The organism is Sulfobacillus sp. hq2, assembly GCF_002903155.1.
GTDB classification, from domain to species: Bacteria; Bacillota; Sulfobacillia; order Sulfobacillales; family Sulfobacillaceae; genus Sulfobacillus; species Sulfobacillus thermotolerans.
Genome location: NZ_NWUL01000030.1, coordinates 1 through 230,686, shown reverse-complemented (window position 1 = coordinate 230,686; position 230,686 = coordinate 1). Strand labels below are relative to the sequence as shown.

The 230,686-nt window shown below is 52.5% G+C and carries 232 protein-coding genes, 6 tRNA genes, 1 other RNA gene, 5 pseudogenes, 1 riboswitch and 1 other annotated feature (1 of these 246 cut by a window edge); of the genes and pseudogenes, 183 read left to right on the top strand and 61 right to left on the bottom strand.

Features of this window, described 5'->3' with window-relative positions; genetic code table 11:
* Positions 1-36, bottom strand: the beginning of a protein-coding gene (locus CO251_RS06785; protein WP_103375035.1) for a hypothetical protein. Its footprint begins 1,143 nt before the window's first position; only the first 36 of its 1,179 coding nucleotides appear in the window; the start codon lies at positions 34-36; its stop codon lies beyond the left edge, outside the window.
* Between the two features lie 102 nt (positions 37-138).
* Here CO251_RS06785 and CO251_RS06780 point away from each other — a divergent pair, with 102 nt between their 5' ends.
* The 4 genes from CO251_RS06780 (at position 139) to sigH (ending at position 3,955) form a co-directional block, all read left to right on the top strand.
* A complete protein-coding gene (locus tag CO251_RS06780) occupies positions 139-777 on the top strand; it encodes a DUF1002 domain-containing protein (protein WP_103375034.1) in 639 nt (212 codons plus the stop codon).
* 108 nt (positions 778-885) lie between these two features.
* Positions 886-2,283, top strand: a complete 1,398-nt coding sequence (cysS, locus tag CO251_RS06775) for a cysteine--tRNA ligase (RefSeq protein WP_103375033.1) — start codon at positions 886-888, stop codon at positions 2,281-2,283.
* Entirely contained in the window at positions 2,234-3,070 is an 837-nt protein-coding gene (gene rlmB / locus CO251_RS06770) for a 23S rRNA (guanosine(2251)-2'-O)-methyltransferase RlmB (protein ID WP_242968377.1), read from the top strand. The genes cysS and rlmB overlap by 50 nt, the downstream gene beginning before the upstream one ends.
* 216 nt (positions 3,071-3,286) lie before the next feature.
* Positions 3,287-3,955 carry an RNA polymerase sporulation sigma factor SigH gene (gene sigH, locus CO251_RS06765; RefSeq protein WP_255398102.1) on the top strand — a complete coding sequence of 223 codons (669 nt, stop codon included), beginning with the start codon at positions 3,287-3,289 and terminating at the stop codon, positions 3,953-3,955.
* A gap of 189 nt (positions 3,956-4,144) precedes the next feature.
* Here sigH and CO251_RS06760 read toward each other — a convergent pair whose 3' ends face one another.
* Genes CO251_RS06760 through CO251_RS06750 form a run of 3 tightly spaced genes read right to left on the bottom strand, consistent with a single transcriptional unit; the run spans position 4,145 to position 8,378 of the window.
* Complete coding sequence (locus tag CO251_RS06760) at positions 4,145-6,238, bottom strand: transglutaminase family protein (protein ID WP_103375030.1); 2,094 nt, start codon at positions 6,236-6,238, stop codon at positions 4,145-4,147.
* A 17-nt stretch (positions 6,239-6,255) separates the two neighbouring features.
* Positions 6,256-7,389, bottom strand: coding sequence for a DUF58 domain-containing protein (locus CO251_RS06755; protein ID WP_103375029.1), 1,134 nt, complete (start codon positions 7,387-7,389; stop codon positions 6,256-6,258).
* Entirely contained in the window at positions 7,386-8,378 is a 993-nt protein-coding gene (locus tag CO251_RS06750) for a MoxR family ATPase (RefSeq protein WP_242968374.1), read from the bottom strand. The genes CO251_RS06755 and CO251_RS06750 overlap by 4 nt, the downstream gene beginning before the upstream one ends.
* 231 nt (positions 8,379-8,609) lie before the next feature.
* On the opposite strand from CO251_RS06750, the gene CO251_RS06745 reads away from it, so the two are divergent.
* A tRNA-Thr gene (locus CO251_RS06745) sits at positions 8,610-8,685 on the top strand.
* Between the two features lie 46 nt (positions 8,686-8,731).
* Here the strand turns inward: CO251_RS06745 and CO251_RS06740 are convergent.
* Together CO251_RS06740 and CO251_RS06735 are read right to left on the bottom strand one after the other, a co-directional pair.
* Positions 8,732-9,697, bottom strand: a complete 966-nt coding sequence (locus tag CO251_RS06740) for a hypothetical protein (RefSeq protein WP_146039006.1) — start codon at positions 9,695-9,697, stop codon at positions 8,732-8,734.
* A 208-nt stretch (positions 9,698-9,905) separates the two neighbouring features.
* Positions 9,906-10,199, bottom strand: a complete 294-nt coding sequence (locus CO251_RS06735; RefSeq protein ID WP_103375027.1) for a winged helix-turn-helix domain-containing protein — start codon at positions 10,197-10,199, stop codon at positions 9,906-9,908.
* A 268-nt stretch (positions 10,200-10,467) separates the two neighbouring features.
* Between CO251_RS06735 and CO251_RS06730 the strand changes: the two genes are divergently transcribed.
* The 3 genes from CO251_RS06730 to CO251_RS06720 all read left to right on the top strand — a co-directional run bounded on the left by CO251_RS06730 (position 10,468) and on the right by CO251_RS06720 (position 10,709).
* A tRNA-Tyr gene (locus CO251_RS06730) sits at positions 10,468-10,553 on the top strand.
* 1 nt (position 10,554) lies between these two features.
* Positions 10,555-10,631 (top strand) — tRNA-Met (locus CO251_RS06725).
* Positions 10,632-10,633: 2 nt separating this feature from the next.
* Positions 10,634-10,709: transfer RNA gene (locus CO251_RS06720), tRNA-Thr, on the top strand.
* A gap of 1 nt (position 10,710) precedes the next feature.
* Here CO251_RS06720 and CO251_RS06715 read toward each other — a convergent pair.
* Positions 10,711-11,106, bottom strand: coding sequence for a YidH family protein (locus tag CO251_RS06715; RefSeq protein ID WP_146039005.1), 396 nt, complete (start codon positions 11,104-11,106; stop codon positions 10,711-10,713).
* 51 nt (positions 11,107-11,157) lie between these two features.
* Between CO251_RS06715 and CO251_RS06710 the strand changes: the two genes are divergently transcribed.
* The 8 genes from CO251_RS06710 (at position 11,158) to CO251_RS06675 (ending at position 17,528) form a co-directional block, all read left to right on the top strand.
* On the top strand, positions 11,158-11,934 hold the full coding sequence (locus tag CO251_RS06710; protein ID WP_242968372.1) for a site-specific DNA-methyltransferase: 777 nt from the start codon (positions 11,158-11,160) through the stop codon (positions 11,932-11,934).
* A 191-nt stretch (positions 11,935-12,125) separates the two neighbouring features.
* The gene (locus CO251_RS06705) at positions 12,126-12,434 is read left to right on the top strand and encodes a hypothetical protein (protein ID WP_103375024.1); all 309 of its coding nucleotides are present in this window, start codon (positions 12,126-12,128) and stop codon (positions 12,432-12,434) included.
* A 39-nt stretch (positions 12,435-12,473) separates the two neighbouring features.
* Complete coding sequence (locus CO251_RS06700) at positions 12,474-13,106, top strand: hypothetical protein (protein ID WP_242968369.1); 633 nt, start codon at positions 12,474-12,476, stop codon at positions 13,104-13,106.
* Positions 13,107-13,145: 39 nt separating this feature from the next.
* Positions 13,146-13,964: a cytochrome c oxidase subunit II gene (locus CO251_RS06695; RefSeq protein ID WP_103375022.1), complete on the top strand. Its 819-nt coding sequence runs from the start codon at positions 13,146-13,148 to the stop codon at positions 13,962-13,964.
* Positions 13,965-14,002: 38 nt separating this feature from the next.
* The gene (locus CO251_RS06690) at positions 14,003-15,874 is read left to right on the top strand and encodes a cbb3-type cytochrome c oxidase subunit I (protein ID WP_103375021.1); all 1,872 of its coding nucleotides are present in this window, start codon (positions 14,003-14,005) and stop codon (positions 15,872-15,874) included.
* A 24-nt stretch (positions 15,875-15,898) separates the two neighbouring features.
* The gene (locus CO251_RS06685; protein ID WP_103375020.1) at positions 15,899-16,444 is read left to right on the top strand and encodes a cytochrome C oxidase subunit III; all 546 of its coding nucleotides are present in this window, start codon (positions 15,899-15,901) and stop codon (positions 16,442-16,444) included.
* Between the two features lie 41 nt (positions 16,445-16,485).
* Positions 16,486-16,692 (top strand): hypothetical protein, encoded by a 207-nt coding sequence (locus CO251_RS06680; protein WP_103375019.1) that lies wholly within the window; start codon positions 16,486-16,488, stop codon positions 16,690-16,692.
* On the top strand, positions 16,692-17,528 hold the full coding sequence (locus CO251_RS06675; protein WP_103375018.1) for a hypothetical protein: 837 nt from the start codon (positions 16,692-16,694) through the stop codon (positions 17,526-17,528). The genes CO251_RS06680 and CO251_RS06675 overlap by 1 nt, the downstream gene beginning before the upstream one ends.
* Positions 17,529-17,573: 45 nt before the next feature.
* Here the strand turns inward: CO251_RS06675 and CO251_RS06670 are convergent, their stop codons facing one another.
* A complete protein-coding gene (locus CO251_RS06670; protein ID WP_103375017.1) occupies positions 17,574-18,056 on the bottom strand; it encodes a c-type cytochrome in 483 nt (160 codons plus the stop codon).
* 183 nt (positions 18,057-18,239) lie between these two features.
* Here CO251_RS06670 and CO251_RS06665 point away from each other — a divergent pair, with 183 nt between their 5' ends.
* Entirely contained in the window at positions 18,240-18,593 is a 354-nt protein-coding gene (locus CO251_RS06665; RefSeq protein WP_103375016.1) for a hypothetical protein, read from the top strand.
* A 3-nt stretch (positions 18,594-18,596) separates the two neighbouring features.
* On the opposite strand, the gene CO251_RS06660 is transcribed toward CO251_RS06665, so the two are convergent.
* Positions 18,597-18,971, bottom strand: coding sequence for a hypothetical protein (locus tag CO251_RS06660; protein ID WP_103375015.1), 375 nt, complete (start codon positions 18,969-18,971; stop codon positions 18,597-18,599).
* 227 nt (positions 18,972-19,198) lie between these two features.
* Between CO251_RS06660 and rpe the strand changes: the two genes are divergently transcribed.
* The gene (gene rpe / locus CO251_RS06655; RefSeq protein WP_103375014.1) at positions 19,199-19,882 is read left to right on the top strand and encodes a ribulose-phosphate 3-epimerase; all 684 of its coding nucleotides are present in this window, start codon (positions 19,199-19,201) and stop codon (positions 19,880-19,882) included.
* A gap of 24 nt (positions 19,883-19,906) precedes the next feature.
* Positions 19,907-20,851, top strand: coding sequence for a CbbX protein (gene cbbX, locus CO251_RS06650; RefSeq protein WP_242968366.1), 945 nt, complete (start codon positions 19,907-19,909; stop codon positions 20,849-20,851).
* Positions 20,852-20,898: 47 nt separating this feature from the next.
* Here cbbX and CO251_RS06645 read toward each other — a convergent pair whose 3' ends face one another.
* The gene (locus CO251_RS06645; RefSeq protein WP_103375013.1) at positions 20,899-21,258 is read right to left on the bottom strand and encodes a hypothetical protein; all 360 of its coding nucleotides are present in this window, start codon (positions 21,256-21,258) and stop codon (positions 20,899-20,901) included.
* A 191-nt stretch (positions 21,259-21,449) separates the two neighbouring features.
* On the opposite strand from CO251_RS06645, the gene rpmG reads away from it, so the two are divergent.
* From rpmG to CO251_RS06360, 57 genes are all read left to right on the top strand, one after another.
* Positions 21,450-21,599 carry a 50S ribosomal protein L33 gene (gene rpmG, locus CO251_RS06640; RefSeq protein WP_103375012.1) on the top strand — a complete coding sequence of 50 codons (150 nt, stop codon included), beginning with the start codon at positions 21,450-21,452 and terminating at the stop codon, positions 21,597-21,599.
* Between the two features lie 27 nt (positions 21,600-21,626).
* Complete coding sequence (gene secE, locus CO251_RS06635; protein WP_242968362.1) at positions 21,627-21,845, top strand: preprotein translocase subunit SecE; 219 nt, start codon at positions 21,627-21,629, stop codon at positions 21,843-21,845.
* 72 nt (positions 21,846-21,917) lie between these two features.
* A complete protein-coding gene (gene nusG, locus CO251_RS06630; RefSeq protein WP_103375010.1) occupies positions 21,918-22,448 on the top strand; it encodes a transcription termination/antitermination protein NusG in 531 nt (176 codons plus the stop codon).
* Positions 22,449-22,464: 16 nt separating this feature from the next.
* Positions 22,465-22,890: a 50S ribosomal protein L11 gene (gene rplK, locus CO251_RS06625; RefSeq protein ID WP_103375009.1), complete on the top strand. Its 426-nt coding sequence runs from the start codon at positions 22,465-22,467 to the stop codon at positions 22,888-22,890.
* A gap of 48 nt (positions 22,891-22,938) precedes the next feature.
* On the top strand, positions 22,939-23,637 hold the full coding sequence (rplA, locus tag CO251_RS06620; RefSeq protein WP_103375008.1) for a 50S ribosomal protein L1: 699 nt from the start codon (positions 22,939-22,941) through the stop codon (positions 23,635-23,637).
* A 237-nt stretch (positions 23,638-23,874) separates the two neighbouring features.
* Positions 23,875-24,144, top strand: coding sequence for a hypothetical protein (locus CO251_RS06615; RefSeq protein WP_146039004.1), 270 nt, complete (start codon positions 23,875-23,877; stop codon positions 24,142-24,144).
* A gap of 42 nt (positions 24,145-24,186) precedes the next feature.
* Positions 24,187-24,317, top strand: a sequence feature (ribosomal protein L10 leader region).
* A gap of 12 nt (positions 24,318-24,329) precedes the next feature.
* Complete coding sequence (gene rplJ / locus CO251_RS06610) at positions 24,330-24,851, top strand: 50S ribosomal protein L10 (protein ID WP_103375006.1); 522 nt, start codon at positions 24,330-24,332, stop codon at positions 24,849-24,851.
* Between the two features lie 30 nt (positions 24,852-24,881).
* Positions 24,882-25,268 carry a 50S ribosomal protein L7/L12 gene (gene rplL, locus CO251_RS06605; protein ID WP_103375005.1) on the top strand — a complete coding sequence of 129 codons (387 nt, stop codon included), beginning with the start codon at positions 24,882-24,884 and terminating at the stop codon, positions 25,266-25,268.
* Between the two features lie 190 nt (positions 25,269-25,458).
* Positions 25,459-29,097 carry a DNA-directed RNA polymerase subunit beta gene (rpoB, locus tag CO251_RS06600; protein WP_103375004.1) on the top strand — a complete coding sequence of 1,213 codons (3,639 nt, stop codon included), beginning with the start codon at positions 25,459-25,461 and terminating at the stop codon, positions 29,095-29,097.
* Positions 29,098-29,117: 20 nt separating this feature from the next.
* Positions 29,118-32,591, top strand: coding sequence for a DNA-directed RNA polymerase subunit beta' (rpoC, locus tag CO251_RS06595; protein WP_103375003.1), 3,474 nt, complete (start codon positions 29,118-29,120; stop codon positions 32,589-32,591).
* A 100-nt stretch (positions 32,592-32,691) separates the two neighbouring features.
* A complete protein-coding gene (locus tag CO251_RS06590; protein ID WP_103375002.1) occupies positions 32,692-32,949 on the top strand; it encodes a ribosomal L7Ae/L30e/S12e/Gadd45 family protein in 258 nt (85 codons plus the stop codon).
* 31 nt (positions 32,950-32,980) lie between these two features.
* On the top strand, positions 32,981-33,367 hold the full coding sequence (gene rpsL / locus CO251_RS06585; RefSeq protein ID WP_103375001.1) for a 30S ribosomal protein S12: 387 nt from the start codon (positions 32,981-32,983) through the stop codon (positions 33,365-33,367).
* 31 nt (positions 33,368-33,398) lie between these two features.
* The gene (rpsG, locus tag CO251_RS06580) at positions 33,399-33,869 is read left to right on the top strand and encodes a 30S ribosomal protein S7 (RefSeq protein ID WP_103375000.1); all 471 of its coding nucleotides are present in this window, start codon (positions 33,399-33,401) and stop codon (positions 33,867-33,869) included.
* 51 nt (positions 33,870-33,920) lie between these two features.
* On the top strand, positions 33,921-35,996 hold the full coding sequence (gene fusA / locus CO251_RS06575; protein ID WP_103374999.1) for an elongation factor G: 2,076 nt from the start codon (positions 33,921-33,923) through the stop codon (positions 35,994-35,996).
* Between the two features lie 44 nt (positions 35,997-36,040).
* On the top strand, positions 36,041-37,243 hold the full coding sequence (tuf, locus tag CO251_RS06570) for an elongation factor Tu (RefSeq protein WP_103374998.1): 1,203 nt from the start codon (positions 36,041-36,043) through the stop codon (positions 37,241-37,243).
* Positions 37,244-37,259: 16 nt separating this feature from the next.
* Entirely contained in the window at positions 37,260-37,568 is a 309-nt protein-coding gene (gene rpsJ / locus CO251_RS06565; protein ID WP_103374997.1) for a 30S ribosomal protein S10, read from the top strand.
* Positions 37,569-37,581: 13 nt separating this feature from the next.
* Complete coding sequence (gene rplC / locus CO251_RS06560) at positions 37,582-38,232, top strand: 50S ribosomal protein L3 (protein ID WP_103374996.1); 651 nt, start codon at positions 37,582-37,584, stop codon at positions 38,230-38,232.
* A 3-nt stretch (positions 38,233-38,235) separates the two neighbouring features.
* Positions 38,236-38,862 carry a 50S ribosomal protein L4 gene (gene rplD / locus CO251_RS06555; RefSeq protein ID WP_103374995.1) on the top strand — a complete coding sequence of 209 codons (627 nt, stop codon included), beginning with the start codon at positions 38,236-38,238 and terminating at the stop codon, positions 38,860-38,862.
* Entirely contained in the window at positions 38,859-39,146 is a 288-nt protein-coding gene (gene rplW / locus CO251_RS06550; protein WP_103374994.1) for a 50S ribosomal protein L23, read from the top strand. The genes rplD and rplW overlap by 4 nt, the downstream gene beginning before the upstream one ends.
* Before the next feature lie 18 nt (positions 39,147-39,164).
* Positions 39,165-40,001 (top strand): 50S ribosomal protein L2, encoded by an 837-nt coding sequence (gene rplB, locus CO251_RS06545; protein WP_103374993.1) that lies wholly within the window; start codon positions 39,165-39,167, stop codon positions 39,999-40,001.
* A 3-nt stretch (positions 40,002-40,004) separates the two neighbouring features.
* Positions 40,005-40,289: a 30S ribosomal protein S19 gene (rpsS, locus tag CO251_RS06540; protein ID WP_103374992.1), complete on the top strand. Its 285-nt coding sequence runs from the start codon at positions 40,005-40,007 to the stop codon at positions 40,287-40,289.
* A 13-nt stretch (positions 40,290-40,302) separates the two neighbouring features.
* Positions 40,303-40,656 (top strand): 50S ribosomal protein L22, encoded by a 354-nt coding sequence (rplV, locus tag CO251_RS06535; RefSeq protein ID WP_103375067.1) that lies wholly within the window; start codon positions 40,303-40,305, stop codon positions 40,654-40,656.
* Between the two features lie 9 nt (positions 40,657-40,665).
* Entirely contained in the window at positions 40,666-41,343 is a 678-nt protein-coding gene (gene rpsC, locus CO251_RS06530) for a 30S ribosomal protein S3 (protein ID WP_103374991.1), read from the top strand.
* Positions 41,344-41,778 carry a 50S ribosomal protein L16 gene (gene rplP, locus CO251_RS06525; RefSeq protein WP_103374990.1) on the top strand — a complete coding sequence of 145 codons (435 nt, stop codon included), beginning with the start codon at positions 41,344-41,346 and terminating at the stop codon, positions 41,776-41,778. It begins immediately after the preceding gene.
* On the top strand, positions 41,768-41,971 hold the full coding sequence (gene rpmC / locus CO251_RS06520; protein ID WP_103374989.1) for a 50S ribosomal protein L29: 204 nt from the start codon (positions 41,768-41,770) through the stop codon (positions 41,969-41,971). The genes rplP and rpmC overlap by 11 nt, the downstream gene beginning before the upstream one ends.
* A 14-nt stretch (positions 41,972-41,985) precedes the next feature.
* On the top strand, positions 41,986-42,255 hold the full coding sequence (gene rpsQ, locus CO251_RS06515) for a 30S ribosomal protein S17 (RefSeq protein ID WP_103374988.1): 270 nt from the start codon (positions 41,986-41,988) through the stop codon (positions 42,253-42,255).
* Between the two features lie 35 nt (positions 42,256-42,290).
* Positions 42,291-42,662 carry a 50S ribosomal protein L14 gene (gene rplN / locus CO251_RS06510; protein ID WP_103374987.1) on the top strand — a complete coding sequence of 124 codons (372 nt, stop codon included), beginning with the start codon at positions 42,291-42,293 and terminating at the stop codon, positions 42,660-42,662.
* Between the two features lie 33 nt (positions 42,663-42,695).
* A complete protein-coding gene (gene rplX / locus CO251_RS06505; RefSeq protein WP_103374986.1) occupies positions 42,696-43,007 on the top strand; it encodes a 50S ribosomal protein L24 in 312 nt (103 codons plus the stop codon).
* A 24-nt stretch (positions 43,008-43,031) separates the two neighbouring features.
* Positions 43,032-43,586 (top strand): 50S ribosomal protein L5, encoded by a 555-nt coding sequence (gene rplE / locus CO251_RS06500; RefSeq protein ID WP_103374985.1) that lies wholly within the window; start codon positions 43,032-43,034, stop codon positions 43,584-43,586.
* A 10-nt stretch (positions 43,587-43,596) separates the two neighbouring features.
* Positions 43,597-43,782 carry a type Z 30S ribosomal protein S14 gene (locus CO251_RS06495; protein ID WP_103374984.1) on the top strand — a complete coding sequence of 62 codons (186 nt, stop codon included), beginning with the start codon at positions 43,597-43,599 and terminating at the stop codon, positions 43,780-43,782.
* A gap of 11 nt (positions 43,783-43,793) precedes the next feature.
* Positions 43,794-44,192: a 30S ribosomal protein S8 gene (gene rpsH, locus CO251_RS06490; RefSeq protein WP_173677079.1), complete on the top strand. Its 399-nt coding sequence runs from the start codon at positions 43,794-43,796 to the stop codon at positions 44,190-44,192.
* A 28-nt stretch (positions 44,193-44,220) separates the two neighbouring features.
* Positions 44,221-44,760: a 50S ribosomal protein L6 gene (gene rplF / locus CO251_RS06485; protein ID WP_103374982.1), complete on the top strand. Its 540-nt coding sequence runs from the start codon at positions 44,221-44,223 to the stop codon at positions 44,758-44,760.
* A gap of 10 nt (positions 44,761-44,770) precedes the next feature.
* Positions 44,771-45,136, top strand: a complete 366-nt coding sequence (gene rplR, locus CO251_RS06480) for a 50S ribosomal protein L18 (protein WP_103374981.1) — start codon at positions 44,771-44,773, stop codon at positions 45,134-45,136.
* Between the two features lie 17 nt (positions 45,137-45,153).
* Positions 45,154-45,687 carry a 30S ribosomal protein S5 gene (rpsE, locus tag CO251_RS06475; RefSeq protein WP_103374980.1) on the top strand — a complete coding sequence of 178 codons (534 nt, stop codon included), beginning with the start codon at positions 45,154-45,156 and terminating at the stop codon, positions 45,685-45,687.
* Positions 45,680-45,883 carry a 50S ribosomal protein L30 gene (rpmD, locus tag CO251_RS06470; RefSeq protein WP_103374979.1) on the top strand — a complete coding sequence of 68 codons (204 nt, stop codon included), beginning with the start codon at positions 45,680-45,682 and terminating at the stop codon, positions 45,881-45,883. The genes rpsE and rpmD overlap by 8 nt, the downstream gene beginning before the upstream one ends.
* Complete coding sequence (gene rplO, locus CO251_RS06465) at positions 45,880-46,317, top strand: 50S ribosomal protein L15 (protein WP_103374978.1); 438 nt, start codon at positions 45,880-45,882, stop codon at positions 46,315-46,317. Before rpmD ends, rplO begins: the two co-directional genes overlap by 4 nt.
* A 1-nt stretch (position 46,318) precedes the next feature.
* Positions 46,319-47,599 carry a preprotein translocase subunit SecY gene (gene secY / locus CO251_RS06460; RefSeq protein ID WP_103374977.1) on the top strand — a complete coding sequence of 427 codons (1,281 nt, stop codon included), beginning with the start codon at positions 46,319-46,321 and terminating at the stop codon, positions 47,597-47,599.
* A gap of 10 nt (positions 47,600-47,609) precedes the next feature.
* A complete protein-coding gene (locus CO251_RS06455) occupies positions 47,610-48,266 on the top strand; it encodes an adenylate kinase (protein ID WP_255398098.1) in 657 nt (218 codons plus the stop codon).
* The gene (gene map, locus CO251_RS06450) at positions 48,259-49,026 is read left to right on the top strand and encodes a type I methionyl aminopeptidase (RefSeq protein WP_103374976.1); all 768 of its coding nucleotides are present in this window, start codon (positions 48,259-48,261) and stop codon (positions 49,024-49,026) included. The genes CO251_RS06455 and map overlap by 8 nt, the downstream gene beginning before the upstream one ends.
* 96 nt (positions 49,027-49,122) lie before the next feature.
* Positions 49,123-49,341, top strand: a complete 219-nt coding sequence (gene infA, locus CO251_RS06445; protein ID WP_103374975.1) for a translation initiation factor IF-1 — start codon at positions 49,123-49,125, stop codon at positions 49,339-49,341.
* Positions 49,342-49,365: 24 nt separating this feature from the next.
* Positions 49,366-49,479: a 50S ribosomal protein L36 gene (gene rpmJ / locus CO251_RS06440; protein ID WP_020376674.1), complete on the top strand. Its 114-nt coding sequence runs from the start codon at positions 49,366-49,368 to the stop codon at positions 49,477-49,479.
* 32 nt (positions 49,480-49,511) lie between these two features.
* The gene (gene rpsM, locus CO251_RS06435) at positions 49,512-49,883 is read left to right on the top strand and encodes a 30S ribosomal protein S13 (RefSeq protein WP_103374974.1); all 372 of its coding nucleotides are present in this window, start codon (positions 49,512-49,514) and stop codon (positions 49,881-49,883) included.
* Positions 49,884-49,920: 37 nt separating this feature from the next.
* Positions 49,921-50,313: a 30S ribosomal protein S11 gene (gene rpsK / locus CO251_RS06430; RefSeq protein WP_103374973.1), complete on the top strand. Its 393-nt coding sequence runs from the start codon at positions 49,921-49,923 to the stop codon at positions 50,311-50,313.
* 26 nt (positions 50,314-50,339) lie between these two features.
* Positions 50,340-50,963, top strand: coding sequence for a 30S ribosomal protein S4 (gene rpsD / locus CO251_RS06425; RefSeq protein ID WP_103374972.1), 624 nt, complete (start codon positions 50,340-50,342; stop codon positions 50,961-50,963).
* Positions 50,964-51,013: 50 nt separating this feature from the next.
* Entirely contained in the window at positions 51,014-51,961 is a 948-nt protein-coding gene (locus CO251_RS06420; protein ID WP_103374971.1) for a DNA-directed RNA polymerase subunit alpha, read from the top strand.
* 19 nt (positions 51,962-51,980) lie between these two features.
* Positions 51,981-52,325: a 50S ribosomal protein L17 gene (gene rplQ, locus CO251_RS06415; protein WP_103374970.1), complete on the top strand. Its 345-nt coding sequence runs from the start codon at positions 51,981-51,983 to the stop codon at positions 52,323-52,325.
* Positions 52,325-53,101 (top strand): energy-coupling factor ABC transporter ATP-binding protein, encoded by a 777-nt coding sequence (locus CO251_RS06410; RefSeq protein ID WP_103374969.1) that lies wholly within the window; start codon positions 52,325-52,327, stop codon positions 53,099-53,101. Before rplQ ends, CO251_RS06410 begins: the two co-directional genes overlap by 1 nt.
* Entirely contained in the window at positions 53,092-53,868 is a 777-nt protein-coding gene (locus tag CO251_RS06405; RefSeq protein WP_158246216.1) for an ATP-binding cassette domain-containing protein, read from the top strand. The genes CO251_RS06410 and CO251_RS06405 overlap by 10 nt, the downstream gene beginning before the upstream one ends.
* On the top strand, positions 53,841-54,551 hold the full coding sequence (locus tag CO251_RS06400) for an energy-coupling factor transporter transmembrane component T (RefSeq protein WP_158246215.1): 711 nt from the start codon (positions 53,841-53,843) through the stop codon (positions 54,549-54,551). The genes CO251_RS06405 and CO251_RS06400 overlap by 28 nt, the downstream gene beginning before the upstream one ends.
* Position 54,552: 1 nt before the next feature.
* Positions 54,553-55,311, top strand: coding sequence for a tRNA pseudouridine(38-40) synthase TruA (gene truA / locus CO251_RS06395; RefSeq protein ID WP_103374966.1), 759 nt, complete (start codon positions 54,553-54,555; stop codon positions 55,309-55,311).
* On the top strand, positions 55,304-56,215 hold the full coding sequence (locus CO251_RS06390; protein WP_103374965.1) for a proline dehydrogenase family protein: 912 nt from the start codon (positions 55,304-55,306) through the stop codon (positions 56,213-56,215). The genes truA and CO251_RS06390 overlap by 8 nt, the downstream gene beginning before the upstream one ends.
* Positions 56,216-56,346: 131 nt before the next feature.
* Positions 56,347-56,790 carry a MarR family winged helix-turn-helix transcriptional regulator gene (locus CO251_RS06385; RefSeq protein WP_103374964.1) on the top strand — a complete coding sequence of 148 codons (444 nt, stop codon included), beginning with the start codon at positions 56,347-56,349 and terminating at the stop codon, positions 56,788-56,790.
* Positions 56,791-56,838: 48 nt separating this feature from the next.
* Positions 56,839-57,636, top strand: coding sequence for a hypothetical protein (locus tag CO251_RS06380; protein WP_103374963.1), 798 nt, complete (start codon positions 56,839-56,841; stop codon positions 57,634-57,636).
* 1 nt (position 57,637) lies between these two features.
* Positions 57,638-58,258, top strand: a complete 621-nt coding sequence (locus CO251_RS06375) for an HlyD family secretion protein (RefSeq protein ID WP_103374962.1) — start codon at positions 57,638-57,640, stop codon at positions 58,256-58,258.
* A gap of 24 nt (positions 58,259-58,282) precedes the next feature.
* Positions 58,283-59,839, top strand: a complete 1,557-nt coding sequence (locus CO251_RS06370) for a DHA2 family efflux MFS transporter permease subunit (RefSeq protein ID WP_103374961.1) — start codon at positions 58,283-58,285, stop codon at positions 59,837-59,839.
* 71 nt (positions 59,840-59,910) lie between these two features.
* Positions 59,911-60,603, top strand: coding sequence for an efflux RND transporter periplasmic adaptor subunit (locus CO251_RS06365; RefSeq protein ID WP_103374960.1), 693 nt, complete (start codon positions 59,911-59,913; stop codon positions 60,601-60,603).
* 18 nt (positions 60,604-60,621) lie between these two features.
* Complete coding sequence (locus tag CO251_RS06360) at positions 60,622-61,479, top strand: complex I NDUFA9 subunit family protein (RefSeq protein WP_103374959.1); 858 nt, start codon at positions 60,622-60,624, stop codon at positions 61,477-61,479.
* 3 nt (positions 61,480-61,482) lie between these two features.
* Here CO251_RS06360 and CO251_RS17360 read toward each other — a convergent pair whose 3' ends face one another.
* Positions 61,483-61,644, bottom strand: a complete 162-nt coding sequence (locus tag CO251_RS17360; protein WP_158246214.1) for a hypothetical protein — start codon at positions 61,642-61,644, stop codon at positions 61,483-61,485.
* A 105-nt stretch (positions 61,645-61,749) separates the two neighbouring features.
* Positions 61,750-62,175: a hypothetical protein gene (locus tag CO251_RS06355; protein WP_103374958.1), complete on the bottom strand. Its 426-nt coding sequence runs from the start codon at positions 62,173-62,175 to the stop codon at positions 61,750-61,752.
* A 276-nt stretch (positions 62,176-62,451) separates the two neighbouring features.
* Here CO251_RS06355 and CO251_RS06350 point away from each other — a divergent pair, with 276 nt between their 5' ends.
* The 7 genes from CO251_RS06350 to CO251_RS06320 all read left to right on the top strand — a co-directional run bounded on the left by CO251_RS06350 (position 62,452) and on the right by CO251_RS06320 (position 70,595).
* On the top strand, positions 62,452-62,676 hold the full coding sequence (locus CO251_RS06350) for a hypothetical protein (protein ID WP_103374957.1): 225 nt from the start codon (positions 62,452-62,454) through the stop codon (positions 62,674-62,676).
* Positions 62,677-62,926: 250 nt separating this feature from the next.
* Positions 62,927-65,077, top strand: coding sequence for an EAL domain-containing protein (locus CO251_RS06345; protein ID WP_158246213.1), 2,151 nt, complete (start codon positions 62,927-62,929; stop codon positions 65,075-65,077).
* 24 nt (positions 65,078-65,101) lie between these two features.
* Positions 65,102-66,328 (top strand): globin-coupled sensor protein, encoded by a 1,227-nt coding sequence (locus CO251_RS06340; protein ID WP_103374955.1) that lies wholly within the window; start codon positions 65,102-65,104, stop codon positions 66,326-66,328.
* Between the two features lie 61 nt (positions 66,329-66,389).
* On the top strand, positions 66,390-67,610 hold the full coding sequence (locus CO251_RS06335; RefSeq protein ID WP_103374954.1) for a methyl-accepting chemotaxis protein: 1,221 nt from the start codon (positions 66,390-66,392) through the stop codon (positions 67,608-67,610).
* Positions 67,611-67,645: 35 nt separating this feature from the next.
* The gene (locus CO251_RS06330; protein ID WP_103374953.1) at positions 67,646-69,637 is read left to right on the top strand and encodes a methyl-accepting chemotaxis protein; all 1,992 of its coding nucleotides are present in this window, start codon (positions 67,646-67,648) and stop codon (positions 69,635-69,637) included.
* A 53-nt stretch (positions 69,638-69,690) separates the two neighbouring features.
* Positions 69,691-70,272, top strand: coding sequence for a PilZ domain-containing protein (locus CO251_RS06325; protein WP_103374952.1), 582 nt, complete (start codon positions 69,691-69,693; stop codon positions 70,270-70,272).
* A 38-nt stretch (positions 70,273-70,310) separates the two neighbouring features.
* Entirely contained in the window at positions 70,311-70,595 is a 285-nt protein-coding gene (locus tag CO251_RS06320; protein ID WP_103374951.1) for a hypothetical protein, read from the top strand.
* Positions 70,596-70,598: 3 nt separating this feature from the next.
* Here the strand turns inward: CO251_RS06320 and CO251_RS06315 are convergent, their stop codons facing one another.
* Complete coding sequence (locus CO251_RS06315) at positions 70,599-71,291, bottom strand: GntR family transcriptional regulator (RefSeq protein WP_158246212.1); 693 nt, start codon at positions 71,289-71,291, stop codon at positions 70,599-70,601.
* A gap of 368 nt (positions 71,292-71,659) precedes the next feature.
* On the bottom strand, positions 71,660-72,547 hold the full coding sequence (locus CO251_RS06310; protein ID WP_207654630.1) for a nitrilase-related carbon-nitrogen hydrolase: 888 nt from the start codon (positions 72,545-72,547) through the stop codon (positions 71,660-71,662).
* Positions 72,548-72,644: 97 nt separating this feature from the next.
* Here CO251_RS06310 and CO251_RS06305 point away from each other — a divergent pair, with 97 nt between their 5' ends.
* The 3 genes from CO251_RS06305 (at position 72,645) to rpsI (ending at position 74,847) form a co-directional block, all read left to right on the top strand.
* Positions 72,645-73,865: a diaminopropionate ammonia-lyase gene (locus CO251_RS06305; protein ID WP_103374948.1), complete on the top strand. Its 1,221-nt coding sequence runs from the start codon at positions 72,645-72,647 to the stop codon at positions 73,863-73,865.
* Positions 73,866-74,020: 155 nt separating this feature from the next.
* Positions 74,021-74,455, top strand: a complete 435-nt coding sequence (gene rplM, locus CO251_RS06300) for a 50S ribosomal protein L13 (RefSeq protein WP_103374947.1) — start codon at positions 74,021-74,023, stop codon at positions 74,453-74,455.
* Positions 74,455-74,847 carry a 30S ribosomal protein S9 gene (gene rpsI / locus CO251_RS06295; protein WP_103374946.1) on the top strand — a complete coding sequence of 131 codons (393 nt, stop codon included), beginning with the start codon at positions 74,455-74,457 and terminating at the stop codon, positions 74,845-74,847. The genes rplM and rpsI overlap by 1 nt, the downstream gene beginning before the upstream one ends.
* Before the next feature lie 125 nt (positions 74,848-74,972).
* Here the strand turns inward: rpsI and CO251_RS06290 are convergent, their stop codons facing one another.
* Complete coding sequence (locus tag CO251_RS06290) at positions 74,973-76,301, bottom strand: helix-turn-helix domain-containing protein (RefSeq protein WP_103374945.1); 1,329 nt, start codon at positions 76,299-76,301, stop codon at positions 74,973-74,975.
* Between the two features lie 341 nt (positions 76,302-76,642).
* Between CO251_RS06290 and CO251_RS06285 the strand changes: the two genes are divergently transcribed.
* From CO251_RS06285 to CO251_RS06255, 7 genes and pseudogenes are all read left to right on the top strand, one after another.
* Entirely contained in the window at positions 76,643-77,377 is a 735-nt protein-coding gene (locus tag CO251_RS06285) for an N-acetylmuramoyl-L-alanine amidase (protein WP_242968360.1), read from the top strand.
* Between the two features lie 50 nt (positions 77,378-77,427).
* The gene (gene rocF / locus CO251_RS06280) at positions 77,428-78,327 is read left to right on the top strand and encodes an arginase (protein ID WP_207654628.1); all 900 of its coding nucleotides are present in this window, start codon (positions 77,428-77,430) and stop codon (positions 78,325-78,327) included.
* Between the two features lie 20 nt (positions 78,328-78,347).
* Positions 78,348-79,481: a M20 family metallopeptidase gene (locus tag CO251_RS06275; protein WP_103374943.1), complete on the top strand. Its 1,134-nt coding sequence runs from the start codon at positions 78,348-78,350 to the stop codon at positions 79,479-79,481.
* A gap of 133 nt (positions 79,482-79,614) precedes the next feature.
* Positions 79,615-80,574, top strand: coding sequence for an ornithine carbamoyltransferase (argF, locus tag CO251_RS06270; protein ID WP_103374942.1), 960 nt, complete (start codon positions 79,615-79,617; stop codon positions 80,572-80,574).
* 653 nt (positions 80,575-81,227) lie between these two features.
* Positions 81,228-84,968 carry an EAL domain-containing protein gene (locus CO251_RS06265; RefSeq protein ID WP_158246211.1) on the top strand — a complete coding sequence of 1,247 codons (3,741 nt, stop codon included), beginning with the start codon at positions 81,228-81,230 and terminating at the stop codon, positions 84,966-84,968.
* 129 nt (positions 84,969-85,097) lie between these two features.
* The gene (locus CO251_RS06260; protein WP_103375064.1) at positions 85,098-85,559 is read left to right on the top strand and encodes a Fur family transcriptional regulator; all 462 of its coding nucleotides are present in this window, start codon (positions 85,098-85,100) and stop codon (positions 85,557-85,559) included.
* A gap of 41 nt (positions 85,560-85,600) precedes the next feature.
* Positions 85,601-85,912: pseudogene (locus tag CO251_RS06255) on the top strand (arsenate reductase family protein); the annotation flags it as partial.
* On the opposite strand, the gene CO251_RS06250 reads toward CO251_RS06255, so the two are convergent.
* The 7 genes from CO251_RS06250 to CO251_RS06220 all read right to left on the bottom strand — a co-directional run bounded on the left by CO251_RS06250 (position 85,900) and on the right by CO251_RS06220 (position 92,060).
* The gene (locus tag CO251_RS06250; protein ID WP_103374939.1) at positions 85,900-86,985 is read right to left on the bottom strand and encodes a molybdopterin-dependent oxidoreductase; all 1,086 of its coding nucleotides are present in this window, start codon (positions 86,983-86,985) and stop codon (positions 85,900-85,902) included. The pseudogene CO251_RS06255 and the gene CO251_RS06250 sit on opposite strands and share 13 nt — an antisense overlap.
* Positions 86,982-87,818: a serine hydrolase gene (locus CO251_RS06245; protein WP_103374938.1), complete on the bottom strand. Its 837-nt coding sequence runs from the start codon at positions 87,816-87,818 to the stop codon at positions 86,982-86,984. Before CO251_RS06245 ends, CO251_RS06250 begins: the two co-directional genes overlap by 4 nt.
* A 57-nt stretch (positions 87,819-87,875) precedes the next feature.
* A complete protein-coding gene (locus CO251_RS06240; protein WP_103374937.1) occupies positions 87,876-89,129 on the bottom strand; it encodes a molybdopterin molybdotransferase MoeA in 1,254 nt (417 codons plus the stop codon).
* The gene (locus CO251_RS06235) at positions 89,126-89,668 is read right to left on the bottom strand and encodes a molybdopterin-guanine dinucleotide biosynthesis protein B (RefSeq protein WP_103374936.1); all 543 of its coding nucleotides are present in this window, start codon (positions 89,666-89,668) and stop codon (positions 89,126-89,128) included. Before CO251_RS06235 ends, CO251_RS06240 begins: the two co-directional genes overlap by 4 nt.
* The gene (locus CO251_RS06230; protein ID WP_103374935.1) at positions 89,669-90,256 is read right to left on the bottom strand and encodes a molybdenum cofactor guanylyltransferase; all 588 of its coding nucleotides are present in this window, start codon (positions 90,254-90,256) and stop codon (positions 89,669-89,671) included.
* Positions 90,257-90,331: 75 nt separating this feature from the next.
* Positions 90,332-91,222, bottom strand: coding sequence for a DMT family transporter (locus CO251_RS06225; protein WP_103374934.1), 891 nt, complete (start codon positions 91,220-91,222; stop codon positions 90,332-90,334).
* Positions 91,209-92,060 (bottom strand): SirB1 family protein, encoded by an 852-nt coding sequence (locus tag CO251_RS06220; RefSeq protein ID WP_103374933.1) that lies wholly within the window; start codon positions 92,058-92,060, stop codon positions 91,209-91,211. Before CO251_RS06220 ends, CO251_RS06225 begins: the two co-directional genes overlap by 14 nt.
* Before the next feature lie 449 nt (positions 92,061-92,509).
* On the opposite strand from CO251_RS06220, the gene CO251_RS06215 reads away from it, so the two are divergent.
* From CO251_RS06215 to CO251_RS06200, 4 genes are all read left to right on the top strand, one after another.
* Positions 92,510-93,070 (top strand): hypothetical protein, encoded by a 561-nt coding sequence (locus tag CO251_RS06215; RefSeq protein WP_103374932.1) that lies wholly within the window; start codon positions 92,510-92,512, stop codon positions 93,068-93,070.
* Between the two features lie 16 nt (positions 93,071-93,086).
* Positions 93,087-93,935 (top strand): ferritin-like domain-containing protein, encoded by an 849-nt coding sequence (locus CO251_RS06210; protein WP_103374931.1) that lies wholly within the window; start codon positions 93,087-93,089, stop codon positions 93,933-93,935.
* A 2-nt stretch (positions 93,936-93,937) separates the two neighbouring features.
* On the top strand, positions 93,938-94,780 hold the full coding sequence (locus CO251_RS06205) for a family 1 encapsulin nanocompartment shell protein (RefSeq protein ID WP_103374930.1): 843 nt from the start codon (positions 93,938-93,940) through the stop codon (positions 94,778-94,780).
* 114 nt (positions 94,781-94,894) lie between these two features.
* On the top strand, positions 94,895-95,476 hold the full coding sequence (locus CO251_RS06200; RefSeq protein ID WP_103374929.1) for an NUDIX hydrolase: 582 nt from the start codon (positions 94,895-94,897) through the stop codon (positions 95,474-95,476).
* A 311-nt stretch (positions 95,477-95,787) separates the two neighbouring features.
* On the opposite strand, the gene CO251_RS06195 is transcribed toward CO251_RS06200, so the two are convergent.
* Both CO251_RS06195 and CO251_RS06190 read right to left on the bottom strand, forming a co-directional pair.
* Complete coding sequence (locus CO251_RS06195; RefSeq protein WP_103374928.1) at positions 95,788-96,195, bottom strand: DUF948 domain-containing protein; 408 nt, start codon at positions 96,193-96,195, stop codon at positions 95,788-95,790.
* On the bottom strand, positions 96,192-96,473 hold the full coding sequence (locus CO251_RS06190; RefSeq protein WP_103374927.1) for a YtxH domain-containing protein: 282 nt from the start codon (positions 96,471-96,473) through the stop codon (positions 96,192-96,194). The genes CO251_RS06195 and CO251_RS06190 overlap by 4 nt, the downstream gene beginning before the upstream one ends.
* A 203-nt stretch (positions 96,474-96,676) precedes the next feature.
* Here CO251_RS06190 and CO251_RS06185 point away from each other — a divergent pair, with 203 nt between their 5' ends.
* From CO251_RS06185 to CO251_RS06165, 5 genes are all read left to right on the top strand, one after another.
* Positions 96,677-97,807 (top strand): glycosyltransferase family 1 protein, encoded by a 1,131-nt coding sequence (locus CO251_RS06185; RefSeq protein WP_103374926.1) that lies wholly within the window; start codon positions 96,677-96,679, stop codon positions 97,805-97,807.
* Entirely contained in the window at positions 97,804-98,229 is a 426-nt protein-coding gene (locus CO251_RS06180) for a GtrA family protein (protein WP_103374925.1), read from the top strand. Before CO251_RS06185 ends, CO251_RS06180 begins: the two co-directional genes overlap by 4 nt.
* Before the next feature lie 248 nt (positions 98,230-98,477).
* A riboswitch (cyclic di-AMP (ydaO/yuaA leader) is annotated at positions 98,478-98,616 on the top strand.
* A gap of 7 nt (positions 98,617-98,623) precedes the next feature.
* Positions 98,624-99,748 carry a peptidoglycan-binding protein gene (locus CO251_RS06175; RefSeq protein WP_173677075.1) on the top strand — a complete coding sequence of 375 codons (1,125 nt, stop codon included), beginning with the start codon at positions 98,624-98,626 and terminating at the stop codon, positions 99,746-99,748.
* 134 nt (positions 99,749-99,882) lie between these two features.
* Positions 99,883-100,230: a DUF962 domain-containing protein gene (locus CO251_RS06170; RefSeq protein WP_103374924.1), complete on the top strand. Its 348-nt coding sequence runs from the start codon at positions 99,883-99,885 to the stop codon at positions 100,228-100,230.
* A gap of 62 nt (positions 100,231-100,292) precedes the next feature.
* Positions 100,293-100,802, top strand: a complete 510-nt coding sequence (locus CO251_RS06165) for a hypothetical protein (protein ID WP_242968358.1) — start codon at positions 100,293-100,295, stop codon at positions 100,800-100,802.
* Positions 100,803-100,921: 119 nt separating this feature from the next.
* Here the strand turns inward: CO251_RS06165 and CO251_RS06160 are convergent, their stop codons facing one another.
* Positions 100,922-102,064 carry a pyridoxal phosphate-dependent aminotransferase gene (locus CO251_RS06160; protein WP_158246209.1) on the bottom strand — a complete coding sequence of 381 codons (1,143 nt, stop codon included), beginning with the start codon at positions 102,062-102,064 and terminating at the stop codon, positions 100,922-100,924.
* 134 nt (positions 102,065-102,198) lie between these two features.
* Here CO251_RS06160 and CO251_RS06155 point away from each other — a divergent pair, with 134 nt between their 5' ends.
* On the top strand, positions 102,199-104,301 hold the full coding sequence (locus CO251_RS06155) for a RecQ family ATP-dependent DNA helicase (RefSeq protein WP_158246208.1): 2,103 nt from the start codon (positions 102,199-102,201) through the stop codon (positions 104,299-104,301).
* On the opposite strand, the gene CO251_RS06150 is transcribed toward CO251_RS06155, so the two are convergent.
* The 4 genes from CO251_RS06150 to CO251_RS06135 all read right to left on the bottom strand — a co-directional run bounded on the left by CO251_RS06150 (position 104,272) and on the right by CO251_RS06135 (position 109,773).
* Complete coding sequence (locus tag CO251_RS06150; protein ID WP_103374920.1) at positions 104,272-105,330, bottom strand: tetraprenyl-beta-curcumene synthase family protein; 1,059 nt, start codon at positions 105,328-105,330, stop codon at positions 104,272-104,274. The two genes, CO251_RS06155 and CO251_RS06150, sit on opposite strands and share 30 nt — an antisense overlap.
* 206 nt (positions 105,331-105,536) lie before the next feature.
* Positions 105,537-108,746: a S41 family peptidase gene (locus tag CO251_RS06145; RefSeq protein WP_242968357.1), complete on the bottom strand. Its 3,210-nt coding sequence runs from the start codon at positions 108,744-108,746 to the stop codon at positions 105,537-105,539.
* A gap of 82 nt (positions 108,747-108,828) precedes the next feature.
* A complete protein-coding gene (locus tag CO251_RS06140) occupies positions 108,829-109,425 on the bottom strand; it encodes a pyroglutamyl-peptidase I (protein WP_103374919.1) in 597 nt (198 codons plus the stop codon).
* Positions 109,426-109,581: 156 nt separating this feature from the next.
* Complete coding sequence (locus CO251_RS06135) at positions 109,582-109,773, bottom strand: hypothetical protein (RefSeq protein ID WP_103374918.1); 192 nt, start codon at positions 109,771-109,773, stop codon at positions 109,582-109,584.
* A 281-nt stretch (positions 109,774-110,054) separates the two neighbouring features.
* Between CO251_RS06135 and CO251_RS06130 the strand changes: the two genes are divergently transcribed.
* From CO251_RS06130 to CO251_RS06120, 3 genes are read left to right on the top strand one after another with little or no spacing between them, the layout of a single operon-like run.
* Positions 110,055-110,348, top strand: coding sequence for a metal-sensitive transcriptional regulator (locus CO251_RS06130; protein ID WP_103374917.1), 294 nt, complete (start codon positions 110,055-110,057; stop codon positions 110,346-110,348).
* A 24-nt stretch (positions 110,349-110,372) separates the two neighbouring features.
* Positions 110,373-111,932, top strand: a complete 1,560-nt coding sequence (locus CO251_RS06125; protein WP_103374916.1) for a CAP domain-containing protein — start codon at positions 110,373-110,375, stop codon at positions 111,930-111,932.
* Between the two features lie 6 nt (positions 111,933-111,938).
* On the top strand, positions 111,939-112,775 hold the full coding sequence (locus CO251_RS06120) for an alpha/beta fold hydrolase (RefSeq protein ID WP_103374915.1): 837 nt from the start codon (positions 111,939-111,941) through the stop codon (positions 112,773-112,775).
* A gap of 29 nt (positions 112,776-112,804) precedes the next feature.
* On the opposite strand, the gene CO251_RS06115 is transcribed toward CO251_RS06120, so the two are convergent.
* Positions 112,805-114,808: a S9 family peptidase gene (locus tag CO251_RS06115; RefSeq protein ID WP_103374914.1), complete on the bottom strand. Its 2,004-nt coding sequence runs from the start codon at positions 114,806-114,808 to the stop codon at positions 112,805-112,807.
* Positions 114,809-114,984: 176 nt separating this feature from the next.
* Between CO251_RS06115 and CO251_RS06110 the strand changes: the two genes are divergently transcribed.
* The 32 genes from CO251_RS06110 to CO251_RS05955 all read left to right on the top strand — a co-directional run bounded on the left by CO251_RS06110 (position 114,985) and on the right by CO251_RS05955 (position 141,229).
* Complete coding sequence (locus tag CO251_RS06110; RefSeq protein ID WP_103374913.1) at positions 114,985-115,470, top strand: CoA pyrophosphatase; 486 nt, start codon at positions 114,985-114,987, stop codon at positions 115,468-115,470.
* The gene (locus CO251_RS06105) at positions 115,467-116,180 is read left to right on the top strand and encodes a GNAT family N-acetyltransferase (protein ID WP_158246207.1); all 714 of its coding nucleotides are present in this window, start codon (positions 115,467-115,469) and stop codon (positions 116,178-116,180) included. The genes CO251_RS06110 and CO251_RS06105 overlap by 4 nt, the downstream gene beginning before the upstream one ends.
* A gap of 25 nt (positions 116,181-116,205) precedes the next feature.
* The gene (gene menC, locus CO251_RS06100) at positions 116,206-117,366 is read left to right on the top strand and encodes an o-succinylbenzoate synthase (protein WP_103374911.1); all 1,161 of its coding nucleotides are present in this window, start codon (positions 116,206-116,208) and stop codon (positions 117,364-117,366) included.
* The gene (locus tag CO251_RS06095; protein WP_158246206.1) at positions 117,350-118,453 is read left to right on the top strand and encodes a M20/M25/M40 family metallo-hydrolase; all 1,104 of its coding nucleotides are present in this window, start codon (positions 117,350-117,352) and stop codon (positions 118,451-118,453) included. The genes menC and CO251_RS06095 overlap by 17 nt, the downstream gene beginning before the upstream one ends.
* Positions 118,450-119,292: a hypothetical protein gene (locus tag CO251_RS06090; RefSeq protein WP_103374909.1), complete on the top strand. Its 843-nt coding sequence runs from the start codon at positions 118,450-118,452 to the stop codon at positions 119,290-119,292. Before CO251_RS06095 ends, CO251_RS06090 begins: the two co-directional genes overlap by 4 nt.
* 43 nt (positions 119,293-119,335) lie before the next feature.
* The gene (locus tag CO251_RS06085) at positions 119,336-120,046 is read left to right on the top strand and encodes a winged helix-turn-helix domain-containing protein (RefSeq protein ID WP_103374908.1); all 711 of its coding nucleotides are present in this window, start codon (positions 119,336-119,338) and stop codon (positions 120,044-120,046) included.
* 73 nt (positions 120,047-120,119) lie between these two features.
* Positions 120,120-121,502, top strand: a complete 1,383-nt coding sequence (locus tag CO251_RS06080; RefSeq protein ID WP_103374907.1) for an ATP-binding protein — start codon at positions 120,120-120,122, stop codon at positions 121,500-121,502.
* Entirely contained in the window at positions 121,499-122,329 is an 831-nt protein-coding gene (locus tag CO251_RS06075; protein WP_103374906.1) for a substrate-binding domain-containing protein, read from the top strand. The genes CO251_RS06080 and CO251_RS06075 overlap by 4 nt, the downstream gene beginning before the upstream one ends.
* On the top strand, positions 122,319-123,167 hold the full coding sequence (locus CO251_RS06070; protein WP_158246205.1) for a PstC family ABC transporter permease: 849 nt from the start codon (positions 122,319-122,321) through the stop codon (positions 123,165-123,167). Before CO251_RS06075 ends, CO251_RS06070 begins: the two co-directional genes overlap by 11 nt.
* The gene (locus tag CO251_RS06065; protein WP_103374904.1) at positions 123,164-124,015 is read left to right on the top strand and encodes a PstA family ABC transporter permease; all 852 of its coding nucleotides are present in this window, start codon (positions 123,164-123,166) and stop codon (positions 124,013-124,015) included. Before CO251_RS06070 ends, CO251_RS06065 begins: the two co-directional genes overlap by 4 nt.
* Complete coding sequence (gene pstB / locus CO251_RS06060) at positions 123,997-124,791, top strand: phosphate ABC transporter ATP-binding protein PstB (protein ID WP_103374903.1); 795 nt, start codon at positions 123,997-123,999, stop codon at positions 124,789-124,791. The genes CO251_RS06065 and pstB overlap by 19 nt, the downstream gene beginning before the upstream one ends.
* Positions 124,792-124,815: 24 nt before the next feature.
* Complete coding sequence (gene phoU, locus CO251_RS06055) at positions 124,816-125,472, top strand: phosphate signaling complex protein PhoU (protein WP_103374902.1); 657 nt, start codon at positions 124,816-124,818, stop codon at positions 125,470-125,472.
* Between the two features lie 132 nt (positions 125,473-125,604).
* A complete protein-coding gene (gene gap / locus CO251_RS06050; RefSeq protein WP_103374901.1) occupies positions 125,605-126,618 on the top strand; it encodes a type I glyceraldehyde-3-phosphate dehydrogenase in 1,014 nt (337 codons plus the stop codon).
* Positions 126,615-127,817: a phosphoglycerate kinase gene (gene pgk / locus CO251_RS06045; protein ID WP_103374900.1), complete on the top strand. Its 1,203-nt coding sequence runs from the start codon at positions 126,615-126,617 to the stop codon at positions 127,815-127,817. The genes gap and pgk overlap by 4 nt, the downstream gene beginning before the upstream one ends.
* Positions 127,780-128,595, top strand: a complete 816-nt coding sequence (gene tpiA / locus CO251_RS06040) for a triose-phosphate isomerase (RefSeq protein WP_369825234.1) — start codon at positions 127,780-127,782, stop codon at positions 128,593-128,595. Before pgk ends, tpiA begins: the two co-directional genes overlap by 38 nt.
* Before the next feature lie 379 nt (positions 128,596-128,974).
* Positions 128,975-130,249, top strand: coding sequence for a phosphopyruvate hydratase (gene eno / locus CO251_RS06035; RefSeq protein WP_103374898.1), 1,275 nt, complete (start codon positions 128,975-128,977; stop codon positions 130,247-130,249).
* Positions 130,246-131,256 (top strand): HAD family hydrolase, encoded by a 1,011-nt coding sequence (locus tag CO251_RS06030; protein ID WP_103374897.1) that lies wholly within the window; start codon positions 130,246-130,248, stop codon positions 131,254-131,256. The genes eno and CO251_RS06030 overlap by 4 nt, the downstream gene beginning before the upstream one ends.
* A gap of 122 nt (positions 131,257-131,378) precedes the next feature.
* Positions 131,379-132,677, top strand: a complete 1,299-nt coding sequence (locus CO251_RS06025; RefSeq protein ID WP_103374896.1) for an MFS transporter — start codon at positions 131,379-131,381, stop codon at positions 132,675-132,677.
* Between the two features lie 123 nt (positions 132,678-132,800).
* Positions 132,801-133,037 carry a preprotein translocase subunit SecG gene (gene secG, locus CO251_RS06020; RefSeq protein ID WP_103374895.1) on the top strand — a complete coding sequence of 79 codons (237 nt, stop codon included), beginning with the start codon at positions 132,801-132,803 and terminating at the stop codon, positions 133,035-133,037.
* Between the two features lie 245 nt (positions 133,038-133,282).
* Positions 133,283-135,463, top strand: coding sequence for a ribonuclease R (gene rnr, locus CO251_RS06015; RefSeq protein WP_242968354.1), 2,181 nt, complete (start codon positions 133,283-133,285; stop codon positions 135,461-135,463).
* Between the two features lie 159 nt (positions 135,464-135,622).
* Positions 135,623-136,021 (top strand): hypothetical protein, encoded by a 399-nt coding sequence (locus CO251_RS06010; RefSeq protein ID WP_103374894.1) that lies wholly within the window; start codon positions 135,623-135,625, stop codon positions 136,019-136,021.
* A 77-nt stretch (positions 136,022-136,098) separates the two neighbouring features.
* Positions 136,099-136,560 carry an SsrA-binding protein SmpB gene (smpB, locus tag CO251_RS06005; protein ID WP_103374893.1) on the top strand — a complete coding sequence of 154 codons (462 nt, stop codon included), beginning with the start codon at positions 136,099-136,101 and terminating at the stop codon, positions 136,558-136,560.
* 19 nt (positions 136,561-136,579) lie between these two features.
* Positions 136,580-136,934: a transfer-messenger RNA gene (gene ssrA, locus CO251_RS06000) on the top strand.
* Between the two features lie 54 nt (positions 136,935-136,988).
* Positions 136,989-137,726, top strand: a complete 738-nt coding sequence (rph, locus tag CO251_RS05995) for a ribonuclease PH (RefSeq protein ID WP_255398105.1) — start codon at positions 136,989-136,991, stop codon at positions 137,724-137,726.
* Positions 137,719-138,321 carry a non-canonical purine NTP pyrophosphatase gene (locus CO251_RS05990; RefSeq protein ID WP_103374892.1) on the top strand — a complete coding sequence of 201 codons (603 nt, stop codon included), beginning with the start codon at positions 137,719-137,721 and terminating at the stop codon, positions 138,319-138,321. The genes rph and CO251_RS05990 overlap by 8 nt, the downstream gene beginning before the upstream one ends.
* Positions 138,321-138,797 (top strand): metallophosphoesterase, encoded by a 477-nt coding sequence (locus tag CO251_RS05985; RefSeq protein ID WP_103374891.1) that lies wholly within the window; start codon positions 138,321-138,323, stop codon positions 138,795-138,797. The genes CO251_RS05990 and CO251_RS05985 overlap by 1 nt, the downstream gene beginning before the upstream one ends.
* A 62-nt stretch (positions 138,798-138,859) precedes the next feature.
* Positions 138,860-139,576: a COG4280 domain-containing protein gene (locus tag CO251_RS05980; protein ID WP_103374890.1), complete on the top strand. Its 717-nt coding sequence runs from the start codon at positions 138,860-138,862 to the stop codon at positions 139,574-139,576.
* Positions 139,573-139,752, top strand: a complete 180-nt coding sequence (locus tag CO251_RS05975; protein WP_103374889.1) for a hypothetical protein — start codon at positions 139,573-139,575, stop codon at positions 139,750-139,752. Before CO251_RS05980 ends, CO251_RS05975 begins: the two co-directional genes overlap by 4 nt.
* Before the next feature lie 53 nt (positions 139,753-139,805).
* A tRNA-Pro gene (locus tag CO251_RS05970) sits at positions 139,806-139,882 on the top strand.
* Between the two features lie 35 nt (positions 139,883-139,917).
* Positions 139,918-139,993, top strand: a tRNA-Arg gene (locus CO251_RS05965).
* A 556-nt stretch (positions 139,994-140,549) separates the two neighbouring features.
* The gene (locus CO251_RS05960) at positions 140,550-140,816 is read left to right on the top strand and encodes an AbrB/MazE/SpoVT family DNA-binding domain-containing protein (protein WP_103374888.1); all 267 of its coding nucleotides are present in this window, start codon (positions 140,550-140,552) and stop codon (positions 140,814-140,816) included.
* Between the two features lie 2 nt (positions 140,817-140,818).
* The gene (locus tag CO251_RS05955; RefSeq protein ID WP_103374887.1) at positions 140,819-141,229 is read left to right on the top strand and encodes a putative toxin-antitoxin system toxin component, PIN family; all 411 of its coding nucleotides are present in this window, start codon (positions 140,819-140,821) and stop codon (positions 141,227-141,229) included.
* Between the two features lie 349 nt (positions 141,230-141,578).
* Here the strand turns inward: CO251_RS05955 and CO251_RS05950 are convergent, their stop codons facing one another.
* Positions 141,579-141,893, bottom strand: a complete 315-nt coding sequence (locus tag CO251_RS05950) for a hypothetical protein (protein ID WP_103374886.1) — start codon at positions 141,891-141,893, stop codon at positions 141,579-141,581.
* A gap of 195 nt (positions 141,894-142,088) precedes the next feature.
* On the opposite strand from CO251_RS05950, the gene mauJ reads away from it, so the two are divergent.
* Positions 142,089-142,544, top strand: coding sequence for a methylamine utilization protein MauJ (gene mauJ / locus CO251_RS05945; protein ID WP_146039002.1), 456 nt, complete (start codon positions 142,089-142,091; stop codon positions 142,542-142,544).
* Between the two features lie 837 nt (positions 142,545-143,381).
* On the opposite strand, the gene CO251_RS17175 is transcribed toward mauJ, so the two are convergent.
* Both CO251_RS17175 and CO251_RS05935 read right to left on the bottom strand, forming a co-directional pair.
* The gene (locus CO251_RS17175) at positions 143,382-143,624 is read right to left on the bottom strand and encodes a hypothetical protein (protein WP_146039001.1); all 243 of its coding nucleotides are present in this window, start codon (positions 143,622-143,624) and stop codon (positions 143,382-143,384) included.
* 313 nt (positions 143,625-143,937) lie between these two features.
* Positions 143,938-144,783, bottom strand: a complete 846-nt coding sequence (locus CO251_RS05935) for a hypothetical protein (RefSeq protein ID WP_103374883.1) — start codon at positions 144,781-144,783, stop codon at positions 143,938-143,940.
* A gap of 731 nt (positions 144,784-145,514) precedes the next feature.
* Here CO251_RS05935 and CO251_RS05930 point away from each other — a divergent pair.
* Positions 145,515-145,667 (top strand): annotated as a pseudogene (locus tag CO251_RS05930) (transposase); the annotation flags it as partial.
* A 141-nt stretch (positions 145,668-145,808) separates the two neighbouring features.
* Here the strand turns inward: CO251_RS05930 and CO251_RS05925 are convergent.
* Positions 145,809-146,375 carry a hypothetical protein gene (locus CO251_RS05925; protein WP_146039000.1) on the bottom strand — a complete coding sequence of 189 codons (567 nt, stop codon included), beginning with the start codon at positions 146,373-146,375 and terminating at the stop codon, positions 145,809-145,811.
* A 749-nt stretch (positions 146,376-147,124) separates the two neighbouring features.
* Between CO251_RS05925 and CO251_RS17170 the strand changes: the two genes are divergently transcribed.
* The 10 genes from CO251_RS17170 (at position 147,125) to CO251_RS05870 (ending at position 162,070) form a co-directional block, all read left to right on the top strand.
* Complete coding sequence (locus CO251_RS17170) at positions 147,125-147,472, top strand: hypothetical protein (protein WP_146038999.1); 348 nt, start codon at positions 147,125-147,127, stop codon at positions 147,470-147,472.
* A 765-nt stretch (positions 147,473-148,237) separates the two neighbouring features.
* Complete coding sequence (locus CO251_RS05910) at positions 148,238-148,699, top strand: excisionase family DNA-binding protein (protein WP_103374879.1); 462 nt, start codon at positions 148,238-148,240, stop codon at positions 148,697-148,699.
* A gap of 2 nt (positions 148,700-148,701) precedes the next feature.
* Positions 148,702-149,280 carry a PIN domain-containing protein gene (locus CO251_RS05905; RefSeq protein WP_103374878.1) on the top strand — a complete coding sequence of 193 codons (579 nt, stop codon included), beginning with the start codon at positions 148,702-148,704 and terminating at the stop codon, positions 149,278-149,280.
* 1,600 nt (positions 149,281-150,880) lie between these two features.
* Entirely contained in the window at positions 150,881-154,066 is a 3,186-nt protein-coding gene (locus tag CO251_RS05895; RefSeq protein WP_369825231.1) for a helicase-related protein, read from the top strand.
* 9 nt (positions 154,067-154,075) lie between these two features.
* A complete protein-coding gene (locus CO251_RS05890; RefSeq protein ID WP_103374875.1) occupies positions 154,076-154,693 on the top strand; it encodes a DUF4391 domain-containing protein in 618 nt (205 codons plus the stop codon).
* Positions 154,686-156,551: a site-specific DNA-methyltransferase gene (locus CO251_RS17520; protein WP_207654627.1), complete on the top strand. Its 1,866-nt coding sequence runs from the start codon at positions 154,686-154,688 to the stop codon at positions 156,549-156,551. Before CO251_RS05890 ends, CO251_RS17520 begins: the two co-directional genes overlap by 8 nt.
* Positions 156,552-159,626: a type III restriction-modification system endonuclease gene (locus CO251_RS17515; RefSeq protein WP_173677074.1), complete on the top strand. Its 3,075-nt coding sequence runs from the start codon at positions 156,552-156,554 to the stop codon at positions 159,624-159,626.
* A gap of 142 nt (positions 159,627-159,768) precedes the next feature.
* On the top strand, positions 159,769-160,527 hold the full coding sequence (locus tag CO251_RS05880; protein ID WP_103374874.1) for a trans-aconitate 2-methyltransferase: 759 nt from the start codon (positions 159,769-159,771) through the stop codon (positions 160,525-160,527).
* A gap of 198 nt (positions 160,528-160,725) precedes the next feature.
* Positions 160,726-161,382 carry an HAD family hydrolase gene (locus CO251_RS05875; protein WP_369825230.1) on the top strand — a complete coding sequence of 219 codons (657 nt, stop codon included), beginning with the start codon at positions 160,726-160,728 and terminating at the stop codon, positions 161,380-161,382.
* 325 nt (positions 161,383-161,707) lie between these two features.
* Positions 161,708-162,070 carry a DUF2268 domain-containing putative Zn-dependent protease gene (locus CO251_RS05870; protein WP_146038998.1) on the top strand — a complete coding sequence of 121 codons (363 nt, stop codon included), beginning with the start codon at positions 161,708-161,710 and terminating at the stop codon, positions 162,068-162,070.
* Positions 162,071-162,340: 270 nt separating this feature from the next.
* On the opposite strand, the gene CO251_RS05865 is transcribed toward CO251_RS05870, so the two are convergent.
* The 3 genes from CO251_RS05865 to CO251_RS05855 form a co-directional block, all read right to left on the bottom strand.
* Positions 162,341-162,982 carry a hypothetical protein gene (locus tag CO251_RS05865; RefSeq protein WP_146038997.1) on the bottom strand — a complete coding sequence of 214 codons (642 nt, stop codon included), beginning with the start codon at positions 162,980-162,982 and terminating at the stop codon, positions 162,341-162,343.
* 132 nt (positions 162,983-163,114) lie between these two features.
* Positions 163,115-163,384, bottom strand: coding sequence for a hypothetical protein (locus CO251_RS05860; protein WP_103374871.1), 270 nt, complete (start codon positions 163,382-163,384; stop codon positions 163,115-163,117).
* Positions 163,385-164,071: 687 nt separating this feature from the next.
* Positions 164,072-164,728 carry a hypothetical protein gene (locus tag CO251_RS05855; protein WP_103374870.1) on the bottom strand — a complete coding sequence of 219 codons (657 nt, stop codon included), beginning with the start codon at positions 164,726-164,728 and terminating at the stop codon, positions 164,072-164,074.
* A gap of 327 nt (positions 164,729-165,055) precedes the next feature.
* Between CO251_RS05855 and CO251_RS05850 the strand changes: the two genes are divergently transcribed.
* Positions 165,056-165,859, top strand: coding sequence for an alpha/beta fold hydrolase (locus CO251_RS05850; RefSeq protein WP_103374869.1), 804 nt, complete (start codon positions 165,056-165,058; stop codon positions 165,857-165,859).
* A gap of 262 nt (positions 165,860-166,121) precedes the next feature.
* Here the strand turns inward: CO251_RS05850 and CO251_RS17165 are convergent, their stop codons facing one another.
* The 3 genes from CO251_RS17165 to CO251_RS05840 form a co-directional block, all read right to left on the bottom strand.
* Positions 166,122-166,277: an aldehyde dehydrogenase family protein gene (locus CO251_RS17165; RefSeq protein WP_146038996.1), complete on the bottom strand. Its 156-nt coding sequence runs from the start codon at positions 166,275-166,277 to the stop codon at positions 166,122-166,124.
* A 296-nt stretch (positions 166,278-166,573) separates the two neighbouring features.
* A complete protein-coding gene (locus CO251_RS17160) occupies positions 166,574-166,924 on the bottom strand; it encodes a hypothetical protein (RefSeq protein ID WP_146038995.1) in 351 nt (116 codons plus the stop codon).
* 618 nt (positions 166,925-167,542) lie between these two features.
* Positions 167,543-168,340: a DeoR/GlpR family DNA-binding transcription regulator gene (locus CO251_RS05840; RefSeq protein WP_158246204.1), complete on the bottom strand. Its 798-nt coding sequence runs from the start codon at positions 168,338-168,340 to the stop codon at positions 167,543-167,545.
* A gap of 174 nt (positions 168,341-168,514) precedes the next feature.
* Between CO251_RS05840 and CO251_RS05835 the strand changes: the two genes are divergently transcribed.
* From CO251_RS05835 to CO251_RS05810, 6 genes are read left to right on the top strand one after another with little or no spacing between them, the layout of a single operon-like run.
* Positions 168,515-169,534: an autoinducer 2 ABC transporter substrate-binding protein gene (locus CO251_RS05835; protein ID WP_242968351.1), complete on the top strand. Its 1,020-nt coding sequence runs from the start codon at positions 168,515-168,517 to the stop codon at positions 169,532-169,534.
* Positions 169,535-169,555: 21 nt separating this feature from the next.
* A complete protein-coding gene (locus CO251_RS05830) occupies positions 169,556-171,097 on the top strand; it encodes a sugar ABC transporter ATP-binding protein (RefSeq protein ID WP_103374866.1) in 1,542 nt (513 codons plus the stop codon).
* The gene (locus CO251_RS05825) at positions 171,094-172,089 is read left to right on the top strand and encodes an ABC transporter permease (protein ID WP_103374865.1); all 996 of its coding nucleotides are present in this window, start codon (positions 171,094-171,096) and stop codon (positions 172,087-172,089) included. The genes CO251_RS05830 and CO251_RS05825 overlap by 4 nt, the downstream gene beginning before the upstream one ends.
* An 18-nt stretch (positions 172,090-172,107) precedes the next feature.
* The gene (locus CO251_RS05820; protein ID WP_103374864.1) at positions 172,108-173,091 is read left to right on the top strand and encodes an ABC transporter permease; all 984 of its coding nucleotides are present in this window, start codon (positions 172,108-172,110) and stop codon (positions 173,089-173,091) included.
* On the top strand, positions 173,084-174,025 hold the full coding sequence (locus CO251_RS05815) for a hypothetical protein (protein WP_103374863.1): 942 nt from the start codon (positions 173,084-173,086) through the stop codon (positions 174,023-174,025). Before CO251_RS05820 ends, CO251_RS05815 begins: the two co-directional genes overlap by 8 nt.
* Positions 174,026-174,042: 17 nt before the next feature.
* Positions 174,043-175,485, top strand: a complete 1,443-nt coding sequence (locus CO251_RS05810; RefSeq protein WP_103374862.1) for an FGGY-family carbohydrate kinase — start codon at positions 174,043-174,045, stop codon at positions 175,483-175,485.
* Between the two features lie 194 nt (positions 175,486-175,679).
* On the opposite strand, the gene CO251_RS05805 is transcribed toward CO251_RS05810, so the two are convergent.
* Positions 175,680-176,300, bottom strand: a complete 621-nt coding sequence (locus CO251_RS05805; protein ID WP_103374861.1) for a trimeric intracellular cation channel family protein — start codon at positions 176,298-176,300, stop codon at positions 175,680-175,682.
* Positions 176,301-176,796: 496 nt separating this feature from the next.
* Here CO251_RS05805 and CO251_RS05800 point away from each other — a divergent pair, with 496 nt between their 5' ends.
* From CO251_RS05800 to CO251_RS05765, 8 genes are all read left to right on the top strand, one after another.
* A complete protein-coding gene (locus CO251_RS05800; protein WP_103374860.1) occupies positions 176,797-178,437 on the top strand; it encodes an ABC transporter substrate-binding protein in 1,641 nt (546 codons plus the stop codon).
* A 90-nt stretch (positions 178,438-178,527) separates the two neighbouring features.
* Entirely contained in the window at positions 178,528-179,517 is a 990-nt protein-coding gene (locus CO251_RS05795; RefSeq protein WP_103374859.1) for an ABC transporter permease, read from the top strand.
* Positions 179,518-180,465: an ABC transporter permease gene (locus CO251_RS05790; RefSeq protein WP_207654626.1), complete on the top strand. Its 948-nt coding sequence runs from the start codon at positions 179,518-179,520 to the stop codon at positions 180,463-180,465.
* The gene (locus CO251_RS05785) at positions 180,459-181,463 is read left to right on the top strand and encodes an ABC transporter ATP-binding protein (protein WP_103374858.1); all 1,005 of its coding nucleotides are present in this window, start codon (positions 180,459-180,461) and stop codon (positions 181,461-181,463) included. The genes CO251_RS05790 and CO251_RS05785 overlap by 7 nt, the downstream gene beginning before the upstream one ends.
* A complete protein-coding gene (locus CO251_RS05780) occupies positions 181,453-182,451 on the top strand; it encodes an ABC transporter ATP-binding protein (RefSeq protein WP_103374857.1) in 999 nt (332 codons plus the stop codon). The genes CO251_RS05785 and CO251_RS05780 overlap by 11 nt, the downstream gene beginning before the upstream one ends.
* A 36-nt stretch (positions 182,452-182,487) precedes the next feature.
* The gene (locus tag CO251_RS05775) at positions 182,488-183,855 is read left to right on the top strand and encodes a GH1 family beta-glucosidase (RefSeq protein WP_242968349.1); all 1,368 of its coding nucleotides are present in this window, start codon (positions 182,488-182,490) and stop codon (positions 183,853-183,855) included.
* Positions 183,856-183,872: 17 nt separating this feature from the next.
* Complete coding sequence (locus CO251_RS05770; RefSeq protein WP_158246203.1) at positions 183,873-185,693, top strand: cellulase family glycosylhydrolase; 1,821 nt, start codon at positions 183,873-183,875, stop codon at positions 185,691-185,693.
* A 111-nt stretch (positions 185,694-185,804) separates the two neighbouring features.
* Positions 185,805-186,845: a LacI family DNA-binding transcriptional regulator gene (locus CO251_RS05765; RefSeq protein ID WP_103374855.1), complete on the top strand. Its 1,041-nt coding sequence runs from the start codon at positions 185,805-185,807 to the stop codon at positions 186,843-186,845.
* A 14-nt stretch (positions 186,846-186,859) separates the two neighbouring features.
* Here the strand turns inward: CO251_RS05765 and pgaD are convergent, their stop codons facing one another.
* From pgaD to CO251_RS05715, 10 genes and pseudogenes are all read right to left on the bottom strand, one after another.
* Positions 186,860-187,276: a poly-beta-1,6-N-acetyl-D-glucosamine biosynthesis protein PgaD gene (gene pgaD / locus CO251_RS05760; protein WP_103374854.1), complete on the bottom strand. Its 417-nt coding sequence runs from the start codon at positions 187,274-187,276 to the stop codon at positions 186,860-186,862.
* Positions 187,277-187,338: 62 nt separating this feature from the next.
* Positions 187,339-188,517 carry a poly-beta-1,6-N-acetyl-D-glucosamine synthase gene (pgaC, locus tag CO251_RS05755; protein ID WP_255398095.1) on the bottom strand — a complete coding sequence of 393 codons (1,179 nt, stop codon included), beginning with the start codon at positions 188,515-188,517 and terminating at the stop codon, positions 187,339-187,341.
* A gap of 259 nt (positions 188,518-188,776) precedes the next feature.
* Positions 188,777-189,973, bottom strand: a complete 1,197-nt coding sequence (locus CO251_RS05750; protein WP_158246202.1) for an MFS transporter — start codon at positions 189,971-189,973, stop codon at positions 188,777-188,779.
* A gap of 59 nt (positions 189,974-190,032) precedes the next feature.
* Entirely contained in the window at positions 190,033-191,775 is a 1,743-nt protein-coding gene (locus CO251_RS05745) for an MBL fold metallo-hydrolase (RefSeq protein ID WP_103374852.1), read from the bottom strand.
* Positions 191,772-192,314, bottom strand: a complete 543-nt coding sequence (locus CO251_RS05740; protein ID WP_103374851.1) for a hypothetical protein — start codon at positions 192,312-192,314, stop codon at positions 191,772-191,774. Before CO251_RS05740 ends, CO251_RS05745 begins: the two co-directional genes overlap by 4 nt.
* Before the next feature lie 18 nt (positions 192,315-192,332).
* Positions 192,333-194,174: a YcaO-like family protein gene (locus CO251_RS05735; protein ID WP_103374850.1), complete on the bottom strand. Its 1,842-nt coding sequence runs from the start codon at positions 194,172-194,174 to the stop codon at positions 192,333-192,335.
* A complete protein-coding gene (locus CO251_RS05730) occupies positions 194,174-194,977 on the bottom strand; it encodes a DUF692 family multinuclear iron-containing protein (RefSeq protein WP_103374849.1) in 804 nt (267 codons plus the stop codon). The genes CO251_RS05735 and CO251_RS05730 overlap by 1 nt, the downstream gene beginning before the upstream one ends.
* Before the next feature lie 350 nt (positions 194,978-195,327).
* Entirely contained in the window at positions 195,328-196,503 is a 1,176-nt protein-coding gene (locus CO251_RS05725) for an ATP-binding cassette domain-containing protein (protein WP_103374848.1), read from the bottom strand.
* Positions 196,504-196,524: 21 nt separating this feature from the next.
* Positions 196,525-196,641: pseudogene (locus CO251_RS18035) on the bottom strand (ATP-binding cassette domain-containing protein); the annotation flags it as partial.
* Positions 196,642-196,899: 258 nt separating this feature from the next.
* Positions 196,900-197,892 carry a ParB N-terminal domain-containing protein gene (locus CO251_RS05715; RefSeq protein WP_103374847.1) on the bottom strand — a complete coding sequence of 331 codons (993 nt, stop codon included), beginning with the start codon at positions 197,890-197,892 and terminating at the stop codon, positions 196,900-196,902.
* A 676-nt stretch (positions 197,893-198,568) separates the two neighbouring features.
* Here CO251_RS05715 and ltrA point away from each other — a divergent pair.
* Entirely contained in the window at positions 198,569-200,404 is a 1,836-nt protein-coding gene (gene ltrA, locus CO251_RS05710) for a group II intron reverse transcriptase/maturase (protein ID WP_103374846.1), read from the top strand.
* A gap of 126 nt (positions 200,405-200,530) precedes the next feature.
* On the opposite strand, the gene CO251_RS05705 is transcribed toward ltrA, so the two are convergent.
* The 4 genes from CO251_RS05705 to CO251_RS17710 form a co-directional block, all read right to left on the bottom strand.
* The gene (locus CO251_RS05705; RefSeq protein ID WP_103374845.1) at positions 200,531-200,974 is read right to left on the bottom strand and encodes a ParA family protein; all 444 of its coding nucleotides are present in this window, start codon (positions 200,972-200,974) and stop codon (positions 200,531-200,533) included.
* A gap of 612 nt (positions 200,975-201,586) precedes the next feature.
* Positions 201,587-202,915, bottom strand: coding sequence for an aspartate aminotransferase family protein (locus CO251_RS05700; RefSeq protein WP_103374844.1), 1,329 nt, complete (start codon positions 202,913-202,915; stop codon positions 201,587-201,589).
* 29 nt (positions 202,916-202,944) lie between these two features.
* Positions 202,945-203,967, bottom strand: coding sequence for a DMT family transporter (locus CO251_RS05695; protein ID WP_103375054.1), 1,023 nt, complete (start codon positions 203,965-203,967; stop codon positions 202,945-202,947).
* Between the two features lie 123 nt (positions 203,968-204,090).
* On the bottom strand, positions 204,091-204,546 hold the full coding sequence (locus tag CO251_RS17710; protein WP_103374843.1) for a hypothetical protein: 456 nt from the start codon (positions 204,544-204,546) through the stop codon (positions 204,091-204,093).
* A 177-nt stretch (positions 204,547-204,723) separates the two neighbouring features.
* On the opposite strand from CO251_RS17710, the pseudogene CO251_RS05680 reads away from it, so the two are divergent.
* Positions 204,724-206,130 (top strand): annotated as a pseudogene (locus CO251_RS05680) (PLP-dependent aminotransferase family protein).
* A gap of 262 nt (positions 206,131-206,392) precedes the next feature.
* Here the strand turns inward: CO251_RS05680 and CO251_RS05675 are convergent.
* The 4 genes from CO251_RS05675 to CO251_RS05660 all read right to left on the bottom strand — a co-directional run bounded on the left by CO251_RS05675 (position 206,393) and on the right by CO251_RS05660 (position 211,799).
* Positions 206,393-207,751 (bottom strand): ISL3 family transposase, encoded by a 1,359-nt coding sequence (locus CO251_RS05675; protein WP_103374842.1) that lies wholly within the window; start codon positions 207,749-207,751, stop codon positions 206,393-206,395.
* A gap of 476 nt (positions 207,752-208,227) precedes the next feature.
* The gene (locus CO251_RS05670) at positions 208,228-209,781 is read right to left on the bottom strand and encodes an AMP-binding protein (protein WP_103374841.1); all 1,554 of its coding nucleotides are present in this window, start codon (positions 209,779-209,781) and stop codon (positions 208,228-208,230) included.
* On the bottom strand, positions 209,774-211,387 hold the full coding sequence (locus CO251_RS05665; RefSeq protein ID WP_103374840.1) for an acyl-CoA dehydrogenase family protein: 1,614 nt from the start codon (positions 211,385-211,387) through the stop codon (positions 209,774-209,776). The genes CO251_RS05670 and CO251_RS05665 overlap by 8 nt, the downstream gene beginning before the upstream one ends.
* A gap of 1 nt (position 211,388) precedes the next feature.
* On the bottom strand, positions 211,389-211,799 hold the full coding sequence (locus CO251_RS05660; RefSeq protein ID WP_103374839.1) for a MerR family DNA-binding transcriptional regulator: 411 nt from the start codon (positions 211,797-211,799) through the stop codon (positions 211,389-211,391).
* 117 nt (positions 211,800-211,916) lie between these two features.
* Here CO251_RS05660 and CO251_RS05655 point away from each other — a divergent pair, with 117 nt between their 5' ends.
* The 12 genes from CO251_RS05655 to CO251_RS05600 all read left to right on the top strand — a co-directional run bounded on the left by CO251_RS05655 (position 211,917) and on the right by CO251_RS05600 (position 224,395).
* Positions 211,917-212,756 carry a fumarylacetoacetate hydrolase family protein gene (locus CO251_RS05655; RefSeq protein WP_103374838.1) on the top strand — a complete coding sequence of 280 codons (840 nt, stop codon included), beginning with the start codon at positions 211,917-211,919 and terminating at the stop codon, positions 212,754-212,756.
* A 93-nt stretch (positions 212,757-212,849) separates the two neighbouring features.
* Positions 212,850-213,815 (top strand): UDP-glucose 4-epimerase GalE, encoded by a 966-nt coding sequence (galE, locus tag CO251_RS05650; protein WP_158246201.1) that lies wholly within the window; start codon positions 212,850-212,852, stop codon positions 213,813-213,815.
* Positions 213,816-213,899: 84 nt separating this feature from the next.
* Entirely contained in the window at positions 213,900-214,697 is a 798-nt protein-coding gene (locus CO251_RS05645) for a DeoR/GlpR family DNA-binding transcription regulator (RefSeq protein ID WP_103374836.1), read from the top strand.
* Positions 214,694-215,506, top strand: a complete 813-nt coding sequence (locus tag CO251_RS05640) for an NAD-dependent epimerase/dehydratase family protein (RefSeq protein WP_103374835.1) — start codon at positions 214,694-214,696, stop codon at positions 215,504-215,506. The genes CO251_RS05645 and CO251_RS05640 overlap by 4 nt, the downstream gene beginning before the upstream one ends.
* The gene (locus CO251_RS05635; protein ID WP_103374834.1) at positions 215,503-216,396 is read left to right on the top strand and encodes a DUF4931 domain-containing protein; all 894 of its coding nucleotides are present in this window, start codon (positions 215,503-215,505) and stop codon (positions 216,394-216,396) included. The genes CO251_RS05640 and CO251_RS05635 overlap by 4 nt, the downstream gene beginning before the upstream one ends.
* Positions 216,389-217,549: a galactokinase family protein gene (locus tag CO251_RS05630; RefSeq protein ID WP_103374833.1), complete on the top strand. Its 1,161-nt coding sequence runs from the start codon at positions 216,389-216,391 to the stop codon at positions 217,547-217,549. The genes CO251_RS05635 and CO251_RS05630 overlap by 8 nt, the downstream gene beginning before the upstream one ends.
* Positions 217,550-217,749: 200 nt before the next feature.
* The gene (locus CO251_RS05625) at positions 217,750-218,625 is read left to right on the top strand and encodes an aldo/keto reductase (RefSeq protein WP_103374832.1); all 876 of its coding nucleotides are present in this window, start codon (positions 217,750-217,752) and stop codon (positions 218,623-218,625) included.
* 30 nt (positions 218,626-218,655) lie between these two features.
* A complete protein-coding gene (larE, locus tag CO251_RS05620; RefSeq protein WP_173677073.1) occupies positions 218,656-219,492 on the top strand; it encodes an ATP-dependent sacrificial sulfur transferase LarE in 837 nt (278 codons plus the stop codon).
* Positions 219,493-219,516: 24 nt separating this feature from the next.
* Entirely contained in the window at positions 219,517-220,278 is a 762-nt protein-coding gene (larB, locus tag CO251_RS05615) for a nickel pincer cofactor biosynthesis protein LarB (protein ID WP_103374831.1), read from the top strand.
* A complete protein-coding gene (gene larC / locus CO251_RS05610) occupies positions 220,275-221,534 on the top strand; it encodes a nickel pincer cofactor biosynthesis protein LarC (RefSeq protein WP_103374830.1) in 1,260 nt (419 codons plus the stop codon). The genes larB and larC overlap by 4 nt, the downstream gene beginning before the upstream one ends.
* Before the next feature lie 21 nt (positions 221,535-221,555).
* Positions 221,556-222,539, top strand: coding sequence for an aldo/keto reductase (locus CO251_RS05605; protein ID WP_103374829.1), 984 nt, complete (start codon positions 221,556-221,558; stop codon positions 222,537-222,539).
* A gap of 452 nt (positions 222,540-222,991) precedes the next feature.
* Positions 222,992-224,395 carry an APC family permease gene (locus CO251_RS05600; protein WP_103374828.1) on the top strand — a complete coding sequence of 468 codons (1,404 nt, stop codon included), beginning with the start codon at positions 222,992-222,994 and terminating at the stop codon, positions 224,393-224,395.
* 6 nt (positions 224,396-224,401) lie between these two features.
* Here the strand turns inward: CO251_RS05600 and CO251_RS05595 are convergent, their stop codons facing one another.
* A complete protein-coding gene (locus CO251_RS05595; protein ID WP_103374827.1) occupies positions 224,402-226,255 on the bottom strand; it encodes a DUF2079 domain-containing protein in 1,854 nt (617 codons plus the stop codon).
* A 1,822-nt stretch (positions 226,256-228,077) separates the two neighbouring features.
* On the opposite strand from CO251_RS05595, the pseudogene CO251_RS17605 reads away from it, so the two are divergent.
* The 3 genes and pseudogenes from CO251_RS17605 to CO251_RS05580 all read left to right on the top strand — a co-directional run.
* Positions 228,078-228,395, top strand: a pseudogene (locus tag CO251_RS17605) (hypothetical protein); the annotation flags it as partial.
* Between the two features lie 50 nt (positions 228,396-228,445).
* Positions 228,446-229,171: a 5-oxoprolinase subunit PxpB gene (pxpB, locus tag CO251_RS05585; protein WP_158246200.1), complete on the top strand. Its 726-nt coding sequence runs from the start codon at positions 228,446-228,448 to the stop codon at positions 229,169-229,171.
* Between the two features lie 4 nt (positions 229,172-229,175).
* Positions 229,176-230,126: a biotin-dependent carboxyltransferase family protein gene (locus CO251_RS05580; protein WP_158246199.1), complete on the top strand. Its 951-nt coding sequence runs from the start codon at positions 229,176-229,178 to the stop codon at positions 230,124-230,126.
* On the opposite strand, the gene CO251_RS18030 is transcribed toward CO251_RS05580, so the two are convergent.
* Positions 230,123-230,425: an AAA family ATPase gene (locus tag CO251_RS18030; protein ID WP_146039009.1), complete on the bottom strand. Its 303-nt coding sequence runs from the start codon at positions 230,423-230,425 to the stop codon at positions 230,123-230,125. The two genes, CO251_RS05580 and CO251_RS18030, sit on opposite strands and share 4 nt — an antisense overlap.
* 41 nt (positions 230,426-230,466) lie before the next feature.
* On the opposite strand from CO251_RS18030, the gene CO251_RS05575 reads away from it, so the two are divergent.
* Positions 230,467-230,686: recombinase family protein (locus CO251_RS05575; protein ID WP_146038992.1), on the top strand; the 220-nt coding region annotated here is incomplete at its 3' end.

Here is a 230,686-nt window from a genome sequence, read left to right as displayed (position 1 = left end):
TATGGCCAAGACTCCTAAAAAACGGCGAATAGGCACATCGTTCCCTCACTTTCCTAGTCTTAGTGTATCGCCTGCATAAAGGGAGGGCAAGCTATAACACGATTTGGCGGCCAGAGTTCCGCAAGGGATGGTGAAGCGATGAACACTTGGGCTCACGGTATAGCCATAGGGCTGCAAGTCATTGCGTTAGGTTCCGGACTCACGCCGGGCCAACGTCAGCAGATGGTTGCCTACCTCGCCACAAGTCACGGCCCACCTGTGATTACCACGGTGTTTTTACATCCCGGAGAGGGGCGGTTTATGGGGTGTGCCTCCCTAGAAACGAGTGAGAGAGACGGCGGACTATCGGTTCACGTCTACCATATTACCCAGGTGCGGGCGCCGATGTACCGAGCCGTACTGGAAACAGCAGGCATGAATAAAGGTTCTGTTGTGATTGCTGCTCCTTACGGGATTCCTGGTATCCATGTGTTGCCAGCCCTGTGGGCGGCGGCACGTTTAGCCCATGAGCCGGTGAATCCCCATGTACAACATGACGCTCAAGAGGAGCTTGCGGTGATGAGCCAGTTGACGCACCATGGGCATGATGCGGCGGGCGTGGTGCGTCTGGTTACCGTCCTGACACAACTCGCAAAGCGCACCCCGAATTTGTCCGCTCCCCAAAGAGCGGCTGAGGTTGAGCGCCTAGCACGGCAATGTCAGGTTTCGGCAACCGCAGTTCAACGTCAGCAATTGGCCGACGCTATTTGGCAGACCCTACGAGACCAACAGGCGTAGGCACGCCTCCCGTGACCTTGGATTGACGTCGGGTCCAACTTTTCCTAAAATGCAGGGAACAGTCAGGGGCTCCCATGCATCGGGGCCGGGTCAGAAAGGCGGGGTCCGATGATCTATATCTACGATACGTTAACGCGGCAGAAGCGGCCGTTCATCCCTTTGAAGCCGCCCGAAGTTTCGATTTATGTATGCGGTGTGACACCCTATGCGGAGGCGCATGTGGGCCATGCCCGTCCGGCCGTGATGTGGGACGTGATCAAACGGCACTTGACGCGGCGTGGGTATTTCGTACGGCATGTCCAGAATTTCACAGATATTGATGACAAAATTGTGCGCCAAGCATTAGCAGAACATGAGGATCCTAAAGTGTTAGCCGAACGATATATGGCGCAATATACGGATGTTATGCAACGTCTGCGGGTGATTCCGCCCGATTACGCGCCGCGTGTGACCGAAAATATCCCACAAATTATCGCGTTTATCACCGAGCTGATTAACAAACAGATGGCATATGTCTCCGGGCATGATGTGTATTTTACGGTGACAGATGATGGCACTTATGGTCAATTATCCGGCCGCAAAATTGAGGATTTGTATGCGGGGGTGCGAATGGAAGTGCACGAAGGTAAGCGTGCGCCCCAGGATTTTGCGCTATGGAAAAGTGCTGACGATACGGAACCCGGGTGGGTTAGCCCATGGGGCTATGGACGACCTGGATGGCATATCGAGTGCTCAACCATGGCTGCGCAATATTTAGGACGGCAATTCGACCTGCATGGGGGCGGCCTTGACTTAGTGTTCCCGCATCATGAAAATGAAAGGGCCCAATCCATGGGGTATTTCGGATGTGAACCCGCTAGCTATTGGGTCCACAATGGACTGATCACCCAAGATAACGTCAAGATGTCGAAATCCCTCGGCAATGGGCTGGGGCTTCGGGAGATTTTGGAGCAGATTGACCCTGTCGTTTTACGTACCTACCTCTTGAGCGTTCACTACCGATCGCCCTTAGACTTTCAGCTAGCCTCTGCTGAGGAGTGGGGGCGAGGCTTGCAACGGATATGGCGCCTATGGGACGAAGCAAAAAATCAGCCAGCCCCTAGTGAATGGGTGGATGAACCGTGGGCACGGCGTTTGGAAAGTTTTGAACAGCGGCTGGCCGAGTGCTTAGACGATGACTTTAATACGGCCAAAGCCTTTGCGGAAGTTTTTGAAATGGCGCATGATGTGCGATATGGCATGGCCCAAGGCCATGGGGCATTGGCACTCGCATGGGCGCGTAGGAACTTGCAGGCGGCGGACCAGATCTTGGGTCTCTTGCCGGAAACGTCCCAAGTCCTATCGTTATCGACGATGGCTGAACGGCTGCTGAGCATTCGCGAGCAGGCACGAGCGCGACGAGATTTTCAGGAGGCCGATGCTATCCGCAATTTACTGGCAAAGGCGGGATATACCATTGAAGACACACCAGAGGGACCGCGGATCTTATCTCAGCCGTCCGCGTGAGAGACAGGCGGAACTCCATCAAGAGGGCGAGGATAATATTTTAGTCGGACGTCGGCCGGTGTTGGAGGCTTTGCGTGCTGGGCGGGGGATCCAACGCCTATGGGTTCTTGACCGCGAACATGAAGGTAGTATGCGCGAGATTATTGGTCTGGGGCGTGAACGCGGCATTACAATCCAGATGGTGCCACGGGCTAAATTGGATGCGTTGGCGGGGCCTCTTAATCATCAAGGGGTTGTTGCGGCGGTCAGTGCAGTTCCCTTAAAAACATTGGATGATGTGAAAGAGATTGTGGCTGCTCAAGGTCAAAATGCTTTGGTGATTCTCTTAGATCAAATTCAAGACCCGCAAAATCTCGGGGCGATTATTCGCGTTGCTAATGCGGCGGGGGCGTGTGCCGTGATAGTTCCTCAGCATGGTAGCGCACCGCTTAGTGCTGCCGTGAGTAAAGCGGCGGCAGGGGCGACCGAATACGTGCCGGTGGCGGAAGTCCCTAATTTGGCACAAGCCGTGGAAACATTAAAAACTTGGGGTCTTTTTGTGTATGCCGCTGATCCGGAAGCCCCAATCGTGTACACGCAAGCCCAGTTTCGAGGGCCTGTGGCACTGGTTATTGGAGCCGAAGGCCCAGGGCTGCGGCCGTTGGTGAAGAAGCGCTGTGATCAGATGGTGAAATTGCCTATGCAAGGCCAGGTCGCGTCGTTAAATGCAGCCACGGCGTGCGCGGTCTTGGCGTTTGAAGTAGTGCGCCAACGTAGTGCGGAGCGCGAGACAACGGATAGAAAATAGTTACGACGCTTGACGCTAGGTCGGGGCTGATGACGGATAGACTAATTTAGCAGACGCAACAAAAAAGCAAATTATTGCATGATTCGCCGCCAGAACGCTTGACGGCGAATTTCCTGCCTGATTATAATGAGCGCAGACATTTATGTAAAGCGAATAGGCACCACGTGTATCGAATTTTCTGATAATAACAGAACGAGCGGTGGAGGCGATGATAACGTGTTGGTGCCCTCTTGTGATACGACCCACAATTATGAAGACATGACCGATGAAGATATCGTAGCTGAAGCTCGGGATGGTAGTAGTGATGCCCTGGACTATATTATCCAGAAGTACCGGAATTTTGTTCGGGCTAAAGCGCGGTCCTACTTTTTAATTGGTGCGGATCGGGAAGATATTGTGCAAGAAGGAATGATCGGCCTTTACAAGGCTATTCGTGATTTTCGAAGCGATAAATTATCCTCGTTTCGAGCGTTTGCGGAGTTATGTATTACTCGGCAAATCATCACGGCCATTAAGACCGCTACGAGACAAAAGCATGTGCCGTTAAATTCCTACGTTTCCTTGAATAAGCCATTATTTGAAGAGGATTCGGACCGCACGTTATATGATGTGGTTTCGACGGCAAAAGTGTCGGACCCTGAAGAAATGGTAATTCACCGGGAAGAATTTGGTGATATCGAAGAAAAAATGGGAGAAATTCTTAGCGACTTAGAATGGAAAGTGCTCATGGCGTATCTCGACGGTCGGTCTTATCATGAGATTGCTATTGAGTTGCGGCGTCATGTGAAGTCGATTGACAATGCCCTGCAGCGTGTCAAGCGCAAACTGGAACGCTATCTCGATGGACGCGATGCCATGTTTTTACCCTCTCTACGCCGTCTATAACAATTGAGTTGGTCTTCCTATTATCTTGACGGGATAATGTTGCCGTAAGGCAACATTGTTTTCTTGCTCTTTAAATCCTTCGTTTCCTATAGCGGCTTAATGGCAATACGAAAGGTCCTTCTTTTTCCTACGCTCCCTCTTACGGACGTCAGCTTTCCTTTTAATTTCCGGTGTATGCTTATTGTGGCATTAGGATACTTGCGACGTCGCTTTTTTAAAATGGCGGACAAAGCGCAGTTGGCGCCATAAGGCCCAAGCTTTTTCACGCTCCCGTGGATCCCAGCCGGTGGCGCTAAACAGCCCGTGTTCGAGAAGCTGGGCCAATTCGTGGGCTTCTGTTGCATTCGGGTGCGAATCCCAGTAGCGAGCCCATTCTCGCGGCGTAAGGGTACGGGATGAAAGCCTCAATCGCCAACGACTCCATCGTCTTACGCGGTGCCAAAGGCGAGCGGCGCTAAGAGACGCGGGTTCAAAACGATGCCGCCTCCGTTGTCCCGCCCAAGCTCCGACCCATGCTAAAATGCCGAGGCCTCCGAGAAGAAGGGGCCATAGCCATTGACGCGGGTGTTTCGGGGACAAGGGGTGGGGACGGGAAGATGTTTGACCGGCGTTTGTCAGATGGTGGCTGCTGGCTGCCGGTATTTGCGTGTAGTGAACTTTGGGGAGCGAAACCACGGGATTTTGCGCCGTTGGCTGTGCCTGGGGTGTGGTAGGGGGGCTTTTAACAATACCCGGCATATAAAACCCCGGGGTAGGATCAATGGCCACCCATCCGTAGGGTGCGATGTACACCTGAGCCCATGAATGCGCATCGATAGCGCGTACGACGTACCCATGTTTTTTGGTATTGTAGGTGCCGGGAGCATAGCCAACGACCCAGCGTGCGGGGATTCCGAGTGTGCGGGCCATCATTATAAAAGCGCTGGAAAATTGATCACAATAGCCCTCTTTGTCGTGAAACAAGAAATGATTGACAACATTAGTGCGGCTTGGTGTGACGACAAAGGAATAGCGGTAATGGCTATCGAGGTAGGCTTTCAGTTCAGAGACTGCTTGCCAAGGTCCTAGAGCGTCGCGGGTCACTTGGTGGGCTAATTTGGCGACATTGGGTGAGAGATTGCGGGGCACCTGCAAATCCTCTTTCAGGGCTGCTTGGGAATATTCTCCGAAGAAAACACTGCCTAGCTCTTGGGTCGTAAATTGGGGAATAACACTGGTTACATGATAGGTGGCAATATTCGATGCCGTGAACTGTTCTTTGCCAGGATAGAGCAAAAGAGAGGCGGGGGATTGGAACGTTAAGGGTACCCCGGGGTAAAAGAGTGTGTGGAATTTATAGCCGTTCAAGCCTTGAAAGGTCACATTGGTGGTGGTTGTATGCACTAAGGAGCTGGTAAAAGGCAAGTTAAATAGAGGAATACCAGAATCCTCAGGAGTGATCTCAATGGCGTTTTGGGAGGCATCAGTCCATTCTTTGCCGGTAAATGTGTTATAGATTTCGGCCTGCCAGTAATAGGGATACGGAGAATGCACCAGCATGACGGGCTGATAATCAGGGATGACCGAATGCCCAATGTGATTAATTCCGCTGGAAAAACCCGTCGTGGCACCCGTAGCGGACAACAGCCGCAAGTAGTGGAAGTTGGCGCCAAGCCAACTGGATGTGGGGTGGCCAGGGCGTGGCGGCAGACTCCACCCCAAACCTAACGAGAAAATAATGGCGATGATTGCGATTGCACGGCCGGCGTAAGACGTGCGCAGGGGACGAAGCGCTTGGAGTGTGCCGCTTGAGAGCAGCATCAAGCCTACCGCGGCATAGATGAAGAGAGGAAATGATGCGGGCAAGCGCCAGAACACGTGGTTCACAACCATGGCGATGATGCCCAGGATGAAAAGGATGCCAATTCGAGCTGGCGTCCGGGTTTGCCGGTATACGAACCATCCCAATAAGGCACCAAGTAACAGCAAGGGCGTGGCGATATGGGCTGAAATCTGATCCCAATGGGCAAACGATAAAGCATGGAGCACACGCACGGACCGGGTGAATGTTCCGATGATGTGACGAAATCCAGGCCATGACGACCATTCGAGGACGAGTTCCGCGGTTAAGGCAATGGCCCAAGTCAGGCTTTTGAGAAGCCAACGGGACCACAAATCGCCCAAGGCGAGCCAAAACGGGGTAAGTGCGAGCACCGCGGCATCATGAAAGCCTCCACTGTGGGTATAAGGCCAAAAGAGTGCACTCATCCAAAGTCCGCGCCATAGCAGCTGTCGTGTGTTCACCCAACTCCTCCTTCGGGTCAAATTGGCTTGGGGTCCGATCGAATCGCTTGTACGTCATTCAGGGGTCTCTCAAGGTAAAATGGCAATTCTTCAAGGCGGGACACGCCGTTTGGGCCGATGAATAATACGGGGGCATCTGGGGTCATCGCCGGATGTGTTCCTGAGCCTGTAATCCAAAGAGGAATGGCGTCAAGGGGAATGTAGGCCATGGAGGTCTCTTGCACCGTGGCGTCCATGGCGGGCAACGAGGCCAAATAGTTTTGCATTAACAGATAATGCGACTGTCCGGTGTTGACCGCGAATTGTTGGTCACCCTCTCCCATCCACAATAGCCCCGCGGCTTGGGAATAACGTGCCGATAAATGAAGGAGCGATGCAGCAACTTGAATGGCAAGTTCCCATTGCTCCGCATTGTCAAAGGATGACAATGTATCTAAAATGATGCGGATGCGAGGATGGGTCATCGGCTCAAATTGCTTGACTTTGAATGCGCCTGTGCGTGCCGAGGTGCGCCAATGAATTTGGGCAAGACGGTCACCTGCTACATAGTCCCGAATCCCAAATAACAGACTGGATTCTTCGGCAAAACGGCGTGGGGCTTCAGATGTTCCTTCCCACTGAGACAGTATGGCGCCAAAGCTGCGTAAGACAATCGTCTTCGGCCAAACGACGAGCGTAGCGGGCGGGAGATCAAGAATTCGGGATTTCGTCCATAATCCAAAGATATCCCCAGTAACGGCTACGGGTTGTCCTAATCGATAGACGCCGCGGCGGACGTTGGCTAATTGATACATTACGGTTGTGCGGCGATGCGGCCATAATGCCAGAACAAAATGCGGCGTAGCATTGGCTTTGAGGCTAAGAGGAAGAGGATCAGAGACACAGACCCATCCCCACGGCCACCAGGCATCGAGCGACACCACCAGAGAAACGCTTACCGTGTCACCCTCCATAACCTCAGAGGGCTCGAGGTGGCGGACCACATGAAGATGACGCAGTGGGAAAAGCAATTGGATGACGATGAGCACGGCTAAAATTCGTAAAGTATCCCATATGTGGTAAGCAAGGTAACCGCCTTGAAAGTAGGCAAAGCTCCAAGTGCTCACGGCTATGCCTATTGTGACTAGACTACGCCAGACAAGAGGTTTCATCGCTCACGCCGCTCGGGTTCAGGGATGGGCGTTTGCTTTAAGACATCACGCAAAACGTCTTGCGCCGCGGCAATTTGCTGATGGCGGTGGCCCCCTTTCAGGATAATGCGGTGTGCGGCGACGTCGAGGAGGAGGCTTTGAATGTCATCTGGGATAACAAAGTCGCGGCCGTGAAGAAACGCCCATGCCTGTGCAGCGCGTTGCAAAGAAATCGTTGCCCGAGGACTCATCCCTAAATAGACGCGTGGATGCTCTCTCGTTTGGACGGCGAGTTGGGCAATATACTGACGGAGGGAACCTGACATATGCACCGCTGTCACGGCCTCAATCAACGCGATCAACCGTTCTTGGGTTAACACAGGATGCAATTGGCTTAATGGATGGATGTGTGCCACACGCTCAAGCATAGCAGTTTCTTCCTCGACGCTAGGATAACCTAATGTGAGACGAAAGAGAAAGCGATCAAGTTGGCTTTCGGGTAATGGAAAGGTTCCCTCATATTCTATCGGGTTTTGTGTAGCAAGGACCATGAATGGGGGCGCGAGCCGGTGGGCGACGCCGTCTACGGTGACTTGGTTTTCCTCCATCACTTCAAGCAGGGCGCTTTGCGTTCGGGGAGAGGTTCGGTTAATTTCATCCGCGAGAAGGAGGTTCGAAAATACGGGGCCTGGTTGAAACACAAAGGCATTCTGAGCCGGATTATAAATATTGACCCCCGTGACATCCGTTGGCAGCAAGTCGGGAGTAAATTGAATGCGAGCATATTGTAAGTCCAATGTGGCTGCTAGGGCCTTAGCTAACGTGGTTTTGCCCACGCCGGGCACGTCATCGAGCAATACGTGGCCTTGTGCCAGCACAGCACATACTAATTTTACGATAACGGTGCGTTTTCCGACGATTACGTGTTCCATATTATCAATTACACGAAAAAGTTCGGGATGTAACGGTTCGTCTGCCGGATTATTTGTGCGTTTAGGGGCTTCTCTCACCAGAACAGCTCCTTCCTCTTACCATGGTGACCACGAATAATCGCTCATATGTTAATGATACCGCAGTTGATGGAGCTACGCTTGGCATAACGTCACGAACCCGCCTTGGGTCACGCAAATTCTTGGACCCAGGGCGGGTAAGGTAAGAAGGGAAGGACGAAGTTGAATGAAAAATTTATGTGTACGGTCATGAAACCCTCAAAGTTGTGGTATAATAGCAGAGCAATTTGTGCTGGCGTAGCTCAATTGGCAGAGCAACTGATTTGTAATCAGTAGGTTGAAGGTTCAAGTCCTTTCGCCAGCTCCACAAACCACTCCGCGATGGCCGGAGTTTTTTTATTGGCTCCTACCAATTATGCCGAAGAAGACGTGGATTTTCTAAAATATTGTTTTAGGACGGATTCCGCCGGTTTGTCACGCGGCGTGTATCCATTATTATGTGGCCCGCCTTGCCAATCGGGATTCGAGGGATTAGCCCACCAAAACCACATTATTCCTTTAAGCCACGGCCTACGCCAAATGCTTTCAAAAGTGGCTTCGTACAGCTGTTGCTGTAGACGTAAATTTACAGCCTTATCCGGAAACCAGGAGCCCGGAGTAGCTGCTGCGCCATTTTCGGAAGGATAGCCGAGTTCTGTGATGAGAAAGGGTTTATTGGCGAGCCCAGAGGACAGCCGCCAATTTTCAATTTGATTGGCTATACGGTTCCAACTAGCCGCTAAAGCGGACGTCGTGGGATGGGGATCTTGGCTGAGAGGGAAGTAAGCGTCCACACCGACATCTGTTAAGGCCGACCAAAATGTGACGCTTTGATAATTGGGATAATCCGCTCCATAGGTGATGGGGCCGTGATAATCATGGCGCACAATCTGAATCGCATGGAGCCAATAAGGACGATACGCGGGTACCGTATCGAGCGAATCAAATTCGTCCCCAATCGCAAACAGGTCAGCATGGTCCGCATTAGCTAGCTGAGCATAGTGAGCAATATAGACGTCAAAACTTTTAAACCACTGTGCCACATTGCGCGGATGGAACAGCGCTTGCCATCCACTGCCTTGGAGAGAATTGACGAAGGGATTTAAAAAGACACGCATGCCGTCATGATGGGCTAAGCGAATAAGTTGGGACACGCTGGCATCTGTCGGCGTTTTTTTAGCACTGGGAAAAATCGTCGTAGAGCTATTGGTATTTTGATACCAAGCGGTTTGAATGGCCAGCCACGTTACTCCGTCGTGATGAAGATGGTTCACGGCATTGCGAACAGCAGCCGAGTTAAAAACCAACGGCGTGTAACCGGCCTCTGTCATGCCTTTCATACGACTTGTCAAAGAAGGCAAGGGAGGTGGTTGGGATATGATGTCCCCGCATCCTGTATTTATAAATAGGAGCAAAGTGGCTATAGCTATTCGGATAAGACGCATCGCAATGAGCACGCCTCCACTTAATAGAGTTGGAGGTCAGTGTGCCCATCTTAAATACAATTTATTGCGCGTTGGTGCGAAAACGAGGGCAAGCCCAAAAGCCTTACTTCCAGTCTGGTAATGAGAGCAGTTCCAGGAGATCTTTGACCGCCCGCCCCTGCTGCGCTGGATGGCGCATGGGCAGCTCGGGATGTATTTCATAGCGATTGTTGCGGCCATCGCGAAAACGGCTAATATAACCGGCCGATTCCAGGTCTTCCAGAATTCTTTGGACCGCCCGTTCGGTAATTCCAACGATTTCAGCAATTTCGCGGGCCGTCAAGCGTTCTTTTGTGCCATTGCGGGCAATGCACAGTAAAACTTGGCTGTGATTGTTAAGAAATGTCCACTCAGACATTTCAAAGCGCCCTCCTTGCCCGAACAGTTTTCTTTATGATAAACCAATTGGAGCCGCTACGCTACCGGTAGCGTGAAGGGCTTTTGCGTATCTCTTGCTAGGGTCAAAAGATCACAAGGTCTGAGATCAGGCGAAAGAAATTCCCAGGCTAGGGTTCTTCAAAATAGGGTTGTATTTTTGACTCACTGCCGTTATAATAACTAAGCGGTCCGGTACTACACAGCGTTTCCTCGGAGATGTTGGTGCAAGTGACCATGGATGTGTTTACGGATGGGTGCCCGAGTGGCTAAAGGGGGCGGTCTGTAAAATCGCTGGCTAACGCCTACGTTGGTTCGAATCCAACCCCATCCACCACCGCGGGGTAGAGCAGTCTGGTAGCTCGTCGGGCTCATAACCCGGAGGTCGCAGGTTCAAATCCTGTCCCCGCAACCATTGCTCACGTAGCTCAGTAGGTAGAGCACGTCCTTGGTAAGGACGAGGTCACCGGTTCAAATCCGGTCGTGAGCTCCATTTATTGTCCAGTTCCTAGCAAATACACAAATACTGCGATTCCCACTGCTACGAGAATAAATCCCGTCAATAGAGAAAATTTCATGTCGGTAAGGGTTTCACCGCGCTGAATACGAATGTAGTTGCGGTGATATTGCCATGTAGCAACAGCCATGATAATGACACCGCCTGCGACTAAACCCATACCCAATGCTCCATTTTGCACAGGACGGTGAGCGGTAATTTGCAAAAAAAGATCAAACTTCGATACGACAAAGCCAAACGCCATCAACGATATGCCTGTACGCAACCACGACAAAAAGGTGCGTTCATTCGCCAAAATCTCTCGCGGATCCGGTTTGTGCGCGATGATATATTCTCCTCCCTTGATGAGCCGATCCCGCATCTGATTATGCAAGCGCCTTTTTTCCAGCAAATCGCCTTGTTGGATCGTTTAGGGTTTTCTGGCATGATGCAACTCGTGTACACGGACCCTCCGTTTTATTCCGGAAAGGTGCAGAAGGCGGATGCAGGGGCCTTTGTGGATCGGTGGCCCACCCTCACGGCTTATTTAGAATTTATCCGGACTTATATGGTCTCTATTCTACCCCTTTTAGCGCCTACGGGGTTTTTTGTCTTACATTGTGACTATCATGCGAGTCATTACATTAAAGTAATCGGCGACGAAGTCTTTGGGTATGAGAATTTTCGCAATGAAATTGTTTGGCATTATACCGGCCGCCGGACTCCGGCGGGCCTACGGGTGAACAGTAAACATGATGTGTTGTTGATTTGGGCCCGCAGTGGGGCGGCACGGATGCAGCCGTTGTCTGATCCGTGGGGCCGCGAACACTACATACGCATGAAAAAGCAGCAAGTGCACGTCGATGAAAATGGTCGCGAGTGGATCTGGGGTCATAAGGGGCGAGGGCAATCTCACGCGTATCGGATTTACATTGACGAGGCCGTTCGGCAAGGACGCTACATCGACAGTGTCTGGGATATGCCCATCATTGCCATTTCCTCCAAAGAACGGACTGGTTATCCCACACAGAAACCGGTGCAATTGTTAGACCGGGTTGTGGAGTTATTGACGACGCCAGGCCAATGGGTTGGGGATTTTATGGCGGGCTCGGGAACCACCGGCGTAGCCGCTGTAAGTCGCGGGCGTCCGGTTGTATTGGGGGATAGCAATCCTGATGCGGTCGCCATTATTCGCCGCCGAATGGCTCAGATTACCCGTTGAGCGGTGAGGCGGTGGCTTGAAAGGTCGGCCGTATTTGAGGCTCCCGCGCGTAAGCGCGGGGGTTTTTTTATGTCTTTTTACCGACGACTGCATAGAAGATGGCAGAAAAACACATACCACCACCGGACGGGTTACCCCAGGTCAGTTAGAACAGATTACCAGTGATAACAACGAAAAAGGCAGGAGATGTTATGAGAGGGAAATGGTTGTGGGGGCGCGGGGCTTTGGCCGCATTAGGGTTCGCGGTCGCGGCCGCAGGACTGGGGCCCGGATACGTGCAGGCTGCTCATGGATGGTCTGTGCCTGAATCCAAAGTGATTATTCGGGCGGACAGCGCCGCTATGAATGCCGTCGGTGGTGGACGGGTGGTGGCCTTAAATGGCGCTGTGCAGGCGGGGACTCCGGTTCTGGTGGTACGCGTCGTGCGGGGCCAGCACGTCTATCGAGTGAGCGTGAATCCTCAAACCGACCAGACGATGAGCGTTGTGAAAATTCGGTAGCCATAGGTGCGAGATTACAAGACAAAGGAAGGGATGACGATGAGTCAGCCGCATGAACCAACAGGCATTATGGAACAGACCTGGAGCCGCAGGCAGCTGCTCTGGGGCGGAGCTGGATTGGCGGCCACAGCAGCCGCAGCCATCTTTGGCAAACAAGCGATTGTCAATGTGGCGCGGGATGTCTTTGGGTCCCCGGTCATGTCCGGCAAGATCAATCTCTATCAGTTTGACTATTATTTTGTACCGAATTATATGACGTGGCGGGTGGGCGACAAGCTCGAAGTGACCTTGCAAAATCAAAGCCATACTCATTGGCATGAATGGACGATCGGGCGCCATTTAAATATGGACTACTTTCAAGCCTTTGGTGAGATGGATGCGGATGCGTGGGCGATTGATTTTTGGCAAGACGTCGATGTGACATTGAGTGACCCTTATAAGATCGATAACTTTGTGCCGAATACGGCACATGTAACGTATGTCGGACCCAAAGGACCCTATCAAATTCAGTCCGGGGGAGATTTTAGCCCGACCATTCAACCCAACGGGAGTCTTAAGCTGACGTTTACTGTGCCTAATAAGCCGGGGATTTGGTATTACGGATGCTTTGTCCAAGAATTTATCCATTATCGGGATGGTATGCAAGGGATTATCAACATTCTCCCGGCCTAAGAACCGTCATTTGCTGAGTGGCGAGAAGGGAAGGTTTATATGGGAAACATCGTGGTCTTTGGCATACTCTGGGCCGGGCTTACAGCGGTTGGAGAGTGGGTGTTCCGGACACACCGGGCACATTCGTTTTATTACACCATCTCTAACCAGGGAAGTTTGGCCCTCAGTGCATTCAACTTTTTGTCCTCGTGGTTGATGCCGATTTTTATCTTCATTGCGCTGGTCACGATATTTGCGCTGGTACGCTTTAGGGCTCCCAATAATGAGCCCAAGCCCAGTGAGGTCCAGGCGATGCGTAATCGCGCGTTCATTTTTACGTGGGTGGGACTGAGCTTTGCGCTCAATATTATGTTTTGGCTCCACCCCACATCAGTGGACCTTGAAGCGATGTTTACGAACTGGCGTAAAGAAAAGGCGCAACATCCTCTGATTGTGAATGTGACAGCGCGGCAGTGGGAATGGATGTTCAATTATCCCCAATACCATGTGACCCAAGCGGTTAATGCGCAAGGGCTTGATGAAATGGAGTTGCCCGTCAACCGACCGGTCGAGTTTTTCTTACGGTCGTATGACCCCTTTCACACTTATGACGTGTATGCGGGTGTCATTCATAGCTTTTGGATTCCCGCGTTTGGCATTAAGGAAGATGTGATTCCAGGCGAAACGCGCACCGAATTTCTGATTCCTGAACACGTAGCCAATTACCACACCAGTCCATTAGTCCGGGTGCAATGCGCAGAAGTCTGTGGACCGGGGCATCCCTATATGGAATCGCCGGTCTCGGTGGTTACGGCGGCGCAATTTGCCAAATGGATTAAATACGAACAAAAGTTACAGGCGGCTGCGGGCGGATCATAAATGGTGGTTGTGACAGTAATGCCTTAGGAGGTTGATTGATGGAACAGCAAATAACGCAGGCGGAGGCGCGTAATAATCCGCAGCCTAAAGTTATGCATATGGCTCCAGTCCTTCGGGGTCTGGTATGGGCCACGATAGGATTTGCGATTTTCGACTTGATGACGGTGGCCGTCGACCCGTTTAGAGGCCACCCTTTGGTAACAGAGCCGTCTGTCGTGGTGGGATGGGTGGGCGCTCTTATCGGGTGGCTCATGGGCGTGGGAGGCTATGAAGGGGTAATCTTGCCGTTGTTCGGGTCTCCGAGTACGTGGGTGGAACCGAAGAATTGGCGCAAGTATTTTGGTCTTAGCACCAATCACAAAGTGATTGGTCTCCAATATCTTGTGACTTCGAGCTCCATCTTTTTTATAGCGGGGATGGATGCGATGGCGATTCGTTACGAGTTGATGCAGCCGTCGATGCACTTCTTCACCTATACGGGACAGTATTTGACGGCGGTCGGTGTTCACGGGTCGCTCATGATGTTTGGAGTGGGCACGGTGGTCTTGATTTCAGGGCTGGGCAACTACTTTGTGCCATTAATGATTGGCGCCAAAGAGACTGTATTCTCAAGGCTGTCTGGGATCGGCCATTGGCTTTTGCCGGCGGGAGCGTTGACACTTATCGCCAGTCCTCTCTTAGGATATTGGGATACCGGTTGGCGAGGCTACGAACCCTTGGCGAGTCAAGATCCCGGAGGCATGGTGTTTTATTACTTGGGAATCTTTGCTATGACCCTGTCGACCATTATTGCTTCGCTGAACTTGGCGGCGACGATTATCTTTCACCGCGCGCGAGGAATGACGTGGGCTCGTTTACCGCTTTTTGTATGGGGAATCTTGACCGTCTCTTTGTTGAATCTGATTTGGCAGCCGGAAATCGAAATGACCTTTGTCATGGCGCTCTTGGACAAACTGATTCCCTTTCATTTTTTTGATGCTTTAGGCAGTCCGTTGACCTATCTCAGCATGTTTTGGCTCTTCGGCCATCCTGAGGTCTATATTATCGTGTTGCCAGCCTTCGCATTGTGGAATGAAATCATTCCGGTTATGGCACAGAAAAACCTCTTTGCCCGCGACTGGGCCATTATTGGTTTGATTTTTGTCATGATGCTGAGTGGCTTGGTATGGGCACATCACATTTTCACCAACATGCGCAACAGTGAGATGTTTCCCTTCTCGTTTTTCAGTGAGATGATTTCCATCCCCACCGGCTTTTCGTTTATGGCGGCTATTGGGACCTTATGGCGGGCGCGCCTTCGCTTTACCACGCCAACGCTATTGGTGTTGATGGCGATTTTCAACTTTGTCATTGGCGGGTTGACCGGCGTGTATTTGGCGGACCCTCCGGTAAATCTTCAGGTCCACGACACGTTCTTTGTTATTGCCCATTTTCACTATACGATTATTGGGGGCGCGATTTTCACGTGGGTCGCGGCGATGTATTACTGGCTGCCCAAGCTATCGGGTCGAATGTTTAATGACACCCTAGGAAAGTGGCTCGCCCTGTGGATCTTTATTGGATTCAACGGGACCTTTAGTCAGATGTTTTTGCTAGGGCTCGATGGCATGAACCGTTGGGTGCCCGCTTATCCACCCTATTTAAAACCCCTGAATTACTCTGTATCGCTGTTTGCCTTCTTTTTAGGAGCAGGCTTCATCGCCAACGCTATACACATTTGGTGGGCTTGGGTAAAAGGCCCCAAATCACCTGAAAATCCATGGCATGCGCGAACTCTTGAATGGTTGACCACCTCTCCTCCTCCTGATGACAACTTCGATGGAGAAGTCGAAGTCGTGCGCGGATTTTACCGCTATGACCATGATGAACCCTCGGCATACTTGGTGAAAAATCCGGAACCTGCCGAGTAGCCCAACACAAAAAGGAGCAGACTAATGGCTGTAACCTATGCAAAAGACCGAGAAATCGCCGCTTATCGGTGGGGGTTTCGTATCTTCCTCGTAAGCCAATCGGTGCCTTTCATTCTCATATTTGCCGATTGGTATATGTTTGATGGGTACTATGTGAGCCCGGTAGCTAGCAAGTGGCTCGGATCAATCGAAGCATTTTTCGGGTTGCTGTCCGGACTCATTGCGTGGCGGGCTTTGCAGGCCATTCGCGCAGGCCACTTGATGGCCATGATCCAAGGATTTCGGCGGGCCGCCGTAATAGGCGGCGCGCAGTTGGTGTTGCTGGCGTACCAATGGGGAACTCGCTTTATCCCGCCCGGGACACGCTATGGCGAAGTGTACTACACCTTAAGCGGCGTGTCAGGATTTTATGAGCTCATAGGGATTTTTGTCCTTGTGGCCATTAGTTTCCGTGCCGCACGTGTGCAGTTTACCGCCCATTATCACTGGGATGCGGAAGCCGCTGAGTACTTCTGGATTTTTCAAATGGTTGCAGGATTTTTGTCGTACTTGTTCCTGTACTGGATTTAAGCTACGGGATTTTGTAATAGCCTAAAGGAGGGACATAAACAATGGGTTTTTTCCCCCAATTACCCGTGCGCATTCCGTATAGTCCCGGGATGGCGCACTGGTGGGATCCATTTTGGTGGATGTTTCAAATCATCATTATGACAGTTCTCTTGTTAGCATTTCGCAAAGTCGCATTGCGTGTCGATGAAGAGTATGATGACCCGAAGCCGAAGCCGCCTAAAGATCCGTCATCGATCCGGAGAACCTGATGGAGGTGGAACGGCCTGTAGTGAAAAGGCCTGCCTCGTCCTATGAGGCGGGCCTTATTCAGTCTTCATGGATACGCATAGCGGTTTTCACCATGACCAGTGGCTGTGCTCTTATCGCAGCCAATCATGCGTGGCCAGATGGGGGAACCTTGGCTGCGGCAAGCAGTGGATGGGGATTGTCGTTGTGGAGCATGGCCCTTGTGGCGTCCATGACGCGAGGACCTATCATCGCTATGGCGTTGCGTATGGTATGGGCCATGGGGATTCAAAGTATTTCGTATGTCTGGCTGAGTCATATGAGCTATCATACCGCCCATTTCAGTCTCTTGGCCTTTGATGCCATTGGGTTATGGCGGGTGGTAGAAGCACGGGCAGGTTATCTGTCGTTGAGGGCCTTTACTTGGGTGGCAGGGATCGGGAGTCTGGCGGTCGGGATGAGTTTGAGTCCTCATGGGTTTGATGTGAAGGATGCTGCGATCATGGGGATCTTTGTTATGGGTTGGGTCTGGGCGGATATCCGTGGGGACCAATGGTTGTCCTATGTTTACGAGTCTCGACGGCAGCAGGCGACGTATCCCTCGCGCGAGGAGCGGTTAAAAACGCAAACGCTGATAGGGGGGGAAGTTACGGCGCTTTTGGCTTTAGTTCCTTTTTACGTGGACCGGTTGCCAACTCTTTATTTGCTGTGGGTTTTTCTCTTGGGGCTGATGTATGTATTAGGTATCGGCTCAAGTGTTGCCTTTTCGCATCGGATGATCAGACCGTGGCAGCGTATGTTGTCGTGGATCTATTTGGGGTCGGTTTTCATTTGTTTGGCCTTATATTACGTACATTAAAAAAGAAAAAGGCTAGGCCAGAATCCTAGCCTTTTTTGCTTTGCATTATTTGCCTTTGGCAATGTGCCAAACGTACTGGGAGACATTAATAGCATCTTTCGCGCTCAAAGTTCCTGGATGATTGGCAGGCATATGAAGCGCAATGAAGGTTTTAAGACGAGCCTCATTATCAAATGTAGATACGACGCCACTCGGCGCGGCAAGCCGCGGAGCGCCTGTGGTGCCAATGCCTTGGTTGCCGTGACATGACGCGCAATCCCGAGCAAAAACAACCGAGCCTGCTTGAATTGCGGCTTGAGATGGGGGAATTTTGCTGTCGGCTACGACCTTTTTGAGTCGTGTGCGGTTGGCTTTATGATCTAAGGCGGGGTTTTGCGTGTTGTTAATATCGCTGACCCCATAAGGTTGTTGACCTTTGGCACCGCGAGGCACATTGTTATTGGGGCCCGCTCCTCCGTACAAACCGCAGCCGCCAGCGAGAATAGTCATAGCGAGTGCTGCGGTACCCCAAAGTTTATACTTTTCCACCCTGTTATAGCCTCCTTAGAAAAACTCATTGCTGTTGCTTGTGAAAACGAAAACTGCGATTAGAGTCCTCTCATGCCTATCGTGTCCCTAAAAATTTTGCCTATACCACCTACGGTGGCGGCATAAAGACAAGGCTGTCGACTCACACTAGAGCAGAGATCATTGGAGTGGAGGAGGCTTACGATGAACTGGAAAGGTGCCATTTCGCGTTTTGTGATCACCTTGTTGCTGCTCGAAATCTTTCGCTATACCTTAAGTTTGTTTCCCGCCATTACCCTAGGGGAGGCATTGATGATTGCCGCGTTAGTTGGTGGGATTGGCTACTTGGCGGACGAGGTTTTTGGGGGATATTTGTCGCCTCCAGGGCGTTCTTTTGTGGGATTTATTGTCACGACAACCATCGTGAGCATTTATTTTACGCATTTTGTCTACCCCATCGTTCATACTTTTGCGTATGTATTCGACTCCATTGCTATTGGGTTGATTGTGGGGGCTGCTGACGCCATTTTAGGGTGGGCCTATCAAAAAGCACATTAATACTTACCAGCCATGCACCATGGCCCCGCCCAAGGTGGCGGTGGCTAGGAGAAGGACAGAGGCGAAAAGCCAGATCGTGAGGGAGACCCAGGTGTCCTTGGCAAAGGTGAAATAAAGGTAACAGGCCAAGATCCACCAGGTTAGAGCTAAGATCATGTGTAGCCGCAAGAGGTTGGGCAACGTAGCCCATGTCAAAGGGCCAGCAGCTAAGAGTCCAGTTATAAGGGCTAAAAATCCCGCGGCGATGCTGAACAACAGCAGCAATTGAATGAGTGGTGCGGGGACTTTTTTGCTGAAAATCCGAGCGGAAGCCGCTAAAAGAAACAACACAATTGGGAAATGGATGATGGCAGGATGTAAATGCCTGAGAATATGCATTAAACCCGCCTCCTTAGCTGATGGACAACATTGCTTTACCTTATGCAATGAACTATAGACCGTAGAACAACGTGCGGCAGTCAGCCAAAGAAAGTGGGGATTGACGGGATTGTAACAGTAATTGACCGTCGACACTCTTGACAGAGACAGCCAATTGACCGATAATTAGTGAGAAAATTCACAAGGTTGCTGTGTATGCTTCAGCAACTGAGAAAAAGGAGGCTGCGATGAAACGGGCGTTAATTGCTCCATCGATTTTATCGGCAAATTTTTCTCGCCTAGGCGCTGAGGTTCAAGAAGTCCTAGCGGGAGGGGCTGACTGGATTCATATTGATGTCATGGATGGGCAGTTTGTGCCTAATATCACTATGGGCCCCATCATCGTAGAATCCTTGCGTCCTGAAACATCGGCACATCTTGATGTGCACTTAATGATTGTGCGTCCTGAACAATATATTCCCGACTTTTTAAAGGCGGGCGCAGACAGCATTTCTCTTCATTATGAGGCCACACCGCATGTGCAAAGGGCTCTGGACATGATTCGTTCGGCAGGGAAAAAGGCTGGGTTAGCTCTTACGCCCTCAACGCCCACTAATGCGGTGGATTATGTATTAAAAGATCTTGACTATGTATTAGTGATGACTGTTAATCCCGGATTTGGGGGGCAGCGTTATATTCCGGCCATGACGGCCAAGGTGGAAGCGCTCCGCAAAAAGCTAGATGATGCGGGATACCCCGAAATTGCGATTGAAGTCGATGGTGGAATCAATGCCGAAACGGCACGGGAGGTCACTCGCGCGGGTGCTGAGATCTTGGTGGTGGGCAGCGCGATTTTTGGCCAATCCGACCGGCGGGCAGCTATTCAACAAATTCAAGAACATGCGCAAGACGGATTAAACACGACGCGATAGAACAGGGAGGAGGGAGCGTGGATCTTGGGCAACTGGGCCCAAACACGCGCAATGACGATGGATTTAGTGCCGCAGAGTACCGAAGTCGAAGCGTCAATGGATTTCGACACCGTCTTAGGTGAGACAAAAGTCCTTGACATTTTAGCGCAATTGGACAAGGAATTAGTTGGCCTCGTTCCCGTGAAGACCAGGATTCGTGAAATTGCTGCGCTTCTTCTCGTCGATAAGATGCGTCGCCAATTGGAATTATCATCGCAAACGCCTTCTTTACACATGTCTTTTACAGGCAACCCGGGAACAGGGAAAACCACCGTGGCCATGCGCATGGCGGAAATCCTACACCGCTTGGGATATGTGCGCAAAGGTCACATGGTCGCGGTGACCCGCGATGACCTCGTTGGACAGTATATTGGACATACTGCGCCGAAAACAAAAGAAGTCCTGAAACGGGCTATGGGCGGCGTGCTTTTTATTGACGAAGCCTATTATCTTTATCGCGAAGAGAATGAACGAGATTACGGGCAAGAAACCATTGAGATTCTTCTACAAGTGATGGAGAATCAACGAGATGATCTCGTCGTTATTCTGGCGGGATATAAAGATCGGATGGACCGATTTTTTAAATCCAATCCTGGCATGCGGTCACGGATTGCTCACCATATCGATTTTCCAGATTACTCTGCGGATGAATTGTTGCTCATAGCCGAACTGATGCTGGCTGAGCAGCATTATCGTCTCAGCCCAGATGCGCGCACCGCCTTTCGTTCGTACTTAGAAAAGCGCATGCAGATGCCGAACTTTGCGAACGCCCGCAGTATCCGCAATGCATTAGATCGAGCACGACTACGGCAGGCCAATCGGCTATTCGCAAAAGGGGGCCGCGTGCAAAAAGACGATTTGATAACCATTGAGGCAGAAGACATCCTTGCAAGTCGCGTCTTTAGCCAAGGCGTTCCTGACCAAGGATAAAGGTAATGAGCCGGTCGGGATCTCTTAGGAGATTCTCGACCGGGTTTTTATCGACTAACCCACCATAATGTGGCCATAGCCAATACATCCAAACTCAACACCGCAAGAATCCCTGGGAGCTGGCCAAACATCCCGCCAATCGCCAGCAGTGGGATTGAAAATGCCATTGTGGCGAAGACCACAGCCACCAAGGCCCAAGGATGCGGGCGTTGTGCGATGCGGCGCGCTTGGCGGAGCCATCGGCGCTGTTGGGCAGGGGATAGTTGGGCAAATGTGGACAGACCGGCATCGATGTCGGCGCGTTGCATAGCTGTGCGGACCTGCTCAATCCATTCCTCATCATATTCTGGACCTAGGGCACGAGCGGAGTGTAAAAAGGTGCGAAGGTCGTCGGTGCTAAGCGGCATAGGACATCCTTCCTTAATGGGTATGATTTTCCTATTATTGTATGCCAACCTCTTTGGAGGTGTCATCAACATCTGTCGGTTGAAGGAACGTAGCCTGGGAATAGGCTAACGGCTCGCGGCCACTTCTTCTGTCATTGACACCTTAACCACGGTATGATAAAATCCTTGCGCATGAGTGGGAGGTAAGCGACATGCGTACAATTATTACCTTGGCGTGCTCGGATTGCAAACGACGCAATTACACGACGACCAAGAACAAGAAAAATGACCCTAATCGGCTGGAGCGCCGCAAATACTGTCGGTGGTGCCGGACCCATACTGTTCATCGTGAAACGCGATAGGTTTCCGGATTCACAGAAATGGGGAAAATGATGGAAGCAAAGGGCAAAACAACTGTATCGACAACTGATAGGTCTCGCCGCTATCTTCGGGAAGTGCGGTCAGAATTGAAAAAAGTGGTGTGGCCAACGCCTCGCCAGACTTTGTCGTATACAGGGTTTGTAGTGTCTTTTTCTTTACTTGTCGCGCTGATTATTATGGGGCTTGATGCCCTGTTTAATTTGGGGCTGGACCATTTCGTTCGCTAGTACAAGCGCCTTGGAGGCCTTACCCTGACGCCGGCTTGGCGCATTTTTTTGTGAGGGAAGGCGGCTGGTACAGTGGAGAAAAATTGGTATGTGATACACACCTATTCTGGTTACGAGAACAAAGTGAAAGCTAACCTAGAAAAGCGTGTGGAGTCCATGAACATGGGAGACAAGATCTTTCGGATCATGGTTCCCATGGAAGAAGAGCTTGAAGTGAAAGATGGCAAAAAAAAGCTCGTGAAAAAGAAAGTGTTTCCGGGCTATGTCATGGTGGAAATGATCATGACGGACGATTCATGGTACGTCGTGCGCAATACGCCGGGTGTAACCGGATTTGTGGGGTCGGGCACGCGTCCCATTCCCTTACTTGAACACGAAGTGCATATGATCCTGGGCAGCGACCTGTCAGGAGTTCCCGAATTGCCCAAAGTGAATTTGACAGTGGGCCAGGAGATTACAGTAATTGAAGGGCCCTTTGAAGGTTTTTCTGGGCGTATCGAAGAGGTTTTCGCTGATCGCGGCAAGGTGCGCGTTACGGTGTCGATGTTCGGTCGAGAAACCCCGCTTGAAGTGGATTTTGCTCAAGTGGCTGAAATGGAGTAAGAAATGAGGGGAAATTGTGCCAAAGAAAGTAACCGCGGTCATTAAACTGCAGATCCCAGCAGGAAAGGCAACTCCCGCACCGCCGGTTGGTCCGGCCTTAGGGCAACACGGCGTGAATATCATGGCCTTCGTCAAGGATTACAACGAACGTACGCAAGGCCAAGTTGGTCTGATTATTCCCGTAGAAATTACGGTTTATGAAGATCGCTCCTTTACATTTGTGACCAAAACTCCGCCCGCGGCCGTCTTAATTAAAAAGGCGCTCGGTCTGGAAAGTGGTTCAGCAACCCCTAATACCAAAAAGGTGGGGACTTTGACCCGAGAACAGGTCAAACAAATCGCAGAGACGAAGATGCCCGACTTGAATGCGACGACGATCGAAGCGGCCATGCGGATGATTGAAGGTACAGCACGCAGTATGGGCGTGGAGATTGCTGATTAAAGCTTCGTGGGAGGCTATGCAGCCGCTGGACCACAAGGAGGGTTTAGAATGAGTGTAGGCAAACGATACGTAGAGGCCGCTGCCCGTGTGGAAAAGGGCCGTTTATATGACGTCAGTACCGCTATTCAATTGGCGAAAGAAACGGCTCACGCTAAATTTGATGAAACGGTGGAAGTCGCGATCCGCCTCGGCGTTGATCCCCGTCACTCCGATCAGGTTGTTCGGGGTGCGGTAGTACTTCCCCAAGGCATCGGCAAAACACAACGGGTAGCAGTGTTTGCAAAAGGGGACAAAGCTAAAGAGGCCGAAGAAGCCGGCGCGGATGTCGTGGGGGCCGAGGACTTAGCGGAGCGTGTCCAAGCAGGCTGGACAGACTTTGATGTGGCTGTCGCGACGCCTGATATGATGGCGTTGGTTGGGCGTCTTGGAAAAATCTTGGGCCCCAAGGGCTTGATGCCTAATCCTAAGACCGGAACCGTGACATTTGACGTGGCCAATGCGGTCAAAGAAATTAAAGCCGGAAAAATCGAGTTTCGTACGGAAAAAGCTGGGATTGTCCATGCCCCTATTGGTAAGGTCAGCTTTGCTCCTGAGCAGCTGGAAGAAAATCTTGTGGTGTTGGTGGATGCCTTGAATAAAGCGCGCCCGGCTGCAGCTAAAGGGGTTTATTTGAAGTCGATTACGATTTCCACCACGATGGGACCTGGAATTCGTGTAAATCCTCAGTCGGCACAACGCGCCGTCTAACCAAGACTGTTGTGTGTATCGCAATCAAAAGGCGTCGGCGCTGTCGGCGCCTTTTGTATTGGGTGAATCGTCGCCCGCTTCAAGACCTTGCCCTTCGGGAGCAGAACAACTTTTTTCACCGCTACTTTGTTCGTCAACTTTCGTCATAATCCTTATGCTATATTGTTTTACAATAGGGTGGCTTTCTCCCTAACTGTTTTGTTGTCGCTGGCGATCCGGTCCGTTGGGGATCGGACTTTGTCTCTCCAGTCATTGCGTCATAATCTCAGGCGCGTTTTAGAAATGATGGCCCGACAATCACAACAGAAAGGTGGAGAAGAGATCGTGCGCGACCTCATCAAATTAGCCGTATCTCTAGCGGCTATCTTAGCCATTGTGGCCGGAGGCCGAATAGAACATTTCCACCATATCGGTCGAGGCCTGTTGATGGTATCGTTTGGTATTATTCTTCTAAGCGTGGTGACTGGGGCCACGACAATGCCGCAAGGGCCCGATCTTGGTAATTGAGATTGCATGGTGAAAATGTGGTTGCTTTTTTGTGCCATTCGTGTTAGGGTAAACTCCGAACCCAAGACAGTGGGTGCCTTAATCAGGCTTAATACCCCACTTAGGTAGGAATTTGGATATGTTTTGTCTACAGATCCTCTGCCGTTCTTGGGTGGAGGCATTTTTTTGTTTAAGGGGGTGAATGTGTGCCAACACCACAAAAAGCGCAGGTCATTGAAGAGACGCGCGAGGAATTGCAAGCCTCATCGGGGGCGGTCCTTGCGAATTACCGAGGCTTGACTGTGCAGCAGTTAGGGCAGTTGCGCGAAAGTCTTCGCAAAGGTGGGGTCTCGTTCAAGGTTATCAAAAACACCTTGATTAAGAGAGCTGCGGATGAAGTCGGTATTGAAGGACTAGAGCCGTACTTGGAAGGTCCTACAGCCGTGGCCTTTGCGCATGACGACCCTGTCGTTGCCGCGAAGCTTATGACGCAGGCGGCGCGGGAATTCCGCAAGATCGAAATTAAGGCCGGGATTTTGGGCAAACGCGCCTTGTCGGCCCAAAGTGTTCGGGAACTGGCCGATCTGCCGACGCGTGAAGTGCTCCTTGGCAAGTTGGTTGGAACTCTTAACGCGCCCATTCAACAGCTGGTTTGGGTCTTAAATGCGCCCGTCACCAATTTAGTCCGAGCTCTTGACCAAGTTCGTCAACAAAAAGAACAAGCGTGACCCGTTCACGCGACTTAAGGAGGAAAATTAATGGCCAAGGTTGAAGAGATTATTGAATCCGTGAAAGAGATGAATGTGCTAGAATTATCCCAGTTAGTGAAGGCGCTGGAAGAAGAGTTTGGCGTGACGGCTGCCGCCCCGGTTGCGGTCGCCGCGGCTCCCGCGGCTGGTGGAGCAGCAGCTCCTGCGGCCGAGGAAGCTGAGCAAACCGAGTTTGACGTCATCTTGACCTCAGCGGGTGACAAGAAGGTCCAGGTTATCAAGGCTGTGCGTGAATTGACAGGCTTGTCCCTAACCGAAGCGAAGGCATTAGTGGACGGAGCGCCGAAGCCGGTGAAGGAAAAGATTTCAAAGGCGGATGCCGATGCAGCAAAGGCGAAGTTGGAAGAAGCCGGAGCAACTGCTCAGGTTAAATAGTTTGTTGAAAGTCTAGTGTAGGAGCCCTCCCTTGGGTCGGAAAAAACTTTTCCTTGACCTAGGGGTGGGCTTGTGATATTATTTTTAATTGCCATATTTTATAAGCCAATTCATACCAACCGTGTTGGCGCGTGTCTGTAGCACTCGTGCAACCTTTGGGACCTAAATCAGAACAAGGAGCTGACTGTGAATGGCTTATCCTCTCCAAGCCGAGCACCCGCAGCGGGTGTCTTTTGCGCGCATCAACGAAGTTCTTGACATGCCCAACCTCATCGAAATTCAGCAAAACTCCTATCAATGGTTTTTGCGCGAGGGCTTGCGTGAGATGTTTCGCGACATCTCCCCGATCCAGGATTTTACCGGCAACCTGATTTTAGAATTTGTGGATTACAATTTGAAGACCCCAAAATATTCAGTCGAGGAATGCAAGGCACGGGACGTGACCTATGCTGCTCCTTTGCATGTGCGTGTGCGTCTCATCAATAAGGAAACCGGTGAAGTCAAAGAGCAGGATGTCTTCATGGGCGACTTCCCCCTGATGACGGACAAGGGGACGTTTATTATTAATGGTGCGGAGCGTGTGATTGTCTCCCAGCTTGTGCGGTCCCCGGGGGTATATTTTGGCGAGCAGATCGATCCGTCCGGCAAACGGCTTTATTTTGCCACAATGATACCGAACCGAGGGGCATGGCTGGAATTTGAGTCAGATTCCAACGATGTGTTGTCGGTGCGAATTGACCGGACCCGGAAATTGCCTGCTACCATTTTATTGCGAGCTCTTGGTTTTGGAACCGATGCGCAAATTATTGAGGCGGTGGGTGACGACGAACGTATTCAGACCACCTTGTCTAAAGATGCCGCCAAAACCCAAGAAGAGGCCTTGATTGAGATATACAAGCGCCTTAGACCCGGTGAGCCGCCGACGGTGGAAAGCGCACAAAGTTTGCTGCAATCGCTGTTCTTTGATGCTAAGCGCTATGACTTAGCCAACGTGGGGCGCTACAAGTTCAACAAAAAGCTTTCATTGCGACGGCGTATTGTTGGGACGACCGCCATGGAAACAATCGTCCACCCCGAAACCGGAGAAATTTTAGCACGCGAAGGCGACCACATTGACCGGGAACAAGCGATCCGCTTGGATGAAGCGCAGGTTAAAACTATTCGTGTCGGCCTGCCGAACGGCGAAGAAGTGATGGTCGTGTCCAACGGCCAACCGGATGTTAGCGTGAAAACCGTGACTCGAGAGGACATTGTGGCGTGTTTTAATTACCTGACCACATTGTTTGAGGGGATTGGCTCAACCGATGATATTGACCATCTGGGCAATCGTCGGTTGCGTTCTGTGGGAGAGCTCTTGCAAAACCAATTCCGTGTGGGATTAAGCCGGATGGAGCGGGTCGTTCGCGAACGGATGACGATTCAAGATATTGAATCCATCACGCCACAAGCGCTTATCAATATTCGTCCTGTGGTGGCAGCTGTCAAGGAGTTTTTCGGATCATCACAGCTCTCGCAGTTTATGGACCAAACCAATCCTTTGGCGGAGTTGACGCATAAGAGAAGGCTATCTGCTTTGGGCCCGGGGGGATTGTCTAGAGAGCGTGCTGGGTTCGAAGTTCGGGATGTGCACCACTCTCACTACGGCCGGATGTGTCCGATTGAAACGCCTGAAGGACCAAACATTGGGTTGATCGGGTCATTATCGACATTTGCTCGCATCAATGCCTACGGCTTTATTGAAACGCCTTATCGCAAGGTGGATAAGGAACAAGGCCGCGTCACGGATGAAATTGTGTATTTGACGGCAGATGAAGAGGACGATACCGTTATTGCTCAGGCCAACGAGCCTTTAACCGAAGATGGTCATTTTGTGGCACCGCGCGTGACGGTGCGTTCTCGTCATGAAATTTTGGAAGAGACACCAGAGCGGGTCGACTACATGGACGTCTCGCCTAAACAGGTGGTCTCGATTGCAACAGCCTTGATTCCCTTTCTTGAACATGACGATGCCAACCGTGCCTTGATGGGAGCGAACATGCAGCGCCAAGCGGTGCCGTTGTTGGTGCCGGATTCTCCAGTCGTGGGCACGGGGATGGAAGCGAAAGCCGCTAGGGACTCAGGGGTTGTCAGTATTAGTGAGAAAGACGGTGTCGTCGACCGAATTCAAGCTGACCAAATTACGGTGAGAAATGATGACCACACCGTTTCCACGTATAAGCTTTTGAAGTTTACGCGGTCTAACCAGGGCACTTGTATCAATCAAAAGCCCATTGTGCGCAAAGGGCAGCGCGTGTCGGCAGGGGAGATCATTGCAGATGGTCCTTCGACGGATAAAGGCGAGTTGGCTTTGGGACGTAACGTGGTGGTGGCCTTTATGCCATGGGAAGGATACAACTACGAAGACGCGATTCTGCTAAGCGAAAAGCTGGTAAAGAATGATGTGTTTACATCCATTCATATTGAAGAATATGAATGCGATGCCCGCGATACGAAATTGGGGCCTGAGGAGATTACGCGGGATATTCCCAACGTGGGAGAAGAGGTTCTCAAGGACTTGGACGACCGCGGGATTATTCGAATTGGGGCGGAAGTTCGGCCCGGCGACGTCTTAGTTGGCAAGGTGACGCCGAAAGGGGAAACGGAACTCACCGCTGAAGAACGCCTGCTACGGGCAATTTTCGGGGAAAAGGCACGCGAAGTGCGCGATACATCGTTACGCGTGCCGCATGGAGAATCGGGCATCGTGGTGGATGTCAAGGTATTTACTCGTGACCAAGGGGACGAACTCTCACCCGGCGTTAATCAGTTGGTGCAAGTCTACATCGCCCAAAAACGCAAAATATCGGAAGGCGACAAAATGGCTGGGCGGCATGGGAACAAAGGGGTCATTTCCCGGATTTTGCCCGAAGAAGACATGCCGTTCTTGCCCGATGGAACTCCTGTGGAAATTGTCTTGAACCCCCTAGGGGTGCCTAGCCGTATGAACATTGGGCAGGTTTTGGAAACTCACTTGGGATGGGCCGCGCGGGCTCTAGGAATGAAAGTGGCGACGCCGGTCTTTGATGGAGCGCGCGAAGAAGACTTGCAGCGTATGTTCGCAGACGCTCATTTGCCAGCCTCAGGCAAGACGCCGTTGTATGATGGCCGCACGGGTGAACGCTTTGATAACGAGGTCACCGTGGGTGTGGTTTATATGCTGAAGTTGGCCCACTTAGTCGACGACAAAATCCACGCGCGGTCTACGGGCCCTTACTCGCTGGTGACGCAGCAGCCTCTGGGCGGAAAGGCGCAATTCGGTGGACAGCGCTTTGGAGAAATGGAAGTGTGGGCCTTAGAAGCGTATGGCGCGGCCTACACACTCCAGGAGCTTCTGACAGTGAAGTCTGACGATGTCGTGGGGCGTGTCAAAACCTACGAAGCCATTGTCAAAGGCGAGAACGTGCCAGAACCTGGCGTGCCGGAATCCTTCAAAGTGCTGATTAAAGAACTGCAAAGTCTAGGATTGGACGTCAAGATTCTCAACGAGAACGACGAAGAAATCGAAATGCGAGAGTTGGATGACGAGCCTGGGGATCAGCGCACCTTTGACCTTCTGCCTGAAGCCATAGATGATGTCGAAGGGCAAGAGCTGCACCGTCTGATGGAAGATGCAGAAGGTGGGCGGCCTGAAGAGTTTGCGCCAGGGCGCGGCATGAACTTTGATGAGCAAGCCGAAAATGCCTACGCCATCTTGCGCAAAGGATCAGAGGATTCCGAGTTCGATGAGGGTCTCGACGAGGATGGCGTAGACCCGGATGATGAGGGCGATACAGACGGCGAGGATTACTAGACCGGGAGGGATCCAACTCGATGTTAGATGTAAACCACTTTGATTCGATGCGCATTGCCTTGGCATCTCCTGAGCAAATCCGGGAATGGTCTAAAGGCGAAGTGAAAAAGCCCGAAACGATTAACTACCGGACGTTGAAACCGGAACGTGAAGGGCTGTTCTGTGAGAAAATCTTTGGACCCACCAAGGACTGGGAGTGTCACTGCGGAAAATACAAGCGCGTCCGTTACAAAGGCGTGGTGTGTGACCGTTGCGGTGTAGAAGTGACACGTTCCAAGGTGCGGCGGGAACGTATGGGGCACATTGAGTTAGCGGCCCCTGTGTCCCACATTTGGTACTTTAAGGGGATTCCCTCTCGGATGGGCTTGATTCTCGACATGTCGCCGCGTGCGTTGGAGAAGGTCTTATACTTCGCGGCCTACGTGGTAATCGAGCCAGGCACAACGCCGCTGATGAAAAAGCAATTGCTGGTCGAGTCAGAGTACCGGGAGTACCGGGAGAAATATGGTGCCCATTTCCGTGCGGGCATGGGAGCGGAAGCGGTCAAGGAATTGTTGGCGGAACTGGACCTCGAGGACCTGTCCCAGGAGCTGCGCGGCGAGTTGAACAGCTCATCGGGACAACGCCGTATTCGGGCGATTCGCCGTCTCGAAGTGGTGGAAGCATTCCGGCAATCCGGCAATCGGCCAGACTGGATGATTTTGGACGTCATTCCGGTCATCCCGCCAGATTTGCGCCCCATGGTGCAGCTTGATGGAGGACGGTTTGCCACCTCTGACTTGAACGACCTCTATCGCCGGGTGATCAATCGCAACAACCGGTTAAAGAGGCTGTTAGATCTCGGAGCACCGGATATTATTGTGCGCAATGAAAAGCGCATGCTCCAAGAGGCGGTCGATGCACTGATTGACAACGGCCGCCGTGGACGTCCGGTTACGGGCCCGGGTAATCGGCCCCTAAAATCTCTGTCGGATATGCTTAAAGGAAAGCAAGGACGATTTCGCCAGAATTTGCTCGGAAAACGCGTTGACTATTCAGGCCGCTCGGTTATTGTGGTAGGGCCCAAACTCAAAATGCACCAATGTGGGCTTCCCAAGGAAATGGCGTTAGAACTCTTCAAGCCGTTTGTGATGAAAAAGCTGGTGAACGAAGGCTACGCCCATAACATCAAGTCGGCGAAACGCATGGTGGAGCGTGTGCGGCCGGAAGTGTGGGATGTGCTCGAAGATGTTATTCGTGAGCATCCGGTGCTCCTAAACCGCGCCCCAACCTTGCACCGCCTTGGGATTCAAGCCTTTGAACCCGTCTTAGTTGAAGGGCGCGCCATTCAAATTCATCCCTTGGTCTGTACCGCGTATAATGCGGACTTTGATGGTGACCAGATGGCTGTGCATGTCCCCTTGTCCGCCGAGGCTCAGTCTGAAGCGCGGGTGCTCATGTTATCGACCCAAAATATTCTCAACCCGAAAGATGGGCAACCCGTGGTGACGCCGACCCAAGACATGGTGCTCGGATCGTACTACCTGACGATGGATAAGGAGAATGCTAAGGGCGAAGGCATGATCTTGGCAGACCTTTCTGAAGGGGAAATGGCCTATTCGCAAGGGCTCCTAGACTTACATGCCCGAATCACCATGCGGTATGATGGCGAAAAACGGACGTCAACCTTAGGGCGGTTCCTCTTCAACAACGCGTTACCGGAGGGGTTGCGGTTTATCGACCAAACCGTAGGCCGTAAAGCGCTAGCGACCATCGTGGCCAATTTGTTTCGTACCTATGGAAACGACGTGACGGCGGAAACCTTGGACCGGATTAAGGCACTGGGCTTTAATTTCGCGACCCGCGCGGGCGTGACCATTGCGGTCTCGGACATCGTGATACCGGATGCAAAGAAGGAAATATTGAAGGAAGCCGAAGACGAAGTCGTTCAAGTCACGCGCCAGTATCGGCGGGGACTCATTACTGCCGACGAGCGTTATGAGCGCGTCATTGGGATCTGGACCCGAGCCAAAGAGCGTGTCACCCAGGCCCTGATGGAGACTCTTGACAAGAATAACTCCGTGTATATGATGGCCACTTCTGGAGCCCGTGGTAATGTGCAACAGATTTCGCAGCTCGCCGGAATGCGGGGTCTAATGGCTGACCCTTCCGGGCGGATCATTGAGCTCCCAATCCGGGCTAATTTCCGTGAAGGCTTGACGGTGCTCGAATATTTCACGTCGACGCACGGAGCTCGAAAAGGGCTTGCGGATACGGCGTTGCGGACAGCAGACTCGGGTTACTTAACACGGCGTCTAGTCGACGTGGCCCAAGATGTGATTGTTCGGGAGATGGATTGTGGCACCACTCAGGGGACCTTGGTCTCTGAGATCAAAGATGGCGGCCAAACCATCGAGGGTCTCTACGACCGACTTGTTGGGCGGGTCGTGCCCGAAGATGTGTATCATCCCGAAACCGGTGAACTGTTGATCAAAGCCAACGAAATTATTATGGAAGACGTTGCGCAAGCGATCGTGGACGCGGGAATCAAAGAAGTTCGCGTACGCTCCGTGCAGACGTGCCAATCACGCTTTGGGGTCTGCGTGGCATGCTATGGTCGCAACCTCGCCAGAGGCGGTATTGTTGAAGTGGGTGAGGCGGTGGGAATCATCGCAGCGCAGAGCATTGGCGAGCCGGGCACTCAGCTCACGATGCGGACATTCCACATGGGTGGTGTGGCTGGAGATGACATTACCCAGGGTCTGCCGCGTGTCGAAGAACTTTTTGAGGCGCGTAAGCCTAAAGGTCAAGCCATCATCGCGGAAGCGGGCGGCGTGGTTAAGATTGGGGAGAACAAAGGCCGGCGCGAGATTACGGTCGTCAACGATGACCAAAATGACGCCCAAACGTATGTGGTGCCCTTTGGATCACGCATCCGCGTGCATGATGGAGACCGTATTGAGGCGGGTGACGAGCTGACCGAGGGCTCGGTCAATCCCCATGATTTGCTCCGGGTCCTAGGGCTTCGGGGTGTGCAAAACTACTTGCTCCAAGAGGTGCAGAGGGTTTACCGGCTGCAAGGGGTGGATATCAATGACAAGCATATTGAGGTCATGGTCCGCCAGATGATGCGCAAGGTGAAGATCGAAGAAGCCGGCGACACCGATTTGTTGCCAGGCGCTTTGGTTGACCGGTTTGATTTTGAGGACCAAAATGCGGAAGTGTTGATGCGTGGGGGAACTCCTGCGGTCGCAAAACCCGTGGTGCTGGGAATTACGAAGGCGTCCTTAGCGACCGACTCGTTCCTATCGGCCGCGTCCTTCCAAGAAACAACACGCGTGTTAACGGAAGCGTCGATTAAAGCCAAACGCGATCCGCTATTGGGTCTTAAAGAGAACGTGATTATCGGCAAGCTTATTCCAGCAGGGACAGGAATGTCTCGGTACCGCAATGTGGTGATTGAGGGCCCCGAAGGTACCGAAACCGAGCACCTCGAGAATGAGCTCATCAAGTAGCATCACCAGCCAAAAAGAGGCGTGTCAATTGACACGCCTCTTTTCCAGTGATAAAATACCCTAGTGTGTCTAAGCCTGTAACCGCCGGGAGGCCAGACCAATGGATATCGACGCGCTGCGAGACAATCGGCGCCGGGTTGTCGGTATGCGGGAGACTTTGAAGAAAATTACCCATGGAACAGCGCTTCACGTCTACATAGCTAAAGACGCTGAAGCCCGGGTCATTGAGGACATCGCGACTCAAAGCCAAAACCGCAGCATTCCGATTGACTACGTGGATTCTATGGATGAACTCGGCCGATTGTGCGGAATTGAAGTAGGTGCTGCTTGTGCGGCACTAATACCGGAGCGAGCCTGATAGCTGCCCCGGTGAAAGGGGGGTCAAGGTAGTGCCGACAATTAACCAATTGATTCGACATGGACGCAAGAAAACCACAAAGAAATCAACGGCACCCGCGTTGCGTGGGAATCCACAGAAGCGGGGCGTATGCATCAGCGTCAAGACCGTGACGCCTAAAAAACCTAACTCGGCATTGCGTAAGGTGGCACGTGTTCGTTTAACCAATGGAGAAGAAGTCACGGCTTATATCCCCGGCATTGGTCACAACCTGCAAGAACACTCGGTTGTCCTTGTGCGGGGCGGTCGTGTGCGTGACCTACCAGGGGTGCGCTACCACGTCGTGCGGGGAACGCTTGATGCTGGTGGTGTGCAAAAGCGCGCGCAGGGGCGGTCGAAATACGGCGCCAAGAAAAATCAACCTGCAGGTAAAAAGTAGGGTATCTGTGAAGTAAGAAGGAGGTAACGCATTGCCAAGGCGTGGAGCAGCGGGAGTACGGCAAATCACTCCCGACGCGGTCTATAATAGTCCGCTCGTTGCAGCACTGACGAACAAGGTCATGCTCGATGGAAAGAAGAACCTTGCAGAACGCATTGTCTACCGAGCCCTTGATATTGTGGCCGAAAAGAGCGGAAAAGATGCCATGGAAGTTTTTGACGCGGCTGTGAAAAACACGACGCCGCTTCTGGAAGTTCGGCCCCGCCGGGTCGGTGGCGCAACCTATCAGGTTCCCATCGAAGTGCGGCCGCAACGACGGCTCTCTTTATCGATTCGGTGGCTTGTACAGTATGCGCGTAACCGGCAAGAACGCACTATGGAAGAGCGTCTCGCCAATGAAATTCTTGATGCCGCGAATAACGCGGGGGGCGCTGTGAAAAGGCGCGACGAAATGCACCGTATGGCGGATGCCAACAAGGCCTTCGCGCACTACCGTTGGTAAATTGCTTCCGGGGACTGGAAAGCAGGAAGGTAAGAAGGGAGTTTCGCAGTCATGGCTCGATCGTTTCCCTTGGAACGTACCCGAAACATCGGGATTATGGCCCATATTGACGCCGGTAAGACGACAACCACCGAGCGTATTTTATTCTACACGGGCCGTACTCACAAAATTGGGGAAGTTCACGAAGGCACGGCAACAATGGACTGGATGGTCCAAGAGCAAGAGCGGGGCATCACCATCACGTCGGCCGCGACAACGGCTGCCTGGCGTAATCACCGTATCAACATTATCGACACGCCCGGCCACGTGGACTTTACAGTTGAAGTGGAGCGCTCCTTACGCGTTCTAGATGGCGCAATCGCCGTTTTTGACGCGAAGGGCGGGGTTGAACCGCAATCGGAGACGGTATGGCGGCAAGCCGATAAGTATCAAGTGCCCCGTATTGCTTATGTCAACAAAATGGACATCATTGGGGCCGATTTTCAGAATACCATTAATCAAATTCGGACCCGTTTAGGAGCCAACCCGGTAGCCATTCAATGGCCATGGGGCGCCGAAGACCAGTTTCGTGGGATTGTCGACCTTCTGAAAATGAAAGCCTACCTCTACGAAGACGAACTCGGGACCACCGGCGAATACATGGACATCCCGGAAGAATTAGAAGCGGTTTGCTTGGAGCATCGCCAAATTTTGCTCGAAGCCGCGGCCGACATGGACGATGCTTTGATGGAAAAGTATTTGGAAGGCGAAGAGTTGACCGAAGACGAGATTCGCGCAGCCTTGCGGAAGGGCACCTTAAGCAATCAATTGGTTCCGGTGCTTTGCGGATCGTCCTACCGCAACAAAGGCGTTCAGCCATTGTTGGACGCGGTTGTGGATTACCTTCCGTCGCCGCTTGACGTGGGTTCCGTAAGAGGCCATGATCCGGCGACAGGCGAAGAGATTTATCGCGAAGTGTCCGATTCGGCGCCTTTCTCGGCATTAGCGTTTAAAATCATGACCGACCCCTTTGTAGGAAAGCTTGCCTTCTTCCGGGTATACTCGGGGACATTGTCCTCCGGTTCATACGTCTACAATGTGACCAAGGGCCGTCGTGAACGCATTGGTCGTATTTTGCAGATGCATGCCAATCACCGTGAGGAGCTCGACACCGTGTATGCCGGCGATATTGCGGCGGCTGTGGGGCTTAAGGACACAACGACAGGGGATACCTTAACGGATGAGCAAAATCCCATTTTGCTGGAAACGATGGTCTTCCCGGAGCCTGTGATTTCGGTTGCGATTGAACCTAAGACGAAAGCCGACCAAGATAAAATGGGAACAGCGTTGTCGAAGCTAGCGGAGGAAGATCCCACGTTCCGGATGTTCACGGACCCTGAAACCGGGCAAACCATTATCGCCGGCATGGGTGAACTGCATCTGGAAATTATTGTGGACCGGTTGCTTCGTGAATTCAAGGTGCAGGCGGATGTCGGTAAGCCGCAGGTTGCCTACCGTGAAACCTTGCGTAAGGCTGTCGAGGCGGAAGGAAAATTCATCCGCCAAAGTGGTGGGCGCGGACAGTACGGACACGTGTGGCTACGCGTTGAACCGCTGGAACCCGGTCAGGGCATTGAATTCGTTAACAAGATCGTGGGCGGTGTGGTTCCGCGCGAGTATATCCCGGCCGTTGAAGCTGGGGTGCGGGAGGCCACAAGTTCCGGGGTGTTAGCAGGATACCCGGTTCTAGATGTTCGTGTTACACTATTTGACGGCTCTTACCACGAAGTGGACTCCAGTGAAATGGCGTTTAAGATTGCTGGATCCATGGGATTTAAGGCCGCCGCACAAAAAGCCAATCCCGTATTGCTAGAACCCATCATGGCTGTTGAGGTTGTTGTGCCCGATGAGTATATGGGTGATGTCATAGGAGATCTCAACTCCCGGCGTGGTCGTATTGAAGGCATGGACCCCCGTCCCGGCGGCGCCCAAGCCATTCGCGGCATGGTGCCTCTAGCCGAAATGTTTGGTTACGCGACGGATATTCGGTCGCGTACGCAAGGGCGCGGCACATTTACCATGCAGTTCTCGCACTACGATGAGGCACCCCGCCATGTGACCGAACAGGTCATTAAGGCAAAACACTAGTCTTTGCCAACCCTAAACACACTGTCAATGAGGAGGATTTATCAATGGCCAAGAAGAAATATGAACGCACCAAGCCCCACGTTAATGTCGGAACGATTGGACACGTTGACCACGGTAAGACGACCCTCACCGCGGCCATCACACGGGTGTTGTCCACCAAGGGCCAAGCGCAGTACACGGCCTATGATCAGATTGACGGAGCTCCCGAAGAGCGCGAACGTGGAATCACCATTGCCACCGCGCACGTTGAGTATGAAACCGACAACCGCCACTATGCGCACGTCGATTGCCCTGGACACGCCGACTACGTTAAAAACATGATTACCGGTGCTGCGCAGATGGACGGTGCGATTTTGGTGGTGTCTGCTGCTGACGGTCCGATGCCGCAAACCCGTGAACACATTTTGCTTGCTCGTCAGGTGGGCGTGCCCAGCATTGTCGTCTTCTTGAACAAGGCCGACATGGTGGACGACCCTGAACTGATGGAGCTAGTCGAGATCGAAGTTCGTGAATTGCTCAGCAGCTACGAATTTCCTGGAGACGACATTCCGGTCGTGGCGGGCTCTGCCCTTAAGGCCTTGGAGTGCGGTTGTGGAAAGCGGGACTGCGAGTGGTGCGGTAAGATTTGGGACTTGATGGATGCGGTTGACGACTACATCCCGACCCCCGAGCGTGATGTTAACAGGCCGTTCTTGATGCCCGTTGAGGACACCATGTCCATTACCGGACGTGGTACCGTCGTGACCGGTCGTGTCGAGCGCGGCACGGTCAAAGTGGGAGAAGAAGTCGAGATTGTGGGTCTTGTTCCAACCGCCAAGAAGACGGTAGTCACAGGGGTTGAAATGTTCCGCAAGGTGTTGGACCAGGCGGTGGCCGGAGACAACATCGGTTGCTTGCTCCGTGGTGTTGACAAAGAAGAAGTCGAGCGGGGTCAGGTTCTCGCCAAGCCCGGGAGCATTCACCCCCACACCAAATACAAAGCTGAGGTCTATGTCCTTTCGAAGGAAGAAGGTGGTCGGCACACCCCGTTCTTTAACGGCTACCGCCCCCAGTTTTACTTCCGCACGACAGACGTAACAGGTGTGGTCCAACTTCCAGAAGGTGTGGAAATGGTCATGCCCGGTGACAACATTCAGATGGAAGTCGAGCTTATTGCACCAATCGCTATGGAAGACGGTCTGCGCTTTGCAATTCGTGAAGGCGGCCGCACAGTGGGCGCTGGTGTTGTAACCCAGATTTTATTATAAGCAAGGGGGACGGACAGTGGCCCAGCAGAAGATACGGATTCGGCTCAAGGCCTTTGATTACGAGGTCTTGGACCAGTCAGCGGCGAAGATTGTGGATACGGCCCGGCGCAACGGCGCCGCCGTATCCGGTCCGGTTCCGTTGCCGACCGAGAAAAAAGTGTATACCGTCTTAACCGCGCCGAACGGAGAGAAAGATATACGTGAGCAGTTTGAGCGGCGGATCCATAAACGTTTAATCGACATCATGGATCCCAGTCAAAAGACTGTCAATGCGCTCATGCGTCTGGATCTCCCAGCCGGAGTAGACATCGAGATTAAGCTTTAGGCGGGAGGATGTTATGAAAGGGATCATTGGCATAAAGCTCGGCATGACTCAAGTCTTTGATGACGAAGGTCGTGCAGTGCCTGTAACCGTCGTTTTGGCGGAACCCAACCGTGTGGTCCGCAGGCGCACCGCAGCTAAAGAAGGCTATGATGCCGTCCAGCTGGGTGTGGGTGCGATTGCGGCCCGCAAAGTGGCGCAGCCGCAGCGAAAAGACTTCGAGAAGCTCGGCATTGAGCCCGTGCGGTATCTACGGGAATTCCGCTTGCCGGGAGCCTTAGACTTGGAGCCCGGAACCCTTCACAAGGTGGAGGATGCGTTCGCAGCCGGAGATATTGTGGACGTCATCGGCACGAGTAAGGGAAAAGGGTTTGCGGGCGTTATTAAACGGTGGGGATTCCACCGCGGACCCACCACCCATGGGTCTAAGTATCATCGCCGAGTCGGGTCGTTAGGAGCACGGACTTCTGGTGGCGGAGGGCGGGTTCATCCCGGCCGTAAACTTCCAGGCCGCATGGGGCATAAGCGGGTGACGACTTTGCGTTTGCGCGTGCAGCGTGTGGATGCGGACCGTAACCTGATCTTGATCCAAGGCGCCGTACCTGGGCCGAAGGGGTCATTGGTCATGATTCGAGATTCAGTGCGAAACCAGAAAGGGGCGGTGTAAGGCATGCCGACCGTTAATGTCTATGATTTAAACGGGCAGGTTGTAGGTCAGCGTGAACTGGCTGAGGCGGTCTTCGCAGTCCCTGTGAACCATTCGTTATTGCACCAAGCCATTGTGGCCTTGCAGGCCAATCGGCGGGCGGGTTCGGCCGACACCAAGCGGCGTTCGGATGTTCGCGGGGGCGGTAAGAAGCCTTGGCGTCAAAAAGGAACAGGACGGGCCCGTGCAGGGACCACGCGCTCGCCGTTATGGCGGCACGGTGGCGTAACATTTGGACCGCACCCCCGGGATTACTCGTTAAAGTTCCCCCGAAAAATGCGGCGCGCGGCCATTCGCCAAGCCCTGAGCGCAAAGTTGGATGCTGCGGAGCTAAAGGTTGTCAACAAACTGACATTGCCGGAACGCCGGACTAAGCAAGTGGCGGAATTGCTGCGTGCGCTAGAATTAGGCACCAACGTCTTGTTTGTGACCGCAAGGCCGGATGAAAACTTTAAGGCATCAGCGCGGAACTTTAAAAACGTGCACACCGTCACGACGGACAGCCTAGATGCCTACAGTTTGTTGCGGTACCACCGCATTGTGTTGGATGAAGACGCCATTGCGCGCGTAGAGGAGGTGTTCACCAAGTGAAGACAGCCTACGATATTGTATTGCGGCCTCTCGTGACTGAGGCGGCTACGGACCGGATGGCCCAAAACAAGTACACGTTTGAGGTGGCACCATCCGCCAACAAGGTGGAAATTCGTTATGCGATTGAGGAAATTTTCAAAGTGCACGTCACGAAAGTGAACACCTTATGGCGTCCTAGCAAGGAAAAACGCCGAGGCAACGTGGTTGGGCACACGACGCGCCGTAAAAAGGCCATCGTCACGCTCGCGCCAGGTGACACGATCGACATTTTCGAGGGTGTGTAACATTAAGGAGGCAGGACCTTGGCAGTACGCAAGATGAAACCGACCTCTCCGGGCGTGCGGCACATGACGGTGGCGTCTTTTGACGAAATCACGAAAACGCGTCCTGAGAAGTCGTTAACCGAAGGTCGTCCCCGCAAGGCGGGTCGCAACAATTATGGGCGTATTACGACCCGGCACCGCGGCGGCGGTCACAAACGAGTGTATCGGAAGATTGACTTTAAGCGGACCAAAGAAAATATGCCTGCGGAAGTCATGTCGATTGAATACGATCCGTTTCGTACGGCTCGCATCGCCTTATTGAAGTACGAAGATGGAAGTCTTGCCTATATTTTGGCGCCTGTGGGTTTGAAGGTCGGAGATACCGTAGTGGCCGGTCCCCACGCGGACATCAAGCCTGGCAATGCTTTGCAGCTGCAGGACATTCCTGTTGGTACGATTGTGCACAATGTGGAATTGATTCCCGGCAAAGGAGCCCAGTTAGCGCGTTCCGCCGGTGTTTCAGCCCAACTGGCTGCAAAAGAAGGCAAATACGCTTTGCTGCGGTTGCCATCAGGGGAGTTGCGGCGTGTTCCGGTAAGCTGCCGGGCCACCATTGGACAGGTCGGCAATGTCGAGCACGAGAACATCCGAATCGGGAAGGCGGGCCGGAACCGCTGGAAGGGCTGGCGCCCAACGGTTCGTGGTAGTGTTATGAACCCGGTCGACCATCCGCACGGTGGTGGTGAGGGTAAAGCACCGATCGGACACAAGCACCCGATGACTCCGTGGGGCAAAGTGGCAATGGGTAAGAAAACCCGGAAGCGTCATAAGGCATCAGACCGGCTCATTGTACGCCGGCGGAATCTAGGGAGGTAGAGTATGAGTCGTTCGACAAAGAAGGGCCCGTACGTCGATGCCAAACTGCTAAAAAAAATCGAAGCCATGAACGAAAAGAATGAGAAGCGAGTCCTGAAGACGTGGGCGCGCGCCAGTACCATTATTCCCGACATGGTGGGACACACGATTGGCATTCACGATGGGCGTAGACACGTACCGATTTACATTACAGAAGAGATGGTTGGCCACAAGCTTGGTGAATTTGCTCCGACCCGCACCTTTAAGGGACATGGAGACAAAGCCGAGCGGTCTACAGCTCTGAAATAGGGGGATGGCAATGATGGCAGACGTAGCGGAAGCTCGGGCTCATGTGCGCCATGTCCGCATCTCACCCCGCAAAGTGCGCATTGTTGTGGACTTGATACGAGGGAAAAACGTGGGCGATGCCGAAGCAATTCTGCGGCACACACCCAAGCGGGCATCGTCGGTGATTGCGAAGCTACTTAAGAGCGCAGTGGCTAACGCCCAGCACAACTTCGACATGGCCCCGGACGATCTTTACGTGCACGCAGTATGGGTAGATGGGGGACCAACGCTGAAGCGGATACACCCCAGGAGTCGGGGGCAGGCATTTTCAATCCTGAAGCGCACGAGTCATATATCGGTTGTGCTGAGACCCAGGCATAACAGCTAGGAGGAGATTATGGGGCAAAAAGTACACCCGAAAGGCTTGCGTCTCGGCATTGTTAAGGACTGGGATTCACGCTGGTTCGGGTCTAAAAAGGATACACCCCAGCTACTTGGGGAAGATTTGGCCATCCGGCGCTATGTTAAAAAGCGCCACCACGCGGCAGGCATTTCCCGCGTAGAAATTGAGCGCGGGGCAGCGAACAAGCTGAAGGTCACGGTGCACACCGGCAAGCCAGGTATGGTGATTGGTAAGGGCGGTGTGGGCGTGGAATCATTGCGCAAAGAGTTAGAGCAGCTAAGTGGCAAGAGCGTCAATCTCAATATTTTAGAGGTCAAGGCGCCCGACGCCGACGCACAATTGGTTGCGGAAAATGTGGCCAGTCAATTGGAGCGCCGTATTGCGTTCAAAAGGGCTATGAAGCAGTCGTTGACGCGCTCTATGCGTCAAAATGGTGTTAAGGGAATCAAAATTATGGTCAGCGGACGTCTCGGCGGTGCCGAAATCGCTCGGCGGGAATGGACGTGGGAAGGCTCGATTCCTCTTCACACCCTGCGTGCAGATATTGACTATGGTTTCGCTGAAGCCCATACCACCTACGGAATCATTGGGGTTAAAGTATGGATTTTCAAGGGGCAAGTCTTGCCAGCTGCCAAAAAGCGCGTCGCGGCAGTCTCAGAGGGGGTGCACTAATTGCTGCAGCCAAAACGGACCAAGTATCGCAAGATGCACCGTGGCCGCATGAAAGGGGAAGCGCATCGCGGTAACAAGGTGGTGTTCGGCGAGTATGGGCTGCAGGCTCTTGAGCCTGCATGGATTACGGACCGGCAAATTGAGGCCGCGCGTGTCGCCTTGACGCGGTATATCCGACGTGGCGGTCAGGTATGGATCACCATTTTTCCTGACAAGCCCGTGACCAAGAAGCCCGCCGAGACCCGTCAGGGTAGTGGAAAAGGAAACGTAGAGTTCTGGGTAGCGGTCGTTAAGCCCCAACGCATTATGTTCGAACTGGCCGGGGTACCGGAGGATGTGGCGCGTGAGGCCATGCGTCTTGCCGCTCACAAGTTGCCCATTAGAACGCGGTTCGTAAAACGCGAGGAGTCAGGGGAGAGTGCGCATGAAGCCTAAAGAAATTCGGGAGCTAAGCCAAGATGAATTGGCTGGGAAACTGCGGGCCCTCAAGGAAGAGCTGTTCCGGCTGCGGTTCCAACTGGCCACGGCCCAGCTTGAGAACCCGATGCGGGTGCGCCAAGTGCGCAAGGACATCGCGCGAGTTCACACGATTATGCACGAGCGTCAGGTTTCGCGCGACGCGGATTAGGAGGAGACTTGCAGATGGATGAGGGGATAGGCAAAAGGAAGGTGCGCGAGGGGACCGTGGTCAGCGACAAGATGAACAAGACCGTTGTCGTCACGGTGGAATCATTGGTGCGGCATCCCCTTTATGGCCGGACCATGCGGCGCACAAAGCGTTACAAGGCACATGATGAGGAAAACCAGTGCCGCACGGGGGACAAGGTTCGCATTGTGGAAACGCGGCCGTTATCCAAAGAAAAGCGGTGGCGGGTTGTGGAAATTCTCCAGCGGGCCGAGGACCTTGACTAGGGGCCTTAAAGCTTGCAGGGAGAGGAGGATAGAGGATGATACAGCCGCAAACCCGATTGGGCGTGGCAGATAACACGGGTGCGAAGGAGATTATGTGCATCCGGGTACTTGGGGGTTCGTTTCGCCGGTACGGCAACATTGGAGATATTATCGTGGCCTCTGTCAAGGAAGCGGCACCTGGGGGCGTGGTTAAGAAGGGCGACGTCGTCAAGGCCGTGATCGTGCGGACAAAGACAGGGAAGCGGCGCGCGGACGGGTCTTACATTAAGTTTGACGAGAACGCGGCAGTTATCCTGCGGGGGGACGAAAAAGAGCCCCGTGGAACCCGTATTTTCGGACCGGTCGCTCGTGAACTTCGTGAGCACGACTTTATGAAAATTATTTCCCTAGCACCTGAGGTGCTTTAAGGCACGCATTCAATTCAGGAAGGAGGGACTAGGGTGCACGTCAAAAAGGGTGACTTAGTAAAGATTTTGACCGGGAAAGACAAGGGAAAGCAAGGCAAAATCATTCGCGCCATTCCGAAAGAAGAGCGGGTGGTGGTCGAAAAGATCAACATGATGAAAAAGCACCAAAAACCGACGCAGCAGTATCCACAGGGCGGCATTATAGCCATGGAGGCGCCAATTCACGTATCCAACGTGATGATTATTTGTCCGTCGTGCAAGAAGCCAACCCGTACCGGGCACAAGTTTTTGGATAACGGGAAAAAGGTGCGCGAGTGCAAACACTGCGGCGCGGTGATTGAGTAGTAGATACGGAACAGGGGGTTGACCATGGCGGTGGAGTCAGAGCTCAAGGAGCGATACGAGAAGGAAGTCGTACCGCGCCTAATGGAGCGATTTAAGTACAACAATCCTATGAATGTGCCGAAGGTGGTCAAAGTGGTCGTCAATATGGGGGTCGGCGATTCTATTGCCAATCCAAAGTTGATGGATGCTGCTGTCCACGACCTCGCGGCGATTACTGGGCAAAAACCTCTTATTACGAAGGCTAAGAAGTCTATTGCGTCCTTTAAAGTGCGCGAAGGAATGCCGATAGGGTGCAAGGTGACGTTGCGTGGCCAACGGATGTACGATTTCATGGAGAAGCTGTTCTTCATGGCATTGCCGCGGGTGCGTGACTTCCGGGGGGTGTCGACGAAGGGGTTTGACGGCCGCGGCAGTTATACGCTGGGCGTGCGCGAGCAAATTATATTTCCTGAAGTCGAATATGACAAAACGGAAAAAGTCCGCGGGATGGACGTAACGTTGGTCACCAGTGCTAATAGCGACGAAGAGGCCAGAGAGCTTTTGGCATTATTGGGAATGCCGTTTACACCACAACGTTAGGAGGGAAGACATGGCGAAGAAATCATTAATTGCCAAGGCCAAGCGTACTCCAAAGTACAAGGTGCGGGAATACCACCGTTGCCAAGTGTGCGGTCGGCCCCACGGTTACATTGGGGATTTTGGATTGTGCCGGTTATGTTTCCGGAAAATGGCCCATCAAGGCGAAATACCTGGCGTGCGTAAGGCTAGCTGGTAAGGGAAAGGAGGATCGATGTGACTGATCCGATTGCAGATATGTTAACCCGGATACGCAACGCGAACGTCGTATACCGCGAGCACGTCGACGTACCGGATTCCAAAATGAAGAGGGCCCTTGCCCACATCTTGAAACAAGAGGGCTTTATTCGCGACTATGAACTGGTGGAAGATGGTAAGCATGGGGTTATCCGTCTCCATTTGAAATATGGTCCAAACCGCGAGCGAGTGATTACCGGTCTTAAGCGTATCAGTCGCCCGGGACTGCGGGTGTATGCGGGCCATGATCAGCTTCCTCGCGTATTAGGTGGGCTTGGGATTGCGGTCTTGTCAACGTCGCGCGGCGTGATGACCGAAAAACAGGCCCGTGAGGTGCACGTAGGCGGCGAAGTACTCTGTTTCGTATGGTAAACAGGGGATTTGAAGGGGAGGGTACCGAATGTCACGCATAGGCAAAAAGGTTATTACGGTGCCCGCGGGTGTCACCGTTGAGATTGACGGGATGACAGTCAAAGTGAGTGGCCCCAAGGGTCAGCTCGAGCGAACCCTGCGGGATGAGGTACAGGTTGAAATGACGGGAAGTGAGATTCGGGTAACGCCCCGCGATGACAGTCCGACAGCTCACGCGCAATGGGGTTTGTCCCGGACTCTTATAGCCAATATGGTTGAGGGGGTATCCCAAGGGTTTCAACGCCATCTAGAGATGGCAGGAGTGGGGTACCGTGCCTCCAAGCAGGGGCAAAATCTCGTATTGGCGGTAGGATTTTCGCATCCGGTGAATATTGAGCCGCCTGCGGGAATCGAATTTGAGGTCCCCAACCCGACGAACATTTACGTCAAGGGCTACGACAAAGAAGCCGTAGGAGCTACAGCTGCCCGGATCCGCGGAGTACGGCCACCCGAACCGTATAAGGGCAAGGGCATTCATTACCAAGGCGAAAAGATTATTCGTAAGGTCGGGAAGACCGGAAAGAAATGAGGGAATAGGCGTGTACAAACGATTCGACAGGAACGCGGCCCGCAAAAAGCGCCACTTCCGTATTCGAGGCAAGGTAGTGGGTACACCGGAGCGGCCGCGCCTTAATGTCTATCGGTCCAATCTCAACATCTATGCTCAGGTGATTGACGACACGACCGGCCATACAATCGCGGCGGCTTCCACATTGGAAAAGGTATTTGACAACATGGAGGGACGCTTAACGGTTGCCAAGGCGCGTGAGGTGGGACGGTTGGTCGGCGAGCGGGCCCGCGCAAAAGGCGTGTCAAAGGTCGTGTTTGACCGTGGGGGCTACCGGTATCATGGTCGGGTCCAAGCGTTAGCAGATGGGGCCCGTGAGGCCGGTCTAGAATTCTAAGGAAGAGGGGGGACATTATGGCACGGCCAGGAGCCCAGAATCAGGAGTCTAAGGCAGTCAGTGAGTTTAAAGAAAAAGTGGTGGCGATCAACCGTGTGGCGAAAGTGGTGAAAGGTGGACGTCGCTTCAGCTTTAGTGCCCTCGTAGTGGTCGGCGATGAAAACGGACGCGTCGGAGTGGGCTTAGGGAAGGCGACGGAAATTCCTGAAGCCATCCGCAAAGGCGTTGAAGACGCGAAAAAGTCTATGATTACGATTCCTCGCTTGGGAACCACCGTTCCCCATCAGGTCACCGGTATCTTTGGGGCGGGGCGTGTGTTAATCAAGCCCGCAGCGCCGGGTACCGGTGTGATTGCAGGGGGCCCCGTGCGTGCTGTTCTCGAGGCCGCCGGCGTGCGGGACGTGTTGACGAAATCGTTAGGCACGTCGAATCCCAACAACGTGGTCGCAGCAACTATGCAGGGCCTAGCGCAGTTGAAAAAGGCTGCGCGGGTGGCTAAGTTGCGCGGGCGGACAGTGCAAGAGGTGTTAGGGGGGGCGCACCGTGGCTAAACTGCGCATTACATTGGTCAAGAGCGCGATTGGATATGCGCAAGAACAAAAAGACACGGCCAGCCGTCTTGGGCTACGAAAAATGTGGCGAACCGTGGAATTCGACGACAACCCGTCGATTCGGGGGATGGTTCACAAAATTCGTCACTTGGTCAAGGTTGAGGAGATTCCCGGAGGAGAGGAGGACACGAAATGAGGTTGCATGAACTCACGCCCAACCCTGGTCATCGGCAAAAGAAGACGCGGCGTGGCCGAGGTTTAGGATCCGGACTGGGTAAGACAGCGGGACGGGGGAGTAAAGGACAAAAAGCCCGTTCCGGAGGAAGCATTCGCCCTGGTTTTGAGGGAGGGCAGATGCCCTTGCAGCGGCGCTTACCTAAGCGGGGTTTTGTGAATCCTTTCCGCGTTGAGTATGAAGTGGTCAACGTGGGGGACCTCAGCCAATTCGACCCGAATACGGTCGTTACCGTTGAATTGCTTAAAAAGCACCGACTCGTGCGGCGGAATTTACCGGTCAAAATTCTTGGAGAAGGAGAGTTGGACCGCGCGTTGACCGTACAAGTCAATGCCTTTTCGAAGTCAGCAAAGGAGAAGATTGAGGCGGTTTCTGGACGGGCCGAGGTGATTTGACGTGGCCCAAAACATGGTGAACGCGTTTCGGTCGTCCCAATTGAACAAGCGCATTTTGTTCACACTTCTGATGCTGGTCGTGTTTCGAGTGGGCGCCCATATTCCAATTCCGGGCGTCCACGCCTCGGTGATTCAGAGTCTCTTTACGCATGGGGCAACGATTTTCGCGTTGTTGAACCTGTTCTCCGGCGGGGCGACCGCGACTTTGTCCATTTTTGCTTTAAGTATCATTCCCTATATTAACGCCAGCATTATCATGCAGTTGATGACGGTCGTTATCCCAACGGTGGAAGAATGGTCCAAAGAGGGCGAAGAAGGCCAAAAGAAGATGACCAAGGTAACCCGTTGGCTTGCGTTGGGATTGGGAAGTTTGCAGTCTTTGGGCATCGCGTATTATCTCTACGGGTATGCCGCCAACGGCGAATTTGCTTATATCCACCACGACATCGGATCCTTGTTGCTTACGGCCATGTTATTGCTTACGGGATCAACCATCTTGATGTGGGTTGGGGAAGAGATTACGGACAAAGGCGTAGGTAATGGGATTTCGCTGCTGGTGTTTTTTGGGATTATCTCGCGACTCCCGTACGGCGTGGAACAATTGTATAAATATATTCAGGCGGGCATCGTGAGTTGGCCTAAGATTATCATTTTCTTAATTATTGCGGTCGCTATTATCGCGGCTGTAGTGTATGTCAACGAAGGCCAACGCAAAATACCCGTGCAGTATCCAAAGCGAGTGGTAGGGCGCCGGATGTATCAAGGTCAGACGACTCATTTACCTATTCGGGTCAATCAAGCCGGGGTTATCCCTGTGATATTCGCCATTTCGCTTTTAATTTTGCCCTATACCATCGGCCAGTTCTTCAAGGGCGGCTGGGTTACGGCGCTAGAGCGGAATTTTGGGTTCACCTCGCCTATTTACATTGTCGCCGAATTTCTGCTGGTGGTGATCTTTACCTTCTTTTATACCCAGGTTGTCTTTAAGGTGGACGATGTAGCCGATAACTTAAAGAAGGGCGGGGGTTACATTCCCGGGATACGTCCAGGGCGTCCGACCGCTGAGTATTTGGCAAAGGTGAGCAGCCGCTTGACCTTAATCGGCGCGTTGTTTTTGGGGGTTATTGCGGTGCTGCCAAGCTTTGTGACGATGGGTATGGGTGTGAATGGGATGTACTTTGGTGGCACCTCGCTCCTGATTATTGTCGGGGTGGCCCTTGATACCTTGAAACAAATGCAAGCGCAGATGTTGATGAAGCAATATCAAGGGTTCATGAAATGAGGTGCGTGTCGTGAAAAATCTTGTCATGCTCGGGTCGCCAGGCGCGGGCAAAGGTACGCAAGCCGCGATTCTCAGTGATTATTATCATATTCCCCATATATCCACGGGAGATATCTTTCGCCAGAATCTTGCGGACAATACGGCTCTAGGACAACGGGCCCGGGATTTTATGAACCAGGGAGTGCTGGTGCCCGACGATGTTACCGAAGCCATGGTGGCCGATCGACTATCTCAGCCAGATACCGCCAATGGGTTTATTTTGGACGGCTTTCCGCGGAATATTGCACAAGGCCATGCCTTGGCTGCCATGTTGGCGGAGCGTCACGTACCATTGCATGGGGTGATATACATTGCTGTGGCCCATGATCTGTTGGTCAAACGCCTCGTAGGCCGGCGGGTATGTGCGGAGTGTGGGGCGGGCTATCATGTCGAGTTTGATCCCCCAAAAGTGGTGGATGTCTGTGATCGGTGCGGTGGGAAACTCATTCAACGCGCCGATGATCTCCCCGAGACGGTGGAGACGCGGCTCAAGGTCTACCAAGAGCAAACAGCGCCCCTCATCGGATTTTACCGAGAACAAGGTGTGCTCGTCGAAGTCGATGGGGCACAAAGCGTTGATGCGGTGACGCGTAGCATCGTGCACAAGCTGGAGGCGCTCCATGATTGAATTAAAGAGTCAGCGGGATAAGGAAAAGATGCGTTTGGCCGGTCAAGTCGTGGCGGAGGTGTTGCAGATCCTCAAAACCGCCGCAGTGGCTGGGGTCACCACAAGAGACTTAGATGCCATTGCGGACGAAGAGATCCGAAAGCGTGGCGCACTCCCGATTTTTAAGGGATACCATGGCTATCCGGCGAGCGTGTGTATTTCCGTCAATCACGAAGTGGTTCATGGTATTCCCGGCAGTCGCCGTCTTAAGCCGCATGACTTGGTCAGCTTGGACCTCGGAGCGATTTTAGATTCTTTTGTGGGGGATGCGGCATTGTCGACTTTTGTCGGGGAAGCGCCGGATGAGACGGCTGCCCTCCTTCTCAAGGTGACAGAAGAAGCGCTTTATGAGGGCATTAAGGCGGCTCAGCCTGGAGCGCACTTAGGTGACATCTCGCATGCCGTGCAGTCGCACGTTGAGAAGCACGGGTTCTCCGTGGTCAGAGATTATGTCGGGCATGGCATTGGTCACCAAATGCATGAGGACCCTCAAGTTCCCAACTACGGACCCGCAGGGCGTGGCATTCTCCTTAAGCCAGGACTTGCGTTGGCGATTGAACCGATGGTCAACGTGGGGAGCTATGACGTCGATGTGTTAGATGATGGTTGGACGGTTGTGACCCGTGATGGGTCGTTGTCAGCGCACTTTGAACACACGATTTTCATTAATCCTGATGGACCAGAAATTTTAACTCGAATTGACGGCAAAATTCCGGTATAATAGATCGGATGCTGTATTCATGTTTGTTTTTGGGTCGGTTGGGAAATATAGGAGAACGGGAATGTTGCGCCATCAGCGGTGAAGGGGGGAACGTGGGTGTCAAAAGAAGACGCGATTGAGGTCGAGGGAACTGTCATTGAACCGTTGCCTAACGCGATGTTTCGCGTAGAGCTTTCAAACGGGCATAAGGTGCTGGCCCATATTTCTGGGAAGATTCGGATGCACTTTATCAAGATTTTGCCTGGCGATAAGGTGACGGTGCAATTGTCGCCCTATGACCTGACGCGCGGACGAATCACGTATCGCTACAAGTGAGCCATTACGGAAGGAGTGTTCCAGATGAAGGTCAGAGCATCTGTTAAGCCTATCTGCGAAAAATGTAAGGTTATTAAGCGGCATGGCCGGGTGTTGGTCATCTGCGAAAATCCGAAACACAAGCAAGCGCAGGGATAAGTTGTAAATCCGTCAGAAGGAGGAGTATCAGGGTGGCACGAATCGCAGGCATTGATTTGCCCCGCGACAAGCGGGTAGAAGCAGCGTTGCCGTACATTTACGGAATTGGTTTGTCCGCGGCGCGCAAGATCCTGACGAGGACTCAGGTTGATGGGGACACGCGGGTCAAGGATTTGACAGAAGATGAAGTTGCGCGTATTCGGCAAATTGTCGACACGGAGTATCGTGTTGAAGGAGACTTGCGTCGTGAGGTGCAGATGAACATTAAACGCCTTATTGACATCGGCACGTATCGGGGCTTGCGCCACCGGCGAGGTTTGCCAGTACGTGGCCAGCGTACGAAAACCAACGCACGGACCCGGAAGGGACCCCGGCGTACGGTGGGCGCAAAGCGCAAGAAATAAGTGGGAAACATTATGGTAGGAGGGACACCAAGGAAATATGCCTAGCCGACGCACTCAGAAAACACGGCGCCGTGATCGGCGCCACGTTGACCGCGGTACCGCTCATATCCGCTCAACTTTTAACAACACGATCGTAACGATTACTGATACGCAGGGCAATGCACTGTCTTGGGCATCTTCCGGACAGGCCGGATTCAAGGGCTCACGCAAGAGCACGCCTTTTGCAGCACAGATGGCTGCGGAAACAGCGGCGAAAGCGGCCATGGAGTATGGGCTAAAGGAAGTCGAGGTCCTGGTAAAAGGGCCAGGTTCGGGGCGAGAAGCGGCCATTCGGTCCCTTCAAGCGGCGGGACTTGAAGTCAGCATGATCAAGGATGTTACACCGATTCCTCATAACGGATGCCGTCCACCTAAGCGGCGGCGAGTCTAACAAAGAGAAAGGAAGGAGGCGCACAAATGGCACGTTATACAGGACCTGCATGTCGGTTGTGCCGGCGTGAAGGCGTGAAATTGTATTTAAAGGGAGACAAGTGCTTTACTGATAAATGCCCCGTGACGCGGCGGGCTTATCCCCCGGGGCAGCACGGACAAGGGCGCCGTAAACTTTCTGAGTACGGGGTACAGTTGCGAGAAAAGCAAAAGGCTCGCAGGACCTATGGCATTATGGAGGGTCAGTTCTCACGCTACTTCGAGAAAGCTTCGGCGAAGACAGGGGTCACCGGTGAGCTTTTGCTTCAGCTATTAGAGCGTCGCCTGGACAATGTGGTGTACCGTATGGGATTCGCGTCTTCGCGTGCGGAGGCACGGCAGCTTGTACGGCATAACCACTTCGCGGTGAATGGTCGCCGAGTGAATATTCCTTCGTTTTCTGTGAAACCCGGTGACGTCGTCGAAGTGCGAGAAGGTAGCCGGCAGAAGCCACGCTTTAAGGCATTGCTAGAGAGTCCCGTGCGAACCATTCCGGCATGGCTTGAAGTCCAGCGTGAAGAATTAAAGGGTACGGTTGTGCGTATGCCGAACCGTGACGAAATCGATACGCCGGTTCAAGAACAGCTGATTATTGAGTACTACTCGCGTTAAGTATTAGGGATCTGGAAGGGGGGGCGCCTGCAGTTGCAGGCAGATCGTATATGACCGAGGTTGAAAAGCCTGAAATTCGGCGGGTAGACGATGGCGCCGACGCAAATTATGGTGAATTTGCGGTTGAACCGTTAAACCGTGGCTATGGCATTACGCTCGGAAACTCCTTACGCAGGATTTTGCTGTCCTCTTTACCCGGTACGGCAGTCACTTCTGTGCGTATCGAGGGAGTATTGCATGAGTTTTCGGTCGTGCCCGGAGTTCTTGAGGATACGGCGGATATTATCCTCAATCTCAAGCGGTTGGCTATCCGGCTGTGGTCTGACGAACCTCACACGTTGCACATTGACAAAGAGGGGCCGTGCGAAGTCGTGGCCGGAGATATCATCGGGGACGCGGACGTCGACATCTTAGAGCCAGACCAACACATTGCCTTTGTCGACGAAGGCCATAGCCTACGCATGGAGCTCACCATCGAACGGGGTCGCGGGTATGTGTCCGCCGACAAAAACAAGCGTCCTGACCAAGCGATTGGGGTCATTCCCGTGGACTCGATTTTTAGTCCGGTAACGAAAGTTAACTGGCGCGTCGAGGATACGCGCGTCGGCCACATTACGGACTATGATCGCCTGTTGCTCGAGGTCTGGACAGATGGTTCCCTGACTCCCGAAGAAGCTGTCTCACGCGGGGCCAAAATCCTTTCAGATCACCTTAAGCTCTTTATGGAGTTGACCGATACCGGCGCGGGAGTCGAAATTGGAGTTCAGCGGGACGAAGATTCTCGCGATAGGCTCTTGGAAATGCCTATCGAGGAACTCGATTTGTCGGTGCGTTCATTCAATTGTCTTAAACGAGCAGGCATCAACACCGTAGGCGAACTGACGAACAAAACGGATGACGATATGATGAAGGTCAGAAACCTCGGGAAGAAGTCGCTAGAAGAAGTGAAGGAAAAACTGGTGGCTTTAGGGTTAGGCTTGAAGGCCACGGAAGAGTAGCTATTGGAGGGAACGAATTATGCCAGGCATGCACCGGAAACTGGGGCGCATTGGGGGACATCGACGGGCCATGCTACGCAATTTAGTCACGTCCACCCTGCGCGAAGAGCGCATTGAAACAACTGTGACCCGGGCCAAAGAAGTGAACCGGGTTGTTGAACACATGATTACGCTGGCCAAACGTGGTGACTTAGCAGCTCGTCGTCAGGCGTTGGCGTATGTGTTGGATGAAGATGTGGTCACCAAGCTGTTTACGAGCATTGGGCCGCGCTATAGCACGCGCTCCGGCGGCTACACACGTATTATGCGGACAGGATTTCGGCGTGGGGATGCTGCGCCGATGGCCATTCTCGAATTGGTGTAATGGTCACAATAAAGATTGAACATGCGGTCGTCCAGTATGGACGCACAAACCGCCCTGCACTTGGCCCTCTGGATCTCACGATCCAGGGGGGCGAGTGTATTTTTATATCCGGCCCTAATGGAGGCGGAAAGACGACCTTCGCACGATTGCTCGCAGGCATTGTCAAGCCTTCGAGCGGTCACGTAAGTTTTGATACCCCAGACGCAGGTAACGAGTGGACGCCTACGGCGGTGGGCTGGGTGCAGCAGGAGCCTGAGCATCAAGTCGTGGCGGAACGCGTCGAGGATGACGTGGGTATAACGCCACAGTGGTACGCGCCCTCTTATCCTGAATATGTAAAGCGCGTGGAGGACGCATTGCGCTTTATGCAATTGGAGCGATTGCGCGGTCGTGCGGTAACTACCCTGTCAGGCGGCGAGCTTCATCGCACGGCGCTGGCGGCCATTATGGCTCAACAGCCTCAAGTGTGGATTATGGACGAGCCCGAGGCGATGTTAGATGGATTTGGCCGAGCCACGTTGGAGCGCTTGATAACTCATATTCGGGGTGAGGCCAAGACGGTGTTGCTGATAAGCCATGATCCGAGGTGGCTGGACATCGCTGATCGGTGTCTGTGGTTTGCCGAAGGCCAAGCGCAATGGATGGCCCACGAGACCATGGCGAGCCAAATTGGCGGATCGTGGTACCAGTTTGCGGAGCAGGTGCGGAGGCAGGCCCCCCCTCTCAGCCCACTGTTAGAGAATGCGTTAGAGCTTGGGAGGGTACTATGGCCATAATCGTCAAGGACGTGACTTTACCGTTTTCGGGCCTGCACATTGGGCAGTGGATAGCTCCTCCTCGGGGCGCCTATGCCGTTATGGGTCCCAACGGGTCGGGTAAAAGCCAGTGGCTGGCATTGTTGGCCGGTCAGTTACGAGTCCGGTCAGGCACGGTTGACCTAGGGGGACACCGGGTGGGATGGGTGATGCAGCAACCAGAACATCAGCTCTCCGAGGAATCGGTGAGTCGTGAGATTCTATGGCCGTTTTCCTCCGTAAAGCAGAACGAACCGGCCTTTCGGCAATCTCTCGACGCTGTGAAGGAGCGTTGGGGCCTCGAAGACCTGTGGGAACACTCGGTCTGGAGTTTAAGCACAGGACAAAAAAGACGTTTGGTCTGCGCTGTGTATGATTTCCTAGATCCCGAGGTGTTTTTGCTTGATGAACCGACCGAGGGGTTAGATGTGACATGGAAAAGTCGAATACGAGACTGGATTATCGCGCGCAGTGAGAACCATTTAATGCTCATCGTTAGCCATGACTGGCCGTGGGTATTATCCTTCGTGTCCCAGGGCTACTGGTGTGAGGGGGTCCTTGACAATATTCCGCAAGATCTCGGCGAAATGTGGTATGCTCATTCCCTCCCTCCCTCAAGTCCCCTAGAATCCTTGTGGCGCACCCTATGCGAGCGTGGCGCCCCAGTTGGGTTGCGGGATTGGGTGGATCCCCATACAGCGGCACAACAGGTGGTGAGTCTATGGAAAACCCAGTCCAACGTACGCTAAACCCCTTAGTCCCTCTTCAAGGTCTTTTTGTCGGTATTGTTATCTTGTATGCGGCGGACCACGTGTGGGCTGTCGTCGGTGCTTTTACTCTATTAGCGTTGACACAATGGCGCCTGGGCGTGCGCCTGGGGAGCAAGCAAGCCGTGGCCGTTTTTGCTGGGGCTGCAATATGGGCACTCTTAACCTATATTAATACGCCTGCGCCTTCGGCGGCGGCGAAAGACCACCTAGCGCTTTGGACCTTTCTGCGGTTTGCGTTGATCTTGTGGTTCAGTTTGCTCATCCTCCGTGTTATGCCATTATGGGCCATGCTTAGCCACGTGGAATGGTTAGCGAAGCGGGTGAGCGGAAAAAGAACGATGGCTGGCGAAATTTCACTCATCGGGTTGGTGGCCGTGCGCTTTTTGCCCAATCTCGTGCAATCTGCGCGCCGCTTGCGCTGGGATGCGCAGGCCCGGCGTAAACTGGCTAGGACCACACCCCATTGGCGTGATGCGCTTCGCTTCCTGTCGCCACTCATTATGACAAGCATCTTGCGGAGCGAGAATGTCTCGGAAGCCCTGTGGAGCCGTGGCTGGCGTCCACAAGTGCTGCCGTGGCCAAGACCTTGGCGGCGTCTAGATTGGATCGTGACGGCGGCGCTATGGATAGCGCTGATTATCGCTTGGAAAGAGAAGATTTAACATGCTAATGAAAATGATCGTGAGCTATGATGGGACAAATTTCGCTGGGTTTCAACAACAACCTGGGCGAAGAACCGTGCAAGGCGTCCTCCAAGAGGTCTTGCAGGACTTATTGGGGCCAGGCCTGGTCATGGGCGCCAGTCGGACCGACGCGGGAGTCCATGCTCGGGGACAAGTGATCACCTGGCAGGGAAGAGTCCCCATTCCCCTGGAGCGCCTTGCCACTGTCATCAATCGCCGCTTGCCTTCCGACGTACAAGTGGGGCAATGCGAGTGGGTGCCGAATGAATTTCATCCCATCCGGTCGGCTCATGCGAAATATTACAGCTATACGATTGCCCGCGGCTCCGCGCCCTTATGGCCGGGTTTGACGCGTTACGCTTACCCTGTTGCCCAGCCGCTTTCCTGGTCGCATTTAAACGAGGCGGCCCGTTTATTGCTAGGGCACCATGATTTTTGGGCGTTCCGGTCGGAGGGATCTTCGGCGCGGACGACGATCCGGCATATTTTCCTTAGTCGTTGGTCTATGCTGGACCACGGCACTATCTGGCGCTATGATGTGGGTGCCAACGGTTTTTTGTATCACATGGTGCGCATTTTGGTTGCAGCCATGTTGTACGCGGCGGAGGTCCAAGACGTGGGACCGTTGCGAGAGGCATTAGTGCATCCCCGAGCACGAAAATGGGGGGGCTTGGTGCCGGCCCAAGGTCTGGTTTTGGAACGCATCGTTTATAACGGAAAGGACAGGGCGCATGTTTAAACAAATTATCTTAGGCGTCGGCAACAACCCCCTCGTATCGAAAACCATTGGGCAATATGGCATGCAATTAGGCGCCTCGCGGTTTGTGGCGGGGGCGACCTTGGATGAGGCTATCCGTGTCGTGAAGGACCTTAACAGGCGCCATATGGCCGCAACGCTGGATCATCTGGGCGAATCCGTGACCCGACTCGACGAAGCCGCGGCTGCCCGCGATAGTTATTTACAGATGTTGGACATGATTGCTGAGACCCATGTCCAATCGCATGTCTCAGTTAAACTGACGATGATGGGGATGGCGATTTCCGAAGAGGCCGCCGCCAACAATTTGGAGGCGATTGTCGCACGAGCCCATGAGGTACAGTCGTTTGTGCGTATCGACATGGAAGATTCTCATTTTACCACACAGACATTACGCTTGTTTCAAGACGTTTGGGCGCGTTATCCAGACAATGTCGGAGTCGTGCTGCAAGCCTATCTTTATCGCACCATGGAAGATCTTAAGGCGTTGTCCGACCCGCCCAAAAATTTCCGCATTGTCAAAGGCGCCTACCAAGAACCTCCGAGTTTAGCATATCCGTCGAAGCCCGATGTCGATGACAACTATGTGGCGTTGGTCGAGGCTTCCTTACATAACGGCAACTATACCGCCGTCGCGACTCATGATGAGCAAATGATTGGCAAGGTTTTGCGATACGTCGCATCCCATAATATCCCAAATGACCAATTCGAATTTCAAATGCTATACGGGGTAAAACTATCCGTGTTAGAAGATTTGGCTCAACGCGGCTATACGACGCGTGTTTATGTGCCATGGGGGCGCGATTGGTACGCTTATTATCTGCGGCGAATTGCCGAACGGCCGGCTAATTTGCTGTTTTTTGCCCGGTCACTGACAAAGCGCTAATATACGAGCAATATCAGGCCGCCGATAGGCGGCTTTTTTTCTGCACGAACCCTTGACATATAATATTGTTAGTACTAAGATTACGTCTTGTTGATAGTTAATACCACGAATAATCAAGAAGGTGAAGTGTTGTGGCCGACCGAGACCAGTATATCGAGAATCTCGACCGGATTTTTTCTCGAATCGGCCGTCGTTTGCGCCATGCGGTCGCAGAAGACACCTTGACGCTGGGGCAGTATTCCTTGTTGAAAGTGCTGTTTGACCATCAGCCGATGACGGTTGGAGACATTGCGGAAGAGCTAGGGGTGTCATTGGCCGGCGCTAGTGCCATGATTGACCGGCTGGTTCATGCGAATTTAGTGAGTCGCACCCGTTCTGAATCTGATCGCCGTGTGGTGACTGTCAGTTTAACCGAGGCGGGACAGCAACAAATCGCAAGCCATTATGCCCAGCGTAAAGATTTTCTTCGCCATTTGTTTATGCATATGTCCGAAGAGGATCTCAAGACCCTTCTATCGTTAATTGAACGCATGGAAGAGGGGGCAAACAGCGGAGACGGTCGAGAGCTTCGTTGAATCGGCGACAAAGACGAAGCAAATTATTGTACGGCAAGGAGACGACTTATGGGATTACTGATTTCAGGAATCGTCGAATCGTTGGTCGCCTTAATCCTAGGAATCTTTTTATTGGTGGGAGAACCGTCGCTTAATCCCTTGTGGGGTTATGGATTAATCGTGGTCGGCGTGATTACAGGCTTGTTGACATTGGCCTTTGGTCGGCAAGGCCACCATACCGTAGAACAACAAGTAACCCCAGAAGAGACGACCGACGCTGACGCCACAACGCCTGCGGTTGAAAAACCGCAAAGGTCCCTTCCGGCTTACCGTACGGACGAGAACACGGGACTAGTGCCTGTCACGCGTCACTTACCTCAACGAATTGATGTCCTGCGGGAGGAAGTCTCGCGTGCGCGGTGGCGCTATAAGGCGAAAGAAATTCAATCACGCGCCGCGGAGATGGCCGAACTGGTGCTCCAAGGTAGCGATGGAACTGAGAGCGTCGATGAGCGACCGCGACAACTCCGCCGATTGCTTGAGCTCTTTATTCTATCGCAAGGATATGAGGCGTGGGCGAATGGCACTGAACCAGAATTTCACGTAGACCGCTACCGGCGCGTCCTGTCCGCTGCGGACATTCGCGAGCGGCTTGAGGATTTGCGAGCTGAAGCGGATATGTTATGGCAAGAAATTAGCCGGGGAGTTCCCCCTAAAGCACCGGAAGAGGATGCTTACCGGCAGACGATTGATATTCGTATTCGGTTAGAACGCATAACGGCGGCAGAAGAACGTCTCGAAGAAATCGAGATTCTCCGTCTAGGGTATCAAAGCCTCTTGGAATCGGAAAAAGAAGAAGGTGAGTAAAATGCCGCGATGGGTCATCGGGTTGGTGGCGATAATGGGTGTCCTCATTTTAGGAGGCATAGCCGGGTATGATGCCTATTACCAAGCGAATTACGTGAACACAAACTATGCGTACGTCACGGCCCCTTATACCTGGGTGAGTGTGACAAGCTTTGGCACCGTGAAGGGCCTGCAGGTAAAAGACGGGGAGCATGTGTCGCAAGGGGCGTCCCTATTACAATTGCAAACCGTCAATGGACAAACGACAACCATCGATGCGCCAATTGGAGGAACGGTTGGCTCGATTGGGATTGCACCGGGTGCCAGTGTCCAACCCCGTGAAGATCTCATGGCCATTGTTCAGCAAGGACGCTCCACGGTGGTCGCCGACTTTCCCGAGTCGGAGGCGCATCGATTGGCCGTAGGCCAGACGGCGAATGTCACGTTAAGCGCATATCCGGGTACCACATTTACCGGGACGGTATCAAAAATTGGGTCAACCACGCTAAGTGAGTTATCCCCGTTGTTGCAGGTGGGAACGTTTTCCAAAGAACGGCAGTGGGTACCCGTCACAATCCAGGTGGATACCGGATCGAACACCTTTATTCCCGGTGAAAATGCTGCCGTACGTGTTGATGTGTAGCGGGCAATAGTAAGGAGGAGCAAGATGGCAGCACAAGAACCAGCAAATTCCCGTCACTGGGGCGTCGCCTTAGCGGTTCTTATCTTAGGCGGTTTTATGGCGATTTTGGATACTTCAATTGTCAATATCGCCATTCCCAAATTGGAAAGCGTCTTTTCCGTGGATACCGCGGAAGTGCAGTGGGTCGTAACCATTTACATGCTCACGTTGGGCGTTGTGGTGCCGCTCGCGGGCTATTTGGGTGAACGCTTTGGGTACCGGACGATTTACGTGATCTCGTTAATTGTTTTTACGATCGGGTCTGCCTTATCAGGATTGTCGTGGAGTCTTGGAGTACTGACCGTCTTCCGTGTTTTGCAGGCCTTAGGAGGCGGGCTCATTATGCCGATTACCATGGCGATGGTCTATCGCATTGTTCCGCGTGACCGGATCGGAACAGCCATGGGATTTTGGGGACTGGGAATTATCGTCGCGCCAGCTATTGGGCCTACATTAGGAGGATGGCTGGTGGAGTATATCAACTGGCGGTTAATTTTCTACATCAACGTTCCCATTGGGATTATCGGTGTGCTTTTGGCCTTGGCCTACGTGCCAAAGTTTCCTAGCCGTCATATGGGCACATTTGACTTGATGGGCTTCATTTTATCGGCTTCAGGATTATTCGGCTTGCTTCTCGCTTTGTCCGAAGGACAGACGTGGGGATGGGGCTCAGAGCCCATTATCCTTCTCTTAGTGGGATCGGTGTTCCTTCTGATTCTCTTCAGTCTGTGGGAGCTCAGTGTGGAGCATCCGCTCTTGGATCTCCGCGTATTTAGCCGAGGCTCGTTTACGATGGCCAATCTGTTGGTTGTGGTCATTACCGTGTCCATGTATTCGGGGCTCTTCTATGTCCCGTTGTTTTTGCAGACCGTAGTGGGCTATGGGGCCTTGGAGACGGGCCTGATGATGATGCCGGCCGCTTTAGCCTCAGCTATCATGATGCCGATTTCAGGACGATTGTATGACAAAATCGGTGCGCGCCCCATCGTGGTGATAGGCCTGGTGATTTTAGCGTATACCACTTATCTCTTACATCGGTTGTCAACCACTACGCCTGTCGATGACGTGGTCTTCTGGCTCACTTTGCGTGGATTTGGCATGGGGATGGCCATGATGCCAGCCACAACGGCGGGCATGTCCTCTTTGCCGACGGAAATGGTGGGCTCGGGGTCAGCGATTAATAACGTGATGCAACGCGTGGCGGGTTCTTTTGGTCTGGCGTTTATGACGGCCATCTTGCAGTCGCAATCCACTATGCATGCGGCGAACATTGCGGCCTCGTATACTCCCACCTCACGGCCTTCGGTGCAATTAATGCAGCAGATGGCGGGGTATTTAGGGCATCAAGGTCTAACAGCTGGGCAATCGCTGGCGGTAACCACGACGACCCTATATGACCTCATTCAACAACAGGCCTTCGTAATGGGCATTGATGACATTTTTGTTCTCGGGGCGGCCATCACGTTGTTTGGAGCGTTTCTTGGTCTATTTTTGAAAACCTATCATCACAAAAAAGGTGCGCCACAGATGATGGCCGATTAAACCCAAGGCGTTAGCATTTGCACGCCGACTACTTATCCCCTATGGGGATCAATGTGAGGAGAGAAGAATCCGTGAAACAGAGTCGAGTTATTCTTATTAACGTATTGATTATTGTGGCGCTGATCTTGATTGGCGGAGTTGTGGCCTACTACTGGACCCAAAGCTATGACTATGTGTCGACCCAAGATGCGTCGATTTCAGCCCCTACGATTCCCGTCGCTGCACAAGCCAACGGCACGATTCAGGATTTATCGGTGGCCGTGGGGCAACGCGTTTCGCAAGGTCAAACGATAGCGGAAGAGACGGTGACCACCGCGCCTGCGGCGACTGCTAAAGGAAGCAAGACGACTGCGGCGACCAGTGGTACCTCGATTGTGAACATTGTGGCCCCGGTTTCGGGTTACGTGGCGACGGTTTCCGTGGCCAATGGCCAGACAGTTGCCGCGGGAACCCCATTGGTGACGCTTGTGCAGCTATCGAAAGTGACGGTGATTGCGAATATCCCTGAAACCAAAATTCGCAATGTGTCTGTGGGTCAAAGTGCTACAATTTACGTAGACGCGCATCCCGGTGTGTCGTTTACCGGCACCGTAGAAGCGATTCAGCCGACGACCCAGTCATTCTTTTCATTAATACCGACCGCTGCGACGTCGGGAACCTATACCAAGGTGACGCAACGCGTGCCGGTGGAGTTGTCCATTGATGCTGCAGGGTATTCGTTACTGCCGGGGGAAGATGCTGAAGTGCGGATTACGATTCACTAAGAGACAGGGGTCGGAACGATGCAAGTGCTAGTAACCGGCGGGACAGGATATCTTGGGCAGGCGGTAAGCGAGGCGCTAATCCGGCGCCGCCATACGGTCACGGTGGTGGCGCGGCACTGCCCCCCAAAGGATAGCAGGGTACAGTGCCGCGCAATCGATATGCGAACGGCTTCATTCACTGAGCTTTTTCGCGGGACCGACGTGATTGTCCATTTAGTGGGGATTATTCAAGAACATCCAGCGGCGGGTATTACGTTCCAGGTGATGCACGAACAGGTGACCCAGCACGTGGTGGATGCGGCCCTGTCTGCGGGAGTACCTCGGTTGGTGCATATGTCGGCCCTAGGCACCCGAGAAGGGGCTATCAGCCAATATCATCAAACGAAGTGGAACGCCGAGCAATATGTTCGTAATGCGCCTTTGGCATGGACCATTTTGCGACCTTCCCTCTTATTTGGGGGAGGGTCGCCATTTTTTGCGACACTGGCCGCTCAAGCACGCCTGCCGTTGGTACCTGTTCCTGGATCAGGGCAGACACTATTTCAACCCATAGCGAGGACAGACGTCGCAGAAGTCATTGTACAGATGGTGGAAAAAGATGTGGCGGTCCACGAGACATGGGAGATGGGGGGACCTGACCGTTATACAATGGATGGGCTTTATCGCCACGTGGCACATGTTAACGGACGTAAGAACCCTCCCCTTGTCCACATCCCATTACCCCTTCTCATGCTGATGGCAGAGGTGGGTCAACGCATACCGAAGTTTCCAGTCAGTACCGATCAATTGCGTATGTTGAACGAGGCGAACATAACCCAAGACGAACGTTGGCGACAACTGGTGCCGATCGCACAAACCTTGGGCAATGATCTCTAAGCATTAGGACTTTTCTCGAGCATGGGCCCGGCGGCTGACCCAATGCCAGACAAAGGCGGCAATCGCAGCCAGAAGGGCCACGTAAATAATCGTGCCAAGATGCCAAAAGAAGAAGCCAATGACCCATAAGGCTAATAAGGCGAGACCAATCCAGAAGAGCATCATGATCGATCCTTTCTCTAGGAACTTGAACATAGTATGCCTAATAGCCTATCTTGTTATGCGGCGGCGCTGGAGCCGGTGGAAGTCTCCAGCGCCTGGGGGGTCAGTTTAGCCTGTCCTTTGATGATCTAAGAGATGGTCTAATTTAAGGTGTCCGTAATAATCAAGCCAAGACCTAAAGGGTTGTTGGCATGAGGGGCACGTGCGAAACACCCGCATGGGAAAGAGTTTATGGGCCATGCGCTCCTCTTGGGGGGTGACAAGGGCTCCGTTTACTCCAATCCTCAGTAAGGCTAGGGCTTGCTGATAGAGCAATGCGCGGTGGGATGCACTGTCGCTGATTTCGAGTTCCCAATAAATGGTGTTGTTGGCTGATATTTGATAAGTAGGATAGTCGCCAGGGATGGAGGTCGGGACCCATTCGACCAAGAGGTGTTGATGCACCATTTCGGCAAGGCTGGGACTGGTCAACGACGCATCCACGAGAGTATTGACGAGCCTTCTTAAGGCATCAGTGGCCAGGAGTTTTTTCACCGTGTATCACGCCTCCCTTCGGGCAGCGGAAGAACACATCAAGACAATGCGGCGTGCCGCTCCTTTAATATATGAAAAGATAATGCCCCGCAGACACTTGAGGCGTATCCTCTTCGTGCCTGCGGGGATATTGGGGCCTCATTTCAGGTTTTTGGCATAGCTCCGCTTTTTAACAGATGCAATCAGCCCACGCCTTCACTTTCTGTTGATCATGATGGCGTTCCATTGCTACTACGCATTTCTATCGGCCTCAACAACACATGAACGAGATAGGTAGTGTATTACATATTAGATAAAAATGGTTGGTTAGATCCAGACGTTTGGGTATTACCCGAACATCAAGCAAACAGCGCCAAAGACGGCCCCTTTGCTGAAATCCAAGAAAAAGACATAAATCGACAAAGAGACGCGGATGTGAATCCGTTATGGGAACAAGGTGTTGTCTTGTCGATAGAGGGTATCGCGGTCACTGCGGCGACTCAACCACGCGTCAATGCCTAATCTCGCCATGGTCAATTCCCCCATTATTCGTATTGAATTGTCCTAGAAAATTTTACTATCCGATGAGGCCAGTCCTTCAGGGTCTAGACGCTTTTCGACGGGAAATGCCAATATTCGTGGAAAATCGATAAAAAATATGTCTTATTGATACAACGATGGAATGTGTCTATGGTATGGTCAATTTGAGGGAAATGATGGCAAATGCATAAAGTCGCCATTAAGACCTCATAAAAGGGAATGTGCGAAGACTATGGAGAATGTCGTAGACAGTCTTACTTGGGGCATGTTGGAAGCGGGATTGCTTGTCGGAATCTGGGAATTCGGCGACTTGGTCTTTCGTCCTAGATGGCGTTACGGGGCACCATTGGCGACGGCGTTCTTGACACCTCTTGCATTAGGCTGGCTCTTCATCCAGCGATTAGTACCTGTACCATGGGCGGTCTTTGCAATGGGGGTGGTCGCTGCATGGATGTGGCTTTCAAATGGATGGGCTTGGCTTGCGACTCTTACGACCATCGCCGTGTGGACCGCTATTGTAGGTGGGATAGACCACCACGCCGTTAAGGCGTTTGTTGGCGCCGTCAGTTTAAGTGGGTTGGCTCTCATGGCTCCTGTGGTGCGTCGGCACCGGCCGCGGACGTGGTGGTTGTGGGTTTCTCTGTATGGGATCACAATTTTAGTGATTCTCGCTGTGAGTGGGTTAAATGGGGATAGCGAGGCTGATGCATGGATTACGGCTGTGGTGGCATTGTTTTCGGGAGTCTATGCGTTTGGTCAAGTGGCCCGCACGCAAGCGTGGGCGCAAACTCAGCGTCATGCCGAAGAAGACCGCTTGACCGGCGTGTTCAACCGCTATGGGGGTGAGCTTTGGCTTGGTCGGCTCGAGCCCGGTACGGTAGGGATGGTCATCGCCTGTGATCTGGATGATTTTAAATGGTTTAACGATACGTGGGGCCATACCGCCGGTGATGCGGTGTTGGTGGAAGCGGTGCGCCGTATGCAGCGCGCTTTACGCGCCGGGGATGCCATCATGCGTCCGGGGGGCGATGAATTTACTGTATGGCTGCCCCATGTTCCAGAAGACCAGGCCGATTCTCTAGCCCAACGATTGCACCGTGCTGTGACGGAGCAACCGATTAATGTCGACGGGCATCAGGTGGCTTTAGGCTGTTCTATGGGTTGGACGGTTGGGGTATTGAACGACTCTACGGCCATGGAAGCCGATAAGATCTTGTTGGCGGCCAAACGATTGGGTAAAAATCGGGCCGTAGGCCCTCACCCAGATGCCGTTTCCCATGAACCACCGTCAGGGGTCGTGTCTGCACGCCATTTAACCACCATTGTGGAGAGCTTGTGGGCACGCTGGGAGGAGGCAGCGGTATTGACGGACCGCGATGGCCGTATCCTTACCTGCAACCGCGCGTTTGAGGTCTTAACCGGCCGTTCTGCCCAAGAGCTTAGGGGCTACAGGCCTGGGATTAATTCCGCGGGGGAGACGCCGGAAGCCGTCTACCGGGCCATGTGGCAACGTCTCGATATGGCCGAGCCATGGCGGGGAGTATTGTTGAATCAACGTGGAAGTGGTCAACAGTGGTGGGCGTACGACGAAATCTGGCCGGTGGAGATGGGGACCCATGTTGTGGCCTACTGGACCCGCGTGCGGTCGGTGGACCCTTCAGGACTTGAACCGCTAGGGCGAGAACTCGCTTGGAATGGATTGCAAATGACGGCGGTGTTCCAACCCTTGATTTTTGCTCAAACCGGAGCCCATTGGGGTTATGAAGCGTTGGTTCGTCCGCGTATGGCCGAACATGCTATAGCACCAGATAAGCTCTTTGCGATGGCTCAAGCGACGAATACTGTCGCCGAGGTCGACCGTATGGCACTCATCGCCATCGCGCAGGCTATCTCACAGAGCGATGCATTAGGCCAGGACCAATGGCTTTCCCTTAATGTGCGGGCAGCCACTCTTCAGAACAAACATTGGCTAAACGACTACCTAGACCATCTTGGTGTCCCGCGGAGCCATATCATTCTTGAAATTTCGGAGCATGATAGCTTGCCCGTAGGGTATTCGTCGTGGAGGGAAATTCGCCAAGCGTACCCCGAAGTGGCATTTGCGCTTGACGATTGGGGAACCGGAACTCACGATATTCTCCGGCTCTTAGACCTTGCGCCTGAATGGATTAAGGTCGATCGTTCATGGCTCGTGGCGGCACGGCGCAACCGATTAGCACAAGAATTGCTTGTTTCCCTGAATACGTGGGCACACAGGGCGCAAGGCGCCTTAATTGTAGAGGGCGTTGAAACGGCTGAAGAGGCTGGGCTTTTGAAGGATCTGAAGGTAGTCGCTGCGCAAGGATATTACTGGGGCCGCCCAGCGCCGTTTACTCACAGATAATTTTACAAAGAAAGAGGCGCACCAATGATTGACTGGAGGCAATATGTTGAATTCTTAGGTTGGAACCCGGACGATGCGCCTAGGCTGAAGCGCATCGCATGGGACCAAGTTGCCGATATGGTTACGCCGGCGTTTTATAACACCATTCGTACCATTCCGGAACTTGATACCTTAATTCAAAGCTATAGTACGTACGAACGCTTAAAAGAAAGTTTTCATGCGTACATTGCTCGCCTGGGCGAGGCTCCCGTCGGGCGTGATTATGAAGAGCGAATGCGTCGTATTGCCAAAAGTCACGTGCGGATTGGCCTTTCTCCAGATTGGTACTTTGGAGCCTACCGTATCATTTGGACAGCGGCCCAAGAAGCCATTGAAGCTCAATCGACGGACGATGGCGTGGAGCGGTCCAAACAGTTTGCGGCGGTATCGAAGCGTCTGATTGCCGACATGGTGTTAACCGTGACGCTCTATCAAGAACTTTTGGATGAGCGAAGCGCCTCCTTAGAGAAGGTAACGAGTACGATGGCTGTTGTCCAAAATGACTTGGACCGCCAAGCGGCAGAACTAGCGGGCACAGCCGGACAAACGCAAGATGCGGTTACGCAAATGGTCGAAACCATTCAAACAATTGCCGCCCAATCGCGAGCTTTAACAACGACCGCGTCGCAAGCGGCCGCCCACGCCGATGGCGGCGTGTCTACGATGGAAGCGCTTCGAGAGAAAACGGTAGTCGTGCAACAAGCATTGGACGGCGTTGCTAGCGCGGGACAAGCGCTCACGATGCAAACGCAAGCTATCGGCCAAGCGACAACTTTGATCCGCGGTATTGCGCGGCAAACGAATCTGTTGGCGCTCAATGCTGCCATTGAGGCGGCTCGGGCAGGAGAGGCGGGACGAGGATTTGCGGTGGTCGCGGATGAGGTGAAAAAACTTTCGGAGGAGTCGCAAAAAGCGACTACAACCATTGATGAAACGATTAAGGGAATTACTGCGCATCTCGAGACCCTCCAAAATGCGCTGAGCCAAGCAGTGGCGGCGCAACAGGCCAGCGAGGAGCAAAGTCAAAATGCGGCGCAGGCCTTTTCGGCCATTCATGCTGGGGTGACAAAAACTGTCCAGGAATTTGAAATGGTGGACCGCAGTTTGCAAGCTGCCACGAAGACGTTGGCTCAACTGCGGGAGACAGCTGCTCTAACCAGTCGACAAGCGGCAGACGTGGCTCAACTTGCACAAGGGTTACAAGCCCCTTGAGGATGCCAGCGACCATGCGAAAGAAAGGTTTGGGACACGTGCGATAGGAGGAGAATGCGTTATGAATGATGAGATACGGGAGGCTTTAGCATGGAACACGCAACTCAGCGACTCGGTGCAGGCGTATGAAACGTTAATTGATGCGAGGTGGGATCTTGAAGCTGGGGTGCACGAATTAGACAGTGCTGCCGCCGGCATTGAGCAATTGACAGCGTCGGTCGAACAGGTTGCTGAAGAAGCGCGGATATTGGAGCGTGATTTAGGGGTCGCACATGATGGCCTGTCACGATGGGCGCAAGTGGATACGGAGCTCGCACAAGATAGCGCGCAATGGTCGGTCACCATGCAGACGATGGTGGAGACGGTTACGACGCTGACGGAGAAGGTCAAAGCGGTTGGTGGCATGGTACAGGTTGTGACGGACGTTGCTGATGCCACCAATTTATTAGCCTTAAATGCAGCGATTGAAGCGGCCCGTGCGGGTGATGCGGGGAGAGGATTTGCGGTGGTCGCCGATGAGGTGCGGGCATTGGCCCAGCGAACGAAAGCTGCGACAGGCGATGCTATGGCCGTACTCGAGCAAGTGACAGCGTCCACGAATCAAACGCATAAGGCGTTAGGTCAAGCACGCGACGGCACCGCAGATACGACGCAGCGAGAGAACCAGGCGTTTCGCGATCTGCAAACGCTGGCGAGCACTCTCTCGGAATTGTTGCCTGCTGTACAGGCCAGCATGATTGCCGTAGGAGAGCAGCACGGAGCATTAGATGCCTTAACGGTAAATCTCGCGACATTGCAAACGGCGTTTCACTCGACAATCGATGCGTTTACAGATGCCGGTCATTATCTAGCGCATGCGGTGGAGTCGGCTAGGGCCCAGCGTCAACAACGGCTGTCTGAGTCGACACTGTCCATACCCGTCAGGCTCTATTTAAGCGTTGCGGACCATCAATTGTGGCGCTACCAAATTTATCGCGCCTTTGCGGATAAGGTACCGGTGGACGTGGAGAAAGCCAGCGACTTCCATGCGTGCCGTTTAGGAATGACTCTCGACCAATTGGCCGCGGAAGTCGGAAACGACTCGGCGTACCGCACGATTACCGAGCAGCATCAGGCCTTTCACGCCATGGCGGCACATTTAGCGCAGCAAGCCAATACTCACGCCGAGCGCGATCACGGTCTCTTTCATAAATGGCTTACCCATGGCCAAGACTTAGCAGCAAAATTGGAAGCCTGGGCCAAACAATGGGAAGAGCAGGATTTGTTGAAAGCCAACGCATAAATAACCGAATAACCCGGTGAAGGGAGTATCTTTTTATGTGGTCCAAGTTATCGATTAGTCTCAAATTGGCTTTAACGATGATTGTCATCTTGGGTGTCTTAGCCATCTCAGATGGGGTAGCCGTGTGGCGAACGCATACGGCGCATGGGCAAGTGACCAATATTGTACAAAAGCAAACCCCTTTCTTAGTGACAACTAGCAATTTAGAAGCCCTCTTCAATCATTATGATGGTGTGATGAATTCCTACGTGTTAGCCGTGAATATGAAAAATTGGTCATTAGCCGCCAAAAAGTGGACGAAAGCGCAAAAGATTGGAACGCAACTTGTGGCAGATATTCATCATCTTGCTGCTTTAGGGACTGATCCGAAAGGCGTGACGGCATTCGCAAAAGCATGGAAGAATTACGATGCTTATGCGATGATGACCCACCAAGCGGGACTAAACCACCGCATTGCCCAAGCGGTGTATGAACAGACGGTGGCGAATTCGCCGGCGACGCAGGCAGCGACCCAAGCCTTAAACGCCTTAAGCCTCAGTGCAAGTCAGCGGGTGCACACGCAATCCATGGATGTCGAGGGGAACTTGGCAGCCATGACGGACATGGTGTTGACGGCGTGGGCGATCACCGTGTTGATTGCGTTAGGAGCTCTGTGGATGCAGTGGCGCGGCATTGCGAAACCTCTTCAACAATTAGCGCGGGTGGCGGATGGCCTTTCCCAAGGAGATATCAGCCAGACCATTCCGCAAGCGCCGCAGGACGAAACTGGCGCTTTAGCTGCCTCTTTTCGGCGCCTTGTCGCCTATTTTCAAGATCTGAGTCATGCTGCAGAAGCCATGGGACAAGGCGATTTGACCAGCGCGCCGCCAACCGCAGGCCCGCGTGATACCTTGGGCCAGGCCTTGGTGACCATGCATCAGCGCCTTCGAGAGCTCTTACAGGCCGCCCAAAACTCTGGTCATCATGTGCGCCAACAAGCCCAAGCCGTTCGCACATTAGCCGATCAGGCAGCCGGTGCCACCGAACAAATTGCGGCCGCTGTGCACCAAGCAGCTCAAGCGTCAGGAGAGTCTGCGGATGGGTTACAACATATTGCTGCGGCCATGCAGCAGTTGAAAGCCGCAGGGGAGCAAGTGGCGGACGGTACCGACAGGCAGGCACAGGCAGTGGCGGCGGGACAGCGGACATTGTCAGCCATGCAAGACGATCAGCATCAGATGGCGGGCGCGGTCGACCATATGGGCACGTTGACCACCGAATCTCAAGTGGCCGTTCAGAAAAGTCGTGAGGAGATGGTCCAGACGTTGGAATCCATGGACCGCATTGCTGATGTCACGCAAACGGCGGCGACGGCCATTTTACGATTAGGAGACCGTTCCAAAGAGATCGGCACAATCGTTCGTGCCATTTCTGACATTGCTGACCAAACCAACTTGTTAGCGCTCAACGCAGCGATTGAAGCCGCTCGCGCTGGTGATGCAGGTCGTGGTTTTGCTGTGGTGGCTGATGAGGTGCGGCGTCTTGCGGAGCAATCCGCTCAAGAAACACAAAATATTCGAGAGTTAATCCAATCGATTCAAGAGGATGTTGGCCTATCTGTCGATGCCATTAACCGGGGCCGCGAAGCCGTGCAGGAAGGCCAAAGCGTGGCAACCCGCACGCGCGAAGCGCTTAATGCCATGGAACATGCGGTGGGTGGTGTTGCGGACGATATCCAAGGGGTGATTGCTACGGTACAGCAGGTCGAGAGTGGCAGTCTTACCGTGGGGCAACGGATGCAAGAAATTGCGCAGGCGGCTCAAAATAATGCGGCGGCGGCAACCGAAATGGCTGCCTCGACGGCCGATGCCGCAGAAACTGTACAAGGACTGGCGGCCATCGCTGGAGAAACAGCGCAAGGTATGGAAAGCATGGCTCAGACGTCACAAGACGTGCAAGCGTCGGCAACCCAGCTTCAACGTAGTGCGCAAGACCTGGCAGAGATTGCGGAACAGTTAGGAGCGTTAGTCGACAGCTATCACTTATAAAAGTCGGCCCTTTTAATTGGGATGTTCATGACGCTAATAGAGGAGGGAAGAGCGTGGCAAATTACTCGGTAATACCGCCAGGTCTTCATGTGTCGATTGTTGCGGGCCCGCATCATTGGGAAGGCGTGATTCGGGCGCGGTTGCCCGATCATCTCTATGTCGAAATGATCTCAGACGAGCGATTGCCGAGCGATCTCAATGAAGCCGTACTCCAGTGGCACAAACCGCCCTTGGTATGGACTCTCCCCGTTCGCCTTCACTCTCTTCCCTCTGAAGAGCGTCTTGTTTCCGCAGAGATAGCAGGTGCCCCCAAACCCATAGAAAATCGGCAGACGCGGCGCTTTGCATGGCAATGGCCAGTGGATGTGCAATGGAGCAAATGGCCCGTGCGCCATCTTCGGGGGATCACTGAAGACGTTTCATTGGGCGGGTGTCGTTGCCGATTGCCATCGCCATTAGACGAGAATCGCGAGTACACGCTGGTGCTGTCGGGGCCGCAGAAAGTTTGGCGATGCCGAGTGGCAATTTTTCGTCAACGTTACGATGAGCACGAACTATGGGGAGTGACGGTGTTTTTGTGGAAACCCGGTGATGACACAGAAGAATGGCTAAAATGGCTGGCGACACAAGGATAACGGTAAGTGATATCCGCGGCACACGGGGGGAATGATGAGTGCGGGTCAAAAAACTTTATGTTGCGCAAAAGTACCTATCATGGAAAGACTTTGTAGTACCAGCGGTAGCGGGGCGTTGGGACGGATCCGGCACGTTAAACGAGCCATGGATTTTGGAACCGGGTGATGATGTATGGGGCTGGTTAGATGTTTTTACCGAACAGCCTTTTGGTCTATGGGCGGTATCTCTTGAGTTTTGCTATACCTTGCATAACCATCATATCCAAACCGAGATAACTGTTAGAGCTGAACCTTATAGGGACCGAGTTTTGCGGTCTTCTTAACACTCACGAATCTGTTTGATGGGCGGATATTTGGCTCATGACTTCTTGAATGCGAACCAGGCTTTGTTTCCAGTTGGTTTCGATGGCGTTTTTGGCCGCCTCGACATTGCGGGAGCGCAGAGCTTCCAGTATGGCGTCATGTTCGGACAAGGATTCTTTTGATGACCACATTTCTTTGTAATAGGCTATTTCAACACGGGTCAGAGGCATTTTCAACTCGGATAAGACGGCGGTAAGTTCGGGATTGTGCGCTTGGTCAATGAAAACGCGGTGAAACTGATCGTCGGCCTGAGCTGCGGCGGCGGCGTCGTGGGCGTGAATGGCTTGGATAAGTTGTTGGTTGTACCGCTCCATTTGTGCGAAATCATCGGCAGTCCATTCGTCTAAACGCGTGGCGGATACCGCATACGTTTCTAATGTCCAGATCAAAGGATAGCGGCGGATGACACCCGCAATATCCAAAGGGGCCACTTGGGTCCATCGATTGGCTTTGGTGACGACCAGTCCTTCTGCTTCCAACCGCAATAGCGATTCGCGCACAGGTGTGCGGCTCACGCCAAAGTCGCGAGCCAGCTCTTGATCTCGTAAAAAGGTGCCAGGGGCTAAGCGTCCTTCAATAATCCACTGGCGTAGGCGTTGATATACCGAGTCATTCACGAAGCGGCGGCCGATGGGTTGTTCCTGGTCGGTACTCAAAGGGAACACCTCCTACAATAATACTATACGGTATATTACATATCTTGAATGGTCAAGAAGGCCCAGGCCGATCCGGTTCACGTCGAGAACTTCTCGTCACCGGGGGCAATGAGTAAGCCTCATAGAAACGTCGTTATGGGTCATGTGGCCTGGCAGGGCCTGTCGATGGATTCCTCGCCTTCCTATGCTTACAATGTTATGCTCAATTTGCCTGCACACGTAAAGTCGCGCAGGCGGCACTTTTGTGTATAGGACATGTTGGTTCAAGGCAGCGTCAATCGCTCGGTTTAGCGCATCGAACACCATCTAGACATGGAAGCTAATCTAGGGAGGCTCATCTCGTTCGTATGCCGTTAGTATCTGGGTCTTTAGGGCAGATCTTCTGCAATTTCCCCATAAGTGTCCGGGCGTCGATCACGGTAAAATTGCCAATGCATGCGGGCTTGACGAATTTGGGACAGGTCTAGGTCCGCGGTGACCAACGCGTCTTGATTGCGAGGCCCTTGGCTAAGAATTCGGCCTTCAGGGTCGACAAAGTAGCTTTCCCCAAAAAACTCTCCAATGTTCCATGGAGCCTCGATACCAACCCGGTTCAACGCGCCTACAAAATAGCCGTTGGCAATGGCATGAGCGGGCTGCTCAATATGCCAGAGATGGTCGGAATGTCCTGCCGTTGTCGCTGAAGGGTTAAAGACGATTTCGGCTCCGTGCAATCCCAACAGGCGTGCTCCCTCTGGAAAGTGACGGTCATAGCAAATATACACGCCAACTTTGCCGTATTGGGTCTGAAAAACCGGATAACCGAGATTGCCAGGCCGGAAATAAAATTTTTCCCAAAATCCGTAGGCACCAGGTTGGCTCCCATGAACTTGAGGGATATGGACCTTGCGAAACTTACCGAGATACGATCCATCGGCATCAATAACCGCAGCGGTATTGTAATAAACTCCAGGCATGGCTTCTTCATAAAGGGGCACGATAAGCACCATGCTGTATTGCTTGGCCAGTTGGCGCATCAATGTCACAGTAGGGCCGTCAGGTACGGGCTCTGCTGCCGCATACCACCTTTTGTCCTGTTCAGCGGCAAAATAGGGAGCAGAAAAGAGCTCTTGAAGACACAAGATGTTAACGGCTTTAGCATGAGCTTGTCCAATCCATTCCACGTGTTTTTGAATCGCGGCGGCCTTGTGGGCGGCCACGTCGTATTCTCCGGAGAGTTCATGGTGCAACTGCAAGAGCCCGGCGCGTATGGTCATTCCCGTCATCCTTCCACTTTCTTGATTTTGTTTAGTATGTAGTATATTATATGAACCCGTCAATGATTATTCAAGTAACCCCAAAGGAGTTAGGCCTATGCCTATGACCGTGGAATGGATACGCAATGTGCATGAGAGGCGCCAAGATGTACCGCTATTGTCTGATTTGACGATGCACGTGGCAGAGCAAACGGTATCCTATCATCGCGGCTGGCCGGAATATCACAAGACGCCGACACGGTTATTGCCGCAGTTGGCGTCCTATGCAGGAGTGGAGGCCATTGCTGTGAAGGACGAATCGACCCGTTTCGGGGTCCAATCGTTCAAGATACTGGGAAGCACGTGGGCCATTGCCCAGGCGTTAGCCGAGCGGTGGCAGCTAAATCCGCAGGACCTGCATGTCGATGTTCTGAAGGACAGGGCAAAGACGAAGCCCGCTATGGTATTGGCCGCAACCAGTGATGGCAATCATGGATTGGGCGTGGCATGGACGGCCAAAGCGTTGGGACAACAGGCCGTTATTTATCTTCCTAAAGGGACGCACGAAAGCCGGGTCCGGCGGATTGCAGAAGTTGGCGCACAGGTCTACGTCACTGAAAGGAATTATGACGATACCGTTCGTGACGTTGCGCAAAAGGCTAAAACGAATGGATGGCTATTGGTGCAAGACACCGCGTGGCCGGGATATGAAGATATTCCTAAGTGGGTAATCCAGGGATATCTGACCATGGCGCATGAAGCGGCTGAACAGTGGGATGGCCACGGATTACAGCCGCCGACGCACATTATTTTGCAAGCGGGGGTCGGGTCATTAGCCGCAGCCGTAACGGGCTATTATGCGAATCGATATGGCCGTGCACAGTGTCCGACCATTGTCATTGCAGAGCCTCTCTCTGCGCCAGCGTTATTCAATTCAGCAGCGCACCCCAATGCCCAGGCTGCCAAAGTGGAGGGGTTAATGGAAACGGTCATGGCGGGCTTGGCGTGCGGAGAGCCTAACCCTCTAGCATGGCCATTGCTACGTTCGTGGACATCATTTTTTGTGCGCTGCTCGGATAGCGTTGCGGCACGGGGCACGCGTATTTTATCTAACCCGCTTGGAACTGATCCGCGTATTATGGCCGGAGAGTCGGGCAGTATGCCCCTAGGTCTGGCCGTAACACTTTTGGATCAGTTGCCATTTCAAGAGGCTCGCAAGGCCCTAGGCTTAGGACCTCAGTCGCGCATCTTGGTTTTTAATACGGAAGGGGTTCCGGATTTTCAAGGATTCTTGGACATTGTCTGGGATGGCGCCTACCCCAGCTTGCCGAAAAGTTAACGGCGTCACCCGCTTGGGGCCCTGTCTTCGTCAATTCTCCCGTCGTGATTGACAGCACCGTGATTGTCTGCTTGACACAAGACTACTAAGCCCGTAAAATACTAATGTTCGGTTGTCGGCAGTGTCGCCGGCACACAGAGGTAGGAGGTAAACTCATGTCCACTTATATGGCCCGGTCCCAGGATGTCGATCGCAAATGGTACGTGATTGATGCCGCCGGATTGCCGCTGGGTCGTGTTGCCACTGCTGCGGCAACGATTCTGCGCGGAAAACACAAACCCACATATACACCGCACGTTGACACCGGAGACTACGTCATTATTGTCAATGCGGCTGATGTTTTATTGACAGGTCGGAAACTGGATCAAAAAATTTATTTTCACCATTCCGGGTATCTTGGCGGACTCAAACGGACCGTCTACCGCCAGTTAATGCAAAAGAAACCCGCTTTCGCTATGGAAAAGGCTGTGCGTGGAATGTTACCGCATAATCGTCTCGGACGCGCGATGTACAGAAAGTTGAAAGTATATCCGCATGCGGAACATCCCCATAGTGCACAGCAGCCACAAGTATGGGAGGTAAAAATTTAATGGCCGTTGCGCAATTCTGGGGAACAGGGCGCCGTAAGAATGCCGTAGCTCGCGTCCGCTTGGTGCCGGGTACGGGCAGGATTTTCATTAACGGGCGGTCTATGGAAGACTATTTTCCATTGTTAACGCTGCAAAAGGCCATTATGGCTCCGCTCAATTCGGTGGATCTATCGGGTCGTTTTGATGTATTAGTACGTGTAGAAGGTGGCGGAGTTTCCGGACAGGCCGGTGCGGTGCGTCATGGTATCGCGCGTGCTTTGCTTCGGGTGGACACCAACTTGCGTGTGCCCCTAAAGCAACGGGGATTTCTTACACGGGATGCACGAATGAAAGAGCGCCGGAAATATGGATTAAAGAAGGCGCGTAAAGCCCCGCAATTCTCCAAACGCTAAAAGCCCTTTTGGGCTTTTTTTGTTGGCATTACGCGTTGTAAAGTCATGGTCAGCTTCCCATTTCACACAAAACTGTTGCAAATAAAAAACAAGGCCCACCTGGTTGAACAGAAGGGCCTTGTTTATTAGCTAATGCCGACGCCGGCCATCTCGGGAGCTGAAATGACGGGAAGGCGTGGAGTAAATTTGCGCGGTTCGGTCGTTTCGTCGTTAGCCTCACTCAAATGCTCCCACAGTCGAGACAAAGCGCCTGGATCTCCCAAACGGGATTGGACAATGTAGTACTCGCATTCGAGGTCCCGGTGACGTTCGTTAGGAGCCATGGCGAGAGCGCGGCTAAGATAGTCTTTGGCCAGCGCATAATCTTCGGCAGCCACGGCACGCCGTGCTAAGACGCGAAGGGCATAAATTTTGGTATCTTGCCATGGCCAGCCATCAGGCGCATGCAGAATGCGGGTCGTATAGCGTTCGACCAAGGGCTCCGAATCGGTTGTGCGAAGAAGCGCCTCTAATATGACCGCTTGCCCTTCTTGAAAGTGAACGCGGTCAAAAACGGTCAAGGAGGATTCTAGCAATTCCCGGGCTTTGTCTAGCCGCCCTAAGTCCGTTAAGACTTGCGCAATGTCCGCTTGCAGGGCAGCGCGTTCTTCATTGCCGCGGATGTCGGGCAACAAGCCTAAGGCTTCATCGATAGCGCTGGTGGCTTCCGCCTGATGGCCCAAGCGCCATTCAGCGGCCGCTATACGGGTTAATAGTTCTGCCCGCCGCGGAGCGCTAATTAACTTTTGGGGTTCGTCAAGCGCCATACGGTACAGCTCTAAAGACGAAACCCATTGCCTTTGACTATAGCAAAAATCTCCGTAATGCTGCGCCGCTTCGGCCCGAATGTTAGGACCTTCTCGGCTGGTAAGGCGTCCTGCATACTCCAGAGCCTGCTGAAATGAATTCATGGCTTTATGAAACGAACCGTGACGCGCAGCTGCCATTCCTAAAGTGTTGGCAATTTCAATTGCTTGGACAGGGTGGTCGTCGGGATGAATGAGCAACAAACTTTCTTCCAAGTGCGCTAGCGCGGCGTCCAAATTGCCTTGAGACATTTCTAATTTGCCCATCGTAGCCTTAATGCGCGCGAGAATGTCTTCGCGTCCCGTTCGCTCGGCCAGCGTTAAGGCTTCTTGCAGGCCTAACATGCCATCTTCTAGGCGTCCGCTGTTCCACAGCGCTTGGGCTGCTTTCAACAGCACTTCAATGGTGCGCATATCATCGCCGTTCTCCAAAAAGAATCCCAACGGCTTGCCTAGGCGACCGGCCATGATATCCAAGGCTTTGTGGGATGGATGGATACGGCCTAACTCGACTTGGCTTACATAACTCTTGGTCAGCTCGTCGCCTGCGAGCTGTTCTTGGGTTAATCCCAGCTTCTTTCTCAGGTCGCGAATCTTAGTACCCACCATAATTCATCCCTCCTAGCTGATAATGTACCACAAGTAAAAGAAATAAACATCGTGAGGACGCTACAAATCTTTAAAAAAATTCGCTTAGGTCAAATAAGAAAATGTATAGGGTAATTTTTTATATCGCGGTTATTTAACTAAACTGCCGCGAAGAAGAGTTAATGAATATAGCCTAAGAGAACTAGGAAATAAATACATGACAAATTATGTCGTGTATATTATGACCGCGTTCATACTCTGAGGCCATCTCGCTCACACTATGGGTACGACCGTGATGACAATCGCTAGGGTAAGTGGGCATATGGACCATCTTATGAACAATTGAACAAAGGGGCGACGATGTGAAGATAAATGGCACAATACAGCAATTACTGAAGCGCTGGTTGGGTGCGGGGATTGTGGTGGGAGCGTGTTTGTTGTTATCAGGAGCGGGCACGGCTCCGAGTGGTGGAATTGCGGGGGCACTTTTGCGGGGGCGTACGATTATTATAGACCCAGGGCATGGGGGATTTGACCCAGGGGCCAAAGGGCGTGTAGCGCAAGAGGATCAAGTGAACTTGGCGATGTCTTTAGCGTTAAAGCAATGGTTTGAGGAGGCGGGGGCTCGGGTGTTGCTGACGTGGGATCATCCGGGCGCCATTCCTAGCCACCGCAAATATCGAGTGCAGCAGCGTACGATGTGGATTAATCAAACGGGGGGCAATGTACTCATCGACATTCACTGCAACTCCGCGGATCCCGGTTCACATGGGCCGCAAACCTTTTACTGGGACGGGAAAGGCTCCTATCATCTAGCCCATGATGTGCAAGAAGAGTTGCAATATTTTACGAAAACGCGACGCAAGGTCACGCGCATTGACCAGTATGTGCTACGGCAAGCGCAAATGCCGGCCATTAATGTGGAAGTCGGCTTTATCACCAATCGAAAAGAGGAACAGCTGTTAATCAACCCGGCCTATCAACGGAAATTGACATGGTACATTTTTCTAGGAACCGAGCGGTGGTTCCTCAAAGGGCGTTGGCCGGAAAAACTTTTGCAAGCACCGCCTCCGACGCATTTACTCATCCGGGATTGAGGTTGCCTCAGGTATAATGGGAGAAGATGCACGGTAAGGGAGGATTTCTGGTGGGACCAAAAACCGTACGGATTATTGGTGTGCCTTTGGATTACGGTGCGGACAGGCGTGGGGTCGATATGGGCCCCAGTGCCATCCGCTACGCAGGACTGCATGAAAAACTGCGTCAAGCCGGGCATCAAGTCGTGGATTTAGGCAATTTACCGGTGCCGGTTCCCGAAAGCCGAGAAGTGGCGCAGACCAATCTTAAATATCTGGACGAAATTGTGAAAGTCAGCCGGGTGTTGGCCCGTGCCGTCGAGAAGGCGGTGGAAGAGGATGCCTATCCTTTAGTGCTCGGCGGAGATCACAGTATTGCCATTGGGACCATTGGCGGCTTAGTGCGTCATTTCCAAAATCTTGGCGTGCTGTGGTTTGATGCGCACGGGGACTACAATACAGATCAGACGTCCCCTTCGGGAAATATTCACGGCATGCCGGTAGCAACGGCCGTTGGGTTGGGGCATCCGGCGCTGCAGGCCTCCTTTCATGGTCGCTTCGTGAATCCCGCCAAAATTGTCTATGTGGGCGTCAGAACTCTAGACCCCGCAGAAGCTCAAGCGTTGCGTCAATCGGGCACGACAGTATTTTCCATGCATGAAATTGACCGTTACGGCATGCGCGACGTAATGGCCAAGGCTATGGATATTGTGACAGACGGCACCGATGGCGTGCATTTAAGCTTCGATATTGACGCGGTAGACCCCTTATACGCCCCGGGCTCAGGGACGCCCTTTTCTGGGGGTCTCACCGAACGAGAGGCTCATTTGGCACTCGAACTGCTGGCGGAAAGTGACATTCTCTCCTCTATGGAAATGGTCGAGGTCAATCCCATTTTGGACGAACATAACCGAACAGGCCAATTAGCAGCCAATCTTATTGCGTCAGCGCTTGGCCACCGCATTATTTAATAAGGGGAGGAGAATCAGCCATGGCATGGAATACCGATATTATAACATACCGTCGCGATTTGCATAAAATTCCGGAGCTTGGGTTTCAAGAACGGCAAACGCAGGCGTATTTGGTACAAGCCCTAAAACACATGGGACTCACGCCGGTTGAAGTAGCCGAGACCGGAGTCATGGCGGATATTCTAGGCAGCCAACCGGGCAAGACGATTGCTGTGCGCGCGGATATTGATGGGTTACCTTTGCGGGAAGAAACGGGTCTTGATTTTAGTTCCGAACACCCGGGGGTGATGCATGCGTGTGGACATGATGGGCATATGGCCATCGTCTTAGGGCTGGCAGAGCGCTTAACGGCGGACCGAAATTTTCCAGGGACTGTGCGTGTATTTTTCCAACCCTCCGAAGAGAAGCCCCCGGGGGGAGCGCCAGCCATGATTGCGGGCGGCTGTTTGGAGGGCGTGGATGAGGTGCTGGGACTGCATTTGTGGTCCAATGATCCCGTAGGCACTGTTGGAATCCGTAGCGGCCCTTTAATGGCGAATGCTGATGAATTTACCATTCGTGTCAAGGGCAAAGGCGGGCACGGTTCCGAGCCGGCTCATACGAAAGATGCCGTGCTGATTGCATCGCAAATTGTCGTGAATTTGCAAACCATTGTGTCCAGGCGCCTTAACGCTTTTGATATTGCCGTGGTATCTTGCGGGATGATTCAATCGGGGGTCACGTTCAATATTATTGCGGAGACGGCTGAAATTAAAGGAACGGTGCGGACGTTGTCGCACACCGTGCAGAATACCGTGATGCATGAAATTGAGCATATTGCCAAGACTACGGCGGCGTTGTATGACGCGGATGCCGAACTGTCGTATGTATTTGGCTACCCCGCTGTTATTAATCACGAATCTAGTGTGAAGCGATTGGAAGAGGCATGGAAGGGAATGGTCGACATCATCCATCCCGACCCCGCTATGGGTGGGGAAGATTTTGCTTACTACCTGCAAGAAAAACCTGGCGCCTTTTTCTTTGTGGGATGTCGCCCCGAGGACGATAATCAAGTGTATCCGCATCATTCTCCTCATTTTATGGTAAATGAGAAAGCGTTGCCTCTTGGGGTCGAGTTGCTTTACCGCGGCGTCATGAGCTTTCTTAACCCGTAAATAGTCATTGTCATTGATTTGAGCGGAACCTTTTGGGGTTCCGCTCTTTTTTATGGACATGCGCAAAGAATTTCCCAAAGGGTTGAATAAATATCCTAATCATTGTATAGTAATGCGGTAGGGGGCGGTAAAATTGGTAGAGCGGGTATCGGCCAAAGAAATGCGTGTGCAAGGACGTTCGGTGATTTCTCTCAAAGAATGGACACCAGCGGAAATCAAGCAAGTACTGATGACGGCGCAATGGATGAAAGCCAATCCAAAGGTCGCAGAAATTCAATATGCCTTAAGGGGCAAGTCGGTCGCGATGATCTTTGAGTTGCCATCCACGCGAACGCGGGTATCATTTCAGGTTGCCATCCAGTCGCTTGGGGCGGCTCCCGTGATTTTGGACTGGGAGAACAGCCAGTTGGGACGCGGGGAGCCCATTGAAGACACGGCGCGCGTCTTGTCCCGGTATGTTGATGCCTTGGTTGTTCGGGCGAAGAGTCATGAGATGGTGCAACAATTGCAAAAATGGGCGACTGTTCCGGTGTTTAATGCCTTAACGGATGCGGCGCATCCTTTTCAGGTGTTAGCCGATGCATTGACCATTTGGGAGAACACGGGCTACTTGGCAGGCGCGAAGCTGACCTATGTAGGGGACGGCAATAACATGGCCAATTCGTATCTAGTGATTGGGGCGAAGTTGGGGATGCACGTAAGTGTGGCCTGTCCTGCTGGTTGGATGCCCAAAGAGGACGTGGTCGCCTATGCCCAGCAGGAAGCGGAGGTTACGGGGGGGACGATTCACATTACGTCGGATCCTGAGCAAGCCGTTTTTGGAGCCGATGCTGTGGCCACGGATGTCTTTGTATCCATGGGAGATGAGGACAGCGAGCAAAAGCGAGAGGCTTTAAAACCCTACCAGGTCAATGCCCGGCTGATGGCCATGGCCAAATCAAATGCAATCTTTTTGCACTGCTTACCAGCACATCGAGGGGAAGAAGTGACGGCTGATGTGTTGGAAGGTCCCCAGTCAGTCGTTTTTGATGAAGCCGAAAATCGTTTGCACGTTCAAAAGAGTGTTTTGTATCATACCTTGGCGGAGTTTTAGGGCAAGGACCTAAAGCCTTTTCAAACACCAAAGCCATGGGTCTCTAACACAGAGGTCCATGGCTTCTTTTATGGGATGGGTTAAAGAAGTCATGCCGTATATCGAACAGACGATTTGACTCTTTCGCGTGAACAAGCGCAACATGGTCCGGCCAAAAGGGGGCGAGCTCGAGAAAACGGTCGTAGTCCGTTTTCAAGCAATAACGGGGTATGACGGTACTGATGTCTTGTAAAGGCGCCTCTCTATTCCGTATATCGCCTCAAAGGTTCGTACAAATCAACACGGTTATGATCAGGGCAATGGGAATAGATTGCAAAAATTCCTCAACCCTAAAGAAGGACTTTCTGGTTCGGACGTCTAAAATACTGGGTTTATGGAGAGACAACGGAACCATTGCGTCCCGAAGGCGTGATGTCGTGCTTTTGAGCCTACGAAGGATATCGTGGGCCGCGACAAGGGGCGCATCTTTCTCATGTGGGGATACCCTAAGCTATAGGGAACGTTAGACCGCCAGCGACTGTCTTCTATCGTGATGTCTCGGCTAAGGATGCGACAGGCCTATGAATAAGTGCTATTTGCTAATCACGACGGGCTCACAGCCGAGGCGGTCGTGCTATAGGGAAATCCGATTAGAACATGTAGGAGAGATTAAAATGTCGAGTATTGTCTGGTGGGACGACGACGACAATGCGATTCTAGCAACCATTGACTGGGACGAGATCGCCGCCCTTATCGCTCAGACACTTGCTGATAACGGAGTCGGTAGTGAGCAGGTGCAATGGATCGTCAACCAGGTCCCACAATTTCGCTACCCGCCGGGGAGCCCGGAGGATCAACACCGCATGCGCCAAGCGGTGCAGCTATTCATTGAGCGCCATCAGTCCGTAGAGCTTTATATTGAGGCCTATCCCCGGTTAGCCCAGGTCCTTCAGCGTCATCTCCCAGTTTCCGTCGGGCCTGTCGCCCTTAACCGCCTGATAGCTGACCTCGTACTGTTGGCGGAAGCTTATCTTCCCCGGATTGAGTATGAGCGCTCGCGGATGATCCAAGCCTACCGTACCGTTGTGACAATGAACGGCGAAATAGGGAAGGCCCAGGACCCCATTCATCTCTATCACATGTTATGTGAGGTGGCTGTTCGCGTGGGCGGAATGCGGTTGGCCTGGGTGGGGATGGCAGATGCCCGTTCGGGTTTTGTGCGAGTGGTTGCGCAGGCCGGTGATATTCGCTATCTCGAGGAACTCCGTCGACCCGAGCAGGACGATTTGCTCGATCTTCCCCTGGACCGCCTGGGGGTGCCAGCACTAGAAGCCTTGCACCAAGGCCAGCCACAGTTTATCAACCGTTTGGGCCCCGACTTGCCGCGAATTATCCGCCGACGCTTGCAGCAATATCATTTAGGTTCTGGAGCGGCTCTGCCGATTCGGGTGCGGGGGCGTGTGGAAGCCGTTTTCGCGGTCTACCATCAAGAGCAGGACTATTTTGATGCGCCCATGCGTGGCCTCTTAAAAGAACTCATTGTGTCCGCCGAAGAAGGCTTGGACCGATTGTGGGCCCAGCAAGCGGAACTCGCCGCGCACAGGGAACAAGCACAACTGGCACAGCATCTCCGGGATGTGAGCGCGTTAAATAGCGTGTTGGCGGAAACTAACCAAATCCTCCCGACGCTAGACAGTTCGTTTCAAGTCTATGAGACGGTCTGCCGCATCCTCGTCGAGCGCGGCAAGATGGCTTTGGCATGGGTTGGTGTCCCTAGTCGGGACGGTTTTGTCCGGGTGGTGGCGGCCGTCGGTGAAACGCACTATTTATCGGCAATGCGGCGGCCGGGTCACCCCAAGCAGGTGGCGATTTCCTGGCAGCCGGGGCGACCAGAAAGTTTAGGGCCAACCGGACACGCATTAATGACCGGTCAGCCCCAGTTTGTTGACGTGGTTGATTATCCGCCCAAGGGCATCGACATGAGGCCCTGGCGGGATTGGCTAAATCGGTTTAGCTTACGTTCCAGCGCCGCCTTGGCGATTCGTCACGGATCCCATGTGGCGGCCGTTCTCACCGTTTATCATCGTCAGATGGTAGGATTTAACCCGGAACTACAAACCCTCTTAAAAGAACTTGTTGTCGATATCGAAGAGGGGATTCGGCGTATTGGATTGCAACGCTCCGAACGTGTGGCCCGACAACGACTGTCTCGTACGGTCACGACCCTTTTGGAACTGCAAAACCTCTACCGGTCGTTGTTGCGGCAAGGCGATACGATCTTACAAGCCAAGACGGCGGACGAGATTTTGACTTCCAGTTGCGAACGATTGGTTGAAGGCGGTTTGTTTCTCGTCGCTTGGGTGGGGCAACCGGTAGAGAATGCGCCGTCTTTGCGTTGGCGTTTCTTAGCAATAGCGGGACCTGGTCAAGACGCCAATCAAAAATTTACTCCCTTTTTTGATCACAGTCCCGTCCCCCCGCCGGAGGCTGCGTGGCAGAGCCAGCAACCCGTGTCCCATCCGGATTTGGCGAGTGACCCCGTGATGCCAGATACGCTTCGTCAATTCTTTGAGGAGATTGGGGGCCGTGCCGCAGCATCCATTCCCTTGCGCCGCGGTGGGCAACGCTATGCGGTTCTTACCGTGATCAGCGCCAAGCCGCACGCGATGACCGACAAAATCATGGAGCTGTTGTCGCATATCGGCGATTTGATGAGTCACGGACTAGATGCCTTAGATGCGAGGAACAGGCTCGAACAATCACAACAACAAGCATGGGATTTGGCACACCATGACCCCTTAACGGGCTTACCGAACCGGCTCTGGTTAGCAGACTATTTGCCCCAAGCGCTAAAGCGGGCCGAAGCTGAAGGACGCCAACTGGCAGTCGGTATGATCGATTTGGATGATTTTAAGACGGTCAACGATACGTGGGGCCACGACCACGGCGATCGCGTGTTGCAAATCGTCGCCCAAAGCCTTTCCCGGCGTTTAGCCGGGCACGGGCATTTGGTGCGCCTCGGTGGGGATGAATGGCTCATGGTGTTGGAGCCGGATCACACAGTGACGTTAGAGGCCTTGTTAAAAGGCATGAGTCATGAATTGAACGCGCCGATACCGGTGAGCGCTGATGTCAGGGTGAAAGTGGGCGCCAGTGCCGGCATTGCCTATTTTCCTGACGACGCACGGGAAGCAGAAACCTTGATTCGGTTAGCTGACATCGCTTTGTACCAGTCCAAAGCCCAAAAAGGCCAGCGTTCCCAGTGGGTCGTCCGTTATCAACCCTTAACCCGGCAACTACCCGAGCACCAGCCTGGTGTACCGTTTCAGTTTACGCTGGATCAAGTGGTTGTGGTCTATCAGCCGATTGTGGATCTGGCCACGGGCGCCGTGCAAGAGGTGGAGGCATTGGCGCGCCTGCAAATGGGAGAGCGGATTTTGGGACCCGCGGAATTTTTGACGCGCTTAAGTTCCGACGAACAATATCAATTAAGCCTTACGGTGTTGGAGCAGGCCTTAAGCCAATGGCAAAGGTGGTACCGGCACGATCACTTGGACCTCATGATCGGGGTCAATTTTGCTGCGAGCGACTTTCTCCGGACCGGATTTGTGGAAGCGATTGCTTCGCGTCTTGAGGCGTCTGGTGTTCCGCCCCAGCGCTTGGTGCTGGAAATTTTGGAAGAAGATGAGTTTCTTTCTCTGCCGCGTGCCAAGGGACAACTGGCCTCCCTTAAGCACCTCGGGGTGCAAATTGCTTTGGACGATATGGGGCGTGCTTATGCCAGCCTCTTTCGGTTAGCAGAATTACCGATCGATATCATCAAAATCGACCAAGGATTTATGCGGGACTTGGAACGTCATCCGCATAATATCCGGTTGGTGGCCGCGCTCATGCAAATCGCGGATTTCATGCGGCTCAAGCTCGTCATCGAGGGCGTCGAGACGGTTCCGGTGCGTGATGCGATTCGGTTGATGGCACGACAACAAGTTCCGGCGGTGCAAGGCTACGTCTTTTCACGGCCGGTTCCTCCTGATGAGATTGTCGCCGTGGGCCACTTAGGTTACCAGATTCCGCCGGTCCCAACGATAGGCCCTGACCAGTGGTTTTTGGCTTATGCTCGCCGTGTTGTCTTCCAAGAGGCCTTTAGCGGGATGGTTTATTATGCCCCGGGGTTATTGGATATCGACAAAGTGAGCGATCTACACGCCTGTCATCTCAATCCTTCGTTTATCCACGATCCCAGGCTCACTCCCGTGTACGAGGAACTGCATCGCGAGATGGCTCGCTGGGCCTCCCACGCAGGGAACGTCGCCGTGATGCAACACGTCTCACAATTGGAAGTGGAGCTTTTATCGCGGCTGGAATCGCTCATCTTAACGCGTGGTGCGACCCTTGACGGGCTCCCAACCGCTTAAGCCATAGAGGCTGGAAGCAGCTTTGCAATGATTCGTCATAAGTTGTGAATCTTTCTGTTAAGACGCGAAGACGAAATGGCGATTGCCATGATAGACTATTCTCAAGGGATTGAGAACGGAGGGGTGCGCGTGGTACGACTATCATCCGTATACCGGAAGCTGGAAGAGGGGTCGAAGCGGCTGACGCCTCAACGCGAACTGGTCATCCGCATCTTCTCTGAGCACCCGGGGGAGCATCTCTCGGCGGAAGAAGTGCATCAGCTCGTTAAAAAGAAATTTCAGGACATCGGTTTGGCGACGGTCTACCGGTCTTTGGAATTATTAACCCACCTCGAAATTTTGACGCGGATTAATTTTGATGATGGGCGGGCGCGGTATGAATTTAACCAAGAAGAAACTCACCGCCATCACCACCTCGTTTGTGTGCGCTGTGGACGTGTCGAGGAATATGGGGAAGATTTGCTGGATACGCTGGAAACGCGGATATTTAAAGAACGTGGCTTTACCGTGCTTGATCATGAACTAAAATTCTATGGCATTTGCCATGCTTGCGCGGCCAAACGCGGAACTGATAAGGGGGAGAAGATATGACGACGCAGCTCTATTGTTATAGACGGTGAAGCACCTGTGCTAAAGCGCGAGCGTGGCTTGGCGCACACCGTATTGCCTTTTCCGAACGGGACTTGATTGAAAAGCCTCTGAACGTTGAAGAACTGAGGGAGTTGGCTCAGAGGGTGGGGGGCATTGCAGCCATTGTATCCAAAAGGAGCCCTGCGTATAAAGGGTACGTCCAGCAGATTCAAGATGAGGCCGATTGGCTGGAAGCCATGGCTAAAGAGCCGCGGTTGATTCGTCGCCCTATTTGGTTCGTGAATGGTCACCACCGGATTGGATTTGATGTGGATGCTTGGGAGAGCGCCATAGAGGGACATCAAAATCCGTGATAGGATCCCCAATAGGCATTTTGCGGATACCCACGCTGTTCCCAATAGCCTAACTGGTCGTGGGGAGAAAACGCGATCCGCACCAGCCACTTTAAGGACTTGTACCCATACATGCCGGGGACGAGCAAGCGCAGCGGATATCCTTGCGAGGCCGCCAACGGCTGACCATCCATGGCGTAGACCAATAGGGGTTGATATTGGTGAATTTGTTCCGCGCTTAAAGACTCTGTGTAGACGCCGTCGCCGGAAAAGAATAGAACCCACGGCGTGTGCTCGGGTTGCCATCCTACAGATTCGAGGAAATGCAAGAGGTCAATGCCCTCCACCTGCACACCATTCACGGCCCACCCGGTCACACATTCGAAGTTGAGACGCCTTGAGGTGGGAGGCATGTGCTGCAATTCATCTAGACGATACGTGCGCTTCACGGGGCTATCGACCCAAAGCCGCCACGTCTGTGGTGTGAATTGAGGGTAGCCATCAATGACGGTGTAAGGCACAAAGCCGGGTAAGGCTCCTTGCGTGCGCCCTTGCTGAAAGATCCGCCCGCTCAACATCATGAGTAAATTGGGTAAGGCGATGACAAAAGGGGCGGTGGCAACTGTGGCTAAGATCCAGTGCAGAGCGCGCCGTCTTGATGAGGGGGTAGCGCGTGACAAGGGTGTCGGCCGATGGGTCAGCAGGTGCGTAAGCACCCAGATGACCAATCCCGCGGCGCTCGCTCCATGCACCACCGTGGCGATTGACCGTGTCCACGAGGGTCCTATAAACAGGGCCACGCCACTGACGCAGAGCAGCACTAAGAAAAAGAGGGCCCAGCGGGTAAAGGCCGGTTGTGTTCTGCCCACCGGGGCTGGCCAGGGATAGAAGCGCGCGGACCATCCCAACAAGGCGAGGGCATAAATAATGCCTCCCCACTCGTGAATCGTTTGGACCGCCGGAAACCAAGGTCCGAGCGCGCGCCGCCAACTCGACAGAAAGAGACCAAATCCTGTGGCGACAAATAGTCCGACCCAAAGCGCGTGACGCCAATGGCGCTGGGAAAAGGATGTAGGGGGCCTTTTCGGTATCATGGCAGGTAATGCCCGAGAAAATGGTCAAACAGCAGCCGGGTGAGGCGTGGTAACAGGCGCATGGCTTCATTGTCGACATGAAAGCGCAAGTCTTCACACTCTGCGCTAAAGAGCGCGACGGTATAGTCCCCCCATTTGGACGTGACGATGCCCACATCATTGCGAATGCCTTCGAGGGATCCGCTTTTGCTGCCGATTTGCACCAAGGCCGGCGTGTCGCCCTCCTCGTTTAGCAGATGATAAGGCAAGTCGCGTGTCATGATCGTATTGTATTGCTGGCGTGTGAGAATGTCCCACATGATACCGGAGGCCCAGGGGCTAATGAGTGTGCGGTGATAGAGGCTTTTGAGCAGCCCGCCGATTTCGTCGGCGGGGGCTATGCCAATAGGTCCAGGTTGTGCGAAATCAATGCGCTTATATAAATGGATATGAGGCGTTCCTAAGCGGTGCATCACCGCATTGACCGTCTCCAATCCGATCTGCCGTAGCACCATGTTGGTGGCGACATTGTCACTGACTGTAATCATCAAGGTCAGGGCGTCGTGGAGTGACAGGGCGAATCCCGGGGTGAGATTTTGCACTACCCCGGAACCTTCGACATAATCGTCACGAGTGTACACCAGTGGGGTGGCTAAATCGAGATGACCGGCTTCCACTTGGTCCATCGCAGCAATCATAATAGGCAGTTTAATGACCGATGCGGTCTCCATTAGGCGGGTTGGCTCATGGGCGACGACTTCATGGGTCTGCAAATGTTCTGCATAAAGTGTGAACCTGCCAGAAAAGTGCTGGGACCATTGTGCAATGGCCTGATGTATATTCGAGATAGACATGATGGCTTTGTTTCCCTCCTGGCCAAGTTTTTAAATAATTCCAGAACAATCCATGGTCTAAGAATTCGGATCCGACGCTACATTTTCGCGAGCTATCCACGTCAAATGCAAGGAGCCTAGTCCTGGAATTTTTTTGCCTTCTAACACGGTGCCGGCAGGAACTGGAGGACTACCATGCGGGATGACGACCAAGACATCCGCCGCTTCATAAGTGGTAATCCGGTCGGATTGCTGGGGGAGGTTGGTATCAAAATACCAACCGTCTGGTTGCCTTATAAGTCTCGCGCGTAGAAAGCGGGTTTCCCGTGTTTTTTTAGGGAAATCTTGCAGTAATCGTCCGGACATTCGTTCTATTGGCAGTTGCGCATGCAACAGCGCGACCAAAAAGGGTAGAGCAATATTGTACCAAGACATTAACGCGGCGCCTGGATTGCCTGACAAAGCGAGGATCGTCGTTCCCTGATATCGCGCTGCAGCAATAGATTTGCCAGGGTGCATGTCAGTACGCCAAAAAAGCAATTGGGCGCGTTGTTGTAAGAAATGAATAATGTGATCTTTGTCCCCCACCGACACCCCGCCGGTTGTGAGTACTAGATCATAAGCTGCGAGATCGGGGCGATTAAAGAACTCATGGACCGCGTCTAGGGTGTCGGGAAGGTGCTGGACTGTCACATCGGCGCCTAACTCGTGCAGTAAGCTATAGAATAATGAGGCGTTCACATTATAAATTTGTCCAGGTCCCAGGGCATTGCCTGGATCTATGAGTTCGTCACCTGAGGTGACGAGTAGTACGCGAAGTCGGCGGTAGACTGCGATGTGGGCATAGCCTCCGAGGGCTAAGACTCCGATCTGCAAAGAGCCTAATCGCTGTCCGGGCCGCATTAAGACTGTGCCTTGAGGGAATTCCGATCCTTGCAGCGTGACATTGCGTCCAGGCTGAACTCGTTGTGCGACATGTACTACCCCTGCTTGCAGCTCGACGGCCTCTTGTTCGATGACCGCATCGAGTCCTTCGGGTAGTGGGGCCCCGGTCATAATGCGTACAGCATCGCCTGCTTGCAGGGGCTTCCTCAAAACCTCCCCGGCCGACACGTAACCAGCGATGCGGAAAGTGCCCGGGGTATCTAGCGCTTTGAGGGCATAGCCGTCCATGGCTGAGCGTGCAAACGGGGGCGCGGCGCTTTGGGCCGTGATGGTCATGGCCAGGGTACGCCCGCTCGACTGGGTGAGTGGCACCCACTCGGTCTCTTGTAGGGGCGGGGTGTGGTGAATGAGGAGGGCTATAGCCTCCTCGACGGAGATATATCTCATAGCGGTTCCTTTCCTAGTGGGCGCTCGCTAGACCTGGGTGGCAGAACAGGAATGTTATCCACCGAAAAACTGAGCGCCATGTGATGTTCAATGATCCAAGCCGCGGCTTGTGAGGCTAGGGCCAGTGTTAAAGGCAAGGGGGCTTTAAACCAGAGATCGACCTCTGACGGTGGGGTGGGTCCGATAACGGCGCGCACGTTGTCAAGTTCTTGTACTAAGAGCTCTGACCCGACAACAATTTTCGGCGTCGCGACCGATTTTGCTCCTTCCCAAAGAATCCATGGATACCACCGGTCTACTTGCCTCCAATCGATGGGAAGTGGAAAAGGACTCCGCCAGGTGGCTTGATAGGGCTGCATGAGCACGGTGTGGGCACCTGCATGGGCGAATCGGTCGGTGTCTGAGCCTACGCGGTCAGGGCGAGGTCGGTGATGAGAAAATTTCACAACCAGAACAGGCCCAGGGAGTTGCTGGCAGAGAGCTTCAATGAGGCGGGTTTTACCCGTATTGGAATATCCCGCGATCTGCATCACAGCCATTTAGGGCACGCTCCCTTCGGGGAGACTAGTCGACTGCCAATGTGCCCAGTCTTCGGGAGTGTTGATATTGACGATCCAGGTTGGCTCGGGCACAAGAACCCAAAGAATGCGCTGCGATGCCAAAAACTCTTGAACTTTATGGCCACCGTGCGATAGAAACTGCTGGAGGGCGGGCAGTAGATGAACGGACCAATATCCGGCCAGCGGTTGCCGGTCCTGACGCCAGTACGGAAAGATGCCGTCGGCCTCCCCCAAGTGCGAGAAGAGATGAGCAAATAATCGGGGGCTGGCAAAAGGCAAATCGGTGGCGAGGACGGCGAGAAAATCTGCAGATGATACCGTGAGGGCTTGCGCGATACCGCCTAAGGGACCAGGATGCGGCGTATTATCAACCACATCGTAAAAAGTCCGGGGTTGATAGCCGAACGGACGCGAGATCCAAATGGTTTGAGCGCCGGATTGTTGTAGGGTATGGCGGGCATATTCGGCCCACGTGACACCGCTGGGGTGCAACAACTCCGCTTTATCGCGGCCCATTCGTTGAGATTGTCCCCCGGCTAGCACTAAGCCGTCTACGCAGATGGTCATGGCGCCAAGCCCCTTTGCCTTTTACGGATATTATATCGGTATTTGTGGGGAACTAAAATGCTAGAGCTTTTACCGCTAAGGCCGCATGCGTTCGGTGCTTAACGCGATAGCAATGCCGCATGTAATCAGGAGAATACTGAGCCACATGGCAAAGGTGGGCAGCTGGTGTAACACGAGCCACGCTAAGAGAGCAGCCCCGGGGATTTCCCCGACCATCGCTAATGAGACATGGGAGGCGGGCACAAACCGGAGCATCCAATTAAATAGCGTATGGCCGCCCAAAGTAGGAATCACCGCCATCAGCCCATAGAGCAGCAGAAGATGCCAAGACATAGGGCCGAAATTGCCTTGGCGGCCCCAGAGCCCAAGTGCGAGTATGAAAGAGGCTGCAGTGTAAGTGCCCCACGAATAAGTCGTCGCCGAGAGGGTACGACGGGCATAAGCGCCCGTTAGGATGTAGGCGCCTGCAAATAAGGACCCCGCCAACGCATCGGCAATCCCTAGCCAGGACACATGAGGGCCTGCCCCCAGCGCCAATGTGGCGAGCCCGGCAGCTAAGAGCCCCAGGCCCCATTGGGTACCACGAGGCAAGGGATGATGTCCTTGAAGGCGGCGAAACAAGGCAACCAGGAGAGGATGGGTGGAAACCAGGGCGGTGGAGAGAGCTACCGGAAGCAAGGACAATGAGTGAATCCAGAAAATGAAATGAGCGGCTAAAAAAATGCCAGACAGGGCCATCATAGGCCACGCTTGGCGCGTAACAGAGAGCGCAGGGCGTTTGAGCACCGGAAGCAAAAGGAGGCTGGTTAAGAAAAGGCGCCAAAATGCAATGGCGGATGCAGGAGCATGGGCTAAACGAATCAGAACAGCCGCGCTCGACACAGATAACACCCCAACGGCCAATGCCCCGTAGAGCTGAATGGCAGCTGGGGTGTTAGAAGACGGCGAACCGTCAGACTTTGGCATAGGACTGGGTCAGCATGTCGCGGAATGCACTGAGCGAGTCTGCCCGATCGGGATCTTGCGTGCTGTAGATCTGAATGAGGTTGGTGAGCATGCGGACCAACATGAACCTGGTCGGCGTCGGACTCAAATAGGCTGGATGGAATCCAAATCCATTGGTCATGAGAAACTGCACACATTCTCCGCGATTGAGCAGCTGTCCTTTCTCGAAGGCATCAATGAACAGACTGTCATTATATTGCAACAGAAAATGCCCTGGCATGCTGATGCCCACCACAGGAATGCGCAAGCGGCGCGCAATGAGAAGGTAGACAAGAGACAGACTGATAGGAATGCCCAACCGACGATCTAACACCTGATTGAGGTAGCTATTATCCGCGTCGTAATAATTGTCGCGGTTGCCGGTAAATCCTAGTTCTTCAAAGAAATAGTGATTTAACGCCTCAATTAGTTCGCGCCCTTTGAGCCCTTGCTCCTCCATCCGCTCCTTAAAGGTTTGAGCCATACTATCGAGCATGTCCCGGTAGTGTTGGCGATTGATGGTGGGGTATCCGGATTCCGCAATGAGAAACGCGCCTTCTTCTAAATCGATCCAAGCGGAGGGCATGGCCGCGAAATGACGAAAACGTTCCCCTAATTCGTCGAGGCGCAGGCGTTCCAGAATACTGTATACGCGTGTGCGCACATGAGGATCGAGGGACGTACGAGCATCTTCGAGAAATGGCTGAGCCTCCTGGCGAGATTCAATCAGTCTCTGCCGTGCGATTTGAGCCGTTTTGATATCGTCATCTCCCAGGAGATGAATCAATGCTTTGATTTCTCTCTCTGTCAATGTTTTCATGGCCGCCGCTCCTTTCTTCTCTACTTCAATGCGGCCGAGATACCGTGGGTTGCTCCAGTTTATGGAACACATACCGGTGACGAGTGTCCGGTATGTTCAGCCGTTATCATAGTATTCGCGGTGTCGGCCAATTTTCCTGCCTATTCTGAAATACTTTGATCGAAGTCGGCTTCACTCTTATTATACAGGGCCTGACAAGAGTCGGAACCGGGTTAATTCCAAATACCCGCATGGTTTCTCCATGTTTCCATTAGTAAAGGTTAGCACGCCAGGATAATCTTCCCACTTAGTATACCCAGCTTTGGCGGTCAAAGGAGCTCGTGGGCAAAAACCTGTTATGACATAACGGGCTGTGCTATGCTACTAAGGAAAGTAATTCCACTGAGTGACGGAACCATTTACGGGGCATGTTTTTAATAGCGTGTTAGCCGAAAAAGGAGGCAAAGCGGGTGGTAGCCGATCAACAAAAGATTTTGACCTATATTGGCCGGATAGCCTATAACAGCCCGGTCATTCAAACGGTCGTCGGGTACTTGATGGCCGATCCCGCACGTGTGGTATTTGTGAGGCAATGGCCCGAAGATCAAACGCTAGCGATGACGATGTCGATTCATCGCCGCATTGAACTGGCGGGTCCGTTATGGCAAGGGTATGTCCGCGGTGTGCCCGTTCCAGATCCGTTGACGTGGATTCAGGCAGCAACTCCGTTTCGGTCCGCGGCGATTGCATTGCGGCTGTCAACGGATGACGTGTGGTTGATGGAAGCGGTTCAGCCTTTAATTCAGTCGGAAGAGGCGGCCGAATACCGCGCGCAGTTAGAGGAGCGGATGCAAACCGTGCGGCAAGAGTTGGATCGGGCGTTGGACTTGTATAATGAATTGCGCCATATTATGGAAGTCGACCGGGAGCGTCAACCCCAGCTGGAAAAGTTTTTAACGCTGGCGCAAACTCAAATGCAAACCATGGGACAAGAACTCAAGGTGCTTAAGGAGAACTTGGATAAGGCCTAGCGATTCTCAAGAGGAGATGGTCGATACGAACAACGACGAACAAATTCGGCTCCTCAATGCAGATATTCGGGGAGAACATGATGCCATTGTCCACTATTTGACGCATGCTTGGACGGTTGCTGAAGTCTATGGGCCGCGTATCGAATCCATCGCTCGCGATGAAATGCGCCACTTAAAATGGCTCGCGCATACGGTCGTGTCTCTGCAAGGCGTCCCGGATTTGACGCCGCGCCATGCGGAGCCCGTCACGGTGCTCAAAGAGGCGTTAGTGATAGACATTGCGGCCGAAAACGAGGCCATTGCGCAATACGCGGATCATCGCGAACGTATTGATGATCCGCGTATTCAGGCCCTGTTGGCCCGCATAATTGTGGACGAAAAGGACCACCGGCGCCAATTTCAGGAGATGGCGGAGCAAACCGAGGGGACTGCACCTGATTTTGAAGCGGGGCCAAACGTCGCAGTCGCCGAGGTGGCGCAGCATCTGCAAACGCTGTTGGGCTTTGAATACCAACAAATTTTGAACTACCTTTTCCAGTATTTTGTCGCAGTGCATGGCCCATCTCTTGGCATGAACGATGAAGACCGGGCTGTGGAGGAAATGAAACATTTGGGATGGATCGCCGAAGCCTTAACGCCTATGGGCCAATATCCTGACTGGCGTAAAGCTTCAGGGCATCGTGTATCCCCCGACTCACCGCAGAAACCGGTCTATCAACATGTTTTAGCGTGGGTAGAACAAGAAAGCCCAGACTTCGCGCCCTTAATGCGGCGCATTTTGGCACATCAGGAATATCAATGGCAAAACGCTGATGCTAGTGGGTGGACCGTAGGCCCCTTAAAAGACGCCGGAAAGAAGGCATAATCATGGAGTTTTTGCAACGTGACCAAGCACCGCTAAATGAGCGTGAGTGGGCTTTGCTGGATGAGGCCGTACGGCGCGTTATCGCTCAGCAAGTCACCGGCCGTCGCTTTTTGTCACTGTTTGGACCGGTCGGATCAGGTGTTCAAGTGATTCCCGTCGACCGCACACCGCCTAGTGGTCAAGGCCAGGTGGATATGGTAGGTGAAACCAATGATGCGGTTCGTCTAGCCCACCGCCTTTATCAAAAGATTCCCCTGCTGCACAGGGATTTTCTCGTGTTTTGGCGAGACATTGAGTCGGCGCGGGCTCAGGGAATCCCCATCGACTGGTCCATGGCAGAGGCGGCGGCCTCATTAGTTGCGCAAGCAGAGGACCGTTTGATTTTAGAGGGCGACGCTAGCAATCAGATTGAGGGGCTTCTGACCGTTTCTGGCCGGCAGGTATTGACGCCTGGTGAAGAGCAGCCGAATAGTGGGTTTCATGATGTGGTGCGAGCGATCAACGTCTTAAGTGCCGCGGGTTTTTACCCCCCTTATACCGTTGTCGTTGGCCCAGAACTGTTTGCAACATGGCACCGGCTGTATGGCAATACGGGTGTGTTGGAAATCGAACAAATTCGAAAACTGGCCGAGCAAGGCGTTTATGTTTCGCCCTTGATGCCAACCCATACGGTATTGGTCTTGGCAGCGGGAGCAGAAAATATGGACTTGGCGATCGGCATCGATGCGGTCGTTGGGTATGTGGAATCCACGTCGATGAATCACCGGTTGCGTGTGCTGGAAACCTTGACGCTGCGCATCAAACGCCCTGCGGCGATTTGCCACATTGCGCCCGCTAATGCCTAAAGAGGAGATTTTCAGAAGCTTGCCGTGGGGTGGCTTCCATGGGAAGATGTAATGAGAGGCGGTAGAGTCTATCGGCATAATCCTAAGGCCGGGAAATGATTAGGGTGAGAACAGATGGCAAAAGACTCTGAGACAAATGACTTTGTACAGTGGCGACATGCTCCAGCATCTCAGTGGAAGTTTTGTCCGCTCTGCGGGCAGCCACTCTCTGCTCATGAATGGGACGGTAAAGAACGCCGTTATTGCCAACATTGTGGATTCGTATATTGGGAACGGGCATTGCCCGCAGCAGCGGTATTGGTGTACGAGCCACGCCAACAGCAGATTGTCCTCGTGACGCGCCGCTACCCGCCGGCTGTGGGCGGGCTGACGTTACCGGGGGGCGGGGTAGAATTCGGCGAAAGCGTAGCACAGGCGGCCATCCGCGAAGTCAAAGAGGAAACAGGACTTGATGTTGTGCTCGATCGCCAGTTTGGGACGTGGTCGACTCCAACCAATGAAACGATTATCAGCTTCTTCTTGGGGCATCCTGTAGGAGGAAGCTTGCGTGCGGGCACTGATGCCGCCGATGCTCAATATTTCTCATTGGATCAAGCCCCCTCATTGGTCTTTAGTCTTCATGACCGAGTCCTACAACTCTTCCGTACCGAAATGCGCATGGCGTTCCATTTGCCGACGGATGGGCAAGGGTCCTGAAACGACAGGCAGTTGAACCGCCAAGACCTCTAAAATTTCATGCATTAAAACGAGATGCTGGTAGATGCGAGAAGGACTGGCATGATGGTGATAGTCGTCGGCCATGCAGCCGATAGCGTCTTGCAAACGCTGCATCAGGCTATCGACGTGCCAGGGATCGGGGCCGTTATTCATGAACACCGCTCCTCTCCATGATGATGGGGTGGTGAAACTCTTGACTGTACACCAATATGGAGAGGGGAATAAGAATGTGAGCCAGTGGACAGGCGACTGGCTCACAGGCTATTCATCAGGCACAAATTCCGTCGTTGTTAGGAGGCATGGGAGGAAGACTGGGAACGTTTGCGGTCTTTCCATAGGGAGTAGCCCAAGGCGAGACCAGATACCCACCAAGGACGTGATTTCTTCGGACGCGTTAGCTCTTTGGCGCCGCGCCGCGACTGAAGAAATCCGGCAATGCCTGCGGCTAAGAGTCCAACCCGGTACGCTGAGGAACGCACTTCTTGGACCGTTTGACCAATCCGTGTGGTCGATTCTTTAGCAACATGGAGAATGTCAGCCAGCTGGTCCTTGATGCCGGCGATTTCTTGCCCAATGCTTTTTTCCAAACGAATCACACGCAATGCGATAACCAGGAGCGCGATGCCGGACCCCACAACCAAAAGCGTCAGAACGGCAAAACAAATTGCAATAACCGTCAGCGCGCCAGCAATGCTCATGCACCTTGGTCCTCGTGAGAGTCGGTGTCCGCAAGATCTGCATCATCCAGCGGAATTTCTGTTACGGCTTTCTTAAAAAGGGTTTGGCTTTTTTGCGTTAATGAATCACGAATGTCTCGCACACTGTTTTGAAGTTGCCCTAAAGAATCTTGAGTCTTTTGCTTAATGGTGCCGCGTGTATCTTCTCCGGCGCTTGGAGCTAGCAATATCCCTGCCACCACTCCAATTGCTGCGCCGATAATCAACCCACTTAGCCGATCCCATGATCGATCATTCATCGTATCGCCCCCTGGTTTTTCTTTATATTGTGACACATTTTGGGACGAGGCGAAAGAGCTGGCGATTGATGAGTTTGCCAAAGGAAACGACAGGATCATACGGCTATGGTATACTATGTGGGTTTCAAAGTCACAGTGCGGTTTAACTTGGACAATATGGTGGGATTTGGCGTGCGAATCAAGCACTTGGGGACGGCAGCCGAATGAAAATTGCAATCGTGACCGAAACTTGGTGGCCATCAACAGATGGTGTGGTAACACGTGTGACCGCGACGGTGCGCGAACTTCGGCGGATGGGTCATGAGATTTTAATCGTGGCACCGGAAGGCGGAGAAGCCGAATTTGAAGGCATTCCGGTAAAGCCTGTGCCGACCTTTTCGGTTGGGTTTGTCTATGGTGGCAAGCCATGGGGATGGCCTACGCCTCGGGTTACACGCTATTTGCGGGAATTTAGTCCGGATATTGTCCATGTTGTCAATCCCTTCGTCCTGGGCATTGCAGGCGTATGGGCGGCTCGCCAATTAAAGTGTCCGCTTGTTGCGTCGTATCATACCAATATTGCTCAATACGCTGATTTTTATCATTTGGGATTCACCAAACCCGCTGTGTGGGGATTATTGCGGCTGCTACACAATCAAGCCGTTTATAATTTAGCGACATCGGCGGCCATTCAGAATGAGATCACGTCGCATGGCATTGAACGTGTCCGGGTATGGCGGCGCGGCGTTGATTTGAATGTTTTTCATCCCCGGCAACGGGACAAGTCGATGCGGGCGCGCTTAAGCTCGGGAAACCCCGATCAAATTATTGCGTTATATGTGGGCCGGATTGCCAAGGAAAAAGGGTTGGCACGCCTCTTATCGCTTTTTCAGCGCAATCCGTCGGTTCATCTGGCTTTAGTGGGGGATGGACCGGCCGTCGAGTATTTCCAGGAACGGTTCGAGAAGACGCCAACGACCTTTGTGGGTAAGTTGCTTGGGCAAGAATTAGCAGCAGCTTATGCATCCGCCGATTTTTTTGTCTTTCCCAGCACCACCGAGACGCTAGGTCTCGTCTTATTGGAGGCGATGGCATCGGGTCTGCCCATCGTGGCGGCGGAATCCGCGCCTTCTCATGAATTGATCGACCATTCAGGCGCTGGCCGATTATTTCCCAGCGATCAGCCTTATTTACTAGGCGAAATGGTGCATGGACTCATTCATGACCAGCCGGGATTAGCGGTGTTGTCCACTAAAGCGCGGCAAGAAGCGGAGAAATGGGGATGGCAGGAACCGACGAAAGAACTCGTGCAGCTGTACGAACAAGCGATCAGAGAGTTTCGGGCCGGCAGATGACGCGGCTCTACCAATTTATCCAATTCGTTTCCGTGGGATTTGGCAATGCGGTCATTGATTTGTTATTTTTTAATGGCCTCTACTGGCTATTTCCGACGCGAAACGTGGATCAGCTGGTGGTGTATAACACCATTGCTGTCATTGCCGCGATTCTTAATAGTTATATTTGGAATAGCCGTTGGACCTTCCGCCATCAAGTGCGGTCCAAGGGCAAAGATGCGGTGCGTCAGCGCGTTTTGTTTGTGATTCAGTCGGTCATCAATATTGTGGTGAACGACTTAATTTTATGGGTAATCGCGCCGTTAGTGCTCGAAGTGCACATCATTCCTCATGTCATGGCCAATAATATTGCCAAATTGGCGGCGATGTTCTTAGCATCTTTGACCAGTTTCATCATGATGAAACTGTTTGTTTTTGTCTAATCGCCCGACAGCATTAAGATTTTCTTCCAATTTCTTTTCCGTGATTTTGCCAACACCTCAATTTTTTTGCCCTTTTTCTCCCGTTTTCATGCGCATTCATCATAGGGTTTCTATTCCTGAGTCCAAATGATGGAATCATATTGGAATCGTGGGAAGCTTGTCCCTTTACGTCCTATGGCTGGCGCAGCCTGGTGTCATCTCCTCTCAGCAGCAAAGAGTGTATCTGACAGGCTTGTTAATGTTCATTACACTGGCGCTAGCCAAATTGTTGGAAACAACAACCGGGGGACCCAATTGTGGGGGTGAATCCAGCATTGGACTGGAAGGGCCACTCTCCGCGCCCTAACCCGTCAGCTAACTCCGGAGGCAATATTTCTAAGGGGAGAATGACTGCATGCGATTTGCATTATGGCAAGGAATGACCGTTGCGGGCGTCACATTGGCAGCTGGGATGATGGCTTCACAAGGTGCCATGGCGGCCTCCGTATCGGCGACCACCGCGGCGTTGGCCCAAGAGCATCCGGCAATGAACCAAGTGTTGCAACAAGGAGATGTTTCTCATTGGGTGGCCACGCTGCAAGCCGATCTGTACCTTTTAGGGTACCACAGTGTGGGTTCTGATGACGGAATTTTTGGCCCCAAGACGCTTGCCGCGTTGAAGGCTTTTCAGACGGCGAATGGATTTCAACCGACCGGTGTGACCAGTGCGCCCGTATGGCAAGACATTTTAGCGGGATTCCAATTGGTGCCCCGTTATCAAGGCCCCACAACCTTGACGGTAACGCCTCCAGCCATTTCCGAACAAGCTCATCCGGCAATGTATCAACGGCTGAGCATGGGAAGTCAAGGGCATTGGGTGGCCACCTTGCAAGCCGATTTGAAGTTGCTTGGCTATTCCCAAGTGGGGCCGACTGACGGAATATTTGGTCCTAAGACACAACAGGCACTCGAAGATTTCCAGACCAGCCAGAACCTGGCGCCTTCAGGCGTCACCACCTTTCAGACCTGGCGGCAGATTCTTACCGGATTGGGTATCTTTGGGCCAAACACTATCATAAAGCAAACCTCACAGACTCCAAGCAGCGCCAACACGACGACTGCACCTAGCAGCGCTTCGCAAACCTCTTCAGTTGACGCGGGGTATGCGCGGACGGGTCCGGTGTCGCCCAATGCCCAGTCGATTGATGGGCGCCCCATTATTGCAGTGTATCAGGTACGGGCAACGGCTTATGGCCCGAGTCTGCAAGACAATTATCCCTATGGGCCGGTTGACGCGTTTGGACAGCCGCTCGAACCCGGGATGATTGCCGTGGATCCCTCGCTGATTCCTCTCAAGTCATATCTCTATGTGACGGGGTATACAGACCCCAATTTGCCCCAAGGGGGATTTTTAGGACGGGCGATGGACACAGGTGGTGCCATTGTGGGACACCACATCGATATTTACATGGATGCTAACGCCCAGACGGTTTCTAATTTTGGCATTGAGCCTGTGACCGTTTATGTGTTAGGTCAATAAGCGTATTAAGCGGAGAATCTCCCCAGGGCGCCATGCGCTCTGGGGCTTTTTTTCTTTGGGACAGGGTTTTGCGTCCCTAGTAGGAAGGATTTTCCGTGCGTCCTCGCGAATTACTATAGAGAGGTGAAGCAGAGATGAGAATTCACTCATTTAACGAGTTCTGGCCATTTTATTTGCAAGAACACCAAAAGCCAGCCACCCGCTTATTCCATTTTATTGGGACCGGGGGAGCTATTGTGTTGCTGCTGCTTGCGCTGTTGACGTTAAATGCTTGGTACCTTGTTCTTAGCGTGGGGGTGGGGTATGCTTTGGCTTGGTACAGCCATTTCTTTATTGAGAAAAATCGCCCCGCGACCTGGCGTTATCCGGTGTATTCTCTTCAAGCGGATGTGTTGCTGTTTTGGCTCATGCTGACAAGGGGATTTGCTTTTGAAGATGTCTCGTTGCCGCGAAACCCGTTAAAGGGCCGGCGGCAGGTCTAGGTCGCTTCTGGCATACCCCGATCCTCTTTTCTATATAGATGGGAAAAGAGGAGGCGAGCCCTGTGAGACGACGTATGGTCCGTCGTACCCTGATGTTTGTTGGGTTTTTGAGTCTAGGGTCTGTGTTGGCTGGCTGTGGAAGTCCCACCAGCATGGGGAATATGCCAGGCCCTGTGCGGCGTGTGATTAACACCCCAACGCTGTCGGGTAGTAATATTGCTGTCAATATGCTTAAGGTGACAGGCAATCAATCCTATATCGGTACGGGGAGAATTCCGGGTTACTATAGCTACGGCCCGGCGTATGATGATGGTTCTAACACCTACTATGTGACGTTTGAAGTCCCCGTCAACATGCAAGGCATTGAGAAACAATTAAGTTATTTGCCTCGTCCGATTGCTTCGACCACCATTGTTGATGATGTGTACATCAATATTCCGCAATTGCCGGGGCTTGCGTATGATCGTCTGTATTATGATCCAAGTACGCGATTAGCCCCCTTTTCTTTTAAGCTATTGCCGTCCGGAGCCGTGCTCGATGAATCGTGGGATGCCGTCTTAGTCAATAGTTGAGACCCATAGGCCACCGATAATTTGTCGCTCAAAAATGGACAACTTCCGTAAGTACCAGATTCCAATCATCACCGTTTTCGATTTTACTGCGTACTACGAAGAATTTTGTTGGCCGGGTGCTAGGGATCCGATGAGGCGATGAGGTCGGCTAGACGACTGACACCTGCGTCCAAATCGGCCTCGGATGAGGCCAAAGAGACGCGGACGTAAGAGGCTGTTTGCGACCCAAAAGCTTGGCCAGGGGCTACCGCAATGTGTTCGTTTTGCAGGAGATCCAAGGCGAATGACCGGGAATCCTGCCCAAGACGTGCGATATCGACCAGAAGATAGAAGGCGCCTTGCGGAATGGTGACAGGAATATGTCGGCTTTGCAATATGTCGAGACAATAGTCACGGCGGGCACGGTACCGGGCTAAGCGCTCTACAATTCCTGCTTGGTCATATCGCAAGGCTGCAAGACCTGCGTATTGCAAAGGTTCGGAGACTGATGACCAAAGTCCCATGGCAATGCGGCCTAACGATTCTGTAGCGGATTTAGGGGCTGCCAGGTATCCCAGTCGCCATCCCGTCATGGCGTATGTTTTGGAAAATGAGTAGATGGAGATGGTACGGTCTGGGGCTAACGTGGCGGGAGACAACGCGGAGCCTTCATACACAATTTGATCGTAGACTTCGTCTGAAATAATCCACAAGTCGTGCTGCTCGGCAAAAGCCACTAATGTCTTGAGATGGGTCGCATCCGGCAGGCTTCCGGCGGGATTGCCGGGAAAATTTAGGACGATGGCTCGGGTCTTGGGGGTGACGCATCGCGTCAAGGTGTCGAGATCCGGCCAAAAGTCCGGAGCACGCAGGGGATAGGGATGCGCGTTGAGATGAAGGGCTTGCACACCGCCCAGGTAATCGGGCCATCCCGGATTGGGCACCAAAAGCTCGTCGCCGGGCTGTAAAATGCCCATGAATGCAACAAATAGGGCGGGACTGCCGCCTGGGGTGACCAGAATTTCGTCGGGGGTGCGTGCGACGTGATTGATGCGCCAGATTTTTTCTGCCAGCGCCTCGCGCAAAGGTAAGATGCCTTGCGAGGCGGTGTAGCGATTATAGCCATCGCGGGCGGCCTGGCAATATGCGTCGATGACACAAGGCGCCGGAGGGAAGTTGGGTTCTCCGGTTTCCAATCGAATGACGTCAGGCATTCGAAGGGCGAGGTCGAGAATTTCTCGGATGCCAGACGTTGGCAAGTTTACGCTTTGAGCCCAGTGCACAGCAAAATGATCTCCTTTCGCGAATGGCTTTGCCATTGCTTCTCTAGTGTAAGGGTTTCTGATCTGCCAACCAAGAGCATTGTGCACAAAGGCGGATGCAAAGAAATTCGGATTGTGTCAGAATGCGGACAGGAATGTGGATGAATGATGGCGAATCTTATGGTATGGATGATAAAGGAATTGCGCCAGAACTTTACCATAAGATGATGCAGAGCTTGCATGAGGTGTTCCATCTCAACGAATTTCGGCCCAAGCAACAAGAAATCATTACGCGCGTGCTTTTGAAGCAACATCAATTGGCGATTATGCCGACGGGAGCAGGAAAGTCCTTATGCTATCAGCTTCCGGCCACGATTTTGCCAGCGGTCACCGTGGTGATTTCGCCCCTGCTGGCTTTGATGAAAGATCAAGTGGACCGTTTACAGTCGCTTGGTATCGCGGCCTATCAGTTAAGTCATTGGGATGCGGTGGCGGAACAACGGCGCGTGTTGCAACGCTGGGAACAACGCGAGCTGAAAATCGTATTTATGGCTCCCGAACGCTTACAGCATCCAGAGATTGCTGCGAGACTGCCTGTGCTGTCTTGTGATTTGCTGGTGGTCGATGAAGCACACTCGATTTCGGAGTGGGGGCATGACTTCCGACCTGACTACCGGCGCATTCGCCAGTTTCATGAACGTATGGGCCAGCCGCCAATTTTAGCTCTCACAGCGACCGCCACGTCCGCCGTGGAGGATGACATTTTGCGGCAACTGGGACTTGACCGCGCGTCATGCCATGTGACGCGCCTGCCTATTGACCGGCCCAATATCCATCTGAGCGTGCAGGTTGTGTCGAATCGCAACGAGCAGCGTGACCAAGTGCTCGCGCGTATTCAGAAAGAACCTGGGGCCATCATTATTTACGCGGACACGAGGCGTCAAGCGGAGGAGTGGGCGGTATGGCTCGAGTCCATGCTGTCAGAACCTGTTGCCGTCTATCATGCGGGGCTGCCACACACCGTGCGTTTGACCGTGCAAGAGGCGTTTTCAGCTCGGCGCTTGCGTCTTGTGGTAGCGACGACCGCATTTGGGATGGGTATTGATCGATCGGATGTTAAAGGCGTGATTAATGTCGGTATGCCCGAGTCGGTCGATGCCTATAGCCAGCAATGGGGCCGCGCCGGCCGCGATGAAAACGCGGCATGGTCCTTTATGGTGGTGACTCCCTCTGCTATGCACCGTAGGCGCCATATGATTGAACGGGACAGGCCAAGGCGTGAGGATGTGGTGCAGTTGGTGCAGCGATTACAGCAACTGCCGACCCAGCGGCCCTTTTGGTGGAGCCTGAACACAGAGTTCGAGCCGGAATGGGTTGAAAATCATTTGGCCGCGCTCGAAGAAATGGGACAGATTCAGGTGTTATCGAAACGGGCGACGGACGTGCAATTACGGGTCCATGGGCCGTTGCCCGATTGGACCATTGCCGCGTTATTCGACCGTATGCAAAGACAATATCGGCACCGCATGGAGCGCTTTGAATCCATGCGCGCCTACGTCCAGACGAAGACATGCCGCCGGCAGATGCTTGGGGCCTATTTCGAGCAAGACCTGGTCACACGCCCTGAATCCTGTTGCGATTGCTGTGATGTGCAAAAGGTGCCAGACGCCTCTGGTGAGGTGGCAGATTCTGGTCTCGAAGATCGCCTGAGGCAATGGCGTAGGGAGCGGGCCCGTCAAGATCAAGTGGCGCCTTATATTATTTTTAGCGATAAGGTGCTTCACCAGTTGTGTGTAAGGCGCCCGCGCGATTTAGCTTCCTTGGCGCAGTGCCCAGGTATGGGAGCTGTACGCGTCGGCCGGTACGGAGAGGAATTGTTGTCCCTTTTAAGCACGGGGGAAGCCGATGCGGTGAGCCCGCCAGGGATGAAATCAGCAAAGGAAGAAGCGTGGATTTTATTTGGGGAAGGGATGCCGCTGGCGGACATTGCCCGCCGCGTGCATCGCCAACCCTCGACCGTTACCGGCTATTTGGAGGAGTGGATTGCCGCGTCTCAAAGTTCCTCATGGCAATGGTATTGCGGCAGTATCTTGCCCCAGTCCGCCCAACGTGCGATTGTTAGGGCTTGCGAGGAGATGCCAGGCGCCACCTTACGCCAGCTTTATGAGGCCTTTCATGGCGACTATTCGTTTGATGCTTTGCGCATCGGGCGCGCCATTTATCAGAAATTAAGGGGCGCGGCCTACGCGAGCCGCTAGCCAGATACCAATACTGATACTGCCGCCGGTGGCCAGCAGCTGACAAGCCGGCTTATTTAAATGGCGCCTAACCTTGCGATCTGATAGGTAGAAGCCTAAAAGGCCTCGCGCCACATAGCGGTGGAATGCGGCATCGGGAAGGGATTGGGCTTGCTGCATCACACGGTGGTAAATCCTTTGAATCCGGGCCGTCGCTTGTTCTGTGGAGGCGTAATACGTCACAAAATTCAAGTCGCCTCCTTGCAAATCTTCTTCCTGATCGATGAGATAGTCTAAGAGAATATGGAGGGCGCCGACCCACGGGAAATACAAGTTGAAGACGCGGTGGACTGCGTCGGCATCCGGGTGGGGATCAAGGGCCACGTTGAGCAGTGCAAACAATCCTAAAGTCGAACCGGTGGCGGCGGCAAATTCCCACCAAAATAAACCATCTTGGGGATTGGCTTCCTGGTGATACCACGCGGTGAGATTTTGCACGCGGGTCGGTTGGGGGCCGTGCTTATAGACTTGGAGGTCGATATAGAGTTCGACCAGTCGGCGCATGGGTCTGGCAATGGCATCATAGCCAGGAAAATGCTGCAGAGTGTTCTGTGCACTTTGAACCAGTGATGCCATATACCCCCCATCTTCGCCTTGCGGATGTTCCCGGTAATAATCCTGGACAGGGGCTAAAGGGGTTACGGCATCCAGCAAGGCTTGGTGCAGCCAGCGCAAGTTCTCGGGATCCTGGGATGGTCCGCGGTCCGTTACCGTATCGAGATAGTCGCAAAGCGTTTGATACGGCACGAGGAATTGCAATAAATACCCGCCAGGATCCCGAGAAGGTCCGCCAAACACGCCCCCGCCTTCGCAATGAAACTGCTTTTCTTGCAGCGAGCTCAGCGCTTGCTGACGCAGGGTCGGGTCAGGAATATGCGCGGCCGTTTCTTTTAACTGTGTTATGGCTTGGACCACGCGGGGACGAACGGACCGGAAGTACTCTTGGCCCCAGCGCCACGATCTGACAAAATCAACGGACTTAACGCTCATGATCTTCTGGTCCTTTCTCGAGGGCGATTGTGCCCGGTATCGCCCGAACTGACAAGCTGGCACTCTTCTATGCCTATGCCACATCATGCCGGGCCTATACCTTTTTTGGAACATAAGAAAGCCCCCTGAGGGGCTCCTCCAGAAGAGGTCACGCGTTCTGGAGGAAGTTTCCTCATTGTACCATGTCTTGGATAAGAACTCAGGACTTACGCTTGCCGTTTGGGCAATGGCGGAGGAGCTAGAACAGGTTTTCTCGAGAAATCTGGCATGTGTGGCGGATTTTGAGCCAATAAATCAAGCGCCTCTTGGACGGCCCGGTGCAATTGCGCATCATGGTGCTGGGCATAGTCCCACGGCGTATTTTCAATGGGGATCGTCGGCTCTGTTCCGTAATTTTCTACCCCCCATCCCACGTCACGGAACCAAAAGGAAAACTCGGGCTGGGTGGTTATGCTCCCATCAACCAGACGGTGCCGGGCCCATATGCCAATCACTCCGCCCCAGGTGCGTTGACCCACCAAAGGCCCTATCCCCATCAACTTGAAGGCATGCGAGAAAATATCACCATCCGAGCCGGCATACTCATTGGTCAGCGCAACAATGGGCCCCATAATACTGTCGCCAGGATAGGGCTCAGGCTGTCCGTGACGGGGCACGTCATAGCCAAGGCGTTGGCGCCGCAAATTTTCCAAAATGAGCTGGGACACGTGGCCGCCGCCATTAAAGCGCACGTCTACAATGAGCCCGTCTCGCTCCGATTCGGCTAAATAGGCGCGATAAAATTCCGAGAAGCCGCGGGGGCCCATGTCAGGAATGTGCACATACCCAAGGCGCCCTTGGGACAGCTGGCGCACCGTATCGCGGTTGCGATTGACCCATTCCCGGTACCGCGCCGGCATTTCTTGGGACAAAGGCACCACGGTTGCGGAAAACTTTTCTTGGGTCGATCCTTTGATGAGTTCGAGAGCCACTTCTTGACCCGCTTGATTGACCAAATGGGCTAATGGCGGTAGATCCGGAGCTAGCGGTTTGTGATCCACTGTCAGCAGAATATCGCCTTCCTCAATGCGTGTGCCGGGGGCCGCAAGAGGAGAGGTTTCTCCCACTTGGGCGCTGTCGCCACGCACAATATGGACAATCTTATAGCCGCCCGTGTGCGCATCCCATTCCCAATCAGCCGCTAACAAGCCGACGTGATTATGGGGTTCAGCCCGGTAGTCGCCTCCCATCTCATAGGCGTGCGACGTGCCGAGTTCGCCTTGCATTTCCCAGACGACATCGGAGAACTCGGAGCGCGTTGCCACGCGAGGCAGCAAGCGCTGGTAGCGCAAGAACATGCCTTCCCAATCGAGGCCGGACATCGCCTGGGCCCAGAAATTGTCTCGCATAAGCCGCCAAGCTTCGCGCAACATTTGATTCCACTCCGCTGGGCGATTGACCGATACGACAATGCGTTGCCAATCCACATATCCGTTGGCCCGTCCCGGCTTTTTAGGCGTCTTGTCATCTGTTTTCTCACCGCTTTTCACGATGCGCAGGTGTTTGTTGGAGCGAATAGCCATCGTGGTCCGGTCCGCGCTGAGTGTAAAGCTGTTGACGTGGCTGGCCAACGTTTCTTCTTTGAGATCCTTCAGCGAAAACTGCTGCAAGGTGGCACGCGCGCCTTCCTCATCGAAAAATGAGGACTGCAAACTCCCGTGGGGGACACTCATGGTCCAATACACGGCATTCGCATCGCAGGCTAATTGGTGGTAAATCCCTTCACGGACCGGAAATGGCACGACCCGGCTGGCGATGTCCTCAAAGTCAATGACGGTTGTTGGCGTCTCCTTGTCGGAGGAATCGGCTGCAGACGCCCCGTTCTCTTGCAAGGGATGCGGATCCAGTTGGAAAGGGGAGCGCCTGTCTTTTTGAAGAGGGATCGCGTAAGGCATCATGCCGCTAGGAAACCCTAAGTCGAACCGTAAGTTGTCATAGACCGGATTGAAGACCCGGTGAGAGAGAAAGTACAAATAGCGGCCGCTGGGGTCAAAGACAGGATTTTGATCAACCAGGACAGGCTGTGTGACCGTGTGCGTTTCATGACTGGGGATGTGATGAATTTTAATCGCACTGGTTTTGGAAGTGCTATGTAAGGCGTAAGCTAACCACTGACTGTCTTTAGAGAAGTCTATGCCGCGGACAGGGCCATAGGCCGAGGCATCGATTTGCAGGACGCTGAATGTGCCGAGGTCGACCAACCAAAGTTCATGGCGTTCATTGCTGAATGCCGCGAATGCCCCGTTTGCTGATACGGTGAGCGCGGCGATTTCGCCATGGTGGCCGGGCAGACGCGTGGTGGCACCTGTCTTTACGTCAATCAGCTCGAGGCCTTCTTCGCCGCCATCGTCTGACACGGTAAGAATACGGTCTTGTCCCGGGATAAATCGGCTCAGGCGATAGCGGACTCCTTGCGTCACCCCAAGCGGTGTGCAAGGACCTTCCCAATTTCCCATGTAATAGAGTTTGCCACGGGTGGTGATGAGCACGTGGTCGCCTTGCTCAGAAAGTTGATACTCGGTCCAATAGTCGGCCGCGGGGACATAATGGGTTTCGGCTTGGGTGCGCTGACTGTAATAGGCAATGGGAACCATGGACTCTTGGTTTTGGGCCGGGTCCAGGACATAGAGATCGGCCCCCGCGTGATAGACAATAACGCGACCATCTGTTGAGGCATTGCGCACATAGTACGTCTCATGATCCGTATGCCGACGCAAATCGCCTCCGTCAGCGGTTGTGGAGTAAATGTTGGCATAGCCTTCGTGGTCAGAAATGAAGTAGAGCCGCGATCCAATCCACATAGGACTGGCGAGGTTGCCGTTAATGCCGTCTAGGCGCTCGAAATGTGCCGTATCAGGTCGTCCAATCCAAATTTGCCCGCGCGTGCCCCCGCGGTAGCGTTTCCAGCGAGCGGGGTCGGCGGTATTACGCCCTAGGGCGACCAGCTGATTCGGGCCAAAGGCAATGTTGTTGGCGGGACCTAAATTCAAGGGCTTGGGTTCACCGCCGGATAAGGGCACGCGGTATAACATAAATAGTGACCGAAAAGGTTGTCCCGCATTCGATGAGATAATCACATCCCCTTCGCTAGAGAAAGCGACGGGCTGGGTATTGGCGGCTAAATAGGTCAGACGGGTAATGGGACCGCCTTGAGCCGGCATTATGTAAATTTCATTGTCACCTTCTTCGCGGCCCACAAACGCGACGGTGCTCCCGTCGGGGGACAACAACGGACGGCTGGCAGTGCCCCATCCGGCTGTTAAACGGCGAGCTGTGCCGCCGGTGAGAGGAACCCGCCATAAATCGTCTTCAGATACGAAAATGATGTGCCCTTGGGCAGTAGTGGGATAGCGGTAATATCCAGGCTGCTCTATCACGGTGACCCTCCTGTCATTAAATGTGCTTGCAAAGTCTTAGATCGGCAATAGTATGGAGAAAACACGGCGACTCCATGTTTTGTCATGCGGGTGACATCAGCCACTGCCATAAGGTGCGCAGTACGATATCTAAGACCGCCGTCTGGTCTTCTAAGCTCATAGAAGGGGTTTTAGGATGCCTTAAGGCCTGCGACGGCAATAAGGGCAAGTGAAGAAATCCGGCCGGGAGGGCTTGGGCGGTATGACGCGCCCAATACAGCGCTTGATTGCACATAAACGTGCCGGCCGAGAGTGACAGTTCTAAAGGATATCCTTGAGCGTGCACTGCCTCTTGCAACTGTCGGAGCGGAAGCGTGCTGAAATAGGCATCGGGGCCGTCTGCGACAATGCGATGGTCATGGTAGACTTCCTGACGGTTATCAGCAATGCGGCTATCCAGCAAATTGATGGCCACGCGTTCTAACGTTGGGACGGCGCGTCCTTGTGCTTGCCCCAGACACAAGATAGCATGGGGACTGGTTTCTTGAATGAAAGCGGGCAATTGGCGTTCGACATCTTGCTTGCTGGTGGCTAATTCACGGCGGATGACATAATCGCGAGAGGGCAAATGTAACGCGACTTCACGCGACACATTGACCGGATCATCGCCGAACGGATCGAAATAAGTTAACAAAATCATGAAAGCTTCGCCACCTCTTCATGCAATTAGGGAGGGTGCCGCTATGCACAAAAACACGGCAGGTCGACCAGATGCCCTGCCGTGTTGGTATAATCGCGCAGACTTCATCGTCCCAAACCCTTTTCTAGTATATGGAAGTCTTGGAATTCGAGCAACTCATGCACTGTGAGGCACCTGCAGCGGTTGGTCGGCAGCAATTAAATCTAAAGGAATCCATGGCTCGAGATCTTCAACATACGAACAAATCGGGTAATTGTCGCAAATCTTATAAATATCGCCAGAAACCGGGTTCGTCAGGGTGCGCACCGGGTGGCGACGGCACTTGGGACAAATCATAATGGTCAACATGGATCATGCCTCCTTTACCTTCTGCAATGGCGTAATCGTTTAGCCTTATTAAACGCAGCAGATGTTTCCAATGTGTTACAGGAAGCTTAAGATCCGCTGCTTTTTATTGCCAGCCAAGGACAACTGTCTACTGCGAGAAGGTGGGGCGCTCGGTTTGGACAAGTGCGGACATCACATACCATGATGGGTATGGACGGTATATAATATGGCATGAAGCCATAGTGAGCATTAGATTAAGATACCAAGGACATCCTACGGGAAGTAAGGGCGGTGACCGCAATATGGATTCTACGAAGCGCCCTGTTATCGGAAAATACTGGGATCGAGATGACTTAATTCGGCGCATGCGCCGAATTGAGGGTCAAGCCCGGGGCGTTCAGGCGATGCTGGACCGTGATGAGGATTGCAAAGCAATTTTGACGCAGCTGGCGGCTATCTCGGGGGCGCTGAGCCAAGTGGCTCGAGTCGTCAGCGCCTGTGGTGTGGTGGATGGTATTGAGCAGGCCGCAGGTCCCCTCGATCCAGAACAAATTCGTGCAATTTTGTCCGAACTCAATGCTAAAGGACGCCTATAAATGATGGTGTGACAGGGAGGACGCGTGGCAGGGCGAACACGGCTGGCAAAGGCCGCCTTGGTGGTATTGTTGGCATGGGCGGGAATGCAGTGGAATACGGGGACAACGCTTGTCACGGTATCTGGTCCGGCGAATGGCGTGTTGCCGGTGCCATTTACCCCGTTTGGACCCTATTCGACACGGGCCAATCATGGGTATGAGGGTGCCAATGTGATGAGCCCCGTGGTTCCGTCTTCATATACCGCCTACTTCTCACCCCAGACCATCGGCATTCAATTTATTGGGGATGCACCTAACCATTTATCTGCAGACCATTTAAGCTTGTTGGTGACATCGCCGCATGGATCTATCAAAACCGGTCCCCTATTTTATCAAAGCACGGGATTTGTCGGCGTGCACCTTTTGGCGGCATTAAAACCCGGGCATTACCGGGTGGTCTTTAAAAGTCCCGGTTTTCAAACGGCCCAAAGTGTCTGGGGATTGACCCTTCACCCGTTGCCAAAGGCCCAGCTAGCACAGGAACGTCAGGCTCTAGTGGCAGCGCAAGTGCCCCAATATCTAGCCGCGCTTAATGCGGTGCGTACGTCCTTAGGGGAATCGCCGGTGGCGTGGAATAACGCATTAGCATGGGCCGCAGCGTCTCACGCATTGTATGTCAAAGACAATGGTTATGATGCGCCTTCCTTCCACTTAGAAACGACTGGACACGAAAATTTTACGGGGATTAATCCGTGGGATCGCGATATGGCTTTTGGGTGGCAAAGCCCATTAGATGGCGAGGTGGGCATTGAATGGACGACGTCTTTGCCGCCTGTGGCGGTCATACAAAATCTCGTAGATACGGTCTATCATCGTCTATCTTTACTCTCTCCGAATGTGGTGGCAGTAGGTGCCGGACAGACCACGGGCAGTACAGGCGCTGTGGTGATGGATTTAGGGTATGGCTACCGGGCCCATTTGCCCTTAGCGATTGTTTATCCGGCGTCGGGACAAAGCGGGGTGCCTACCGGGTGGACGGATATGGAAAGTCCTAATCCGGTACCCAATGGCTTTAGCCAAGAATTTGGATATCCTATTACGGTGGATTTTCCGACCGTTCAACAGCTCCGCCAGATCCGTGCGCAACTGATTGCGAACGGGAAAACGGTCCCTATCTATCTGGACGCGCCGGGCGTTGATGATATGGCGGACAATCAATTAGGTATGGTGCCCCGCACACGCCTTGAGCCAGGGACGACTTATACGGTAAAGATTTCGGGACAAGCGTTATTTAATAACGAGGTACGCATACCCGTGGCGCTGCATTGGCAATTTACGACGGGGGGGACGGATGCGTCCGTGGCGGTGGATCCCGTCCATGCCGGAGATCTCTTAGTGTCGGTAGCGCAGGCGGGCAGCGGGCGTCCCGTGCCCAACGATCCCGTCCGCATTTATCAAGTAGAGGCGGGCAATCGTCTGACATTAGCCGCCCAAGCTGTCACCCATAGAAATGGCATTGCTGTGTGTCATTTAGCAAAACCCGCGACCCGCCACCTGTTTGAAGCGGTCTCTGGTGGGGAGACAAGTATGCAATTTTGGTGGTGAGAGTCCATGTTGTATGATCCCCAAAAGAAAACAGCGATGGTGACGGTGCGGGGTCGACCGGTTCGTTTAGCTTGGTCGGAGTGGCCGGGGACTGGCCAATCCCAAAGCTGGATTTTTTTGCATGGCATGGGGTCATCGCGCTGGGCCTATGCTGATTTGCTGCAGCAAGCGCCTGTGGCTGGTCACTATTACGCGCTCGATCTGCCGGGATTTGGCGATTCAAGTTTACCGCCATTTCGGCAGACGCTGAACGATTTTCAAGAGGCGTTGGGACGGTTTATTGCCCATCTGGGAGAACCTAAGCCTATACTTGTCGGACACTCATTTGGGGGGATGGTGGCCGGAGTCTTTGCCGCTGCCCATCCGCGCCGGGTGAAGGGGGTGATTTTAGTGTCTAGCGCGGGTTATTTTCCTCCTCTTAACGCTTTAAGTCCGACGCGCTGGCGCTGGATTAACCAAATCGGCTTGTGGGTGACGAGCATGGACTTTTTTGGAAACCGGATGCTGCGCGCGTTAGGCCTCGATCCGCATCAGGTGTCTCCCATTTCGCGCCGGCGCATGCGTTACGGATGGCGCCGTGCGCGGGAAATGGCGCGCATGGGTCAGTTTTATGACGCTCCCGATTTTGTCGCACGCCTTGTGGCTGCGGATATACCGATAGCGGCCATTCATGGCGACCGCGACATTTTATTTCCGCTGAGCGATGTCGAGCGACTTGTGCAGGGCTCTTTTCCCATTTTCGTGGCCCAGGGAGCGGGGCACTTGCCTTATGACTATGATTTAATGACCTTTGTCCGCCTGCTCAAGCAAGCGGGGGACGTGGTGAGCATACAAAAGCCGTGAGGTACTGCCCCACGGCTTTTGTATGCTGTTTACTTTACGTATTGTTCGAGCCAGTCGGTAAAGCTATTGAGACGAAACACCCGGTGCCAAGGTTTGCCGTTGCGACTCATGCCATGAAATTCACCGGGGTAGCGGATGAATTTCGTTGGGGCTTTATTCAAGTATTTCACGGCGCTATATAAGATTTCCCCTTGCTCGATGGGGCAGCGCAAGTCTCCTTCTTGATGTTCGATGAGTAAGGGAGTTGTAATGTTTTCGACATAGGTAATGGGGCTTTGTTCGCGGTACCAGGCATCATCAGGCTGCCATGGTGCGACGTTGTCGGCTCGCCGCATCCAGTGCCATCCGCCATCTCCGGTTCCCACCATGGCACGCCAGTCGACGACAGAACGCATGGTAATGGCGGCTTTAAAGCGCTGGGTATGGCCTACAATCCAGTTGGTCATATAACCCCCATAAGAGCCCCCCGCGACGCCTAGACGTTCGGGGTCGATCCATGGATTAGCGGCCAAAGCCGTATCAAGCCCCGCCATGATGTCATCATAATCTTTGTGACCCCATTCTTTTTGGATGGCCAGACAAAAATCGCGGCCATACCCTTGAGATCCTCGGGGATTGGTATAAATGACACCGTAGCCATGAGCAGCGAGCCACTGAAACTCAAGGAAGAAGCTATCGGCATACATCATCATCGGTCCCCCATGAATCTCTAACACGGCGGGATAGGTGTGATTTTCTTCGGCGCCGATGGGCTTCATCACCCAGCCGTCAATTTCCGGCCCGCCTGCGGCATGATAATGGAAGCGGGCGGGAGCAGATAGCTGCACGGTTTGCAACAATTCGCGGTTTGGGTCGGCGACGGGGGTCAGCTCATCGTTTTCAATGTCTAGCCATTCGAGTTGGCTGGGGTTGGTCGGGACACTTTTGGCGAGGAGCACGGATGAGCCATCGGCCGAGAGGTCATAGCTGTAATAGACATGAGGTCCTTGGGTCAATAAATCGACGGTATCGTTTTCTAGGTCAATTTCGGCCAGTTGTACCGTGCCGTGATTACTTGTTAGGCTCAGCAGGGAACGGCCATTATGACGAAAATGCAGAGGATTGCTCCCGGTGCCGATCATATCGGATAAGGATTCGTCCGCAAATGGGCGATCCCATGAAGGGGCGACGCGCTGTACGTGCTCGGGGGCGTCGAAGGTTGTGACATATAACGACGGGTTGTCGTAACCTAAGTCCTCTGTGCGGTCGGCCACAAAGAAGACGCGGTGGCCATCGGGATGGACGACGGCTTGACGGGCCGACAAACCGGCAGGGCTGATGCGAATAGGCGCCTTTGGGCTATGCAATGGGTTGGCCAAGGCATAGACATGTTCTTCAAATGACTCCCGGTCATAGTCGTCACCGTAGCGCGACGTGAATACCAGCCATTGTCCATCAGGCGAGATGGCGAGTGCATCATGCCGGTACGGTCCGTGGGTCAGTTGTACCGCGTCTTTGGCGTCTAATGTCATGCGCACAATATGAGGACGCCGGGGGCCATAATAGCCGATGCCGTCCATTTTATGGGCGAGTTCCGTGATGACCTTGACGTCCTGATTGAATTTATGGTATTCATCGTCGCTTGGTGCCTGCGACTCGTCTTGAATGCCGTCTTCGTCCAGTTGCGCAATGGCATACAAGGTGCGAGAATCCGGGCCCCAAATAAAAGAATCAATTCCTCCGGCAATCCGGCTTTGTTGGCGCGCCTCTCCTCCTTGCGTGGACATCACCCAAATTTGTTTGTGGCCACTGCGTTTGGATAGGAATGCCAGCCATTGGCCGTCGGGGGAAAAACGGGGATGGGTGTCTTCGGGCCCTTGGGTAAAGGGTTCGGGGCTTTCGCCCGGCCACACTTTCATAATGCGGGTATGATAGGTGTTGTCTTTGCGGTTGGCCTGACTTTCCACGTATACGGCTAAGTTTTTGCCAGGACATAGGCGCACATCTCCTGCCAATTTAAAGGCAAATAGGTCATCAGCATTGAGCCTACGCATCGCATGAGCCTCCTTTGTGGTTTCGTACCCAGTCTATGTACCAATCTGAGGACAAAGGTGGCAAAGAACCAAAGAAATGGTCAGCGCCTTGCTATAATGTCCTGGAACCGTTATTCGCGAAAACAGGCGAAAAGTCCTGCACGGTGCGTTGAGGAAAGGGCGGTTATCGAAAGGTCATGTCCCAAGCACTTTGGAAACCTGCCGCTGTTTGTGTGTGCTTGGTGTGGGAGCACGAATGGCAGGTGTTGGTGATAAGGCGGGCTGATGCCTTGAGCGAACATCCCGGACAATGTGGTTTGCCCGGGGGCCGTCCGGTTCCCCAAGACCGGTCATTGTGGGAGACCGCACGCCGAGAAACCTTCGAAGAAGTGGGCGTATGGTTAACCGATGCCCAATGTCAGGGCGCTTTGGAGCCTGTTGTGGTACGGGGCAGTGGGTATGAGATTGTGCCATGGATTGCCCTATGCGAGTCGCGCCCCAAGTGCGTGTTAAACGCGGCCGAAGTGGCCAGTGCACACTGGATTTCGCAAACTCATCTGGCGGCAAGCCGGCGTCAAACGGAGAGCGGGTGGGTGTATAAATGCCCAGATGGAACGATTTGGGGGGCGACGGCTCGCATCCTGCATCAATTGGAATTATGGGAAGGCTGGATACGTTCATGAAAGATCGAGAGTCCCCGGAGATCCGCGTCCTTCATACCTTGCATGAATTTGCAGCCGTCAAACGCATTGAAGACGCTGTTTGGCAAGAGGGTGAAGGGACTCCAGCGGCTTTGCTCAAAGTCTTTGCGGATCATGGCGGCCTCATTTTAGGGGCATTTGTCAAAGAAGAGATGGTGGGCATGGCCGTCGCGATGCCAGCGCGCATGGGAGATCATTGGTATTTGCATTCCCACATGATGGCCATTATGCCGGGATACCGCAGTTTGGGCTTGGGATCGCATTTGAAGCAGGAACAAGTCCGGTGGGCTAAAACCTATGGCTATGAATTCGTAGGATGGACATTTGATCCTCTCCAGGTCCGCAATGCGATCTTTAATTTACGCGTGCTTAAGGCCCACGTGTTGGACTTTGCTCCGAATTATTACGGCACGATGGGCGATACCCTCAACGGGAATTTTCCCAGTCACCGGTTTTTTGCGGTGTCTGAAGACCTTGAGGGCATTTCGCAGAAGCCCCAAGGATTGTTGCCGATACCTCACGACATCACGGCGCTTAGACGCGAACATCCCACCCAAGCCCAAAAATGGGCTGACCGCTATGCACGGTTTTTTGCCAGCCCAACACGTCGGCGCATTGTGGGCTTGGTGCGTTCGCCCTTAGGACAGTGGTGTTATGCGTGGACAGAGGCAAGGCCGTTAGACCAATCGTGAAAAACGACTCAGGGAGGGATAGGCAATGCGTCTTGAACAAGTGGTTTTGCAATTTGTGTCGCTGCCATTGAAATCACCATTTGAGACTTCATTTGGTCTTGAACGCGACAAACGCACGTGGCTCGTGACCGTCCGCGGGGAAGGCATTGAAGGCTACGCGGAATCGGTCGCCTCAGATGCACCGCTTTACAGCGAAGAAACTAGTGCCAGCGTCTATTATGCTATTCGCGACCACATTGTGCCCAGACTGACCGGAGATATTCCACACCCGGAGGCGGTGTGGGAAAAGCTTTCTGGGCTAAGAGGCAACCGCATGGCCAAAGCGGCCGTTGAAATGGCTATTTGGGATTGGTTTGCCCGGGCTCAAGGCGTGCCGCTGTTTCAGCTTTTGGGGGGACAAGAGGCGGTCCACCGCATTCCGGTGGGGGTGTCCATTGGGATTCAACCGTCGACCAACGAGCTAGTCAAAGTGGCTCGGGATTATTGGTCCCAAGGATATCGGCGCTTGAAAATTAAAATTCGTCCGGGTTGGGACTTAGAACCGCTTACCGCGGTCCGTGATGCGTTAGGACCAGAGGTACCAATGATGGCAGATGCCAATTCCGCATACACGTTGGACGATATTTCGACCTTGCAAGCTCTAGATCCGCTCCATTTGATGATGATCGAACAACCCTTAGGGTATGATGATTATGTGGACCATGCCGTACTAGCTCGCCACATCGCTACCCCTATTTGTTTAGATGAAGCGGTGCATTCCCCCGCTGATGCGCGCAAGGCCTTTGAGATGGGCTCGTGTCAAATTATCAATCTTAAAGTCGGACGGGTAGGAGGATACCAGCAAGCTTTGGGCATCAACCGCTTTGCTCTTGATCATCAGCTTCCGCTGTGGTGCGGAGGGATGTTGGAAACGGGAGTGGGACGCGCGCATAACCTGCACTTAACCACGTTAGCTGGGTTTACGCTGCCAGGAGACACTTCCGCGAGCGATCGCTACTTTGACGAAGACATTATTGCCACCCCGTTTGTGTTAAACCCAGATGGAACCTTAACTGTTCCCACGGGGCCGGGTATTGGGGTGGACGTGAATGCGAAACGGTTGCAGAGCGTCTGTACGTATGAGGAAGTCTTGGCTGTTGCTCAGGGCCCAAAGGGGGGATTTCCTGAACATGACTTGGGACGATGAACGATTAAAACAGCTGATAAAGGATTTGGTATTGATCGAGTCCCCCTCGTTTGATGCAGAGGGAGTGGAGCGGGTCGAACAGCGGGTGGTGGATGCACTCGATGCAGTAGGAGCACAGTGCACGTTTCATCCGACGCCGCGTGGACCGATTTTGGAAGTGCGCAGGGGACAAGGGGGGGCTCTGCTGTTAGGTCATGCGGACACGGTTTGGCCCGCAGGGACCTTGAAGACCATGCCATTTATAGATTCAGGTGGTGGTTTGGCAGGACCTGGGGTCTTGGATATGAAGGCTGGCTTGGCTTATACCGCAGCGGCTGTATCCCAACTGCCAGCGGATGTGCCATTCGATTGGCTCGTCACGCCCGATGAGGAAGTGGGCAGTGAAGTCAGCCGAAGTCTCATTGAAGACCGTGCCAAAATGGCCTCTTTAGTGTTGGTCGCTGAGCCTGGAGCGGAAGCGGGTGCTTTGAAAATTGGCCGAGCGGGTGTGGGGAGTTTCCTGTTAGAAATTGTCGGGATTGCCAGCCATGCCGGACTAGATCCGCGCCAAGGCGCCAGCGCTATCCGCGAATTAGCGCAGCAAATCTTGTGGCTCGGCAGTCTCGAAAACCAAGTACTAGGCACGACGGTTAATGTTGGGGTCGTCGAAGGCGGCACACGTCCGAATGTGATTGCGGGCCATGCGAAAGCGCAAATCGATATCCGCGTGCGCACTGTGAAGGAAATGGAACGGATGCAGGAAACTTTGAATCATCCGCCACACTTCGATACACGCACATCGATCCGCTATGTGGGCGGATTTAGTCGCCCTCCCATGGATTTGCGCCCCGAGGCGGCTTGGTGGTTTGATTGGGCCGCGAGCGTGTGGCATGAGATGACGGGTCAGGTTTTGGCGGGCGTCAATGTCGGAGGGGCCAGCGATGGCAATTTCACGGCCACTTTGGCACCCACGTTGGACGGTTTGGGCGCGGTAGGACAAGGGGCGCATGCCCTGCACGAGCGCATGGAATGGGATTATACCATGCCGCGCATCCATTTGCTCCAAGCGTTAATCACCCACGCTGCCCTCAAGGAGGAGAGGCCGTGAAGGTTTATGCACTGGTGGGTCCGAGTGGAACCGGGAAAAGCCACCGGGCCTCGATGGTTGCCTTGGAGAAGAATGCCGAGGCCATTATCGATGATGGGCTCTTGATTTCAGAAGGACGCATTGTGGCAGGATACTCTGCCAAACGGGAAGCGACCATGGTCGCCGCTGTTAAACGGGCGATTTTGGCCGATCCCGAGCATGCCCGGCTCATCAAAGAGGCGATTGCCCGGTTGCATTTGTCATCGCTTTTGATCTTAGGGACGTCAGCGCACATGATTCAGCGGATTTTGAAGGCGTTGGACATGGAAGGCGTTCCGGTGCATTGGATTTTGATCGAATCGGTGACGACGTCTGAGGAACGAGCTTTAGCCCAACGAATTCGCCGCGAAGAGGGCAAGCATGTCATCCCGGCGCCAACGATGGAAGTGCGCAAGTCGTTTTCGGGATATCTCATTGATCCCTTGCGCTTTATTTTCCGCCGCAAAGGTCGGGCCGTGATGGTCGAGAAATCCATCGTGCGACCAACGTATTCCGGTCTGGGCCGCTTTTACATTTCGGATACCGTGGTTACCGCCTTGGTGATGCATGTGGCGCGGCAGTGCCCAGGCCTTTACCGCGTTCACCGGGTGAGTGTGCAAACCGTTCCCGCGGGTCTTAGTATCGCCTTGGATGTAAGCCTTTCGATGTCTGGCAATTTATTCGCCATCTTAAAAGACGTGCAACTGCATGTGAAGCAGGAAATTGAGATGATGACCGCGCTGAACGTTCTCGTGCTCGACGTCGTCGCGCGGCGCGTTGTGCCGACAACAATCGTCCAGTCCCCGAAGCAGCTGGCATAAGGTGCATGGGGTGACGCAAATATCTGGAGAAAGGCAGGACACTATGCCGCAGCGAGTGCTGGTGGTCGATGATGAATCCGCGATTGTGGAGCTCGTGGCCTACAATTTGGGCCGTGAGGGCTTTGACGTGTTGACAGAGAGTGACGGTGAACGCGGGCTAAAACGCGCTTTGGCGGAGAAGCCGGATTTGATTGTGTTGGATGTCATGTTGCCGGGATTGTCCGGGATGGACGTGTGTCGGTCCATTCGCAAGGAAACGGATATTCCGGTGATTATGCTCACCGCCCGCAAAGATGAATTAGACCGAGTTTTGGGATTAGAACTCGGGGCAGATGACTACGTCACAAAACCTTTTTCGCCGCGCGAGCTTGTTGCCCGAGTCAAAGCCATCTTGCGCCGTGCGAAGAGGCCGCGTGATAAGGAAACCGAAGAGAGCGGCGACATCGAGCGTAACGGCTTGCGCTTGGAGTTGGATAAGAGGGAGGCCCTTTTGGACAACAAGCCGCTTCATCTGACCTTTACCGAATTTGAATTGTTGGCTATCTTAGCGCGCAATCCGGGGCGGGCCTTTACCCGCGATGATCTCCTGGTGCGGGTCTGGGGCCAAGATTTTTTTGGTGATGCGCGGACGGTGGATGTGCACATTCGCCACTTGCGCGAAAAATTGCAAGAAGATCCGCAAGCCCCCCGCTTTATTGAGACGGTGCGCGGCGTTGGCTACCGGTTTAAGGAATTGTCTAATGCCCCGAGTTAAGGGAGGGTAAGGCGGCAGTGGAGCGACAAGACCTGAGAGGCACGGGGCTTTGGCGAAGTGTCCGGGTGAGGGAATGAAGAAGTGTAAACGCTGTTTTTTATTGCCGCTGGGGATTTTAGGGCTGGCGACGCTAGCGGGGATTGTAATGCCGACGGCACATGGCCCCGTGGAAGCCCTGATCTTATATATTGCTGCGTGGCTATGGGCCTTGCGCTTTGCAGATTGGTTGCGCCAGCGAGACCGGTTGTTGGATGAGACGGTGGTGCAGTTAACGGAGACGGTGGACCGGTGGGCATCAGGCGATCTACAAGCGCGTGTGTATTTAGATCAAGCCGACCCGCTAGACTCTTTGGCCCACGGAATGAACCGCGTCGCTGAGGTGCTAGCGGAGCGGACCGAGGATTTGCAGCAAGACAAGGAGCGGCTCGAAGCCATCCTGAGTAGTATGGCCAATGGCATTATCATTTTAGGGCACGGGCTCACAATTACCTTGATTAATCAAGCGGCGTATGAACTCTTTGGAATTCCCCCGGGCAACGTGATTGGTCGCCATCTCTTGGAAGTGGTCCGGGATATGGCGCTCGATGACGCCGTCGCCAAGGTCACTCAAGAAGGCGGGACGGAAACGGTGTTATGGAGCCCACCGGATAATGACAGTCTTGTGGTGGAAGTGACAGCCGGGGCGCTCAACCAACCGATTGGCGGGTTGGGGGCGGTATTGGTCGCACGCAATGTGTCCGCCCAAAAGCAAGTGGAGCGTATGCGCCAGGATTTCGTGGCGAACGTCAGTCATGAGCTGCAAACGCCTCTGACCGTAATTCGCGGTTTTACAGAGACGCTTTTGGATAATCCGGATGACCCGTCTGCCAGACGGTTTTTGGAACTCATTCATGAAGAAGCAGGACGCATGAGCCGCCTGGTCGATGACTTGCTGACGCTGTCACGGATGGAGCATCATTCGATGCCGATGACCAGACAGCCTGTCGATATTCCTGTCTTAGTGGAGTCCATGGCGGTCAAGTTGGCGCCCCGCATTGAAGCGGCCGAGTTGACACTGGATAACCGCGTGCCGCAGCACATGCCACTAGTGTCAGGCGATCCCGATTTGCTGGCCGAAGTCTTAATGAATTTGGTGGCCAATGCCGTGCAGTATACACCTGCGGGAGGACTCATCACAGTCAGTATGGCGCTGGACGTGGGGAGTCATATGGTGGGGATCTCCGTAAAAGATACGGGGATTGGGATTCCTGCGCAGGATTTGCCGAGAATTTTCGAGCGCTTCTACCGCGTCGATCGGGCGCGTTCGCGGGCCTCGGGCGGGACCGGCTTAGGGTTGGCCATTGTTAAACATATCATGGAACTGCATGGGGGCCGCATAGAAGTAAAGAGTACGGTCGGAGCCGGGACTGAATTTATTGTGTGGTTAATGGAGTATGAGAGCGAGCAGGGTGGATGATGATATCGCGCAGACAATTTCTGATAGCGATGGGAGCGGCCAGTATGGCCGCTTTGGGCGGACGATTCAGCGCCATGGCGCAAAGGCGGCAACGCTACGTGAGCATCATGGGTGCCACGTCTTGTATTCCCTTTGTGAAGGCGTACCTGCCCCAGTGGGAACATGACCATCCGGGCATGACGGTTGCTGTCACGGGGGGTGGCTCCTACGCGGGCTTGCGCGCTCTAGGATTAGGCCAAGCAGATATTGCGATGGCAGACCTTGCACCACCTCCCGGCTTTCTGGTGGTACCTGTTCAGCGCTACCCTCTGGGCCGCTTGCCGATTGTGTTGGTTGCGGGGCCCCAGGTAGGAATTAGGGGCTTATCGTGGAATCAGGCCCGAGCGGTGTTTGCCGGAGACATTGTCAATTGGAGAGAGCTGGGGGGCGCCAATTTACCTGTAATTGCGGTGTCACGCCCGGAAAGTTCAGGCGCGCGGGATGTGATGCAGCACAGGATTTTAGGGGCCCGGCCTTTTTCACCGCATTGCATTATCCAGTTATCGAACGGGGCGGTGATGCGCACGGTCGTGGAAACGCCGGGGGCTATTGGTTATGTAGAAGCCACCGCGCCCTTAAGGGAGATTACGGTCCTGACCTTACAGGGCACCGTTTTTGATCCCACTAGGTGGCAGCAGTGGCCGCTTTATGCTGAGCCTGCTTTGTATCTGCGCGCCCAAGCACCAAAGGAGGTAAAAGATTTGGCCGCCTTTTTGCAAAGCCGCCCCGGGCGGCGACAATTTGGCTTCTATGCGGCGTCTGAACAAGGATTCGTCTATGCGCGCTGACCGGTGGGCGCAAGGGATTTTTCAAGCGGCGTTTGGCCTGTTTATCGCCGTCTGGACTGTATTTCTTGCGGTGATTGCGGTAGGCGCCTGGCATTTTGTCGTCATTAATGGCTGGATTACGCCCCTCTTGTCGACCCATTGGAGTCCCTTGGCAGGGCATTACGGTATGCTGGCCTTTATTTTAGGGAGCATCACGGTCACCGCATTGGCGCTGATTTTGGCCGCTCCGTGGGTGTTGGCACTGGCCGTCGCGGGTGGGCGCATCTTGCGCGGAACAATGCAGCAAACCTTTATTCAGCTTTTGACGGTCTTTGTGGCGGTGCCGTCTGTGATTTATGGGTGGTGGGGACTCACGATCATCGTGCCCCTAGTGCGGCGCCTGAGCGGGACTTCGGGCTTTGGGCCCCTCAGCGCAGGGGTGGTATTGGCGCTTATGATTGTGCCGACTTTCAGCATTATGGCGCTGCATGCGGTGCGTCAAGTCCCATCCGCGCTGGTGGAGGGATCTTTGGCGTTAGGTGCGACCGATGATCAGACGCTGTGGCATATGGTCTTGCCAAGTGCTTGGCCAGCGCTGGCGCAGGCTTTTTTGGTGGCAGTGGGACGAGCCTTGGGGGAGACGATTGCCGTGCAGATGGTCATTGGCGGCCAAAGCCGTTTGACGTCGTTGCTAAAGCCTAGTGCAACGTTGACGTCGCAGCTTTTGACCGATTTAGCGCTGATGCCACCGAAAACGCCCGGCCATGATGCTTTGGACTTTATGGCCATTTGGTTGGTGCTACTCATGGCCGTTTTAGTGGGACTGCAGTACCGGATGAGGAGGGGACTTAGGGGATGAATGAGCAACCATTAAATCTCAAGCGCCTTCATCCGACGCGTCACGGTCGCACGGCGCATGGACTACTTGCCGCTTTGGCCATAGTGGCATTGCTGCTGTTATTGTCGGTCCTGTTGCCTTTGGTTTGGCAGGCGCTGCCGGCGCTTACGGCGCCGTTTTTGTGGGGCAAAGGACAGGGGGCTATAGGGCCTGAAGTCCTCAACACCCTGAGTTTGGTGGGGGGCAGCGAACTGCTTTCTTTTCCCCTAGCCCTGTTGGTGGGGTTGTACCGGGTGGAGTGGGTCAAGTCCCAAGGTCCATTGCTGCGTGTTTTTGATCAATTTGCGACAACAATGCTGAGCGTGCCGAGTATTGTGATAGGCCTTGTCGTGGTGGATGTGGCGATCGCCCGGTGGCATTGGCCGGTATCAACGATGACCGGCATTGTCGCGTTGGCGTTAATGAACTGGCCCTTGTCGGTAGCCTATGTGGTGGAAGCGCTGCAGCAAATTCCCGGACGTTATCGCGAAGGATCTTGGGCTTTAGGGGCTTCGCGCTGGCAAACGGTGCGCTATTTAATCTTGCCCTTGGCCTGGCCGCAGATGGTCGAACAAGCGGGCCTAGCCACGGCCCGTCTCATGGGTGAGACGGCTGTGCTGATTTATACAGCAGGGGTCAATGCCGCTGTCCATTGGTCTTTGTGGGGGCCGGGAGAATCGTTAGCTGTGCATTTGTGGCTTTTGCGTACAGAAGGGGTGGGGCAAAATGCCCAAGCTCAAGCTGCTGCAACGGGTGTGGTGTTGCTGGCTTTCGTCGTATTGGTGCTGTGGGGGAGCAAGCGTATGGCACAATGGTTGAAAAACGCCTAACGAAAAGGGAGGGAGTCAGCACGATCCCGGATATTCGCGTGCAAGAATTAGAGGTGTGGTATGGGCCGGCTAAGGCGCTGGAAAATGTCAGCTTGCACCTTGAACAAGGAGCGGTGTTAGCGCTCATTGGCCCGTCAGGCTGCGGCAAGTCGACCTTTTTGCGGGTTTTAAACAGGATGATTGATCAGGTTCCAACGGTGCGGGTGAAAGGTTCGGTACACATTGGAGCATTTAATGTGTTGGACGATGACATTGACGTCACCGCGCTCAGGCGCACCGTCGGCATGGTGTTTCAACAACCGAATCCCTTTCCCATGACGATATTTGATAACGTGGCCTATGGCCCGCGTTTGGCGGGCGTGCGGTCTGCGACCAAGCTCCGCCAAATTGTGGAGGACAGTCTCAAAAAATCGGCATTGTGGGATGAAGTGCGCGGCAAACTGCGGCGTAGCGCGATGACGCTGTCCGGGGGACAGCAGCAGCGGCTGTGTATGGCCCGGGCGTTGGCGGTGCATCCGCATGTGCTGTTATTGGACGAGCCCACCGCGAGTCTCGACCCGGTTTCGACGGCGAAAATTGAGGAATTGATTGTGCAATTTAAAGGACGGTATACCATGGTCATCGTGACGCACAATTTGCAGCAAGCGGCGCGCGTCTCGGATCTCGTGGCATTTTTTGAACAGGGCCACCTCGTGGAAATGGGGCCCACGCACGATATTTTTACCGCCCCGCAAGAACGCCGGACGGAAGAGTTTTTGACAGGGCGTTTTGAATAAGCTTGGGGGTATGGGAGGCAGGGTATGATTCGACAGTCATTCCATCAAGAATTAATGCAATTGGAACAAGAATTGATTCGTATGGGCGCCTTAGTGGAAGATCAGTTGCGCCGGGCGGTGCGGTCTTTAACGGAGCGCAATTTAGTGTTGGCCAGACAAGTCATTGCTGAGGATGACCGGGTGGACGCCATGGAAATGGATATTGAGCGCCGTTGCCTTACGCTTTTGGCGCTGCAGCAGCCCTTAGCCAGCGATCTGCGGGTCGTGTCCACGGCTCTTAAAATCATCACCGACTTGGAGCGGATGGCAGACCATGCCTCAGATATCGCCAAGGTAACTGTGCGGCTCAATCAAGAGCCGTTAATTAAACCGCTCGTGGACATTCCAGAAATGGCGCGATTGGCAAGTTCTATGGTGCGCTTAGCGCTTAATGCCTATATTCACCGCAGTATTGAAGAAGCCATGACGATGATTCGATTAGATGATGATGTCGACCATCTCTATGCCAGTGTATTTCGCGAGCTCTTGGAGATCATGCGGATGCGGCCGGATACGGTGGCCCAAGGCACGTATCTGCTGTTTGTGGCGAATTACATCGAACGCGTGGCCGACCACGCGACGAATCTTGGCGAATGGGTGATTTATATGGTCACTGGCCAGCGAAAAGAGTTGAATGACTGACCGTTCACCCCTGTCAGTCCACAAAATTGGCAAAACTCTATTCATTTCGCGTCCGAATAGGTGCAGTTCGCGGCTCTTTTCGTTACAATATTCACGAGCGTCGCTTTATCACAATACTTGGGAGGGTATACCATGATAAGAGTGGGCATCAATGGATTTGGGAGCATTGGTCGGAGGTTTTTCCGAATTGCGCAAAAACAGGATGTATTTGAGATTGTTGCGATAAATGACTTAACCGATGCGGCAACGATTGCCCATCTGCTGAAATATGATTCCAACTATGGCATTTTTAATGCGGATGTGCGGGCTGAAGGATCAGATCTGGTGGTCAACGGCCGCGCCATTAAAGTCTTTGCGCAACGCGATCCGGCGTCGATTCCTTGGCGTGATGAGGGAGTTGATATTGTCATTGAATCGACCGGGTTGTTCACCGATGCCAACAAAGCTCGGGCCCACATCGAGGGTGGCGGCGCCAAGAAGGTCATTATTTCCGCACCGGCGTCCCATGAAGATGCGACCATTGTGTTGGGCGTCAACGAGAAGACGTATGACCCCGCCCGTCATCAAATTATCTCCAATGCTTCGTGCACGACCAACTGCCTAGCACCCGTCGCCAAAGTGCTGGATGAAACGTTTGGCATTGAGAACGGGCTCATGACTACCGTGCATTCTTATACGAACGACCAGCGGCTTCTCGATTTGCCCCACAGCGATTTAAGACGGGCACGAGCAGCCGCTATGAATATTATTCCCAGCAGCACGGGAGCGGCGAGAGCTTTGCATTTGGTCTTACCGCAGTTGAAAGGTAAACTCAACGGCATGTCCTTGCGGGTCCCAACGCCTGTAGTGTCCATTGTCGACTTGACGGTCAACACCACCAAACCTCTATCCAAAGAGGCGGTCAATGAGGCGTTTAAGGAAGCGGCGGCGAGCGAGTTGCGCGGCATTTTGGAGTATTGCGACGCGCCTTTGGTCTCCTCCGACTTCAAGGGCAATCCGCACTCCAGTATTTTCGACAGTCGGGAAACCATGACAATGGGCGATCACATGGTCAAGGTTTTGGCGTGGTACGACAATGAATGGGGTTACGCGAACCGGCTTGCAGACTTGTGCCAAATGGTTGCAGAAAAGGGCGTGTCCGCATGACGACGCCTTTTCGCCGAATTACCGATATTGGACCCGTTTATGGAAAGCGTGTGTTAGTGCGCGTCGACTTTAATGTGCCCATTGATGCGGCAACCGGCGAAATTACGGACGACAGCCGGATTCAAGGATCGCTTCCCACGTTGGATGCGTTAGTGGAACAAGGGGCTCGGGTGATTGCCGTAAGCCATAGAGGCCGACCCAAAGGTCCCTCCGCCAAAGACAGTTTGGCGCCTGTCGTAGCCTATTTGCAAAAACTGCGGACGTATCCCGTGAAGCTTACGGGTGAGGCGCGAAGTGATGAAGCCGTCCAAGCCGTAGAAGCCCTGCAGCCGGGAGAATTACTCGTGCTCGAGAACTTGCGGTTTGACCCAGGCGAAACAGCCAATGATCCGGAACTGGCAAGGCGCTTGGCCTCCTTTGCCGACCTTTATGTCAACGATGCTTTTGGTACGTCGCATCGGCAGCATGCCTCCATTGTAGGGGTGCCGAAATATCTTCCCGCATATGCGGGGGAGTTGATGGCCGAGGAACTCGATCATCTGGACCGCGTGTTGGCCCATCCCACGCGTCCTTATTGGGCGATTATTGGCGGGGCCAAAGTGTCAGACAAAGTCAAATTGCTGAGCCGTCTCTTGGAGCTGGTGGACGGCATTATTATCGGCGGCGGAATGGCGAACACGTTTTTGGCGGCACAAGGATACTCCATGGGGGCGTCATTGGTGGAAGAGGGCGTCATTCCCGAAGCGACACGGCTGTTGGAACAAGCTCAGGCTAAGGGCGTGACGGTGGTGCTGCCCAAAGACGTCTTGGTTGCCAAGGAGTTCCGTGCGGATACGCCCTACCGAGCCGCGCTGGTGACGGATATTCACGCGGATGAGATGGCGCTAGACATTGGACCAAGAACCGTCGAAACCATTATCGCGGCGCTTCAGCCAGCTCAAACCGTGTTGTGGAATGGGCCTATGGGGGTTTTTGAATTTGAAGCCTTTGCACAGGGCACGATTCAGGTGGCCCAGGCCTTAGCTGCCCTAAATGTCTCCGTAGTTGTCGGAGGCGGTGATTCCGTGGCGGCTGTTAGCAAGGCGGGCGTCAAGGACAAGATGACTCACATTTCGACAGGCGGAGGCGCAACTTTGCGCTACTTAGAAGGGGAGGAACTGCCTGGCATTCAGGCCCTGCGCCAGCCTGCAGAGGCATGAGAGAAAGGGGGGGACATCTACGCGGGAACAGTTTCTCATCGCGAACTGGAAAATGCATAAAACCGTCGAAGAAGGACGGGCGTTTGGCCGCCACTTGATTCGGCGTCTCTCTGAAGCGGGGGACCAACCTCCGACTTTGGTGGTCTGCCCGACGTTGCCGGGACTTTGGCCGTTGGCCCGCGAGTTTGCGGGTACACCGGTAGGGGTCGGGGCCCAGAACTTGGACTTAGGACGCGAAGGCGCTTTGACGGGGGCTGTGTCAGGCTATCTTCTGCGCGAAGCGGGCGCCCAGTTTGTCATCATCGGCCATTCCGAACGGCGGCAAGTGTTCCACGAAACGGATGATGTGATTGGCCAGAAGGTGGCGCAAGCATATCAATCGCGTCTACGGCCCATTCTCTGTGTTGGAGAGTCCGCTCAAGAATATCGTCAAGGCAGTACGTTGTCTGTGGTGGAGCGGCAATTGCAGGCTCTAGCGCCGTACGTGGATGACAAGATGATGCAAACCTTGATCGTGGCCTATGAACCCGTTTGGGCGATTGGGACGGGCGAAGTTCCCGAGCCCGGGCAAGCTAACCATGTGGCCGCCGCTATTCGTGAGGTGTTGGACCGTATGGCGCCAGGGTCAGGGGAAAACGTGCCCGTATTGTATGGGGGCAGTGTCAACGCAAAAAATATTCGACCGTTTATGGGCGAGAAGGATATTGACGGAGCTCTAGTCGGCGGGGCATCATTGCAAGTGGAAGAGTTTCTGGCAATGGCCCGGAACAGCTGCTGACGCGAGAAAGAAGGGTCGATTTTGTGGGGCGTTTTCACAAACGACTGGGTAATCGACAAGAACGGGCGGCGACAATGGGCCGCCCGTTCCCTTTTTGTCTTCTAAGAGCGGAGTCTTGTGATGTATTGGGGGACGTCCAGAAACTTTTCTTCAACGAACCGGCCCGTATTTTTTGTTGAAAGGTGCTAATCGTGATATGGTTGAACGGACGAATCGACACGGACCGTGTTGCGAAGAGTAGCTCCGTCCAGCTTTCGGGAGTGGTGTTGAGGGCAGGTGGGCATTCTAACGTGTTGAGAGGCGGGCAGCCGCTGCATTGCCAAGACGTGGCTGCACTGTTGATGGTCGTGAAAATGCAGGCAAAGGGGTCGGAGTCACGATGATGGATGATGCCATCCGTAGTATTCATGCAATGGAAATTTTGGATTCGCGCGGCAATCCTACGCTGGCGGTCCAGCTGGAGTTAGCGGACGGATCGGCCGTGGTGTCGCGGGTCCCATCAGGAGCGTCGACGGGCGCGCACGAAGCGGTTGAGCTACGGGACCATGACAAGGCGCGTTATGGTGGCAAGGGCGTATTAAAGGCCATTGACCATGTGAATACCATTATTGCTCCCGCGTTGAAAGGGATGTCGGCCACTGACCAAGTCGCGATCGACCAGCGCATGATTGAAATGGACGGCGATCCGCAAAAGGCGCGTTTAGGGGCCAATGCGATTCTTTCTGTGTCCTTAGCGGTGGCCGCGGCGGGAGCCCACAGTCGGCGCCAGCCCTTGTATCGCTACCTTGGTGGACTCAATGCGGCATTATTGCCGGTGCCGCTGCTCAATGTGTTGAATGGTGGCGCTCATGCCGATAACAATGTGGATATTCAGGAGTTTATGTTGGTTCCGGTTGGTGCCTCGACATTCCGCGAAGCGATGCAAATGGCCCAAGAAACCTATCAAGCTTTGAAGTCTTTGCTCCAAGCCAAGGGATTGCGGACGGCGGTTGGGGATGAAGGGGGATTTGCACCCGACTTGGAATCCAACCGGGAGGCGCTTGATCTCCTCGTGGAAGCCATGGAGAAAGCCCATGTGAAACCAGGCGAGGATATGGTGTTGGCCTTAGATGTTGCGGCCACGGAATTGAAAAAAGATGATGGCTATCAATTTGAAGGCCAATTGCTCACGGGGATGCAGCTCATTGATTACTATCAGCTTTTGGTGCGGGATTACCCGATTATTTCCATAGAAGATGGATTGTCGGAGGACGATTGGGACCACTGGCAGCTCCTGACGGACCGTTTAGGCGACCGGATCCAATTGGTGGGGGACGATTTATTTGTGACCAATCCCGAGCGCATTGCCCGCGGCATTGATGAGGCGAGTGCCAATGCCGTCTTAATTAAGCCCAATCAGATTGGCACGGTGACCGAAACGCTCGAGGCTATTCGTCTTGCACGCAGTGCCGGGTGGAATGCGGTGGTGTCGCACCGATCAGGAGAGACCGAAGATACGATGATTGCGGATTTGGCGGTTGGCGTGAATGGTGGACAAATCAAAACCGGGGCGCCGGCACGGGGTGAACGCATTGCCAAATACAATCGTTTGTTGACGATTGAGCAGTCCGATTCAGCGTTGACCTATGCGGGATGGGAGGCCTTTCGGCGATGAATCTCGAGCTGGCTCAAGTTGGTGACGGTGTGTTCGCGACCAATCGTGCCGCCATGCAGGCGGAAGTCGCGGATGTCATCGTGTTTGACATGGATGGGGTGTTGATTAACGTCCATGGCAGTTACCCCGTCGTGATTTGTCAAACCGTCACCGCCTATTTGCACGAGCAAGGCTTTGTGGGCGATGAGCTGGCCGTCACGCCTGATGAAACTGCCTATTTTAAAGCAGCAGGCGGCTTTAACAGCGATTGGGCACTGTCTCAAGGTCTGGTGCTCGTGTTCTTGGTCAAGGCGGTTATGGCTGGGAGCCGGGAAATCGCAGGGTTGCGTCACGTGGATCCGAGCTTTTTAAGTCTGTCCCGGGCCGTGGCACAACAAGGCGGGGGGCTTGAGGGATTGAGCCGCGCCTTGCAAGGGCTGGTCGATGAAAAGGACTTTGAGGACATCTTGCAGCGTTGGGACCGCAAGCGGATTTCGCAATTGGCGATGGAGTATTATGCCGGGGATGAAATGCTTGAGGTCTTTGGCGTACCGAACGAAACGGTGAAGGGCCAAGGGCTTATGCACCAAGAGCATGCCCTGATTTCTCGCGAGGAATTGTTGAGGGCGCCTTTTAGATACGGACTTTATACGGGGCGGAATTTTGGCGAGGCCCAGATGGCGATGCGCGCGTCCGGACTTGAAGGCATTTGGACACCAGAGGCCATGATGACGGAGGATAGGGGAGTTCACAAACCCGATCCGCAAGGCTTGGTCAATATTGCGCGTGCGCTGTCGCCGCGGTTGATGATTTATGTGGGGGACAATCTAGATGACTGGCAGGCGGCTTCGCGCTACGAGGCGGAGCGTTCTTTAGATGATCCGCCGTGCTTATTTTGCGGCATGCTGAATGGATCTCCCGGTCCCATGGCGTACGGACTTTTTCAAGAGCGTGGCGTGGATTTGATGGCACATAGCGTGAGCCAATTGTTGACATGGCTGACACGGCGCCGCCAGCGCACGGCTTAACAAGAAAATTCCTGCCCCGGGCTATGGCCCGGGATTTTTTGCTTTCGCTGCCAAAATGCCCCTGGAACATTCCTTTCGGCGGTTTTGTATCATGCAGTATCGCCGAAGGAGGGCTAAAAATTATGCAGGCAGAAGAGCACTTAGATAATTTGAAGATGACGCGGTTTCACTACCGCCTCATCACGGTGGCGGGTTTGGGCACATTATTTGATTCCATGGATGTCGGCATCATTTCGTTTGTATTGGCCGCATTGATTGGTGCATGGCGGCTTAACAGTCTGATGATCGGCGTGGTGGGGTCGATAAGTTTGGTGGGCATGGCGATTGGGGCGGCGTTGGCCGGAACAGTGGCGGACCGTCTGGGTCGACGCAAGATTTTTATGTTGACCCTAGCGATCTACAGTTTGGCGACGGGCTTGTCGGCTGCGTCGGTCGCGTTATGGATGCTGATTGTGTTTCGTTTCATTGTCGGATTGGGCTTAGGCGGGGAGTTGCCGGTCACTAGCACTATGGTAACGGAGTTTTTGCCTAGAAAGGACCGAGGCCGCGGCATTGTGCTGCTCGAAAGCTTCTGGGCTGTGGGCTGGTTGGTGGCGGCACTGGTGGCGTATTTGTTGATTCCGCAATACGGATGGCGCAGCGGGTTCTTGGTGGGCATGTTGCCCGCTTTGTATATTTTGTATTTGCGCCGCAATATCCCGGAAAGTCCCCGGTATTTGCTGCGTACGGGCCATGTGAAAGAGGCTGCGGAAGTGATGAGTGTGGCAGCAGGGCATGAAGTGGCGGCGACCACGTTGAGCGCGCCTAGCCGTGTCACCAAAACGCGGGTATCCGACTTGTTTCGAGGCGGGCAAAGCCCGAAAACGATCATGCTTTGGATCTTGTGGACGGCCATGAACTTTGCGTATTACGGGATGTTTTTGTGGTTGCCCTCGGTGTTGGTGACACACGGATATTCCCTCGTCAATTCGTTGAAATACACGTTGATTGTGACCATCGTGCAATTGCCCGGATATTTTTCAGCCGGTCTTTTAGTGGACCGTATTGGCCGCAAGCCCGTTTTGGTGGTATATATTCTGCTTTCGGCCGTTTCCGCCTATCTCTTTGGGCATGGCCACGGCACGGCGCAAATCTTGTTATTTGGATCCATGCTCTCGTTCTTCAATCTCGGGGCGTGGGGTGTCACGTATGCTTATACCGTGGAGCAATACCCAACGATGATACGGGGAACGGGGTCCGGATGGGCTATGGGAATTGGCCGTATTGGCGGTATCGTCGGGCCCTTTGTAGTAGGACTGTTGCTGGCTATGAAATTTGGTCTGCCAGCTGTCTTTGGTCTATTTACCGTTGCTTTGATCGTCGCCGCCTTAGCGGTCTTGATTTTAGGAAAAGAAACGAGGGGAGTCGCGCTTGAAGAATAGCGTGGCGGAATCTCACGCCTAATGCCTTTAATACGGGCATTAGGCTTTTTTATGCTATAATGGACTGACTTGTAAGACGGCTTAGCTCAAATCAACCTTGCAAAAGAACGGGGTCGAATACTGGTGATTGTCACATTGGTCGTGCTCGAAATTGTATTGTCCGTGGGCGTGATTGCGGCCATTATCTTGCAAACAGGATATAGCGCTGGCATTTCGGGAGCATTTGGCGGAGGTGGCGGCGGACCTGCGGGATATGGCGGCAAGAAGCAAGGGGTCGACCAGCTGCTAGAAAAAGTTTCATTGTACTTGGCCATTGCGCTGGGGATTGTGACACTGCTTTTAGCCCACTTTTGGCGCTGATCTCAGGGCTGCAACAGGCATATCATGAGCCTCTTGCGGCCTTCTCCTTTTCGTGGAAAGCCGGATCACGCTGGGGATCGGGAGATCTTGGGAGGGGAAAGCCTGGTTTTGAGGCTTTCCCCTGTTGTGGAATAGGGAAATGGCGGTGTGAGTCTTAGGCGTTATGGAAAAAAGCCCTATGGGCAAAATCCTTAATGAGACCAGAAGAGAGAAATGGACAAACACGGGAGACAGGAGGTGGACGATTGGGGAAAAAGAACAAGGCGGCGGGAGTACGAAAGATGCCAGGCAAAGAGTCGGCATATCATGACCGATTAAAAAGGTTGCCAGAACGAATTTTTGCGTTGTTGGCCGACCGGCCGCCCTTGCCTGAGGATCAGTTGTTAAAAAAATTGAATATTGCAAGGAGTCCTGGTAAAGGTCTTTTCAAGTTATATGGGCAATATCGCCGCGAGGGGTGGTTAGTGCGTGACGATGAGGGCCGTATGACCATTCGCACGCGCCACGGCCACTTGCGTATCAATCCGCGCGGCTTTGGTTTTGTTATGAATACCGAATTTCCGGGCGACGATGTGTTTGTTCCCGAACGCTGGTTTTTTGGTGCCCGCCATGATGATGACGTGTTGATTTGGTACCATGACACGCCCAATGGGTTAGAAGGCCGTGTCATGAACGTGTTGTCGCGAGCCACTCACGAAGTGACGGGACGGCTTGAGCGCAATCGCCTAGGATGGCGGGTGATCCCGGATGATGCCCGCAAGCCCGTGGTGGACGTCACGCTACCGAGCGGCCATAAGGCGCGGCCGGGCGATATGGTGCAGGCGACGATTACCGAGTGGCCTTTAGATCCCAGACGACCGGTCAGGGGCGAGGTTACGCGCACACTGGGCAGTCCATTGCAGCCCGGGGTGGATGTGTCGGTGGTGGCATTAGAGCATCATTTACCGCTCGAATTTCCCCGTCCGGTGCTAGAGGAGGCTAATCGTCTGCCAGATAGCGTGCAAGAATCGGATTGGGTAGGACGGCTAGACCTGACCGATGAGCTGATTGTCACGATAGACGGGGCGGACTCTAAAGATTTGGATGACGCGATTTCAGTGCGGGCTTTAGACGACGGGGGTTTTGAAGTGGGGGTCCATATCGCCGACGTCAGTTATTACGTAAAAGAAGGATCCCCGCTGGATTTGGAAGCCATGCAGCGGGGAACCAGTGTTTATTTGGTGGACCGGGTCATTCCGATGTTGCCCGAACGCCTGTCCAACGGCATCGCCAGTCTTAATCCTGGGGTGCTGCGCTTGTGCGTCTCTGCAATTATTCGCCTAGACCGGATGGGGCGGCGGGTGCATGCGGAATTTCACCGCTCCGTTATTCGCTCGCGCCACCGGTTAACGTATGAAGGCGTCAACGCGATTTTGGCAGGAAAGCAAGACGATGTCGAACATCTGCGTCCCTTTTTAGAGACAGCCGTCCATGTGCGCCATCTGTTGCGGGAATTGCGGCAAGCGCGGGGCGCTGTTGATTTTGATTTGCCAGAATCCAAAGTGGTGCTCGATGTGAATGGATTTCCTGTGGATATCGTGCCTAGGGAGCGAGGGCTGGCTGAGACATTGATCGAGGAATTTATGCTGTTGGCCAATGAGACGGTCGCGCATACGCTCTTGGAGCACAAATTGCCGGGTCTATTTCGAATTCATGAAGAGCCAGGGGACCGCATGGAGCAATTTCGGGAAATGATCGGCGCTTTAGGCTACCGCTTACCAGAAAAAGTGACGCCCAAGCATTTGCAAGACCTTATCGCGCGCGTCAAAGGCAAGCCAGAGGAGCGGGTGGTCAATAGTGCTTTGTTGAGAACGATGAAGCAAGCTCGCTATCAACCCGAAAACACGGGCCACTTCGGCTTGGCCACCGACGAATACACGCACTTCACCTCGCCGATTCGCCGCTATCCCGACTTATGGGTTCACCGCATTCTCACAGGATGGATGGAGAAGAGAGCGACGGGAGACACCTTGGCGCGTTGGAAGGCGAAAGTGGCGGAAATTGGGGAAATCGCATCCCAGCGAGAACGGGCCGCGATGGAGGCGGAACGCGATTCGGTCGCCTTAAAAGAGGCCCAATATATGGCGGACAAGCTCGGAGAACGGTATGATGCGGTGATTTCGGGCGTGACTAATTTTGGCGTGTTTGTGGAACTGCCCAATTTGATTGAGGGACTAGTGCGGATGGAAGATCTTCCGCCGGACTACTGGGTACATGACCCGGTCCACTATCGCCTGAAAGGCCAGCGAACAGGGCGTGAATATCAACTTGGGCAGCCGGTGACCGCCGAAGTGGTGCGGGTGGATATTCCCATGAAGCGGATTGACTTTCGTTTGGTTCAAGAAGGTGAAGCACGGATGCCAGCAAAACGTCGCCAAAAAGTTTAGCCCTTTGGGTTTAGGTATTGAAGACCGGCGGAAGACGAGAAGGCTTTGGACGACCGCTGTGAAAAATGGCGCAGTTTTCTCATAAAAAATTCATGCGTTTCTTATCATCCATGAAACCTTTTGCCCTGTCCGGCGTTATTGCTGGTAGAGGTGAAAAATATGCGGCTATGGCGAAACTGGTACATCGGCAATCCGAAACGCGCTATGACTCCGTTTCAAGCCCATATTGCGCTGGCGTTTAACAAGACCCGTATTGTGTGGAGCACGTTCGGTTCGGCCCCGTTATGGATTGAGGGACGGCTGTTCTGGCAGCAAGAAGAGGTGACATGGACTCGTTTGCAAGAGGGCTCGCATATTTGGTGGTGTGGCCAAAATGGGCAAACGGTGGTGATTGTGGGCCGTGGGCCGCGACCGGCTTTGGTGCTGAATCAAAATGCGTGGACGGGTATTGTGCCTGCGGGCCGCGGTTCGACTATGGGCATATTACCCTCGGACACTTTATGCACCGTGAAATTCACGGCTCCTAATCTTGTACATCATCAACAAGTGGCGCGCTGACTCCCAGCCGATCGAATTGAAATCCTGGCGAAATGATCATATAATTGAACAGCACATCGCCGGGGAGGACGACACACATGGCCAGAAGCGAGAAGCCGATTGCGGAAAATCGCAAGGCGCGTCATGATTATTTCATTGACGAAGTCGTCGAGGCCGGTTTAGTGTTGGTGGGTACGGAAGTCAAGTCGTTGCGGGCTGGGCGTGTGAATTTGCGCGATAGCTTTGCGCGGTTTGATAAAGGGGAGCTGTACCTGTTCAATTGTCATATTGCTCCTTATGAATATGGCAATCGCTACAATCATGATCCGTACCGCAGCCGCAAATTGCTGGTGCACCGGAAGCAGTTGCGGGAACTGGCCGCGCGGGTGAAGCAAGAGGGCATGACGCTGGTGCCATTGCGGATGTATTTTGATGTTCATGGACGGGCTAAATTGGCCTTAGCGGTAGCGCGCGGTAAAAAGAGTTATGACAAGCGGCAAACCATAGCCGCCAAAGAGGCTAGCCGCCGTATCGAGCGGGCGATGAAACAGCATTTTTAGCCTGTGCGGTGTATTGTATGGGGGCGAACTAGATTCGACGGGGATGAACGGGATGTTGGAACGCGAGCCGAGGGCCTGAGCCTCGTTAAAAAGCAGGAAACCATTAAGTGCCAAGAACAACGAAGAAAACTACGCTTTAGCTGCCTAAATCCCAGCTAACGCCAAAGCCTCTGGTTCCTGCCCGGCGACTTTTGGCGTAAAAAATGCAGGATACCTGGTATAGTGTCCGATATGCCATGGGAAACTAGGACTGGTTTGGCAACGACCGCGCTGTGGCGATCTTGTCAAATGAGATCAATTCCACGGCTACGCTCGTAGGGGTCTAACATGACGTATCTTCGGACGGGACGGGCAGTACGTCCCCGCCTCCACCAAGTTTTCTCCCGCCTTCCTGGGTGGGAGTTTTTTTTCGAAAGGAGATGGTGGCCATTCAGCGCCGCGATGGACGCAGTAATGATGCGATTCGGCCGGTCGAATTGCAAATGGGTTTTAATGAGTGGGCAGAAGGTTCGTGTTTAATTACGGCCGGACACACGCGCGTCCTGGTGACGGCGACGGTGGAGGACCGTGTACCCCCCTTTGTTCGGGGCACGGGCCAAGGCTGGATTTCCGCGGAATATGGGATGTTGCCGCGGGCGACCAATGATCGCACCTTTCGGGAAGCCACACGCGGCAAACAACAAGGGCGGACGGTGGAAATTCAGCGATTAATTGGGCGCTCATTGCGGGCCGCGGTGAATCTCAAGGCGATGGGAGAAAAGAGTATTCTTCTCGATTGTGATGTGATTCAAGCTGATGGGGGCACGCGGACTGCGGCTATTACCGCGGGTTTTATGGCGCTGACCCAGGCGCTATTGAAAATACATAAGGCGACGCCATTTACCGGGAAGCCGCTGAAAGATTGGATCGCGGCGATTAGCGTGGGACTATCGATGGGCGAAGTCTATTTAGATCTGGACTATCACGAAGATGTACAGATTGGCGTGGATATGAATGTGGTGATGACTAGTCAGCACCAGCTGATTGAAATTCAAGGCACCGCCGAGCACGGGTTATTCAGTCGCCAACAATTGGACTTGCTGTTGGATTTTGTGGAGCCCGGTATTGATGAACTGGTGGCGCTGGAACGGCAAGCGTTGCCAGAAGGAGCGTTGTTGATTGGCTAATTTTCATGAACACCCCATTATTTTGGCCAGCCACAATCGTGGCAAACTCGAAGAGTTCCGCCGCCTCTTTGCTAGTGTCGATCTCCCTTTGGTGCTGGATGACTATGGCGAAAAGGAAATCATTGAAGAAACCGGGGATAGTTACCGGGCCAATGCGCAATTAAAAGCCCAGGCGGTCGCGTCTCGTACAGGACGCTGGGCGCTGGCCGACGATTCCGGGGTCGAAGTCGACGCGTTAGGGGGATTGCCAGGCATTCATTCGGCGCGTTTTGTCAGTACCAACAGCTGGGAAAACAACCGAGAGATTCTCCTGCGTTTGTTGGAGGTGCCGTGGGCGTTACGCACGGCACGCATGCGTGCCGTCTTGTGTTTAGCATCACCCGATGGTCTCGTGTTTTTCTCAGAAGGCGTGGTCGAAGGGCGGATTCTCACCTGGCCGCGGGGTCAACAGGGTTTTGGCATGGATCCCATTTTCAGCATTGATGGCGAAACATCGTTTGCACAGTGGCCCCAGGAATATAAAGACCGGGTTTCGCACCGCGCTATGGCAGTGCAAGGTATTATTCCGGTGATTCAGCAGGTCATGGCGTTATAATGCGCTATGTGGTCATCAGCGATACGCATGGCCGGATAGCGAAATGGGCTAACCAACTTGTGAATTTATCTGACGTGGATGGCCTGATCTGTGCCGGCGATTTTTACCGCGATGGCTTATGGTTGGCACAGAAAATGGGGGTGCCCTATTACGGGGCTCAAGGCAACAATGACCATGACGTCCACGCTCCATGGGCAACGTTTTGGCAATCCCATGGCGTGCGTTTCGGGGTCATTCATGGCCACCAATGGCCTGCTTCGCAGCGATTGGCGGCTTTACAGCGCTTGGCTCACCAGTTTACTCTACAGGTTTTAGTCTTTGGCCACAGCCACAAACGGGAGTCCTATCACACATCAGAGACGTGGATTGTGAATCCGGGTGCAGGATTTCGGCCGGTGCAGTCCCCGCCGAGTTTCGGTTGGTTGACGTATGATGCTGAAGGTTCCCTGAATTTTTCGTGGGACGTGCTTTCCTAGACGCTGAACGACGATAGAATGAAGGCAACATCGTGCGAAGACCCGAAGAATGGAGGGAGCTTGTGAATCTTTATGTCTTGCTAGCGGCATTTTTAGCATCATCTGTGGAATTCGTAGAGGCGCTCTCCATTGTGTTAGCGGCTGCGGTGTTTGGGGTGCGCCCTGCCATGCGTGGGGTGTTTTATGCGGTCCTCACCTTGGCGCTCTTGGTGCTGATCTTAGGTGAGGGCATCTTGCGCGTGGTTCCCTTGCATGTACTGCAAGGGGTTGTCGGTATTTTACTCTTGTTATTCGGTCTGAAGTGGATTCGCAAAGCGATCTTGCGTTATGCTGGCCTTAAGGCACTGCATAACGAAGCAGAAGCCTATGCCCGGCAAGTAAAAAAATTAGAGGCCAGTGGCAATGCCGCGTTCGAAGCACAAGCCACGGCCTTTAATGGCGTGTTGCTCGAGGGCTTGGAAGTGGTCGTCATTATTTTGACCATGGGATCGGGAGCTCATGCATTTGGCAGCGCGATTTTAGGATCGGCTATTGGGCTGGTGGCGGTATTAGCGCTTGGCCTTGCACTGCGTGCGCCCTTGTCTCGGGTTCCCGAAAACACGCTGAAATTTGTCGTCGGTGTGATGTTGACCAGTTTTGGAACGTTTTGGGCCGGGGCTGCCTTAGGCGTGCATTGGCCGTTGTCGGAAGCGACGTTGTTAGTCTTGATTTCGGGATATTTAGCCATGAGTGGCTGGTATGTGAAAATGCTTAAGGCAAGGGGGCAGGCATCCGCATGAAGTGGGTGAAAAAAGTCTATGGACTCTTTGTGGAAGACCCCCTGCTGGCCGTTTTAGGATTGGGCTCGTTGCTCATTGCCTTTATCTTGTCGCATGTGGGTTTAGCCCAGTTGTCTGGCTTGGTGTTGTTTATATTTATTGCGGCGTCTATTTTTATAAGCTTACGCCGGTCTTAACGGCGTCATTGACGGCCCTTTATCCCTATGGTATATTATTAAATGCTTTATGTCGGGGCGTAGCGCAGCTTGGTAGCGCACTTGCTTTGGGAGCAAGGGGTCGCAGGTTCGAATCCTGTCGCCCCGACCATTTTTATTGTCAAGGAGTACGCCACCACCCAGAGCGTCCCCGTAGCTCAGTGGATAGAGCGCGGGACTTCTAATCCCGGCGTCGCAGGTTCGAATCCTGCCGGGGACACCATCCTAAATCCATTTCACCGCAAGCGATTGCGGGCTTTTTGTTGTGTTTGTGTTTTGCCCGGCCGTTCACCGCGGCGCCCAGAGCCGATGGATGCGGTTCAACCCAAGAGACGTACTAGACGATCCATCAGGGGAGAACGGTGATGGCGCCAGACCCCAGACTATCGTAGCGACGTAATGGACGCGTGAACGCGGAATTTTCGGTCCCCGGTGCGCCAACATGGAGCACTCTGCCGCATGAAACCCGTGGGCCAATTCCTTCGATCCTTAAGATTCTGCATCATCCACATTCGGGCCGGATAGCGGCCTAGCAGGATTTTCGGTAAATGAGGTGTCCATGCGACAGTATTCCGTGATGGCCGGACCCGCCTCCTTTGCGAAAGATTCGGGATATTTAAATCCCTAAAACTCCTCGGGCTGACATGCGGAGTCTAAGATAGATTGATGCGGGAAAGAGTACGGGCTGGCAACGGGGTATATTTTTCCGTGCAAATCGCTTATCATAATGGTAGGGAAAGTAGGGATGGTTTCTTGTTGGGCAGAAAGGTGGCGAAGACATGGCAGTGCCCATCATTGATAATGCTAAAGTGATGGCCAAGGGACAGATCACACTCCCGAAAGATATTCGATCCCAGTTACGGTTGTCGACAGGCGACCGGGTAACGCTCATCTGTGAGGATGATCGCGTCATTCTGATGAATTCGGCCGTTTATGCGATGAAAATGCTGCAACAGGACATGGTTGGAGAGGCTGAGAAAGTCGGCTTAGGTTCGGACGACGCGGTCATGGATCTGGTAAAAGTGGTGCGAAAGGAAACCGATTGACTGTGAAGGTGTTGATTGATACCAACATTCTTCTTTCAGCCTCGCTAATTCCGTCCGGGGTTCCGTATCAAGCCTACGTAAAAGCGGTTACTCATCCCAATTATGGATTCATAACTGACCAAAACATTGACGAACTGCGGCGGGTGTTTAATCGTAAGTTTCCGCACAAGATTCCGGCCTTGGAACGTTTTTTGGCGTTGGTCTTGACGGTTGTGGAGGTCGTTCAGACACCCGTTGGCGGAATTGCCGACGAAGTCCTCGTGCGCGACGCTTCGGATCGTCCTATTCTTCGCGCTGCCGTTGCCGCGCATGTGGACATACTCATTACCGGAGACAAGGATTTTCTGGAAGCAGGCATTACGACGCCGCACATCATGACGGCGCGCGAATTTGTTCAAATGGACGTGGGGTAGCGATCCCATGACCTACCAGATGGACGGAAGGCGTGGGAGCTGATGCTTAAGTCTTGCCCTGACCCGGTGGTGCCGGACTGGAAGGTATTTAACCGGTTGGGGCGCGTCATCAGGAAGAGATGGAATGGATGGGTGTTTGGGAGCGGCACCGTGGACACTCAGCCACCCCAAATCCTTTGATGCTCAAGGATTCCAGCGCATCGGAATGACATGGTAGACACCTGAGCGTGATTCTTCTAATCTCGTATCGCAGGTTCGAATCCTGCCGGGGACACCACAAAAATTTGAGACACCGCAAGCGATTGCAGGTTTTTTGTGTTTGTGTTCCGCCAGGCCGTTCACCGCAGCGTCACCCAGAGCCGATGGGAGACGATCCGTTGGGGGAGAGCGGTGATGGCGCCAGCCCCAGACTATCGTAGTGACGAAATGGACGCGTGAACGCGGGATTTTCGGTCCCCGATGTGCCAACATGGAGCAATTCTGCCGAATGAAACCCGTAGGCCCAATTCCTTCGATCCTTAATGTTCTGCATCATGCACATTCGGGTCGGATAGCGGCCTATCAGGATTTTCGGTAAAATGGATGCGTATGGTAGTTGCAAATGGACAGCAGGAATATATTTTGGAGAATGATGGATGATGAGCACTAATTCAACGACATTCATCCCGAACATCCTGGAGTAGGAAACGTTCTCAATGATTCCCCAATGGGGGAAGGGCCAACAGGATGACTTGATCGGTAGCCCCGGTAGCTATGACATGGATATTGTTCTGCTGGCACCCGGAATGTCTTATTTTGATGATATTCTCCACGTATCCATGACGCAGTAGGAAACTCATATATCCTACAGCTAGAGGGCATGACTGGGTTTAAGGTGATGTCTTCCCACGGTTCTAACCATGTAAGGGTTGTGGCTAACGAACAGAGTCGATTGGCTAAGTTGCAATGTTCTGTTTCAGCAGATAGTCGTGAAGCGGCGGAAATCCAAGGATTGAACCTCGTGGGCACCACCCTCAGTCACATCTCCACTAGCAGCGTATGGGTCCGCATGTTGATTTCCGCCGGAATCAAGCCTTGGCCCACCAACAAAGCCGTCACGCGCAGTATGTGGCCTATTTATGCTTTGTATCGGGAAGGGGGATCGACAGTGAACCCCTTTTACCAGTTTCTGTGCTTTTACAAAGTTATGGAAGGAATGCGCAAATTGCGAAGCGGCCTTCACAAGGACGTTGCTCTGGAAACGGGAACCTCCTTGTTTTGTCCAAAAGAAACTCGTGAAGAGCAATTACCCACATGGAAAGCCCTCATTAAGTAACGGGCATTCGAGAAGCGATACCTCCTCATATATGGTCGTCGCGCTGACGTGGAGAATTCAACTTAGGCGGCCATTCGTCAACATTCGATGAGCGGTTCATGGCGTGGGATTCCTTGAGTCCGACTCTACAACTTAGCGACGCCGTGACTGCTCAAGTGGATAAATACGGCTACCACGCAGTCATGATTCAACCAACAATCAAAATCGGCTCTAGAATGGCGGTCGCTTATGCCAGTTAAGGACAAGCAAAAAGCTGTTGCCAACACGCACGATATCGCGACAAAGAAACTTAGCCCTAGCGAGCACGACGGTGGCCATATTGGGATGAGTGGGCTAATAGGGACAAGGAGGCATTCTTCGAGCCCGATGAGGAATAGCCCTGAAGAGGAATTTGACGGGGCGTCCGGTGGCCATCGTATCTATGGATATAAAACGTCCTCCACCAGTCAAGAGAGAGTGAACTCTTACTTCGCCCGCCTCAAGTGTTGGTACTAATTCATTTTGGCAGGGGTTGGCCAATGGCTGCCATCGTAGGCCCGGTCATTGGTTAAGGCGGTTGGCATGACTTCGCGGCAAAATGCCCACACGGCCCGTCGCAAGCGGAGTGTGTGGGCATGACGCGGTGATAATGAGATTAGCGACGGGGCAGGGAAGCCCCTAACCGGAATTGTCGCGGATACCGTTTTGACTGTCGACCTTCACGAACGTGATTTGTGACCAGAACGATCAGAATGCCATCTGTTTTACTTCACGATGGAACCTCCGTACCTCATCCCACGACCAGCGTGCAAAGGCTCGAAGCCTATTTTGGGCGCATCACGGGAACGTGGGGGCGAACTATGAAGAGCTGGGTGCAGCCACAGGCACCGTCGACGGGGACCATACGGTGTCGCCGCCGGTTCCCGCTGAGGCTGCCGAGCAGGCGGTTGTCGTCGAGCCCAATTGCATGCGCACGTACCTTGCTACCGGTTCACCATCGCGGCCATCTGCGCGTGGAGTCCCCGTCGGACCATCAGGGGATTCCACGCGGCGAGTGTGCGAGGACGGCGTCAGCCGCCCCCTTAGGGCGACGACGGACATCAACAATCCTCCCCTTCTGAAGCATGACACCGCTTCCACTTGTTTGACATTGCTACGAATTTCGCGTGTCCGTGGGCTTTGACACAAGGCCATCTTCCTAACGGGTAACGTCCCGGAGGACGACCGGGGGCGAGAGTCTCGCGGGGTGCCACTGAAGATGTCGGACGGTTGTGTTTAGCCGTCCCAGCGCCGGGATGCTATACTACGATCCGCCCCGTGGGAAACGGTGTTTGAGGGCCTATGCAGAGGTTGTTTGTCCCAGCCGGCGTTAATCCGCAAGGTACTATCTCTTCCGTTTGAGATCCCCGGCCTGCTACCACACCTCGGCCTCGTACGCCTCCACGCCGGACAGTCTCATGATCCGTTCATAACCGTCGTCGGTCGTGGCTACTAAGGAAAAGTCGAAATCGATCTCGCGGAAGACACACCAGGCGTGGTCTTCAGGCCACCAGAGGAAGGGTGTCACTGAATAAATACCGCGTGCAACATCATACACGGCCTCGATGGGGCCAGAGGCTAACCAATAGGTGCGGCCACTGGGGGCCCAGCCCGGCGGTGCCCACCGTGGCAACCGGGCAATCTCCTGGCAAAATTGCTGGCGTAATCGCCGCCGCTCGTCAATGTCGGGGCGTGTACGGTCGTCATGGACCTCCGCCCACCCGCACTGATTCGCGTTCCATTCCCCGGTGGTGTCGCAAAATCCCATCCAGATATGCTCTGGGGTCGTGGTCAAGCGGCGCAGCACAGGAATGAGCTTTTCCAGGACCACGGGCGACAAGTGCCAGTGTGGTTCCTCGTCGAAGGGCGGATCCTGGGGTCTCGCTTTTGGGGGCAATAGGTCTTCGAATCTCAAGGCCTCGTCAAGGTCCTGATTCGACCACTGGGCGACGGTGGCCCATGATACGGGGATCAGCCGTCGTTCGTGCTGATCCCACGTGAGCCGCTCCACGCTCGGACCGGGATTCTTCCATGCTGGATGATTCAATCGCACATAGCGAGCATAGCCGCGCGGGATAAGTTTTCCGATGAAACGATGGTCTCCGCCTGACCATAGGCTAGGATCATTCAGCCACGTGGTGGCCGATAAGTCCGCATAGAGCTGTAGGTCAGGTGGCCACCCAAAGCGGCCGATGTCGAAGATATCCGTATCCGTGCGCATGGGACCCTCCGCTGTTGTTTTTAGTTTAAATTGTGCTGATCTTACTATAGCTGATAGGAATCCACTGTGGCGATAACGGGGGCGAAATTACCGTAAGGGCGCCAGATGAGGCGAATATTTGGAATGTGACCCAATAGTGTTTGTTTGGAGGCGTTCTACGGCCATGTGGATCAGAAGTTCTAGGGTTTGACGGTTCCACCGTTGGAGTTGACTGGGATGTATCTGGTGTTCAGCCGCAATCTGAACGACCGGCTTCTCTTCCTTTAGCTAGCATCTCCGGCAACGCTTGGGCTTTGAACGTCGCTGCATGATGTTTTTGCTTTGGCACACGTGTTCAGTGGATGTATGTCGGACACCAGACACTGAGACTCTAACCGGATCGGGTATTCAGACTCGGATGCGGTCTGATAATGTAGAACTCGAGGGATCCGCGGCCGACAATAGATAACTTCGATAGTGGTAACGATCCCACTTCCGCGTTGCCGATTGATCACCGATTATAATATAAGCAGACAAACGCTCTCGTAAGTCGAACTAATGCCGTTGATCTGATTGTCCGGGATCCTGCTGATCTCCAGGAACGTCTGAAGTGGACTGATCCATTTGTCGAAAATATTTTAAGAGAAGGCAAGGTTCTCTATGCCAAGCCATTGCATTTCCTTGGTAGATTTGAAAGCGACGAAACCCACAAATCTTAGGAGGATCACACAATGGTTCACGGAACCGGCAGCTCAACGCGCGTCGGGACGTTGACGTTGGAAGTCCCGCGGACGCGGGACGGGAAGTTCGGCCCTACACTCTTTGAGTGGTATCAGCGGCAGGGAAAAACCCTCGTCCTGACCCTGATGGAAATGGTGGTGAAAGGCGTATCGACCCGTAAAATTCAATCCTAGGATATAAGGATGCCTGCTAGCCTTGTGCGGTACTCCTAAGGGACCATGACAGATATATCGTCGAGTTGTTCATAGAAAACAGCTGGTAGGTGCAGGCCAGGGCGAATAACTGTAATAAGTAAGGTGTTCGCATCATTTTTCTTGACGATGGTCCACTTTCCTAACACATTCGAATTTGGGGTGTGCATGTACCGTCTCTATATACGCTCGACGCGGAGACTCGACATAGAAGTCAAACGTTAACTGCGCATCTCGTATCATTATCCTGTGTTTTGAAAAATATTTTATCGGCAACGTCGACAGGTAGGCCTTGACATCTTCGGGAAATGTCTTTGGGCGGCGTTGTGTCTTGACTAGCTCAAGGTCTGCGAGTCTAATCGCAGTATTAATCAACCCAGCAAGTGCCGCAGGCCGGTGGAGTTTTTCAATAAATAGCTCGCCGTATTCGAAATGAACCTCCGGGTCGATAAGGGATTTCTGAACCCAAGCTTTGTTTGCCTCCAGTGAAATCCCCAGGGCTACGAACCGATGTACCGTTTCCCCCAAATCAGACAGTCTGCCTGACTCAGGGTCGAAAAAGAACGTTAAAACATCTCCGTCGGGTAATAGAAACGGAGTTTCCATGACATATTTATTTATAGGTTCCTCGTAGTGGCAAGTGAACAACCATGGCATTGAACTTACCACTTGATCGATCACACTGCATGTCACTTCAGACCCACCTGCCTTGCACTGTCAAGTTACCCAATTGTTTAGATTCATAGTCAATGTGACATTCATGAAGAAAATTCCCCAGCGACTTCTGCACGTCCGATGGGTCTTCAATATCTCCTGGTTCATAGGCCCATTGATCTTGGTATGCATCTGTCCATTTGTGCTTGTGTAGTTTATCGATTTTTGTTCGGGAATTTGCGCCTGGATTCCTGTGTGGTTTATTAAAGTCCAGCCGTCGAATATTTTCACTCTTTCCGTACCTCAATATAAATGTAAACGTTTTTGCCTTATCGTTGTATGGTAACACAAGGTCCAAGGGTCGAACATCACCCGATTCCGTGAGAAGCACTCGTGCATCTGCTCTGTAGAGGAACGGCGCCTCGGATCTCTGTTTCCATTTGACTTTGTCGTGTAACGCCTTGGGCTGGATGAGGAACACTTCCGATTCAGCTTCTGTTAACGCCATAAGGCCTCGCTTATTATTAGTTGTTATTAAATAATTACTTATACAATAATTAGTCTTGAACAAGAAAAATCGTTTTCGTCAAGATGGAATGGCTCTTCCGAGTCATGTCAGAACAAACCGGGCCAAAATGCCATGAGATAGAAAATGAATACATCAAATATTTCCAAGGACAAACGCGTTTTTGTCTACCCCACTCACTCAAAACCTCATTATCACCAATGGAGGACCACAGTTATGTGACTCTGCGGATTGCGGAGGTTTCGGTGGAATGGGTGAATTGATGGGACCGAAACGGGGAATGACAACGCCACCTGTGTTCACATTTGCTGTATGCGGTTTCCGGCATTTGTCCATCGAGTATCCTTCGTCTCAAGTTACAGAAGGCGTAAGAGTGGCTCAACACATCAACACTTATCTGCAAACCACTAGTCTTCCGGTGCCTAGTACACAGGGATGGGTAGTGGCGAACTTGAGTGAACAGATTGTAAACATGCAGGTCAGTTGGGATCATAACGCTTTGACATTTCTGACATCGAGTACGGGACCATGGAATTCCAATTTAAGCGGCGGATACTTATCGGCTCTGGATATGGCTACCCATATCCAAAAGAATTAACCTAATTAGAGGCTGTTTTATGACCGACTTTTGAGGCCTCGTGTTTAGCTAGGATAATAACTAACCGGGATTTGCGTTTGGGAAGCTCTGTTCCTTAAGGCCCGCATAGAGCTCGGGAAAGGCGATAAATCCAAAAAGTCGTTCGCCGTGTAAGGCCCCTGGCGACGGAAGAGAATGGTCTAATGGGATTTGAGACGGGTGTTTGGGAGCGACGGCGTCGATCCTGTGAAACCCTAGAGCCGGCAATATATAAGGTTTGTAGCGCATCAAAGTATCGCCTTAGACACCTGATTACGGTTCTTCTAATCCATGTTCGAATCCTGCTGGGGCACCATCTCAAACCCGTTCACCGCAAGTTTTTTTATTGCTTTGGTTTCCATTTTTTTAATGGTCTTTTATCCTCGCGGGCGAGAAACACTGTGCATCGCGGGCGATGCGGTCTAGTTTGTGCCTCAGAATAATCCGCTGTATTGTTCACAATATGGTCGAATTACTGCTGAGCGTTTAAGGGCCCTTAATGCGCATTAGTGACGTTTCGTCGTTTATTCGTTTAGCCAAGTAATCCCCTCATGATGAGAATGTCAGATAAAAGGGCAGATAAGGTCTTCTGCAGAGACTCCATTTGGGATGGATGACATTAGTCAACACAAGGATTACCGAAGATATTGTGCCTCGGTTCCCCAAAAGCCTTTTGCGGTTATTTCGTTTAATTCGTATAATGTGATTGAGAACGAGTAGACTAATTCGCGGAGAGGAGGGATCCTTTTGGCTGATCAAATATTAATTGGGCCAGACGAGCAAGATCTCGAAATCATTAAGCGAGTGGCTGGCGACTTAGTTGCACATCCGAATACGAACTATGTCTTGGTGGATGATCAGCATGTTGAGGTAAAGCTTCCTACTCCGCTGGTGCGCGTTTTAATGGAGGCAGCGAGACAACTAGCTAAGGGCAATTCTGTGTCCATTCTGCATTACGAACAGGAGCTGACGACACAGCAGGCTGCGGATTTGCTGCAAGTCTCCCGTCCGTATTTGATTCGTTTGTTGGAAGAGGGGAAGATACGCTATCACCTCGTGGGATCTCACCGCCGGGTACGGTTGGGTGATCTTTTGGACTTCAAGAGCACACGGGACAGTCTACGTAAAGCCAATGTCAATGAAATGGTGCGGGTGTCGGAGTCTTTAGGGTTATACGAGTCGGATGATTTCGACGAACGGGAGCCATAAATATGGCTTTCGTTGCGTTTCTCGACGCATGCGTCCTATTTCCTACGAATCTCCGCGATGTCATTTTGACCATTGCGGAAGTCGGCATCTGTCAAATCCGGTGGAGCCCGGATGTTTTGGATGAGTTGCAACGGACCTATATCAAAAAAGCGAAGGGAGATACTGCCAAAGTAGAGGCTGGTGTGAAATATTTGCTCGATATCATGACCGATGCGTTCCCCGATGCCATGGTAGATCGCAGTTATTATGTACATGCGATTCCCGCGATGCCGAATGATAAGAAAGACCGACATGTGCTAGCTGCAGCTATTGCTAGCAGGGCTGATGTATTGGTTACCGCTAACCTTAAAGATTTCCGTGTGCCCGCCGGATTCTGTGACACGGACGTGCAGCATCCGGACGATTTTTTGTGCTATCAATTGGAGCTTGCCCCACAGGAGTTTTTTTACGCTCTTAAGGACCTCGCATCAAACAGACATAGTCCAATGAATTCAGTTTCCGGAATCCTAACATCACTTCAAAAAACGGTTCCCAATTTTGCTTTACAAGCCCAAACCATGTTATCCGATTATTTACTATAAAGGCCGAGGTGTTCTGAGTATCCGGACTTCCCTCAATTATGGGGCGCAACGTTGTGCCATTCGGACGATCATCGGAACCATAGCTACTGAAAAGGGAAACAAAGGAATCGTCGGCCAGAATTTTGGATGCATCGGGCGATCAGACGACCTTAGGATTCGTCATAGCGTCGAGTACCTCGGTAAGCTACTGTGGGGGTGCTGGTGAATATCGGTGAATTCCAACCGTAAGATTTTATACGAAGTTTTGTAAATAGGATACCCCTTTGCGGCGCGTAAGGGGTTATGAAAGTGCGATCACGTCCCGTCAAGTGACGTAAAAGCTCGGCTTCCTACCGACTTGCAAAGTGAGTTGCCTTTGGGTATCCTGCAACTCTTCCGGCTGAGTGGCATTCCGGAACTCGTCAGCTTTGCCAAAGGCGTCAGTGACGATGAGGTGGCCGTACTCGCCGGCGTTCGTAGCTTTTGAAGCCAAGGGATGGTGGAAGGATTTAACAACAAAATTAAGCGATTGAAACGGATCTTGTATGGGGGGCCGGGGGATTTCCTCCTACGCCAACGCACGCTCCACACCCATGCCGGCTAAGAGCCTCCGCATGCGTCAGGCCACATGGTTGGTTCAGCCTAGCCTTTTTTACGGTCGCTCTAGGACCCGTCGCCGAATGCGGCGGCAGCGAGATGACCACAGACGAGCACCATTACGTGACGGGCGCTGCGTGACAAAATTCGCCATGGTTGGATAAACGGAAAGGCTTACACCAAAAGTGTGGAAGAGCCATTTCTATTTGGCCATATACAGTTTGCGTGTGAGGCGGATACACAACGCGGCCTAGATCACTGGATGGCCACCACGCCGCACCCATGGCATCTTGTCCCCACATCCACTATACCCCGGCCGAACTGGTGCGATTTGGCCAGTCTGCGGGTCACGCGTGACGTGACAGGCACCCGTACCGTGACCACTCCGAAAATTTCCACGCGACCCTTCGGGATCCTGGATGCGCTCCACATCCCCCTCAGCGTCTTTACGGAAACAGCCATTACGCGAACCGTCACCATGAAACCCCTTAACTGGAAAATTATGGGGAGGAATAGATGATCCGGTATCTCCTGTGGATGTTTATATGTGGTTTTATCTGTCGAATCATCGAGCAGAACAAAATTTCGTGCGAACGGGAGGTGTTTTAGTGGAGCCCTGCTTCGACGTGAGTTGGATTGTCAAGCTATACAGCGTTAAGTAAGTGCATGGGCAGAGCGCGCTGTTATCCCGGAAGTGCTGGAATGAAGAGTAGTGAGTGGAACACAGGAACCACTGGTATAATTTTTGCGAAGATGGTGGACTCATTGCAACCCGCCAAAAAAGCTTGCATGATATTCGATTAAAATATCATTGTTGTCTCAATGCAGCAGGAATTGACCAACGCATCCCCGAATATATGACAAAGGTTGGGAATTTGAAATCTATGGTAACGTTTTATCATGAAACGCTGCAAGATATTTCCGGGTAAGTGCAGGAGTGTAAAATAACGTGTATCGACGTATATGAGGGGAAGCATCTATGCAAATTCTTGACAATGTGAATCAAACCGTTAAGGACGATTTGGTGGCCACCATTACAAAGGGCGACAAACTATCGATAGCGGCGGCCTGTTTTTCGATTTACGCATACCAAACGCTGAAAAAACAGCTTGACGGAATTGATACGTTGCGGTTCATTTTTACTTCACCCACCTTTCTCCAAGAGAAGGCGCCTAAGGAAAAACGGGAGTTTTATATTCCCCGACTCGATCGGGAGCGCTCCCTTTACGGAACCGAGTTCGAGGTCAAGTTGCGCAACGAACTGACGCAGAAGGCCATTGCCCGCGAGTGCGCCACATGGATTCGCAAAAAGGTGCAGTTTCGCTCCAATGTAACCGGTGGCACGATGGGCGGGTTTTTGACCGTGGTGAAACCCGATGAAACCATTGCGTACACCCCGCTCAATGGGTTTACGACCTCGGATTTAGGGAGTGAACGGGGCAATAATATCATGAATCTTGTCAACCGCATTGATGCCCCCCTTTCGGAGCAATATGTGACAATGTTTGAGCAGATTTGGCATAATAAGGATTTGTTGCAGGACGTCACCGAGCAGGTCATCGATGGCATCACGGCGGCGTACAATGAGAACGCACCGGAGTTCATTTACTTTGTGGCCGTCTACAATATTTTCAACGAATTTCTTTCCGATATCAGTGAGGATGTCTTACCCAATGAAGCGACTGGCTTTAAGGACACGAAGATCTGGAACAAGTTATATACGTTTCAAAAGGATGCGGCGCTGGCGATCATCAATAAACTGGAAAAGTATAACGGCTGTATTCTTGCCGACAGCGTGGGGTTGGGTAAAACATTTACCGCCCTCGCCGTCATCAAGTATTATGAATTGCGCAATCGTACCGTGCTGGTCCTCTGTCCGAAAAAGCTGGGAGACAACTGGCGCACGTTCAAAGAAAACTATCGCAATAACCCCATTGCCTCCGACCGCATGCGGTATGATGTGCTGTATCATACCGATCTCTCGCGCGAGCACGGGTCCTCCGGCGGAGTCGATCTGTCCAAGCTGAACTGGAGCAATTACGATCTGGTCGTGATCGATGAAAGCCACAATTTTCGTAACGGTGGGGACTATTCCGGGCGCGGCGACGACAAGCGGGAAAACCGGTACCTGCAGTTAATGAACAAGGTGATTCGACAAGGCGTCAAGACCAAAGTGTTGATGCTTTCCGCTACCCCTGTGAATAACGGGTTCTCCGATCTACGCCACCAGCTAGAACTGGCCTACGAAGGCACTCCAGCACTGATTAACGACAAACTTGACACGACCAAACCTATTGATGTGATTTTCCGCAATGCCCAAACCGCTTTTAATCGGTGGAGCAAACTGGATCCCCAAGAGCGCACGACCGAAAGCCTCCTACGTGCCTTGGATTTTGACTTCTTTACCGTGTTGGATAGTGTGACCATCGCACGGTCTCGGAAGCACATTGAAAAATACTATAATACCGAGGAAATCGGACAATTTCCCGAGCGAAGGCCTCCCATCTCTCTGCGTCCGAAGCTGACGGATCTTTCATCCGCAATCGACTACGATGAGATTTACGAGCAGCTAATGCTCTTAAATCTCGCCGTGTATGTGCCAACCGACTTTTTGTTGGAGAGCCGACGTGCCAAATACATCGACCCTAGTGTGAATATCGACCGTGCGGGACGCGAAAATGGGATACGGCGTTTAATGTGCATTAACCTGTTGAAACGACTCGAAAGCTCTATCGCATCATTCAATATTACGCTGCAACGCGTGAAAAGCCTGATTGATGGTACAATTGCGGCCATCGATGCCTTTCAAACAGGTATGAACCGGACGATTCATACGCGCGAGTATGACCCCGGCGACTTTGATGACGATGATCTCAATACCAGCGTATTTCCAACCGAGGGAAAGAAGCTGGACATCGACCTCAATGATATGGACTACGTATCGTGGCGCGAGAAGCTGGTCGCGGATTCCGAAATCCTGGAGTTGCTGGCCCTGATGGTCAAAGACATCACACCGGCACACGATACGAAGTTGCAAACGCTCCTGCAGCTGATTGCAGACAAGGTGCAGCAGCCGTTTAATCGGGGCAACAAAAAGATATTGCTCTTCACAGCGTTTTCGGATACGGCCGAGTACCTGTATCACCATGTTGCACCGTTCGCCAAAGAACGGTTTGAGCTGGATTCCGCGATCGTCACCGGGACCACCGATGGCAAGACGACGGTTAAGCTGAAGCACGTCGATATGAACACCATTCTGACGTTGTTTTCTCCGCTATCGAAGGATAAGGGCGTGCTCATGCCCTACACCCCGGATCACATCGATATTTTGATTGCGACGGACTGCATCTCGGAAGGGCAGAATCTGCAAGATGCGGACTTCTGTATCAATTATGACATTCACTGGAATCCGGTCCGTATTATTCAACGATTCGGGCGGATTGACCGGATTGGCAGCCGCAATGAAACAATCCAACTGGTAAATTTTTGGCCAAACATTGCCTTGGATAAGTATTTGGAACTCAAAGGACGCGTGGAAACCCGAATGAAGGCCTCGGTCATGACGGCGACGGGCGACGATAACCCCATCGATCCGGAGGAGCGGGGTGACTTGGAATATCGTATGGCGCAGCTTGAAAAGCTCCAAAATGACGTGGTCGACATCGAGGATATGCAGTCCGGGATTTCGATTATGGATTTGGGATTGAACGAATTTCGGCTGGACTTGCTCGAGTACGTCAAGCATCACGGCAATTTAGACAAAGTTCCCTTCGGGCTTCATGCGGTGGTGAAGGGCCACGCCGACGCACCCCCAGGGACAATTTTTATCTTGAAAAACCGCAATGCGCACATCAACGCGAAGAACAAGAATCAGTTGCACCCCTTTTATATGGTCTATGTTGGCGATGGATCCACCGTATATATCGACCACTTGCAGCCGAAAAAACTGCTTGATGTGTTCCGTCAGCTATGTCGAGGTCAGCCTGAGCCCGATCGTGCACTGTGTGACGAGTTTAACGCGGAAACGCAAGATGGACGCGATATGCGGCGCTATTCCGACTTGCTCTACGTGGGGGTGAAGTCCATCGTGGATTTGAATGAGGAGGATACCCTGGACAGCTTCCTCTCGGGTCAGCCGATATCGTTGGCGGCCCATACGATCGAGGGATTGGATGATTTCGAGTTGGTATGTTTTGTGACGGTGAGGTGAGATCGCAAGATGTTAGGCTTACCCAGCACGACGGCGATTAACAAACCGCTGGCGAAAAAGGCGTTGTTTGAGAAGTTCAAGCCACCGGCCGCTGACCGCAAACGGTTTGATGAGCAGATTAGTCGCCTAGCAATTGTCGCGGAAATCTCGCCGCAGACGGTCAATCTTGCGGCAAGCAAGGAGGTGTCGGCGGTCTATGTGGTTGCCGTGACGCTAAAAACCCCCGATTGCGACACGAAGAACATTGCGCTCCTCGCGCAATTCATTGCCCAGCGATTGGTCTTTGTCCTGCAATATAGGGATCATGCACGACTGGCCGTGTACCGCACGGCAAAGGTTCTGGTGTCGGACGACAAGCCGATAGACGCATGGCAACTAAAGTTGAGTGGCCTTGACCTAGGAGAGGCATGGGACCACGTTGTTGCCCAAATCGCGCAGATTGACCTGGCGAGCGGACAAGACCTTGATGCGATCCTCGCGGAGAATGACCGCCGCGAAAAACTATCCAACCAAATTGCTGCGCTCGAAAGAAAAGCGCGGGCGGAACAACAATCCCGCCGGAAGTGGGAATATGCCGAAGAAATAAAGCGGTTGAAAAGAGAATTAGGAGGACAGACCCATGAATAAACCCGACCGACTCCCCATGCACACGCCGTCCATCACGGACGAAAATTTCGCGAAGCTGGCACAACTGTTCCCCAACGCCGTGACGGAGACGATTGATGAAAACGGGGCGGTGGTCCGAGCCGTCGATGCCGACGTGCTGGCCCAGGAGATCAATGTGCACGTCGTATCCGGCAAGGAAGAGCGCTATCAGTTTACATGGCCGGACAAGCGTAAGAGCATACTGCTGGCCAATCAGCCCATTGCCGCCACGTTGCGGCCCTGTCGTGAAGAGAGCGTGGACTTTGACACCACCGAAAACCTCTACATAGAGGGGGACAATCTCGACGTGCTGAAACTGCTCCGCGAAACCTACCTTAACCGCGTGAAAATGATATATATCGATCCGCCGTACAACACAGGAAATGACTTCATTTACGAGGATAATTTTTCGGAGGAGTCGGGCGACTTTCTACGTCGTGATGGGCAGTACGACGAGCAGGGTAATCGCCTCACGCCAAACCTCGATAGCAATGGACGTTTCCATAGCGACTGGTTGAATATGATGTATCCGCGCTTGCGTGTGGCAAGGGACTTACTAAGCGGTGATGGAGTAATTTTTATCAGTATTGACGATAGTGAAGGGTATAACTTACGTAAACTCTGCGATGAAGTTTTTGGCGAAAATAATTTTGTAGGAACCATCCTCTGGAAAAAGAAAACCAATGGAAATAATATGGGGATGATTCCACCCGTCCATGATTACATTATCGCCTATGCTAAACACGTTGATGATATCGGTGAAATTGGATACGAGATTACCGAAGAGTTCATTGCTAAGACTTATTCAAACCCCGATAATGACCCGCGCGGAGCATGGACAACAATGGATTTATCGGCTAATCACAAAGGTCCGCATTTCCCGATTACTAATCCTTCAACGGGGCAGACTTTCAATCCTCCGGAAGGGCGATATTGGGTATTCAATGAAGTTGAGGTGCAACGCCGAATTGCGGATGGCCGTATTATTTTTGGAAAAACAGGAACAACCCGCCCGGTTCAAAAAATTTTCGCCGCCGAAAGGCTTAATGGAAAAATTCGTGCTGAATCATGGTGGGATAGCCACGGCATGAATGCGGATGCCACAGAGGAAATCCGTGCCCTGTTCGGCCAAGGAAAACTCTTCACGCATCCGAAACCTTCAAAGTTGATATATAATCTCTTGAAAATCGCTACCGGTAAAGACGATTTAGTCCTCGACTTCTTCTCCGGTTCTGCCACAACGGCTCACGCGGTCTTGCAACTCAACGCCGAAGACGGCGGCAAGCGCAAGTTTATCATGGTACAAATTCCCGAAGCTTGCAATGACAAGAGCGAGGCGTTCAGGGCGGGATATAAAAACATCTGCGAAATCGGCAAAGAACGCATTCGTCGGGCAGGTCGCAAGATCAAGGAGGAGGCGGGACCGACCGCGCTAAACCTTGATATTGGTTTTCGCGTGCTGAAGCTCGACAGTTCCAATATGAAAGACGTGTACTACAGGCCAGAGGAAATCATGCAGATTAAAGTTAACCCTGATGGCCTGATCGACAACATCAAGCCGGACCGCACCGATGAGGACTTGCTGCTTCAGGCAATGCTGGACCTCGGTATTCCGTTGTCCGCAAAAATCACCCAGGACGGCCCGTTGTTTTATGTCAATGACACCTATCTGATTGCCTGCTTTGGCCGGGTGGATACCGCCCTTATTACGGACATTGCGAAGAAACATCCCTATTACGCCGTGTTCCGTGACGCCACTTTCGTCAGCGACAGTGCCATGGTGAACATCGAGCAGGTGTTCGCTACCTACAGTCCGTCGACCATCAGGAGGGTGCTGTAAATGCCGTTTCAATTCAAGATACAGCCCTTCCAGACCGAAGCTGCTGAGAGCGTGGTGAAGGTGTTTGCTGGGCAGTCAAATCATGGCCTGTCCAAGTTTCGCCGCGATGTTGGCCAGCTAAAAGGCACGCTGGACGAATTCGATCCGGACTTTGAAACCGCCTACCGCAATGCCGACGTGGAGTTGTCCAGAGAACAGCTGCTAAAAAATATCCATGCCGTGCAGACGGCAAACCATATCCAAAGGTCGCCAGAGCTTGTCGCTGGCTTGGGCACAGTGTCTTTGGATATCGAGATGGAGACAGGCACCGGCAAAACGTACGTCTACATCAAGACAATGTTCGAACTCTACAAAACCTATGGGTGGAGCAAGTTCATCGTGGTCGTGCCCAGTATCGCGATTCGTGAGGGAGTCAAGCAGGCGTTTGAGATGACGCAGGACCACTTCATGGAGCTTTATGGCCTCAAGGCCCGGTTCTTTGTGTACAATTCCGCGAATCTGCACCAGTTGGACGAGTTTTCTCAGAACAGCGGCATCAACGTCATGATTATTAACACCCAGGCGTTCAACGCCACGATGAACGAAGACAAAAATATCGAAGGCCGACGCGGCAACGACGCAGCCCGCATTATCTACAGTAAACGCGACGAGTTTGGGTCACGTCGTCCCATTGACGTGATTAAGGCGAATCGTCCCATTATCATTCTCGACGAGCCGCAGAAAATGGGAGGTGTGGCGACGCAAAATGCGCTGAAAAAGAACTTTGCGCCATTGTTTTCCTTGAATTATTCGGCAACGCACAAAACCTCCCATAACCTGATTTATGTCCTTGATGCACTAGACGCTTTCCATAAAAAGCTGGTCAAAAAAATCGAGGTCAAGGGGTTTGAACTGAAGAATTTGAGTGGAACGAACGGCTATCTCTATCTGTCGGAAATTGTGCTGGATAAGCGAAAACCGCCACGCGCCCGGCTGGAATTTGAGGTCCGTCGCAAGAGCGGCGTGCCGCAGCGTCAAACGCGATTACTGGATGTAGGCGACAGCCTGTACACCGCATCACAGGGTTTGGAAGAATATAAGGGTGTCTCGATCGCCGAAATTGATCCGATTCGGGCCCGGGTGACCTTGACCAACGGAGAAAGCCTGCGCACGGGAGAAGCCACGGGCGACGTCAACGAGAACGATATACGTCGGATACAAATTCGGGAAACTATCGCGTCTCATTTGGATAAGGAGGAAACGCTGTTTGCGCAGGGCATTAAGTGCCTGTCGCTCTTTTTCATCGACGAAGTGGCCAAGTACCGGCAATACGGGGACGATGGGGAGGAAATCCTTGGGGAATACGGACGTCTGTTCGAAGAGGAATATACAGCCGCGCTAAACGAACGGATGGCACTTTTCCCAGCAGCATATCAAGCCTACTTGCGTGGCATAGCAACCTCCGCGACCCATCGCGGGTACTTTTCTATCGACAAAAAGGGACGGGTCACGGATAGCCCCGTCAAGCGCGGCAGCGAGTTTTCGGATGATATTTCCGCCTACGATCTTATTCTTAAAAATAAGGAGCGGCTCTTGTCCTTTGAGGAGCCGACCCGGTTCATCTTTTCACACTCTGCACTTCGCGAAGGGTGGGACAACCCGAATGTATTTCAGATCTGCGCGCTGAAGCATTCGGATAACGCAACAGCCAAGCGGCAGGAGGTCGGACGCGGGTTGCGTCTTTGCGTGAACAGTAAGGGTGAACGACAGGACATGGAGGTCTGCGGCGAAAGTTTAGTGCACGCCGTGAATCTGCTGACGGTTGTTGCTAGCGAGAGCTACGCCGAATTTGTGGCGGATTTGCAAAAGGAAATTCAGTCCGACCTTTATGAGCGCCCCACAAGGGCTAGTATTGAATACTTCACGGATAAAATGGTGCAGGTTGGGGATGAAATTCACGTCGTTACAGCTGCTGAAGCTCGGGCTATTTACCATTACCTGGTCCGCAACGACTATGTAGATGACAATGGTGAAATCACGGATACATATCGCAATGCTGTTGATCTCAGCACCCCGACCCCTTTGAGTGCCGATCTGGCACCACTTACTAACGGTATTCATCAGCTCATACAGGCTATCTTTGATCCGAGTGCGCTGAAGGATATGGTGGACAACGGACACGAGACCAAGATTAAAGAAAATCCATTGAACGAGAACTGGAAGAACTTCCACGAGCTGTGGCAGCGTATCAACAAAAAATATGCCTATACCGTCGAATTTGACAGCAACGAACTCATTGCAAAGTCCATCGCTGCTGTCAATAACGAACTGCATGTCGGCACCCTGTCTTATACCAGTACAAGAGGTCGACAAGAAGGCGCAGAGTTCACTGTCGAGGGTACCGAAACGAAACAGCTCGACCGTGCAGCAGGAAGTTCTGTCGAATATGACCTTGTTGGTAAGATCGCCGAAGGAACGACACTTACCCGGCGAACGGTTGTGGCAATCCTTAAAGGCCTAAACCCCCAAAAGTTATGGCAATTCCGCGATAACCCGGAAGAATTTATTGCGAGAGTCTGCGCTGTCATTAACCGTCAGAAAGCTTCAGTGGTTGTGGAACATATTACGTATTCCCCAAGTGCGGAAGATCCCTATTCGCCGGAGATATTCACAATGAGTCGCGCTTCAAACGAATACGCAAGGGCATTTAAGGCAAGGCACGCGATTCAAGATTACGTATTCACGGACGGGACGGCAGCGGAAAGTGTTGAGCGGCGTTTTGTTAAGGATTTGGATGTAGCCGAAGAGGTGGTGGTCTACGCCAAGTTGCCGAAGGGGCCGCGGGGTTTTTACATTCCCACACCCGTGGGCAATTACTCCCCGGACTGGGCGATTACGTTTAAAAAGGGCTCGGTGAAGCATATTTTCTTTATTGCCGAGACCAAAGGCACGATAGACAGCCTTGAACTACGGCCGATTGAGCAGGCAAAGATTGCCTGTGCCAAGAAACTGTTCAACGAAATTTCTACCACTGGAGTCAAGTATCATGAGGTCGACAGCTACCAAAGTCTTCTTACAATCATGGAGACCATCTAGATATTACCCATGTTCCACACAGCTGCCACGCGTAAATATGGTAAACAGGGGTAATTGGGCAAGGACCGCATTCGACAAAGTAAGTCCATAGACGACGCTAAAGAGTCGTTCAAAACAATACGCAGAAAAGGAGTTGAACACTATGGAACACACGTGGAATGCCACCCATTACGATGATAAGCTCGGTTACGTAGCGGAGTTCGGCAAAGGCGTAGTGGCGTTATTGCAGCCTCAACCAGGCGAACATATCCTCGATTTAGGATGTGGGACTGGGGAGTTGACTCAGGAAATAGCCACGGCGGGAGCATTTGTGATCGGAATGGATCTTTCGGAATCCATGATTCAACGGGCCCGCCAAAAGTACCCAGCGTTGACCTTTAGGGTGGGCAATGCCGAAGCCTTTCAAGTGGAACGGCCTATGAATGCGGTGTTTTCAAATGCCGCCCTGCACTGGATGAGGCAGCCTACCAAGGTTATCAAATGCGTGTGGGATGCACTAGACACAGGTGGGCGATTTGTTGCGGAATTCGGGGGAAAAGGAAACGTGATGACGGTCATTGATGCGTTAGACCGGGCCATAGGGGATCTGGGCATTAATGCCCAAGACAGAAATCCCTGGTACTTTCCGAGCATTGGCGAATACACCACATTATTAGAACACCAAGGCTTTAAAACAACCTATGCAGTTCATTTCGCGCGTCCTACTCCGATGCCCGATGGTGACAAGGGCATTGAGCATTGGCTAATTGGATTTGCCGAAAGTTTTTTGTCTGGTCTTGACCATCTAACACGAGACAAGGTAGTTCAGCAGGTAATTGAACAGTGTCGCCCAGTATTATATCGTGGTGGCCAATGGTATATCGATTATCAGCGTCTTCGCGTCGTTGCCGAGAAAAAATGACTCGGAAAGAGGGGCGTGGGTTCATAGGAATCCCGCGTCTTAGTGGTCTAGCCACAGGTCTAGATTAGTACTCGCTTCTGCATTTCCTTATCTGAAAAGAGATTTGTTTTTACCGTTTCGTACCTTGCAGTAGGGTGGGGGGCCAACAGAAAATCGGTTGAATGCTTGCGAATACATAGAACGCGCGGAGGGATGGGGATGGCTTCTATGGCCGTATATCGCGTAATCCTCTTTGATTTGGACGGCACCTTAACAGACCCCAAGATCGGAATCACCAAGTCGCTACAGTATGCTCTCCAAAAACTTGGAATCGATTCCCCAAGTCCGGACGCCTTAACCGCATTTATCGGACCGCCCTTACATGTGACATTTTCCCAGCAGTATCATCTAGATTCGCATGCCGTGTCGCAAGCCGTCTCATATTACCGGGAGTATTTTTCGAGCTATGGACTCTATGAAAATCACGTATATGAAGGCATTCCGTCTCTACTTGAAGCGCTGCGCGTTACGTCGCGACATTTGGTGGTTGCGACATCTAAGCCGAGTATCTTTGCTGAACGAATTCTGGACTATTTTGGGTTGCGGGCATTCTTTGATACGGTCATTGGGAGCAATCTTGACGGGAGTCGATCGGGGAAGACCGAAATTATCGCCCAGGCTCTGCAATGCTATCCCGGCATGTCTGATGCCGTGATGATAGGCGACCGGGCTCATGACATTGTGGGCGCTCACAATAATGGTATTGATTCGGTTGCGGTGACCTATGGATATGGCTCGCTTAGCGAGTTGCGGGAGGCCAATCCCACGTTCCTCGCGCATACTGTCAAGGAGACCGAACGTCTCCTGGCGCAGTAACTCCAAGGTTTTTAACAGACTTGGGATCGCCAGATGGGCCGATTCGTGAGCATTAGACGGTCGAAGCATCACTGTGGTGATGAAGCTCGAACCGTAGAAATGATGAGGGCGTTCAGTTGAAGGTACGAACTGGTAGAGGAATATGGAGAATGACATGAGCGAATTAATCATGATTCCGCGTTGGAAACAGCTGACGCAATTCATACAGGCACTGCGAACGGATCCCTCAAATGGAGGACGTGCCTTGTTTGCCCGACTGACGGATCTCTGCTTAGAGGAGGTAGATGATCTCTAAGGCAACGGGCTCTTAACGATCGAGGCTTCGGTGGATGACTGGGAGAGAACGCTTGCCAACATGGCCCGGATTGGGATTGAATCTCGGGTGCGCGACACCCTTCTTAATCTTCAGAGACGGTTTCCTTTGGATCATACGTTAAGTGTCGAAGTCTTTCCAATGGATCTTGCTGACACATTTGGCCGCGGTAAATTGGGCGGAGTTTCTGGATGGACCAATTGGGAGGGGACTAAGATTTCGTTGGTGGTCTATCCTGCCCCTGAAACATTGTCAACGCTCATGGCAACGACCGTTCACGAGTACCATCACCATTATCGCATCATGGCCATGAAAAATGGCCATGCACACATCTCGCTCTTGGAAACAATCATCCATGGGCTCACGATTCCATGATAGGGGATAGTCAAATAATCCTGCTCAGCCAAACAGCTCTCTTTGGACAAAGTCTTAAACTCAGATGTGGGAGACGTAAATGACCGAACATCTTCAGATCGTTCGGAGACTACTATATGGTCGGCAATGCATAGAGCAATATGATTGCCGACCATATATCATGGGACAGTTACTCATACCTAAGGGAAGGGAACCTATGACGACTTCATGGGCTATGATATTTCGGGCAAAGAAGCCATAGCTCCTGGCTTATTTCGGCATGAGATGGTCTTAAGACCGCGTACCCCACAAAACCATATCAATACGGCGTGGGGTCCAAAAATCTGTCCGAAACATGGCGTTTAGTTCGTCGGCCTTTTGGCGAAATACCTTGACCATCCATACGGCTTGGTCTTTTGTGATATTTATGGTGCCATTAGGCTTTATTGTTGGCAATTGATTAACATAGGCAGGCACTTGAAGGAGATTTTCGGCAACGAACACGTCGACAGTTCCGAAGTGTTCTGGAAATAGAACCGCTAACAATCCTGACGCCCCGGCCGTTCCCAGACCCCCGATTCGGGTGACATTGTCTAATGCTTGGCTGGGTTGCGCGTACGTATCGATGGTAAAGATTTGGTGCTGGATTTCTTCCAGTTCCTTAAGTCCCGCGGCATCTTGATGGCGTTTGGCCAGTGCACGCCGTGTGGTGGCTAAGCGGTTTTTCTGCGTGTATTTCCACACAAAGTATTTGTTATAGAGCCAGTCATAGAAGTCGGCAGCAGTGAGAGACTGCACCACGGCGCGGTCTAAGTGATCCATGTCTTGTTCTAGCGCATAATTGGCGGGCTGGACAAAGCTCCAATAGCGGTTGAGGGCTTGTTTCCACTCCTGTTCAGAATCAGACGTCCATAATGTGAGAAAATCCATCATGCTTACCTCCTAGGGAATAAATGGTGTAAAAACCAGAAAGACAAGGGTGTTTTCTGCTGTGTTTCTAAAATGGGTCTAACTTGCGTTACGAAATTTCTTGTGCTTGCACCGGTAGAACGAAGAGTTTTCCAACTATAAATAACGCTTCATCTGTTTTTCCGCCTCTTCGGACGTGACGGAGAATATTGCGACAAAAGCTAAAACGTACGTGGCGATAATCGATAAAACAATGAGGATACGCCAAACGATTCGGAAAATAAGACGGATGAGTTGCCATACGAGAACGACAATGAACCAGGCGCCGTGCGCTAACTTCTTCAGAAAACTCGTGGGCTTGGCAGGGTTCCTTTCGTTGTCCACCGACCACACGCTGTCATGATCTTTCTCTCGCTTTTTTCGCATGATGCCCTCCTATTTTCGGTGCTAGGAGTCATCTGTCAAGATGGCAGATGCTTCTGCAGCAGTTTTGCCACGGCGTTTTTATTTCCTGATGCCTTGTTTGGCTTAAGGCTTTCCGTCAGAACTCTTGTGCTAGCCATCAAATTTTAGATTAGGCGCTGTTCTTGGTCGTTAATGGTTCCGTTTCAAGGGATCAATAATGACTTACATACGTATAATATGATCATGTAAAGATTCGGTCAACTGGTAAACATCGTTTCAACATAATATTTTTTGTCCGTGGTGAGCTGGGCTGTGTATGAGGCATGTACGAGAGGGGCTGTGTGGTGGGGTGGTCTGCGCGCGGCATGTCTCGGTCTTATGCGACACGCTCTTCTTGCAAGGGTGACTACTGCATCAGAATAAGATAGTGACTTCAAAGACAATAGGACCCAAAGCGGTACAGCAATCGAGTGTGTGGTGTGCCAATAGTGTTGCGCCTGCAACTGGGAAGGATGTTCTTTGGCGCTCATGGGGTCCCTCCAATGATGAGCAGGCTTACTCCAGGGTCTAGGATACATGCTTTAGCAATTGGTCTCTGGTGCCATTCGTGTCGTAGCAAGGGGAAAGTAAACGGACATTGCGAAAGTCCGCAGTTTTCAAGCGCCGATTGTCACCGCGCTGAGGAATTGTCCTGAGGGATGATAGGATCTAGAAGGGCGGCTTTTCGGGCCCAGGGTTTGCCGCTAGTGTTCTGAGACTAGCTTGCCATTGCGTGTGTTGTTCTTCTGGGGATAAATCACTCCAACCATTTTGTCGCCAATAGTCGCGACCGGGAAGTCCGGTACGCTGACTGACAACTAACCCTGTGAGGTCTGGCATTTTGTGTTCATGACACCACGCTTGAATGACATCCAGCACTTGAGGTACGTCATGGAGAGGATGTAGACCGCCTAAGGCATGGCCTAAGTCTCCGTAGGTCATTGTCAACTGATTGCGGCTCCGTTCACGAAGAAGAGGCCATGCAGCCCGGGCCTTCGCAACGTAGTCTATACCTGTGGCGGGCGTGTGGGGCCGCCACATGATGCCAGAGACCGAAGATGCGGGAATCCAAACCCAGATAGATTCTTTTGGAGAGGCTGCGAGGGTGCGATTAAATTCGTCATCCCATCCAATCACGCGTCTTAAGGTTTTGATAACATCGGACCGCGGACTGAGCTTGGGTTCATCGGCACGGGGGATGCGAATCTGCCATCCCCCCTCTAATGGCTCGACCTCTACAGTCATTGGGCGTTCGGCGTGATCCAGCCAAAGATGGGCCGGCCCAGCGGGCCGCCCCTGAAGGTGTTTTCGTAGTGCTTCATTCAAAACCGTGGAGAGACTCTCTGTGCCGGCTTCACGTTCGGCTTGCTGCCATAACGGTTCGTCATTGGGTCGTACGTAAATGGTTTTCCTGCCCGTGAAACTCGCCCCTTGTTGCCCATTTATCCATCATCATATCATATTGCGAGACATAAGCAGTCCCATAGACATAAGGCGTTAACGCCTCCGGCCTAAAGGGCAGCACTCCTGCCAGAGTCTTTGCCGTGGGATTCGTAGGTGGTGAATTGGTTAGGGTGCAGCTGTGGCGAGCAACCAGGGCTCAGTGTGATATTAAAATAAAAATATTTATCAAGAGCAGAGGAGGCATTGGGTATGCCCAAATTCGTAACGTCTGAAGGTGCCATTTGCTACACGGCCCATGGCTCCGGTCCCGCGGTGGTTTTTCTGCATTCCGCATTGACCGACCACCGGCAGTGGAATATCCAAGTGAACCGGTTGTCCAATGATTATTGTTGCATCACCTATGATTTGTGGGCAGATGGGCTAACTGATCAGAGCTCTCAACGCCATGACCCCGCGGACACGCTGGTTGCTCTTTTGAACTATTTGGAAGTGGAGACAGCCACTTTGGTGGGATCTTCGTTAGGAGGCGCTGTCGCCATTCATGCGGGCAAACGGTACCCGGCTCGTGTATCGTCACTGGTTTTGTTGGGAACGGGTCTCTTTGGATTTCAACCCAAAATCGATGGCCCCGATTCCGCTATCTATGCGGAGTATGAGGCGGCATTGGCAGCGCATGACGTGACAAGACTCGTAAATGCCGCTGAGATCATCTGGCTTATTGGCATCAACGGCAAAGAAGAGAGTATAAGCAAAGAAAGTCGCGCGGCCTTTCGACTTATGTACCGAGAGATGCTAGAACGCCGAAGAACGCTTCCCCGCTACGAGCAGATCAACGACACGGATGCACTGCAAGCCCTTGATATTCCCACAATGCTTGTCGTGGGAGAATACGACACGCGGTTCGGACAAGAAGTGGCAGTCTATTTAGCAAGAGAATTGCCGCATGCAAAGCTGATACGAATGCGTGATGTCGCCCATTTTCCCAATCTCTCCAAACCCCAAGAAGTGAGCTATATGCTCGAACAATGGCTGAAGGACCATACAAAGAGATGACGGCTTAAGGGTCATGTCCAATCATCACGAAGGGAGACGCCATGTTGGCTGTGATTCGAGTGACCAAGAATGCTGGCATACGGTAGAAAACAGCGTCGGGGCGGCCGGGGCCGTAAGTTGTATGACGTAAGAGGAAGACTACGGAACAAACGCCATTTTCCCCCATTGACCCTTGGTACAGAGGAGTCAATGAGTTTCTTCTCCCTGAATGAGTGAAGCCAACGGCCCAGATTACAAGGGCCATTGGCTACGGCAATTCGCTTTAAAAGGGGAAGGAACGGGGGGTCTTTTGGATAGATGCCCATTTCATGGTGGTGAATTCTTCAACGCCCCACTCGCCACGGTAGCGGCCAAGACCCGAGGCTTTTTCTCCACCAAAGAGGACGCCCGATTTGTCGTTGATGCTCTGATCATTCACATGAACCGTTTAAAGTTTTTCCGGCAGAGTTCGGCAATATGGCCTCCCACGCTATTACCCAGGGCGCTTGCTGGAGCAACGACGCGCATCGAGGGATTTAACGACATTAAATGGCAAGATGACGCGCACAACCCCGACAGGGAGTCGATAGGCACGGTTTTCTTTTCCGGGGATCACCAAAGGGAGAAGTTCACCAAGACGATGCTTCGTGGACTATATCAATGGTGAGACGGACCTCGCGATGGGCTTTAACCTCCCTACCAGTGTCTGCAACGATAATCGCGGCGATTTAAAAGTTAGTGACTCGATCTGTCCGCTAGCAAATTGCTTACCCGTGCGCACCATGCAGCCGCTTGTATGCTGTCTTTGCCAGTAAGTTCGTCTTCCCATACCAAACCACTCTTGCTGAACAGGGTTATCCAGCTTTCTTTTTTCATAAATTTCTTGCGTACTTCTACGCGGACGCCAGTACAATCAGCTAGAACAAGCGCAGTCATCATTCGGTGACCGTGTCCGACGCTTGAAACAATAATGCGGTGAGAAGTTATCCAATACACACAACGTTGTTTTCCAAATCGAGCCCTATCCACTATCGATTCATGTGGACCAAATACAATGCCATCCGGAACGGTATCCCATTTTGCCATTCTCAGATCAGTCCTTGGATAATATAGTAAAACAAATTAAATTTATCACTATCACCAATTGATAACAATGTTGCAACATTTTCCAATACGTATTCGTTACTGTAGCGAATTGAAGTGGTGGGGCACCTCCTCCTTTACCCTGTCCGTGCTCCCTTTTGTGGTGTTGTGGGTATACCGACAACCAGGTCCGCCGAGGGGCCGTTAAGAGAGTCCTCAAAACTGAATTGAAATCAAGCTACGTCCGCGAATTGGAATTGCATCGACTAGATAATGCGAACTAAACGTAATAATGGGTGGTCTAGATGTTTCGAGAAAATCCACGAGGATCGACTCGGCCATAGCCACCAAGGAACGCGCCGCAAAAAACATGTCTCAGATTGTGTAATCGCGGCCCCTATTCTTTGCATCCAGGGGAAATCCCTGCGTCCGGGAGGACCCGCAATCGTCGAGTTGAGGCTGAAGTTTCTGATGATGTCGAATGTTCGAGCGTGTCCACATACTGAAGGTATATAATCTTTTGCTCCCTCGACAAGATTGTGATGAATTAACCGTAATCAAGGACATCTTCTAGACAGTGCTAATGCTTAGATGTTTTTTATAAATTCTGCGGTTAGTTTTTTAACTACTGTTCTTCTTCCTATAAGCAAAGGGATCGACAAGTGTTTTGATGCCTAACGATTGAAGGGCTTCCATTTGCCGGATATCTAAAGGGTCGACAAGAATAATCCATGATAGCGCACTAAGCGAACATAGTGGGATAAGGGAGTTTTTTCCGATGACCTGACTTGGAACAGCTAGAATGGTTTGGCTGGCGTTTTGCATTAACAGAGACTTGAACTGCGCTTGATAGTCGTCAGATTCTGTGGGGCCGTCTTGAAGGGTGAAACCATCACATGTCAGGAACGCTTTCTCTATACGGAAAGATTTAATGGCTTGTAGCGTTAAGGTGCCTTCTAGACTCTGTGAAGTGCTTCGGTAAATGCCGCCTGTTACGACGAGACGACAGTTTGAAGCATTAATTAATTCGTTCGCCACATCCAGACTCGCTGTTAATACGGTCGCCTTTATACCGGTTTGTCGGATTTGACGGGCTAGTGCTCGAGAGAAGGAGGAAGAGTCAAGAGCAATAACGTCATGGTCATTGATTAAAGTAATGGCCGACGCGCTAAGTGACAAGTCGTTGCCCTTTAATTGATGATGGAGAGGGGAGGGATCAATTGCCATGGCCCCTCCTTTCGTTCGAATTACTAGATTTTGTTGTTCCAGGTAGCGCAATTCACGGCGAATGGTTTGAACACTTAGGCCTAGGGTGAGGCTTAGGTCATTGACGGTAACTTTGCTACGAGAGTTTATAAAAGCAAGCATGTCACGGTGGCGTTTAGATTCTTTTATAGCTAAATTTTCCGAGCGTTTCATACACATAGTCCTCCTCTCTGGTCACAACAGTAAATAAATAATTCAATAAAATGATTGTAACGCTCAAAAAGGGAAAATACTAATATCACTTATAAAATGGCATCGTTAAAAATCTTGAATACTAATCACAAGTAAAAGACAATTGCAATATCAACAATGATTGGAGGCGAGACCATGAATAGCAAGGCGAAAGCAAAAATAGCGGTTGCCATGGCTGCGGCGACAATGTCGATTGCTGGATGTGGGGTCACAACGGCGTCTTCGACAACCGCGGCCTCTTCGGCAACGCATAAACAATATTCTATTGCCTTCGTGCCGAAGTTGGTGGGGATACCATACTTTTCGGCGATGGATCAGGGGGGGCAGGCAGCGGCTAAAAGGTTTGGTGCTCGGTGGATATATGAAGGTCCTACGACTGCCTCGGTTTCGGGCCAAGCGGAGTATGTACGCAGTCTAATTCAACAACACGTTTCCGCGGTGGGGGTTTCTGCTAATAGTCCTACGGCATTGGACCCGTTAATTAAGCAAGCGGTAGATAACCATATTATGTTTTACGCTGCTGACTCAAATGTATCGAGTCCTTACAATCAGTTGTGGGTAGAACAAGCACGTAGTCAAGCTCTGGGCTATGACGTGGTGGATATAGCTGCCAAGGAAATGAATTACTCTGGACAGCTGGCGATTATATCTGCCGGCCCGACCGCAACGAACCTCAATACGTGGATCATGTATATGAAACAGCGTCTCAAGAAATACCCGAATATTCAGTTGCTTCCAATCCAATATGCTGGCGAAAGTATTACAGGAGCTGAACAAATTGCGACTCGCATGATAGCGGCATATCCTCACATTAAAGGCTTTATTGGCGTTGCCACGACTATCCCTCCGGGTGAAGCGCAAGCTGTCGAAAATGCGGGCATGCAAGGAAAGATTATCGTAACGGGTATTAGTGATCCGAATTCAGTTCGAGCGTACTTGAACAATGGTGTTATTAAAAAGGTTGTTCTATGGAATCCGATCAATTTGGGATATTTAACGGTTTGGGGTGTCTTGCAACATTTGGAGCACCATCCGTTTCATAAGTGGAATAACGTTCCTGGCTTGGGGAAAGTTGAATACTTCCCGTCACGTAAGATGTTGTTGCTTGGCCCGCCATTAATTATTGACAAGGCAAACGACAACTTGAATTTCTAACATGAGGAGGGAGCCGCAGAAATGCAGACGGTCAGTGTGCGCGGGCTTTCAAAAACCTATGGAGGCACTAAGGCGTTAAACAATGTGTCTTTGAAGTTTCCCGCGCACGCGGTAACCGCAATCGTGGGAGAGAATGGAGCAGGAAAATCTACTCTGATAAAGATTCTAATGGGGGTAGTGGCTCCGGATTCAGGCGATATTGCCATTGATGGCAAAAGCGTCCATATTGGCAGCCCGGCGCATGCGCGCAACTTAGGGTTTGCGGCAGTATATCAAGAGCCGATGGTTTTTCCGCAACTATCGGTACTAGAAAATATCTTCATGAGCCAATTGCCCGCGACACGGTGGGGCAACATTAGCCGAGCCCAGATGCTCGCCAAGGTTACTCCTGTTTTTGAGCAATTAAATATACCGGAGGCCTTGTTAAATGAGTCCATGATGCATCTTTCCCTTGGATTTCAGCAGCTTGTGTTGATTGCTCAAGCACTAGTCTTTAAATCGAGGCTCATTATTTTTGATGAACCCACAGCGATATTGTCGGGAAGCGAAACCGAGCGACTCTTTTCTATTATTAAGCAGCTTAAAAATGATGGGCAAATTATTTTGTACGTGTCCCATAGGCTGGATGAACTGTCAATTGTGGCAGATCGAGCTGTAGTGCTGACGGATGGTAACGTGGTTATGGAGCACGAGAATAAAGAATGGGATCCGCAGCAGTTAGTGTCAGAGATGTCAGGAAATCGTATTTATAAGCCCAGTCGACCGGCGACTGGCAAAGAGACGGTGAGTCGAGACGGGTCTACAGTTTTAGAGGTCAGAGGTCTTACCAGACCAAGCGATTACAAAGATGTCTCCTTTTACGTTCGACAAGGGGAAATTGTTGGATTTTACGGGCAGGTAGGGGCTGGTCGCTCTGAGGTGATGCAAACCATTTTTGGCGCTCGAACGGCTCGCAAAGGTCAAATCTTTCTTAAAGGACGCCCCTTAGCTATTAAGTCTCCGGCACAAGCAATTCGTGCCGGAATCGCTTATCTTCCAGAGGATCGTAAGGACCAAGGACTTTTTATGCCCAGACCAATTACGCAGAATATGATGGTTAGCGTTATTGAAAAATTTAAGCATGTGGGTGGCTTATTGAGAGTCGCTTCATTAAAGCATCACGCTGGCGAGCTGAGCGACGAACTCAAGATAAAGTTGTCAAGTGTGAATGGCCCGGTTTCCAGTTTGTCAGGGGGCGGTCAACAAAAAGTTTTGTTTGCTCGATGGCTCGCCCGGGATGACTTGAGCGTCATGATTTTAGATGAGCCTACGCGAGGCATTGATGTGGCAACAAAAAGCGAGATTCATGACCTAATACGTCAACTCGCCAACCAAGGGATGGCGGTGATTGTTGTATCATCAGATCTTCCTGAGATTATGGATCTCTGTTCTCGGATCTATGTAATGCGCCAAGGCACCATGATGGGGGAAATTGACGCAAAGACAAGTAGACATGAGGATATTTTGGCACTGTCGATTGGTCTATCGGATTCTCCCACACTTGAAGGAGGCGCTAAAGCATGACGGCTCAGATCCCTCCGTCGACATCTACTGAACAAGCTGCCCCGCCCATTTTACGTTCATCACGATATGAATATGCGTTGCTCGGGATGATTATTGTAGTAGTTGTTGCTACGACAATTGGTTCGGGTGGGAATTTTTGGAGTGCTGCCAATTTGAATAGCATTTTGGTGGATGCAGCGTTGACGGCAATTCCGGCTATTGGGATGACTTTTGTCATCATCACAGGGGGCATTGATGTTTCTGTCGGTGCGATCCTTGGACTATCGGCGGCTTTAACTGGGATTGCTTATAATCATGGACTATCGCCGTGGACGGCTGCGCTTGTTGGAATAATAGCTGGCACTGTGATGGGAATCATTAATGGGTTTTTTATTGCGTTTATCCAAATTCCTCCCATTATAACAACGTTAGGTTTTCTAAGTATTTGGAGTGCGGCGCTGTATCTTGTTTTGGGTGGGAATTGGATTACCAATATACCCGCATCCTATACCTCCGTGGCCGTAACAGATAAGGTTTTGGGAATTCCTTTGTCGATGTGGGTAGCATTGGCCTTAGTGATTGCCTTTAGTTGGATTCTTAGCCATAGACCGTGGGGGCGTTATTTATATGCAATTGGTAATAACGCCGAGGGTTCCCGGATATTTGGGCTTCCCGTCAATAAAACCATTGTTCTTTCGTACACGTTGCTAGGTATGTTTTCAGCTATCGCAGCCATTGTGCATTTAGGCTTAAGTCCTTTAGTGCAAGCGTCAACAGGATCGGGATTTGAATTAACGGTCATTGCTGCAGTCGTGGTCGGCGGTACAAGTATTGTGGGTGGCCGAGGCACGATTGTCGGAAGTTTATTGGGGGCGATTTTTGTAGAGATTATTAACGATGCTGTGGTTTTGTTTCATATTCAAGCTTTTTGGCAAGGCGTTGCCTTAGGGATCATGATCTTAATCTCGGTGATGGTTGGAAACCTTTATCGACGACGGCAAAAGGCTCGTTGACACCATGGAGGGTTTTATATGCGGATAATGACTAAGATGGGAGACCAATTCTGGCTTGCCATCATTATGATAGCAGTAATCGTCTTATCGGTCTTTATTGCGCCTTCTGCATTGAGCCTTCAGGGCATTAGTGCCATGAGTGTCTATGGCGTTGAAATTGGCCTCGTTGCCTTTGGAGAAATGATGGTGATCTTGTCGGGAAATGGGGGGATTGACCTTTCCGTCGGCGCGATGTTTGCCCTTTCTGAAGTGATTCTTGGAGTGCTGGTGTTGCATGGGTTAAATGTTTGGATAGCCGTGTTTGTGGTATTCTTCGGGGGTATTATCTTAGGTTTAATAAATGGAATTCTTGTTACGGTGATGAACATTCCCGCCATTATTGCCACGTTGGGGACGATGTATGCATACGGTGGCATAGCATTGGTATTGACCCACGGGATAGACATATCTCCTTTTCCTGCCTCCTTTGATATCATTGGCCAAGGGCTAATTGCAGGATGGCCACTACAACTTCTCTTAATTTATCTTCCTGTTGCTGTGATTTTGGCATTGTTACTATCACGATCGGCATTTGGTTGGAGATTGTATTTGGTTGGCACCAATGCAACGGCGGCTATGCTCAATGGAATTTCGATAATGAAAACGCGTCTAGTCACTTACGCGATTACGGGCCTATTGTGTTCTTTGGCCGCCGTTATTGACGCTTCGCGTCTAGTCACGGCCCGTCCAGATGCTGGCAGTACTATGAATTTGGCCGCGATTACCATTGCCGTGCTTGGGGGAACCAAATTGCAGGGAGGTGAAGGGCGTCTTAGTGGAACGATTCTTGCCACACTAGCTATCACGTGGCTAAGTTACAGTTTTGGACTGGCTAATATCAATTCGGTCTATGAGGGCGGAACAGTTGGTATTGTGTTGCTCTTAGCGATAGCCGCACAACAAGGACATCGCGTTGCTAGCGCTATTCAGCACTTGGTTCACAGAGGTCAGCAGCATGTTTAATCCCCGTGTCGAACGAGTCGACGGTCTTAGTGGCTACCATGCGATGATTGTTATCGGGGACCTCTATGTTCAAGAACGTTGGGAAATACGAAAGGTTTCACCAGGGGAAAAGGAAATTATTGGTCGTAGAGATTTCGACATGGTGAGCGGTGTGGGTGCGATCGTAGCCACGATGTATAGCCAACTTAGTCATCAATCGACGCGACTGATTACGGTTATGGGACGAGATGTTGGAGCTCAACGAATTCGTGAGTGGAATGCAACGCAAAGATTCGATTTAGTGCCAACTGTGGTGGTCGAAAGAACCGGTCGTCGTGTCAAGGTAATCAACCCTGACGGGACCGTGAAATGCCAAGTCACTGATTCAAGTAACAATTTGCTTCTATCTCAATCCATGGTGAGTGCGAACCTTGAAAATTGGGGTGAGGCTGTTTGTCTCAGTTTAAATATGGGTACTAACACATTGCAAACTGTTATAGAGAGCGCCGAAAAATTTTCTGCCCTTTATATATCAGGAAGTTTTATGCCCATTTCCAATTATCATTTACTTAAGAAAGCGAGTATTGTGTTTTTGACCGTGTCGCAAGTAGAGATTTTGTGGGGAAAAGAAGTGGTGTCACGCGATGATTTATCCGTTGCATTGACTCAGATTGCTAAGCTGGGTATGAAGACAATCTGCACCTTAGTATCGACAGCTGACGTTGCATTATATAGTGGGACCACAGTTTCGTGGTATGGAGATGGCAGTCTGTCGATGGAAAAAGATCTCGATGATTTTGTGTTTGGTTTGTATATAGGATGGTTAATTACTGCGGTCGAGTCAGGAATGACATTATCCAATGCCGTAGAAACATTGATACACGAGGGAGGATTCTATCAGGATAGACCTATTAATGGTTTAGAGTATTCTCGGATAATGGTGTTACCAGACTAGATAGTGGGGGGATTACGATGGCTCAGCATCCTATTTACATTGGGGTGGATATCGGAACACAAGGGTTACGATGTATTGGATGGCAAAACGGTAGTATTATCGCGAGAAACTCTATATCATTGACAACACTAAATCCCAGAAGTGGATGGGCTGTTCAAGATGCATCTGAAATTTGGGATGCGTTTGTGAAAGTCGTTAAACTAACCGTAGAACAGTGTCAGCCGTATGGTGAATTGAGAGGAATTGGTTTAGATGCGACATCTAGCATTATGATGGTCGGCAGAGATGGTACACCTAAAAGTGAAGTGATGTTGTGGATGGATGTGCGGGCTGGGAAATATGCTCAAACCATTGGCGGTCTCGTAGGCCGTTCGGAATCAGCTGAATTACCATGGTCAAAGGCCCTGTGGCTCTATGACACTTACCCTCATCTTTTCAATGAATCCAATTATCTTATCGAGGTGGCCGATTGGATTAACTGGAACTTAACGGGTGAATGGACACGTTCACGTGCTAGTGCCTTACTCAAGTGGCATGCGACAACAAAATCGGACCTTCCCGAGTGGGCTAATTTGTTCCCGGAAATTGTTAAGTGCCTACCGAAAACAACTGTCGGAGTCGCAGAACTCTTAGGTGTAGTTTCTTCACGTGCTGCACAGCAGATTGGGGTCAAAGAGTCCAATGTTATTGTTGCGGGACCCATTATTGATGCTTATGCGGGGGCCATTGGTTCGGGAGCGATTCAGCCTGGTTCGATGGCACTCATATTAGGGTCGTCTACCTGTGAGTTGTTTCATGACTATTCCTTTAAGCCTACAGCGGGGTTATGGGGACCGTTTGATGATGTGTATCATGTGGGATTAGATGTACTTGAAGCAGGGCAACCATCGACAGGGTCTGTCGTTCGATGGGTTGAACGGAATATGGGAGCGTCACGTTCTTTGGATGAGTTAGACAAACTGGCATGTGAAATTGAACCAGGATGCGGTGGACTTCGAGTTTTTCCAGCCTTCCAAGGAGTACGCAGTCCATGGCCCAATGATCGTGCTCGGGGGGCGATTCACGGATTGTCGCTTGGCCATAGTGTTGCCCACGTTATCCGCGCTGTCTATGAGGGAACCAGTTCAGACATACGGCGCATAATGGACACGTTAAAAATGAGGGCAACTCGTCGAATCGTGGCGTCGGGTGGGGGGACAAATAGTCGGCTATGGTTACAAATTATTGCCGACATTTGCGGCCTACCTCTCGAGATTGCGGATAATGACTCAGTTACACGGGGGGCTGCGATGTTAGCGGCTAAGGCAGATGGTTATATTTCGCAACTTAACGATTTAAGTGTCGCATGGCCTATTATCCAGCCGTCTGAACAAATGGGCGTATATCAAGAGGTTTACCAGAAATACTTAGAGGAGTTCCCCACATTTATGCCTGCGGACCGGGTTAATATATCGGGATAAACATTTTCTCTTACCGGAGGAATTCCATTTCTCGACCAAATAAAGGCGCTATGGTGAGCTTTTAGATTATGTCCTGCGAATACTGCAAGAACTTCGATTTTCTAGCGGCGTTAGCGTAAGCATCTTCTTACATGTGGTGATTAAAAGCAATGACTACTTTCGAAGGTATCACTGGATGAATCTTTACTATGATATCAAGGGGTAGAGTTTAAAGACTCGCGAGCATGAGGCAGCCTCCAGTGAAACTTCATGGACAATAGGCGCAGGCCGAAAATAGCGATAATCAAAGTATAGATGTGCCAATCTCTTTGGGTTTGGATCCATTGAAATCCAATGATGGCGCCCGCTAATAAAGCCCACATCGCGTAGATATCGGCACGCAAAACAAGCGGCTTGCGCTGTGCTAAAATGTCGCGAATGACCCCTCCGCCGGTGCCGGTCATGACGGCGGCAACCATCACTGTGCTCAAGGGGGCATGAATACGGGCGGCGTACAATGCGCCTTCCACGGCGAAGGTCGACAACCCAAGCGCGTCAAAGATGAGCATGGTTTTGAGCCCGTATTTTACCACAGCCGAGGGCGATAGAATGGCCAGTAATATGGCAATGAGCGCAGCGATGAAAGCGCCATTTTGGTGCCAAACCATGGCTATGGGAAGACCAACAATCAGATTTCTAATCATGCCTCCTGCGAAAGCAGTCATAAAGCCCAGCACCATGATGCCGAAAATGTCATAGTCTTCTTCAATGGCTACCAGTGCGCCGCTCATCGCAAATGCGGCACTGCCGATAATGCTTAAAATCGTTAATACCAAATGTAAACCCACCTTAAGTCGTTTGCTGTGCCATCTTCCCACCATACCAAATGCGCGGTTCCGCCTTCAGCAGCCTATTCAAAATATCCGCCGCCTTATAGTGAAGGTGTATCTCGTGCATCAGTATAGCGGTTTGTTTCGGCGACAGGAATCCCTTCTCCTGGATATCCAAGTGCCGCATGGCGTGACGTCTGCCAACAGTCAAAAACGTTTTTGAAGCCGAGTGGGAGATGAGGAAATTTCTTATCGAGAGAGAAAAAATCTCTTGCAAAAATGCCGTATATAAGCCAATAATGGGTTGTTATTTAATAGTCGCATGCGACTGAATTAACAGATAACGAGGTCATCATGCGATTTCCCGAAAACGTTTTTGGAGTAATTTCTTCGCCAAGACATTCGGGTGGAGAAATATCTAAATATAGTGTCAATTAACGATGTGGGTTTGCTGCATGCAGGGTGACAGTGGAACCCAAGGGTCATCCCGAGGAGGAAAAATATGAAGCGCATCGGTAAAACAACATTAGCTGCAGGCTCCGCTGTGTTGATGATGGGAGCGCTCGCTGGGTGTGGATCCAGCTCGAACGCCAGCACAACGTCCGCGGCTTCTAGCACGGCGCAGCCTTTAATCATGGCTCCCGCTCCCTATGGGTCATATACTGACAATTTTAACCCGTTCTCGACATCCAATAACCCCGGGACGGATGGATTTATTTATGAACCGTTATTTTACTTTAGCACCGTTAGCAGTAATCAATACGGGCTGTTGGGGCAGTCGTATCAATGGAGCGACGGCGGCAAGACGCTTACCGTCGACTTGCGCACCAATGTCAAGTGGACCAATGGGACGCCTTTTACCTCAAAAGATGTCGTGTTCACGTTCAATTTGCTGAAGCAAAACCCGGCGTTAGACACGTCCGGTGTGTGGACGAAACTCCAGTCGGTCACTGCGCCCAATGCGCATACCGTCGTTTTTCAGTTCAACCAAACTGATGTGCCTTTCGGTGTCTATGTGTTAGAAACGTATATTGTGCCCGAAAGCATTTGGTCGAAAATTTCTGATCCAGCCAAATACATGAATAGCCAGCCGGTAGGTACAGGGCCTTATCTCTTAAGTTCTTTCAATGCCGAAGACTACAAATTCACGGCGAATCCCCATTACTATTTAGGCAAGCCCAAAGTGCCGGTGATTGAGGTGCCCGCGTATGATAGCAACAACTCGCTTAATGAGGCACTGGCTGCGGGACAAGTAGGATGGAGTGGACAGTTTATCCCGGATATCAAGGGCGTATATACCTCCAAGAGCCCTAATAACCATTACTGGTTTGCCCCTTATGAAGTGGTAGGCCTGTTTCCCAATTTGAAAAACCCCTTGTTAAGCCAATTGGCGGTTCGCCAAGCAATTAATCTCGCCATCAATCGACCGGAATTGGGCCAAAAAGGCGAATATGGCTACGAGAAAGCCGCCAGCCCCACGGCATTGGTGCTACCGTTTCAAAAAAGCTATTTAAACCCGAGTCTGCCTGTATCGGAAACGTACAACCCCACAAAAGCGGAACAGATCTTAGAGAAAGCCGGATTTAAGAAAAATGCGTCGGGAGTGTTTGTATCACCATCGGGCCAGCCGCTCTCCTTGACCATTCAGGTGCCAGCAGGATGGTCTGACTGGGATGCAGACTGTGCCATCATGGCCCAAGAATTAAGTGCCATTGGCATTCAAACTACGGTCACGCAAGATGCCTACGGAGAGTACGTGGCTAATTTGCAAGGCGGCAAATATGATTTGGCCATGTCTTGGACCAATCCCGGGCCAACACCGTACTACGCGTTGTATAACTCTTTAGGTTCGACCGGTGACTGGAATATTGAAGGCTGGAACAATGCCGCCACGAACAACGCCTTAAACGCTTATGCCTCAAGTACGAATCCGGCGGTGCAGAAACAAGCGATTGAGACGTTAGAAGGGATTATGGTCAATGACCTGCCATTTATTCCGGTACTGGACGGTGCGCTATGGGATGAATACAGCACAGCCAATTACACGGGGTGGCCTACGCAATCTGATCCTTATGTGACGAATGCGCCGTATAGCTGGCCCGCGCCGGAAATTGTCGTAGAGCACCTAACGCCCAAATCCTAACGAAAAGATGTCTGTCGCGGGGTCCAAGGCGTGACGCCTTGGACCGCCTTGGACACAGCGGGGATGTGGTGAGGAAAGGCGGGACAGAGAATGCGGTACGTGACTCAAAAGGTCCTCTTTTTTGTCGTGTGTTTATGGGCTGCCATGACCCTGAATTTCATTCTGCCGCGAATGATTCCAGGCAATCCAGCATTAGCCATGTTTGCGAAGTTTCAGGGCCAGTTAAATCCTCAGGCGTTGCATGCTTTGGAGCTGCAATTTGGGTTTTCGCATCAGCCCATTTTGTTGCAATATGTCAATTATCTTAAGAGCTTTTTGACCTTGCATTGGGGATTGTCGTATACGTACTATCCCACGCCGGTTGCCACCGTGATTGCACACAGTTTGCCTTGGACCATTGGTTTGGTGGGAACTGCCACGTTTATTGCGGTGGTCGTGGGAACGGTTTTAGGTATTTATATTTCGTGGCGGCGCGGAGGGCTATTAGACAATACGTTGCCAGTAGCGACAATGTTTTTGCAAGCGATGCCTTACTTCTGGACAGGAACCATCCTGTTATTTGTCTTTGCCTTTGAACTCCATTGGTTTCCTTTAGGCCATGCGTACTCTAACACGGTTACGCCGGGATTTAATGGCCCATTTATTGCGAGTGTACTGCGCCATGGGCTGTTGCCAGGGCTGACTGTCTTCTTGGGATCGTTAAGCGGGTGGGTGATTGGCATGCGCAATAACATGGTCAATACCTTAGGAGAGGATTACGTGATTTTTGCTGAAGCAAAAGGTGTCTCCACTTGGCGCGTCATGTCAAGCTATGCGGCGCGCAACGCCATATTGCCGCAAGTAACCAGTTTTGCCTTGGCTATGGGATTGATTGTCAGCGGCTCGATATTAACAGAGGTCGTTTTCTCCTATCCGGGCATTGGGTTTCAACTTACCAACGCCGTTTTGTCACAAGACTTGCCGTTGATTCAGGCGTCGTTCCTCATCATTGCCGTCTCCGTGCTGGTGGTTAATCTGATTGTCGATTTGCTGTATGCCCGGCTTGATCCACGAGTGCGCCAAGGAGGGGAGACACACTAAATGGCTCAAAATTCAGCAGTGCAGCGGCCCGGTGTGCCGCCCAGCCATTCACCTGCGACCCGCCCGCGGAAGGTCGGGGCGATGCGCCGCGTGGTGCAAATCATGTTTTCTAATCGCAAATCGGCGGTAGGGTTTTGCCTGTTCCTGTTCTTTGTGGCACTCGCCGTGTTGGCTCCGTGGATTGCTCCGTATAGTCCCACGTCGACCCAATTTGCGCCCTCGCTGCATCCGAGTGCCCAGCACTGGTTTGGCACTACCGCGCAGGGCCAGGATATTTTTTCTCAGTTTTTGTACGGAGCTCGCTCGACGCTCGTGGTAGGAATCGGGGCTGGCATGCTGGCCACCGCTTTAAGCTTGTTAATTGGGGTGACGGCTGGTTACCGCGGCGGGATGACGGATACGATTCTCAACTTTCTGAGCAATATTTTTCTGGTGCTGCCAGGGTTAGCGTTATTGATCTTAATCGAGTCCTATGTGCACAACAGCACGCCCGTGTTCAATGGATTGATTATTGGCTTGACGGGATGGGCCTGGGGTGCTCGCGTCTTCCGGTCCCAAACCATGTCATTGGCGCACCGGGATTTTGTGACCGCGGCCAAATTGACGGGGGCGTCAGATCTGCGCGTGATGGTGATGGAAATCATGCCTAATATGACGTCGATTATTGCGTCGAACATCATGTATGCGTGCTTGGCGGCGATTTTAGCCGAATCCGGGCTGGCCTTCTTAGGACTAGAAAACGTGTCATCAATTTCCTGGGGGACAATGCTGTATTGGTCTTCCCAAGGTGATGCCATTCTGACAGGCGGTTGGTGGTGGTTCATTCCGCCGGGCTTGGGAATCGCCTTGGTGGGACTCAGTTTGGTGTTGATGAATTACGCGATTGACCAACTGACTAATCCGCGCTTACGGGAACTGCCCAAGGCCAAAAAGAAGGTGATATGGTGAGCGAGCAACCCGTTTTGGTTCTGCGCGATGTGTCGATTGCCTATGATTCGCCAGCAGGTCCGGTGCAAGCGGTTTCACATGTGAACCTAGAACTGATGCCCAATACGATCGTGGGATTAATCGGAGAATCGGGCAGCGGCAAATCCACTTTGGCCACCGGAATTATGCGCCTTTTGCGAGGAGGTGCCCACCTTACCCACGGAGAAATTCTGATCAAAGGGCAAAACGTCTATGACATGGACGCCAAAACCTTGCGGAAGTTTCGCTGGGAGGCCATGTCGATGGTATTTCAAAGCGCCATGACAGTGTTGAACCCGGTCATGACCGTGGAGCAGCAAATGGTAGACGTATTCTTGGCGCATCGGCCCGGGATGTCGAAAGCGGAGGCCTTGCAAAAATCCTACGCATTGCTGGATCTGGTGCGTATTGCCCGGAAACACGGGAAAAGCTACCCGCATGAACTGTCTGGGGGTATGAAACAACGCATTGTCATTGCCATTGCCTTGGCATTGGATCCGGCATTGGTGATTATGGACGAACCGACCACCGCCTTAGATGTAGTCGTTCAGCGATCGATTTTGGAACAAATTCAAGATTTGCAGCAAGAACGGCATTTTGCGGTCCTCTTTATCAGCCATGACTTCAGCCTGGTCGCCGAATTGGCATCACGCGTCGCCATTATGTATGCCGGGCGATTTGTCGAGGTCACGGAAAGTGGCGGTTTAACCGTCTCGGATCAAGACCATCACCCTTATACCCAAGGACTGATGCGGGCTATTCCGCGCCTTACGCATGAAGATGTCGTGATCGAAGGTATCCCGGGTCATCCGCCGGATTTGGTCACGCTGCCCACGGGGTGTGCGTACCATCCCCGGTGTCCCTATGCCGTGCCGCTGTGTACGGTAGAACGCCCAGAACCGCGCGATTGGCAAGGACGTTTGATTGCATGCCACCGTTTTGATCCCCAGAAGGCAGGTGAGTTCTCTCATGTCTCTTGAGCCATTAGCGGCTGCTCCCTTAGTGACGGTCGATCATTTGGTTGTGCGCTTTCCTCTGCGAGGGGGACGCCAATTTATCCGTCCCGTGGACGATGTCTCCTTTACCATAGGGTCAGGCGAAGTTCTGGCGTTAGTGGGGGAATCCGGGAGTGGCAAGACTACAATTGGGCGGGCGCTTTTACGGATTTTAGAACCTTCTTTCGGCCGTATTAGCGTAGCTGGCACCGATGTTAGTCATATCAAAGGCCGGGAGCTCACTGCGTATCGGCGTCAAGCGCAGATGATTTTCCAAGACCCGTTTGCCTCGCTTAATCCTGTCAAAACCGTGGAGAATCACTTAGTCTTTCCGATTCGCAAACACCAAGGGGGCAATAAAGAGAGCGTCGACCAGCTGATTGATGACCTCTTGGAGCGCGTGGGCCTTACCCCGGTGAATGAGACGCGAAAGAAATTTCCGCATGAACTTTCGGGCGGTCAGCGCCAACGTCTGGCCATAGCCCGAGCCTTAGCGGTTCAGCCGCAGTTCTTAGTGGCGGATGAGCCGATTTCAATGCTGGATGTCTCCATTCGCGCGGGCATCTTGCAATTGCTGGGCCAGCTCAAGCGTGATTTTCACCTCTCATTTTTATATGTGACCCACGACTTGGCCTCAGCACGCTATTTTGGGGACCGCATTATGGTCTTGTATGCGGGAAAGATTATGGAATCCGCTCCGTCTCGGGACCTGATTCGCAATCCTTTGCATCCCTATACCAAACTGTTGTTGGCCGCGACACCGGGCAGTTCCACACGCCACCGGTTGCCGGAAAAGGACAATCAACCACCAGACCTGAGTGAAGCGCGGGTAGGGTGTCCGTTTGCCCCCCGATGTTTGTCAGCGACGACCGAATGCACAAACAGCATGCCGCCTATGACGGTTGTGGCTCCGGAGCGTTCGGTGGCATGCTATCATCCCGACGCTCTTATCAGTGTAAAGCCGCTTCCGTAAAACCCGAGATAGGAAATTCTCTAATGAGGTGACATTGTGACCGACAAATACGATTTGACTTTCCCTGCAGACTTTATTTTTGGGGTGGCAACCTCCTCGTATCAAATTGAAGGAGCTGTGGCCGAAGATGGGCGGACGCCATCGCACTGGGATACCTTTTCCCATACGCCAGGTAAGGTGTTGGGACAGGAAACCGGAGATATCGCCTGTGATCATTATCATCGCTATCGCCAAGACGTTGACCTGATCGCCGACTTAGGGGTGTCCTCTTACCGGTTTTCATTGGCATGGCCGCGCATTGTGACCGAAGACAATCGCTTGAATACCCGCGGTATAGATTTTTACCACCGACTGCTTGATGCCTTGGCGGAAAGAAATGTGACACCAGCCGCCACCATTTACCATTGGGACTTGCCGCAATGGCTTGCAGACCGTGGAGGATGGGCCAATCGCGATACCGTGCGCTATTTTACCGATTATGCGCAAATGGTCTTTCAGGCGTTTGGAGACCGCATTCCCCAGTGGATTACGCATAACGAACCGTGGTGTGCGTCGTTTCTTAGCTACGGACTGGGGGAGCATGCGCCTGGGCACCGTGACTGGCGTGAAGCCGTGTTGGCAAGCCACCATATTCTCCTCTCTCACGGAGAAACGGTTAAGCTGTACCGTGCTATGGGACTTAAAGGACAAATTGGCATTACCCTCAATCTCAACGTGACAGATCCAAAGACTGACACCGATGCGGACCGGGCGGCAGCCCGCCGGGGCGATGGCTTTTCCAACCGCTGGTTTTTAGACCCCTTATTTCGTGGGGCCTATCCGGAGGATATGCTGGATATCTTCAGGCCCTATGTGCAAAATTTTCGGTTTATCCGCCCAGGGGATTTAGAAACCATTTCTACACCCATGAACTTTCTGGGGGTGAATTACTACACACGCTCCGTGGTCTTTGACGAGCCGGGGACGTCCTTGTTGCAGCTAGGCCATGTGGTACCGCCTAAGGACCGGGTCACGGAAATGGGATGGGAAGTGCATCCAGACTCCTTGTACCGACTGCTCAAACGCTTAGCGGGTGAATATACAGCCTTACCTTTATATATTACCGAAAATGGCGCAGCGTATCCGGATGCGGTAGATGCTGATGGCCAGGTGCATGATCCTCTGCGCACCGCGTACGTACAAAGCCATTTACAAGCGGCACAGCGTTTTGTAGAGGAAGGTGGGGCATTGAAAGGCTATTATTTGTGGTCCTTAATGGATAACTTTGAATGGGCCTACGGGTACTCCAAACGCTTTGGGATCGTCTATGTCGACTTTGCTTCGCAAGAGCGCATCTTAAAGGACAGCGCCAAGTGGTACAAAGAGCTGATTGCCCGACATCGCCGGGGCCACGGGCAGGGGTAAAGGGGGGAGGAGACAGTATGGACGGATTTTCATTAGGTGCGAATTATTGGAGCCGGCAAGGTGGGCCGTTGATGTGGACGCAGTTTAATCCACAAGTGGTAAGGGAAGAGCTCAAGGCGGCAAAAAGTATGGGCCTGACCACCTTGCGATGGTTTCTCTACTGGCCAGATTTTGAACCGAGCCCGGGCGTGGATAACGAGGCGTGTTGGGCCCATGTTGATGAATTTCTATCGTTGGTGCAAGAGGCGGGTCTTAAGACCTTTCCCACATTGCTGGTTGGCCATATGTCAGGTCAAAATTGGGATCCGCTGTGGCGCGAAGGCCGGGATTTGTGGACAGACCCTTGGATGTTAGACCACGAAGAAAGCTTTATCCGCCGTGCTGTGACAAGGCTAAGTTCCTATGATAGCGTAGCTGGCTGGGTGTTGACGAACGAGTGGCCGCTTTACGCGGGGAAGACGACGCCCGAGGTCTTTGACGGTTGGATTCGGCGCATGGTCCAAGCGGTGCGCGATCATGACATGCAAAACCGCCCGATTACCATGGGGGATGGTTTATGGAATGCCATGGGCGTTGATAACGGGATTGCTGTGGAGTTATTGTCCCGGGCCGTGGATATTGTGGGGCCGCATGTGTATCCTGAAAACGAGGACGCGTTAGCCGTGGCCATGGCCTCTTATGTCCATTGTGCGCTTGCGCAGGGAGAAAACCCGGTGTTGCTCGAAGAGTTTGGCACCACAGACGCATTTGGCTCGGCAGATGGGCAAGCAGCTTTTTATCGTTCCCAGTTAACCGGCGCTTTGATGGCGGGCGCGGTTGGAGCATGGGCATGGTGCTTGACGGACTTTGATTTACCCCAACAATTGCCGTATGCCCACCATCCCTTTGAGTTAACGTTTGGGCTTATGACCACCACAGGCCAGCGTAAGGCCACAGGAGATGTAATGCACCAGTTTGCAGAAGTCAGTCAAGGCTTTGGCGCCGTACAGCATGACGCCACCGGGATTTTAGTGCCTGCCTTGCAAACCGCGATGGTACCTTTTGCGCGCGGCCCAGAAGGCGTATTGCAAACCCGCGTTGCGCAGGCCATGCTCATGACCTTAGCGCAGCTGGGATTCAATCCCCGCGTATTGCGCGAACCTATGCCCTCTCAAACGGCGATAATAGAGACTATCCCCACCTTACCCGAACTAGACGACTGCAGCGTCATCTTTTTAGTAGCTCCGCGCATTGGCGAGCCTCTTCGCCAGCGCTTATGGGACTGGGTCGAGCGTGGAGGACACCTTTATGTGGCGTACTCCCACACCTTTTGGTTTCCGCAAATGAAAGAACAGTTGGGCGTACGTTATGAAGGACGGTACAACGTCATCGAGACACTGTCTGGACCAAAACGCCTAACATGCCATTTCGGCGATACGATTGATTTTACGCTGCCCCCGGGAATGTCGGTTCCTTTTGTGACGCTAGGTGCACAAGGGGCAGAAGTATGGGCTCACCTAGAAGACGAGCGCCCCGTGCTCTTTCGCTATCAAGTAGGCCGTGGGTCCATCGTAACAAACGCCGTGGGTTGGGAGGCATCTCCCGTTCGTCTGGAAAGCTTATTGGCGTTATACCAGAGCCTTTTGGCGGCACTGAACATTTATCCCGACATTCAAATTGTGGGTACGAGCACTCAGTTAGCACGGTCTACAACCGGACGGATCATCGCGATGAATCACGGGGAGCGGCCATCTGGTCTGCGAAGCCGCGCCGGATCGCTACGGGACCAAGACGGGACGCCGTGTCCGCAAGGCGTGACCTTAGCCCCGCATACGTGGTGGAGTGGATATTTGTCCTAAAGGACAGCGCTCGACGTATTTTGCCAGATTCGGTATATTTTGAGAAATGGCTTGACGGGTATAGGCTGGTGAAGAGAAATTGGGCGGACAGGAAAGAGGGAGCGACGAACCATGGCCACGATCAAAGATATTGCCAAGCGCGCGGGGGTTTCTGTATCGTGTGTCTCCCGCGCCATAAACGGCTATCCCGATATCAGCGCGGAAACCCGTCAAAAGGTACTCAAGATCGTGGAGGAATTACATTACTATCCTAAAGCGTCGGCCCGCCATTTGGTAACCAATCAGACGCACATGATTGGCCTTATTTTTGAAACCCATGATCAATCTGGGCTGATGCATCCCTATATTGCCAAGGTGTTAACGGCATTTTCGCAGGCGATTGGATCACAAGGCTATGACTTGCTCATGTTTAGCAACAGCCGTAAACCTTTCGACCATTGGGGCTTTGTCGAACGGGTTAAACACCGTGCGGTGGATGGGCTTTTTCTGATTGGGAAGCCGCCGGATCTCGATGCCCTCATGGAAACCGCCGTCCCCATGGTCGGGCTGGACTTCACTCTGACCGGGCCATCGGCGGCCAGTGTCATGTCGGATAACCGGCAGGGTGTGCAGCAGTTAGTTCATCTTCTCTATCAGCAAGGATATCGCCGCTTTGGCTTTGCCCATGGCCCGCTTACCATGCTGCCGGCGATGGAGCGTCTGCAAGGTTTTTATAGTGGACTGCGGGACGTGGGATTGGTACCCCGGCCCGACTGGATATGGAATGACAATTTCACATACGCCGGCGGGCGAGCGGCTGCTGAGACGATTCTGCGCATGACAGAGCGGCCAGAAGTGGTGTTATTTTCGGCCGATTTAGCCGCGATTGGAGCCATGCAAACGTTTCAAGAGCACGGCTTGCGCATCCCTGAAGACATTAGTGTTACGGGATTCGACGATGTGGATGCGGCCACCATTGTGTACCCGGCACTCACCACGGTTAAACAGCCAATGGTAGAACTAGGACAGGCTGCCGCCCAATTGCTGTTAGAGATGCTGCGTAACGGCCAACACTCTCTTCCGCAGCATTTAACCATTCCGACCGAGATTGTATGGCGCAATAGTACAATGACTCAGTCGCTTCTTGCTCCTGATATGCCCAAGGAAGCGTGACAAGGGCAGTGGCCTTAAGGGTTGGAGAGAAGAGTCACATCGTCATCATATTCTACCCACCGCGCTGATTGCAGTTGGTTAAGAGTTTCTTGGGGAATACCAAAGTGCGTAGAGAGCTCTTGTAGGCTAACTGGCTCGGGCATGTGGCGGCGGTGTAACAGGCCATAGCGCGTGCGGTTGTAATGTCCCCACAAGCCCATGACTATACCTGCCACGATGGCAACAACGCATGTGACGACGAGAACATGCCACGTTAAAGCGGGCTCGGCAGTCACCCAAAGATACCGTTTGACATAGGTAATGCCGAGACCCCACAAAAGTAATGAGAGTAAAAATTGCGTGGCCAGGGACAACATCAAAATCCATCCGCTTACGGTTGTGAGGTATTCCAAAAGGCGCTTGCCTCGTGATTGGCGACCGTTGATAATCATCGGGACATTCCTTCTGTTATTCCGCGGTCGGGACTGGTCCACACCGCATATTTGGGGGACGATTAATGGTGGACTAGGGATCGCAGCAAAGCAAAAACGATAACGACCGCATTGATAAACCAATATAGGCTCGGATACCATACGCTCCACCAGTAGTATTTAATCACACCGTGCTCATAATGATGGTCTATCGTTAGGGCAACAGCGGCTTGAATTAAGGATAATACGGCCAAGTACGTTCCCATCCAAAAAATGGGTACATAGAAACCATGGGTAACGATCATCCTTCCCATTAAAATAAGGGTAAACACGACCCACACGACCGCCCAAACGATGCTTGTGTATTGCTCAATAATGACTGGCCATAACCGCCGTTGTTTCCAGATGAACAAGGCATGCCAATGTCGAGACAGCACTTCTAAGCCTCCTTGCGCCCACCTGACGCGTTGTTTCCACAAACCCCGCAAGGTCTCCGGGACCAGCATCCAACAAATCGCACGTGGTTCGTACCGGATATCCCAGAAACGTTGTTCCAATTTCCAGGTGACAGCAATGTCTTCGGTGATGATGTCCGAATCCCAAAGGCCGCAGTCGAGGAGTGCACGCTTACGAAATGCCACAATGACACCGGAAACGGTCATGACTTTTCCTAAAATACGCTGGGAACGTTTAATGAGGCCGATAATACTGGCGTATTCCACTAATTGGATCTTGGACAACAACGAATTGCGGTTACGCACCCGTGGATTGCCCGTGACAGCGCCGACGCGTTCGCCTGACTGGGAGGGATCAAAGTGCGCAACAAGAAAGGTTAGCGCATCAGGATCCAATATTGCATCCGAATCGACCGTAACAAGAATTTCTCCTTGTGCTGCCAGTAGTCCTACGGTTAAGGCGTGTGCCTTACCACGGTTAGCCGGGGTACGAATAACGCGCAAGTTGCTGACATGGTCGATGAGGCGACGCAATAACTGAGGAGTGTTGTCTTGACTACCATCGTCAATAACCACAATCTCGTAGTTGGGATAGTGTAAGTTCTGCATTTTTTCAACGGTCTCTACAATAGTGTCTTGTTCATTGAAGGTCGGTATCAGAAGGGAAACCCGAGGGGTATGGGCAATAGAAGGCAATGACGAGGATCGTTCTCGCCTCCAATAAAATATCAGTGAACCGACTATCCAAATGACACTCATGACCAAAGGATAATAAAAAATGGGTATGCGGATTTTGTGATGGATCACCTACTTTCCATCTTGAGCAAAACTCGGACGGCGCGTGTTGATCGGAGCCATTTCTTCAAGAAGGGTAACTGGTCAAAAATCGGTTGATCAGGGCCACTACCAATCATGGGTTTTCCCATCCATGGATCGCTATTATAACCGGATCGGATCCGTAATTAATTACCGACGCAGCATAGCCGATCCCAAGCTTCTGAGCCAAAGGACCATAGCGGACATTTGTGAGGCGGGTCCTGGGGATTGTAACATGCTCGCATCATCTTCAGACATCGCTACCCACTAAAGATAACTGCTCGTCCCATGTTTTCATGGCTGGGGAATGGTATTTAAAGGATATCAATGCCGCACTCAAGAATGTGGTCGCAACACCTAAAAAGACCCACTGAAGCCCAACTCGTTGTGCTAACCACCCTGCGAGCAATGTCGTACCTGCCGAGATTCCACTCGTGATGGCCAACCTATAGGACGTAATTTTCCCGACCAATTGGTCCGGTGGTACGCTCATCCATACTAACCGTAGTGGCAGTTGGAAGACTTCGATGGCTATCCCCTCAATTATTAGCACGGGAAAGAGAAAATAATTACTAGCTGTTAGTGTGTAAATTGCAGTAGTTGCTGTAAGAATCAAATAGAGCCATTTAATCCGCCGCAATTGCGGCGCTCTGCCCCACCGATGCAAAACCATGGTGTTGCCGCCTAAACCGCCGACACTTTGCGCCAAATAGGTTCCCCCAATAATCAAGCTATTGGCATGGTAGCGCACTACCAACAGAGGCGTCCATAGCGCGTTAACTATGCCGAACCCTACGGCAGAAAGGATTGCAATGACCAAGGACAGCCGCAAAACGGGGTTACGCGACAACCACTCCCGGGCACTGTGTCGGTCCCTATCGTTCGGTGTCTTAAATCCTATGTCGGCACCGTCGGAAGAGCGTAGAGGGAACCGCCTAAGCAGGTATACTGCCAGAGCCGCAGCGGCAAAGGAAAGAAACGCCTCAAGTCTGAAAGTGTTATGAGGACCTATACTGTAAAATAGAATACCGCCGAGAGTTGGCCCCACGAAAAGCTTCGCGTTCGATACCATACCGAGCACTCCGTCAGCACGAGCAAACTGCTCCGGATCCAATGTACGCCGCGTTAGTACAGGCCACACCGCTCCGATGATTGAATACCCAAAACCACTCAACATCATCCCGATGACTAGTGCCGGCCATAGCCAAGCATTGTAGGCATCGATGAATGAAGGAATGAGGCTTCCTACAGCAAACATCATATACGCTACAAAGACAAGAGCGAAAGGCCTTGAGCGATCTATGAACCGAGCAATGACATGACCCCACACCATCGGCGAAGAACTGATAACTAGTAACGCAAATGAAACAAACAAGGGCGACCGCGTGAGGTGAAATAACCACAACGAGTAGACCACCATATCCATCCCGGTACCAAGAGCAATCAAGGCCTCGGCTCCAACGAAGGAAAGGAAGGGAGTGCTGAGACCCAACAGGTTGCCTTTTCTCATAGGCCGACACTTGTATACCAATCGTCATCGGCGTATCCTGCTTCGGGCAGCCAATGATACTCTAAGGAAAAAGGGGTGAACCTAAACAATTTCTTTGCAAACTTCGTAAACAGCGAACGGCCATGTTCCTGTACGATTTGTTCCAATGACATTCGTCCTCGTGATCTCCTTATCTCCTCAATAAGCCTTATTTCTTCCTGTTTTTTGATGCTCATTATGTGGAGACTCACCGGCTTATCATCGAAATAAGAAGGTGAGATAAATGCAAGATATTGGAGGTCGCCACCTTCCACCTTAGTTGATTGCCCAATGAACGATAGAACCGTTGACTTCATCACAGTAACCGGACCGAATAACGGGTTAAAACGGGGAAAAATGTGCTGAGGACTCTCATCAAGATAGAACGTCAAATGGTCGAGGTAAATTTGGAACGCCTTTTCCCATGTGGCGTCCTTGAATGACGGAACGTTCGATTGGTGGACCATTTGCAGCTCTTGTATTGCCTCAAGCAATGCCATTTCGCACACAAACTGCGAAGCCGAAAACCACATTTGTATAAATGATAGACAGTGCTGAATCATCGAAACACCGGAAAACTCCACATTACTATGCACCAGGTCGTTCACTAAAGCTACGGCAAAATCGTCATAGGCGGCGGTGTCGCCGAGTAATGCCTCCATTGTCCTAGGAAAGTACATATTGAGTGGTGTAACGATCCATGTAGGCGGGACACGGCGTACGATATCCTCAAGTGACTGGGACCATGCTTTTTCGCTACCAAAGTCTCGAAATATTCGTTTGATTCCAGTGACCCATTGTTGGACGTTGCGGGTCGCAGGTATACCAAAGTACTCCGTGTCTCGGACGTTCCGTCGAATTAACGCGCTAGCCAACCTTCCGGTCGCATAAAACGAGGATTCCACGAGCGTACGACCAACCCAGGCTTCTTCCTGGGTATTAGTGAGGTTGAGAGTTGTCCCAGGGTCTATGCATGCAATCGAACAGCCGCTGGGTATAGTGGATACGAAAGATCGCAACTCCAATAATGAGTTGTCGAACGGAAACATCGGAAAGTCCGTTGAAACATATCGGACGGGTGCCGTGTTCAAACCTGTGGGAATGAAAAAGCGCGGACGTAAAAGGTCCAAAACCTGCGCCGCCACGCTTGGGGACATTTGATTGCGAACATTTAAAAAGTTAAAGCTGCAACCAACAGGTAGTGCTGCAACATCTACCGCTGAGAAATTTTCATTTATCTGGCGCAATATATTCTTGTCCTCTAGGGTGTCTACTGCATCATAAAAAACGTTACCGTGATCTTCGCAGAATACCGCGACAGAAATTTGAGGCGTGCCTTCTACGGACGCCTTTGCCGGAATACCTATCACATGCAACGTGCCGATAGCCACTGGCTCCCAAGTCTTGAGTCGGTAGATATGTTGAAACCCCATCACAACAAGTTCCTCAGCTATGGGGAGAGGGGTTTCCCAATCCACATCGGGCACGAATATCGGAACGCTACGGTCGACACTAAGGAGCGATGGTATGTGATAGTGGTCACTGTGGGCATGGCTAAGGACTATTGCGTCGGCATTGACAAAATAGCCCGCAGGGTCCGGATACGTGGTTTCGCGGGTCAACCAAAACTCAAACTCGAAGTCTATAGCCGGATCAATCAATATGTTGTGAGCTCCTTCGCTTATATTAAAGAAGGAGTGAAAGAGTCGGGTCAATTTCATTGGCGAGCCTCCATCCAAAACTTTAAGGTATGGCTTTTACTGCTGATCCTCAATGTGATAAAATCTGTAGGCTTGATCAATCGGGCTAACTGTGATACGCATTGAACCGCTACTTCCCCTAGGCACTGGATCCGAACTGTAATCCCGGGTTTTGAAACCAGATATCGACATGTTCCCTCAAAGTCAGCATATTGCTTTACCTCCGCAGTAAATAGAGGAGATAAAACGATATATCGCGCGAAGGCAACTTCTATGGGCAGGCCCGATCCATCAAATTCACCAGTTGCCAATACGCGTAGAAAGTCCAAGACGGCCTTAGAGATTCCAGGAATTCGGGCTACGGTGTTAGGGAGAGTTTGCTTTATCCGAGGAATATCCCGGCACACTGTACGACGTTTTCCCTCTGCCATGATTGCCTGCACCACATTTGGAGGATGGAACCCGCAAACACACGCCTGATTTCCGCTTTCATGGTACGACAACAGATTATCCACACAGGCCATTCGGTCTTTTTGTTGCAACAGTGAATGACTAGCCATAGGTTTTTCCCTCCTAATCTACCCAATCGGATGAAAGCGTGCGTTTTTAATCGGCTCTCCAAAGATACGCTCGGCCAGTTGAAAGAAACCGTTTGGAGGATCTCCAAAATACAGCGGAACAAGTTGATCAGATTCGGCGCGAACTACGTGATATAGGCTGCTCGGACTCTTAAACGATAAGTCAGTGAATGTTGCGACGCTGACTAGTCGTTCGAGCGACGTCCATCTTGGGGAAATCGATCGTGGTTGCCTTTGCGAGCGAGTCAGAAACTCAGTCTCAGATTTATCTACGATTTTGCTCGAATAGTACAATTCATGTTCTTCTGGTCCCAGCACTCGATGAGGCCGAGTCTCCTCGAATATCCCGGATTCCCTGATAATAACTCGATAAAAGAGACCTTTAATTAATTCATACAGGGCTTGGACAGAAGCATCATATTCTGACAGAGCTGCTGCAGAGGCGGTCAGAATGCCTCCATGACTGGGAGAAAAAACTACTGCCAAAACACACGGAATGTCAAACTTGGGATCTCGGATATCCAATAAGCGAATTAGTCCATGGTCTCGAGCGGCTAATGTATAAGTTACATTCGTCACTTCATTTTTCGGAAATTTTATCGGTCGGACTTCGACCATCGTATGCCACGCGCGAAGAACACAATGGCGCTCGTACAGTTCTAAAATTGCATGGGCCGCTGCAGCATCATATGTCGCATGAGCCGCTATTCCATTGCTGTTTCCAAAGGTGTCATCTTCCACCAAAACTATCCTCTCAGCCAATTCCGCATGCGCCTTTGTCCGGGCCAACGCGAAATCGCGATTGACCGCAAACCCTATAGTCCTCCGACCCCTCTTGTCGCGCTCGCCGTGCGCTTCAAAATAGTGAATCGTTGTCGCCCCGAATCGAGCAAATCGCGACTGCTCACCGACGATCCACTGACGCGATCGTCGAAAAGGGAAAGCCCCTATAGCATAGATGACGATGTGAGACGCTGGTAATTTTAGGCGCCGGCGCATCACGTCATCACGAAAGCCGCCGAACGGACGACAATCGATGTTGTTTACGTTTAGGATCTGCACGAGCGTCTGTGCCACATGCCCGGCCTCAAGCAACGCATAACGGTATCCTCGGGACCCATATTTAAACGTGACATCAGACAAATTGGCGCATACCCAAAACCGGGTAGATGCTCGCAACAAGTTTTCGTCAAAACTTCCATCGTTCTCTAGGTCTGGCCCCAGGTACTCCGTCGAGCCATTTTCTTGTGTTTGGCGTGAATGCCATGTTCCATCTTTAGACTGTTGTTCCGCAACCACATATACAGGATACAACCCCCCGGCTGACGGAAACTTGTGGTTTGCACCATCATAAAGACTTGAAAGTATGGCATCAACCAACGAATCAGATACTGCCTCGTAATAAGACTGGACGGGAATAAAGCCAGAAGCTCGTAAAATCCCGGTCGAGGTCAACGGCGTCGAGCACTGTGGCTGTGGAACCCATGTCTTTGCGGCTGCACGCTCCTGGAGACTTTTTATCGTATCAGGGAAATAGGCACGAAACTCGTTGAGTGGAATTGTGGCATGGTAATGCATGGACAACGCAAGCGTCTCGGCCGGATTCGTACCTTCCACCAAGAATCCGTGCGATATAAGAGTCCCGACCACGCTGTCATTTGCTGGGAAATGGTTTCGCGGCAACGGTTCACGAAAAATCTTTAAGGCGATTCCAACTGCTCTAGGATTGGATCGAAACGATATTTTGATATCTGGTCTAGTCCACGTCATCGTACTTCCTTGTTCTTCGATCTGTACACCCGCGACGCCCATCAACCAAACATCGGCCCCAACGTGACCCATCACGCAAGAGCCTCCTTTACCTGTTCCAGCTTAAATTGTAGGGACTTATGTCGGCGCAGTCCAAAGACCTCTATGATTAGTGGAATGCTCGGTTTACTACGCACTATATCAAGCAAAGAAAGACTAATGGGATCCAAATCTGCGTCGCCATGAACATCCATGAAAACGCCATCGGGCCGGAATCCGCCGCCAGAAATGTGAAAAACCGAAACAAGATCATTTTCTAACAAACGATCCAACAAATCTTGAGCTTTTCTGTGTGTGACTGACGCATACCCAGTGAGGTGAGACAAATCCACTGCAAACCGACAAGTCACGCGATTTGCTACCTCCATCATGAAATCGGTCAAACACATATCCTCAACGGGAGCCCATGGAAAGTGCGGGTTCTCGGGTGTAATCTCGATCTCGAAACGTCTCATAAATGCAGCCAGTGTACGAGAGCACGTCTCCACGTCCTCTACGGTTAGCTCGATTGGTCGGTTGGCTTGAGAGAAAAATCCCTGTTGATAATTGAAGAAAGCGAGATCCTCGGTTAGACGCGTCACAGAAAAGCCTTGAGGCCAAACCCATGAATCATCCAGAAGTCGAGGCGACTCCTCAGCGAACCCACCTTGGATCGTATGAAGTGTACTAAATTTAATATCCCGAGATTGCGCCTCTTGGTAAATGGCACGAAGGTCGCAGGCGCTGGATTTTGTGCCATCGTAAGTAAGCTCCAGCGGCAATCTACCATCGTATAGAACGTCCCAGACCTCTGGCGTTAGATCGCTTGGGTTCATACCAACCCATATCTCATTCACTTGGTGACACCTCCAGAATTTTAATTAAATCCGGCGACATCACAAATGTCGCCGGATTGGTTTTACTGACAACGGCTATTTGCCGGGGCGATCTCGCTAACTTTCACAAATTCTACTTCGAGAACCTCAAGCTCTTCGTCTTCTACATCCATTCCATCCAGAATCGCGAAACGTTCGTCCATTTTGCACCTCCTGCGCGGCGTGTGTCCCATTAGGCTAATTCTTCCGCACTAGTTAATTATATCAACATTAGTAAAAATCCTTCCCATGGCAGGGAAATTTCGGGAAAATTTTCTCGACATTGTTCTACATTATTCGACCGGTTGTTATAACCATTCATACGGGAATCGTCAAAACGACTCGATAGTCACTCTCCTGTCTGCCACGTGCCATATAAGGTTCACGCCGAGTTCCGTAAGAAAACGGGGATGATGAGAGACGACCAGCATGGTTCCTGGAAACTGTCGCAGCCCGTGCGATATTGTGTCGAGACTCAACATATCAAGGTGATGTTCCGGTTCATCCAACGCCAAAACCCCGACTCCTGCAGCACTCCATGCAGCAATTTGGAGCTTAACCAACTCACCATCACTAAGAGTTGCGAGGGAAGAGAACAGTTGACGTTCCTTAAATCCATATGACTGGAGCCACGCCCGCCCCATACCGTGCGGTAAAGAAGAATGGTCCTGGAAAAATTCCCAAGAAGTCTGGCATCTTGGACGATGGAAGACTTGACCAATATATCCGTACTCCTTAACAGGTCTTACATAACCAGATATCGTGCCCGGAAAGCGGCCTAAAATGGCGTTTAGTAGGGTGGATTTTCCGGACCCATTGTCGCCGGTAATCCCAATTCGTTCCCCAGCACGGACTTCGAGCGAGATGTTCTCTAAACAGGGAGAAGACCAGTCTAAAGAGACGCTTTCTAATTTCGCGATGACGCCCGATGACGCCGCGACATGATCCCACGTGTACCGCAAGGAATGGTCCTCCTTTAGGGGTTCTAGTTGTTCACCAGACTTTGCATAATGGTTGAGTCTCGACTCACGAGCGCGAGCTTTTTGCGCAACTTTTTTTGCTTTCTTTCTAGATCCGGCGCTGTGCGTTTCTGATTCCGTACGCTGTGCTTGCCTCTTAGTCTCTGCAATGTCCTCTTTCAACGCTCGTATCCGCCGTTGTTGCTGACTGTACTGCCGTTTATAGGAATCGCGCTCTAATTGCAACGTCTCAAGATAATCGGAGGGTGGACCATCGCTAGTCCTTAACTTTCCGCCGTCGAGGTGCCAAGTGCGGTTGGCTACGGCATCCAAAAAATCAAGGTCGTGACTAACCAACACCATGGTGTAACCCGTTTGGTTGAGCCATCGAGATAATTGACGGCGTCGAGAAAGATCGAGATGACGCGTTGGTTCATCTAACACGAGAAACGATGGCTTTTCAATCAGGAGGTCCGAGATTTGCTTCCATGTCGCCTGCCCCCATGATACATCCTCCTCTTGAGGACTAAAAAAAGCCGCATGAGGCACGAATTCATTCTTGACATAACCGGATATCGGAGTGAGGTGACTAAGAAGTAGACGTAGTAACGTCGACTTTCCGCTTCCGTTCCTACCGATGAGCGCAACCCGGTCTCCTTGCTTTATTGATGCCGTAACTCCGTCCAGAACGATATCTTCGTCAGAGTACCAAAACGATACAGATGACAGATAAATATCTACGATAATCTCCCCTTCCTAAAATGCTCGCCTATACCGATCCCTCTGGCTGTTGCCGGCGTTTTGACTACCACGCTTCAGCAATTCTTTCTGTGGTCACAACCGAAATGCAAACGACAAGGAGAATAATGGAGTCATCTCACAACTAAGGGTTCATCCGTTTAAAGACTAGAACTTGTAGAACCGGTCCTACTCCCCGTTCTTGATTTACCCCGGCTGACAAGTGGAGATGGTTGACACAGATCTATTGCTCTCAGCTGCCAGTCTTTGCAAATCCTTTGCTACCTCATCGTACACCCTCGCTATTTCCATAATGGCCTCATGATCGAGATTTTTCACGGATTTAGCCACGAATTCTTGGACGCGGCGACGTTCTCGTTCCCACGCTGATCCCGGACTGCGCCGTCTTCGGCTGAACTCAGTAAGATTGTAATCAAGCTCTGTGATCCAATCGTCGATCGCCGCATTTAATGCCGCGACCGACGGGTGTTGTTGGGCTATCAGCCGTAGCGACTTATCGACCAATCCCGGATAGCGTTCGTCCCCCGTGTCCGTGATTAAGCGATTGAGCGGTTTGAGAATCTTCTTGCCGTTAATGGTGCCATCATCAATCCCCACACGTAATGGCACGTTACGATACAAGCGCAACAAACCATACACACAGCCTTTATCGAGCGATAACTCGTGGATGATTTGGGACACCGAATATCCATCATGCTCTACCATAGCGATAAACCCCGAGAGCTCTTCAGCTAGACTAAACGAAGCTTGTGTTAGATTTTCCTCCATCATGATTCGGCGCCACTGTTGGCGCAGCACGAGCATCACGCATACAGGTATTGTGGTCCAGCCCAACTCGCAAATCGCTCGATACCGCCGCTCACCGGCCAGCAAGTGCCACTTATCAGGCACACCAGGTTCCGGTGCCACAACAGGAAATTGCAACAACCCATCTCGCTCAATGGAGTGCTGCAATTCCGCTAACCGATCTTCATCAAATTCACGGCGCGCATTAACTCCGCCGACGACAATGGCTGAAAGCGGAATCTGCATAATCGAGCTGGAGGCAACGGCAGGTACGATATCTTCTTTAGTCGTGTCCTTGCCTTTTAACGCGTCCGCCAGCTGACTACTCAGAGTAGGCAGTTGGCCCGATGCCTTCTTACGGTCTTTCAGCCGCGCTAGATAACATGGTAGCATCAGCTCCTCTCGTATGCGGCTCTGCCTGATCGACTTCACCTGTCTTCAGTGTAGCCCGCGCGATATGCGATGAAACGGGGCTGGTGCTAACATGTTAGTGCGACACGAGGGTGTCGGTGGTCATGTGGTAAGAACCCACCCGCTCTGAATTGTGAGCGCGAGCCTACCGCGGCATGGGGCCGGGGTAACCGGGCCTTGTGAAGCCCGCGGAACAATGTAGCCACGTCCCGGGAGGGTCAATCCGGGCCGGAGCTAGGCTGGAAGTGCATGGTGAGCAACTGCGAACCCTAGATAAACTGCGTCATAGCAAACAAGCGAAACGACCCTGTCACGCTTGAGCCAAAAGGCAAGTAGCCGGGATTGACGCTTAACATTCGTCAATTCACAATTCCGTGCGCTACCGCAGAAAATGGGGCACCTAAACACGTCATGTAGGGACGACCGTCACAACGTGGTAAGCCCCATGGGGTCTGTCCTTGAACGACAGTAGGTCGGCCGTAAGGCCGACGTAAGTCCACAGGGGGTAACGGAATGGGTAAGAAGCGAACGCCACCCCGTAACGGGATGGATAGGAGCCCCGCCGGACTCGGCACGTACTCCGACGCGAAAGCGTGCTGACTTGCCCGAGGTCACTCAGCGAGAAACGATTAGCAGAACCACGTTAGGAGGGCCTGTGATGAACCCATTAACCGCGATAAGCGAGCCCACAGCGTCCCTCGGTCAGGCTCCTACGATACCCCGAAACGCGCCGAAGTTCCGAACGGAAGCCGATGTCGCCTCGGGTCAGTCCTTCGCTACGGGCATTGACTGGGAAGCCATTGAGGCCCACGTGGCCCGGTTACAGCGCCAACTCGCCCACGCAGTCGAACAGCACCATCGCCCAGCAATTCGCCATTACAAGTGGCTCTTGCGCCACAGCTACCACGCCAAACTTCTCGCCATTCGCATGGTCACCCAAGAGAACGCGGGGCGCAAAACGCCCGGTGTGGACGGTCGTACGTATACCACACCGGACGAACGAGACCTCCTGTTGCAGGAAGTGGACCTACAGCGTCGACCTCTGCCCGTCCGTCGTGTGTTCATCCCGAAGAAAAACGGAAAACTCCGACCTCTCGGCATCCCGTCGATCTCGGATCGCGTCGCGCAGGCCCTACACAAATTCGCCATGGAACCGGAATGGGACGTGCAGTTCGAACCCAATTCCTACGGGTTCCGTCCGAATCGGTCCGCATGGGACGCCATCGAGCAATTGTTCAAGCTACTGGCACCCCGACGCGCTCCCCAATGGGTCATTGAAGGAGATATCAAAGGATTCTTCGATAACGTACAGCATCATCTACTACTGGCGCGCTTGGCGCCAGAGGACCGTACGTACATCCGACGCATTCTTGAGGCTCCCATCATGGACCCCCGTCGTGGAAAACAGGCGAATACTCGAGGAACGCCCCAAGGTGGGCTCATTTCACCCTTGCTCGCCAACATTGCCTTGCATGGCATGGAAACAGACCTGTGCGAGGTCGCGCGAGTCCAAGGGTGGACCAGTCGCCGAGGGGCGGGCATCCACGTCGTCCGCTATGCGGACGACTTCATCATTAGCTGTCAGACCCAAGAGCTCGCCGAACAGCTCATCCCGGAAGTCGCGCAATGGCTACAGATATACGCGGGCGTCGAGCTGAGCCACGAAAAAACGCATATCACCCATATTGCGGACGGGTTCGATTTCCTCGGATTTAACCTCCGCAAGTACCACGGCAAGCTCCTCATCAAACCCGCCAAGGCCAGTAAACTGGCCTTTCTGCGGAAAGTGCAGGAGCTCCTGGACGCGAATCGGACCGTCCGTACGGAAACGCTGATGCACTTGGTCAACCCGCTCCTGCGTGGATGGGCCTCCTACTACCGTACCGTGGTCAGCAAACAGACCTTCGCGTATTGTGACCATCGCCTCTACCAGATGCTTTGGCGATGGGCCAAAAGGCGCCACCCACGGAAAAACGCCCACTGGATTAAGCAGAAATACTTTACTCAGCGTGGTCAACGCCAATGGGTGTTCACCTCGGGCCTGCAGGACCTGTTCCGCATGGCAGACGTGCGCATTATTCGCCATGTCAAGGTGCAAGGGCGACGGTCACCCTACCGGCCGACAGACGCCGCCTACTTTGAGCGCCGGCGTCACCAGCTCCTGGCGAAACGCTGGACCGTCTTTCAGCAGCGAGTCGCGGCCAAAACCCAAGGACGCTGTGCTCTGTGTACCCGACCCATTGCGGAACCTGCGAACCCCGGGCAGTCCAACCGGGAGAGCGGAATTCGGTTCCACTTAATGATTCCCGCCACGTTGGGGGGACAGGCAACGCTGGCCAACATGTTCGTCACACACCGATGGTGCCAGCAGCAATATCACCGACGCTACGGACACCATCATATGCCGGGCGACCCGGCGCGCTTCTTGACGTCGGGCGAGACCATCTTAGATGGCCACGTCGTCCGTGCCGAATCCTCGCCGACCCACCATTGAGGCGTGGATGCTGCCGAGTGGCTTGAGCCGGATGACGGGAAACTGTCACGTCCGGTTCTTAGGGGGGAAGGGAGCCGCAAGGCTCCCGACCTACCCGACTCTAGACGCATTTGTGTCGTTTCACTATCACTGCCGTTCAGCAAGAGTCTCCACCACCCAATCTTTCAACGTCTGATAGTCAATGGCAACCACAGAGCGTGGATTATATTCCATGATGGCCTTTCCTTGCTCCACAGCTCGATCCACATCCACCCCAATGCGAATCGGGGGCGATACCAGATCTCCACCCGCGTGCTTTAATACATCCAACAGTTCGATTGAACGATTGTTCCGTAAATCATATCGTACCGGTACGATACCAATGACGCGTGACCGATCGAATTCTGACATAAGCTCTGCGACTCCCTCGATGGAATACAACGAAAAGTCTACAGGCACAAGAACCGCATCAGCGCACGCTAATAGTGCATGGACCCATCGTGATTCCGACGGCGCTGTATCGACGATAATCCAATCATACTCAGGTAAGGCGTATGCGTCAAATACTCCACACCTCGAATGCCCCTCCAATTTCTGCGGTCCTTAGGATAAATCGAAAACGAGGAGGAATTCCCTATGGGACTAACCACCCTGCGACAAGAATGGGCGGGTATGCGGAGTTTGTGATGGGACGGTTGAGATCTAAGTTCAAGAAGCGTTAGCACCATTCGTGTTGATCCGAACCCGTTTGCGCACGAATAACGATCGATCATAAGTGGTTGATTGGGGGAGTAGACTCGGGGCTCCTGCAGCACCCGACCGGAAGTGAAACTAGAACCCTTGATTGCGACTGCTACCCGCCGCTGGGATAGACATCGTTAAGCAGCACATCACTGAGCTTGTTCATCGCTTGGACGACGAAATCGGACAAACTCCATGAGGCGAAGAGTTGCTCTTGCGCGCAGAGGTAAAATCGTCGGAGGTCGGTTGGCCAGAAGGGGGGAAACTAGCTTGGCCGTCCATCCAGAATCATTGACCGGGTCTTGCGAAGCAAGACAGATTTCTCCCGATCGGGCCCGTTTGGGGAGGGGTCGTGCCTTCCCCAAACCAAGGGACCTAAGGCACAGGTCCAAGCCTAATATTTGGGCGGGTTTCCCATTGACAGCTCAGCGACAACCTTTTTGGAACAGCCCCGTGCTGTGACTACTCCGGCAGATGTACCCTCGTTGGCCTTAAGTGGCTTAACTCTGGGTGGTTGGTCTGCATTTGCACCAAAGCGGCCTTAACCGCTTCTAGAGCTTGGAATATTTCCGGACGGGTAACAGTCATCGGTGGGGCAATGCGAATCGTGTTTGCAAGGAGCCCGCCCATCCCCACAAGGAGCCCGTGATCTCTAGTACCCTCGAGAAATTCCGATGCTAAATCAGGAGCTGGTTCTTTCTCATCTTTCACGAACTCGATCCCCTGCATCAATCCCTTGCCGCGTACATCTCCCATCATCGGGAAACGGTCAGATAGTTCCTCGAGCCCTTGGCGAAGTACTGCTCCCAAATCAGCAGAGCGGGTGGTCAGGTCTTCTTCATCGATAACATCTAGTGTTGCCAATGCAGCCCGCATCGCTGGAGGGTCGCCGCCAAATGTGGAGAATGTAGGACCACCATAGGCTTCTGCCACCTTATTGCGTGTTATCGTCGCTCCAATGGGAAATCCATTGGCCAATCCTTTTGCGAACGTCATAATATCCGGAGTCACTCCTGCATGCTCAATACCGAACCGCTTACCCGTGCGCCCGAATCCCGTTTGTACTTCATCATCAATGAAAAGAGCACCATAACGTCGGGCTGTTCTCACCGTCTCATAAAGAAACGCGTTGGGCGGTGTGATGAATCCCCCAACGCCCTGAATCGGTTCGGCAATGTAGGCAGCGGGGCAACCAGTCGTTGAGGTCTTAAAGAACTCCTCGAAATCCTTGGCGCATTCGAGACCGCAGGTACGAGGCTCCTTGCCGAATGGACAACGGTAGCAATAGGCATTGTGGGCATGTCTAACCGAAACCCCAAGCCCTCCAATTCCCATCTTCCATGGAGCCTGCCCCGTTAGCCCCATCGCCAAATGCGAACGACCGGAGTAGCTGTAGCGCAAGGCTACCACTTCCTGTCGTTGTGTCGCGACTTGAGCCATGGCAATTGCCGTCTCGTTAGCTTCAGTACCACTATTGGTAAAAAAGACGCGGTTGAGCCCATCCGGCGTTATTGTTCCAAGACGTTCTGCCAGCTCAACCATTGAGGGACTGATGTAATATGTTGACGTGTGCACAATGTCTTGAATCTGTTCAATGACCGCCTTGGTAATGATAGGATGAGCGTGGCCAACCGAGACGGTTAGAACCCTGCCGAAAAAATCCAGATAAATGTGCCCTTGATCATCCTCGACCTGACGACCGTTACCGCGTGTCAATACCAGCGGTTGCTTGTAATACGGCTTCACACCTGGTACTAATGAGGCCGTATGTCGTTCCGTCCATTGATTCATTTGAGCTCCCCCTTTTTCTACGCTGACGTTCATCGGCTTTCAGAATCACAATAACGGATGAAGCATAGCGAAGCAGTATACAGGGTGAATAAAAACGTCTCCGATTCGACTCCACACTGAAATGTATTGCAGTCAGTCGGGGGGACAGTGACACCGTTCGTATCACGAAGTATCGAAGTTCGAACAGCCGTCTTCTTGCCTAAGACTACGACTCCAACCGTAACCACCGCAGCGGCTGCAGTAACGGCGGTAATCCGCTCATGCAACAACAGGGCCGAAAACACAATAGTAAGAAACGGCTGTAGGAACTGCATCTGACTGATGTGGGCCACGCCACCCAACGACATACCCGTATACCACGCTACGAAGGCCAGAAACTGACTCCCGATACCCAGGTATAAGAGGGCCACCCAAGGCTTGACAGGAATACTCTCTATATGCGCGGGAATAGCCATGATGGCCAGAACCAGCAAAAACGGTCCCGCAAGGACAAGAGCCCAGGCAATCACCTGCCACCCTCCCAACTGGGTAGACAATCGCCCACCTTCCGCATAAGCGACCGCTAAAATGAGGTCGGCGAGAATCAACGCTAAATCCGGGGGTTGTGGCCGACCAAAGCCCGTGAAGATGGCATAACCAAGAACCGTAGCAGCCCCCGCCACACTGGCGATCCAAAAGGCTACCGAGGGACGCTCGCCATTCCGAACAGCCGACGCACCGGCGGTAAACGATGGAAGCAAGGCCAAAATAACCGCCCCGTGAGACGCGGGAAGTCGGTCCATAGCCCATGCGGACAACAGCGGGAAACACACAATCGCCCCCGCAGCGACAACCACGAGACTTAGTAATTGTCTACGTTTAGGCAATGGTTCCCGCCGAGCCAGCAAAACGCCCGCTGCTAAGATGGCAGCGATTACCGCACGCCCAAATGCAACAATGATAGCCCCAAAGTAGGGAACGGCTTCCCGGGATGCTGGCAATGTTAAGCTAAACCCGACAACTCCTAAAATACCAAACCCAATTCCCTGGGCTTCACGACTTAGATGAGGCACCACACGTTCCCCGCTTTCTTATATAAACAGCATGTTTCTCTGATGATCGGTACCTACGGAAAAATCCGACCGTAGTTCTAGCCAATTCGGCTCTGCGCAGCCTGACGGAGGTCACTCTGACGATCAACCTGTTCCCAAGGCAAATCCACGTCCTGACGGCCGAAATGGCCGAAGACGGCTGTCTTCTCGTAAATTGGGCGGTTCAAATTGTTGGTCGAGATTTTTCAGCTGGCGTACACCGCACAAAATCAACGCGATTGTATGGTCTGCCACTCCTTCTGTACCGTAATCCGCCACATTACACACGGGGATTCCATGTTCAGCTGCGTACCGAATGTCGATATTATCGAACCCGACGGCGGCACGGACAATCCCTGCACAATGCTTCAGCTTGGACAGAGTCTGTGCGGTCAATGGCACGGTATGCCAAGAAATTACGACATCCGCTTCATCGATCTGCCCTTCCAATTCTCCGGGATCATCAACACGCACAAGAGAGACGTTTACGTCTGGGCCTAGAACTCCCTCTTCGATGTGCGTTTCTTCCACGTAATGCTTTTGCCAACCGTCGACAATCATTACATTCTGAGATGTTATTACAATGACCTCCTAACCTTTGGCGTTTCCCAATAATAGAATTTTGGTTCGGCTTGGGATCCAACCAATTGGATTAAAATTTTCCCAGGCAATTGTGCTAAGATATGAGGCAAGGAGGCCTCTTCCTTGTGGCAAATCGACACATCCGACGATGAACCAATGTACCGTCAGATTCGGCGGCATTTCGAACGTCTCATCCTTAGCGGGGGCCTTATTCCCGGGCAAAAATTACCCACCGAGCGCGAGTTGGCAAGGAAGCTTGGGGTGAATCGGAGCACGATAACAGCAGCCTATGATGGATTACGTGCAGTGGGGTTGATTCGCTCGACTCAAGGGTCCGGCACACACGTCAGTGAAGACGCATGGGGACTCAATCCCGGGCTTCCGGACTGGAACAAGTATAATTCCCAAGGATTGTTTCGACCTACGTTATCAATTCTCAAGCTAATCTGGGAGGCGAATAGTAATCCAGACATTGTCAACCTGGCGCGTGGTGAAATCTCTCCCGATCTTTGGCCCCATGAGAGCATTCGGGATCTGCTGACGTCTACCGACGTTCCGATTCCCATGGGTTATAGTGACCCACGGGGCTTGATCAAATTGCGCTCGACGCTAGGGCGACATCTACTTCATCGATTAGGCTTACACGTGTCCGCAGACGAAATCCTCATTACGGTCGGGGCTCAGGAAGGTCTTTTGCTAATATCGCAGTTTCTGTTAAAACCTGGGGATGCCGTGGCCATTGAGAAGCCATCTTACGCCTATTCGTTATCGCTCTTCGCGTCGGCGGGGTTACGATTGTTCCCAATCCCCGTAGATAACGAAGGGCTACAACCCGAAGCCGTTAAGTCATTACACAGACACCACAAGATCCAAATGATCTTCGTAAGTCCCACCTTTCAAAACCCGACTGGCACAACATTGACGAAGTCCCGACGACAGCGTTTGCTGGCCATCTGTACAGACAGTCGAATACCGATTGTGGAAGACGATGCTTACGGAGGTCTTGAACTCGAAAGGGCACCTGCCACCCCCCCGCCGCTGGCCACACTTCCTGAGGCCCAAGGGCAGATCATCCACGTCGGTACTCTTTCCAAGACTTTTGCGCCCGGACTGAGAATTGGCTGGATTACCGGTCCCCATAACGTAATCGAACGTCTAGCCGGAGCGAAATAACAAATGGACCTCGGTGTGAGTTCTCTTAGCCAGGTCATCGCTGAGAGATTGATTGCCATGGGTAGCTGGGAGGAGCAACGGCAACGCCTGCAGCACGTATTGACTCGGCGTCGGAATACCATGGCCAACGAAATTACAAGGATCATGGGCCCGGATGTTGAGTTTCGCCTGCCGGCCGGCGGTTATCATCTATGGATCAAGTTGAGAACACCTCTTGGAGAACGAGAGTTAGTGGAAGCAACGTTGCAAGAGAGAGTGGTAGTTGTTCCCGGCAGTGTCTACGGGGCCGACGCAGGCTATGTGCGTCTGACATATGCGTGTGCGTCTGAAGATCAAATCATTGAAGGTATCGCCCGACTTCAGAAGGCGCTGAGAAAACTAATCTCTTAAAAAAACTGGAAGCCATCGGCGCGTCAGAACGACCAAAGGACCCGAAAGCACTTTGCCATCCAATTTCGTGACGGCTAAATTTTCAGGCGTGATCGTCTGCACTAATCCGATTTCCGACTGTGTATGAAAAACTCCTCAATGTACGCTGTTTCCGCCGCATGGAGGCGCCAATAACGGAAACGGTTCATGGATCGTTCGTATAGATCAGGGCGATCCGATGGCCTTCGGAGCGTCTTCATATGGGGTGAGTGACGGCCTTGCATCACAGCTGTCCCGCATCCATCCGCCGACTCAGCACAACCATATCAAGGCCAACATCAACCTGTACGGCTGCTGGGCCTCGTGTCCTGAAAGGCGGCCGTGCGAATTGGGCATTACCGATAGGCGGTAATTGCTCCCGTAACGGACTTTGCCGTGCTAGCGGGCGCTGTCGCGTTTTGGTGACCCCTTCGGCCCAGATCATCTTCGCACGTAAGGCTTCGAAGCTATAGCCGCGACCCAGGCGATCCGTGGCGCGGATCAGGTTATTGAGGCTCTCCGTATACGCGTTCGTCACCGGATGATCAAAGTACGCCACGATAGGCCTTTCCCAGTGCCGCCAAGCGGTCAGCAACTCCGCAAAGGAGGTGCGTTGGTCGGGCGTGAGTGACTGCTCCCACGTCTGATAATAGGATCGAGCCTCTGCGGCACTGGCGCAATCATAGAGCCCGAAGAAGGCTTCCTTCAAGCGATGGATCTCACCCAGAACAGGATAGTTCTTGACCCACGTGGAGAGGAGCAAGGCTTCCCGGTCGGTCAGGTCGGCCTGCCGTTTGAGGAGGACGAATCGATCGTGCATGAGTCCCCGGCGCTGGGCCGGCGTTAGCGCCTCCCGGAGTTGCTTGCGCACCCGCTCCACGGCTGCATTGGCCATTTTGAGAACATGGAACTTGTCAATGACCACGGTGGCCTGCGGGAGGGCCGTCTGGACGGCCTCCTGGTAGGGACGCCACATGTCCATCGTCACCAGTTGCACGCGCTGTCGATGCGGCAATCGCATGAGGTACGCCGTCACGGTTTCCTTATTGCGGTTCACTAGCAAATCGACCAGCGTACATTCTTGGACGTTGGTCACCACGCCCCGAGGACGGATGAGATGAATTTCATCGAGGCCCAGCCATTGCGGAGTCTCGACGTGCCGATGGGCTTCTAACGCGGTCACATGATCGTGAAAAATATCGCGTACGGTCCGCTCCGAGACCCCAACCTCCTGCGCCACGTGGGCAAAGGGCCGTCGGATGGCCGTCGGTCCGACCCATGCGACTAACCGTTCTGTCATAAACCGCTGGGCATCCACGCCGGGCAAATCCTCGTAAAAGGTCCTCCCACACGTTTTGCAGCGAAAGCGGCGCGTTTGAAAATAGAGACCCACGCGCTTCCCATGCATGGGCAGATCCCGAATCCATTGCTCACGACGGCCATAACCCACGATGGCCGCACCATCACAATGGGAACACATCGTCGGGGCTACCAGAGTCTCGGCGGCAATATGATAGGCGTCATCGGTTTCATCCACCGCGATGACGCGGTAGTCGGGCAAGTTGAGCAGGTTCGGCACGGGTGCCGCCATACGATCATCCATTATGCCTCCAACTAATTACGCCATCTATTCGATCCATCATAAAATCCGTTTTTACTTTAACACAACAACAGCGAGAGATCCATCACAAACTCCGTTTATGGATCCGCTTGTGATCCCGGGAAAACTAGCCGAGATCCATCACAAAATCCGCATACCCTAAAAAATGAATTGAGCCCATATTGACATGTTATTTTCCTCCTAAAACCATTGTTCGCCATAAAGTGACGGGCCCTAGCCAAAAGTCCCATGTGGGCAGATAGGCATACCGTATCACCAGAAAACTTTTTGGGCTCTTGGGGATAATTTATGATAAGGGGCTCAATTGCCTAGTGTCAATTAGGGGTTTTTAGTGCATATGAAGAGGAATCATACGGAGTGTGCTGAATGAATTTACTCGAGAGAAATTATGGTGATCGTGTCAGGAGGGCTCACACCTCCACTATGGGGAAAACCTCCTGACGCGCTTTGTAATCTCTCTATTGGGTTCGCAAAGCCGCTTTATTGATTTTTCCTGCACTTGTGACGGGCATCTGGTGGATAAACTGAAAAACGTCCGGAACCGCGAATTTGGCCAATTGGCCCTGCTTTACCGCTTGCCTAAGAAATTCTTGCAGTATGCTCTCGGTCACTGACGGGGAGGCTTCTACAATGGCTTTGGGTCGTTCGCCCCATTGGGCGTCAGGAACCGCGATAACAGCCACCGATTTGACACCGGGGACTTCCGATAAGATCGATTCAATGGTACTTGAGGCAATCCATTCTCCGCCACTTTTAATCGCATCGCGCATTCGGTCCACGACGCTGATGCTGCCATCGGGATAGCGTATAGCTAAATCCCCTGACCGGAACCAACCATTGATATAGGTTTGCTGGGATTGTTCCGGATTATCAACATAACCGTCTGGCAACCAGGGGCTTTGCACCCATAGTTCCCCAAGACTCTGGCCGTCTGCATTGACCAAATCACCGGTTGCCGTCCGAACTTCCATGCGTACCATCGGAAAGGGCATCATATGCGTGGACAATTGCTTAATGCGGTCGTCGCCCGTTAAACCTGCAGCGGTAGAGATAGCACTCCCCAATTGGTCGGATCCTCCATAAATCATTGAAAAAGTCATGTGAAATTGCGCGGCCCTGCGCGCCAGACCCATTGCCAAGGGACTTCCTCCCGTGAGGATTTTGAGGGGAAGGTCTTGCACACCAGCGCTCTGGGCCGCTTCAAGAAGCATGAACAATTGAGTGGGCACCATATTAATCCATGTCACGCCGTGGCGCTGGATTAGGCTAATTTGTTCAAGCGCATTACTGCGTTCGGGGAGGATTAAGGGGGTGCCGAGGTAGGGGGCGACAAATGGAGTGCCCCAGCCATGAATGTGGAAGAAGGGAATCAAGGGCATCATGACGTCCTGTGCGCTTAGGGTGGCACCGGTATCATGGAGTGCTAGGTGGTGCGCAATTTGTAAGGACCCCATCAGCATCTGTTGATGGCTATATCGTAGACCCTTGGGTTGGCCTGTGGTCCCTGTCGTATAAAAGATGGAGTAGATGTCTTCGGGTCGCACATGGGATGCGGCGCGCGGCATTTGGAATTTACCCTCGTCAATCAGTGACTCATATTCAAGACCACCCTCATGCACCGTGATATCAGACATCCATACCGTATGGGGTATAGATTTGGAGATGGTTGCCCCTAGTTCTCCAAATCCATCCCATATAAACAACCATTCATCTTGCGCATGTTGCATGGTAAAAAGTACATCTTGTGGGGATAGACGAAAATTGATGGGATGAATTATCGCTCCCAGCATAGACAAGGCATATTTTAATTCTAGGTAGCGGTGACTGTTGATATCCATCACCCCGACGACGCAGCCTGGGCGAACACCTAAGGATTCGAGACAATTGGCCAACCGAACGCTGCGCCTATACACTTGTGCGTAGTCAAAGGTGTGTGTTCCGCTGGTAACGGGAACCGTACTGTGCTGGTAGGCGGCATCTTCCAACAGCGCATGAACAACGACCTTATTCATCAACAACCCCTCCCCAGATGTCCTGATCTGTATCGGCCCAAAAGGGATATTCTTGATGTTGCAAAAACTTTGTGGCATAAAGGTCTGCCAATTTGGCATAGCGCTCCCCCTGATCTTCCGCCATGTCGTAGAGCAGCGCCACCTGCGTAGCGTCTGCTATAGCGCGCAAGTCGTTCTTGGCGTGCCACTGAGCTTCGCGTCCGCTCATCGCCTGTAAGTGATCAAGACTATTGTCGAGGGTTTCTTGGGCAAGACGCGCCGCGTGCGTTCCGGCGTGGGTCAAATATCCATGGATTTCTTCAAGAACGCCTTGGTGCGCGTGATGGCGTGTGACGGTTTCAAGAAAATCCAGGGCCTGAATGTTGCTAGGCCCCTCCCATATGGGAGTAATCAAGGCTTCGCGGTGCCACCGAGAGACGGCATATTCTTCCAGGAAGCCTAAGCCGCCAAACAACTCCATGCCCATGGCTGTCATGGCTGCTGCGTGTTCTGCGGTTCGGTTTTTGGCCAGGTGGGTGACAAAGCGGGCGGCATGGTAGCGGTCAGTATAAGGGGGCCGATCCGTCCATGCGGCATCGAATTTTTGCACTCCGTAAAACGCCAGAGCTAATCCGCCTGCAGACCGCACTGCAAAGTCGGTGAGATCTCGCCGTATGAGCGGATGATTTTGCAACGTTGCCCTAAAACTGTGGCGACGTGCGACGCGTTCTAGGACTTCGAAGTGCGATTTCTTGCCCGTGGCCATTGCCACAACGGCGTTGGCTAAGCGTGAGACGGTCAAGTTTTCTAAGGTGTAGTATATGCCGTGGTTCGCCTGCCCAATGAGGTAGGCCTCACTGCCATTGAGTTCGACTTCTCCAGATGGCACCGCGCGCGTTGCGCTCTTGTCTTTTAAGCGACGCACCTGAAAGTTCAAGGTGCCTTGGCGGGTCAAACGAGGCAGTAAGTAGAGCCCCAAACCTTTTGGGCCAGGCTGGCTACCATCCGGACGTGCCGTGGTAATCGCATAGTCGGTTAATCCGGCACCGCTTGCGAAATATTTGTCTCCAAAAAGTCTCCAGACCTCGCCATCGAAGGTGGCACGGGTTTCATTGGCACCTAAGTCGCTGCCGCCTTGCGATTCTGTCATCCACGTGGCTCCCCATGCTGCACCCGATAGCAAGTGGGATATGATGGCGTCTTTGCCGGGAATGCTGTCGTCGCCATATTTGTGCAGCGCATAAGCGGTTTGACCGGTGATCGTCAAAATGCAGCCTATGCCGGGGTCTCCAAGCAAATAGAGAAGGGCGTAGTGAAAAGGCCAGCCTTGGTGCTGGTAAGGGGGGGAGGTAATCCATGCACTTTGCGATAAAACGCTGCGTTCACTAGGACTAAGACGCACACGGTCAATGCGGCGGCCATCGAGATCATGGGCGACTAATACTGGCGGTGCATCATGGTCAATATGGTAGCACGCTTCATAGACGTCACGGCCCGCCCATGCTCCGAACTCCTGCAGGCGTGGCCATTGTTCTTGAGAAGCTGGCCAAAAGTGACGAAGGACGGCCTGCAATTCGCGGTCGTTGTCGAAATGATTGGTGCCATAAGCATAGGAAATGCTTTCCATATTACTCTCCTCCTTTTGTGATGTGATCGAGGCGGTTTTTCATCACGGACCGGAGTTCTTTAATTTCCGTGATGATGGCTTGTAGTGCTTCCACTTGTGTCTGCAGTTCAAGAAGTTTTGCATCTCCGCGACGGATGACGTCTTTTAATTGTGTGACTTCTGTGGGATCTGCATCGTACAGATCCAGCATGTCTTGGATGTCTTTCAGTCCAAAACCCAAACGGCGTCCGCGCAAGATCAGCTGAAGGCGTACACGGTCGCGCTCATGGTATAGGCGCTTGGCCCCCTGGCGTTCGGGATTTAATAAACCCATATCTTCGTAGTGACGTAAGGTGCGTGGGGTAACGTCGCAGAGCGTGCTGAGTTCATTAATGGAATAGACCCGAGGTCTTGCAGATTTTGACCGTGGCATACAGAGCCCTCCTATTAACAAAATATACAGCAAATTTACGTGAACGTAAACACAGTTATTTTGTCCAAATTTAGACCGCGGGGTGTGTATAATGAAGGCGCAAAGGAGAGTGGAGATATGCGGTGGGGGACCGTGGTGTTGCCTAGCGGAGCGATAACGGCCGCGTTTTTGCGAGAAGACGGCGTAGTCACTGTCGAACAGATCAATAAACAATATCATACTCATTATCCATCCGATTTGGAGTCGATCATTACACAGCGGCTAAGCCTTGACGTCGTTGCATTGGGAAAAGATGTTGCGGCCTTGCCGTTGGAAACAGTTCGGGTGGCGGCCCCTTTAGCGCATCCAGAGCGTATTGTCGGCATTGGGCTCAATTACCGCGACCATGCGCAGGACTTGGGTGAAAACGTGCCGGAAGAACCGGCGACGTTTATCAAACCGAACAATACCATTATTGGACCCGAAGAGGCTATTCGTATTCCGCCCGTATCCACACGCACGACGGCTGAAGCAGAAATCGCCTTGGTATTTGGGCAGATGTGCCGAGACGTACCTCTCGGATCTTGGCGAGATGTCATTTTCGGGGTGGTTCCGGTGTTGGATATGACAACCGAAGACATCTTGCGCAAGAATCCGCGATTTCTGACGCGTTCTAAGGGCTATGATGCCTTTTTCGCCTTCGGACCATGGATCGTCACGATCGATGAGCTAGGAGACTGGACATCTATCGTCATCGAGACGGTGGTGAACGGTGTCGTTAAGGCGCGAAGCGATTTGGCCCATATGACCTATGGATTGGACCGATTAGTGGCGTTCATTACGACGGCCGCGACCGTGGGGGCGACGGCAGTGCTGAGCACGGGAACGCCTGGGGCGGCGGTGATTCATGCGGGTGATGTAGTGGAAGCGCGCGTAACGTCCATTGGAACGCTGGTCAATCCGGTGATAGGGTCTTAGATTAAATATCATATTGAAACAAAAATATGTTATATTGTGATAGGCTGACACGGTCAGCCTATCATTTTTATGCCAGCAACAAGGAGGCGGGGTATGACAGACAAACCCAATGCGGTCGTCATTACGGGTGGCTTGGGATATGTGGGGCAGTCATTGGCGGCTGTTTTGCAAGACCAAGGTGCGAATCCTGTGTTAATCGATAACCGAGGCGTTGCAAGTCAGGTACTAGGTGTTCCGGTGATACGCGGCTCGGTGGCGGATGGGGCGATTTGGCGGCAACTCGCAGACTCATATCATATCCAAACGATCTATCATTGTGCGGGGCTGATTGTGGTTTCAGAATCGGTTCATGATCCTGCGCGCTATTTCTCTGAGAATGTTTGTGCATCGCTGGCGATGTTGAACCATGTGCGTGCCATTGGGTCTGTCCCGATTGTTTTCTCGTCTTCGGCAGCGGTTTATGGCAACCCCCAGACCACGCCGATTCCGGAAGATGCCGTAAAGGCCCCCATTAGCCCTTATGGCATGAGCAAGTGGGAATTTGAACAGATGTTGGCGGCTTTTGAAGTGGCCTACGGCCAACCTTGGGTAGCTTTGCGTTATTTCAATGTGGCCGGAGCGGTGAAGGGTGTGAGAGAACAACATGAGCCCGAAACTCATCTCTTGCCGTTGGTAAAAGCCGCTTTGCGTCAAGGCCAGCAACCACAAATATTTGGGACCGATTATCCGACACCGGATGGTACGGCGATTCGTGATTATATTCATATGGCGGATTTGGTAGATGTTCACGTGCGCGCTGCAGACTATTTAAGTCATGGCGGTGCGTCTCGGGCTTTTAATGTCGGATCTGGTCGCGGCCATTCGGTTCAAGAAGTCATGGAAGGTTTTGAGCGGGTTAGTGGGCGCTCTGTCAATGCGCAGCGTCTTCCCCGTCGCGCGGGCGATCCTCCCGTCCTCGTCGCGGATATTGCACAAGCTCAAGAATATTTAGGTTTTGATCCGAAGCATTCCCAACACATTGACGAGATGATTCGGGACATCTGGCAAGATGGGGTATAACGAAAATGGATAACAAAAACTATCATTTTTAAAAGAGCTATTGGGATATAGCCAAGGCGACAAGCTAATTAGGGGGGAACCGCGTTGAACCCTCAGGAACGGCGGGAACAACTGTTAACATGGATTGCGCGCCACGGCACCGCGTCGATTCAGCAGTTGGCGCAGGTCTTGCATGTGTCAGAAATGACCGTGCGCCGAGACTTACGTATTTTACAACAAGCCCATCTGCTACAGAGTATTCCAGGCGGTGCCGAAGTCAAGAAAAGTGCCACGGAGCTGGCTTTTGACGTAAAACGGCGTCTGCATCGAGACGAGAAAGAAGCGATTGCGGCTAAAGCCTTAGAACTGATTGACTCCGACATGACGATTGCGTTTTCGGCGGGCACCACTACATGGGCTGTGGCCCACCGTATACGCGGCTTTCAACAGCTGACCTTTGTGACGAATTCCACGAATATTGCCTTGGAATTACAGCAAAATGGTTGGACACAGATTGTCTTGACCGGGGGTAATTTTCGAACGCCGTCCGATGCTTTGGTGGGACCATTTGCCGAATACACAGCGCGGCACTTGCATACCGATGTGCTCTTTTTAGGCGTTCATGGGCTGGACGTAGAGGCGGGCATGACGACACCTAATATTCAGGAGGCGGCCATTGACCGTGTTCTGATCGAGCAGGCCCAAAAAGTTGTCGTCGTCATGGATCATAGCAAATGGGGCATTAAAGCGCTGGCGCGGATCGCGCCGATCGAAATGGTTGATGCCATTATTACCACGCGCACACCCCATGTACAAGCACATATTGCGGCGTGCGAGCGCTTGGGCATTGAGGTCTTTACAGCGACTTTGCCTGATCAGGGTTCAAAGGAGGAGCCCGTATGACCATCTATCGCACCCAGGAACCCCTGTCTGATGGTCGCCACCTTATTCAGTACCAGTTGCCTCACCCACTGGAGGTAGCCAAAGAGTCTGTGACGGTGGTGACCGGGAGCAATATGCTGGCGACAGAGACCGCGCGGGTTTTAACAGAGCAGGGAGAGCGCGTAATCCTAATACAAACAGCCATGAACCCGGCGCCCTCCCAAGACAGGGTGTATTTCGGAACGGTGGGGTCGAGTGATGTATGGAATGCTATTGCTCATCAATATACCATTGCCCATGTGATGCATTTGGCCGCGTTCGACGAGATCGATCCCCATAATCCTTACGCATGTTTTACGCAGATTGTGGCTGAGGGAATGGCCATGCTCCAGTGGCTGAAGACGCTGCCGCCCAAATCTTTCGTCTATGCGGCGGTTGAACCGCGGGTGTCTGACCATCTCCAAGGTTCGCAGCAAGAAACAGCGTATGCGGCCAGTGTCCATCAATTTGCACGGCAGCTGATGCTGACTTCGGACGGCCTTGGAATCCCGTTCGTGATCTTACGACTGCCTCCGGTGGTCGTGGCTCAAGGTCAGCGCTACACGGATTTATGGGGGACTGTGGTGGGCATTGTCCAAAAACGGACTGAGCGTGACCAAATCGCCTTGGGGAACGCAGTTGACGGTATTATCCGAGCTCATGCATATCTTCAGACAGGAGGCGCGTCACACGTTATGGACATTACCTTGCAGCACCGCAACTCGTGGCCCGACGACGGCGCCATCCCTGCGGAAAGTGGTGTGGTCACACCTCCGGAGGGTGACGCATGATCGAATTGCGGCAAGATCCGCTATCTGGGGATTGGGTGAGTTTAAATGCCAACCGCCAATCCCGTCCGCTCACCCAATTGCACGATGCGTGTCCGTTTTGTCCCGGGCCTCATGCAGAGGTGGGGGACCAACTGTTTGATGTGGCGGTTTTTGACAATCGCTACCCGTCGTTTCACAATCCTGGAAATGCCGAAGTGGTAGTGTACTCTCCGCGCCATCACGATGATTTAGCGTACCTGCCCAAAGACCGCGTGCAACTAGTGTGGAATGTCTGGGCTGAGCGTATTAAAGCCTTAGAAGAAGAGCCAGGCACCGCGTCTGTGTTTGTTTTTGAGAATCGCGGCCAGAAAGTGGGTGCGACCATTGCCCATCCGCACGGCCAAATTTATGCCTATCCGTATATTCCTCCGCGCCTCGTCAAAGAGCTGCCTCACTTTGTGGATGCGTGTCCACTTTGCGACGTCCGTGCTGAGAACCCGTTGCTCTTTAATGGTCAATATTGGCGACTCGAAGTGCCCTATGCCATGCGCATGCCATATGAGGTGCGCTTGGTGCCCCAAAGACACCTGGCAAGTTTTGTTGACCTCAGCGAACAGGAGCGACAAGAAGGGGCTAGACTGATGCAAAGTCTGATTCGCGCCTATGACCGATTTTTTGGATTTCGCACGGCCTTGGTGATGGCTTTGTATCAAAGGCCGACGCCACCTGTGCCTTATCATTTTCGTTGGGAATTTTTGCCGATAGACCGAGGCGGGGGCAAGATCAAGTACTTAGCGGGATCGGAGTTGGCGATGGAAGCTTTTGTGGTGGATATGGTGCCCGAACAGGTGCAAGAGCGGCTTCAGCCATTTCTTGACCGTGAAATAGCCAAGGGGGAGACGAATGGATAACATGCAGATCACGCCCAACAGCATGGCAGAACAATTTGTTCGATTATATGGTCGAGAACCCGAATATATCTGGCGGGCGCCTGGCCGGGTGAACTTAATTGGCGATCATACGGACTATCAAGGCGGATTAGCGTTGCCCATCGCGTTGCCTTATGCCACATGGGTGGCGAGTCGGACTCGGTCGGATCAAGACATTCATGTGGCGACCGACTACCATCAAGAGCAGCTGGTTCTGCCTTATGCGAAGCGCCGCGCTTTGGTGGCGAGCGCGACCACGCTATCGGGATTGACCGGCTTTTTAAGCGCGACATGGGAGATCACAAAGTGCGCAATGGGCGCGGATTTGTGGATTGCGACAGATGTGCCGGTGGCCAGTGGGTTGTCTTCGTCGGCGGCTTTGTCACTGGCCTTGTTAGCTACGGCGTATAGCTTAAACCACCAGGATTTTGAGCCCATGGCCATTATTCGCCAAGCCCAGGAGGTTGAAAATGTCTATTTGGGCGTGTCTTCAGGAATTCTAGACCCGATGGCCATTGTACTGGCCCGGGAATATTCAGCTATTTTGGTTAATGCGGCCCGAGAAACGGGCACGCCTGTCCCCTTTGATTACGCGTCAGCGCAACAACGATTGTGGATAGTGGACACGCATACCCCGAGAACTTTGGCGGGCAGCGGGTATCAACAGCGTGTCCATGAAACGAACCAGGCGCGGAATCAACTGGGTGTGGCATTTTTGAGCGATGCTTCTTGGGAACAAGTGCAAACCTTAAAAGACCCTATCTTAAGAGCACGAAGCCGTCACGTTATTCGGGAAAATCAGCGCGTGCAAGACGTGATCTCGGCCGCGGCCGCGGGCGAGTGGCAGCGCGTCAAAGCATTATTTTGGCAGAGCCATGCGTCTTTGTCCCAGGACTTTGGCGTATCCACGCCCGTGTTAGATGCGACCGTGACGTGGCTTCAGGAACGCGAAATAGGGGCGCGCGTCACGGGCGCTGGCTTTGGTGGCTCGGTCATTGCCCTAGGCGAGGCCGAGCGAGAATCGGAACTGCGTGCGCTTCTCACGCACCACTATCAAGCATCTGGGTGGGATCTACCAAGCGTGATGGCGGTCCCTCATCCAATGGGCGGCTTGGCCCAAGTTGGGGCGCCTTAACTCATGGCTTTGTCATCTCAACGAAACCCTTATATAATTAAACTAGGTCCCGTACCTACCAAGGACTCTCGGTGGTCTTGCAAGGGATTCGTACATAGCGTTTCGTTTCCACTTTCCAAGCAAGGCATTTGCTGTCCCTTCACGAGCGAGGCATCGTCCTCGAACAATATCCCGATGAATCCCAATAAAGGAGCGATTTCATGGAAAAAAGGCGGTTTGGGCGGACTAACCATCAGAGTTCTGTGATCATTTTTGGTGCTGCGAGCTTATGGTCTGTGACCCAAGACGAAGCGGATGCGGCTATCCAACTCGCGTTGGATGCGGGAATCAATCATTTTGATACGGCCGCCAGTTACGGCGTGGCCGAAGAGCGAATGCAGCCATGGATGCCGAAAATCCGCTCTTCAATTTTCCTCGCCACCAAGACCGATGGGCTGACGCGGGATGAAGCATGGCGAGAGATTGAGCAATCTTTGCGGCGCATGCAGGTGGAGTATTTAGATTTGGAACAGTTGCATGAAGTGAACTCCATGGAGAAACTAGACCAACTGTTGCGCCCAGATGGCGGTTTACAGGCCCTGATTGAAGCCAAAGAGCAAGGGTTGGTTCGCTTTATCGGTATCACCGGTCACGGACATCAAGCGCCTGGAGTGCATTGGGAAGCTTTGCGCCGATTTCCTTTTGACAGTGTGCTCACGCCGTATAACTTTGTCCTTTATGCTAATGCACAATATCGGCGCGATTTTGATCGATTAGTGGCAGAAGTGGAACGTCAAGATGTGGGCTTTTGCACGATTAAGGCTGTCGCCAAAGGTCCCTGGCCATCGCCTGAAGCACAGCACTACAATACGTGGTATGAGCCCTTTGACGACCAGGCACATATTCAGCAATGCATTAATTTTGTGCTTAGCCAGCCTGCCATTGCCGGACTGCCAAGTGCGGGCGATGTTCACTTGCTGCCCAGCATTATCCGCGCGGCGGAGCAGTATCAGCCTATGACGCACGCGGAGCAACAGGCGTTGATGGCGACAGCAGACCGCTATGCGTCGCCATTTGGGGAATTCTCACACCCCTAAAGAATACGGATTGTCAAGGAGGGCAGAGCTGTGGAGCAGGCTTGGGAAAAATACCAGAGGGTCAAAGATATGCTTGCACGTTTAGACCAGGTGGCCATCGCCTTTTCTGGGGGAGTGGATAGCAGTTTGCTTCTTTATGCTGCCGTGCAAGCCTTAGGACCCGAGCGGGTTTTGGCGGTGACCTCCGCGTCTGAGACGTACCCTGAACGGGAACGCTTGGCTGCCGAACAGGTCGCACGAGAAATCGGTGCGCCCCAGTTGGTGATTCATACTGAGGAATTGGCTATTCCTGGTTATGCGGAGAATCCCATTAATCGGTGTTATTTTTGTAAACAAGAGTTATTTACGCAATTGGTGGCGGTTGCGCAAGAACGCGGGATTAGGCATGTGGCGTTTGGTGCGATTGCTGATGACGAAGGCGAGTTTCGCCCTGGACTGATGGCCGCTAGGGAAAAGAATGTGTTGGCGCCATTGCAGCAAGCCCAATTGATCAAGCGCGAAGTGCGGTTTTTAGCGCATGCATTGGGGCTGTCCAACTGGGATAAACCGTCTCTCGCCTGTTTATCATCGCGTATTCCTTACGGACACCGGATTACACGGGAAATTTTGTCTCAAGTGGACCAAGCGGAGCTGTTCTTGTTGCAGCTCGGATTTCGTCAGGTGCGTGTGCGTCATCATGGCGATGTCGCTCGCATTGAAGTACCTCCTGAAGACCGCGTGGGCATTTTAGATTTAACCGCGCTTATCACCGAAAAGTTTTTGGCGCTGGGCTACCATCATATTGCGCTGGATCTCAACGGCTACCGTAGTGGCAGTATGAATGCAGGACTGCCGCTCGTGGTAACGGGCGCGAATGGGCAGCTATAAGCAAAGACAAACAGCGTTTGCCAAGTGGAGGGGACACCAACGAATCACAAAGAATTGTTGCAAGCCGTGCAACAGGGCCAGTTGAGTGTCGAGGAAGGCTTGGACGCTCTCAAGCGGCTTAATGCGGATGACTTAGGATTTGCGCAGATTGACCATCACCGGGCTTGGCGGCAAGGATTGCCTGAAGTCGTGTATTGCGCAGGCAAAACCGTCGAACAATCGGTTGCCATTTTATTGCGGCAAGCTCAGGTCGGATCGGGACCATTGATGGGGACACGTGCACCCCGAGCGGTCTATGACCACCTCGAAGGCCGTGGCTATGATTTTGAATATGATGACGAGGCGCATTTGGTGGTTCTGCGCCGAGGTGTTCCTGAGCCTCAAGGGCAAGTGCTTGCGGTATCGGCAGGAACGGCAGATGGACCCATCTTGCGGGAAGCCGAAGTCACAGCAGAGTTAATGGGCGCGAAGGTCGACCGGTTAATCGATGTGGGCGTTGCGGGACTGCATCGCCTGTTAGGCCATCTAGATACCCTCTATGCCGCGCGGGTGATTATTGTTGCGGCGGGAATGGACGGAGCTTTGCCAAGTGTCATCGGAGGGCTTGTGGATGTTCCGGTCATTGCGATACCGACGAGTGTGGGATATGGTGCTAATTTCGCGGGAGTGGCACCGCTCTTAACGATGTTGAACAGTTGTGCCGCTGGGATTGGGGTCGTGAATATTGACAATGGATTTGGGGCCGGCTATCTGGCTGGACTGATTAACCGTGGGGGTTGCCCATGAATGAGCTCTTGGCATATTTGGAGTGCCCAGCAGGTGTCAGTGGCAACATGTTCTTGGGTGCATGGTTGGATGCTGGCGTCGCAGAAGACCGGTGGCGGGAGATGTTGGCGTCTTTGATGCTGAAAGGCGTTAGCGTCAATCGTACGACCGTTTACCCCAAAGGGATTCAAGCTACCTTCGTGGATGTCGTGGTCGACGAGGAGGCCCCATGGTATGAAACTCATCCGGCGCCCGAGTCCACGTTGCATCCCCACCGACATTGGGCAGAGATTGATGCCTTGCTGACACAAGCGGGGGGACTTCCGGAGATCGTAAAAACTCTGAGTCGGCGGGCATTTCGGCTGCTAGCCGAAGCTGAAGGGGCGGTGCACGGAGTACCTGCTGAAGAAGTCCACTTTCATGAAGTGGGAGCCTACGATGCGATTATCGACGTTGTGGGCGCGTTTTGTGGGTGGTATTTGGCCGGCATGCCCCGTTGCTATGTGTCTCCTATCGAAGTCGGGGGAGGGACGGTCTCTTGCGCCCACGGACGGTTGCCGGTACCGGCCCCGGCGGTAGCCCGTTTGCTGCAAGGCTTCGTAACCTACTCCTCCGGAAATTGGGGGGAGACGGTCACACCGACTGGCGCGGCGATTTTGCGTGCCCTGGTCGAACACTCGGGGACCTTGGGAAAGCCTGTGCCTCCCATGCGGGATCAAAGAGGAGGATATGGTGCGGGTTCCCGGGAATTTCCTGTCGCCAACGTTTTTCGTATTCGTATGGGACAAGCGGTGCGCTCTCGGGATGATGCCAGCGTAGTGGAACTAAGTGCCAATATCGACGATATGTCGCCCGAGTGGATGGGGGATATCATTGACGTATTGCTTAAACAAGGGGCTCTTGATGCGTGGGTCACGCCGGTGGTGATGAAAAAAGGACGGCCGGGCTGGATTGTATCAGCACTGACGGATCTTGCCCACGAAGAATTTTTCACCGAGGTTATGCTGCGTCAGACCACCACACTCGGGGTGCGGCGGATGGAGCGCCAGCGCACGGTGCTGGAGCGCTCGTGGGAGGTGGTCTCGACTCCCTATGGAGCGGTCCGGATGAAAATAGCCGGCCGCCATGGTCAAATTTGGAACGCCGCACCTGAATATGAAGACTGTAGAAGGCAGGCTCATGAAGCTGGGGTGCCACTGAAGGATGTCTATCAAGCGGCTTGGGCGGCCTTCCAACAGCCGAAGATGGAAGACGATTTTGACGGCGGCATAGAATGAGATAGGGGGAGGCGGAGTCTGATGCAATATCGGCCCTTGGGTACGACGGGACTTGAGGTCAGTGCGTTAAGTTTTGGGACATGGGCCATTGGAGGCTCATGGGGAAGCGTCGAAGATGAGCAAGCCCGAGAAGGGATTGCGCGAGCTATAGAACTTGGGGTCAATTTCTTTGACACGGCGGATGTTTACGGGAATGGGCGATCGGAACAATTATTAGGTGACATGACGCATCACATGGCGGATCGCATCGCGATTGCCACCAAATTTGGACGCTCTGGAGATTGGCAAGATCCTGCCAACTATCAAGAACCGGCGATTCGAGCCTTTTGTGAAGCGAGTTTACGGCGTTTGCAGCGGGACACGATTGATTTATATCAAATTCATTGTCCGCCGACATGGGTGATTGAGCGTGGGGACGTTTTTGCTATTTTGGACCAGCTTCAGCAAGAAGGCAAAATTCGCGCATACGGTGTAAGCGTCGAGACTGTAGACGAGGGACTCCTGGCGCTGCAGTACCCGGGAGTCAAAGCGTTGCAGGTGATATTCAACCTGTTTCGGCAAAAGCCGTTGGATCAATTGTTTCCCCAGGCTCAGGCGCAAAACGTTGGAATCTTAGCCCGCGTCCCATTGGCTAGTGGTCTATTGACGGGCAAGTTTCGTGTGGACCATCAATTCGCCGCGGATGATCACCGAGCCTTTAATAAAAATGGCGAGTATTTTAATGTCGGAGAAACGTTTGCAGGAATTCCCTTTGAGACCGGGGTGGCGCTTGCGCATCAGTTGCAGTGGATTGCGCAAGGGCGCGAAACGATGGCCCGAGCAGCCTTGCGCTGGGTTATTGATAGCCCAGGGGTGACTTGCGCCATTCCGGGCTTTAAATCGGCTAAACAAGTTGAAGACAATCTAGCCGCGTTAACGGTTCCCTCGTTTACTGAAGAGGAACGGGCACAATTGCAGCAATTTTATCAAGAGGCCGTCGCGCCTACCATTCGCGGACGGTATTAGGTCCTAGAGATAGCAAACCCTATATTGGATACGGGTTGCTGCTGGGAGAAATGTGCTGCTTGGCCCTTTTCTTAATATCATCTTTCAATGTCCGGAGATATGGTTTACGCCATATTTCCGGACGTTTTCGTTCTGACGGGCCAAGGCGGATATTTCAGAGCCGGATGTCTTGGAGGGAATTCCTTGCCTATTGGCTGATGGTCGAACCCTTAGATAATGCAGGGAGTTTCGCAGTACATCCGTACTGGCCGTAGGCTGTAGTTGTGCCAATATCCGAAGTCCATGCCTGTGTGCCGATATCCAGGGTTCTCAGTCTCTTTGCCATTCGCTTTTATATAAGCCGGTCTGGTTAGGCATAGTCGGTGGGGTTTGGCCATATTGTCAATATCAAGCACATCACGATGATATGGATTCTAAACAGGCTATGGGGGCGTCTAGGGAGGATATGAGAGATGGGACACGGGACGAAGGTTGTGAAGCGACTACAGCAGAATAGCTTAACGACCGCCGATATTACCGCGGTATCTATGGCTAATACGGCACCTGCCATGAGCTTTTTCTTTTCCTTCGCCACGATTGCCGCGGCGGCTGGTATTGCGAGCCCTTTAGCGATTGTTGTGGCCGCTATTGTGATTCTTTTAAAAATCAATAGTTTGGTGGAGTTTACCCGGGTTACGCCGAGTACCGGATCATATATCTCCTATATTGGCAAAACATTTGGTCCCGTTGCGGGGGTAATGGCAGCATGGGCCTTGAGCTTTGGGTTCATTGTCGCGGTGGGCTTTGTCATTGCCGTTCTTGGCGGGTGGACATCTCTGATTTTGCAGCAGTTTCTTCACGTGACTGTAGCATGGCAGTTCTTCTCGATTCTTTTTGTTTTAGTCGTGGGGTATTTAGTTTATCGCGGGGTCAAAATCTCCACAAAATGGGCGGCAGCCATGTTTGCATTTGAGTTGCTCCTCATTCTTGTCAGTATGGCGGCTATTATTGTGACCCATTGGCATCGATTGTCTTTCAGTAGCTTCAATCCCCATTATATCAAGAATGGATTAGCCGGCATGGGATTGGCATTTCCTCTTGCGGTGTTCCTGTTTATTGGTGTTGGCAATCCTGGCGCGATGGTCGAGGAAACTCAAAATCCCCGGCGAGCTGTCCCCGTGGCGATTTACACAGCGACCTTACTTGTTACCGTCATCTATGTGCTGATGGCGTGGACCACCTCCGTGGCTTTTCACAACAATGCCCAGGCCATCGCCAGTCAAAGCGTTCCATTCGTCGTGGCGGCTTCGAAAGCATTAGGACCTTTCACGCTTTTGGTGTATCTTGCGGGCCTGACGAGTACCTTTGCCTCTCTTATTGGTGCGACGAATGCGCAAGCACGTATGATTTTTAGTGCAGGACGTGAAGGGCTGCTGCCGTTTGAATTAGGACGGGTCAGCCGCTATGGAACTCCGGTCTCGGCTATCATTCTATACCTGGGCGTGGCATTGACGATTACTTTAATTTGGGCCCATCACGGGTCGCCACTGACCATCGCCGGGGTTATTGCCACGCTGGGCACAATTCCCGTGGCGCTGGTTTATTTGGTGTTGAATCTGGCGGTTCCCGTCTATTATTTGCGGGAGTGCCGTTCTCAGTTCTCATGGCTTCGTCACCTTGTTATCCCCATTGCAGGCACCCTAGCCTTAATTCTTCCTTTATGGGGTTTGATTGAGCCAGGGCAGCCCGCTCCATTTAACGCCTTTCCGTGGATTGTCTTGGGATTGTTGATGGTGGCCTGGGCCTATGCGCTGTGGCGCTTGCGCCACATTCCCGATTTGGCTGATCGGGTCGGGAGTATTATTGCCGATGAGTAAGAGCCTCTATTGACTAATCGTCAGACCTGACAGAGAAAAGTTTTGGTGTCCAGAGGTCCAAAGCGCAATAGCGAGATTCTCATGGTGGCGCACGTCGATCGTTAAGGTGTCATGGGGCATGCCCGACATGATGTCAGCGGTATAACGCCCGGCTATAATCTTGCCCAAAACGACCGACTCCGTAGGTCTAGGGCTATGGACAGTGACGGCAATATGGTACAGTCCTGGAGTAAATGCGACGGCGATGGGGGCGAAAATCATGCCGCGTGTCCTTTGAGAAACCTGCAGGCTTTGCGTGTTCCAATTTAAATGGCCGAGTAGAATCTTCTGAGTCCAAATAGGAATGTCCCATGACCGTGTCCGTGGCTGCCATCCAGCGGCGAACGGTGCCTGTGGCGGGATGCGGAAATGGCGCATTCCAGAGACAATAAACAAGGGTCCTTGATGGAACGACACGTGGTAGCCTGAGTGCAGGGCGTGAGCTAAAACGTCCGCTAAATAAGGCGTGGTGGGCTGGGCGGCAACAATATCTGTGGTGACATGGTTGGAACCGGCTTCATGCCAAAGCTCGGGTAAGGTGCCTGTGGCTAGACCTAATGCGACTTGCCGGTCAACACCTAGCAAATCATAGCGATACAGCCAAGGACCGAGTCGGTTTTGAGTCCATATCACACTGTTTCGTGACAGGTGGCGGTTGGCTTGCTGGGTGGCGGTCCATGTGCGCGGATGCGTGACCGACAGAAGGGGCAGGATGTTGACGCTTAAGAAGCTGGTTTCTAAGATCATGGTGGTGAGACTTATGCCAAAAAGGAGACGGGATCGACGGTTTTTGAATCGCGCCAGAGCTTCGATTAAGGCCAGAAAAAGCCAGCCCGCAAGTATCACTTGATATTGAGACGTGAGGTACCGTTGATTAGGGAATAACGAGAGCGCATTGAGAAAAAGCAAGGAGAGCATGGCTGGTGTGGAGGCTGCCCCCAAGAGTGACAAGCCCAGTACAGGGCCTAAAATCCAAATAAAGTAGGACCCTTCATGAGATAAATGGTGCGCAACAAGGGAAAAGTGAGTGACAATGCCAGCCAACATGCCTATGTATCCATGGCCGAGATAGGCGTATAGGTGTTTATTATGTTGCGTCATGCCGCCGTCAAAATACTGAGGAATAATCCAATCCATTTCGGCGAAGAAGAATAGAAGGCTGCCGCCTAAAGTGATCAGGCCGTCGCGAATACGGTGTTGCCAAAGTATCAAGCCAAAACCGAACGCACCAATAGAGATGATGGCCACATTCTTGGATAGCGCTGCACATAGAAAAAGGATGTAGGAAAGAATTTTCGATTCGGCCTGATAGGCGACATAAGCCCAAATTAAAAACGGTAGCGCAATGAAATCGGGATGAAAGTCAAACTGACTGCCGCCAATAATGGCTGGATATAAAAGAAAAGCCATCGAGACAACTGCTGCCTGCCATTCCGACAAACCATGGAGCCGTGCTGCTCGGTAAATTCCCCAAGCACTGATTGCGGTTGCCGTACTTTGTAAAGTAAACAAAAAGACGGCCCCCCCCAAAAAACGGAAGCCATAGGCGATGGGATAAATCCATAGAAATCCATCGATCGATACCGCGGGCGCTTGAAAGACACTCGAAAAAGCCCACCAATTGCCATGCGAGATATTCCACATTTCTTGCTCAAAGGCACCTAAATCCATGGTCGTGGCTTCCATATTATAAAATTTATGAACCGACACGATGAGTTGAAAAGACACAAACAAACACGTGACCACGATGGTCGTAACCTGCGGCCATGACCAACGTGGTTGTGTTTGGGTGCTGGGTGAAGTGTTGAATGCAGGTATCACAAAGGGCCTCCTATAGATTTTCAAATTGTATTAAGTCGGGTCATATATGCTCATGTTGCTTTCGTCAAAAGATCGTTAAATTCCTGCCTAATTTTGGCGTTTTTAGGAAATTGATGGGGATTTGGGGATGATGTTCCAATCCGGTAGCTTCCCCTATGGGCAAAGATGTTGACAATTTGGCTTTACGAAAACGCTGCAAAGAAGGTGGGATGACGTTCGTTTCCCTTCTCATACAGGTCCGGTGTGCACGGATACCGATTCATGACGATGGGCATGGACTCATCGAATCGGCGAGTGATTTAGCAAGTTCCACGAAAGGATGAACCGGAACGCCAAGAGGCTGTTATGTCTTCTCCTCAAATGCGGTCGATTTGAGAAGTTTTTGTGAAAAGGCACAGATATGAGAGAGATTGAAGGGTCTGTCAGATGGTACTCTAGAGGGGTAAGGAAGAGTTTTCCTCTGTTTTTGTCTTCGTTTTTTGATTACATGTCTTGAGGGTTTCTGCGTTACTGGGAAGGGCTATCATGGTGTTTCCTAACGGTATTTCGAAGCGGTTCTTCGGTAATGGGGTAGCCAAAGGGGACAACACATCAGAGTTAGGGGGTCGACAACGTGGCTAAACCACAACCAAGAGATCAACGGGAAGATTATGCGTTACGTTTTGTTCCAGCGAGTTTTCGGATCTGGCACTGGTCGAGCATTTTCAGTGTCTTGATTGGTGTTTCCACCGCGATGTTCTTTTTGTCATGGGGAAGTGAATTGACCTTAGAGTACGGGACTGGGCCAACAATTTGGGGTATGGTGTTTGGCGTACTGTTTATTGGATCCGTTGGTTTCTTCTTTAGTTGGGTCGGGGCCAAAACGGGGCTCGATAGTGATCTGATTACACGGGGCAGCGGGTATGGGTTTATGGGTTCCGCCATTGCTTCGATTTTGTATAGCTTCAATTATATTATGTTCTTTGCGTTTGAAGGCTCCATTTTAGTAGGAGCTTTGCAGACGAGTATGCCTCGCGTTCCTGCTTTGCTGTGGGAAACGTTGATTGGGCTGCTCTTTATCGTATTGGCCACGAAGGGCATGCGGTTTTTAAGTTGGTTGATGTGGGTGACTCTTCCTATCTACGCAGTGGCCGTGGCGTTCGTGTGGTACCATGTGGCCCATGTTCTCCATCCCGTACCATGGCTGGCTTATCGGCCTGCTAAGGCTCCATCGCTTACGGCGGGACCGATTTTGCTGCAATTAGCTGCCACGGTGTTTGCCTTGATTAGCATGGGGACGCAAGGGGCAGATTTAGGACGCTTTGTGCGTGCCAAAGATACCGCCATCGGTGCCTTCTTCAACGGGTATGTCGTGATGATTGTCACGTTCTTAGGGGTGGTGTTACTTGGCTCGTATTTTGGACTAGAGCTGCATCAGACCAATCCTGGGGATTATTTTACGGCTATTTTAGGGCCGGTCGGGCTACTCATTGTGCTGATCACCCAAGTGCGCATTAATACGGTCAATGTGTACAGTGGTTCTCTTGCCTATTCGAACTTCTTTTCGCGTGTCTTTCATTTCACGCCCGGCCGCCAATGGTGGGGAGTTCTTACGGCAGTCTTGGGGACCGTGTTAATGATGGGAAATATTTTTGCCCACATGCTCCAAATTCTTACTTTTGAGGGCGTCTTTATCATCGCGTGGGCGATGACGGTGGTATCTGACACCCTTTTTAACAAATGGCTATTCAAACTAAGCCCCGCAGGTTATGAATATAAACGGGCCTTTTTGCCGCAATTCAACGTAGTAGGCGTGGGCGCGCTGGTGATTGCCCTGCTGGTNGCGGCAGGTCCTCTTGGTGAAACTTGGGCCCCTTTTGTTTCGGCGGGATTAGGATTATTGCTCCCGCCAATAATTGCCGGCGTGACTAAAGGACGCACCTACCATGTGCGCTCAACGGCGTCACTGGAATCTGGGCAGGACCAGGTGATAAATTGTATCCAATGTCATCACGCGTTCGAGGCATTAGATATGGTGGGTTGTCCCTTTCATCAAGGGCCGTTGTGCTCGGTGTGCTGTGGATCAGAATCAGCGTGTGGCGATCAATGTAAAAGTGCCGAATTGCTCACACAAACGGTATCGCAAGGCACCTCTTGGTAAAATGAGTTAAAGAGGACAGCTCAAGCAAAGCAACGATGAGGTGAGACATTTTGGCGACTTGGAGGATTCGCCCGGTAGGCGAATATGCGGTCCTCATCGAGTTCGGTTCTGCCATAGATGAGCAGATTAATAGGCAGGTGCACCACATCGCTCACTGGATTCGCGCACAGATGCCGTTGGTTCGTGATGTGATCCCCGCCTATACGACGGTTCTTGTACTCTATTCCCCGGAAATGGGAGGGCTAGATTGGAACGGTTTGGTGGCAGAGGCTTTGGCCACAATGCCTGCGCAAGACACAAGGGGCCGGCGTGTGACGTTGCCTGTGGCTTATGGGGAAGAGTTTGGGCCTGATTTGAATGACGTGGCTCAGATGCATCAGATGCAGCGGGATGCGGTAATCGCTGCACATGCCGGGAAGGATTACCGTGTGTATTGTCTAGGATTTTCTCCAGGCTTTCCCTTTTTAGGCCCTGTTCTCGAAGCCATACGGGCTCCCCGCCGACCCACTCCGCGGTCGACAGTCCCAGCTGGTTCTGTTGGCATTGCCGAGCAGCAGACGGGGATTTATGCCACTGCAACGCCAGGAGGGTGGCAAATCATCGGACGGACGCCGATTCGGCTATTTCGACCCGAATTGGATGCTCCCATTCCTTATGAACCTGGAGACGTGGTGAGGTTTTGGCCCATTGACGCCAAAATGTATCAGGTTTTGGCGAATGATCCTGCCATTCAAAACGGCCCGTGGCCCGATCAATTATGGGAGGGGGGGTGGTGAGGCAATGATCGTGGTCCGAAAGCCAGGGGTCCAAGCAACCATTCAAGATTTGGGCCGCTACGGATATCAGGCGCTAGGTTTTGCTTCGGGCGGTGCTGTTGATGCCCTGGCATATCGTTGGGCTAATGCACTAGTCGGCAACGCGCCAGAGGCCGCCGCTATTGAAATAGTTTTGCAAGGAGGAGAGTGGTCTTTTGAAGAAAGTACATGGGTTGCCGTAACCGGCGCTGTTTGTGAAGTGGTAGTGAATGACAAGGAAAGATTGCCGGCATGGAGTGCTTTTTGGGTGCAAGCGGGCAGTACGGTTCGATTGGGAAAATTCACAGGCGTGTACGCGTACTTGGCGGTACGCGGGGGATGTGCAGTCCCCACCGTGATGGGCAGCCGCAGTACGGATTTAGTCGCAGGGATCGGGGGATATGCCGGTCGTGCGTTACAGGCGGGGGACAAAATTCCGGTCGGTTCCACGGCGTTGGATGACTGGGCTTACCGGAGAATGCTTCGGCGAGCCCCGATGCTGTGTCAAGAGATCTTAGCTCCTGTTCGGCTGTTGGCAGGTCCTCATGATGAGGTCATGGGCGAAAATTTGTGGACGAAGTTCTTTTCTCAAGAGTTTGTAGTCGGAGCGGCCAGTAACCGCATGGGTATCCGGCTTCAGGGCACCTTTCGCCCTGACCCTCTTGCCCCCATGATATCAGAAGGCATGGCGCCAGGAGCCGTGCAGATTACGCCTGACGGCACGGCACTCGTTTTGCTGCCGGCTCGAGGGACTTTGGGCGGATATCCCGTTGTGGCCATGGTTGCCACCGTCGATTTGGGGCGATTGGCCCAAATCAAGCCCGGTCGCAAGGTTCGCTTTGAGCGGGTGAGCCGCGAGACATCGCGTCAGTTGTGGGAGCAAGCTGTTTTGGCTATCCACGACCGCAATGTTCGCGAAGAAGCTCGCGAGGGCTAGTCGTTATGACGAAAGAGTTCTCGGAGAAAGACGTCTGGAGACTTCAGGAAGGACAGCGTTAATTGGTAGGGCGTAGAGTCCTCGTAGCGTATAGACGTGATAGGGGCAGCGTCAAAAGAGTAGATGGTTGCACCGGGAAACGCTAGGAGGATGGGTGAGTGGGTAGCGATGATGACTTGGGTCTGGCCGGTCCCGGACCATTGCTTTAACAGACGAAGAAAAGCCAATTGACCGGTAATGGAGAGGGCGGATTCCGGTTCGTCAAAAAGGTAGAGGGCAGAAGAACGGGGCTTTAACAGTTCGGTTGATAACTAACCAAAGCTAACTTATACTATACAAAATGGAGAGATTAGTTAGCATAAGGGAGGCGGCCAAAGCCTTGGGCGTATCCATTACCACTCTGCGACGCTGGGAGGCGGAAGGCCGGCTCATGGCCGAACATACGCCCGGCGGCCACCGGCGCTATGACTTGGCGAAGCTGCGCCCTGAGTGGTTTCATGGTGCTGATACGGCAAACCGGCGCACCGTTGCCTATGCGCGAGTCTCCAGCCACGACCAGA

Bases quoted from the DNA above. Each gene is read 5' to 3' on its own strand.
- CO251_RS06115 (WP_103374914.1), bottom strand. From the start codon at position 114,808: ATGCGTAGGCTCAATGCTGATGACCTATTTGCCTTTAAATTGGCAGGA.
- CO251_RS06390 (WP_103374965.1), top strand. From the start codon at position 55,304: ATGTTTAAACAAATTATCTTAGGCGTCGGCAACAACCCCCTCGTATCG.
- CO251_RS06660 (WP_103375015.1), bottom strand. From the start codon at position 18,971: ATGCATATTCTCAGGCATTTACATCCTGCCATCATCCATTTCCCAATT.
- CO251_RS05785 (WP_103374858.1), top strand. From the start codon at position 180,459: ATGGTGAGCGAGCAACCCGTTTTGGTTCTGCGCGATGTGTCGATTGCC.
- CO251_RS06080 (WP_103374907.1), top strand. From the start codon at position 120,120: ATGAAGAAGTGTAAACGCTGTTTTTTATTGCCGCTGGGGATTTTAGGG.
- CO251_RS06135 (WP_103374918.1), bottom strand. From the start codon at position 109,773: ATGTTGACCATTATGATTTGTCCCAAGTGCCGTCGCCACCCGGTGCGC.
- CO251_RS06180 (WP_103374925.1), top strand. From the start codon at position 97,804: ATGACGCGGCTCTACCAATTTATCCAATTCGTTTCCGTGGGATTTGGC.
- CO251_RS06400 (WP_158246215.1), top strand. From the start codon at position 53,841: ATGGAAAACCCAGTCCAACGTACGCTAAACCCCTTAGTCCCTCTTCAA.
- rplA (WP_103375008.1), top strand. From the start codon at position 22,939: ATGAGTGTAGGCAAACGATACGTAGAGGCCGCTGCCCGTGTGGAAAAG.
- truA (WP_103374966.1), top strand. From the start codon at position 54,553: ATGCTAATGAAAATGATCGTGAGCTATGATGGGACAAATTTCGCTGGG.
- CO251_RS06335 (WP_103374954.1), top strand. From the start codon at position 66,390: ATGAATGATGAGATACGGGAGGCTTTAGCATGGAACACGCAACTCAGC.
- CO251_RS05985 (WP_103374891.1), top strand. From the start codon at position 138,321: ATGCGCTATGTGGTCATCAGCGATACGCATGGCCGGATAGCGAAATGG.
- rpsS (WP_103374992.1), top strand. From the start codon at position 40,005: ATGAGTCGTTCGACAAAGAAGGGCCCGTACGTCGATGCCAAACTGCTA.
- CO251_RS06140 (WP_103374919.1), bottom strand. From the start codon at position 109,425: ATGATTTTGTTAACTTATTTCGATCCGTTCGGCGATGATCCGGTCAAT.
- CO251_RS06690 (WP_103375021.1), top strand. From the start codon at position 14,003: ATGGAACAGCAAATAACGCAGGCGGAGGCGCGTAATAATCCGCAGCCT.
- CO251_RS06410 (WP_103374969.1), top strand. From the start codon at position 52,325: ATGGTCACAATAAAGATTGAACATGCGGTCGTCCAGTATGGACGCACA.
- rpsQ (WP_103374988.1), top strand. From the start codon at position 41,986: ATGGATGAGGGGATAGGCAAAAGGAAGGTGCGCGAGGGGACCGTGGTC.
- map (WP_103374976.1), top strand. From the start codon at position 48,259: ATGATTGAATTAAAGAGTCAGCGGGATAAGGAAAAGATGCGTTTGGCC.
- CO251_RS06675 (WP_103375018.1), top strand. From the start codon at position 16,692: ATGGAGGTGGAACGGCCTGTAGTGAAAAGGCCTGCCTCGTCCTATGAG.
- rplM (WP_103374947.1), top strand. From the start codon at position 74,021: ATGTCCACTTATATGGCCCGGTCCCAGGATGTCGATCGCAAATGGTAC.
- CO251_RS05875 (WP_369825230.1), top strand. From the start codon at position 160,726: ATGGCTTCTATGGCCGTATATCGCGTAATCCTCTTTGATTTGGACGGC.
- CO251_RS06495 (WP_103374984.1), top strand. From the start codon at position 43,597: ATGGCGAAGAAATCATTAATTGCCAAGGCCAAGCGTACTCCAAAGTAC.
- CO251_RS05765 (WP_103374855.1), top strand. From the start codon at position 185,805: ATGGCCACGATCAAAGATATTGCCAAGCGCGCGGGGGTTTCTGTATCG.
- CO251_RS06375 (WP_103374962.1), top strand. From the start codon at position 57,638: ATGCCGCGATGGGTCATCGGGTTGGTGGCGATAATGGGTGTCCTCATT.
- CO251_RS06185 (WP_103374926.1), top strand. From the start codon at position 96,677: ATGAAAATTGCAATCGTGACCGAAACTTGGTGGCCATCAACAGATGGT.
- CO251_RS05800 (WP_103374860.1), top strand. From the start codon at position 176,797: ATGAAGCGCATCGGTAAAACAACATTAGCTGCAGGCTCCGCTGTGTTG.
- CO251_RS05850 (WP_103374869.1), top strand. From the start codon at position 165,056: ATGCCCAAATTCGTAACGTCTGAAGGTGCCATTTGCTACACGGCCCAT.
- ltrA (WP_103374846.1), top strand. From the start codon at position 198,569: ATGAACCCATTAACCGCGATAAGCGAGCCCACAGCGTCCCTCGGTCAG.
- CO251_RS05600 (WP_103374828.1), top strand. From the start codon at position 222,992: ATGGGACACGGGACGAAGGTTGTGAAGCGACTACAGCAGAATAGCTTA.
- CO251_RS17160 (WP_146038995.1), bottom strand. From the start codon at position 166,924: ATGGCAAAATGGGATACCGTTCCGGATGGCATTGTATTTGGTCCACAT.
- CO251_RS06205 (WP_103374930.1), top strand. From the start codon at position 93,938: ATGGAGTTTTTGCAACGTGACCAAGCACCGCTAAATGAGCGTGAGTGG.
- CO251_RS06025 (WP_103374896.1), top strand. From the start codon at position 131,379: ATGCAGGCAGAAGAGCACTTAGATAATTTGAAGATGACGCGGTTTCAC.
- CO251_RS17360 (WP_158246214.1), bottom strand. From the start codon at position 61,644: ATGATGCTCTTCTGGATTGGTCTCGCCTTATTAGCCTTATGGGTCATT.
- CO251_RS05670 (WP_103374841.1), bottom strand. From the start codon at position 209,781: ATGAATAAGGTCGTTGTTCATGCGCTGTTGGAAGATGCCGCCTACCAG.
- CO251_RS05865 (WP_146038997.1), bottom strand. From the start codon at position 162,982: ATGATGGATTTTCTCACATTATGGACGTCTGATTCTGAACAGGAGTGG.
- CO251_RS06705 (WP_103375024.1), top strand. From the start codon at position 12,126: ATGAGAGGGAAATGGTTGTGGGGGCGCGGGGCTTTGGCCGCATTAGGG.
- CO251_RS06405 (WP_158246216.1), top strand. From the start codon at position 53,092: ATGGCCATAATCGTCAAGGACGTGACTTTACCGTTTTCGGGCCTGCAC.
- CO251_RS05660 (WP_103374839.1), bottom strand. From the start codon at position 211,799: ATGCCACGGTCAAAATCTGCAAGACCTCGGGTCTATTCCATTAATGAA.
- rpsC (WP_103374991.1), top strand. From the start codon at position 40,666: ATGGGGCAAAAAGTACACCCGAAAGGCTTGCGTCTCGGCATTGTTAAG.
- rplF (WP_103374982.1), top strand. From the start codon at position 44,221: ATGTCACGCATAGGCAAAAAGGTTATTACGGTGCCCGCGGGTGTCACC.
- rplE (WP_103374985.1), top strand. From the start codon at position 43,032: ATGGCGGTGGAGTCAGAGCTCAAGGAGCGATACGAGAAGGAAGTCGTA.
- CO251_RS05635 (WP_103374834.1), top strand. From the start codon at position 215,503: ATGATCGAATTGCGGCAAGATCCGCTATCTGGGGATTGGGTGAGTTTA.
- CO251_RS06130 (WP_103374917.1), top strand. From the start codon at position 110,055: ATGGATTCTACGAAGCGCCCTGTTATCGGAAAATACTGGGATCGAGAT.
- CO251_RS06085 (WP_103374908.1), top strand. From the start codon at position 119,336: ATGCCGCAGCGAGTGCTGGTGGTCGATGATGAATCCGCGATTGTGGAG.
- CO251_RS05795 (WP_103374859.1), top strand. From the start codon at position 178,528: ATGCGGTACGTGACTCAAAAGGTCCTCTTTTTTGTCGTGTGTTTATGG.
- rpe (WP_103375014.1), top strand. From the start codon at position 19,199: ATGAAACGGGCGTTAATTGCTCCATCGATTTTATCGGCAAATTTTTCT.
- CO251_RS05820 (WP_103374864.1), top strand. From the start codon at position 172,108: ATGCGGATAATGACTAAGATGGGAGACCAATTCTGGCTTGCCATCATT.
- CO251_RS06010 (WP_103374894.1), top strand. From the start codon at position 135,623: ATGCGGCTATGGCGAAACTGGTACATCGGCAATCCGAAACGCGCTATG.
- CO251_RS06685 (WP_103375020.1), top strand. From the start codon at position 15,899: ATGGCTGTAACCTATGCAAAAGACCGAGAAATCGCCGCTTATCGGTGG.
- CO251_RS17710 (WP_103374843.1), bottom strand. From the start codon at position 204,546: ATGATTGTCGACGGTTGGCAAAAGCATTACGTGGAAGAAACGCACATC.
- menC (WP_103374911.1), top strand. From the start codon at position 116,206: ATGCGTCTTGAACAAGTGGTTTTGCAATTTGTGTCGCTGCCATTGAAA.
- CO251_RS06230 (WP_103374935.1), bottom strand. From the start codon at position 90,256: ATGACCATCTGCGTAGACGGCTTAGTGCTAGCCGGGGGACAATCTCAA.
- pgk (WP_103374900.1), top strand. From the start codon at position 126,615: ATGACGACGCCTTTTCGCCGAATTACCGATATTGGACCCGTTTATGGA.
- CO251_RS06780 (WP_103375034.1), top strand. From the start codon at position 139: ATGAACACTTGGGCTCACGGTATAGCCATAGGGCTGCAAGTCATTGCG.
- CO251_RS05640 (WP_103374835.1), top strand. From the start codon at position 214,694: ATGACCATCTATCGCACCCAGGAACCCCTGTCTGATGGTCGCCACCTT.
- rpsE (WP_103374980.1), top strand. From the start codon at position 45,154: ATGGCACGGCCAGGAGCCCAGAATCAGGAGTCTAAGGCAGTCAGTGAG.
- fusA (WP_103374999.1), top strand. From the start codon at position 33,921: ATGGCTCGATCGTTTCCCTTGGAACGTACCCGAAACATCGGGATTATG.
- CO251_RS05860 (WP_103374871.1), bottom strand. From the start codon at position 163,384: ATGCGAAAAAAGCGAGAGAAAGATCATGACAGCGTGTGGTCGGTGGAC.
- CO251_RS06755 (WP_103375029.1), bottom strand. From the start codon at position 7,389: ATGAAACCTCTTGTCTGGCGTAGTCTAGTCACAATAGGCATAGCCGTG.
- CO251_RS06370 (WP_103374961.1), top strand. From the start codon at position 58,283: ATGGCAGCACAAGAACCAGCAAATTCCCGTCACTGGGGCGTCGCCTTA.
- CO251_RS05580 (WP_158246199.1), top strand. From the start codon at position 229,176: ATGATCGTGGTCCGAAAGCCAGGGGTCCAAGCAACCATTCAAGATTTG.
- rplO (WP_103374978.1), top strand. From the start codon at position 45,880: ATGAGGTTGCATGAACTCACGCCCAACCCTGGTCATCGGCAAAAGAAG.
- CO251_RS06075 (WP_103374906.1), top strand. From the start codon at position 121,499: ATGATGATATCGCGCAGACAATTTCTGATAGCGATGGGAGCGGCCAGT.
- CO251_RS05665 (WP_103374840.1), bottom strand. From the start codon at position 211,387: ATGGAAAGCATTTCCTATGCTTATGGCACCAATCATTTCGACAACGAC.
- CO251_RS06120 (WP_103374915.1), top strand. From the start codon at position 111,939: ATGTTGTATGATCCCCAAAAGAAAACAGCGATGGTGACGGTGCGGGGT.
- gap (WP_103374901.1), top strand. From the start codon at position 125,605: ATGATAAGAGTGGGCATCAATGGATTTGGGAGCATTGGTCGGAGGTTT.
- CO251_RS05735 (WP_103374850.1), bottom strand. From the start codon at position 194,174: ATGGGTCACGTTGGGGCCGATGTTTGGTTGATGGGCGTCGCGGGTGTA.
- CO251_RS06235 (WP_103374936.1), bottom strand. From the start codon at position 89,668: ATGGCTGTGATGCAGATCGCGGGATATTCCAATACGGGTAAAACCCGC.
- CO251_RS06645 (WP_103375013.1), bottom strand. From the start codon at position 21,258: ATGCCGCTTAGCACCGACGACCTTCGCACCTTTTTACACTCCGCTCGT.
- CO251_RS06275 (WP_103374943.1), top strand. From the start codon at position 78,348: ATGGCATGGAATACCGATATTATAACATACCGTCGCGATTTGCATAAA.
- CO251_RS05780 (WP_103374857.1), top strand. From the start codon at position 181,453: ATGTCTCTTGAGCCATTAGCGGCTGCTCCCTTAGTGACGGTCGATCAT.
- cysS (WP_103375033.1), top strand. From the start codon at position 886: ATGATCTATATCTACGATACGTTAACGCGGCAGAAGCGGCCGTTCATC.
- CO251_RS05835 (WP_242968351.1), top strand. From the start codon at position 168,515: ATGAATAGCAAGGCGAAAGCAAAAATAGCGGTTGCCATGGCTGCGGCG.
- CO251_RS06250 (WP_103374939.1), bottom strand. From the start codon at position 86,985: ATGATACCGAAAAGGCCCCCTACATCCTTTTCCCAGCGCCATTGGCGT.
- CO251_RS05960 (WP_103374888.1), top strand. From the start codon at position 140,550: ATGGCAGTGCCCATCATTGATAATGCTAAAGTGATGGCCAAGGGACAG.
- smpB (WP_103374893.1), top strand. From the start codon at position 136,099: ATGGCCAGAAGCGAGAAGCCGATTGCGGAAAATCGCAAGGCGCGTCAT.
- pstB (WP_103374903.1), top strand. From the start codon at position 123,997: ATGGTTGAAAAACGCCTAACGAAAAGGGAGGGAGTCAGCACGATCCCG.
- CO251_RS06665 (WP_103375016.1), top strand. From the start codon at position 18,240: ATGAACTGGAAAGGTGCCATTTCGCGTTTTGTGATCACCTTGTTGCTG.
- CO251_RS06240 (WP_103374937.1), bottom strand. From the start codon at position 89,129: ATGAGATATATCTCCGTCGAGGAGGCTATAGCCCTCCTCATTCACCAC.
- rplL (WP_103375005.1), top strand. From the start codon at position 24,882: ATGGCCAAGGTTGAAGAGATTATTGAATCCGTGAAAGAGATGAATGTG.
- CO251_RS06290 (WP_103374945.1), bottom strand. From the start codon at position 76,301: ATGGTGGGTACTAAGATTCGCGACCTGAGAAAGAAGCTGGGATTAACC.
- rpsI (WP_103374946.1), top strand. From the start codon at position 74,455: ATGGCCGTTGCGCAATTCTGGGGAACAGGGCGCCGTAAGAATGCCGTA.
- CO251_RS05905 (WP_103374878.1), top strand. From the start codon at position 148,702: ATGGCTTTCGTTGCGTTTCTCGACGCATGCGTCCTATTTCCTACGAAT.
- CO251_RS06310 (WP_207654630.1), bottom strand. From the start codon at position 72,547: ATGACCATACGCGCCGGGCTCTTGCAGTTGCACCATGAACTCTCCGGA.
- CO251_RS06680 (WP_103375019.1), top strand. From the start codon at position 16,486: ATGGGTTTTTTCCCCCAATTACCCGTGCGCATTCCGTATAGTCCCGGG.
- CO251_RS06420 (WP_103374971.1), top strand. From the start codon at position 51,014: ATGACCGAGGTTGAAAAGCCTGAAATTCGGCGGGTAGACGATGGCGCC.
- CO251_RS05740 (WP_103374851.1), bottom strand. From the start codon at position 192,314: ATGGCTAGTCATTCACTGTTGCAACAAAAAGACCGAATGGCCTGTGTG.
- CO251_RS05830 (WP_103374866.1), top strand. From the start codon at position 169,556: ATGCAGACGGTCAGTGTGCGCGGGCTTTCAAAAACCTATGGAGGCACT.
- CO251_RS06265 (WP_158246211.1), top strand. From the start codon at position 81,228: ATGTCGAGTATTGTCTGGTGGGACGACGACGACAATGCGATTCTAGCA.
- CO251_RS05950 (WP_103374886.1), bottom strand. From the start codon at position 141,893: ATGAATGTCGTTGAATTAGTGCTCATCATCCATCATTCTCCAAAATAT.
- CO251_RS06345 (WP_158246213.1), top strand. From the start codon at position 62,927: ATGGAGAATGTCGTAGACAGTCTTACTTGGGGCATGTTGGAAGCGGGA.
- CO251_RS05655 (WP_103374838.1), top strand. From the start codon at position 211,917: ATGCGGTGGGGGACCGTGGTGTTGCCTAGCGGAGCGATAACGGCCGCG.
- rpmC (WP_103374989.1), top strand. From the start codon at position 41,768: ATGAAGCCTAAAGAAATTCGGGAGCTAAGCCAAGATGAATTGGCTGGG.
- CO251_RS17520 (WP_207654627.1), top strand. From the start codon at position 154,686: ATGAATAAACCCGACCGACTCCCCATGCACACGCCGTCCATCACGGAC.
- CO251_RS05890 (WP_103374875.1), top strand. From the start codon at position 154,076: ATGTTAGGCTTACCCAGCACGACGGCGATTAACAAACCGCTGGCGAAA.
- CO251_RS06070 (WP_158246205.1), top strand. From the start codon at position 122,319: ATGCGCGCTGACCGGTGGGCGCAAGGGATTTTTCAAGCGGCGTTTGGC.
- mauJ (WP_146039002.1), top strand. From the start codon at position 142,089: ATGACTGGGTTTAAGGTGATGTCTTCCCACGGTTCTAACCATGTAAGG.
- CO251_RS05880 (WP_103374874.1), top strand. From the start codon at position 159,769: ATGGAACACACGTGGAATGCCACCCATTACGATGATAAGCTCGGTTAC.
- CO251_RS05935 (WP_103374883.1), bottom strand. From the start codon at position 144,783: ATGCGCACGGATACGGATATCTTCGACATCGGCCGCTTTGGGTGGCCA.
- rpoC (WP_103375003.1), top strand. From the start codon at position 29,118: ATGTTAGATGTAAACCACTTTGATTCGATGCGCATTGCCTTGGCATCT.
- CO251_RS06340 (WP_103374955.1), top strand. From the start codon at position 65,102: ATGATTGACTGGAGGCAATATGTTGAATTCTTAGGTTGGAACCCGGAC.
- CO251_RS06245 (WP_103374938.1), bottom strand. From the start codon at position 87,818: ATGTCTATCTCGAATATACATCAGGCCATTGCACAATGGTCCCAGCAC.
- CO251_RS05715 (WP_103374847.1), bottom strand. From the start codon at position 197,892: ATGCTACCATGTTATCTAGCGCGGCTGAAAGACCGTAAGAAGGCATCG.
- CO251_RS06305 (WP_103374948.1), top strand. From the start codon at position 72,645: ATGCCTATGACCGTGGAATGGATACGCAATGTGCATGAGAGGCGCCAA.
- CO251_RS06095 (WP_158246206.1), top strand. From the start codon at position 117,350: ATGACTTGGGACGATGAACGATTAAAACAGCTGATAAAGGATTTGGTA.
- CO251_RS06110 (WP_103374913.1), top strand. From the start codon at position 114,985: ATGTCCCAAGCACTTTGGAAACCTGCCGCTGTTTGTGTGTGCTTGGTG.
- CO251_RS06220 (WP_103374933.1), bottom strand. From the start codon at position 92,060: ATGAAAACATTGACAGAGAGAGAAATCAAAGCATTGATTCATCTCCTG.
- CO251_RS06210 (WP_103374931.1), top strand. From the start codon at position 93,087: ATGGTCGATACGAACAACGACGAACAAATTCGGCTCCTCAATGCAGAT.
- CO251_RS06590 (WP_103375002.1), top strand. From the start codon at position 32,692: ATGGATATCGACGCGCTGCGAGACAATCGGCGCCGGGTTGTCGGTATG.
- CO251_RS05790 (WP_207654626.1), top strand. From the start codon at position 179,518: ATGGCTCAAAATTCAGCAGTGCAGCGGCCCGGTGTGCCGCCCAGCCAT.
- CO251_RS06030 (WP_103374897.1), top strand. From the start codon at position 130,246: ATGAATCTCGAGCTGGCTCAAGTTGGTGACGGTGTGTTCGCGACCAAT.
- CO251_RS06170 (WP_103374924.1), top strand. From the start codon at position 99,883: ATGAGAATTCACTCATTTAACGAGTTCTGGCCATTTTATTTGCAAGAA.
- CO251_RS17515 (WP_173677074.1), top strand. From the start codon at position 156,552: ATGCCGTTTCAATTCAAGATACAGCCCTTCCAGACCGAAGCTGCTGAG.
- CO251_RS05825 (WP_103374865.1), top strand. From the start codon at position 171,094: ATGACGGCTCAGATCCCTCCGTCGACATCTACTGAACAAGCTGCCCCG.
- CO251_RS05840 (WP_158246204.1), bottom strand. From the start codon at position 168,340: ATGAAACGCTCGGAAAATTTAGCTATAAAAGAATCTAAACGCCACCGT.
- rpsD (WP_103374972.1), top strand. From the start codon at position 50,340: ATGGCACGTTATACAGGACCTGCATGTCGGTTGTGCCGGCGTGAAGGC.
- CO251_RS05675 (WP_103374842.1), bottom strand. From the start codon at position 207,751: ATGGATGATCGTATGGCGGCACCCGTGCCGAACCTGCTCAACTTGCCC.
- CO251_RS05810 (WP_103374862.1), top strand. From the start codon at position 174,043: ATGGCTCAGCATCCTATTTACATTGGGGTGGATATCGGAACACAAGGG.
- CO251_RS06380 (WP_103374963.1), top strand. From the start codon at position 56,839: ATGGGATTACTGATTTCAGGAATCGTCGAATCGTTGGTCGCCTTAATC.
- CO251_RS06155 (WP_158246208.1), top strand. From the start codon at position 102,199: ATGTGGATGAATGATGGCGAATCTTATGGTATGGATGATAAAGGAATT.
- CO251_RS06700 (WP_242968369.1), top strand. From the start codon at position 12,474: ATGAGTCAGCCGCATGAACCAACAGGCATTATGGAACAGACCTGGAGC.
- CO251_RS06200 (WP_103374929.1), top strand. From the start codon at position 94,895: ATGGCAAAAGACTCTGAGACAAATGACTTTGTACAGTGGCGACATGCT.
- rpmJ (WP_020376674.1), top strand. From the start codon at position 49,366: ATGAAGGTCAGAGCATCTGTTAAGCCTATCTGCGAAAAATGTAAGGTT.
- CO251_RS05815 (WP_103374863.1), top strand. From the start codon at position 173,084: ATGTTTAATCCCCGTGTCGAACGAGTCGACGGTCTTAGTGGCTACCAT.
- CO251_RS06695 (WP_103375022.1), top strand. From the start codon at position 13,146: ATGGGAAACATCGTGGTCTTTGGCATACTCTGGGCCGGGCTTACAGCG.
- rpsK (WP_103374973.1), top strand. From the start codon at position 49,921: ATGCCTAGCCGACGCACTCAGAAAACACGGCGCCGTGATCGGCGCCAC.
- CO251_RS17175 (WP_146039001.1), bottom strand. From the start codon at position 143,624: ATGTCCGTCGTCGCCCTAAGGGGGCGGCTGACGCCGTCCTCGCACACT.
- CO251_RS06360 (WP_103374959.1), top strand. From the start codon at position 60,622: ATGCAAGTGCTAGTAACCGGCGGGACAGGATATCTTGGGCAGGCGGTA.
- rplC (WP_103374996.1), top strand. From the start codon at position 37,582: ATGAAAGGGATCATTGGCATAAAGCTCGGCATGACTCAAGTCTTTGAT.
- CO251_RS05630 (WP_103374833.1), top strand. From the start codon at position 216,389: ATGGATAACATGCAGATCACGCCCAACAGCATGGCAGAACAATTTGTT.
- CO251_RS06190 (WP_103374927.1), bottom strand. From the start codon at position 96,473: ATGAATGATCGATCATGGGATCGGCTAAGTGGGTTGATTATCGGCGCA.
- CO251_RS06735 (WP_103375027.1), bottom strand. From the start codon at position 10,199: ATGTCTGAGTGGACATTTCTTAACAATCACAGCCAAGTTTTACTGTGC.
- CO251_RS06105 (WP_158246207.1), top strand. From the start codon at position 115,467: ATGAAAGATCGAGAGTCCCCGGAGATCCGCGTCCTTCATACCTTGCAT.
- eno (WP_103374898.1), top strand. From the start codon at position 128,975: ATGATGGATGATGCCATCCGTAGTATTCATGCAATGGAAATTTTGGAT.
- CO251_RS05625 (WP_103374832.1), top strand. From the start codon at position 217,750: ATGGAAAAAAGGCGGTTTGGGCGGACTAACCATCAGAGTTCTGTGATC.
- rplD (WP_103374995.1), top strand. From the start codon at position 38,236: ATGCCGACCGTTAATGTCTATGATTTAAACGGGCAGGTTGTAGGTCAG.
- rplV (WP_103375067.1), top strand. From the start codon at position 40,303: ATGGCAGACGTAGCGGAAGCTCGGGCTCATGTGCGCCATGTCCGCATC.
- CO251_RS05700 (WP_103374844.1), bottom strand. From the start codon at position 202,915: ATGAATCAATGGACGGAACGACATACGGCCTCATTAGTACCAGGTGTG.
- galE (WP_158246201.1), top strand. From the start codon at position 212,850: ATGACAGACAAACCCAATGCGGTCGTCATTACGGGTGGCTTGGGATAT.
- CO251_RS05745 (WP_103374852.1), bottom strand. From the start codon at position 191,775: ATGAAATTGACCCGACTCTTTCACTCCTTCTTTAATATAAGCGAAGGA.
- CO251_RS05605 (WP_103374829.1), top strand. From the start codon at position 221,556: ATGCAATATCGGCCCTTGGGTACGACGGGACTTGAGGTCAGTGCGTTA.
- larC (WP_103374830.1), top strand. From the start codon at position 220,275: ATGAATGAGCTCTTGGCATATTTGGAGTGCCCAGCAGGTGTCAGTGGC.
- CO251_RS06065 (WP_103374904.1), top strand. From the start codon at position 123,164: ATGAATGAGCAACCATTAAATCTCAAGCGCCTTCATCCGACGCGTCAC.
- CO251_RS06195 (WP_103374928.1), bottom strand. From the start codon at position 96,195: ATGAGCATTGCTGGCGCGCTGACGGTTATTGCAATTTGTTTTGCCGTT.
- rpoB (WP_103375004.1), top strand. From the start codon at position 25,459: ATGGCTTATCCTCTCCAAGCCGAGCACCCGCAGCGGGTGTCTTTTGCG.
- CO251_RS06710 (WP_242968372.1), top strand. From the start codon at position 11,158: ATGATGCAACTCGTGTACACGGACCCTCCGTTTTATTCCGGAAAGGTG.
- CO251_RS06150 (WP_103374920.1), bottom strand. From the start codon at position 105,330: ATGAGCGTTAAGTCCGTTGATTTTGTCAGATCGTGGCGCTGGGGCCAA.
- CO251_RS06225 (WP_103374934.1), bottom strand. From the start codon at position 91,222: ATGCCAAAGTCTGACGGTTCGCCGTCTTCTAACACCCCAGCTGCCATT.
- tuf (WP_103374998.1), top strand. From the start codon at position 36,041: ATGGCCAAGAAGAAATATGAACGCACCAAGCCCCACGTTAATGTCGGA.
- pgaD (WP_103374854.1), bottom strand. From the start codon at position 187,276: ATGATTATCAACGGTCGCCAATCACGAGGCAAGCGCCTTTTGGAATAC.
- CO251_RS06175 (WP_173677075.1), top strand. From the start codon at position 98,624: ATGCGATTTGCATTATGGCAAGGAATGACCGTTGCGGGCGTCACATTG.
- phoU (WP_103374902.1), top strand. From the start codon at position 124,816: ATGATTCGACAGTCATTCCATCAAGAATTAATGCAATTGGAACAAGAA.
- secE (WP_242968362.1), top strand. From the start codon at position 21,627: ATGATGGAAGCAAAGGGCAAAACAACTGTATCGACAACTGATAGGTCT.
- CO251_RS06740 (WP_146039006.1), bottom strand. From the start codon at position 9,697: ATGAAAGGCATGACAGAGGCCGGTTACACGCCGTTGGTTTTTAACTCG.
- rplQ (WP_103374970.1), top strand. From the start codon at position 51,981: ATGCCAGGCATGCACCGGAAACTGGGGCGCATTGGGGGACATCGACGG.
- rpmG (WP_103375012.1), top strand. From the start codon at position 21,450: ATGCGTACAATTATTACCTTGGCGTGCTCGGATTGCAAACGACGCAAT.
- CO251_RS06330 (WP_103374953.1), top strand. From the start codon at position 67,646: ATGTGGTCCAAGTTATCGATTAGTCTCAAATTGGCTTTAACGATGATT.
- CO251_RS17170 (WP_146038999.1), top strand. From the start codon at position 147,125: ATGGGTGAATTGATGGGACCGAAACGGGGAATGACAACGCCACCTGTG.
- CO251_RS05975 (WP_103374889.1), top strand. From the start codon at position 139,573: ATGAAGTGGGTGAAAAAAGTCTATGGACTCTTTGTGGAAGACCCCCTG.
- CO251_RS05770 (WP_158246203.1), top strand. From the start codon at position 183,873: ATGGACGGATTTTCATTAGGTGCGAATTATTGGAGCCGGCAAGGTGGG.
- rplN (WP_103374987.1), top strand. From the start codon at position 42,291: ATGATACAGCCGCAAACCCGATTGGGCGTGGCAGATAACACGGGTGCG.